The organism is Actinacidiphila alni (genome assembly GCF_900112845.1).
In the GTDB taxonomy this organism is placed as follows: domain Bacteria; phylum Actinomycetota; class Actinomycetes; order Streptomycetales; family Streptomycetaceae; genus Actinacidiphila; species Actinacidiphila alni.
In genome coordinates, this window is the sequence record NZ_FONG01000016.1 from 1 (window position 1) to 204,589 (window position 204,589).

Consider the following 204,589-nt stretch of genomic DNA (forward strand, 5'->3'; position numbering starts at 1 on the left):
CTGGCCGACAAGGCATATTCGTCCCGCGCGATCCGATCCCATCTGCGGCAGCGGAAAATCCGGGCGGTGATCCCGCAGCCGGCGGACCAAGCCGCCAACCGCAAGCGGCGCGGCCGGCTCGGGGGCCGTCCACCGGCCTTCGACCGCAACGCCTACAAGCAGCGCAACACCGTCGAACGGTGCATCAACAAACTCAAGCAATGGCGCGGCCTGGCCACCCGCTACGACAAGACCGCCACCATCTACCTCGCCGGACTCCACCTCGCCGCCATCTTCATCTGGTCAGCCAGATGATCCACAAGACACGCCCTAGGCGTCCGCGGGCTGTCAGGGCGCGGGAACGGTGTCCCTGGTGACGGCCCCGGCGCCCAGGTGGGGCTCCAGATAGCGGTAGAGCATCGCCTTCACCTCGCGCACGTACCACTCGCGCTGCTCGCCCTCGTGCTGGACGACGAGGTCGAGCCCGGCCTTGAACATCGCGAAGGACATCTGGGCCAGCTGGTCGCGGTCGTCGGGGTGCAGATCCGGTTCGCGGACGGCCAGGAGTTCGATCAGCCGGGTGAGCAGCGCCGCGTGCAGCTCGTCGTGGCCCTCGGCGACCTTGCCGGGCGCGTCCGGGCCCTTGATCAGGGCGAGGAAGGCCGGATTGGCGCAGTTGAACTCGATGAAGGGGTCCGCGACCGCGTCGATCAGCTCGTCCAGCGGCAGCAGGGCGTTCTCCACGGTGAAGACCCGGCCGTGCGTGGCCTCCATCTCGGCCACGAGGCGGCTGCCCAGCTCGACGGCGATGGCTTCCTTGTTCGGGAAGAACTGGTAGAGCGTGCCCGGTGACACCCCGGCCTCGCGGGCGATGGCGTTGGTGCTCGACGCCGTGTAGCCCTCCGCGCAGAACACGCTGGCCGCGGCCCGCAGGAGCTGCGCAATGCGCCGTTCGCCGCGCGCCTGCCGCTTGCGCGGTCGCTCTTCCGCCTCGGTCACCGTGACTCCCCAGGGGTATTGACAAACGCGAGCGATCACTCGCATTCTTGAAAGCGAGCGACAGATCGTGTTTGCGATTCTACGTCGTATCTACGGGGAGAGGACACCTTTGTCATGGCCGATGTCAACCGCGACGGCGCGGTCGGGGGATGGGCGCGGGCCGTCACGGCCAGGCCCCGACTGACGCTGCTGCTCGCCCTCCTCTTCACCGCCCTCGCGGTCGTCGCCGGCAGCGGCGTCGCCGACCGGCTGGCCAGCGGCGGCTGGGAGGCACCCGACTCCGAGTCCTCCTACGCGACCGCGGCACTCGCCGACCACTTCCCGGCCTCCCAGCCCAATCTCGTGCTGCTGGTGGACGGCCACGGCGCCGCGGTCGACAGCCCCGTCGTGGCCGCCCAGGGGCGGGAGCTGGCCCGCCGGCTCGCCGCCGACCCCGACATCACCGGAGTCACCTCCTACTGGGACACCCACGCCCCGGTGCTCCGCGCCAAGGACGGCGGCTCCGCGATGATCACCGCCCGCATCAAGGGCGACGACGACGCGATCGCCACCTCCGTCAAACGGATCGCGCCCGCCTACCGCGGCACGCACGGACCGGTCGAGGTGAGCGTCGGCGGCTCGGCGGCCGTCCGGCACGAGTTGCAGAGCACCATCCAGGACGACCTGGTGAAGGCCGAGATGATCGCCCTGCCCGTCACCCTGGTGCTGCTGGTGATGGTCTTCGGCAGCGCGATCGCCGCCCTGCTGCCACTGGGCGTCGGCATCATCGCCATCCTCGGCACCAACGCGGTGCTACGTGGCATCACCTCGTTCACCGACGTCTCGGTCTTCGCGCAGAATCTCACCACCGCGCTCGGCCTCGGCCTGGCCATCGACTACGCGCTCTTCATCGTCCGCAGATTCCGCGAGGAGTTGGCGGCCGGGCGGGCGCCGCGCGCCGCGGTCGGCGTCACCCTGCGCACCGCCGGACGTACCGTGCTCTTCTCCGCGCTGACCGTCGCCGCCTCACTGTCCGCGATGCTGGTCTTCCCGCAGTACTTCCTGCGCTCCTTCGCCTACGCGGGGATCGCCGTGGTGCTGCTGGCCGCCGCCGCGGCACTGGTCGTGCTGCCCGCGTGCCTGGTCCTGCTCGGCCCCCGGGTCAACGCGTTGGATCTGCGCAAGGCGCTGCGGCGCAGGCCCGCGAGCGACCCCGGCGCCGGCTACGCGGCGTTCGCCCGGCTGGTGATGCGCAGGGCACCACTGTTCGCGATCGGCGCGGTCGCCGGACTGCTGCTGCTCGGCCTGCCCTTCCTCCAGGTGCGCTTCGGCACCGCCGACGACCGTCAACTGCCCTCGGCGGCCGAGTCGCACGTGGTGCAGCAGCACATCCGGCAGGAGTTCCCGGGCAGCCCGGACGGCGCGATCACCGTGCTGGCCCAGGGCGCCGACAGCTCCCAGCTGGACGGATACCGGAAGCAGGTGGCCGCGCTGCCCGGAGTGGTCCGGGTCGAGCCGCCGGTCGTCGCCCCGGACTCGGGCGCCGCCTATCTGACGGTGCTGCCCAAGGGCGAGGCGGTCGACGACAGCACCCAGCAATTGGTCGGCACGATCCGCGCCGTGCCCGCCGACTTCCGGGCCTCGGTGACCGGACAGTCCGCCGTGCTGGTGGACACCAAGCACGCCATAGCCCAACGGCTGCCCTGGGCGGCCGGCATCATCGCCCTGGTCACCTTGCTGCTGGTCTTCCTGCTCACCGGCAGCGCGGTCATCCCGCTCCAGGCGGTGCTGCTCAATGCGCTGAGTCTGACGGCGATGTTCGGCGCGGTCGTGTGGGTCTTCCAGGACGGTCATCTGTCCGGGCTGCTGGGGTTCACCGCCACGGGCAGCATCGAGACGACCCTGCCCGTGCTGATGTTCTGCGTGGCCTTCGGACTCTCCATGGACTACGGGGTGTTCCTGCTCTCCCGGATCAAGGAGGAGTACGACCGGAACGGCGACCACGATGCGGCCATCGAATTCGGGCTGAAAAGGACCGGCGGGCTGATCACGGCCGCGGCGGTGATCCTCGCGGTGGTGATGGTCGCCATCGGCACCTCACGGGTGGCCAACACCAAGATGCTCGGGCTCGGCATCGCGCTCGCGGTGCTCATGGACGCGATGGTGGTCCGCACCCTGCTGGTCCCCGCGGTGATGCGGCTGACCGGGCGGGCCACCTGGTGGGCGCCGCCGGTACTGCGCCGTTTCCACGAACGGTTCGGCATATCCGAGGGCGGCACAGCGGCCCCGGACGGCACAAAGGCCCCGCACTCCCCGAAGGAGCCGCGGAGCCCCGAGCCTGCCACCCGGACCTGAGGATCAGTCCGGATCCCGGCGCCCGCGGTTGCCCGGGCGCCGGGCGCTCCACGCCCTGATCGTGTCGGCGTACCAGAACGGCTTGCCGCCCTCGACGACATCCGGCGGGGGAAGGTGCCCGTGCTTGCGGTAGGAGCGGACGGTGTCGACCTGCACGCGGATGTGCGCGGCGATATCGGCGTACGACCACAGGGTCCGGTCGGTCATCCCAGGTACCTCCGTACGGCGGGGCTGCTGTTGATCAGCACCTTCGTCCGGCCAACGACGGGTCGGCGAGGGCCGCATGGGCTTGTCGATCTTCTGTGACACGGAACCCGCGTAACGGTGACAAACGTGGCGAACGGGTAACGAAGCCGCAGGTCGGGTGAGTGATGGGGGTGAGGAGGGGCACGATGACCAGCTGAGACCCCCGAGATTCCGCGGACGACCAATCCGTTCGCCGCCCGGCTACGAATAACCGGCGGAGACTCGCGCGGGTGAGTCGGGACGGAACGGATCGCAGATGAGGGAAGCCGTACGGCTCGAGGGTGTCGGAGGCGCGGGCCCCGATCTCCAGGAGTTGCTGGTCGCGGTGGCCCGCGGCGACGAGGCGGCGTTCGCCAGGATCTACGACGCGGTGGCCGGGCCGGTGCTGGGGCTGGTGCGCTCCGTGCTGCGCGACCCGGCGCAGTCGGAGGAGGTCACACAGGAGGTGCTGGTCGAGGTCTGGCAGACCGCGACCCGCTTCCAGGCGTCTCGCGGCAGCGCCATGACGTGGGTGCTGACACTGGCGCACCGCCGTGCGGTGGACCGGGTCCGGTCCGCGCAGGCGTCCGCCGACCGGGAGCACAAGGCCGCGCTGCTGGACCGGACCCCCGCCTTCGACGAGGTCGCCGAACAGGTCGAGTCGCGGCTGGAGCGGGAGCAGGTGCGGCGCTGCATGCGGACCCTCACCGAATTGCAGCGCCAGTCCGTCACCCTCGCCTACTACCAGGGACTCACCTACCGGGAGGTCGCCGAACTGCTCGCAGCACCGCTGGGAACCGTCAAGACCCGGCTGCGGGACGGACTCATCCGCCTGCGCGACTGCTTGGGAGTGAACGCATGACGACCGCCGATCTGCACACCCTCACCGGCGCGTACGCCGTGCACGCGCTGCCGGACGGGGAGCGCGAGGAGTTCGAACGGCACATCGCCGACTGCCCGGCGTGCGCGCAGGAGGTCAGGGAGCTGACCGCGACCGCCACCCGGCTGGCGCTCGCCGTCTCCGTGGCGCCACCGCCGCAGATGCGCGAGGCGGTGCTGCGGCGGATCGGCACCGTCCGGCAGGAGCCGCCGGCCGTGGCCCGGCAGGAGCGGCGTGGCGCGGCCGGCCTGCTGGGCGGGGCGCGGCGGCTGCCGCGGTACGTGCTGGCCGCCTGCCTGGCCGGGGTGGTCGCGCTCGGCGGCGTGGCCGTGTGGCAGCACCAGAGCGCCGACGACGCCCGGCAGCGCGCCGACCGCGTCGAGCAGCAGGCGGCGGAGCTGTCCCGGGTGCTGGCGGCGCCCGACGCGGCGACCGCCACCCGCAAGCTCGACGGCGGTACGACCGCCACCGTGGTGGTCTCGCGGAGCCTGGGCAAGGCCGCCTTCCTGGCCGCCGGTATGCCGACGCCGGCGGCCGGGAAGACGTACGAGCTGTGGTTCGACGACGCGGGCACGATGCGCCCCGCGGGCCTGATGGATCCCGATGCCACCGATCAGGCGCTGGTGCTCGACGGACGGATCGAGAACGCCTCGGGCGTGGGGGTGACGGTCGAACCGGCCGGCGGGTCGCAGCGGCCCACCAGCGCCCCGGTGGCCGTGGTGACCTTCCCGGAGGCCGCCGGTGTCTGAGCACGAGACGGCACAGGGGACTCCGGCGGTCGCGCTGTTCACCGCGGATCTGCGGCTGCACGACAATCCGGTGCTGCACGCGGCGGGACGGGGCGGGGCGGCGGTGGTACCGCTGTTCGTGGTGGACGAGGCCATCGCGCGGGCCGGCTTCGCGGTGCCGAACCGGGCGGCCTTCCTCGCCGACTGCCTGGCCGACCTGGACGCCGGTCTGCGGCAGCGCGGCGGACGGCTGGTCGTACGGCGCGGCGACGTGGCCGAGGAGGTCGGCGAGGTCGTCGCGGAGACCGGGGCGCGGCAGGTGCACATCGCGGCCGGGGTGAGCGGTTACGCGACGCGGCGCGAGGACCGGCTGCGCAAGGCGCTGGCCGGTACCGGCTGCGAACTGGTGGTGCACGAGGCCGTGATCACCGCGGCGCCGCCCGGCGCCGTGACACCCGCGGGCCGCGACCACTTCGCCGTGTTCACTCCGTACTTCCGGCGCTGGAGCGCGGAGTCGCAGCGCAAGGTGCTGGACGCGCCGCGCCGGGTGCGCGTGCCCGAGGAGGTGCGGTCGGCCGAGCCGCCGTCGGCCGCCGACCTCACCGGGCCCGGTGGCGGCACCCCGTCGCCGGGACTGCCGCGCGGCGGCGAGACGGTGGGCCGCAAGCTGGCGGGCACCTGGTGGCGCACCGGACTCCAGGACTACGCGGACCGGCACGACGACCTGCCGGGCGACGCGACGTCACGGCTCTCGCCGTATCTGCACTTCGGCTGCCTGTCGGCCACCGAACTCGTGCACCGGGCACGGACGGCGGGCGGCGCGGGCGCCGAGGCGTTCGTCCGGCAGCTGGCCTGGCGGGACTTCCACCACCAGGTGCTGGCCGCGCGCCCCGACGCGGCGCACCGCAATTACCGCACCCGGCACGACCGTTGGCGTGCGGCGCCCGAAGAGGTCGCCGCCTGGCGGGAGGGCCGCACCGGCTACCCGATCGTGGACGCCGCGATGCGCCAGCTCCAGCACGAGGGCTGGATGCACAATCGCGGCAGGCTGCTGGTGGCGAGCTTCCTGACCAAGACGCTGTACGTGGACTGGCGGACCGGGGCCGAGCACTTCCTGAGCCTGCTGGTCGACGGCGACATCCCGAACAACCAGCTCAACTGGCAGTGGGTGGCCGGCACCGGCACCGACACCCGGCCCAACCGGGTGCTCAATCCGCTGCTCCAGGCGTCCCGTTTCGACCCGGACGGCGACTACGTACGCCGCTGGGTGCCGGAACTGGCCGATCTGGAGGGGGCGGCGGTGCACCAGCCGTGGAAGCTGTCCGGTCCTGACCGGGCCCGCTTCGACTACCCCGACCCGATCGTGACGCTCGCCGAGGGCCACGCCCGGTTCACCCGCGCCCGCGGCCTGGACGGCTGACGGGAACCGACGCAGACCGACCAGGACCAACCAGGACCGACGGGGAACGTCAAGGCCGTCACTTACGTGGCGGCCGCGGGAAAAAACCACTCGTCCGGGCGACATAGTCGGCGTATCCGGGCCGCTCCGCCATGTGCTTCTCCAGCAGCGGCTTCCCGCTGCCGCGCAGCAGCAGGAAGCTGATGGTCAGCGGCCCGAGCACGGCGGCCAGGACGGCGACCGCGGCCGACGGCCAGCGGGCGCCGTCGCAGGCGATCACATACAGCCCCCACCAGAGGCAGAAGTCGCCGAAGTAGTTGGGGTGCCGGGTCCAGGCCCACAGGCCGCGGTCCATCACCCGCCCGCGGTGCGCCGGGTCGGCCTTGAAACGGGCGAGCTGATGGTCGCCGACCGCCTCGAAGACCAGGCCGACCAGGCACAGCAGCACGCCGACTGCCGCCGCGGGGCCGAGGTCGGCCAACAGATAGCAGGCGACCTGCACGGGCAGCGACACCACCCACACCAGCAGCCCCTGGAGCAGATAGACGATCCGGAAGGCGTACGCGTCACGGCTGCCCGGGGCCTTGGCCAACATCCGTTCGTAGCGCGGGTCCTCGCCGTGCCCCCGGCCCCGCCACGCGATGTGCGCGGCCAGCCGCAGCCCCCACACCACGGTCAGTGCCAGCACCAGCAGCCGCCGCCCGTCGTCGCCGTATCCCGAGGCCGGGCCGTCGGACAACGCGCCCGACAGGCCGTACGACACGGCGGCGACCGCGGCGAAGGCTACGCCCCACGCCACGTCGACCACCCGGTGCATGCCCTTGGCCACCGCCACCGCGAAGGTCACCAGCATCACCACGAGCGCCGCGCCCGCCGCCGCCCCGAGATTCACGCAGAAGGCGCCCCACGGAAAACTGTTCATCGTCAGCCGCCCGAACCCGTGGCCGCGGTGCCGCTCTCCAGAACGAATTGCCGCACATCCAGATAGCCGGACCGGAAACCCGCCTCCGAATAGGCGAGGTAGAACGTCCACAGCCGCCGGAAGACCTCGTCGAAGCCGAGCGCCCCGACCTCCGCCGCGCGCCGGGTGAAGCGTTCGCGCCACAGCCGCAGCGTCTCGGCGTAGTGCGGCCCGAACGCCTCGGCGCTCACGATCCGCAACCCGGTCCCGTTGCCGGTCCCGTGGGCGCAGATCTCCGCGATGGCCTCGACGGAGGGGATCATGCCGCCGGGGAACACGTACTTGTGGATCCAGGTGAAGGTGGGCAGGCTCACCAGCATCCGGTCGTGCGGCATCGTGATCGCCTGGAGCGCGATCCGGCCGCCGGGCGCGAGCCGCGCCTGGAGGGTGCGGAAATACGCGGGCCAGAATTCGTGGCCGACCGCCTCGATCATCTCGACGCTGATCACCGCGTCGTAGACGCCCTCCACATCGCGGTAGTCGCGCAGCAGCACCTGGACGCGGTCCTGGAGTCCGGCGGCCCGGACCCGTTCGACGGCCAGCGCGCGCTGTTCGCGCGAGAGCGTCACGCTCACCACCCGGGCGCCGCGCTCCGCCGCGCGCACGGCCAGTTCGCCCCAGCCGGTGCCGATCTCCAGCAGCCGGGTGCCGGGCCCGACGCCCGCCGCGTCCAGCAGCAGGTCGATCTTGCGGTGCTGGGCGGCGGGCAGCAGGTCCTCATCGGCCGGGAAACCGCGGAAGACCGCCGACGAGTACGTCATCGTCTCGTCGAGGAACAGCGCGAACAGGTCGTTGGACAGGTCGTAGTGCCGGCGGATGTTGTCGCGCGCGCCCTCGCGGGTGTTGCGCTGCGCCTCCGGCCGCCGTCGGGCCCACAGCGCGCGCAGCCGTTGCAGGGACGGCGGCACGAGCACCGCGACGTGCTCGGCGAACACCGTGAGCACACCGGTGAGGTCGTCGGCGTCCCACTCCCCGGCCATGTACGACTCGCCGAAGCCGATCAGGCCGTCCGAGCCGATCCGGCGGAAGAAGGCGCGCGGGTCGTGCACCCGCATCAGCGGACCGCCGAGGCCCAGCTCACGCCCGCCGCCGGAGCCGCCGGCCAGCACGACCCGCAGCGGCAGCCGCTCCATGGCGCGACGCACCAGGAAAGCGGCGACGGCCGCACGCGCGGCGGAACACCGGGGCACCGCCGCGACATCGGGCCAGCGCTGGGCGTCGACCGCCTCCCGCGCCCCGGACGACGAACCCGACGACGACGAACCCGACGACGGAGAACCCGACGACGGAGAACCCGAAGCCGGCGAAACCGGAGACGCCGAAGAACCCGACGACGGAGAAGCCGGCGCCGGTGACGAGGTGGCGGCCGGAGTGGATGACACGGTCACCGCATTCCCTCCTGAAGATGGTGGCTGGGCCGCGGCCGTACGGGCAGACCGCGCAGATACAGCAGAACCCCGTGGAAGCGGATCCCGGCGGACACCACGAGGGTCGACCACGGATGGCGTACGGCGGCGCGCAACAGTCCGGCCGCGTCCGCCGGCCGGCGTCGGCCGCGTACGGTCGCGGTGAAGGGGCGCGTGCCGTCCAGTTCGAGATGGACCGTCACGGAAAGCCGACTGCCCGGTTCCGGGACACGCATGCGGTAGTCGCCCGCGACCGGGAAGAACGGCGAGACGTACAGCTCCTTGGGAGCCGTGGCGCGCCCCCGGCCGTCGGGGTCCAGCAGATAGCAGTGCCGCTCGCCGTAAGTGTTGTGGACTTCGGCGACCACATGGCGCGGCGAACCGTCGCGGCCGTGGCACCAGTACAGCGTCAGCGGGTTGAAGACATGGCCGAGGACACGGGCGTGCGTGAGCATCACGACGCGGCCGTCCGCGGGGGCCGCGCCCTGGGCGGCGAGGAAGCGGTCGAGACCGGCCCGGACGGTGGGCGCCGTACCGCCGAAGTGGTCGCGCGCCCGGAATCCGGCCAGCGGGCGCAGCGGCAGCGGCACCCGCGGCAGCCGGTCCACGTCGACCAGCCACATATAGGTGCGGATCCGGAAGGCGTGCCGCAGGGGCCGGGTGCGCGCGTGCGCGATCAGGCATTCGTACAGCGCGGGCGTGACGCTGCCGCCGTCCGGGACCGGCGCGGACCTCCCGGCGGACGCGGGCGCGGTCATGACCACTCCACCCCCAGCGCCCGCGCCGCCGCGACCCCCGACGCGCAGCCGTCCTCGTGGAAGCCCCAGCCGTGGTAGGCGCCCGCGTAGGCGACGACCGGTCCGCTGAGCGCGGGCAGCCTGCGGCGCGCGGCCACCGACTCCGGGGTGTACCGCGGGTGTTCGTAACTCATCCGGTCACGCACCGCGGCCGGGTCGACGCGTTCGCCGCCGTTGAGCGTGACGACGTACGTGTCCGCGCCGTCCAGCCGTTGCAGCCGCGTCATGTCGTAACTGACCAGGACGGCGCCGGCGTCGGCGGCGCAGGACGGCATCAGGTAGTTCCAGGACGCGCGGGCGCCGGAGGCGCGCGGCAGCAGCCCGGTGTCGGTGTGCAGCAGCGCCGGATTGACGGTGTACGGGATCGCGCCGAGCACCGCCCGCTCCTCCGGGGTGGGTTCGGCGAGCAGCCGCAGCGCCTGGTGCGGGTGGACGGCGACGACGGCCGCGTCGTACCGCTCGGTGGTGCCGTCCTCGACGCGGATCGCGACGCCGCCGCCCTCGGTCTCCGGCAGCCGGCGCAGCGCCGTCACCGGGCTCGACGTGTGCACCGCCGACACCTCCTTGCCGATCCGCTCGACGTAACGGCGGGAGCCGCCGGTGATCGTGCGCCAGGAGGGCGAGCCGCCGACCGAGAGCAGGCCGTGGTGGTCGAGGAAACGGAAGAGGTAATGGGCGGGGAAGTCCAGCGCGGTCGCGGGGGAGCAGGACCAGACGGCGGAGACCAGCGGAGTCATGAAGTGCTGCACGAAATACGGGGTGAAGCCGCCCTCGGCGAGGAATTCCCGCAGCGTGCGCCCGCCCTCCTCGTCACTCTCGCCCGCCGCCAGCAGGCGCCGCGCCGCACGGTGAAAGGCCGTCAGCTCGGTGAGCATCCGCAGATAGCGGCCGTGCAGCGCGTTGCGCGGCCGGGCGAGCAGGCCGCGCGGCCCGCGCGCGCCCGCGTACTCCAGGCCGCAGCCCTCGCACCGCACCGACATGGTCATGTCGGACGGCTGGGTGGCGACGCCGAGTTCGCGCAGCAGCCGCAGCAGGTGCGGATAGGTGCGGTCGTTGTGCACGATGAAGCCGGTGTCGACGCGCAGCACCCGCCCGTCGCGGTCGGCCACGTCATGGGTGTCCGCGTGCCCGCCGAGCCGGTCGTCCGCCTCGTACAGGGACACGTCACACGTGCGGTGCAGCACATGGGCGGCGGTCAGCCCCGCCACCCCGCTGCCGATCACCGCGATACGGCGCCTCGCCCCGGTCGGGCGTCGTTCGGCCGCCATGCGACCCCCTCGATCAGTGTGCGTCCCCCGTGGCGCCCGGTGGCGCCCTCACTGATCATTCGTGGCCGCGGCCGTCGCGGATTGGTGCCGGACGGGACGAGAACGGAACGAGAACGGGACGAGAAAACAGCCGGTCAGGCGGGGCTGCCCGCGACCACCCGCAGCATGTGGCCGGCGACCGCCGACATGGCGTCGCGGGCGGGCCGCAGATAGCGCCGGGGATCGACCACGGCCGCGTCGGCGGCGAGGTGGTCGCGCACGGCGCCGGTGAAGGCGATGTTCAGCGCCGTACCGATGTTGATCTTGACCATTCCGGCGGCGACCGCCCGCCGCAGCTCCTCGTCCGGTACGCCCGACGAGCCGTGCAGCACCAGTGGTACGGGCACGGCGGCGCGCAGCTCGGCGATCAGCGCGTGGTCGAGACGGGCGGAACGGTCGGTCATCGCGTGCGAGCTGCCGACGGCGACGGCCAGCGCGTCCACCCCGGTGGCCGCGGTGAAGGCCGCGGCCTCGGCGGGGTCGGTGCGCACCCCGGGCGCGTGCGCGCCGTCCTTGCCGCCGACCTCGCCCAGCTCCGCCTCCACCCAGGCACCGTGGCGGTGCGCCCACTCCACCATGCGCGCGGTGGCCCGCAGATTCTCCTCGTAGGGCAGCTTGGAGGCGTCGAACATCACCGAGGACGCCCCGGCCGCCACGCCCGCCCGCAGCAGCTCCTCGCTCTCCACATGGTCCAGGTGCAGTGCGACCGGCACCGAGGCGGCGCGCGCGACGGCGGCGGTGCCCGCGAGCACCGGCTCGACCCGGCCGCTGTGGAAGGCCACCGCGTTCTCGCTGATCTGGAGGACGACCGGCAGCCCGGCCGCCTCGGCGGCGGCCGTGATCGCCTCGGCGTGCTCCAGGGTGATCACATTGAACGCGGCTATGCCACGGCCCGCGGACCGGGCGGCGGTGACGAGTTCTGCGGTGGCGACGGCAGGCATGGGATTCCTTGTACGGGGGAGTGCGCGGGGGTGCGGAGGAGCGTGCGGCGTGCGGGCGGACGGGCCCGGGTGCCCGGGGGACCCGGGGGGACTCGGGGGCCTCAGGACGGACGCGGGGCCGGGGCCCGAGGGGGCTCAGGACAGGACGACGGAACGCGTCAGATTGCGCGGCCGGTCCGGGTCGTAGCCCTTGTTCTCGGCGATGGCCACCGCGAGCCGCTGCACCCGCACCAGATCGGCCAGCGGGTCGAGCGCGGCCGTCCCCGTACCGCCGTCGGCCGCCGCGGCGGAACCGGCCTCCAGACGGCCGCCGACGCCCGCCACGTCCGCGGCGAGCCCCTCGGGCAGCGGACCGAAGGCCCACGTCACGCGGCCGGGCCCGGTGATGCTGATCGGCCCGTGCCGGTACTCCATCGCCGGGTAGCTCTCGGTCCAGGCGCCCGCCGCCTCCCGCATCTTCAGGGCGGCCTCCTGGGCCAGGCCGTAGGTCCAGCCGGTGCCGAGGAAGGTGAACTGCTCGGCGCCGACGATCTCGGCGGGCAGCTCCTGCGCGAGCGCGGCGCGGGCGTCGGCGACGGCGGCCGTCAGGTCCTGGCCGAGGTGGGCGCGCAGCAGCGCGAGCGCGGTGGTGGCGAACCGGGTCTGCACCACGGACTCCTCGTCCGCGAAGTCCAGGACGACGACCTCGTCGGCGTGCTCCATCACCGGGGTGCGCGGGTCGGCGGTGATCGCCGTGACCGGCACACCGGCCGTCCGCAGCCGCTCGCTCGCGCGCAGCACCTCGGTGGTGGTGCCGGAGCGGGTGATGGCCAGGACACGGTCGTAGGCGCGGCCGAAGGGGAATTCGGAGGCGGCGAACGCGTCGGTCTCGCCGTGCCCGTCGCTCTCGCGCAGTGCCGCGTAGGACTGGGCCATGAACCAGGAGGTGCCGCAGCCGATCACGGCGACCCGTTCCCCGTCGCGCGGCAGCTTCCCGGCCTCGGCCGGCGCGAGGTCGGCCGCCCGCTGCCAGCACTCGGGCTGGGAGGCGGTCTCGATGGTGGTGCGGGACGCGGGCATGGGAACTCCTTGAACAGTGCCGAACCGGTGCCGAACAGGGCCGAACGGCGCGGTGTGCGATGTGGATGCGCGATACTGCTCGAAAGGAGCAGCTATCGAGCACAAATGTACACAGCGCCGGGGGTAGGCGGAAGCTCCCCGACCGCGCTGAAGGGCCGTGCGGGCCGCCGGAAGCGGCCCGGAGGTCACGGAGAGCATTCGCGTCATGACGCGAATGAGGCACACATCACACTCGTGACACGTGATGTCACATCACGTCACCCGGCTCGCCTCTCTGGTACGAGGGCGCATCCGGCACGGCAACCCGGCGGTCACCGAAAGGAGGTCACGGAGAATTTTCCGGCACGACACAGACACAGACACAGACGCAAACACAAACGCAGACACAGAGAAGTCCCCGCCTCCCCTTCACGCGTGACCGCGTGCGGCAGGCAGGGCCTCTCGGCGAAAACCTTTATTCCTTCACGGCGGCCGATTCCGTTTTGGCGGCGACGCGTTCGAGTAGCTCGTCGAGGTCGTATTGCGCGCGTCCCGGACTGCCGTAGCGGGTGATCTTGCCGCGGCTGGCCCATTTCCTGATGGTCGCCTCCGATACTCCGGCGGCAAGGGCGGCAAGTTGAGTCGGAACAAGCCGACTCCTATTGCGCGGTGGCGGATTCATGCTGCGTCCTCCGGGCGCTCGGATTGTGCTGCCGCTCCCGCAGTGCCGCGCGCGAACTGGCGCGTCTGCTGAATCTGACGGGATAGCAGAAGCCATTGATGGGGCTGCCAACTGTGTCCTGCGGTACAGCTCACTTCCCGGGTGCGCCGGCCGTCCCGCGCCGAAGGCGTCGTGGACATCGCGGCGTTGCAACCGGAATGTATGCACTGGCCGAGGTCCATACGCAAGGCGGGCTGCGTATAAGCGGATCTGCGGGCCCGGTGCGTGATCTCGGAGATCTCCTCCGCGAAGTCCGCGGCGGTGGCGTGCGCGAGCAGCCAGTCGAGGTGGGCGACCAGGAAGTCGGCCATCTCCTCGGGCTGGCGGCGGACCGGCTTGCGGACCGCGCGTTCGTCGGCCACCAGGGCGGCCCAGGAGGCCAGGAAGCCGATGATGCCGGACCTGGCGGTGATCGCCGCCTCGTCCAGCCGTATTCCGGTCGACTGCCTGCTGCCGCTGACCCGTTGCAGGGTCGGATTGCGGCGCGGGTGGAGCACCGACTCGCAGTCGTCGTAGATCTCCGGCAGCTCCAGCAGATTGGCCTTGAGATCGTGGTAGCACGAGGTGCAGAGGCGCAGCCCTGGGGCCGCTGTTCGACGCGATCGCGTCCCGTGCGGCACACTGCCGCATTTCTGTCCCACACACAGAGCTGAGTTCAATTTGGTCACCCGGTGGTCATGGTGTCGGAAGGTGGCTGTCGCAGAGCGAACTCGTCGATCGACTCGATGACCGAGGGAGCGCCCTGTTCAGGACATGCCGAAAGCCGTCATTGGTGCAGGTGAGCGACGTCTCATCGGAACATGGCCATGCGTCGGCTGCCTCTGGCGGAATGCGACGGAGTCCGCGGCGATACGGGCCCGTCGGCGTGCGCGTCCGTCAGCGGCGACCGCTGTTTTCCGGAACCTGTCGACGTACTCCAGGCGCAGAGGAATTGCTCAGTGGAACGCCTGGACCATCTCAACGCCGTGCTGACGGTCGGCGAGGGCCGGGCCGACCGGATTGCTGCGGGCCGTGATGCCCGCGGTTCCAAAGGCCCGTGGGGCCAGTGGGGCACGCCTGATCACGGGGGCGTGCATGGTGAGCGATTCACACCTGTGTGGGATGTTTCGTGGCGCGCGTGCACCGTGGCGTCGCCGAAGCGGGACGTCGTCGTCCGAGCCGGCATCCCGACTGCCACCTGAGGGTGACCTGGGGATACGCTCGCGCAGCGCCGTGAGGTGAGCGACCCGTCAACTGTGCCTGAAGTACCTCGACACGCGGTCGAGGCTACCGGCGATCGGAAACGCCGTGGTGGCCGTGATGAGTCCAGTTGGGCCTGTCGCGTTAAATCCGTGTTCATAACGATCCGGAACCCCCGCTCCCGAGTCATGTACGGCTTGCAGCATACGGATGTTCGCGTTTGGCAGGCGACGATACAGGCAAACCAAGGTGCCGTCCACACCTGATCTACCTGCGACGATGCAATCCGTCACGGGTCTGACCGGCGGGTCATTGACGTTAATGGCGGCTCGTAAAATGTGACTGCACACTTGCGTGACGCGGTCGTGAACCGAAGCACAATCACGATCTGATGAAGTGTCAGACGAGATGGGCATTCGGCCCCGTAGTGTTCCGAAATGCTCGATGTTGGGACGATGCTATGGGGATCATCGGACCTCGCGGGTGTCACGCAAAAACGGGGGACAGTGCAACCATCCCGCTCGGAACCATAGCCGCGTCCCGTGGATGAACTGCGCGAACGGGCGTCCTGACGAGTGAAGTTGACATCGGCGGCCAGGGACTGTCACGATACTTTCGGCGGCCGAGGTATGCCCGGATCCGGACAGCATCCGGTCCGAGGCGGACACACAGTCGACGTCGACCCTGAGTCGACTCGGACCTCGCCGGCGGGATGTCACGGACACCCGCGCGGAAGCCGCGAATCCCTCAGAAAGTCATCCGGAAAGTCATCGGCCCCGCGAGCGCCTGCCGCCGCGGGGTTTCGTCGTCCCCGTCATGGGCGGCCGGGCCGCCATTGCGACCGCCGCCACCGGCACCGCGACAGGCCGAAAGGAGCCTGCGGCGCATGGACAGGATCGGTTTCGTCTTCCCCGGCCAGGGTTCGCAGAAAGTGGGCATGGGGCTGGACCTCGCCGGAGAGCATCCGGATCTGGTCGGCCCCTACTACCGCACCGCGGACGAGATCCTCGGCCTTCCACTGTCCCGGCTGTGCTGGGAAGGGCCCGCCGAGGCCCTCCGGGACACCTCGGTCACCCAGCCCGCGATCTTCCTGACCAGCCTGTGCACCTGGCAGGCGCTGCGGCCGCGCGGGCTCGCCCCCGACGTGGTCGCCGGCCACAGCCTCGGCGAGTACACCGCGCTGGTGGCCGCCGGCGTCCTGGACTGGACCGACGCGCTCCGGCTGGTCCGGCTGCGCGGCACCTTGATGGCCGCGGTCAACGAACGCGTGCCCGGCGCGATGGCCGCGATCCTCGGGCTGCCGCTGGAGGACGTCGAGGGCATCTGCGCCCAGGCCGCCACCGGCACCGGTCAGATCGTCGAGATCGCCAACGACAACGAACCGGCCCAGGTCGTGGTCTCGGGACAGGAAGAAGCGGTCCAGTGGGTCATGGCCGCCGCGAAGGACGCCGGCGCCCGCCGGGCCGTCGCACTCGAAGTCGGCGCGCCTTTCCACTGCAGTCTCATGAGCGGGATCGAGGACGAATTCGCGGCGGCACTGGACGCGGTGGAATTCCGTGATCCGTCCGTCGAGATCATTTCCTCGGTCACCGCAGCGCCGGTCACCACCGCGGACGAGGCCCGCACGGTGCTCAAACGGCAGCTCACCGGCCGGGTCCGCTGGACCGACACGGTGCTGCGGATGTCGGACGCCGGAGTCGGCCGCTTCATCGAGATCGGTCCCGGCAAAGTGCTCGGCGGTCTGTGCCGGCGGATCGTGCCGGGGACCCAGGTGTACGCGACATTCGATTCACGGCAGTGTGCCTCGACTCTCGATGCGCTCGCATTCGCGGCCGGCGGTTGATCACCTGCCGGTTGATCACTCATCGATTGATCATTCACCGGTCGATCACTCACCGATTGATCAGCTACCGGTCGGTCAATTCACAAAGGGCGGACCCATGAGCCGGATAGACCTTCTGCAGCCTCATATACCAGCCCCAGGGGCGTCCGCAAACGTCATTCGCACCGAGATACGTACCGCCTCGCCGGTACGGGGAGTGCCGGGGCCGTCCGTGAGCTGGCGGGTACTAGTGGTGGAACCTCATGCCGATGACGCCGAGTCCCTGGTCAGGGGCCTGCGGCGGCACGGCCACGATGTGGCCTCGGTCGCCACCGGCGGCGCGGCCCTGCAGACGTACGAGGACGCGGATCTCGTACTGCTCGATCTCGACCTGCCCGATCTGGACGGTCTCGAGGTCTGCCGCAGCATCCGCTCGGTGTGCGACGTGGCGGTCATCGCCGTCACCGCGCGCGGCACCGAACTCGACCGGGTGCTCGGCCTCCAGGCCGGCGCCGACGACTACCTCGTCAAGCCGTACGGCTTCCGGGAGTTGATGGCCCGGATGGACGCGGTGATGCGCCGCGCCCGCCCGGAGCCCGCCTCCGCGCGGGTCATCTCCTGCGGCCCGCTGCGGATCGACGCCGGATCGCGCGAAGTGCGGCTCGGCGGACGGCATATAGATGTGACCCGTAAGGAATTCGACGTGCTCTACCTGCTCGCGTCGCACCCGGACATCGTGATCACCCGCAAGCGGCTGATGCAGCAGGTGTGGGGCGACTCCTGGTCGCGCCGGACGGTGGACACCCATGTCAGCAGCCTGCGCACCAAGTTGGGCGCCAAGGAGTGGATCGTCACCGTGCGAGGTGTCGGGTTCCGGCTCGGCGCCGACCTCGTGAAGTCCGGTTCCCCCGCATGAGCGGCACGGCCGCGCGGTGCGAGGGACACGGCTGCGGTACGCGGCAGGCCGACGGCAGGTCGCCCGGCCGCCCGGCCGGCGGCTACCGGCTGTGCGCCGCGTGCCACCGGCGGCTGACCGCCGGCATCCGGACGCTCCCCGAGCTGTACCGCGACTGCGAACGCGTCCTGGGCGGCGCCGCGGCCAAGGGGCTGCGGGAGCGCACCAGCGGCGGCCCGCTGCCGGGCGCGCCCTTCAATCCCGCGGCGGCCGAGACCCGCGCCGCGATCCTCGGGGTGCTCGGCTCCTGGAGCGGCCTGGTCGCCCAGGAACGCGGACTGGTCCCGCCCGAGCGGTCCATCACCGCGCTCGCGGTGTTCCTGCTGCGGCACGCCGACTGGCTGGCCGCGCACCCGGCCGTCGCCGACGCCACCCGCGAGGTGGACCGGCTGGTCGGACGGGCCCGCCGGGTCGCCCATCCCGAGCAGGTCCGCCGGATCGCGCTCGGCGGCTGCGTCGAACCCGGCTGCGGCGGACGGCTGTCGGCCGTCGTCACCACCGGCGGCGCGACCGCCGCGCCCTCCACCGTGCAGTGCGACGCGCAGCCCCGGCACACCTGGGCCGGACACCAGTGGACCCAGCTGCGCCGCCGGATGGCCCGCCCGGCAGAAGCGGCCGACGTACGGACGACGGTCGATGCCGTACGGACGGCGGCCGACGCCGTACGTGCGCAAGCCCCTGCCGACGACACCGCCGTCGCCGAACGCTGGCTCACCGCGGCCGACATCTCCCGGCTCTGGGGCACCCCCGTCGGCACCGTCTACCGGCTGGCCAGCGAGCAGCGCTGGCGGCGCCGGCACGGTTCGGGCCGCACCTACTACTCGGAGGCCGACGCACACGCGTGCTTCAGCCGCCGTGCCGAAAGGTCCCGCTAGAGAGGCCGCTCCGCCGGCCGCTCACTCCCATCACAAGGAGCGAACGATGCACAGCACGTTGATCGTGGCGCGCATGCTGCCGCAATCCGCGCAGGACGTGGCGCGGATCTTCGGGGAATTCGACCAGACCGGGATGCCCGACCTGATGGGTACCCGGCGACGGGAGCTGTTCTCCTACAACGGCCTCTACTTCCACCTCCAGGACTTCGACACCGAAGCCGGCAACACCACCATCGAGGAGACCAAGAACCACCCGCTTTTCGTGCAGGTCAGCGCCGACCTGAAGCCGTACATCGAGGCCTACGACCCGGCGACCTGGAAGTCGCCGAAGGACGCGATGGCCACGCGTTTCTATCACTGGGCCAAATCCGAGTGACCCTCCGGTCCTCGGGAACTCACAAGACTCCGAAGGGAGCGGCGTCCACATGGGACGGCGAGTGGTGATAACCGGCATAGGGGTCGTGGCGCCGGGGGGTGTCGGCGTCAAGGACTTCTGGAGCCTGCTCAGCGACGGTCGCACCGCGACCAGAGGCATCACGTTTTTCGATCCCACCCCGTTCCGTTCCCGCGTGGCGGCCGAGGTCGACTTCGACCCGGAGGCCCTGGGACTGAGCCCGCAGGAGATCCGCCGGATGGACCGGGCCGCGCAGTTCGCGGTGGTCACGGCCGCCGAGGCGCTCGCGGGCAGCGGACTGGAGACGGCCGACCTCGATCCGTACCGCACCGGGGTGACCGTCGGCAGCGCCGTCGGCGCCACCATGGGCCTGGACCAGGAGTACCGCGTCACCAGTGACGGCGGGCGGCTCGACCTCAACGACCACCGGTACGCGGTACCGCATCTGTACGACTTCTTCGTGCCCAGCTCCTTCGCCAGCGAGGTCGCCTGGTCCACCGGGGCCGAGGGCCCGGCGACCGTGGTCTCCACCGGCTGCACCTCGGGCCTGGACTCGGTCGGTTACGCGGCCGAGCTGATCCGCGAGGGCAGTGTCGACGTGATGATCGCGGGCGCCACCGACGCCCCGATCTCGCCGATCACCGTGGCCTGCTTCGACGCCATCAAGGCCACCACCTCGCGCAACGACGACCCCGAGCACGCCTCGCGGCCGTTCGACAACTCCCGCAACGGCTTCGTCCTCGGCGAGGGTTCCGCGATGTTCGTGCTGGAGGAGTACGAGGCGGCCAAGGCGCGCGGCGCGCACATCTACTGCGAGATCGCCGGCTACGCCACCCGCTCCAACGCCTTCCACATGACGGGACTGCGGCCCGAGGGCCTGGAGATGGCCGAGGCCATCCGGCAGGCGCTGGACGAGGCGCGGATGAACCCCGACGAGATCGACTACGTCAACGCGCACGGCTCGGGCACCAAGCAGAACGACCGGCACGAGACCGCCGCCGTCAAGCGCACGCTCGGCGAGCACGCGTACCGGACGCCCATGAGCTCGATCAAGTCGATGGTCGGGCACTCGCTCGGCGCGATCGGCTCGATCGAGATCGCCGCGTCCGCGCTGGCGATCGAGAACAACCTCGTCCCGCCGACGGCCAATCTGCACGAGCCGGACCCGCAGTGCGACCTGGACTACGTCCCGCTCAAGGCCAGGGAGTGGACCACCGACGCGGTGCTGAGCGTCGGCAGCGGCTTCGGCGGCTTCCAGTCCGCCATGGTGCTGCGGAGGGCGTCATGACCACTTCCGTCGTCGTCACCGGCATCGGTGTCACCGCGCCCAACGGCCTGGGCACCGACGCCTTCTGGGCCGCGACCCGCGCGGGCGAGAGCGGCATCGGGCCCGTCAAGCGCTTCGACGCCACCGGCTACCCCGCCAAGCTGGCCGGCGAGGTCCCCGGCTTCGAGGCCACCGACCACCTGCCCAGCCGGCTGATCCCGCAGACCGACCACATGACCAGGCTCGCCCTGGTCGCCGCCGACTGGGCGCTGGCCGACGCCGGTGTCGCGCTCGACCAGTGGCAGCAGTTCGACATGGGCGTGATCACCGCCAGTTCGTCCGGCGGCTTCGAATTCGGCCAGAACGAACTGCAGAAGCTGTGGGCCAAGGGCGGCCAGTACGTCAGCGCGTACCAGTCCTTCGCCTGGTTCTACGCGGTGAACACCGGTCAGATCTCCATCCGCAACGGCATGCAGGGCCCCAGCGGGGTCGTCGTCTCCGACCAGGCGGGCGGCCTCGACGCCCTCGCGCAGGCCAGGCGGCAGATCCGCAAGGGCACCCGGCTGATCGTCTCCGGCGGTGTCGACGGCTCGATCTGCCCCTGGGGCTGGATCGCGCAGGTCGCCGCCGGCCGGCTGACCGGCAGCGAGGACCCGGACAAGGCCTACCGGCCGTTCGCCGCCGACGCCGACGGTTACGTCCCGGGCGAGGGCGGCGCGCTGCTCATCCTGGAGGACGCCGAGTCGGCGCGGGAGCGCGGCGCCCGGGTCTACGGCGAGATCGCCGGGTACGCCGCGACCTTCGACCCCAAGCCGGGCAGCGGGCGCGAGCCGGGCCTGAAGCGGGCCATCGAGGCGGCGCTGGCCGACGCGGGCGTGACGGCGGCCGACATCGACGTCGTGTTCGCCGACGCGGCCGCCGTGCCGGATCTCGACCGGGCCGAGGCCGAGGCGATCGGCGCGGTCTTCGGACCGCGCGGCGTCCCGGTCACCGCGCCCAAGACGATGACCGGGCGGCTCTACTCCGGGGCCGCCTCGCTCGACACGGCCGCCGCGCTGCTGTCGATCAGGGACGGGGTCATCCCGCCCACCACCAATGTCGCCCCCGCCCCCGAGTACGACCTCGACCTCGTGGTCGACGGGCCGAGGACCGCGCCGGTCGCCACCGCGCTGGTGCTGGCCAGGGGCTACGGCGGCTTCAACTCGGCGATGGTCGTGCGCAAGGCCGCGAAGTGAGCGGTACGCGCACCGCCACCGCCGTACCTCAACAGGCTCAACCAGCCAGGGAAGGGGCCGAGATGGCCGGATCCGAACTCACCATCGAAGACCTCAAGCGCATCCTGCGGGACGCGGCGGGCGAGACCGAGGGCATCGACCTGGACGGCGACATCCTCGACCAGACCTTCGAGGACCTCGGCTACGACTCGCTGGCGCTGCTGGAGACCGGCAGCCGGATCGAGCGCGAGCACGGGATCGAGCTGGAGGACACCTCGGTCACCGTCGTCGAGACGCCGCGCGCGCTGCTCGCGGTCGTCAACGAGCAGCTGGCCGCCGAACGCGCGGCCTGACGCTCCCCCCACCCGGTGCCGCCGCCGCGTTCCCGAGACACGGCGGCGGCACCGACCACGAGCACGCACCGAGTACGCAGCACGCAGCACGTACGTATACGCAGCCGAGCGGTACCGAGTCGGAGGAGCAGTCACATGTCGGCAGAGGGTCAGCGGGTCGCTCTCGTCACCGGGGCCACCAGCGGAATCGGGCTCGCCGTCACCAGGGCGCTGGCCGCGCAGGGACACCAGGTGTTCATATGCGCGCGGACGCCCGAGAGCGTGGAAGTAACCGTCAAGGAACTGCGGGACGAGGGCCTGGACGTCGACGGCACCGACTGCGACGTCAAGAACGGCGACGACATCAAGGCGTTCGTGCTCGCCGCCGTCGAGCGCTACGGGCCGGTCGACGTCCTGGTCAACAACGCGGGCCGCAGCGGCGGGGGAGTGACCGCCGACATCGACGACGAGCTGTGGTTCGACGTCGTCAACACCAACCTCAACAGCGTCTTCCTGATGACCCGCGAGGTGCTCAACACCGGCGGCATGCGCTACCGCGACCGCGGCCGGATCATCAACATCGCGTCCACCGCGGGCAAGCAGGGCGTCGTGCTCGGCGCCCCGTACTCCGCGTCCAAGCACGGCGTCGTGGGCTTCACCAAGGCGCTCGGCAACGAGCTGGCGCCGACCGGCATCACCGTCAACGCGGTCTGCCCGGGATACGTCGAGACGCCGATGGCGGCGCGGGTCCGGCAGGGCTACGCGGCGGCCTACTCCACCAGCGAGGACGCGATCCTGGAGAAGTTCCAGTCCAAGATCCCGCTCGGCCGCTACTCCACCCCGGAGGAGGTGGCCGGCCTGGTCGGCTACCTGGCCACCGACACCGCGGCGTCGATCACCGCGCAGGCCATCAACGTCTGCGGCGGCCTCGGCAACTTCTGATCCGCCGCGGTCATCGCTGCGGCTTCTGCTCCCGTACGACGTCCGACTCGCGTGAGGGGAACGACAATGACGCAGATGGGCCACCGCGAGGTGGAGCACGAGATCACGATGAACGCCCCGGCCGCCGCGGTCTACCGGCTGATCGCCGAGGTGGAGAACTGGCCGCGGATCTTCCCGCCGACCGTTTTCGTCGACCATGTGGAGCGCTCCGACAACGAGGAGCGGATCCGGATCTGGGCGACCGCCAACGGCGCGGCCAAGAACTGGACCTCGCGCCGGGTCCTCGACCCGGACGCGCTGCGGATCGAATTCCGCCAGGAGGTCTCCGCGCCGCCGGTCGCGGCGATGGGCGGCACCTGGGTGATCGAGCCGATCTCGGACAACGAGTCCCGGGTGCGGCTGCTGCACGACTACCGGGCCATCGACGACAAGCCCGAGGATCTGGCCTGGATCGACGAGGCCGTGGACCGCAACAGCCGCTCCGAGCTGGCCGCGCTGAAGAAGAACGTGGAGCTGGTCGTCGGGTCCTCCGACGAACTGCTGCTGTCCTTCTCCGACACCGTCCACATCGACGGTTCGGCCAAGGACGTCTACGACTTCATCAACGAGGCCCAGCTGTGGAAGGAGCGGCTGCCGCACGTGGCGCGGGTCTCGCTGGAGGAGGAGACGCCGGGGCTGCAGATCCTGGAGATGGACACCCTCACCAAGGACGGCTCCTCGCACACCACCAAGTCGGTGCGCGTGACCTTCCCGCACAGCAGGATCGTCTACAAGCAGATCACCGTGCCCGCGCTGATGACCCTGCACACCGGCTACTGGCTGTTCGAGGAGGAGGGCGACGGCGTCGCCGCCACCTCGCAGCACACCGTGGTCATCAACACCGAGAACATCACCAAGATCCTCGGCCCGGAGGCCGGGATCGCGCAGGCGCGCACCTTCGTGCAGAACGCGCTGAGCACCAACAGCCGGGCCACCCTGGGCCACGCCAAGGACTACGCCGAGGGCCGGCGCTGAAATGACCACTGACGTCATCATTGTCGGCGCGGGGCCGGTCGGCCTGATGCTGGCCGGTGAACTCCGGCTGGGCGGCGCCCGGGTGACGGTGCTGGAGCGGCTCGCCGCGCCGACCACCGAGTCCCGGGCGTCCACCCTGCACGCCCGCACCATGGAACTCTTCGACCAGCGCGGCCTGCTGGAGACGCTGGGCACACCGCCCAACGAGCCGATGGGCCACTTCGGGGGGCTGCCGCTCGACCTGAGCGAGCCGACCACCCGCTATCCCGGCCAGTGGAAGGTCCCGCAGGCCAGGGTCGAGGAACTCCTCGCGCAGTGGGCCGGCGGCCTCGGCGCGGTGATCAGGCGCGAGCACGAACTGCTCGGCCTGACCACGGGCGGCGCCGCGGGTGACGAAGGTGTGGAGGTCGAGGTCGCCACGCCGGACGGCGTCACCCGGCTCACGGCCGGCTGGCTGGTCGGCTGCGACGGCGAGGAGTCGGCCGTGCGGCGGCTCGGCGGCTTCGGCTTCCCCGGTTCCGACGCCACCAAGGAGCTGCTGCGCTGCGACGTGCTGGGGCTCGACATCCCCAACCGCCGTTTCCAGCGGCTGCCGAACGGCGTGGCGATCGCCGCCACCCGCAACGGCGTGACCCGGGTGATGGTGCACGAATTCGGCCGCGACGTACGGCCGCGGACCGCGGAGCCCGAGTACGCCGAGATCGCCGCGGTCTGGGCCAGGGTCACCGGTGAGGACATCACCGGTGGCACCCCGACCTGGCTGAACGCCTTCGGCAACACCACCCGGCAGGCGGCCGAGTACCGCCGCGGCCGGGTGCTGCTGGCAGGGGACGCCGCGCACCGGCAGATGCCGGTCGGCGGCCAGGCGCTCAACCTGGGGCTCCAGGACGCGGCCAACCTCGGCTGGAAGCTCGCCGCCGAGGTCACCGGGCGCGCGCCCGCCGGGCTGCTGGACTCGTACCACACCGAACGGCACGCGGTCGGGCGCCGGGTGCTGTCCAACATCGAGGCGCAGACGGTGATCCTCTTCGGTCCGCCGGAGACGGAGGCGGTGCGCGCCGCGACCGGTGAACTGCTCACCGCCACCTCGGTGGTGCGCGGCCACCTCGCGGGCATGATCAGCGGCCTCGACATCCGCTACGGCGACCTCGGCGAGGACACCGATCCCGGTTCGGACGGTGAGCTGACCGGCCGCCGGGTCCCGCACGTCGAGCTGGTGACCGCGGACGGGCCGACGAGCACCACCGAGCTGCTGCGGCCCGGGCGCGGGGTGCTGCTCGACCTGTCCGGGGACCCCAAGCGGCGCGGCAAGGTCACCAAGGCCGCGGCCGGCTGGGCGGACCGGATCGACGTCGTCCCGGCACGGCTGGCCGCGCCCGGATCGCCGCTCGACGGGCAGAAGACCGTCCTGCTGCGGCCCGACGGCCACATCGCCTGGGCCACGCCCCGCGCGCTCGACCCGGTCCCGGCGCTGCGGCGCTGGTACGGCGAGCCGGCGGCCCCCGCCGCGGCACAGGCCCCCGCGGCCGTACCCGTAGAGGCGGCCGTACCCGTAAAGGAGCCCGCTTCCGTAAAGGAACCCGCGCCCGTACGGGCACCGGCTCCGGTGCCCGTCACGACCCGGCCGGCCGGTCCCGTGCCCGACGCGGAGCACACCTGCGACGTGCTCATCGTCGGGTCCGGGCTCGCCGGTTCGGTGAGCGCGGCGATCCTCGCCCGGCAGGGCAAGAGCGTGGTGCTGGTCGACTCCGGGGCGCATCCGCGGATGGCGATAGGCGAGTCGATGACCCCGCAGGTCACCGAGTGGCTGCACATCCTCGCGGTCCGCTTCGACCTGCCCGAGCTGCGCCATCTGCTGGACCACCGGTCGGTGGCGCGGCACCTCGGCCCGGTGCACGGCAGGAAGCAGAGCTTCGGCTTCGTCCGGCACGAGTCCGGCCAGGAGCCGGACCCGCGCGAGACCACGATGTTCGCCATCCCGAAGGCGCTGACCCAGTCCAGCCATCTGTACCGGCAGGACACCGACGCCTACTTCTTCCGGGTGGCCGCCAAGTACGGCGCCAGGACCCGGCAGAACTGGCGGCTGTCCGACCTGGAGTTCGACGACGACGGGGTGACCGTCACCGGCCAGAACGGCGAGGTCTTCCGCGCCCGCTACCTGATCGACGGCAGCGGCCACCGGTCGCTGCTCGCCGACAAGCTGGGCCTGCGCGAGCAGCCCGCCCGCTTCAAGCACCACTCGCGGTCGCTGTTCACGCACTACATCGGCGTCACGCCGTTCGACGAGGTCAGCCACCACCCGGAGAGCCTGCGCCCGCCCAAGCACGCACCGTGGAGCGGCGGCACCCTGCACCACCTGATCGAGCGCGGCTGGTTCTGGATCATCCCGTTCAACAACCGGCGTGGCTCGCTCAATCCGGTGACCAGCGTCGGCCTGACGATGGACGAGCGGGTCTATCCGCGGCCCCGCGACATCAGCCCCGAGCAGGAGTTCGCCCGCTTCCTCGACCGCTACCCGGCGGTGAAGCGGCAGTTCCAGGGGGCGCGGCGGGTGCGCGAATGGGTCTCCACCGACCGGCTGCAGTACAGCTCGAACCGGTCGGTCGGCGAGCGCTGGTGCCTGATGTCGCACGCGGCCGGCTTCCTCGACCCGCTGTTCTCGCGCGGCCTGTCCAACACCTTCGAGGTCGTCTTCTCGCTGATGACGCGGCTGCTGCCGGCCCTGGACGAGGACGACTTCGCGGTCGAACGCTTCGAGTACATCGACCGGTTGGAGCGCGGCCTGCTCCACTACAACGACGAGATCGTCAACAGCTCCTACATCTCCTTCAGCCACTTCCGGCTGTGGAACGCGGTCTTCCGGGTGTGGGCCGGCTTCGCCACCCCCGGGGTGATGCGGCTGGCGCGGGCGCGGATCAACTACCAGCTCAGCGGCGATCCGGCGGATCTCGACGAGCTGGAGAACGCGCCGTACCCGGGGCTGTGGTGGCCGGAGCCGGCCGTCCGGGAGATCGTCGACCTCACCGCCGAGACGTGCGAGAAGTACGAGGCCGGCCTGATCGACGGCGACCGGGCCGCGGACATCATCTTCGACAAGCTCGGCCGCTGCGAACTGCTCAACCCGGTGTTCGGCTGGCGCGGCGACGAGGACAACCGGCTGATCGCGCCGACCACGGCGGAGATGGCGAAGTTCATGTACTGGGCCGTCCGCAAGGCCCCGCCGCAGATGCGGGACCTCGGCTCCGCCCTGCTGTCCGGCACCGTCCGGGCCGGCGTCAAGGGCCGCAAGGTCCTCTGAGGTCCCGAGGGTCCTCCGGGACTTCCTTGCGACTCCCTTGAAAATCCCTGCTGCCGATACGCACCACACCTCTCGGGAAAGGGCACCACTCATGCAGACCACGCCGAAGTCCACGGCGGACATGCCGGATTCCATGGCCGAGCCGATGGGCGACACCTCGGTGATCCAGCAGACCGAGGCGCTGTCCTCCTTCCGGACCACGCGCCCGGACCAGGGCCTGGACGCGGGCCCGATCACCCGGGCCTTCATGCGCGTCAACGTCTACATCTACTCCAAGCCGCCGAAGAAGGTGCAGAAGAAGCTGAGCAAGGGCGCGCTGAACGTGCACATCTGGCTGTACGAGCGGTCCCAGGGCCGCATCGGCGGCAAGATGGGCAAGCTCGACGCGCTGCTGCTGCACACGCTGGGCCGCAAGAGCGGCAAGGAGCGCGTGGTGCCGATCGGTTACATCTACGAGCGCGGCTTCTTCTACGCCGTCGCCGTGCCCGGCCACTTCGACATCCCCGGCGGCCCCAAGGGCCTGCACCCGGCGTGGTACCTCAACCTGAAGGCGACGCCCGAGGTGACCATCAACATCGGCCGGGAGAAGATCGTCGCCCTCGCGGAGACCATGTCGGGCCCCGAGCGGGACCGGATCTGGGCGAAGTACAGCGAAGTGCTGCCCTTCATCAACGAGTTCCAGAACCGCGCGAGCCGGCTGCTCCCGGTGGTCAGGTTCACGCCGAAGGACATGCTGCCCGACACCATGTGACCAGTGCGGGGGCCGCCCGTCGCGGAGCGGCCCCCGCAGCCGCCCGACCACCAGGAAGGCCCCGTACCGTGAGCACTGTGTCCGAGCCGACGGCCGCGAAGGAACCGAGCACGCTGCGGACGGCGATCACTGTCGCTACGCTGGCCGCCAACTTCCTCACCGTCACCAAGAAGATCCGCAGGGCGAACGGGTCGCCGCACGCGCTCGACCACATCGACCTGATCGCGAGCATCACCACCTTCGCCATCCTCGCCGTCAGGACACGGCAGGGACAGCGCTGACGACGCCTCTAGGAGAACCTCCCGTGACCGGTACGGCACCCACCTCCGATCTCACCGGCTGGCGCGCGACCCCGTTCACCGGGGCCGGGCTCACCCACGACGTGTACGAGAAGGGCACCGGTCCCGGTGTGGTGCTCGTCCCGGAGATCCCGGGCATGACGCCCGAGGTGCTGGGCCTGGCCGACCACCTGGTCGACCAGGGGTTCACCGTGGCGATGCCCTCGCTGTTCGGGACGCCGGGCAAGAAGAACTCCACTCCCTACACGCTGTCGATCGTCGCCAAGCTGTGCGTGTCCGCCGAATTCCGGGCCTTCGCGCTCGACGCGCGGCGCCCGGTCGCGGACTACCTCAGGGCGCTGGTCCGCGATCTCGCGGCCCGCACCGAGGGCCCCGGCGTCGGCATCGTCGGCATGTGCTTCACCGGCGGCTTCGCGCTGGCCGCGGCGGGCGAGGACGTGGTGCTCGCACCGGTCGTCGCCCAGCCCGCGGTGCCCTTCCCGGTGAGCGCCAGGCGGCGCGCCGACCCCGGCATGTCGCAGGGCGAACTGGACGGCGTGGTGAGCCGTACGAAATCCGCCGGGCTGTGCGTGCTCGGCATGCGCTTCAGCGAGGACGCCGCGTCCCCGCGGGCCAGGTTCGACACCCTGCGGCGCAGCCTCGGCGACGCCTTCGAGGTGATCGAGCTGGACTCGTCCAAGGGCAACGCGGGCGGCTTCTCCAAGGGCGCCCATCCCGTACTGACCGAAGAGATGCGCGACACCCCGGGCCACCCGGCGCTGGCGGCACGCGAGCGAGTGGTGGAGTTCCTGCGCGAGCGCCTGGTGCCCGCCGCGGACTGAACCATGCCCCTCCTTGGTGACGGTTGGGTCTCGGCCCGGCCCGGCCGCCGCCGCGATGTCACACCCGCGCCCCTCGCACCCCTCTTGGGGGCAAGGGGCTGTGGGTCGTGCAACGCCGTGCGGCCCGACTCGCGCGGCAAGGAGGAAGAACCGTGAACAAATGGCGTGGTAATCCCTGGGTCATCCTGACGATCCTGTCCTTCGGGTTCTTCATGACCCTGCTCGACCTGACGATCGTGAACATCGCGATCCCCGACATGGTCGACAGCATCGACGCCTCGCTCGACCAGATCCTGTGGGTCGTCAACGCCTACACCCTCGCGCTCGCCGTCCTGATGATCACCGCGGGCCGGCTCGGCGACCTCATGGGCAAGAAGAACCTCTTCATCGGCGGTGTCACGCTCTTCACCGCGGCAAGCCTGGCCTGCGGCCTGGCCCAGGACCCGTGGCAGCTCATCGCCTTCCGCGCGGTGCAGGGCTTCGGCGCGGCGCTGCTGCTGCCGCAGACCCTGTCGATGATCGCGGACGTGTTCCCGGACGAGAAGCGCGGTGTCGCCCTCGGTATCTGGGGCACGGTCGCCGGTCTCGCCTCGGTCGCGGGTCCGAGCCTCGGCGGTCTGCTGGTCACCAAGCTCAGCTGGCGCTGGATCTTCTTCGTCAACGTGCCGATCGGTGTGCTGGCGCTCATCGCCTCGTTCATGTTCATGCCGAGCGCGGCCCGTACCGTCAAGCACCGCTTCGACATCCCCGGCGTGGTGCTGACCACCATCGCCCTGTTCCTGCTCGCCTTCGGCCTGATCGAGGGCCAGAAGTACAGCTGGAACGGCGCGATCTGGGGCACGATCGCGGCCGGTGTCGTGGTGCTCGCGATCTTCCTGGTCTACCAGCGCGGCCAGCAGGAGAACGAACCGCTGGTCCCGTTCGTGCTGTTCAAGGACCGCAACTTCTCGGTGGTCAACTTCGTCGGCATCGCCGTCTCGTTCGGCGTCGTCGGCCTGCTGCTGCCGCTGACCATCTACCTGCAGTCGGTGCTCGGCTTCAGCGCCCTGAAGGCCGGCGGCGTGCTCGTCCCGATGGCGATCGGCTCGATGCTGACCGCGGGTCCCTCCGGTGTGATCGCGGAGAAGTTCGGCGGCAAGTACATCCTGATGGGCGGTCTGATCGCGTACATCGGCGGTGTCTTCTGGATCATCGAGACGGTGAAGGTCGGCCAGAGCTGGACCGGGCTCATCGCCCCCGTGGTGATCATCGGCGCCGGCATGGGCTGCACCTTCACCCCGATGGCCACCGAGGTCATGCGCAATGTGCCGCCGCGGCTGACCGGTGCCGCCTCCGGTGTGAACAACGCGCTGCGGCAGGTCGGTTCCGTGATGGCCGGCGCCGTGATCGGCGCGGTGCTGCAGAATCAGCTCGCCTCCTCCCTCAAGGACCAGGCGGCGCAGCGGGCCGGCGCCGTACCGGCGGACTTCCGCGGCCAGTTCCTGCGGAATTTCGATGACGCGGGCAAGCACCTGGAGGTCGGCGGCCAGTCCAGCAGCGCGATGAAGTTCCCGACGAGCGTGCCGGCCGATGTGGCGCACCGCATCCAGGACGCCGCCGCCGCGGTCTTCGGCCACGGCTTCATCGACGCGATGAAGCCCACCATGGTGGTGCCGATGGCCGTACTGGCGGTCGGCGCGATCGCCTGCCTGATCATCGTCGGCCCGAACAAGGAGGAGGCCGCTGCCAAGGCCGCGGCGAAGGAGGGAGCCCCCGCTCCCGACGCCACCGCGGGCGCCGTCGATTCGGCCGCGGTCGATTCCGCCGCCGATTCCGGGGCCGCCAGCCGGTAGGTTTCCCGCAGGTGGCTTCCGGAGAAACTCCGGGCGGTCACCGCAATTCCGCCGTGGCACGCAGCGGCACTCACGTCACTTCCGGTACGCAATACCGGGGTTGACACCGGGTGCCGCTGCGTGTCACGCTTTATTTGGCAGCCGTACTATGCCCGATTCGCGTCACCGTGCTGAACTGCGCTGACAACCCGCGCTGATATCCCGAGCCGTGCGTGACACCGCAAGGTTGCCACACCCCTTTTTCTTGATCGCCGGGCCGACCGTTCCAGGTCGGCCCGGCGATTGTTTTTGCCTGAGCAGGTCCCAGGAAGTCCTGAGCGAGTCCTGAGGAAATTCCGCCGCACACCCGCCGATTCCCCGCGCCGACCGCGCGGGGGGAGAGGGGCGCTCCGTGCCCAGCAAAGCCAAGGAATCCGTCCCGGTGACCAACGCCTCCGAGCCCCAGAACTGCGACGTCCTCATCATCGGGTCGGGCCTCGCGGGTTCGGTGAGCGCGGCGGTCCTCGCCCGGCAGGGCAAGAACGTGGTCATGGTGGACGCGGCGTCCCATCCGCGGATGGCGATCGGCGAGTCGATGACCCCGCAGCTCATCGAGTGGCTGCACATCATCGCCGCGCGCTTCGACGTGCCGGAGATCAAGCACCTGCTGGACATCAAGGCCACGACCAAGAACATCGGTCCGACCCACGGCAAGAAGCAGAGCTTCGGCTTCATCAAGCACGAGAAGGGCGAGGAGCCCGACCCGCGCGACGCCACGATGTTCGTCATCCCCAAGGCGCTCACCGAGGCCGGCCACCTCTACCGGCAGGACACCGACCTGTACTTCTTCAACGTGGCGGCCAAGTACGGCACCACCACGCGGCAGAACTGGCGGGTCTCCGAACTGGACTTCGACGACTTCGGGGTGACCGTCACCGGCCAGAACGGCGAGGTCTTCCGGGCCCGTTACCTGATCGACGCGAGCGGCTTCCGCTCCCTGCTGGCCGAGAAGTTCGACCTGCGCGAGAAGCCCGCGCGCTTCAAGCACCACTCGCGCTCGATGTTCACCCACTACATCGACCTCAAGCCGTTCGACGAGGTCAGCCACCACCCGGAGAGCCTGCGCCCGCCGCCGAGCGCGCCCTGGCACGGCGGCACGCTGCACCACATGATCGAGCGCGGCTGGTTCTGGATCATTCCGTTCAACAACTACAAGGATTCCAAGAATCCGGTGGTCAGCGTCGGTCTGACGATGGACGAGCGGACGTATCCCAAGCCCAAGGACATCACTCCCGAGCAGGAGTTCCAGCGCTTCCTCAACGACTACCCCGCGGTCAAGCGGCAGTTCGAGGGCGCCAAGCGGGTCCGCGAGTGGGTCTCGACCGACCGGCTGCAGTACAGCTCAAGCAAGTCGATCGGCTACCGCTGGTGCCTGATGTCGCACGCGGCCGGCTTCCTCGACCCGCTGTTCTCGCGCGGCCTGTCCAACACCTTCGAGGTGGTGTACGCGCTGTGCTCGCGGCTGCTGCCGGCCCTGGACGACGACGACTTCGCCAACGAGCGCTTCCAGTACGTCGAGGACGTCGAGCGCGGGCTGCTGCACTTCAACGACGAGCTGGTGAACAGCTCCTACATCTCCTTCAGCCACTTCCCGCTGTGGAACGCGGTGTTCCGGGTCTGGGGCGCCTATCTGACGCCCGGCGCGATCCGGCTGATCGTCGCCCGCGCCCGGTACGAGGAGACCGGCGACGTGAAATGGCTGGACGATTTGGAAAAGACGCCCAACCCGGGTCTTTGGTGGCCGAACAGCCCCGATTTCAAGAAGACCGTCGAGATCATGGGAGAGGCGTGCGAGAAGTACGAGGCCGGTGACATCGACGGTGACACCGCGGCGAACATGATCATGGACAGTCTGCGCGCTTCGGACGAACTCAACCCCGTTTTCGGGTGGGAGGACCCAGAAATCAAATTCGTGTACCCGACCACCGCGCAGATGGCTAAGTTCATGTACTGGGCCAACACCAAGGCCCCGGGCGAGATGCGCGGACTGGGTCGCGACATGGTAAGCGGAATACTGCGGTCCGCTCTGCGTGGGAAAAAGTTCGTATGACGCCCGAAGTTCTCCAACTGACCGAAAGTTGAACGGCACCATGATCAGTCGCAGAAAAGTCCTCGGTGCGGGCGCGACCGCGGTGGCCCTGTCCGGGATCGGGGCCACCACCGGTTTCGCCGGCAGCTCCGCGCCCTGGAGCAGGCTGCGTTCGAGCCTCCAGGGTCAGCTCGTCCTGCCGAGCGACGCCGGTTACACCACGGCCAAGCAACTCGACCTCCAGCAGTTCGACGTGATCCACCCGCAGGCGGTCGCGTACTGCGTCAGCACCAACGACGTGGCACGGAGCCTGAAATTCGCGCAGGACTACTGCATACCCTTCGCCGTGCGCAGCGGAGGGCACAGCGGCGGCGGGTACTCGACCAGCACCGGCCTGGTGATCGACGTCTCCAGGCTCAACTCCATATCCGTCGGCCGGAACAAGGTGACGGTCGGCACCGGTGTGCAGGGCGTCGACGCCATCGCCGCCCTCGCCCCGCACGGCAAGGCCATCATCGGCGGCTACTGCCCCACGGTCGCCGTCGGCGGCTTCTACCAGGGCGGCGGCCTCGGCGTACTGACCCGGCCCTACGGCGTCGGCTCGGACCGGATCGCCTCGGCGAAGGTGGTGCTGGCCAACGGTGACGTCGTCACCGCCTCGCCCACCCAGAACCGGGACCTCTACTGGGGCATCCGCGGCGCCGGCGGCGGCAACTTCGGCGTCGTCACCTCGTACGACATCACCACCGTCGACGTCACGCAGCTGGCGATCGTCAACCTCACCTGGACCTTCGACAAGGCCGCCGACGTCCTGGACGGCTACGCCCGCTGGTCGGTGGACGCCCCGCGCACCATCAGTGGCGGCGCCTTCCTCCAGCTCTTCGACGCCGCTCCCGGCGCTCCGGTCAACGTCATGGTCTTCGTGGCCGGCACCGGCACCCCGGCCGAACTCGACGCCGAGGTCGCCCGGCTGCTGTCGCTGACCGGGGCCCCGGCCACCCAGACGCCTTCCAGCGTGGTGCCCTACCAGGCGCTCATGATGGGCTTCTTCCGGTGCGCGGCCGACGTCACCGCCTGCCACCGCGCCGACACCACCCCCGGCGGAACGATTCCGCGCTCCGCGTTCGGCCTCCAGCGCAGCCGGTTCTTCAACCGGCTGCCGTCCAAGAGCGTCTGGGAGGACGCCGCGGCGCTCTTCGAGACGCTGCGGGTGCCCGGCCAGGCGCACCTGATGGAACTGCTGCCGCTGGGCGGCGCGGTGAAGGACCTACGGCGCACGGACACCGCCTTCGTGCACCGGGACGCGCTGTTCACGGTGAACTTCCTGACCGACATCGCCACCCCGGACGCCGCCGACTCGGCGGGCCGGGCGGCGGGCCAGGCGTTCGTCGACAACGGCTTCGGCATCATCGACCCGCAGTCCGCCGGCGAGACGTACCAGAACTTCATCGACCCGGAGCTGCCCGACTGGCGGCAGTCGTACTACGCCGAGAACTACCCCCGGCTGTCGTACGTCAAGCACCACTACGACCCGCACAACGCCTTCAGGTTCGCCCAGAGCATTCGCTGACACCAGGGGGTCCGGGAACAGTCACCCGGTCCCCGGAACAACCCCTTCACACCGCGGCGGGGTGGCACGCGCGACAGCGTGCCACCCCGCTGTCGTGCGTCCGTCCCCGGAGGACAGCGATGGAAAGCCACGCGATGGACAGCTACGCGCTGAAGAGTCTCGCCCCCCATGCCGACCTGCAAATAGCCACCATGCTGGCGGGCATCGCCTGCGTCCTGCTGGTGGGGGTGCTGCTCGGCAGCCTCGCCAAACGGGTCCGCCAGCCCCGGGTGATCGGCGAGATCCTCGCCGGTATCGCGCTCGGACCGAGCCTGCTCGGGCTGCTGCCCGGCGACCTGCCGCACAAGCTCTTCCCGGCCGACGTCCGCCCGCTGCTCTCCGCGGTCTCCAACGTCGGTCTCGCGCTCTTCATGTTCATGGTCGGCTGGGAGTTCGAGAAGCGGATCCTGCGCCCGCACCGCGGGATGGCCGCGGCCGTGTCGATCTCCTCCGTGGCGCTGGCCTTCGGCCTCGGCGTCGCCGTCTCGGCGCTGCTCTACCCGCACCACAAGGTCGTGGCCGGACACCACATCTCGTTCCTGACCTTCTCCACGTTCATGGGCGCGGCCATGTCGGTGACCGCCTTCCCGGTGCTCGCCCGGATCCTCACCGACAACCGCATCACCCACACCCGCGTCGGCACCCTCGCCCTGGCCAGCGCCGCCGTGGACGACATCCTCGCCTGGTGCATGCTCGCCTACGTCTCCGCGCTGGTCACCTCCAAGGGCTCCGGCGACCTGCTCCAGGTGCTCAGCCTGAGCGCGGTGTACGTGGCCGTCATGTTCCTGGCCGTCAAGCCGCTGCTGGCCTTCACCGTCCGGTACTTCAGCGACAAGCAGCAGTGGCGCTACCTGATGGTGATCCTGGCCTCCGGCACCTTCCTGTCGTCCTACGCGACCACCTGGATCGGCATCCACGCCATCTTCGGCGCCTTCCTCTTCGGCTTCATCATGCCGCGCGAGCCTGCGGTGCAGCTCGCCGAGAACCTGCGCAAGCCGATGGACAACGTCTGCGTGATCCTGATGCCGGTCTTCTTCATCGTCACCGGCCTCGGCGTCGACATCAACGGCCTGCACGCCCGCCAGTACATGGAGCTGGGCGCGATCCTGGTGGTGGCCTGCGCCGGCAAGCTGCTCGGCGCGATGATCCCGGCCCGGATCTTCGGGATGTCCTGGCGCGAGTCCAGGGCGCTCGGCCTGCTGATGAACACCCGCGGCCTGACCGAGCTGATCATCCTCAACACCGCCGTCCAACTCGGCGTCCTGGACACCCAGATGTTCACGATGATGGTGATCATGGCGCTGGTCACCACCGCGCTGGCCGGTCCGCTGCTGCCCAGGAGCAGTGTGCTGGTGGCCGGTTCGACGGTGGACGTCGAGGTCGGCGAGGCCGACGAGGTCAGCGGTGCCGAGGCCGTACCGGCCAAGGGCCGCCCGTGAGCGCGCCGTCCGAGGGCTCCGCCGAGATCCTGCACCAGCCGGAACCGGTCGAGGGCCGGCTGCTGCGCAATGTCTGCGGCCTGTTCGTCACCGGTGTCACCGTCATCACCAGCGGCGAGGAGGGGCGCAGCGAGGGGACGACGGTCAACTCGTTCACCTCGGTGTCGCTCGACCCGCCGCTGGTGCTCTTCTGCCTGCACAAGGCGTCGCGGCTGCGCACGGTGATCGACGAGGCCGGTTCCTTCGTCGTCAACTTCCTGGCCGGACCGCAGGAACCGCTGGCCCGCGCCTTCGCGGGCAAGGACACCGCCGCCGTCAAGGACGTGCCGCACCACCACTCGGCCGAGGGCATGCCGGTACTGAGCGAGGCGCTGGCGTTCCTGGCCTGCCGGCTGGAGAACGAGTTCGACGGCGGCGACCACACCATCTTCGTCGGCCGCGTCGTGGAACTCGGCGTGCCCCGCGAACACCAGGAACCGCTGATCTTCTTCCGCGGCTCGCTGGGCGCTCTGGAGGAGGAACCGCGGGGCGCGCACCCGATCTTCGACGGCTGACCGGCCCCGCCCCCGTACGCCGCCGGGGGGACCGTACGTGGCCTGACCGCCCGAACGCCCGCCGTGTGGCCGTGAATCCGTGCATCAGTGAGGAGCTCTTCGATGAGTCCGATCAGCATGGCCGCGGAAACCGTGGATCCGCTTCCGCAGCACACATTGCTGGTGTTCCTGCTCCAGATCGGCGCGCTGCTCCTGCTGGCGCTGGTGCTCGGGCGGCTTGCGGGCCGGTTCGGTCTGCCGACGATCGTCGGGGAGCTGGCCGCGGGCGTCCTGCTCGGACCATCGGTACTGCTGCACACGGCGCCCGGCCTGTCCGGCTGGCTCTTCCCGCAGGACGCCACCCAGATGCATCTGCTCGACGCCGTCGGGCAGTTGGGCGTCCTGCTGCTGGTCGGTTTCACCGGCATGCATCTGGATCTGAAGGTGGTCCGCACCCACGGCGGCAAGGCGGCGGGCGTCAGCTCCGCCGCCCTGCTGCTGCCGCTCGCGCTCGGCGTCTGGCTCGGTTACGCGCTGCCCGGTGAACTGCGGCCGGCCGACGCCGATCCCGCGGTCTTCGCCTGGTTCGTCGGTGTGGCGATGTGCGTCAGTTCGATCCCGGTGATCGCCCGGGTGCTGGTCGACATGAAACTGATCCACCGCAACGTCGGCCAGATGATCCTCGTCGTGGGCACGGTCGACGACGCGGTGGGCTGGCTGCTGGTCTCCGTGGTGACCGCGATGGCCACCACCGGTGTCGGCGCCCACGAGATCGCCACCCCGCTGTGGCACCTGGCCGTCGTCATCCTCGTCGTGCTGACGGTGGGACGGTGGCTGGTCCGGTCGGTGCTGCGCGTGGTGAGCCGCGCGGCCTCCCGCGGCGTCACCATCTCCGCGACCGTCATCCTGCTCGTCCTGGCCGGGGCCGGCGCCCAGGCGCTGGGCTTCGAGGCGGTGTTCGGAGCTTTCCTGTGCGGGATCCTGATCGGCGCCCAGGGGACGGACGCCCAGGCGCGGCAGTTGGAGCCGCTGAACGCCACCGTGCTGTCCTTCCTGTCCCCGCTGTTCTTCGCGCTGGCCGGACTGCGCATCGATCTCACCGCGCTGATCCACCCGAAGACCGCGCTGTGGGGACTGTGCGCGCTGTTCGTCGCCGTGGCCAGCAAATTCCTCGGGGCCTTCATCGGCAGCGTCTTCAGCCGCCTCTCGCGCTGGGAGGCGCTCGCGCTCGGCGCCGGGATCAACGCGCGCGGTGTGATCCAGGTGATCATCGCGGTGGTGGGCGTACGGCTCGGCCTGCTGAACACCGCGATGTACAGCATCATCGTGCTGATCGCGATCCTCACCCCGCTGATGGCGCCGCCGATCCTGCGGGTCGCGACGAAGCGGATCGAGTACACCGCCGACGAGGCACGGCGCGAGGAACGCGTCCTGGCCCTGCAGGGAATGCCGGACGCTCTGGAACCGGACGCCGCGGGGCCGGTCGCCGTACCGCGCACCCCGGCCGGTGATCCGGCCCATGAACGCGGCGTCCCGGTCCATCCCACGTGACATGCCCCACGTGGGCGGGACCGGGGCTGCCGCCGCCCTCCCGCTAGCCGTCGGAGTCCGGCTCCTCGTCCCGTACGGGCTCGATGTCCCGGGCCGGCTCGATCTCCCGTGCGGGCCCGTTCTCCCGTGCGGGCCCGTTCTCCAGCGCCCCCTCGTCGTGCAGTCCTTCGAGGCGGACGCGGGAGAGCTTGTCGGGGTTGGTGACCAGGTAGATGTCGGTGACCTGGTCGTTGCTCGGGTTGAGGTCCATCACCATGACCGCGTAGGGCGAGTCACCGGAGAAGACCACGGCCGACGGGTCGCCGTTGACGTGCCGGTAGCGGATGTCGAGCGCTTCCGGCAGCCGGCTGGTGGCGTAACCGTTCAGCAGCCGGGCGACCTTGTCGCGGCCGGTGACCGGGCGCAGCGCCGAGCGGACCTTGCCGCCGCCGTCGGTCCACATCGTCACATCGGGCGCGAGCAGGCTCATCAGGTCCGCGATGTCACCGCCGAGCGCCGCGGCCACGAAGCGCTCGGTGACCTGCTGCTGAAGGTGCGGATCGGCCTGGTAGCGCGGCCTGCGGGCCTGGACGTGTTCGCGCGCCCGGTGCGCGAGTTGGCGTATGGCGGACGGACTGCGGCCGAGGATTTCGGAGATTTCCGTATGCGCGTATCCGAACACCTCGTGCAACACGAACACCGCGCGTTCCAGCGGTGTCAGCGTTTCCAGAATCACCAACAGTGCCATGGACACCGATTCATTGCGCAGCGCGGATTCCGCGGCGTCCATCGCCTGCGCCGCCTGCGGGGTGTCGAGCGCTTCCGGCACCTGGGTGATCAGTGGCTCCGGCAGCCAGGGACCGATGTACGTCTCGCGGCGTCGGCTGATCGTCGCCTGCCGGGCGAGCGCCTGATTGACGGCGATCCGCACCAGATACGCGCGCGGGTTGTCGATCTCCGGGGCATGCGGCTGCCGGACCCTTCTCGCCCAGGCCAGCCAGGTTTCCTGAAGGACGTCCTCGGTGTCCGAGACGCTGCCGAGCAGGTTGTAGACCACCGAGAACAGTAACTCCCGGTGACCCACGAACACCCGTGTGGCGTTGTCGTCGGGGTCGTCGGGCAGCTCCGCCGGGTTGTCGGACAAGGTGGGCCTCCCAGTGTGACGCGCGCTCCTGTCACCTGAGAGGAATGTCCGGCGCCCGAGTGTGACATCGGCCGGGAAAGATGTTGTTCTATTACGGCCTGTTGTCGTTTTTCTGCTCTCTTTTTTTCTGTCCTTTTCCCGTGCGAGTCCCTCGAAGAAGGAGCACAGGCATGTCCGTTAAGCGGCGGCTGGCGCGCTTGAACAAGTATTTCGGCAACCGGATCGTCGGCCGGATCCTCCCCGCGATGCCGGGGTTCGGCGCGGTCTACCACAAGGGCCGGAAGTCGGGCCGGGAGTACCGCACTCCGGTCAAGGTCTTCAAGAAGAACGGTCACATCATCCTGTCGCTCCCGTACGGCCCGGAGTCCGACTGGGTCAAGAACGTGATCGCCGCGGGCGGTTGCGAGATCAAGACCCGCGGTAAGCGCATTCCCGTGGTCGCGCCGCAGGTCTACATCGATGACAACCCGGACATCCCCGCCTTTCTGCGGTGGGCGCTCCAGCGGCTGCACATCGACGAGTTCATATCGCTGAAGATCGTCGAGGTGGAGACCGGGGCCACGGCCGAGCGGGTCTGACGGTCCGTCCCTCCTGCCCCGCCCGTCCCGCTCGCCCCGCCCCGGCCGCACTTGGAGTGATCGCCCATGCCCGCACCGAACTGGCCCGCTCTCGGCCGGTCCGTCGCCCGGTTCTGCGGCGACCGGCTGCTGCGCGCGCTGATCGCACTCGGGTCGACGACCGTCGGCGTCGTGTCGTCGGACTGGTGGAAGAGCCGCGGCGAGCACTGGTGGGAGGGCGCCGCGCCCGCCGAGGGGTCGGGGCCGCGCGCGGTGGCCGCCGCCGCGCGGACCCCGCGCGGCGGACTCGCGGACCCCGGCGTGCTGCGCAAACTGCGGGCGCTGCGCGGCAGTCAGGACCTGCCGCGGTTCGGCGAACCGTACGACGGGCACCTGGACGCGGCGCCGTGCTGGCACCCGGAGCGCCGCGCGGCGGGCGGGAGTTGAGCCGGTCCGGCGGCTCGCCGGCCGCCGTCAGCGGTCGGTGAGCGCGTCGGTCGCGTCCCGGCCCGCCTGCGCGGCGCGCAGCAGGAAGTCGGCTATCAGCACCAGTTCGGCGTCGTCGTAGTCGGCGCATATCGCGTCCATCGACTTGTTGAGCCCGACGAACATCTCCGCCGTCTCCGCCTCGCGCTCCTTGATGACCTGCACCAGGACCGCCCGCCGGTCGCTCGGATTGGGCGTCCGCACCACCCAGCCGCCGCGCTCCAGCCGGTCGAGCACCCCGGTCAGGGTGGCCGGGTGCAGCCCGGCGTTCTTGGCGAGCGCGGTCGGCCCGATCGGCCCGAAGCGGCTGACCAGGTCGAGGCACTCCAGATCGGCGTCACGCAGACCGAGATGGGTGCCGATCCGGTGGTTCAGCAGTGCCATTTGGACCGAGAGATCGCGCAACGCGTCCTTGATCCGGGTGTTGAGCCGCCTCCGCCGCCGTATTGCCGACGCACCTTGGGGCAGTGTGGAATCCATACGCTACGTTCCTCGCATCGATAGCACGCGGAGATATGAAACTACCCCAACACCCGTGGGGAACAGCCCATCGGCCGGTCCTGGCGGTCGACCGCCGGTCGTGCGGCGGATATCGGCGGGGTTCAGGCGGACACCTTCTCACAACTCCTTTACATACTCGTAGCACTTCCGCATAACAACTCCGCCCTCGTCGAAGGAAGTGACCGACGAGGGCGGAGAGGTGCCCGTGGTAACCGGAGGATCCGCTTTCGATACGGTGAGGCAGCGGCCGTCAGCGTTCGGTGACCGGATATTCGCCGGGCCCGGGCAACATGTACGGTCCGGGCAACACGTACGGTCCGGGCAACACGTACGGGAAGTGCGTGCGGGACGCGGGTACGGTCAGCCGGCCGCGATGCCCTCGCCGCCGAGGGCGCCCGGCACGGTGACCGAGCCGATCGGGGTCAGCGAACCGTCGCGCCCGACGCGGAATTCGTCCACGACACCGGCCGCGCCCGTCTGCGCGTACAGATAGCGACCGTCGGAGGAGACGGCGGCGTCGACCGTACCGCCGTCGGTCGCGGTGGCGCCGAGCGCCCTCAGGGCGCCGTGGCGGTCCACCGTGTAGCCGGAGAGGCTGCCGCTGCCCGCGTTGGAGGCGTAGAGCCGGTCGCCGGCGCCGACGATCCAGCAGGTCGCGGCCTGGCCGGTAGCGACGGGCCGGCCGACCTGCGTCAGCCTGCCGTCGCGCGCCAGGGCGAAGGTGGCGACGGCGTTCGGCCCGGCCTCGGTGACCTGGAGCCGGCCCGCCGGGTCGAAGGTGAAGCCGAACGGCACCGCGTCGGGCGTCGCGGTCACCACCGGCCGCGACGCGGGCCCGCCGAACGGTCCGACCGGGAACACCTCGATGCTGTTGCCGCCCGCCTTGGTGGTGACCACCAGCTTCGTACCGTCCGGCGTGAAGGAGATCTGCCCGGGGGTGTGCGTGAACTGCGGGGCGGCGGACGGGTCGAGACCCAGGCCGCGGTGCCAGGACGGCACCCGCACCAGACGGTCGCCGATCCGCAGGAAGCCCTGGATCGAGCCGCCGTCCAGCGCGTTGAGGACGTAGACCGCGTTGCCGTGCACCGCGACACCCACCGGGAAGTCGCCGCCGGAGGAGATCACCTGGACCCGCTCCAGCCGGTCGCCGCGCACGGCGAAGACGGTGACGGTGTCGCTGCCGGCGTTGACGGCGTAGAGCAGGCCGTGCCGCGCGTCGAGCACCAGGGAGCCCTGCGAGGCGAGATGGTCCACCACCGAGCCGTCCAGCACCCCGCCCTTGCCCCCGGTTCCGTAGACCCCGGCCCGGCTCAGCGTGCCGTCCGCCGCGCGGTGGTAGGCGACGACGGTGTTGGCGGCGGGGTTGTCGCTCTGGACGAAGACGGGCGCGGCGCTGTGGATATGAGCGGTTTCGGCCGGTGCGGCCGGTGCGTGCGAGGCGGCCGTGGCCGCGGGAGCCGTGACGAGCGCGGTGGCGACGCCGAGCGCGCCCAGGGCGCCGATCGCGCCGAATGCGCGCAGGGCATGCATACGGCCGCGGGTGGGGCGTGTGGGATGGGTGGGGCGGCGGTCGCGGGAGACAGGCATGGTCGTACTCCTCGTGCGGAGAGGCGGCGATGGTGCCCGGGCATGCCGCGGCGACGGCCAAATCCCCTACTGGTCAAGGGAGTTCGCGGCTGCCGCGCATTGCCGGGCGTGCCTTCGACGCTAATCGCCCGCCCGGTCGGCCAATCGGGCATTCGCCCCAAGTCGCCCGGCCGTCCGGGGTCCGTAAGAAGTGTCCTGGTGCGCCGACGGGATTCGGCCATATCTGCCGGAGCGCGTCGGCGGCGATGATCATGTGACGGTTCGTCAGGTGTGCCCCCGGCAGGACTCGAACCTGCGGCCAAGCGCTTAGAAGGCGCCTGCTCTATCCACTGAGCTACGGGGGCCGGACGCTGGCCGCGGCTGTCTCCGCCCCTGGGTGCTTCCGTGACCTAGTACCGAGGTCAAGGATAGGGCGCCACATACCTGCTGCCGGTTGCTTCACCCGCGTGCCACGTTGTGGAGGTTCGGTGAAGCGGTCCGATAATCGCAGGCATGTGCAGAACGTGCATCGCTTTTGACGCGTCGGATCGCTGCTGTTGTGCACTCGTTATGCCCGTGGCTCATTCTGCCCCCTTCCCGCGAGCCGCCGCCGTTTGCGCGCGATGCGGGCCGAATGGGGCGATTCATACGAAATGCGCTTCAAAAATGCTCCAATATGGGGCATTCTGCCCTTGTGGTGATCTTGGACGTACGGCCCGAGCTGCTCGACGCGCTGTCCGCGCTGCGTGACCGCGTCGACGCCGCACGCTTCCCCCTGCCGCTGCGCGGCGCCGCTCGCGCCCGCCGCACCCGGCAGGAGCTGCTCACCCAGCTCGACGACTACCTCGTACCCCGCCTCAAGGCGCCGGAAGCGCCGCTGCTCGCCGTCGTCGGCGGCTCGACGGGCGCGGGCAAGTCGACCCTGGTCAACTCCCTGGTCGGCCGCCGGGTCAGCGAATCCGGGGTGCTGCGCCCCACCACCCGTACGCCGGTGCTGGTCTGCCACCCCGAGGACCGCGCCTGGTTCGCCGACCCCCGGGTGCTGCCGGAATTCGCCCGCGCCTGGGCGGTACGGCAACGGGTCCGCGCGAACAGCGACGGCACCGGCGGGGCCCGCGACCAGCGGGACCAGCGGGACGACGGGGGCGCCGCCGGGCCCGCCCAACTGCGGCTGGAGACCGATGACAGCCTGCCCCGCGGCCTCGCGCTCCTGGACGCCCCCGACATCGACTCCCTCGTCACCCGCAACCGGGAACTCGCCGCCGAGCTGATCTGCGCCGCGGACATCTGGATCCTGGTCACCACCGCCTCCCGCTACGCCGACGCGCTGCCCTGGCACCTGCTGCGGACCGCCAAGGAGTACGACGTCACGCTCGCCACCGTCCTGGACCGGGTCCCGCACCAGATCGCCGACGAGGTCGGCCGGCACTACGCGGCGCTGCTCGCCAAGGCAGGACTGGGCGACGTCCCCCGCTTCACCGTGCCCGAACTGCCCGAGTCCGCGGGCGGCGGCGGGCTGCTGCCGCAGACCGCGGTGGCCGCGCTGCGCGACTGGCTCGCGCACTGCGCGCTCGACCCCGCCGCCCGCCAGCAGGCCGCCCACCGCACCGCGGCCGGCGTCCTGGACTCGCTGCGCACCCGGCTGCCCTCCCTCGCCTCCGCCTCCGCCGCCCAGCACGCCGCCGCCGTCCGGCTGGCCCGCGGCGCCGAGGACGCCTACGAACAGGCCGCCGAGCGGATCGAGGACGCGATCGGCGCGGGCGTACCGCTGGCCGGCGAGGCCCTCGCCCACTGGCAGGGCTACCCCGCCTGCGGCCCCGACGCCCTCCAGCACGCCCTCGCCGAGGAATTCGCCGCCCTGCTGCGCACCGAGACCGACGCCGCCGACGAACGCGTCGTGGCCGCCTGGAGCCGGTCCCGCGCGGGCGCCGCGCTGCTCGACGACCCCGCCGCCCGCCCCGACCGCGACCGCGTCGCCGTCGCGGCCCGGATCGACAAGGGCGTGCGCCGCTGGCGGCGCGGCCTGACCGACCTCGCCTACGCGCAGGCCCGCGCCGCCCGCGACGCCGACCGGCCGCCGGTCGACCCCGAGGACGTGGCCGCGCTGCTGGCCACCGCGCTGCTCGGCGGCAGGCGCGGCAGCGCGGCCGGCGAACGGCTCGCCGAGACCGTCGGGGTGCAGGCCGCGCTGCGGCTGCGGGACACCGCGCGGGACCGGCTGGACGACGCCGTCGCCGGGCTGCTCGACGCCGAGCGGGACCGGCGGCTGACCCCGGTCGACGGCTACGACGTGACCGCCGGGCAGCAGTCGGCACTGATCGCGGCGCTGTCCGTACTCCAGAGGGAAAGGTGACCAAAGTGGCCACGACGACCGGCACTTCGGCACGATCCGCCGCGCCAGGGCAGGCAGGGCAGGCAGGGACGGCAGGGGGTGCGCCGGGCGCCGGGAACGGCTTTCCGGGGCAGGGCGGCCCGGGCGCCGGCACCGTACGTGGCGGCGGCGCGGTGCGGGGGAGCGGCACCGACGCGCTCTCCGTACGGGTCGACGCGCTGGGGGAGCTGCTGGGCCTGTCCCGGACGCGGATCAGCCCGGACGCCCTCGCCGAGACCGGTGAACTGCTGGAACGCATCGGCGAACGGCGCCGGCTGTCGCTCGACCACACCGTGGTGGCGCTCGCCGGGGCGACCGGCAGCGGAAAGTCGACGCTGTTCAACGCGCTGGCCGGGGCCGAACTCTCCAGGACCGGCGTCCGGCGGCCGACCACCGCGCGGCCCATCGCCTGCGCCTGGCAGCCGGAGCGGGCCGCGGGACTGCTCGACCGGCTCGGCATCGCGCCGCAGGACCGTTTCGCCCGGCGCGGCACGGCTCTTCCGGGGGAGCGGGGGCCGGACCTGGACCGCGGTCTTGACGCGGACCGGGGCTTTGACGCTGACCGGGGCTTTGACCCGGACCGGGCGTACGGGGAGGACGGCGTCGAGGGCGGGCCCGCGGACGCTTCGGGCGCCGACGCCGCCTCGGCCTCCGTCGGCGCGGGCGCGGCTTCGGGCGGCGTGGCCGTGGACGGCGCGGCTGACCTGGACGGGCTGGTGCTGATCGACCTGCCCGACCACGACTCCGCCGCGACGAGCCACCGCGACCACGTGGACCGGCTGCTGGGCCTGGTGGACGTCGTGGTGTGGGTGCTCGACCCGGAGAAGTACGCCGACGCGGCCCTGCACGAGCGCTATCTGCGCCCGCTGTCCGGGCACGCCGACGTCACCGTCCTCGTGCTCAACCAGATCGACCGGCTGCCCGGCGACTCCGCCGACCTCGTCCTGGACGACCTGCGGCGGCTGCTGGACGAGGACGGCCTCGCGGTCGGCGAGCACGGCGAGGACGGCGCCGTGGTGCTCTCCGCCTCCGCGCTCACCGGCGAGGGCATCGCCGACCTGCGCGCCGTCCTGGCCCAGCTCGTCGCCGACCGCGCGGCGGCCGGACTGCGGCTCGCGGCCGACATGGACCGTACGGCGAGCAGGCTGCACCCGCTGTACGTCGGCGAGGGCGGCGCCGGGCTGACGGACGCGGCGCGCGAGGAATTCGTGGACCGGCTCGCCGACGCGGTGGGCGCGGCCGGCGCGGGACAGGCCGCCGAGCGCGACTGGGCCGCCGCCGCCGAGGAGGCGTGCGGTACGCCGTGGGGCCGGCTCTTCGGCGACCGGGCCGCGACGGGCGCGGGATCACCCGGACGAGCGAACCGTACGGGCGGTGCGGTGTTGCCGGGTGCCGCCCGGACGCCGGACGGCACAGGTGCGCCGCGACCGCGCCCGTCCGCCTCGCTGTCGGCGCCGTCCGCGTCGCGGCCGGTGGTGGACGAGGCGGTGCGCGGCGTGGTGGCCGACGCCGGACGCGGGCTGCCCGCCCCCTGGGCGCAGGCGGTGCGTGACGCGGCGCGGCGCGGCGGTGACGGGCTGCCCGAGGCGCTGGACGGCGCGGCGGCCCGGACCGTACCGGGACCGCCCGAGCGGCCCCGCTGGTGGTCGGCGGCGGGCGGCGCTCAGTGGCTGCTGATGGCCCTTGCCGTGGCGGGCGCGGTGTGTCTGATCTCGGTCGCGATGGGGTCGCTCGACCTGACCTGGTGGCTGCCGGTCGTGATGATCGCGATCGGCGGGCTCGGCGGGCCCGCGCTCGCCGGCGCCTGCCGGATCGCGGCCCGCGGTCCCGCCCGGCGCTACGGCCAGGCCGCCGAGCGGCGGCTGCGGGACGCGGCGGCGGACTGCGGGCGGGCCAGGGTCCTCGAACCGCTGGCCGCCGAGCTGATGCGATACCGCGAGGTGCGCGAGCAGTACGCCGTCGTCGCCGGGGCGGGTGCCGGTGTACCGGGCCGCTCCTCGCACACCGCGCTTTCTCCCCGCTAGGTCTTTTCGGTCACTTTTCCTCCTTCTCACGACCCTTTGTACCGCACCATCCTCACGGGTGACGGAGTTATCCACAACCGGCCGGTTATCCACAGAATCCGGCCGGTTTCTCCATGGGCGGTCGAATTCCCCGAGGATGGTCTTACGGCGTTCCGCGGGGGACGCGACCGACAGGGAGGGCAGAGCGATGAACGAGACAGTGGTGACCGTGGTGGGGAATGTGGCCACCGAGCCGGAGTTCCAGCAGACCGCCACCGGCGTGGGCGTCACACGATTCCGGCTCGCGACCACCGCGCGCCGCTGGGACGCCGAGCGCGGCGCGTGGACGGACGGCGCCACGAGCTTCTACACGGTGCGCGCGTGGCGGACTCTGGCAGGTCATGTGAAGGAGTCGGTCGGACTCGGCGAACCCCTGGTCGTTCAGGGCAGGTTGAGGATCTGCGAGGAGGATCATGACGGACGGCGCTTCGTGACCGCCGACCTCGACGCCGTGGCCCTCGGACACGATCTCTCGCGCGGCGTCGCCCGGTTCAGCCGTACGAGCGCGGCGCTGCCCGCCGCGACGGCCGCCGCCGCGACGGGAGTTGCGGCCCCCGGCCGGGCGGAGGCGGCGACTCCGGAGCCGGCCGTCCCCGCGGCGCCGTTCTGAGAATCCGAAGTATCCGTATTCGGCAGCATTTCCGTGGATGAGTTCTGTCGCTGACTTATCGACAAACACAGAAACATGCCAGTGTTCGGATAACGATTGGGATTCGAAAGCGGCCTGCGCCGAATATGCCGATGGCCGTGTGGCGCGTGGTTCCTAGGATCTCCTCGTTCAGCTTGCACGGGGGCCGGAACTGCGCAGGCGAGGCGATCCACTGAACGACCGACCCGCCTCGCCCGGAGGGGAATTCAATGTTCAAGACCTACAGGCGGAGCGCTGCCCGCCTCGCGGCGGCCGGTATCGCCACCGGCCTGCTCGCGGCGGGCGCGATAGCGGGCGCGGGCGCCGCTGTCGCCGCACCGACCGACGGTTCGCCGTCGGCGACGGGTGCGACCGCCAAGCTCGACGGCCTGGAGAGCGACAAGGCCGACCAGGCGGTCGTCAACCCCGGTACGCGGGACTCGTACAAGGTTGGCGCGGGACTGTTCAAGATGACCGTCGACGGCGGCGGCACCATCGAGACGTACTGCATCGACTTCCATCACCACACGGCGGACAACGCGACCTACAACGAGGTCGCGTGGGACAAGTCGACGCTTGCGGGCAATCCGAACGCGGGCAAGATCGCCTGGATCCTCAACAACTCGTACCCCAAGGTCGATGTCGCGAGCCTCACGAACACGCTGAAGGCGGCCGACGTCAAGCTCAAGGACGGGCTGACCCCGGGGCTTGCCGCGGCGGGTACGCAGGTGGCCATCTGGCACCTGTCCGACCCCGACGTGAAGGTGGAGGCGAAGAACCGCGACGCGAAGGCGCTCGCGGAGTACCTCGACAGCCACGCGCAGACCCTGGACGAGCCCAAGTCCTCGGTGACGCTCGACCCGCCCGCCGTCTCCGGCAAGTCCGGTGACCGCATCGGCCCGATCACCGTGCACTCCACCTCCGACGCGGTGGACGTCAAGCTCGGTGACGGCGTCCCGGCCGGCGTGAAGATCGTCGACAAGGACGGCAAGGCGATCACCGGCACCGTGAAGAACGGCACCGAGCTGTACTTCGACGTGCCGGCGGGCACCGCGGACGGCACCGCCAATGTGACCGTCTCGGCGACCACCGAGATATCCATCGGCCGCGCCTTCTCGTCGGTCGACGTCTCCAGCCAGTCGCAGATCCTGGCCGGCTCGCAGAGCACCACCGTCACCGCGGCCGCGACGCTGAGCTGGGCCAAGAAGGGCCCGATCCCGGCGCTGTCCGCCGAGGTCGTGTGCGCCAAGAACGGTGTGGACGTCACCGCCGCCAACCAGGGCGACGAGGACTTCACCTTCGAACTGGGCGGCAAGAGCTACACCATCGCGCCCGGCAAGTCGCAGACCGTGACGGTTCCGGTCCAGGAGGACCAGAAGTACAAGATCGACATCACCCTGCCCAACGGCCAGGTGAAGACCTTCGAGGGCGTCCTGGACTGCAAGACCGCGACGACCCCGTCGACCCCGACCCCGTCGGCCACGCCGACCCCCACGGGCAACGCGCCCAGCCCGGCCACCTCGGGCAGCACCACCGGCGGCACCGATCTCGCCGAGACCGGTAGCAGCAGCGCCACTCCGATGATCGCGGGCATCGCCGTCGCCCTCGTCGTCCTCGGCGGCGCCGCGGCCTTCTTCTTCCGCCGCAAGAAGAACACCACCGCATAGTCGGCACGCACGGCCCCACTGAACGGGCCTCGGCGCACCAGCGGTGCGCCGAGGCCCGTTCGCACGCACGGGTGGACGGCTGGCAAGATGGGGTGTATCTGCCCTCACGCGGCGGGTGCCGCACTGTGGCCCTACTCGATTGCCGGACGGTTTCTCTTGGCTGAGTTCATTTACACCATGCGCAAGGCCCGCAAGGCCCACGGCGACAAGGTGATCCTCGACGACGTGACGCTGAGCTTCCTGCCCGGGGCGAAGATCGGTGTCGTCGGGCCGAACGGCGCCGGCAAGTCGACCGTGCTGAAGATCATGGCGGGTCTTGAGCAGCCGTCGAACGGTGACGCCTTCCTGTCGCCCGGCTACTCGGTGGGGATGCTGCTCCAGGAGCCGCAGCTCGACGAGTCCAAGACCGTGCTGGAGAACGTGCAGGACGGCGCCGCGGACACCATGGCGAAGCTCAAGCGGTTCAACGAGATCGCCGAGCTGATGGCCACCGACTACTCCGACGCGCTGCTGGACGAGATGGGCAAGCTGCAGGAGCAGCTCGACCACGCCAATGGCTGGGACCTGGACGCGCAGCTGGAGCAGGCCATGGACGCGCTGGGCTGCCCGCCCGGCGACTGGCCGGTCACCACGCTGTCCGGCGGCGAGAAGCGCCGGGTCGCGCTCTGCAAGCTGCTGCTGGAGGCGCCCGACCTGCTGCTGCTCGACGAGCCCACCAACCACCTGGACGCCGAGTCGGTGAACTGGCTGGAGCAGCACCTGGCGCAGTACGCCGGCACCGTCGTCGCCGTCACCCACGACCGGTACTTCCTGGACAACGTGGCCCAGTGGATCCTGGAGCTGGACCGCGGCCGGGCGCACCCCTACGAGGGCAACTACTCCACCTACCTGGAGAAGAAGGCCGCCCGTCTGAAGGTGGAGGGGCAGAAGGACGCCAAGCGCGCCAAGCGCCTCAAGGAAGAGCTGGAGTGGGTCCGCTCCAACGCCAAGGGCCGTCAGGTGAAGTCCAAGGCCCGCCTGGCCCGTTACGAGGAGATGGCCGCCGAGGCCGACAAGGTGCGGAAGCTGGACTTCGAGGAGATCCAGATCCCGCCGGGCCCGCGGCTCGGCTCGATCGTCGTGGAGGTCAACAACCTCTCCAAGGCGTTCGGCGACAAGGTGCTGATCGACGACCTGTCCTTCACCCTCCCGCGCAACGGCATCGTCGGCGTCATCGGCCCCAACGGCGCCGGAAAGACCACGCTGTTCAAGATGATCCAGGGCCTGGAGACGCCCGACTCCGGCTCCATCAAGGTCGGCGAGACGGTCAAGATCTCCTACGTCGACCAGAGCCGCGCCAACATCGACCCCAAGAAGACGCTGTGGGCCGTCGTCTCCGACGAACTGGACTACATCAACGTCGGCCAGGTCGAGATGCCGTCGCGCGCGTACGTCTCGGCCTTCGGCTTCAAGGGCCCGGACCAGCAGAAGCCGGCCGGCGTGCTCTCCGGCGGCGAGCGCAACCGGCTCAACCTGGCGCTCACCCTCAAGGAGGGCGGCAATCTGCTGCTCCTCGACGAGCCGACCAACGACCTCGACGTCGAGACGCTGTCCTCGCTGGAGAACGCGCTGCTGGAGTTCCCCGGCGCGGCCGTGGTGATCTCCCACGACCGCTGGTTCCTGGACCGGGTGGCCACGCACATCCTCGCGTACGAGGGCGAGAGCCGCTGGTACTGGTTCGAGGGCAACTTCGAGTCGTACGAGAAGAACAAGGTCGAGCGGCTCGGCGCCGAGGCGGCCAGGCCGCACCGGGCCACCTACAAGAAGCTGACCCGCGGCTGATGGCACGGCACATCTTCCACTGCCCGCTGCGCTGGGCGGACATGGACGCCTTCGGCCACATCAACAACGTGGTCTTCCTGCGGTATCTGGAAGAGGCGCGGATCGACTTCATGTTCCGGCTGGCGCCGGGCGAGGGAAGCGTGTCGTTCACCGGCGGGTCCGTGGTGGCCCGGCACGAGATCGACTACCTGCGTCCGCTGGTGCACCGGCACGAGCCGGTCACCATCGAGACATGGGTCGCGGACATCAGCGCGGCGTCGCTGACCGTCCACTACGAGGTGAAGGACGGCGAGACGGTGTACGTACGGGCCTCCACGGTCGTCGTGCCCTACAACCTCGCCGCCGGCCGGCCGCGGCGGATCAGCGCGGAGGAGAAATCGTTCCTGCTGCGCTATCTGGACGACGCGGCCGATGACGCGGCCGACACCGGAGCCGTCACCGTATGACGGCCCCGGCGCGGTTGACGCTGGCGCGGACGGGGGAGGCGGCGGATCTGGCCGCCTTCCTCGGCCGGCTGATCCGCTGGGACAAGGCGGCGGCCGTACGGCTGCGGTCCGCCGAGGGCGAGGCCGCGCTCGGCGTGTTCGGGCACCCGCCCTTCGGGGGCGTGCTCGCGGTACGGACCGCCGCGCTCGCCGGGGACGGCGTGGGCGCGGCGGTGGACGCCACCGTTTCCGCCGGACAGCTTCTCGACGCCGCCGACGCGTGTGTCGTGGACGGCGGTGAACTGGCGCTGCCCGGGTCCGTCACCGGGCCGTCCTGGGCCGGGCTGCTGCCGCCGCGCGGCGGGTGGGTACGGGTGGCCGAGGCGGACATCGACGAGGTGCGGGCGGTGGCCGCCCGGGTGATCGGGGAGTTCCGGACGCGGACGGAGGCGCTGGGGGAGGGCGGGCGGACCCGGGTCGCGCTCGACGCCCTCGCGGAGGAGTTGTGGGGGCGGGTTCTGCCGGGGACTGCGTTGCCCTTGCGTGCGGTGCACGCTGCTCATGCGCTCGGCTTTCTCCGCGGGGAGGAGGCCGTACTCCTCGGCGCCGGGCCGTGGTTGCGGTTGCGCACCGCGGCGGGCTCGGTCGCCGTCCGGGCCGCCTCGCCCGCCGCGGGCCTGACCGTGACCCCGGCCTAGCGGCTGGGCTCCTTTCCCACCCGCCCCCTACCTTCGGCGGGGGGACCCCCAACCCGTGCGAGTAATTGTTCGGCTGCCGGCGCCGCCCGTACAGGACCCCGCCGTCGGCGGCTATTCGGCTTCCGGCGCTTCCCGCGCTTCCGGCCCTTCCTGCGCCTCGGCCGTCTCCGGGCGCGCCGGCTTGGGGCGGTCGGGCCAGACGCCGATGTGGTCGGGTTCGAGTTCGAGGAGGACGCGGGACTCGATGGCGAGCGCGTCGGTGTAGTCGCGGGGGAGCTGGAGGCGGCCGGCGCGGTCGACGGTGGCGTACTCGCGGGCCACCACGGACTCCTGGCCGTGCTCGTCGACCTCGGTGTGGCGGACGACCTCCGAGGCGGTGCGGCCGTCGCGGATGGCGACGGTACGGCGGACCGCGTTGGCGACCGCGTGGTCGTGGGTGACCACGACGACGGTGGTGCCCAGCTCCTCGTTGGCGGTGCGGAAGGACGCGAAGACCTGCTCGCCGGTGGCGGAGTCCAGCTCACCCGTGGGCTCGTCGGCGAGGATCACCGCGGGGTTGTTGGCGAGCGCCACGGCGATCGCCGCGCGCTGCTGCTCACCGCCGGACATCTGCCCCGGGTGCCGGTCGTGGCAGTAGCCGACGCCCAGCATCCCCAGCAGCTCCGTGGCCCGCGCCGCCCGCTGCCGCTTGGTGCGCAGACCCTCGGTGCGGCCGGACAGCTGCATCGGCAGCACGACGTTCTGCGCGGCCGTCAGATACGGCAGCAGATTGCGGGCGGTCTGCTGCCAGACGAAGCCGACGACGTCCCGCCGGTACCGCAGCCGCGACTTGGCGTCCATCGCCAGCAGGTCGTAACCCCCGACCGAGGCGGCGCCCGCGGTCGGCACGTCGAGCCCGGCGAGGATGTTGAGCAGCGTCGACTTGCCGCTGCCCGACGCCCCGACCAGGGCCATCAGTTCGCCCTTGCCGACGAGCAGGTCGAGACCCTGCAGGGCCTGCACCTCGACGCCGTCCGCGGTGAAGATCCGTACCAGCCGGTCGCAGCTGATCAGCGCGTCCTCGCCGTACGCGGGGCGCTCGCGCCGTTCGGTGACCGCGCGCTCCAGGTCCGCGAGACTGCTGACCGGAGCCCGGCCGCCGGTTTCGCCCACTGTGGTCGTCATACCCGGTCTCCCACTCTCAACTCCGTGCTCTCCCGCCGCCGTCCGCTCACCCACACCTGGATCAGCAGCACCGCACAGGCCAGTATCAGCAGTCCCACCGACGGCAGCGCCAGCGACCACGGATCGGCCCGCAGACCGAGGCCGAAGTCGACCGGCACGAGATTCTGCGGTCCGGTGCCGAAGGTCAGTGCCCGCAGGTCGACGCCCGGGCCGAGCAGCGGTATCACCGCCAGGCCCACCAGGACACCGCCGACGGCGGCGAGCAGCGCCTGCGGCAGCATCTCCAGCAGCACCAGCCGCCGCGACTGCCGCCGCGTCATGCCCATGGTGCGCAGCCGCGCCAGCAGCGTGGCCCGTTGCGGGGCCGCCTGGAGCAGCGACAGCAGCAGGGCGAGCGCGCTGTAGAGGGCGCCCGCGGCGACCGCCGCCAGATAGATCGAGCGTGCCCCGTGCTGCAACGGGGTGTCCGACAGCGCCGCCCGCTGCTCGTCGCGCAGCAGCACCGTCACGAAGGCCGTGCTCTCCCGGGCGACCTTGTGCAGCGCCGCGCCGTCGATGTGCGTGCCGGGCGCGTCCATCGCCAGCAGCACATTGGGGCCGGTGTACTGGCTGAAGGCGGCCATGTCGGGGTGCAGGGCGGCCAGTTGCTCCGAGGAGACGATCACGAAGTCGGTGCCGGGCGCGGCCGGCGTGGCCGACAGCACGGCCGCCCGGCGGATGTCCACCGAGCCCACCGCGGCCTGCACGCTCGCCGTGTCGTCGCCGAGCACCGCGGCCAGGTGCGGGGAGAGCACCGCGGGCAGCGGCTCCTTCGCCGCGGCCTTGCCGAACAGCCCGGCGGGGAAGGCCGGCAGCCCGATGGCGTGGGTCAGCCTCGCGTACGCGGCCGGGTCCACGATCACCAGCGAATACGGCAGGCCGAAGGGCGCCGCGGGGCTGTTGGGCTCCACCCGGGCGGTCACCACCTGCCCGACGCCCGGCACCTTCCTGACCTCGTCCGGCAGTTGCAGGGACAGCGAGAACCTGGCGTCGATCCGCGCGTCCGCGCCGACGGTGGCGGTCGCCGCCCGGTCCCTGCCGTGGTCGATCCCGGCCAGCACCGAGCCGCCGAAGGACGCCACGGTCAGCGACACCAGCAGGGCCAGCAGCGGCAGTTGGCTGGTGGCGGGGGAGCGGCCCGCGCGGGCCAGGCCCAGGTGGGTGACCGCGCCGGACAGCCGGGACGCGGGGCGGGCCAGCAGCCGCAGCGGCAGCGGATACACCCGCAGCAGCACCAGCGCCGCCGCGACCGCCACCAGCACCGGCGCCGCCGCCAGATACGGGTCGCTCCCGCTGTCCGTGCCGCGGTGCCGCAGCGCCACCACGGCGCCCACCACCAGTACGGTCACGGTCAGTTCGGTCACCAGCCTGCGCCGCGTCGGCCGGGCCGAGGCGACGTCCTCCCGGCCGGCCGGGCGCGGCCGCCGGGCCAGCACCGCGGCCCGCAGCGGCAGCGCGAGCGCGGCGACCGCCGTCACCAGGGCGCCGAGCAGCACGGACTGCCCGTACCGCTGGGTCGGCAGCACCAGCAGCGCCAGCACGGTGCCGAGCACTCCGCCGGGCAGGGCGGCGGCCGAGGTCTCGCCGAGCAGCCGCCGTACGATGCCGCGCAGCCCCGCGCCGCGCGAGCGCAGCAGCGCGATCTCGCCGCGCCGCCGCTCGGCGGCGAGACCGCCCGCCATCAGCAGCACCGCGAAGGCGGTGGTGCCGACCCCGACCGCCGCGATCAGCACCAGCGGCTGAGCGGCCTCGCGGTCGGCGTCGTAGCCCTGGAGGACGGTGCCGAGGCCGCCGGTGAGGTGGATGGTGTTGTCCGAGGCGTCCGACGTCAGCTGCACCGCGTCCGGGCCGCTGTCGAAGGAGGCCAGCTCCTTCAGCATCCCGGACACGTCGTGCGCGGTCAGGCCGTCGCCGATCAGCGGGTGGTGCCAGTACCGGTCGATGGTGGTGCCGAGCAGCGGCATCGAGTGCGCGGCGGCCCGGTCGACGAAGAGCGCGAAGTGCCAGTACGGCTTGGGGTCCTCGCCCGGCGGGGTGTTCGGCGTGGAGATCATCGGCGCCAGCAGGTCGGCGTCGTCGGTCCAGTACGGGCTGGCCGGGTCGAGCGGTGTGACGATACCGGTGATGCGGACGGTCAGCGGGATCGGGGAGCGGCTGTTCAGGTGCAGGGTGCGGCCGACCGCGAGGTGCAGGGTCTTCGCGGTCTTCTCGGTGACGACGGCCTCCACCGACTGCGGGGCCGGGGCGCCGGAGATGTCCGGCGCGTGGTGCGGCAGCCGTCCGGCGGCCAGCCGGGTGTGCTTGTCGAGCCCGGCCTGCGCGACCAGGCTTGCGGCGGGCAGGTGGGCGGAGAGCTTCGGCAGTCCGGGGTCGGGCACCGTGGCCTCCGCGGTGCGCACCCCGATCACGGCCCGGTCGCCCTTGCCGACCGTCAGCGGCGGGCGCACCAGCCGCTGGAAGATCCGCTCGACGTCGTCGATGACGTCCGGGCCGAGCGGGTCGACCGTGTCACCGGCGTTGGCGTCGAAGCCGCTGGCCAGGCTGACGTCCCGGTCGAGCGGCTTGGCGTGCCGGACGGCCTCGCGCAGCGCGTGGTCCTGGTAGCGGTCGACGGACCGGGGGAGCGCGGCGGCCAGGAAGGCGGTGGCCAGGACCAGCGCGGCCGTCGTGAGCGCGGCGGCAGGCGCCGACCGCAGCCGGACCCGTACCCAGGAGGTGTCCATCCGCGCCCCGGCGTCCGGGCCGGGGACCGGCGGCGTCACCGTCTCGTCGTCGTCCGGCATGTCAGTCCTCCCCCTGGCGGCGCAGCGCGGTCGCCGGGTCGCCGCGGCGCACGGCGGTGGCCAGGACGACGATCAGTGGTGCGATCAGTACGACGCCCAGCAGTTGGGCGAGCGGCCCGGCGGGCAGCTTGACGAGCAGTTTCGGCACGGGCTGCGCGGCCTGGGAGGTGAGCACGATCAACGGGGTGACAAGACGGGTCAGCAGCGCCCCCAGCACCACCCCCACGACCAGGGAGATCAGCACCAGCAGTCCCTGCTCGGCGGCGATCATCCGGGCCAGCTTGCGGCGCGGCGCACCGAGCGCGCGCAGCACCGCGAATTCCGTGGCGCGCTCCCGGATCGCGCCCACCGAGCTGACCGCGAAGCCGACCGCGGCCAGCACCGCGGCGGCGACCACCGCCGCGGGCAGCGCCGACTGCGGCCCGGCGCCCAGCGGATCGGCCCGCAGGTCCCGCGCGGTCTCGTCGCGGACGAGCATGGCGTCGATGTCCGTACGGTCGCGCAGCGCCGCGGCCACCTTCGCGGACGCGCCCGGCGCGGTCGCCAGCCACCATTCCGAGGGCTGCATCGCCAGCGAGTCCTGCGCCTCCAGGAAGCGGTTGACCGAGTCCAGGTCGAGCACCAGCGCCCCGGCGTCCTTCTTCTCCGCGTCCTGCGCCTCCTGCGTGGAGGTGGTGGACGCGGTGGTGTCGCTCGCGCCCTGGTCGGTGGTGCCGGGCACGGCGTGCACGGAACCGGTGATCCTGACGGTGGCCTCCACACCGTTGAGCAGCACCTGCACCGAACTGCCGACCTTCGCGCCGACCGCCTTGAGGTAGGAGTCGGTGGCGATCGCCGGGAGCACCGTCAGCGGGGGAGTCTTGACGCGCATGCGGAAGGTGACGGCAGGCCCGCCGCCGTAGCTGTCGGGGTCCACATAGGTGGAGCCGGTGCGGTAGTCCAGGCTCATCAGCGCGGGGCCGCCCATGACCAGGGGCTTGACGACCGGGTGCTTGGTGTCCGGGCTGTTGGCGTACGCCGGGTCGTCGAAGCTCGGCTGTACGTCCCACGCGCCCGCGCCGCCCTTCTCCGCCGCCAGCGGGGTCGCGGCGCCGTCCGGCCCGATCGTGCGGGCCGAGGCGATGGTCAGCCGGTGCGACTCGTCCTTGGCGTACAGCGCGTAGCCGACGTCGATCCGCATCAGCCGCAGCGGCCCGGCCGGCGCGCCGCCCGCCGTGCCCTCGGCGGACGACAGGTCGAGCGTCAGCCGGTGCGGGGCGCCGTCCGGCGGCAGGTCGCCGATCGCGAACTGGTACGCCACGCCCTTCGCGTCCTTGAGGATCGCGATGAGGTGGTCGGGGCCGAACGTGGACGCGGTCGGCTTCCCGCCGCCGTCCAGCGCGGTCAGCGACGCGGTGAACTCCACCGCGCTCGCGTCGCCCGGCACCGTGTAGCCGCCGGTCTCCGCCGACGCGCCCTGCTGCCCGTCCCGCAGCGGCGCGAGCAGGTCCCCGACCGGCCGCCCGTCGGTGAGGTCGGAGCGGAACCGCATGGCGTCGGCCGCCTGCCGGGTGTCGATGGCCAGCACGGTGGCGTGCCGCTGCTCGGTGAGCAGCAGTTCGTCGCGGGCCGCGGGCGCCGCGGCGGTGATGCCCGGCACCTTCGCGTAGATCCCGGCCTGCCCGAACGGCGGGGTCGTCATGCCGGTGACACGGATGTCGGCGCCGACGGTGAAGTCCGCCTGGTCGTGCTGTGACCGGTCCCAGCTCGCGCCCTGCCCGATCGCGAACATGCCCATCGCCACGGCCAGTACCAGCAGCAGCACCGCGCTCGCGCCGCGCCGCGGCCGGCGCGCGAACTGCCAGCCCGCCAGCGCCAGGGCGAGCCCGCTGCCGCGCGCGGCCCGCCGCTCGCCGAGCTTCGCCGCCAGCGGCAGCAGCCGCAGCACCAGGACGGTGCCGGCCAGCAGGCACAGCGCGGGCGCGGCGACCAGCACCGGGTCCACACCGAGGCCGCCGCCGGTGCCGGAGGTCAGCGCGCCGCTGCCGGACGCCTTGCGGTGCAACTGCCAGTAGGCGACGCCCGCGATGACCAGCAGGCCGATGTCCGCGCCGGCCTGGAGCGCGCCGGGCAGCGCGCCGCGCCGCGACCGCGCCGACCGCTCGGCCGCGTAGCTGCCGCCCCCGCGCAGCGCCGGCACGATCACCGCGAAGGCGCAGGCCAGTGCCGCGCACACCGCGACCAGCCAGGCGGCGCCGTCACTGCCGCTGTTGAGGGTGACGCCGGTGCGGGCCATCGCGCCGGTCCCGGACAGGAAGCGGGTCACCGGCCCGGCGAGCAGCGGCGCCACCAACGCCGCGGGCACCGCGAGCAGCAGCGCCTCACCGGCCGCGAGCCTGGCCACCCGGGACCGGGAGCCGCCGCGGGCGCGCAGCAGCGAGGTCTCGCCCGCCCGTTCCTCGGCGAGGAGTTGGGCGACCAGCAGCAGCGCGAAGCCCGCCAGGATGATCAGCTGGAGCGCGCCGATCAGCAGGGTGGAGCGGGTGACCAGCAGGCTGCGGCGCAGCGCGTCCAGCAGCGACGGCAGCCCGCTGGAGACCTGCGCGTCGGCGGTGGCCTGGGCGTTCTGCAACTCGGCGACGGCGTCGCGGGTGCCGGCCTCCAGCGCGTCCATCCGGCTGGTGCTCGCGCCGCGGAAGTCGGCGGTGCCCTGCCAGGACATCTCCGCGGCGGTCACCCGCCCGGAGCCGAAGGTGCCGTCGTCCACGAGCATCGGCCCGTACGTGGTGAACGCCAGGGTGTGGATGCCGCGTCCGTCGAGCGGGTCGAGGTGCCAGTACGGCGCGCTCGCGTCGACCGGCCGGTACAGGCCGGTGACGCGGATGTGCAGCGGGGCGCCGCCGAGCCGGTTGGTCAGCGTGATGACGCTGCCGGTGCGGACCTTGAGCGCCTGCGCGGCGGTGACCGGGACGGCGACGGCGACCTCGGCGGCGCCCTTGGCGGCGGGCGCGGGCCAGCTGCCCTCGGTGAGCGTGACGCGCGAGCGGTCGAAGGTGGCCAGCAGCGTCAGGTCGGGGTCGCTGCTCTTGGGCGACCCCGCGGGCCGCAGCGCGAGCGGCAGCCCGTACGGCCCGGACCGGGTGCTCGACCGTACGGTGGCGGGCAGTCCGGCGAAGGCTCCGGCGACCGTCTTGCGGACGGCCGAATCCAGCCCCTGCCGGTTCTCCGGGGTGACATTGGCCTGGACCTCGACCGTGGACCGCCCCGCGGCCTGGTGCTGCAGCGTCCTGCGCAGCGCGGCGTCGCCGATCGCGCTGGTGAACGCGGTGAAGGTGGCCAGGACGGAGGTGGTCAGGACCACCGTCAGAAGCGCCGCAGTCAACAGCAACCGGTGCGCGCGCACGCGCAGGAGTACGAATCCGGTCACCTACGAGCCCCCGTCCTTTTACTGACGGGATGTTCTCAAACGGCGCCAGTGGTGAATAGTGCGGGAGATTGTCGAAATACGATCGTGACCGGCCGGAAAGCGGACGCCGTTCCTCCGCTGTGCGCGGTTTTCAGCCGGGGGTGTTGACCATGGAAGCGGCCGCGTACACCAGGTAGTCCCACAGCTGCTGTTCGTGTGCGGGTTCGAGCGCCAACTCGTCGACGGCGGCGCGCATGTGGCGCAGCCACGCGTCGTGCGCGGCCCGGTCCACCGCGAAGGGGGCGTGCCGCATCCGCAGCCGCGGGTGGCCGCGTTCCTCGCTGTACGTGCGGGGGCCGCCCCAGTACTGCATGAGGAACAGCCGCAGCCGGTCCTCGGCCGGGCCGAGGTCCTCCTCCGGGTACATCGCCCGCAGTTCGGGATCGGCCGCCACCCCCTGGTAGAAGACGTGCACCAGCCGGCGGAAGGTATCCTCGCCGCCGACCAGCTCGTAGAACGTCTGCTGCTGCACCGTGCCGCGCGGGATCTCATTCACACCCCCATGGTCGCAGAAGGAGCGGCCGAGTACCGGAGTCGTAGGACCGGGGACAGGGGCGCACGATGGAGGTATGGCGCAATCCGACCAGGAACCGGACGCGGGCCAGGACGCGGACCCGGGTACGGATCCGGGCGTGGACGCAGAATCGTACCCGGACGCGGACGCGGACCCCGGTACGGCCGGGCGGCACCGGTCGGCCGCGGCCGCGCTGCGCTCCCGCATGGTCCGCCGGATCGCGGCGGGCGGCGGCCTCACCGACCCGGCCTGGCGGGCCGCCTTCGCCGAGGTGCCCCGGCACCTGTTCGTGCCGCGCTATTTCCGCCCGCTGCCCGGCGGCGGCCACGATCTGCTCAGCGCCGCCGACCCGGACCCGCGCCGCCGGCTGCGCTGGCTCGCGGGCGCCTACGCCGACCGGCCGGTCGCCACCCATGTGGTGGACGGCGAACTCCTCTCCTCCAGCAGCCAGCCGTCGCTGATGGCCCTGATGTGCCAGGCCCTGGACATCAGCGGCGGCGAGCGGGTGCTGGAGATCGGCGCGGGCACCGGTTACAACGCGGCGCTGCTCGCGCACCGGCTCGGCGCCGGACCCCGCACGGGCGCCGTCACCACCGTCGACCTCGACGAGCGGATCACCGCCGCCGCCCGCGCGCACCTGGCCGCGTACGGCACCCCCGCCGCCCGGTCCGTCACGGTGGTCACCGGCGACGGCGCACGCGGGCATCGGGCGGGCGCCCCGTACGACCGGGTGATCGTCGCCTGTGAGCTGCCGTCGCTGCCGGTCGCCCTGCTCGGCCAGTGCCGGCCGGAGGCCCGGATCCTCGCGCCCTTCGCGACCGGTCTGGTCGCGCTGACCGTGCGGAGCGCGACCGCCGCCGAGGGCCGCTTCCTGTCCACCCCGGCCTTCTTCGTCCCGCTGCGCGGCCCTTCCACGACGGCCGCCGCCGAACCGGCCGCCGCCGAATCGACCGACCGGGGGAGCACCGTACGCGGCACCGGCACCCCGCCGCGCGTCATCGGCAACGACCTCTTCCGTTTCCTGCTCACCCTCCTCGCGGGCCCGCTCGACCTCACCTGGTCCCCGGGGTCCGGCACCGCCCGGCTGCTGGCCGCCGACGGCTCCGCCGCCCGCACCACACCCGACGGGCTGACCCGGATCAGCGGCCCGCGCGACCTGTGGGCGCTGGTGGAGTCCGCGCACACCGTCTTCCGCGACCTCGGCCACCCGGCCAGGACCCGCTTCGGGCTCACCGTCGACGGCCCGCGCCAGTGGACCTGGCTGGACGACCCGGCAGGCCCGTACCGCTGGCCGGTCCGCACCCGATAGACGGAGTCAGCCGGACAGCGGCTCCCACACCGCCGCGTCGTGCGCGAAGAGCACCTGCCGCGGGTCGAGGGCGAGCAGCCGCTCCACCCACGGGTCGGGCTCCGGCAGTGGCTCGCCGGCCCCGGCGGCCCGGGCCCGCGCCGCCAGTTCCGCGGCGGCGAAGTCCGAGGCGGAGGTGTGCGTCTGGCCCGCCAGGATGACCGTGCCGTTCGGCCGCCGCAGCACCAGCGACTGGTGGCCCGCCGTGTGCCCGGGGGTCGGCAGGATCCACAGCCCCGGGCGGATCTCGGCCTCGCCGTCCAGCTCCTCGAAGACCGCGCCGGGGAAGTCGACCAGTTCCTCGATCGTGTGCCCGCCGGCGCGCGCCAGCGCCAGTTCGGCGCGCTGGGTGAGCAACGGGGTGCCGGGGAAGAGCGGATTGCCGCCGATGTGGTCGAAGTGCAGATGGCAGTTGACCACCAGCGCGATGTCCGCGGGCGTCACGCCCGCGTCCGCGAGCGCGGCGGGCAGCGGACGGCGGTACGGGCGGTAGTGCGCGTCCGTCTCCGGGTCCGCGGCGCCGATCCCGGTGTCGAAGAGCAGCAATTCCCCGCCGTGGTCGACCAGATACGCCAGCGCCGGCTCCACCCGAGGCCGCCCGTCACCGGTCTCGGAATCGGGCCGGACGAACCACCCCAGATCCAGCCGTCGCACCGCCGCACCGGCCCCCGTACCCGTACTGGTGCCGCCGACCGGGGTCACGCGCGGCGCAGGGTGATCGTCGTCCACGCCCCGACGTGCACCCGGTCGCCCTCGGCCAGCGGGATCGGGGTGTACGCCGGGATGGTGTCCTCGCCGAGGTTGACCGTGGTGCCGTTGGTCGAATTCTGGTCGACCACCGCCCAGCTGCCGTCCGGCTGCTGCACCAGCACCGCGTGCTGGTGCGAGACGCCCGGGTCCTCGGGGCCGCGCGACAGGTCGATGTCGGGCGACTCACCGGTGCTCTGCCGGCGCCGCCCGATGGTCACCTGATTGCCGATCAGCGGGAGTTGGACCTCCGGCGAGAAGGCCGGGAAGTACAGGCCCTCCGCGTCCGGGCCGCTGCGCGCCATCATCGTCGTGAAGTACTCCCGGTCGGCCGCGACCACCGCGACCCACGCCGTGCCCGTGCCCGTACCCGCGGCCGGCTGCTGCTCCCCGCTCGACGGCGCGGAGACCGGCCCTGACACCGGCCCTGACACCGGCCCGGACACCGGTCCGGCCGTCGGCGTGGGCGGCGCCGACAGGCCCGACAGCGGCGGAGGCGGGTACGACGACTGCGCGGGCGGCGACTGCTCCGCCACGCCGCCCTCCGCGGCCTGCCGCGCCTCGGGCGCGGCCGGCGCCGGACCCGGCGCCTTCACCTGCGACGACGGCGGGTCGAGCAGGAAGTCCCCGGACCCCGACGTCACCGACTGCTCGGGCAGCGGCTCCGCGGGCCGGTTGACCTGCGACGGCCGCGATCGCTGCGAGTAGTCCGGCGGATACGGCGGGAAGCCGGTGGCCGTGGCCGGCGGCTGCGGGGGCGGCGCCACGAAGGTGGTCGCCGAATGCGTACGGAAGTTGTAGCGGCACTCCTCGCAGAACAGCGCCATGCCCTCGCGCGGTGTCCGGCACTGCGGGCACAGCTCGGGGCCCGCGGACCCGTCACCGTCGTACCCGGCGCGCGCGGAGACACCCGGCGAGGTGGACACCGGGGAACTGGACGAGGAGGCCGACGCGGACGCGGAGGAGGAGGGCGGCCGGGTCCCGTACGAGGACGAGGGCACGGCCATCCGCATCCCGCAGACCTCGCACCAGTCGTCGGTCCCGGACTCGTGGCCGTTCGGACAAGTCGGCATGCTGCTGGCTCCCCCTCCGCCGCCGGGGCGGCGTCACAAACCGTGTGCGCTGCTTACGTCCTCACACGTTACGTCGTCGCACCGCGGATCCGCACGGGTCGCCCGCCGCCGCGGCCGCCCGCGCGCATTGCCCTGCGCGGCTCACTTCTTCACGCGTACGGTCTTCGTCGACCGTGTCTCCAGGGTCATCTCGTCGGCGTCGGCGACCCTGGCCTTCAGCCGGACCGTACCGCTGGCCGCGTCGACCACGTCCACCACTTTCGCCAGCAGCTTGGCGGTGTCCTCGTTGCCGGAGGCGCTGGCCAGCTGCACCGCGCGGCCCAGCTTCGCGGTCGCGCCGTCCATGTCGCCGGACTTGCGGGCCTCCAGGCCCTGCTGGATGACCTGCGCCAGTTCCGCCTGCCCGGTGTAGTGCGCGACCTGCGGATTGATCCGGGTGGAGGCCGCCATGTCGTCGGTCCACACCGCGCGCACCAGACCCTGCGAGAGCACCTCGACGGTGCCGTCCGGCTGCGGCAGCACCAGCGACAGCCGGGCCGCCAGCATCTCCTGGCCGACGCCGGCCGACGGCACCCGCACGCTCACGTGGTAGTCGCGGGACTCGTCGCCCCACGAACCGGTCGGGTAGTCGCCCGCGCGCGGCCCCGCCTCGACGCGGCGCCCGCTCAGGTCCTCCACCGTCGGCGCGACCTGCTTCACGAACGCGATCTCGGAGCCCTGCGGGGTCCACAGCCGCAGGCTGACGTCCGCGACCTCCTTGCCCATCGCGTTCTCCATCATCGCCTGGAAGTCCGCGGCCAGGCCCGCCGGATCGGCGACGATGTCCACCGAGCCGAGCATCGCCGAGGCGATCGCGGTCAGCTCCTTGACCTCCCAGTCGGTGCCGACACCGCGCGCGTCACAGGTGAAGCGGCCCGTGCAGGCGTCCAGGGTGGCCTTCAGATCCTCCGGCTTCTCGTGCTCGTTGCGGCCGTCGGTGAGCAGGATGCCGTGCCGTATGGCCACATCGGCGCTGGCCAGCAGCCGGTCCGCGAGCCGCAGCCAGGTGCCGATCGCGGTGCCGCCGCCCGCCGTCAGCTTGCGCAGCGCCTGCTTGGCCTGCGCGCGGGTGGTCGGATCGGCGACCGCCAGGCCGCCGTTGGCCGGATACACCTCGCGGGCCTGGTGGGTGCCGGCGACCACGGCGAAGGCGACACCGTCCCTGATGGTGTCGATCGCGACGGCCGTGGCGTCACGGGCGTTGCGCATCTTCGTCGGCGGATACTCCATCGAGCCCGAGCAGTCGACCATGATGACCACGCCCGCGCTGGGCGGCGCGCCCTCGGCGGCGAAGGCCGGTCCTGGCAGCGGCTGGCCGCCGGAGGTGCCGCCGCCGGTCGAGGTCACGGTGACGATGGCGTTGACCTCGCGGCCGCCCTCGGGCAGGAATTCGTTCTGATAAATGTCGACCGAGAACTGCGGCACGTTCGACTTGGAAATTCTGGCCATCGGTAGAGCGCTCCTTAAAGCCCGTTCACGGCCCCGCCCGGGCCGTCCGTGGCCTGGTCGGGTGGGAATCCTGCCCGGGACACGGCCGCCGGGAACGGCAGCACCGCGACCGTTACGTTGTCGTGGCCGCCGCCGTCCAGGGCCACCCCGACCAGCGTCCGCGCGCTGTGCAGCGGACGGGTCCTGGCGTCCCGGGGCACGGCCGCGGCCATCTCGGCGGCCGACTCCGCGTAGTTCCACAGCCCGTCGGTGCACACCACGATCACACCGGGGCTCTCCGGCTGGAACGCCGCGACGTGCGGATCGACCTCGACGGCGTCCGCGCCGAGCCAGCCGGTGATCGCGTGCGCCCGCTCGTCGGCGTACGCCTCCGCCTCGGTCATCAGGCCGGCCGCGACCATCCTGGCCGCCCACGAGTCGTCCTCGGTGAGCCGGGCGGACGGCTGTGTGCGGTCGTCGGGGATCCAGTACGCGCGGCTGTCGCCGATCCAGCCGACGGTGAAGACAGGACCGGTCACCACGGCGCTCACGCAGGTGCACGCCGGGGCGTTGTGGTGCGCGGCGCCGTCCGGCGCCGGCTCCTCCTCGGCGAGCGCGCTCACCGCCTCGAAGGCGGCCAGCAGCGCGCCGCGCATCGCCTCGTCGGCCGGGGCGCCGCGCTCCAGCGCGGCCAGCAACGACTCACCGCCCGCGGCGGAGGCGGCGGCCGACGCGTCGTCCGGGCGGTACGCGGTGGACACGCCGTCGCAGACCACCGCGGCCACCGCGGGGGAGCCGTCGGGCAGCGACGCGGTGGACAGCGCGAAGGCGTCCTCGTTGCGGTGGTGCCGCAGGCCGCGGTCGCTGACCGCGGCCACGCCCTCCAACTCCTGCTCCTGGTGGTCGCGCTGGCGCGGCTGGGCGTGCCCGCAGTGCTCGCAGTAGCCGTCCGCGTCCACGCCGCCGAGGCCGCACGCCACGCACACCGTCTCCGCCTCCGGCGCGGTCTCCGGCTCCTCCTCGCGCGGGTCGGACAGCTTCGTCGCGGGCAGCGGCACGCCGAGCGCGAGCGTGTCCCCGTCGCCCTGCGGCTGCGCCTGCCCCTGCCCCTGGCCCTGCGGGGGAGCCAGCAGGAAGGAATCGGTCGCGGGCCCGTCCCCGGCAGCGGCTTCACCGCCGGCGGGGTAACCCCCTGCCGCCGCACCGGCGTCGGCGCCCGCGGCGTCCGTACGCGGCCGGGCTCCGTCGCCGTCCGCCCCGGACGGCGGCGCGGCGGCGGGACCGGTGGCCCCGGCCCCCGCAGGGCCCGTGGCGGCAGCCGGTCCGGCGTCACCCGCGCCGGACGGCGAGCCCCCGCCGGAGGGTGGAGCGGCCGCGGGCGGCGGGGCCTGCACGTCGGCGCCGCAGTGTTCGCAGAAGCGGTCCCCCGGGTCCAGCGGCTCCGCGCAGGAGGGGCACAGCGTCGTCGTCGCCGACGGCGGCGACTCGGGCATTGGCGGCATCTCGTTCACACCCACGTCCGGGGGCGGAAGCGGTTCGCGCGTTCCACCAGTTCGATCCTCGTGCTGCCCTGCCGGGCGAGCCTGGCCAGCACCCGGTACGAGCGCTCCAGGCCGAACCGCAGGTCCCGCTCGTTCAGGGCCGAGCCCAGAACGGCCGTGCCGGGCCCGCCCGTTGACGGTACGCCCGGGGCGGCGGGCGCGCCGTCCCCGACACGGCCGGCCAGCACCCAGTCCAGGGCGCTGCCCAGCACTTCGGTGGCGAGCTGCTCGCGCCGGTCGGAGTCCAGGCCCTGGCGCTGGAGGTCCTCGACCTGATGACCGGCCGCGTGCAGGTCGGCCAGCAGCGGCTCCTGCGGCGATCTGTCGCGCAGCCGCGCCCGGATCGCCGCGACCCGCGCCGCCGTGTAGTGGATCGACGACTCGGGCACCGACTCCAGGGCCCGCACCGCGCCCGGCCGGTCGCCGGAGGCCAGCAGCACCCGGGCCAGGCCGAAGGCGGCGCTCACATAGCTGTGGTCGGTGATCCACACCAGCCGGTAGTACTCGGCCGCGTTGTCGAGCTGGCCCAGCACCTCGGCGCAGATGCCCAGCGCCAGCTTCGGCGCGGGCTCGCCGGGGAAGGCGTCGTAGACCGCGTCGAAGCTCAGCGCCGCCGTCTCCTGGTCGCCGGTGCACAGCGCGGCCAGACCGCGGTGCCACACCACCCGCCAGTCCGCCTCGTCGTCGTCGGCGAGCGCGCGCAGCACCTCGTGGGCGCCCGCCGGGTCGCCCATCTCCAGCAGTGCCCGCAGCTCCCGCAGCCGCTTCTCCACCGAGTCCTGCGGCGCGGACTGCAACGCCGCGACCAGCTCGGCCGGGGCGGCGGCCGAAAGACCGGCCAGGAAGCCCGCGTTGGGGTCGGCGGGGTCGACGTGCGGCACGGGCAGCGCCAGGATGGCCGCGCTCGGGTCGAGCCGCGCCACGGTGGGGCTGACCGCGGGCGGCGGGCCCCAGTTGGGCAGCGGCGCGGGCAGCGCGCCCGCCACCGTCGGGCTGTAGCCGCCGGCGCCCGCGGGCGGTCCGGCCGGCTGCGCCGGGATGCCCCCGGCGGGCAGCGCGGGCGCGGCGCCGCCCGGCCCGAGCGCGGCGGGCGCGCCGCCGGATCCGTTCGCGCCCGCCCGGTCGCGGCGCCTGGCCGCCTTCTCCAGCGCGCGGTCGGCGCCCAGCAGCGAGGTGTCGCCGGTCACCGGCCGTACCAACTCGGTGTCCACCACACGCAGTTCGGGGCCGAAGAGGGTGGACAGCGCGGGCCGCGGCATGCCGCTCTCCAGCGCCACGACCTCGCGCAGCACGCCCAGCAGCTGGTCCGACATCTCCTCGGCGGAGGAGAACCGCTTGTCCGGGTCCGGGTCGGTGGCCCGCACCAGCAGCCGGTAGAAGGACTCGTAGCGGGAGAAGACCTCGATGTTGCCGGGGTCGGGCAGGCTGTCGACGAAGACGTTGGTGTAGCCCTGGAAGTCGAAGGTCAGCACCGCCAGGGTGCGCGCCACCGTGTACAGGTCGGAGGCGACCGACGGACCGACCTCGGCGACCTCGGGCGCCTGGTAGCCGACCGTGCCGTAGATCGCCGACTCGGTGTCGTCCATCCGCCGCACGGCGCCCATGTCGATGAGTTCGAGCCGGTCCTCGGTCTGGATGGCGTTGTCGACCTTGAAGTCGCAGTAGAGCAGATTGCGGCTGTGCAGATGGCCGAGCGCGTCCAGCGCCTCGATGGCGTACGCGATGGCCTGCGCGACCGGCAGCGGCTCGCGCCTGCCGTCCGGGGTGCGCCGCTCGTTGGCGATCTCCTTCATCGACTTGCCGCCGACGTACGCCATCACGATGTAGCCGTCGAGGGTGCCGGTGCGCTGGTCGAGGTGCTCGACGAAGTTGTAGATCCGGACGATGTTGGGGTGCTCGATCTCGGCGAGGAAGCGCCGCTCGGAGACGGCCGCGGCGAGCGCGTCCTCGTCACCGGTGTCGAGCAGGCCCTTGAGCACCACCCAGCGGTCGGAGACCGCGCGGTCCACGGCCAGGTAGATCCAGCCGAGGCCGCCGTGCGCCAGGCAGCCCACCACGTGGTACTGGCCGTGCACGATGTCGCCGGGCCGCAGCTTGGGCGAGAAGGAGTACGGGTGGCCGCACTTGCTGCAGTAGCCCTCGGTGCGTCCCGGGCGGTCGCCGCGGCTGCGGCCGACCGGCGCCCCGCAGTCGCCCTTGCTGCAGAACCGCTTGCGCTCGGGCACCTCGGGATCGGTCAGCACGGCGGCGGCCGGGTCGGGCCGCGGCACCGTCGGCACCGACACCAGGCCCGCGCCCAGCTTGCCGCGGGTCGGGCCGCTGCTGGAACTGCGGCTGCTGCGCACCGACACCGAACGGCCGGTGGCGGCGCCGCTCAGCGACCGCGACAGCCGCCCGGACACCGAGCGGCGCGAGGCGCGCGAGGAGGACCGCGAGGACGAGTGCGAGGAGGTGTGCGCCGACTCCGAGCGGCCCGAGTCGGCGCCGCGCGCCGCGGGCACGGAACCGGCGGCGGACGCGGGCGCGGCGGCCAGCGGCGCGAGACCGCAGGTGTCGCAGTACAGCTCCCCGCCGCCCATGTCCTCCAAGGTCCCGTCGCAACCGGGCCGTTGGCACTTGCTCACGGTGTCCCCCTCAGCCTTTCCACTGTCGCGCGTCCGTCGCGTGCCGCGCCCGCGACGGGTCTGTCGCCCCGATGCCTGCCGTCCGCCTCAACCCTACGGACGGCCCCGGGAGCCGTACGGTTCGCCGCCCGCGCGGACCGTTTTGCCGCACCCATGACGGCACCGCGCCCCGTCACGCCCGGGAGGAACACGCGGGGCCCCGACCGGGGAAGCCCCGACCCGGAAGGCCGCGTCACACCGGCCCCCTGCGGTCCTGCGGTTTCGACGGGCGCTGGGCGCCGATCTCGGCGACCGCCTGCTGGTAGCGCTGCACGGTACGGTCGGCCGCCGCCAGGTCGCACGGGGCGCTCCACAGCAGCCGGCGGGCCTGGTCGTAGCGCTCGATCAGCAGCGGGTCCTCGGCCATGCCGAGCCGGGCCACCTTCGCGCGGTACGCGTCCAACCTGCCGCGCAGTTCCGCGCGCACGGCAAGCGGCGCGGTCACCGCGGTCAGCGAGTCACGGGCCCGCAGCAGTTCCTCGTCGGCGCGCTCCTCCAGGCCGTCGAGCAGCGGCGAGAGCCGGTGCCACTGGGCGCCGCGCCAGAACTCCTCGGCGGCGGCGAGCTGTTCGTGCAGCGCGGCGGCCGGGCCGCTGACCGCGGGCACGTCGGAGGCGAGGATCTTCGACAGCACCTCGACCCGCGCGCTGCGCGCCTCGGTGAGGGTGCGGTCGGCGCGGGAGAGCACATCGCGCAGCCGCAGCAGCCGGTGCTCGGCGTCGTCGCGCACGTGCAGCACCGCCTCGACCTCGCGGCGGATCTCCTCAAGGCGGCGTCCTGCCTGGTCGTACCGTTCGGTGTCGGGCCGTCCCGGTGAGGGCGCGGCCCGCCAGAAGGCCAGCGGGTCGGAGACGGTACGGGCGCGCAGCTCGGCCAGCTCCTCGATCAGCGACTCCAGTTCGTCGCCCGCCGGGTGCGCGCCGGGCCGCACCCCGACCGACTGGGCGAGCGAGCGCACCCGGCGGGTCTCGGCGGCCAGCAGGTCGATCCTGGCGGGCAGCGCCGACCAGACGGAGTCGGCGGCGGCGACCGTCTCCATGGCCTGGTCGTACCAGCCGTTCATCCGCTTCAGCACTTTTTTCAGGCTCAGCCGCTCGGTCAGCCGGGCCGGTCCGGTCAGCGAGCGGGCGGCGTCCGGGGTGGCCGCGCCGGTGACGGTCACGCCGTCGCCGCGCAGCAGTTCGGTGAGCCGGGTCAGCTCGGTCTGGGTGGGCCAGCGGCGCTTGGCCCGCAGCTCCCGGGCGGCGCCGATCGTCTCGGTGTACGCCTCGAAGTGCGCCCACAGCAAGGTGATCGCCGCGTCGGTCTCCACCCAGCGTTCCTTGGTGACGCCGGTCAGCTCCGCACCCTCCAGCAGCCGGCGGCCCGAGTGGTCCTGGAGCGCGAGCAGGGAGGATTCGATGGCCTCGTGCTCGGTGCCGAGCCGCTCCAGGGCGCGGTCGACCTCCTCCCGTCCCATGACCGGTCCGGTGGGTCCAGCGACCGCCATCACACCCTCTTTCCGCTGTCCGCGTGCGTCCTGTGGTCCCGGGGCTGCCTTCGGGGTTACCTGTCGTGGGCCTCGTCACTTGTCGTGCGCCTGCGGGTCACTTGTAGTGCGCCTGCGGCGGTCCGCCGATGCCCGGCAGGTGCTGGGCGAGCCACTTGTCGTACGCCCGCATCCACGGGCTGTCGGCGCCGCCGCTGCCGTAGGAGGCCAGGACCGCGTTGACCCGCCGGATCAGGTCGGTGTCGTCCAGGTTCATGGCCACACCGTACGGCTCGGTGGTGACCCTTTCCCCGGCCAGTCTCATCGACGGGTCCTGGGCGGCCTGGCCGGCCGCGAGCGCGTTGTCGGTGAACACCGCGTTCGCGAGGCCGAGCTGGACCCGCACCAGGCAGTCGAGCTGGTTCGGTACCAGGGTCACCTTCGCGCCGTGCGCGTCCTGGGCGAGCTTGGCGGCGCCGGTCGAACCGGAGGCGGTGCAGACGTGCTTGCCGTTCAGCGAGTCGTCGAAGCCCTTGATGGTGGAGTTGTCGGGCACCAGCAGCTGCTGGCCCGCCTCGAAGTAGGCGCTGGAGAAGGCCACTTGTTGCTGCGGGTCGGTGAGCCGGTCGCAGGTGACGCTCATCGTGCGGACCACCATGTCGACCTTGTGCGCGCGGATCATCGGGATCCGCTGGTCGGTCGGGATGGTCAGATACTGCACCTGCGCGTCCGGACCGAGGATGCTCTGCGCGATCGCCTTGACGATGGCGATGTCGAAGCCGGCGATGTCGCCGGTGACCGGGTCGCGGTAGCCCCACAGATAGCTGTTCTGGTCGACGCCGACGACCAGCCGCTTGTTGTGCTTGATCCGCTCGACGGCGGCGCCGTCCTGGGTGCCGCCGTTCGGGTCGAGGCTGGTGACGGCGCCGGTCGCCGGGTCCAGGGTGGTCGCGGAGTTCGAGCAGTCCTGGTCGGCGGCGTAACGGGCCTGGACCTGCGGCGCCTTGGGCGCGGCCGCCGGTGATCGCGTGCCGCCGCTGCCGCCCGTGCCCGGCAGCAGCAGCGCGGCTGTCAGCGCCAGCGTGCACGCCGACGCCATGCCCGCGACGCCGCCCCAGCCGCGCAGCCGTACGCGGCCCCCGCGTATCCCGCGCTCCGGCCGTCGTCTCCCGCTCACAGTCCGCCCCATCCCCTGCTCGTCGTCCGCTTCCCGCCCGCCGCGGCCCCGCCGCACGCCGCTCACCGGTACTCCGACAGGCGGCGCCCGATGCCGAGCGCCGCGCCCGCCGCGGCCAGCACCGCCAGCAGTGCCGCGCCGGCCGGCAGCAGCGTCAGCGCGCCGCGCCCGCTGTCCGCGGCCTGGTTGAACTCGTGCTGCTCCTGCGCGACGGCCTGCTCCAGGCTGGCGTCGACCTTGTCGAAGCACTGCCCGGTGGTCTCGGTGACGGTGTGGCCCTTGCTGTCCTTGCCGCCGATCACCTGGGCGACGGCGGTGGTGTAGTCGCCGTTGTTGTCGCTGGCCCGGGCCACGGTGTGCCGGGCCCGCCAGGTCTGCACGCTCTTGATGGCGGTGTCGACGGGGGTGCGGCCCTTGGCGTTGTCCGCCAGCGCGAGGGCCTGCTCCAGTTCGCCGCCCACGCCCTTGGGGTCCTTGCCCGCCAGGCCGGTCATGCCGGAGTTGAAGGTGTCCTCGTAACTGCCGCCGGAACCGCGGGCCACCAGCGTCAGATTCTCGTCGCCGCGGGCCTGGAGCACCGCGATCCGGGCGCTGTTGAGCACCTGCATCGACTTCGCGCCGTGCGCGTAGGAGTCGTCGAGCTGGGTGCGGGCCACGGTGTGCCCGACGACCAGCCACAGCAGCACCACCGCGCAGGCGCCGCTCGCGGCGAGCATGCCCTGGTTGAACACCCGGTTGGTGCGCCGGTAGTGGCGGCGCTGCGCCCACACCAGACCGCCGAGCGCCACGACGCCCAGCGCCCAGGCGGCGTACGGCAGCGCCTTGGCGTCGCCGTAGTCCTTGCCGAGGCGGTCGGTCTCGGCCTGGTACAGCTTGTTGGAGGCGTCGAGCAGGCCGCCGTCCTTGCGCATCTGCTCGTTGGCGTACCGCAGATAGGCGCCGCCCAGCGGGAGGCCCTGCCGGTTGTTGGCCAGGGCGGTGGCCACCAGCTTGGTGTACTGGGGGAGTTGCTGGTTGAGCGAGGCGATCTGGGCGCGCACCTGGCTGGAGCCCTGGCTGTTGGCCGCGGCCTCGGTGATCAGCTTGGCGGCGATGGCGATGTCCTTGTCGTACCGGTCGGAGACCGCCTGCGGCTCCTGGCCGCCGACGAGGAAGCCGCCCGCGACGGTGGCGTCGGCGTCGGCGAGCCTGCGGTAGATCTCCGCCGCGTCCGCGCTCAGCGGGGCACTGTGGTGCAGCACATTGCCCGCGGCGGTGGTCCGGTCGGTGATCTGCCAGGCGGTGACCGCGCCGAAGGCGACGACCAGCAGCGCCAGGACGGCGCCGATGATCCGCAGCCGGCCGGGTTCGGTGGTGGCCGCGGCCCGGAGCTGCTCGCTGCGCTCCACCCAGGCCCGCCGGCGCTGCGCCGGCACCTCCGCCACGCCCAGCCCGTTCGGCCCTCCGCCTCTCGTCGGCGTCTGCGTCACTCACCCTCCCCCGGGACCGACTCCGCCTGCGCGGAAGTCACGCTCTCAGCCAGCAGTATGGTCGCAGCCCCCCGCATCCACCTAGCCCAACGGTGGATCTTGCCGTACGGCCGCGCACTGCCCCCTGGAGGCAGTCACGCGTGAAGGCCCTGTTCGGTTCCCGGGCGGGCGGGAACCGAACAGGGCCGGTGGCGCGGGTGGTGACAGGCCCGGGGCGCGTTATGCGTAGTGGGCCCGGAGCGCCGCGTGGGACTCGGGCGGCGCCGCCAGATGGTCCAGGCCCAGCAGAGCCGCGCCGAGCACCGGGGGCGCCGTCACGACATGCGGGCGGGCCTTGGGGGCGCGGGCGGTCAGCCGGTCGGTGAGGGCGTCCATCAGATACGGGTTCCTGGCCGCCATCACCCCGCCGCCCAGCACCACGTCCGCCTCCTCGTCGAGCAGGTCGAGCCGGGCCAGCGCGACCGTGGCCAGCGCCACGATCTCGTCGGCCTGCTGGTCCAGTATCGACCGGGCGACGGGGTCGCCCGCGTCGGAGGTGGCGAACAGCACCGGGGTCAGCTCGTACTTGCGGTCCGCCGCGATCGCCTCCAGGTGCAGCGCCTCGATCAGCGCGTACATCGACGGCAGCCCGAAGTGCGCGGGCAGCGTGTCGGCGAGCGCGGTCGGGCCGCCCCTGCCGTCCTCGGCGCGCGCGGCGTGGAACAGCGCCTCCTCCGCCAGGCCCGAACCGCCGCCCCAGTCACCGGAGATCTTGCCGAGCGCCGGGAAGCGCGCGGTGCGCCCGTCCGGCAGCATGCCGACGCAGTTGATGCCCGCCCCGCACACCACCGCGACACCGCGGGGCGCGTCCACCCCCGCCCGCAGGATCGCGAACGTGTCATTGGCGACGCGCGTGGACCTCGCCCAGCCGCGGGCGTGCACGGCCGCTTCGAGCTGCTGCTCCTCGACCGGCAGGTCCGCGTTGGCCAGGCAGGCCGAGGTGTGCTCCGCGAGCGGTGTCCCGCCGCTCGCGCCGTCGGGGAAACCGGCGTCGGCCGCCGCGCGCTCCACGATGCGCGCGAGGCCGTCGACGGCCGCCCCGATCCCGACGACCGGCGGCTGGAACCCGCCGCCGCGGGCGGTGCCGAGCACCCTCCCGTCGGCGGCGACCAGCGCCACGTCGGTCTTGCTGTTGCCCGCGTCGACGGCGAGGACGCCGCCGGGGACGAGCGGCTCCTGGTTCAGGCCCACGCCAGGTGCTCCCGGTTGTGCGCGACGAGCTTGTCGGTCAGCGCCTCGGCGTACTCGTACTGCCCGATCAGCGGGTGCGACAGCAGCGCCTTGAACACCCGGTCCCGGCCGCCGCGAAGAGCCGCTTCCAGCGCCAGGTCCTCGTACGCGGTGACATTGGCGATCAGGCCCGCGTACAGCGGGTCGAGCGGCGGTACGGGCAGCGGTGTGGTCCCGGTGCCGTCCACCACCGCGGGCACCTCGATGACGGCGTCGTCGGCGAGGAAGGGCAGCGTGCCGTTGTTGTAGGTGTTGACCACCTGCACGTCGCCGGTGTTCCGCAGCAGCGAGGACGCCAGTGCCACCGCGGCCTCGGAGTAGAAGGCGCCGCCGCGCTTGGCCAGCAGCTCCGGCTTCTCGTCCAGCGCCGGGTCGCCGTACATCTCCAGCAACTGCTTCTCCATCGCGGCCACTTGAGAGGCCCGCGACTCGGAGGTGCTCAGCTCCCGCACCACCTCGTCGTGCGCGTAGTAGTAGCGCAGGTAGTACGACGGGACGACGCCGAGCCGGTCGACGATCTCGCGCGGCATGTGCAGGTCGGCGGCTATCGCCGCGCCGTGCTCCGCGATCAGCTTGGGCAGCACGTCCTCGCCCCGCGGGCCGCCGAGCCGCACCGCGCGCTCCCACGTCAGGTGGTTGAGCCCGACGTGGTCCAGGTGCACCTGCTCGGGGGCGACGTCCAGCAGCGCGGCGAATTTGCGCTGGAAGCCGATCGCCACATTGCACAGGCCGACGGCCTTGTGCCCGGCCTGGAGCAGCGCCCGGGTGACGATGCCGACCGGGTTGGTGAAGTCGATGATCCACGCCTGCGGGGCGACCCTGCGCACCCGTTCGGCGATGTCGAGGACGACCGGCACCGTACGCAGCGCCTTGGCCAGACCGCCGGCCCCGGTGGTCTCCTGGCCGACGCAGCCGCACTCCAGCGGCCAGGTCTCGTCCTGGTTGCGCGCGGCCTGCCCGCCGACCCGCAGCTGGAGCAGGACGGCGTCCGCGCCGGCCACCCCGGCCTCCAGGTCGGCGGTGGTGGTGATGGTGCCCGGGTGGCCCTGCTTGGCGAAGATCCGCCGGGCCAGACCGCCGACCAGCTCCAGCCGGTCGGCGGCCGGGTCGACCAGCACCAGCTCCTCGATCGGCAGGGTGTCGCGCAACCGCGCGAATCCGTCGATGAGTTCGGGGGTGTACGTGGACCCGCCGCCCACGACTGCCAGTTTCATCCCTTGACTCCAGTCAGGGTCACGCCTTCGATGAAGGCCTTTTGCGCGAAGAAGAAGACCACGATCACCGGGGCCATCACGAGAACGGTCGCGGCCATGGTCAGATTCCAGTTGGTGTGGTGTGCGCCCTTGAAGGACTCCAGTCCGTAGCTGAGTGTCCAGGCCCCGGGGTTGGAGCTGGCGTAGATCTGCGGTCCGAAATAGTCGTTCCAGCAGTAGAAGAACTGGAAGAGGGCCACCGCGGCGAGCGCCGGTTTGATCATCGGCACGATGACGGTGAGCAGGGTGCGCAGCTCGCCGCAGCCGTCGACCTTGGCCGCCTCGGTGTACTCCTTCGGGATCGTCAGCAGGAACTGCCGCAGCAGGAAGATGGTGAACGCGTCACCGAAGGCCAGCGGGATGATCAGCGGCCACAGGCTGCCGTCCATGCCCATCTGCTTGGTCCAGAACAGGTACATCGGGATGATCACCACCTGCGGCGGCAGCATCATCGTCGAGATCACCAGCACCATGACCAGATTGCGCCCGCGGAAGCGGAACTTGGCGAGCGCGTACGCCACCGGCAGCGACGACACCACGGTCAGCACGGTGCCGGCGACCGCGTACACCAGGGTGTTGCGCCACCAGGTCAGGAAGCCCGGGGTGTCCCACACGGTACGGAAGTTGGACCACTGCCAGTGGTGCGGCCACAGGTCGCGGGTGAGCGCCTGGTTGTCGCTCATCACCGCGGTGAGCAGGACGAAGACGAACGGCAGCACGAAGAAGGCGGCGGCGGCGATGCCGAGCGCGTGCACTGCGATCCAGTGCAGCGTCTGCTTGCGGCGCGCGGTGCGCCGGGCGCGGACATCGGGGCCGCCGTGGCCTTTGGCACCGGTAGTGGCAGTGCCGGGGGAGAGGGTCGCTTGGGTCATCGGTGATCAGTCCTCCGCCGACAGGAAGCCATTGCGGCGCAGCAGCAGCGCCGTGAACGCCATCGACAGCACGAACAGCACGAGCGCGATCACGCACGCCGAGCCGTAGTCGAAGCGCTGGAAGCCGCGTTCGTAGACCAGTTGCGGCAGGGTGAGCGTCGACTTGTCGGGGTAGCCGGGCTCCACCTGCTGGCCGGAGTTGCCGATCACGCCCGAGGCGACCTTCCCGGCGACCAGCGGCTGCGTGTAGTACTGCATGGTCTGGATGACGCCGGTGACCACCGCGAACATCACGATCGGCGAGATGTTCGGCAGCGTCACGAAGCGGAAGCGGTGCCAGGGTCCGGCGCCGTCCAGTTCGGCGGCCTCGTACTGCTCCTTCGGTACGTCGAGCAGCGCGGCCATGAAGATCACCATCAGGTCGCCGATGCCCCACACCGCCAGCATGGTCAGCGCGGGCTTGGACCAGTGCGGGTCGGTGAACCAGCCGGGCGTGGGCAGCCCCACGTCGCCCAGCAGGTGGTTGACCGGCCCGGTCCCGGGGTTGAGCAGGAAGACGAACGCCATCGTCGCGGCGACCGGCGGGGCCAGGTACGGCAGGTAGAACGCCGTACGGAAGAAGCCCGCGCCCGTCTTGATCTTGGTGATCAGCAGGCCGATGCCGAGCCCGAAGAGCACCCGCAGCGTCACCATCACCACGACCAGCCACAGCGTGTTGCGCAGCGCGGGCCAGAAGAACGGGTAGTCGGTGAAGACGTACGACCAGTTCTTGCCGCCCACCCAGGTCGGCGCGTTGATGCCGTTGTACTTCATGAAGGAGAAGTAGACGGTGGACACCAGCGGGTACACGAAGAAGACGCTGAACCCGATGATCCACGGGGAGAGGAAGGCCAGGGTGCGCAGCGCCGACTTGCGGCGCTTGGCCTTCAGCAGGGGATGGACGGCGGCGGTCATCACTTGGCCTGCGCGATGTCCTTGTCGACCTGCGTGTCGACACCCTGGAGCCCGGAGCTGAGGTTCTTGGACTTGCCCGACTCGTACGCGTAGCCGAAGTCCTGGAGGGTCAGCTGGTACGCGCCGCCGTTGATGCTCGGCGGGGTCGTGGTGCTGTCCGGGTTCTGCGCGATGTCCAGGAAGGTCTTGAAGCCCGGGTCGGCGTCCAGCTTCGGCGACTTGAGCGCGGCCAGTGTGGACGGCACATTGTGGATCGCGTTGGCGAAGGAGACGACCGCGTCGGTGTCGGTGGTCATGAACTTCACCAGCTCCCAGGCGGCGTTCTTCTTGCTGCTGGTGTTGGCGATGCCGATGATCGTGCCGGACAGGTAGCCCTTGCCGTACGTGCTCGCCTGGTCGTCGGGGACCGGGAAGGGCGCCACACCGAGGTCGTTCATCCCGGCGTCCTTGGCCATGCCCAGCCGCCACTCGCCGTCGATGCCCATCGCGACCTGGCCGGTCTGGAGGGGGTTCTTGGCGCCGAATTCGTCACCGAAGGTGTTGCGGTACTTCTCCAGCTTGCCGAAGCCGCCCAGCGACTTCACCATGTCCTGCTGCCAGTTGAACATCGCGGTGAAGCCCGGGTCCTTGGCGACCTGCGACTTGCCGTTCGCGTCGAAGTACTTCACGCCCCACTGCGCGGCCAGGTGGGTGGTGGTCGACTCGTAGCCGTGGAAGTTCGGCATGTAGCCGAGCTGGCTGTAGGAGTCGCCCTTGGTCTTGGTGAGCTTGACCGCGTCGGCCTTGAACTCGCTGAGCGTCTTCGGCGGCGCGGTGATGCCTGCGGCGGCGAACGCCTTCTTGTTGTAGTACAGCCCGTACGCGTCGCCGAGCAGCGGCAGCGTGCAGCGCTTCCCGTCGAACTGGGTGTACTCCAGCATCGGCTTGGGGAAGGTGGCGGCCGGGTCGATCTTGTCCTTGGCCAGGAACGGCGCCAGGTCGGCCATCGAGCCGGAGGAGCAGAACTGGCCGACATTGTCGGTGGTGAAGGACGACACGACATCCGGCGCCTTGGAACCGCCCGCGCGCAGCGCCTGGTTGATCTTGTCGTCGGTGATGTTGCCCTGCACCTTGACGTGGATGTTGGGGTGGGCCTTCTCGAACCGGGCGACGTTGTCGTTGATGGCCTTCAGCTCGTTCGGCGCGGTCCAGCCGTGCCAGAAGGTGATGGTGACGTCCTTGCTGGCGTCGTCGTTGGCCGAGCCGGAGCTCTGGCCGGTACATGCGCTCGCGAGCAGCGAGATCGCGGCGGTGGCCGCTACGGCGGCGGCTGCCTTCGTCAGACGGGACACTGCGCTTCCTCCGGGAGATCTTCCGGGCCTTACGGGCCTTCCTGGCCTTTCGGGGACGGACTGGGACGGCTGATGGGGTGAACGGACGGGCTGCGGGGGTGAACGGGCGGGTCGAGGGCGGGAACGGGCGGGTCGAGGGTGTGAGGTGCCGCCGGAGCGGCGGGGTGTGCCGGTCCGGTGGTCGGTCCGAGGGTCAGCGCGAGGTGTCGAACACCTCGTCGCGGGTGGTGGCGAGCGCGCTCTCCAGCGCGCCGCTCAGTACGGGGTGCAGGTGGATGGTGCCGAGCACCAGCCGGGGCCGGGGCACGGCCAGTTCGGCCAGCTCCGCCTGGATCAGGGCGCGCAGCGGCTCACCGCCGGAGACGGTGACATTGCCCGCCAGCACGATCAGTTCGGGGTCGAGCACGGCGACCAGCGAGGCCAGACCGACCGCGTGGCCGGTCGCGCAGCGCCGCAGGAGGTCGGCGTAGGGGCCGGCCGGGTCCTGTCCGCCCTCCTCCGCTTCCTGCCAGAGCGCCGCGGCTGTGCCGAGCAGCGCCGCCGCCGCGTCCTCCAGGCTGGCCTCGGGGACCTCGATGCCCAGCTCACGGGCGATCCGCAGCACCGCGTTGCAGCCCGCCAGCTCCTGGAAGCCGCCGTTGTTGGCCTTGGTGACATTGCGGACCAGGGGAGTGCCCGGCACCGGCAGGAAGCCGACCTCGCCCGCGCCGCCGGTCCAGCCGCGGTGCAGCCGGCCGCCGATCACGATGGCGGCGCCGATGCCCTCCTCGTTCCACAGCATCACGAAGTCGTCGTGGCCGCCGGCTGCGCCGAGCCGCTGCTCGGCGACGGCGGCGAGATTGACGTCGTTGTCGTATTCGAGCGGCATCGGCAGCGCGGCGGCCATCTCGTCCAGCAGCGACGTCGAGTGCCAGCCGGGCAGGTGACTGGCGTAGCGCAGCCGTCCCGTGCTGGGGTCGAAGGCGCCGGGCGTGCCGATCACGATCCGGTGCAGGTCGCCCCGGCTGAGCCCGGCGGCCTTCACGGCGCCGTCCACCGCCTGCACGACCTGCTCCACCGCGTTGCCCGCGGTGCGCCGGCGCGGTGTCGGCAGCCGGAAGCTGCCCACCGTACGGCCGGTGATGTCGGCGACCGCGGCCCTGATCCGCTCGGTGGTGACGTCCAGGCCCGCCACGTAGGCGGCGGCCGGATTGACCGAGTAGAGCTGCGCGTTGGGTCCCGGCCGGCCCGCGGTGGTGCCGGTGGCCAGTACGAGTCCGGCCGCCTCCAGCCGCGCGAGCAGCTGCGACGCGGTCGGCTTGGACAGCCCGGTCAGCTTGCCGATCCGGGTACGGGAGAGCGTGCCGTGCTCCAGCAGGAGGTCGAGTGCGGCGCGGTCGTTCATGGCGCGCAGTACGCGCGGCGTTCCAGGGGTGCCAGCCATGCGCGCCATCCTCCCTCAGTTCACTGTTAGGAAAGTTTCCTATTGGCAAAACGAAAGGTAGGCCCGCTGTCGGCGGAGCGTCAAGGGGGGCCGACGGCAGGGCGGCCAAGTCGTTATCAAGCACCCTCGGCGCACGAGCACGCGACCAACACCGCCAACGCGAGCGTCCCCCGGCACCAGCAGGGTGCCAGGGGACGCGGGAAAGCGGTAGGGAGCGGCGCGGGCCGCGGCAGCCGTCCGGCCGGTCAGCGCTCCCCGGACGCGGGCGGCGGCACCGGCGCGGACGCGCTCGCCGGCGGCGCCGGCGTCTCCTGCGCGGCCTGCTCGGTCGCCGTGGCCGGCGCGCCCTCCGGCACCACCGCCTCGGTCACCGCCACCGTCGGGGCGCCGCCGGAGATCACGATGCCCGCCGCGTCGAACGCCCGCTTGATCCGCCAGCGCAGCTCACGGGCGACCCCGGTGGCCTGCCCCGGCATCGTCTTGGCCTGCGCCCTGATCACCATGAAGTCGGTGCCGACCGACTCCAGGCCGAGCACCTGCACCGGCTCCCAGAGCATCTCGTCCCACGGGTCCTGCTTGCCCATGTCCTCGGCGGTCGTGCCGATCACCTCGCGGGCCCGCTCCAGGTCCTCGCCGACCCCGATCTGCACGTCCACCACGGCGGTCGCCCAGCCCTGGCTGAGATTGCCGATCCGTTTGACCTCGCCGTTGCGCACGTACCAGATCTCGCCGTTGTCCCCGCGCAGCTTGGTCACCCGCAGGCCCACCTCGATCACCGTCCCGCTGGCCACGCCCGCGTCGATGACGTCGCCGACGCCGTACTGGTCCTCCAGGATCATGAACACCCCGGACAGGAAGTCCGTGACCAGATTGCGCGCGCCGAAACCGATCGCGACCCCCGCGACCCCCGCGCTGGCCAGCAGCGGCGCCAGATTGATCCTGAGCACCGACAGGATGGTCAGCGCCGCCGTGCCCAGGATCACGAAGGACGCCACACTGCGCAGCACCGAGCCGATCGCCTCGCTGCGCTGCTTGCGCCGCTCCGCGTTGACCAGCAGCCCGCCCAGTGTGGTGGAGGCGGCGGCCGCCGCGCCCCGGTTCATCCGGTCGATGAGTCTGCTGATGGTCCGGCGGATCACCGCGCGCAGCGTGATCGCTATGGCCAGGATCAGCAGGATCCGCAGACCCCCGTTGAGCCAGTTCGCCCAGTTCTCCTCGAACCAGCCGCTCGCCCGGTAGATCGACGACCCGTGCGAGGCGTCGGCGGCGAGGGTGGCGGGGGCGGTCAGGACGGCGGCGGCGGATGACGTCGCGGTGGGCACTGCGAGAACCTCCGGTCGGATCGAAACTCCCACACTAACCGGGGACCGATGCCGTCTCGTTGCCGTGTCCGAGGAGCGACCGGGCCGATACGTGGGGATGAACACAGGTGTGGTCCAAAACACCCTCGGTCCGTTACCCGGGCATGGTGGCGCCATGGGGCGCCTTCCGGAGAGACTTAGGCCAGATCGTCCCGGCGCGAGCCACGCGCCGCCGGCGTTAAAGGAGGCATCCGTGCCGCATGTCCTGGTCCTGAACGCGTCGTACGAGCCGCTCGGCGTCGTACCGCTCCGCCGCGCGCTCGTCCTCGTGCTCAACAACAAGGCCGTGTGCCTCGAGGAATCCGGCGCCTATCTGCACAGTGAGACACAGGCGCTGCCGGCGCCGAGTGTCGTGAAGCTCACCAAATTCGTCCGGGTGCCCTTCCGCGGCACCGTGCCGCTGACCCGCCGGGCGCTGTTCGCCCGGGACGGCGGCAAATGCGCGTACTGCGGGGCCGCCGCCACCAGCGTCGACCACGTCATCCCGCGCAGCAGGGGCGGCCAGCACGCCTGGGAGAACGTGGTGGCGGCGTGCAGACGCTGCAATCACGTCAAGGCCGACCGCCATGTGGCCGAACTCGGCTGGCGGCTGCGCCATCAACCGGCCCCGCCGTCCGGCCTCGCCTGGCGGATCATCGGGACCGGACATAGGGACCCGCGCTGGTTGCCATACCTGCAACCGTTCGGCGCGGACGACGCTCTGGCCCGGATCGACGGCATATCAGCCTGAGATCCGGGCTTTCGTGCGTCTCGGGCCCTTTCACCGGGCGCGGGCGCGCGACCGGCGTCCGGAGGGGCGACGCGGGGTGACCACGCCGGTCACCCCGCCACCGCGTATGCCTCGACGCCGAACAGCGAGTAGCCGTACTTGGTGGCCCGGCGCACACCCTGCACCCGCAGGTAGCGGGTGTCGGCGGCGCCGTCCAACCACACCGTCTCGGTCCCGCCGCCCCCGTCGGTGACGGCCGCCGAGGTGTGCCAGGTCACTCCGTCGGCCGAGGTCTCGACGCGGTATCCGGTGGCGTACGCGTCCTGCCAGTGCAGTACGACCCGGCCGATCCGGGCCGGGGCCGCGAGCCGCACCTGCACCCAGGCGTTGTCGTCGACCGGCGAGGACCAGCGGGTCGCCGGATCGCCGTCGGCCACCGCGGACGCCGGGAAGTCCGGGGTCTCGTCGCCCGAGGACGTCGCCGCGGCGCCGCGCACCAGATCGGGCCCGGCGGTCCGCAGCCGCGCGTGGACGGTGATCCGCCGCTCCACGGTCCGCCCCGCGACGGTGAACCGCACCGGCAGGCTGTACGTGCCGGGCGCCGTACCCGCCGGGACGGTGATGTGCAGCGGTACGGCGGCGGAGGCGCCGCGGCGCACGGTGACGGCGGCGGGCGCGGTGGCTGTGACGCCGCCCTTGTCCGCCGCGGCGTTCTTCGGGTTCTTCCCGTTCTTCCGCGCCGGGTCGTCCTTGAGCGCGGCCACCGACACTGTCGCCTTTTCGTCGCGCGGCAGCCCCGACGCGACCGACGCCGTCACCGGGACGGCCGAACCGCCGATCTCGGCGTCCACCTCCGGCCGGTCCAGCGTCACCCGCGGCGCCCCGGCGAACCACGGCACCACCTCGTGCACCCCGGCGCCGTCCGACAGCCGCACCGCGTCCGCGACGACCCCGGCGGGCAGCTCGGTCCAGTCGCCGTCCAGGGTGCCGATCCGCTGCCAGCCGCCCGGGGTGTGGATCTCGACGGTGACCGGCGGGCGCCCGTCGGAGGCGTCGCCCGGGGCCGCGCCCTTCGCGGGCGCGGCGGCGACCGGCGCGTTCGGCGGCCCCGGCGGGAAGAAGCCGCCCGGCCCTGCGTCGGTCCCGGCCCCGGGCGGCGGGCCCGCGGCGGCCACCGTCACCGATTCCAGCAGCCGCGCCCCGCCGAACCGCACGGTCAGCGGCCCCGAGCCGTCATCGCCCGTACCGGTCGAGGTGGACAGATCACCGTCCACCGCCGCCGACGCGCCCTTCGGCCCCTCTGCGGCCGGCGCGACCTCGCCGCTCACCGACGCGGTGAACTCCCGTACGGTCACCGGCCCCGACTGGCCCGCGGTCGCGCGCAGCCGCACCTGACGGGCGCGGGTGCCGGACGGCAGCGTTGCCGAGATCACCGCCTGGTCGTGGTATTCGCCGACCTTGTGCCAGCCGGTGCCGTCGTCCGCCGACACCTCCAGGACCGCGTCGTGCAGGAAGTCGTCGGAGCCGCTGCCGTCGCCCATCGCGATCCGCACCGAGCCGACCGGCCGCGCCGTACCGAGATCGACCCCGAAGGCGTCGTCCGGCTGCGGCGGCGCGGCGCTCGACCAGGCGGTGCCGTCCTTGCCGTCCACCATCGCCGAGGGGTCGGAGCCGCGCCCGGAGGCGAGCGTGCTGGTCGCGGTCCTGCCGTCCGCGCGCAGGCCGGTCCAGGCGTCGCCGTCGTTCACCGCCCTGGCCAGGAAGCCGTCCAGCACCTCGGCGCCGACCGTCGCCGTGCCCTGCGCCAGCCGCGTACGGCCGCGGTCCAGCGCCTGCCGCGCCTTCCAGGCCGCCGCGCCGTCGCCCGACGCCTGCGCCAGCAGCATGTCGACGGCCTGCTCACCGGCCGCCCCGTACGCCGACAGCCGGTCCAGCCACGGGCGTACCTCGTCGCCGAAGGTGCCGTCGGCGAGCCCGCGCAGCGCCCCCGGCGCGCCGTGCATCACCGTGAACGCCGACCGCAGCCGGGCCGCGGCGGCCGTCAGCCGCTGCCGGTCGCCGGAGTCCAGCGCCGACCAGAAGTCCGCGACCAGCGGGCGCAGATACGCCGACTCCTGGCCGCCGAGCGCGGACGACTCCTCGTTCCCGGCCAGCGCCCGCAGCGCCGCGCGGGCGGCCGGATCGGGCCCCGCCAGGTCGTCGATCGCGGCCTGCCAGGACGCCGCCGGGTCGTAACCGCCGGGATTCCAGGCGAAGTCGGCGGCCGTGAACAGCGGGATGCGGGACGCGGCGGGCTGCTGCATCGCGCTGGCCAGCACACCCGCCGAGACCGTCGCGACCGCGGGCTGCCGCCCGGTGTACGGGCCGAGGAAGAGCCGCCCCGGCGCGAAGTCGTTGACCGGATAATTGTCGACGGTCACCAGCGGGTGCTTCAACGCGGCCTTCGCGCCCGCCACTTGGGCGCCGGTGATCTTCTCCGGCAGCACCCCGACCCCGGTCCAGGCGACCGTCACCTGCGGGCTGAGCGCCTTGGCCAGCGCGGTGCGGTACGGGGTCGCCCCGTCCTGGTAGAACTCGGTGGGCAGCAGCGACAGGTCCGCCGCCCCGTAGCGCTCCGTCAGATACTCGGCGACGACATTGGCCACCTTGGCCTGCGCGCGGGCCGCCGCGTCCGGCCCGCTGCCGAACTCCCGGGCGTCCGCGCCGCAGTGCCACTCGCTGTAGCTCACGTCCTGGAACTGCAACTGGAACGCGCGCACCCCCAGCGCCCACATCGCGTCCAGCTTGCGCTCCAGCGCCCGCTGATCGGCGGCCGAGGAGAAGCACATCGCCTGCCCGGGCGCGACCGCCCACGCCAGCGTCACGTGGTCGCGCGCCGCCCGGTCCGCCAGCGCCCTGAAGTCCGCGCGCCGGCCCGCCGGATAGGGCTCGCGCCACTGCGCCTGGCGGTACGGGTCGTCGCCCGGCGCGTACAGATAGCGGTTCTGCTTGGTGCGTGCCAAGAAGTCCAGCTGCGACAGCCGCTGGAACTGCGTCCACGGCACGCCGTAGTAGCCCTCGGTGACACCGCGCACCGCCGCCGTCGGCCAGTCCCGTACGGCGACGCCCGCGAAGCCGCGCGCGCCGCTGGTGTCGGTGGTGGCGAGCTGACGGAGCGTCTGCGCCGCGTGGAACAGGCCGTCGTCGCCGATGCCGGCCAGCGCCACGGTGTCGCCGTCTACCGCCAGCCGGTAGCCGCCGGACGGCAGATCGCCCTGCGCGGGCGCCCCCAGCCGGGTCAGCTGCGGCAGCGCCGCGTCGCCCGCGTAGATGGTCAGGCCCGTGCCCGGGGTGTCGGCGCGGGCGATGTCCGTGGCGCCCGCGGAGCGCAGCGCGTCCTCGATCACGTCCAGCGCGTACGGGTCGGCGTCGGTGCCCGCGACGAGCGTCACGGCCGGCGGCACCGGCGCGAAGTGCCCCTGCGCGCGCAGGGTCTGCGGACGCGGCCACACTGACGGCGTCCGCTCGGCGGCGGCCGTGTCGGACTGCGAACCGGCGGGCGGTGCGCCCGGCGCGGTCGCGGGCGCGGCCGTCGCGGACGGGGACTGGACCAGCCAGCCGCCGATGACGGTGGCCACGACGGCGGCGGCGGAACTCCTGCGGAGGGCGTGCACGATTTCTCCTCGCGGAGTGCTGCACGGACGGTGGGGGCGGCGAGCGTGAAGAGGGGGAACGGCGGGGAGGAGGCGAGCCCATCACCCCGCGCGGTGCGGTGTCAATGCGGTCGGCGTTCCCTCCGGATTCCCGCACATTCGTTCCCGGCGCGCGGGCGTGCGACGGCGGTCCGGCGCGCCTCCGGGTACGGCGCGCGCCGTCGGGGTAGGGGTCAGGGCGGCCCGCCGGTACATACCGGTACGGCCGCCGCCGCACCCGTACGGGCGGCGGACGCCGATCACTTCGGACGACCGTCGCATCGGACGGTCATCCGACGAAACCAGCAGAAGACGGAGGCCCGATGGACGACCGGGTGCGGCTTGCGGGGCTCTACGGCGTGGACACGGCCTACCGGCCGGCGCCCGGGCGGGAGGTCCCGGTGCCGGAGGAGACCGTCGTCGCCGTGCTCGCGGCCCTCGGCGTGGACGCCTCGACACCGCTGGCCGTCCGGGACGCCCTCGCGGCGTACGAGACCCGCAGGGCCAACCGGCTGCTCCCGCCGTGCACCGTGCTCAGGGCGGGCCACGGCACCCTCGCCGACGCGCTGCGCGGCCTGCCGGAGGGCTCGGCCGTCACCGTCGAGACCGAGACCGGCGGCGTACTGGACCTGGACCTGGATCTGGGCCTGGACGTGAGCCAGGACCGGGACTCGCAGGGCCTGGGCCCGGCCGCCGCACCGCCGCCCGGCCGCTACGGGCTGCGCGTCACCGCCGCCGACGGCAGGACCGCGCGCGGCGACCTGATCGTGGCACCCGAACGCCTCGCGGGCCCCGCGCGGCGCACCTTCGGCTTCATGGCGCAGCTCTACTCCACGCTCTCGCAGCGCTCCTGGGGTATGGGCGACCTCGGCGACCTGGCCGACCTCGCGGCCTGGTCGGGCCGCACGCTGGGCGCCGGCTTCGTCCAGATCAACCCGCTGCACGCGGCCGTCCCCGGGCCGCCCACCGACCCCTCGCCGTACAGCCCGTCCTCGCGCCGCTTCCCCGACCCGGTCTATCTGCGGATCGAGGAGGTGCCCGAGTACGCCTACCTGTCCGGCGAGGCGCGCGAGAAGGCCGACGCGCTGGTCCGGCGGGCCGCCGCGCTGCGGGACACCGTGCTGCTGAAAGACGCGCTGATCGACCGCGACGCGGTCTGGGCGCTGAAGGCCGAGGCGCTGGAACTGCTCCGCCAGGTGCCGCTGAGCCCCGGCCGGCGCGCCGCCTACGTCGACTTCCTCGCCGAGCAGGGCCAGGCGCTCGACGACCACGCCACCTGGTCCACCCTCGCCGAACTGCACGGCGCCGACTGGCGACGCTGGCCCGCGGGGCTCCGCGACCCGCGCTCGCCGCAGGTCGCGCGGGCCCGCGGCGAGCACATGGACCGGGTCGACTTCCACTGCTGGCTGAGCTGGCTCACCGACGCCCAGCTCGGCGCCGCCCAACGGGCCGCTCGGGACGCCGGGATGGCGATCGGCGTCGTCCACGACCTGGCCATCGGGGTGCACCCGGCGGGCTCCGACGCCTGGTCGATGCAGCACGTGCTGGCCAAGGGCATGTCGGTGGGCGCGCCGCCGGACGCCTTCAACTCCCGCGGCCAGGACTGGGGTCTGCCGCCCTGGCGCCCCGACGCGCTGGCCGCCACCGGCTACGCGCCGTACCGCGACCTGATCGCCCGGATGCTGCGGCACGCGGGCGGGCTGCGGATGGACCATGTGATGGGCCTGTTCCGGCTGTGGTGGGTGCCCGAGGGCCGGCCGCCGACCGACGGCACCTACGTCCGCTACGACGCGCAGGCGATGCTCGGGCTGCTCGCCCTGGAGGCGCACCGCGCCGGAGCCGTGGTGATAGGGGAGGACCTGGGCACGGTCGAGCCGGGCGTCCGCGAGGAGTTGGCGGGCCGCGGCATCCTCGGCACCTCGGTGCTGTGGTTCGAACGGGACTGGGAGGGGACGGGGGACGCTGCCGACGGGACGGGGGAGGGTACAGACGGGACCGAGGCGGGCGCCGACGGGACCGGCGACGGCGCCGACGGGACCGGAGAGGGTGCCGGCGAGCATCCTCCGCTGCCGCCCGAGGCATGGCGCGCGTCGTGCCTGGCCACCGCGACCACTCACGACCTGCCGAGCACCGCGGCCCGGCTGACCGGCGAGCACGTGGAGCTGCGGCACCGGCTGGGCCTGCTGACCCGCCCGCTGGCCGAGGAACAGGCCATGGACGCCGCCGATGTCGCGGAGTGGGTGGCGCTGCTGGGACGGCTCGGGCTGCTGCCGGAGGGCGCGGCCGACGAGGAGGCGGTGGTGAAGGCCGTGCACCGCTTCCTGGCGCGCACCCCCGCGCGGATGCTCGGCATCTGGCTGCCCGACACGGTCGGCGACCGGCGCCCGCAGAATCTGCCCGGCACCTGGGACCAGTACCCCAATTGGCGGCTGCCCGTCGCGGACGCCACCGGCACCCCGCTGAGCCTGGAGCAGATCGCCGCCTCGCCGCGGCTGTACGCGCTCGTGGACGACGTACGGCAGGCGATGGCGGACGCCGAGGCCGAGGCGGCGGCCGAGGCGGCGGTCGCGCGCGGGACGGCGGGACACCCGTAAGGCCACCCCGGGCGCGCGGGCCGCGAAGGGGCTGACTACATTGAGGGCGTGGACAAGAAGCTCACCAAGAAGGCCGTGCGCGCCGGGGTCATCACCGCCGGTACGACGCTGATGCTGCTCATCTCGTCTCCCGCCTTCGCGCTCAGCCGCGATGACGGCGACGACCCGGGGTCCGGCCTGAGCGTCATTCAGACGCTCGGCCTGTTCGTGGCCGCGCCGCTGGTGCTCTTCGGGGTCATCGCGGGCCTGGTCATGGTGACCGACAAGTCCCACAAGCAGCCGTAGCCTTCTCCCTCAGCCCCTTGGCGCCGCCCCGGCCGCGCCGAGGGGCTTCGCGCTGCCCTCGGTGGGCCGGAGCGGTCCGGGCGACCTCCGTACGCGTACGGCTCAGCGGCCCGGGTCGACCTCGGCCGTCGAGGCGAGCAGCATCCGCAGCAGGCCGGCGAGCTGTTCCGCCTGTTCGCGGTCCAGGCCGTCCAGTGCCTGCCGCTGGAGGGCGAGACCGGCGCCCACGGCCTGGTCGATGACGGTCAGGCCCCGCTCGGTGAGGGTGACCCGCAGCCCCCTGCGGTCGTGCGGGTCGGGCGCCCGCTCCAGCAGTCCGGCGCGCTCCAGCTTGTCGAGCCGCCCGGTCATCCCGCCCGTGGTGAGCATCATCGTGGTCGCCAACTGGCGGGGCGAGAGCGTGTACGGGGCGCCCGAGCGGCGCAGCGTCGCCAGCACGTCGAATTCGCCGCGGCCGATCCCGTACCGCTGGTACGCCTTCTCCATCCGGTCGCCCATCAGGCGCGAGAGCCGGTAGATCCGGCCGAAGACGGCCATCGGCAGCGTCTCCAGGTCGGGGCGTTCGGTGAGCCACTGGCCGGTGATGGTGTCCACGGCGTCCACGCCTTCCTGAGTCATGTCCCCAGTATCGGTCAGCGGTCGGTCGGCCGCAAGAAAGTAGCTTGCAAGTAAGTCGCTTAGTGCTAAGCTATTTTATATCGAGCTACTTCGTGCACCACGTCGTACACCACCTCGCCGATCCGGGAGCTTCCCCATGTCGCTGTCGCCGCTGTCGCGCATCCGCGCCAACCGCCGTACCGCACAGCCCGCACAGCCGGTTCGGCCCACCCGGATCCCGGGGGAGCGGGCGATGCTCGGCGCGATGGCCGTCGACTCGGTGGGTTCCGGGATGTACGTCCCCTTCAGCCTGGTCTTCTTCCACCACATCACCGGCCTGTCCTTCGCGGTGGTCGGCGCGGTGCTCACCGCCGTCGGGCTGATCGGCATGGGCGCCCTGCCGCTGGCCGGGGCGGCCGTCGACCGGTACGGCGCGCGCCGCGTCCAGTTGGCGCTCTACGGGGTGCGCGGCGCCGGGTTCGCGCTCTACCCCTTCGCCGTCGCCCTGCCCGCCTTCGCCGCCGTCGCGCTCGGCACCTCCTTCGGCGACCGTGCCTTCCCCGCCGTGCAGCAGTCGTACATCGGGGAGGTCGCCCGCGGCGCCGACCGCGACCGGCTCCAGGCCGCCGCCCGCGCCCTGCGCAACGCCGGACTCGGCGGCGGCGCGCTGCTCGCCTCGCTGATCATCACGGTGGCCGGCGACCGTGGCTTCACCGCCGCCGCCTGGCTGAACGCGGCGAGCTTCGGCCTCGCGGCGCTGCTGATCCGCAGCGTCCGCCCGGCCCGCACACCCGGCGCCGCCGCCTCCTCCGATGTGCCCGCCTGCACCAAGTGCGGCTACCGGATGGTCTTCGCCGACAAGCCCTTCCTCGGCCTGACCGTCGCCAACTTCCTCACCGCGCTGGGCTATTCGGCGCTGCCCGTGCTCTTCCCGCTGTTCATCGTGAACACCCTGGCCGGCCCGCAGTCGCTGACCGGCGCCGCCTTCACCATCAACACCGTGCTGTGCGCCGTCGCCGGGGTCTTCGTCGCCGGGCGGATCCGCCGCCACGGTGCCCGCCGCACCCGCTCGGCCGCGTTCGGCGCCGCCATCTACGCGACCGCCTTCGCCGCGCTCGCCGCCGTCGCGGCGGTCCGGCCGCACGCCGGATGGGTCGTCGCCGCGGCCGTCGTCGGACTCGTCACGCTCTACACGGTCGCCGAAATGGTGCACAATCCGTCCGCCGGCACCCTGGCCGTCGCCGCCGCCCCCGAGAACGTACGCGGCCGGTACATGGCGACCTACCAGCTCTCCTGGTCGCTGGCCGCCACGCTCGCGCCCTCGCTCTTCACGGTCCTGATCGCCGCCGGGGCGTGGCTGCCGTGGGCCCTGCTCACCGGTACCGCCCTGTCGGCCGCGGTCCTGCTGCTCCGCCTTGAGCCGCACCTGCCGGCCGAGGCGGTACGGCTGACGCCGCCGGCGCCGGTCGCGGAGCACCGCCCGGAGGTACGGACGGCTCCGGCTCCGGCCGCGGCTGTCTAGGTCTTCCTCCGCGGTGGGCGGCGCCCCTTTCCAGGGGCGCCGCCCTTGCGCTGTGCGCGGCCTCAGTGCGCCGCGAGCCGCTCCACCAGTGCGATGCCGCGGGCCAGCAACTCCCGTTCCTCACCGGTCAGTTCCGCCTCGATCGCGCGGGCGAGCCAGTCCGCCCTGCGTTCGCGTTCCTCCTCCAGCAGCGCCCGGCCCACGGGCGACAGCTCGACCAGGCTCTTGCGGCCGTCGGTCGGATGGGCGCGGCGGGTGATCAGCCCCTGCTCCATCAGCAGTCCGACGGCCCGGGCCATGGACTGCGGGCGGACCCGCTGGTCGGCGGCGAGTTCGCTGGTCGTCATGGCGCCGTCGCGGTCCAGCGCGCCGAGCACGGCCACCTGGCCGAGCGGCATCTGGTCCTCCTGCTTCACGCGTCGCGTGAGCTTTCCCATCGCGGTGCGCAGCTCGGCCGCGACGGCGGCGGATTCAGGAAGGGGCATGCCGCATGTTAACGCAGCGTAGCTGTGCGGCGCGGCTGCGCAGCATTGCTGAACAGCAGAACTGAACAGCGCAACTGTGCAGCGTTGCTGTAGAGTCTCCGGGTGTCGGGACCAGCGCCACCGTCGCCGCAGCCGGGCGCCGGCACGCACGCCACCACGGGAGGACTCCCATGACCGCCATCACCTCCGTCACCGGCCGCCGCGTCCTGGACAGCCGGGGCAACCCCACCGTCGAGGTGGACGTCGAACTCGCCGACGGTTCGCTCGGCCGCGCCGCCGTCCCCTCCGGCGCCTCCACCGGCGCCCGCGAGGCCGTCGAACTCCGCGACGGCGACCCGGCCCGCTGGCACGGCAAGGGCGTCGACCGGGCCGTCCAGCACGTCGATACGGAACTGGCCGCCGTCGCTCTCGGCCGCGACGCCGAGGACCAGGCGGGCCTGGACGCGGCCCTGATCGCCGCCGACGGCACCCCCACGAAGGCCCGGCTCGGCGCCAACGCGATCCTCGGCGTCTCCCTCGCCGCCGCCAAGGCCGCTGCCGCCGCCCACCGGCTGCCGCTCTACCGCTGGCTCGGCGGCGCCGACGCCCGGCTGCTGCCCGTCCCGATGATGAACATCGTCAACGGCGGTGCCCACGCCGACAATCCGCTGGATTTCCAGGAGTTCATGATCGCGCCCATCGGCGCGGCCACCTTCGCCGAGGCCGTCCGCATGGGGTCCGAGATCTTCCACACCCTGCGCCGCGACCTGCTCGCCGCCGGGCACTCCACCGGCGTCGGCGACGAAGGGGGCTTCGCCCCCGACCTGCGCACCGCCGAGGAAGCGCTCGACTTCGTGGTCGCCGCCGTCGAACGCGCCGGCTACCGGCCCGGCACCGACATCGGCCTCGTCATGGACCCGGCCTCCTCCGAGTTCTTCCGTGACGGGGTCTACGACTACGCCGGCGAGGGCGTCCGCCGTACCCCCGCCGAACATGCGGACCACCTGATCAAGCTCATCGACGCCTACCCCGTCGTCTCCGTCGAGGACCCCATGGCCGAGGACGACCTCGACGGGTGGCGCGACCTCACCGCCCGCGTCGGCGGCCGCTGCCAGCTCACCGGGGACGACGTCTTCTGCACCGACGAAGCGCTGCTTCGCGAGGGCATCGCCACGGGTGTCGGCAACTCCGTCCTGGTCAAGGTCAACCAGATCGGCACCCTCACCGAGGCCCTCGGGACCGTGGGCGCCGCCCACCGGGCCGGCTGGACCGTCGTCATCTCCCACCGCTCCGGCGAGACGGAGGACACCACCATCGCGGACCTCGCCGTCGCCACCGGCTGCGGTCAGATCAAGACCGGCTCCCTCTCCCGGTCCGACCGCACCGCCAAGTACAACCAACTCCTCCGCATCGAGGAGGAGTTGGGCTCCACGGCCCAATACGCGGGCACCTCAGCCCTGGCCCGCTAGGGCCCGCACCTCTGCGAAGGAGGGTGCTTCTCCAGGGGCGCGGGGAACTGCGCGCTCAGGCCGCGCGGGCCGCGGGTGAAAAACCGCCCCCAGCGGGGCAGATGCTGTTGTTTTTGCGACCACCGGCCGGTGGGGGCTGAGCGCGCAGTTCCCCGCGCCCCTAAAAACATGACTCCCGCACTCCGCAGGAGATCAGGCACCCCCGACAGGAGATCACGCACCGCCCTCCGCAGGAGATCAGGCACCCACCTCCGCGAGGTGCGGGCTTGCCGGGCCGGAGGCCAGGTTGCGGCCGAAGGGGGCCCAGGCCATGGCGGTGACCACCGCCATGGCCACGGCGGCGAACCAGAAGGGCGCGGTGACGCCCCGCCAGCGGGCGAGGGGCCCACCGAGAAGGGCCCCGAGAGCGTTGCCCCCGATGGCGAGCATCATGAAGACACTCTGCACGCGCCCGCGCAGCGCCTCCGGCACCCTCCGCTGCCGAATCGTCGTCTCGACCCCGGCGAAAACGGAGCTGTGCACGCCGAAGACGACGAGGACGGCGGCCGAGACCCAGGCCAGGGACGACAGGCCGAGCCCGACATGCGTGCACGTCTCGACGATCAGCCCCACCCGCAAAAGCGTCGCCGCACGAAAGCGGGACTGGAGCCGCGGCGCCCACAGCGCACCGAAGACCCCGCCGACGGCGCTCGCGGACAGCAGCAGCCCGAAACCGATGTCACCGATCCCGAGCCGGTCGCGGGCGTAGAGCACCAGGATGGAGAAGCCGGAGGTCAGCGTGACGTTCATCAGGCACAGGGCGAGCGCCATCGTGCGGATGGTCGGCTCGTGCCAGAGCCAGCGCACACCGACGGCGATGTCGGCCCGTACGGAAGGCCGTTGACCCTCGTCCGCATCGCCGGCCGGGGCCGCGGCCCCGCTCCGTACGCCGCGCATCATCGCGACGAGCAGGGCGGAGGCGACGAAGGACGAGGCGTCGACGCCGAAGGGCAGGGCCGCGGCCACCACGAAGAGCGCCGCCCCGAGCGGCCGGCCGGCGAATTTGTTGAGGACGAAGTAGGAGCCGTGCAGCCGCGAGTTGGCACTTGGCAGGGCGTCGGCCGCGACGACGGCGGGCACCATCGTGGCCGCCGCGTTCTCCGCGAGGGTCTCACCGGTGCCGAGCAGGAAGGCGATGGCGTAGACGACGGGGATCGAGGCGTCGCCCGACCAGACGGTGACCGCGAGCAGCGCGGTCAGCCCGCCCCGGAGCAGGTCGACCGCGACGATCAACCGCTGCTTGTCGAGCCGGTCGATGACGACTCCGCTGACCAAGGAGAAGAGCAGCCAGGGCAGTTGCTGCACGAAGACCGCGAGCCCGACGAGGACCGGGTCGTCGGACACCGACGCGACCAGCAGCGGCGCCGCCGCCGCGACCACCCCGTCGCCGAGCGTCGACACCGAATTCGCCGCCCACAGCAACCCGAAGTTCCGGCCGAGCCCACCGAGCCCCGGCACCGCCATCCGCTTCCACCCCTCCCCGACCCCGCCGGCCAAAGCCGCCGACGCTACCCGCCCGGCGAGCGCCCCCTCCACCGGTTTTCCGCCCGGTGCGATGAGTTCCGGCCGGCGACCGGACGAAGGCCCGCGACTGGTACGCGTGACCGACCTTGCCCCCGACACCAACAGCCTCACCCTCGCCGAGGCCCCCACGGCGTGACCTCACTCCTCGCCCCGCGTCACCTCGGCCCATACGACCTTGCCGACGCCGTCGCGCCCGCCGAACCCCCACCGGCCCCCGGTAAGAGCGTCCACCAGGGCCAGGCCCCGGCCGCCTTCTGCCAGTTCGCCAGGCTCGGCGGCCCGGCGCTCGGGCCGGTCGGCCGAACCGTCGTGCACCTCGATCCGCACCCCGTCCGCGAGCCGCGCGTAGACGGTGCCGATCTCGCTCCCTACGAGCGTGCCGCGCCGGGCGTGCTGGAGGGCGTTGGTCATCAGCTCCGACAGGACGAGCGAGGCCGCGTCGGTGAGACCGTGGAGCTTCCACTCGGCGAGGATGACGGCGAGTTGGTGCCGCGCGTCGGGGACGGAGCTTCTGACGGCCGGCCACAGCACTAATTCATGAGCCGGGGATGCGTGCATGAGCTGACCTTCCGGTGGGGTGCGAATTGCCGGACCCACGGGACGATCACCGTGGGTAGCTCTAGAGTTGCCGTACGCAAGCTCCCCGCAGAAGGGGCGGGCGTTGACACTCGGCTTTGTCACGACGGAGACCGGCCCATGGCATACGCGGACGACGGCGAACTCACCTCCGACACCTCCCTTCTCCACTTCTACGGCGAGGATCTGAAGCGCCGCCGCGAGGAAGCGGGTCTCAAGCAGACGAAGTTCGCGGCGGAGGCGCTGATCGCGCCGTCACTGCTGAGCAAGATCGAGAGCGGCAAACGGCTGCCCAGCAAGGAGCTTTCGGTTCTGGCCGACGCCCGGTTCGGCACCGGGGACCACTTCCAGCGCTTGTGGCCGCTGGTGATCAAGTACGCGTACCCGTCGTGGTTCCGGCCGTTCGTGGAACTGGAGGCGACGGCGCGAGCCATCCGGTCGTTCCAAGTCCAGGTCGTCCCCGGGCTGTTACAGACGCAGGAGTACGCGCGGGCCGTGCTTGAAGCGGGCCGTCTGGATCCGGACCGCGTCGAGGAGCTGCTCGCCGCCCGCGTGGTGCGGCAGGACATCCTCACCCGGGAGAACCCGCCCGAGCTGTGGGTCGTGCTCGACGAGACCGTCCTGCGGCGGCCGATGGGCTCGTCCGAGGTCTTCGCCGGTCAGCTCCAACGCCTGCTCGAAGCAACGGAGTCGGCGCGTACGGTGCTCCAGGTCATCCCGTTCTCGGCCGGTGGCCATGCCGGCAACAACGGAGCCTTCTCCGCCTTGGCGATGGACGAGGGCCCCGATGTCGTCTACGTGGACGGTCTGCTCCAGGGGCAGATCCACGCCGATCCGGCCGAGGTCAGGGCAGCGACCAGAATCTATACTCTTCTCCAGGCCGGAGCCCTTTCCCCGGCAGCGTCACTCGATCTGATTCGTACCGTCATGAAGGACCACCGATGAGCATCGATCACCCGCCCGTCGCCCCGGCGTGGCGCAAGTCCAGCTACAGCGGTTCCAACGGCGGCGACTGCGTCGAGGTCGCGGACAACGTCCCCGGCACGGTCCCCGTCCGGGACTCCAAGGACCCCCAGGGCCCCGCCCTGGCCTTCTCCGCCGACGCCTGGACGGCGTTCGTTGCCGACGTGAAGGCGGACCGTTTCAAGTGGGACCACCGATGAGCATCGAACACCCGCCCGTCACGGCGTGGCGCAAGTCCAGCTACAGCGGTTCCAATGGGGGGAATTGCGTCGAGGTCGGCGACGGTATTCCCGGCGTGATTCCGGTCCGGGACTCCAAGGACCCCCAGGGCCCGGCCCTGGCCTTCTCCGCCGACGCCTGGACCGCCTTCGTGGCGGCCGTGAAGGCGGACCGCTTCCCGGTCTGAGGAACATCGGCGGCGCCCGGTGCTGGGGGGACCGGCACCGGGCGCCGTCGTGTGCGGACCGAAGGTCAGATGCGGGGGCGGTGGCCGCGTTCCTGCTTGGGGAAGTGCTGGTCGGCGCCCGGGAGGGTGGGCTTGGGGAGGGTGGCGACCTCCTCCTTGGCCTCTTCCAGCTGCTCGGCCGTGTCGTCGGGGAGGCGCGGCGGGCGGCGGTGCTCGTCGCGGAAGCGGAAGGCGGAGGTGAGGTCGCCGAAGGTGCGGCGGCGCCACTGGCTGATGTTGGGCTCCTCGACACCGGTGAAGCGTTCGAGGAATTGCAGCACCGAGGTGTGGTCGAACGCCTCGCCCGCGACCCAGCCGCCCACCGTCCAGGGCGAGATGACGATCGCGGGGACGCGGAAGCCGCCGCCGATCGGCAGCCCCTGGATGAATTCGTCGGGCGTGCCCGGCTTCGGCGTCGGCGGCACGACGTGGTCGAACAGCCCGTCGTTCTCGTCGTAGTTGAGGATGAAGGCGGTCTTCGCCCACACCTTCGGGTTGGATGCGATGGCCTCGATCTTGGAGGCCACGAAGTCCGCGCCCGCGGCGGGCAGATAGTCCGGGTGCTCCGACTGGTAGCTGGTCGGCAGGATCCAGGAGACGGCCGGCAGCCGGTCGTTGCGCGCGTCGTCCTCGAAGGTGCCCTCGGGCTGGAAGACCATGCCGCGGTCGTACAGCGGGTCACCCGGCTTGGCGTCCTGGAACTGCTGGAATTCCGACAGCATGTTGGTGCCGTAGTTGTCGGTCTCCTGGTAGACCCGCCAGTCGACCCCGGCCGCCTGGAGCCGCTCGGCGTACGTCGTCCAGGTGTACGGCTTCGGCGCGGAATTGGAGATCACCGGGCCGCCCTTGGTGCCGCCCGGGTCGACCGTACCGGTCATCCAGTACAGCCGGTTGGGCCAGGTCGGGCCCATGATCGAGCAGAAGTAGTTGTCGCAGATGGTGAACGCCTCGGCCAGCGCGAACTGGAACGGGATGTCCTCGCGCGTGTAATAGCCCATCACATAGGGGCCGTTGACGCCGTCGGCGGCGCGGTGCGCGGGCAGCCACTGGTCCATCTTCCCGCCGTTCCACGCCTGGTGCTGCACGGAGTAGGCGTGACTGGTGGACGGGATCGCCTGGGCGCTGGTGCTGTGGGTGTCGAGGTGGAACGGCAGCAGATAGCCGTCGGGGTTCTCCGCGTCGGGCTGGTAGAAGACCGAGCGGCCGGTGGAGAGCTTCTTCGCGTGCGGGTCGTTGAAGCCGCGGACGCCGGAGAGCGTGCCGAAGTAGTGGTCGAAGGAGCGGTTCTCCTGCATCAGCAGCACGACGTGCTCGATGTCGCGGAGCGAGCCGTGCCGCGGCGGCCCGGCCGCCACCGCCTTCTGCACGCTGGGCGGCAGCAGGCTCAGCGCCGCGGCGCCGCCCACCGCGCCCGCCGCCGAACCGAGGAGTCTGCGTCGCGTCAACTCGGGCATGAACGTCCCTCCTTGAGGAGCATCGAGGAGCTTCGGTGCGGGTCCTGGTCAGGGACCCGTCGAAACTCTGGTGCGCTCAAGGCATGGGGCGATGGGGGTGGTTGATGAACAAGTGAGCAACGGGACGTAAGCGGTTGGCCAAGTCATGACCCTCTTTACCGGGGCATTGCCCGGAGCCGGCTCACGGCCACCCGAATGACGTCACCACACGTCCCCGTCCCGCCAGTCGCACGTCAGCGTGCCCGTCAGATCCAACGGCACTCCGGCCACCGGCAGCACGTAGATCCAGCCTCCCCCAACCTTCGGCCGGGGGTGCCCCCATCTCGCTTCGCTCGCGTCAGGCGTCGGCACGATGCCCTCGCCCGGGGTCAGGGCGGAGGTGCGGCCCTGCCACAGCCTCCAGCCGCGACCGGCGTAGAAGCCGGTCGCCTCCTCCGCGCTGCCCAGCGCCCCCAACTCGTAGGCGCCCCGGATGAAGCGCTCGGCGGCGGCCATCACGGCGGCGCCGTACCCCCGCCCCCGCAGATCCTCGCGGACGGCGACGGCCTCGACGTAACCGGTGCGCAGGGCGCGGCCGTGGTGGAGGAGGCGGCGCTGGACGACGCAGGCGTGGGCGACCGGGGCGGTGCCCTCCCAGATCGTGGCGTGGATGCCGCCGAGGGTGTGGTCCCAGTCGCCGTCGGTGAAGGCACCGTCGGGGTGGCCGGCGAAGGCGCCGTCCAACAGGGCGCGGATCGCGGCCAGTTCGGCGGCGGACAACTCGGCGGTGTGCGCGGTGCGTACGTCGCTCATCGGGTCGGTCATGCGAGGCATCCTGGCACCGGGAGCCGCCGCGCCCGGCCGTTTTCCGCGCGGGACGACGAAGGGCCCCGGACCGCGTGCGGTCCGGGGCCCCTGCCCGTCAGGGCAATGGATCAGCCCGCCGCCGCGTCCGCCGCCTGGGCGCGCAGCGCGCGCTCCACGCCCGAGCGGGACTCGACCACCAGACGCCGCAGCGCCGGCACCGGCTCGGCCGACGCCAGCCACGCGTCGGTCGCGTCCAGCGTCGCCTGCGAGACCTGGTAGGTCGGGTAGAGCCCGATCACGATCTGCTGCGCCATCTCGTGGCTGCGCGAGTCCCAGACACCCTTGACCGCCGCGAAATACCGCTCGGTGTACGCGCTGAGCAGCTCACGCTGGTCGGACTGCACGAAACCGTCGATCACCGACTCCTGCACCGCGTTGGGCAGCTTGTCGTCCTCGACGACCGACGCCCACGCCGCCGCCTTGACCTCGGCGGACGGCCGGGCCGCGCGCGCCGCGGCGGCGTGCTGCTCGCCCGCCGACGTCGGGTCGAGCGCCAGCTCCGCGTCGATCGCCTTCTCGTCGGCGCGGCCGGTCGCCGCGAGCCGGTTCAGCAGCGCCCAGCGCAGCTCGGTGTCGACGGCCAGGCCCTCGTACGACACGGTGCCGTCCAGCAGCCCGGCGAGGATGTCGAGCTGCTCGTCGGTGCGGGCCGCCTGGGTGAACGCCCGTGCCCAGGCGAGCTGGTGGTCGCTGCCGGGGGCCGCCGCGGCCAGGTGCTCGCGCGCCGCCTCGGTCCACCGGGCGAGCCCGCTCTCCCGCCACGCCGGGTCGGAGTACAGGTCCAGCGCGAGCTTGACCTGCCGGTGCAGCGACTGCACCACACCGATGTCGGTCTCCTTGCCGACGCCGTGCAGCACCAGCTCCAGGTAGTCACGGGTGGCCAGTTCGCCGTCCCGCGTCATGTCCCAGGCCGACGCCCACACCAGCGCGCGCGGCAGCGACTCGGTGAAGTCGCCGACATGGTCGCGGACCGCGGCGAGCGACTGCTCGTCCAGCCGCACCTTTGCGTACGACAGGTCGTCGTCGTTGAGCAGCAGCACCGCGGGCCGCGGCGTCCCCGCCGGCCACTCCACCTGCGTCAGCTCGCCGTCCACGTCCAGTTCGACGCGCCGGGTGCGGACCAGCTTGCCGTCCTTCAGGTCGTACGCGCCGACCGCGATCCGGTGCGGCCGCAGCACGCCACGCGGCGGAGCCGCATCATCGGATACAGCGCCCTTGGCGCCCGCGGGCAGCGCCGGCGCCTCCTGCCGTACCGCCAGCGACGCGATCGTGCCGTCGTCGGCGAGCGTGATCTCCGGGCGCAGCACATTGATGCCGGCCGTCTCCAGCCACGCCTTCGACCAGGTCTTCAGGTCGCGGCCCGAGGTCTCCTCCAGTGCGCCGAGCAGGTCGGTGAGCCGGGTGTTGCCCCACGCGTGCCGCTTGAAGTACGCCTGCACACCCGCGAAGAACTCGTCCTCACCGACGTACGCGACCAGCTGCTTGAGCACCGAGGCGCCCTTGGCGTACGTGATGCCGTCGAAGTTGACCAGCACGTCGTCGAGGTCGTTGATCTCGGCCATGATCGGGTGCGTGGACGGCAGTTGGTCCTGCCGGTACGCCCAGGTCTTCATCGAATTCGCGAACGACGTCCACGAGTGCGGCCACTTGGAGCCGGGCGCGTACGCCTGGCAGGCGATCGAGGTGAAGGTGGCGAACGACTCGTTCAGCCACAGGTCGTTCCACCACTCCATGGTGACCAGGTCGCCGAACCACATGTGCGCCAGCTCGTGCAGGATCGTCTCGGCCCGCGTCTCGTACGCGGCGTCCGTGACCTTCGACCGGAACACGTACTGGTCGCGGATGGTCACCGCGCCCGCGTTCTCCATCGCGCCCGCGTTGAACTCCGGCACGAACAGCTGGTCGTACTTCGCGAACGGGTAGGCGTAGTCGAACTTCTCCTCGAACCAGTCGAAGCCCTGCCGCGTCACCGCGAAGATCGCCTCCGCGTCCAGGTACTCCGCCAGCGAGGGACGGCAGTAGATGCCCAGCGGCACGCTGCGGCCGTTGCCCTCCCAGCTGCTGTGCACCGACGCGTACGGGCCGACGATCAGCGCCGTGATGTACGAGGAGATGCGCGGCGTCGGCGCGAACACCCACACGCCGTCGGCGGGCGGCTCGGGCGTCGGCGAGTTCGAGATGACCGTCCAGCCCTCGGGGGCCTTCACGGTGAACGCGAAGCTCGCCTTCAGGTCGGGCTGTTCGAAGCTGGCGAAGACCCGCCGCGCGTCCGGCACCTCGAACTGCGTGTACAGATACGCCTGCTTGTCCACCGGGTCCACGAAGCGGTGCAGGCCCTCACCGGTGTTGGTGTACGCGCAGTCCGCGACCACCCGCAGTTCGTTCTCGCCCGCCCGTACCGACGGCAGGGCGATCCGGGAGTCCGCGAAGACATCGGCCGGCTCCAGCACCTCGCCGTTCAGCACGACCTCGTGCACCGCGGGCGCCACCAGATCGATGAACGTCCCCGCCGCCTGCGCCGCCGCGAACCGCACGACGGTCACCGACCGGAACGTCCCCCCTTCCTGGGCGCCGCGCAGGTCCAGCTCGATCTCATAAGCGTCCACCGTGAGCAGGCGCGCACGCTCCTGCGCCTCCTCACGCGTGAGGTTCGTACCAGGCACGCTCGCCCATCTCCTTCTCGTCAGCTGAGACGCCCATCCTCGCATGCCACCCGCTGACCGGGTGGTCCACAACCGCCCGGTGCGCTGTGGCGCGCCGCCGCCCGCGTCCCCGGTGCGCTATTCGCGCGCCGCGCCCGCCGCCGCGGGGTTGCCGCGCAGCAGGGCGCGGGCCGGGAGTGCGGTGGACAGCAGGCCGAGGCCGGTCGCGGCGGCGACGATGCCGATGCCGGTGAGCGGCGGCAGGTACGGGCTCGCGTCGGTGATGCCGCGGGCGATCGGGACCATCGTGATCCAGGCGATCGCGCCGCCGATCAGCAGCCCGGCCGCCGCGACCAGCAGCGCCTCGCGGCGCAGCATGCCCAGCACCTGGCGGCGGGTGGTGCCCGCCAGCCGCAGCAGGGCGACCTCGCGGCGCCGGTCCAGGACCGTCATCACGAGCGTGTTCGCGGCGGCGACCGCGGCGAAGCCGCCGAGCACCCCGGCCATGACGTTGTTGGCCCAGGCGTTCAGCTCCAGGTCCTTGTCGGCCTGCGCCCGGTAGCCGGCCCGGTCGGTGACGGTGAGCCCCGTCACACCCAGCTTCGACAGGTCCCGCTGGACGGCCGCCCGGTCGGCGCCGGGCCTGTCGTGCACCAGCACCTGGGTGTCGTACGCGGCCCGCGCGTGGGCCGCCACCGCGTCGCGCGGCATCAGCAACTGGCCGAGCCCCAGGCCCCGTTCGTAGGTCGCGACGACCTTCGGCTTGATGGTCGTGCCGTCGCCGAGCCACAGCGAGATGGTGCCGCCGACCTTCACCTTGGCGGTGCCCGCGAGCAGCGAGTCCACGGCGACGGTCCGGCCGTCGCCGGTCAGCCTGTCCAACGAGCCGCTCTTGACGCCCAGTCGGAGGACGTCCGGCACGTTGCCCGGGTCGCCGGAGACGCCCAGCAGGGACGCGGAGTCCAGCGAGCCGCCCGCACGGTAGAGGGCGCCGGTGCGCAGCACCCCGGTGACGCTGTCCACGCCGGGCACCTTCGCGGCGCGCGCCGCGGTGTCGGCGGGCAGTCCGGCCGCGGACGAGCCGATCACCTGGTCGGCGACGACGCCGTCCTTGATCTGCCGGGACGACTCGTGCGTGATCGTGCCCTGCATGCACAGCAGGGTGCCGCAGAAGGCGGTGACCAGCACGATCGGGGTGATCGCGGAGGCCAGCCCGCGCGCGTTGGCGCGGGTGTTGGCGGCGGCGAGCCGCGACGCGGCGCCGCCGGCCCGCAGCGGCAGTCCGAGGACAGCGGCCGCCGCCCAGGCGACCACGGGACCGAGGAAGGCCACACCGACCATGAAGCAGAAGACGATGCCCAGCGCCACGTTCGCGGCGTCCTCGCCCGTGGTGTTGGCGGCGACGGCCGACAGAACGCAGCCGCCCGCGACGGCGGCCGTGCCCAGCACCGTCCTGATCACGCCGGGCCTGCGCCGCTCGACCGCGGCCTCGCCGAGCGCCTGGCTCGGCCGGGCCTTCGACGGCCGGCGGGCGGCCAGATAGCCGGCCAGCAGCGACGCGAGCAGCCCGGAGCCGACGGCGGCCACCATCGGGATCCAGCCCGTGCTGAGCGTCACCCCCTCCGGCACCGCGCCCCGGTCCACCAGCTGCCCCACCCACCACTTGGCGAGCGCGACGCCCGGCAGGATGCCCGCGGCGCCCGCGAGCGGCGCCACCAGCACCGCCTCGGTCGCCACGGTGCGGCGGATCTGCCGCGGGGTCGCGCCGACCGCGCGCAGCAGCGCGATCTCCCGGCCGCGCTGGCCGATCGCCAGCGCGACGGTGCCCATCACCACGAACACGGCCGTCGCGGTGGCGATACCGCCGAAGGACGCGCCGATCGCGGTCAGCATCTCCTTGCCCTCGGCCAGCTCCGGGTGCTCGGCGAGCCCCCGCCCGTCACCGGTCCGCACCTTCGCCCGGTCCCCGACCGCGTCCTTCACCCGCTCGGCCAACTCGTGCGTGCCGACGCCCTTGTCGGGCAGTACGGCGATGGCGTCGGTCCGCCCCGGGTGCCCGGACAGCCGTCCGACGGCGCTGTCCGCGAAGTACGCCGCGGGCGCCGTGGCGCCGGAAGCGTCGGACGAGCCGGAAGCGCCGGACGACGCGGAGGCTTCGGACGTACCGGACGACCCGGAACCCCCGTCCTTCGCCGCGGACTTGGTGTCCGTCAGTCCCGACACCCGGTACGCGGCGGTGCCGCCCGGCGCGGTCAGGGTGACGGTGTCGCCGACGCCGAGGTGGGCGGCGCGGGCGGTGGCGGCGGGCAGCGCGACCTCGCCCGTGCCGGGGGCGCGGCCCTGGACGACGGAGGCGCCGTCGATCACGCGGGCCGCGGCGTCGCGGCCGGTCAGCTGCGGCAGCGCGGCGGACTGCACGGGGAAGGCGGTGTCCGGTACGGCCGCGGCCACGCCGGGAACGCCCGCGATCCGCTCGGCCAGCGCGGTGTCCACCCGCGGCTGCTCGGGCAGCGACGCCGTCTCGGTGTCGGCGTCGTCGCCGTGCCCGGTCCTGATGTGCGCCGACGGGTCGGCGGCCACCACGACGGGCGTGTGCGCGTACCGCACCGGCTTCACATGGGCCGTGATGCCGGTCTGGAGCATGCTGCCGCAGGCGGTGACGACGGCCGCGGCGAACAGCAGCGCGATGAAGGTGCCCGCGAAGGACGCGGGCCGGAAGCGCACCGAGGCGCGGGCCAGCCCGTTCACGCCGCCGCCTCCACCCGGCCCGGGCCCCGGCCCGTACCGCGGCCCGCGCCCTGTTCGGTGAGGGCCACCATCCGGTCCGCGACGGCCGTCGGCGTCGGCTCGCGCAGCTCACCGGCGAAGGACCCGTCGGCGAGGAAGAGCACCCGGTCCGCGTACGAGGCCGCGACCGGGTCGTGCGTCACCATCACCACAGTGGCGCCGAGCCCGTCCACGGCGTGCCGCAGCAGCCCGAGCACCTCGCGGGCCGTACCCGTGTCCAGCGCGCCGGTCGGCTCGTCCGCGAAGATCACATCAGGCTCGGTGATCAGGGCGCGCGCGATGGCCACGCGCTGCTGCTGCCCGCCGGACAGCTGCCCGGGGCGGCGCCTGGCGTGCCCGTCGAGCCCCACCTGTGCCAGCAGCGCGCCCGCCCGCCGCCGGTCGGGCCGCTGCCCGGCCAGCCGCTGCGGCAACTGGACGTTCTGCTGCACGGTCAGCGACGGCAGCAGGTTGAACGACTGGAAGACGAAGCCGATCCGGCTGCGCCGCATCTCGGTCAGCCGTTTCTCGCTCAGCTCGGTGATCTCCACCCCGCCGAGCAGCACCTGCCCGTCGGTCGGCCGGTCAAGGCCGGCCGCGCATTGCAGGAAGGTGCTCTTGCCGGACCCGGAAGGGCCCATCACCGCCGTGAAGCTGCCGCGCGGCAGCCCCAGATCGATCCCGCGCAGCGCGTGCACGGCCGCGTCCCCGCGCCCGTACGTCCGCCGCACCCCGCGCAGCTCCACCGCGTACGCGCCCGCCGTCATGCTCCCGGCCACGGCCTCGGCGACCGCCGCGTCCCGCTCGGCCCGCTCCGCCTTCTTCGCCCGCCTGCGCTCGCGCCGCGACGCCATGACCGCCTCATTCCCTCTCGCCCCAGCCCTTCTCCGACCCTCCCGACGCTACGGAGCGCGTCCGCCCCGGACCATGGCGTTCCCCGGCGTCCCCGTGGTGGGGACAACCCCCGCCCCGGCCTCCGACGAGCCGCAGGTGGGTCCGCACACGACAGCGGGGCGGCTGCCCCCGAAGGCAGCCGCCCCGCCGTGGTGCGCGGGTCCCGGGAGGAGGGCGGGGCCCTCCTCCCGGGGGCCCGTTACGGGATCGTCTTGGTGATGATCACGCTGCCCCGGCCCGCCACCGAGCCGCGGGCGTCGAGGAGCTGGACCTCGCCGAAGAGCTGACGGCCCTCCGGGGCGACCGTCGAGGCCACGACGGAGGCCGAGACGTCCGTGGAGGCGCCGTGCGGGAGGTTGACGGTGGCGGACTCGTCGACCGTGACGCTGCCGAGGGAGTCGGAGAAGTAGACGTCCTCGTAGTCGTAGGTGGTCGACCCGGAGGGGACGGAGTAACCGTCGACCTCGAAGGTGTAGGTGCCCGCCGCCGGGTTGGTGAGGCTGACGGACTCCTCGGCGTCGCCGTCGGCGGACTGCCCGACCAGGGTGCCGTCCCGGTAGACGTAGAGGTCGAGGTCGGCGGCCGTGTCCGACGGCGAGCCGATCGAGACGTCGAGGCGGGAGACGCCCGCGCCCAGGGTGAGCGTGGTCGTCTGCGTGTCACCCTCGGCGATGGTCGGCTTCGCGGTGACCGCCGAGCCGAGCGGGCCGCCCTTGAGCTTGCCCTGGAGCGGGGCGAAGCCGTTGGTGACCGTCCAGTCGACGGGCGTCGGCGTGCCGACCTTCGCCTCCGGCACGGTCTGCACGGCCGGGTCGAAGGACGCGCCGAGCAGCGAGACGGTCAGCCGGTACGGGTTGTCGAGCTGCGGCGAGGTGCGGCGCGCCTCGACGGAGATCTCCCACACGCCCGGCATCGGGTCGGCGTAGGACCGTACGTCCGGCCGGCAGGTGTTCGCCGGATTGTCGTAGTTGGGGTAGCAGTCGATGGTCTGGGTCGAGTCGAGCGGCACACCGTAGGGGTGCATCGTCAGGAACCGGGTCTGGCTGCCCGCCTTGAGCCCGTCCATGGCGACCTCCAGCGAGGTCGCGCCGGCCGGGACGGTCACGAAGTACGACGTGGTGCTGTCCCGCTCGATCGTGCCGGACCGGGTCAGCGTGTACGACGGGCTCGCGACCGGCGTGGAGACGATCACCGCCGCCGGGATCTGCGTGTCGGTGCCGCGGGTCAGCGGGTCGTCGACATTGAGCAGCGCGCTGTGCGTGCCGACCGTCCGCGGCTTCGCGGTGACCTTGACCGTCACCGGCTTGTTCAGCGGCAGCAGCACCAGCGGGCTCGCGACGCGGAAGGTGCCGTCGTTGTGCGCCCAGGTGAGCGTGTGCAGTTGGGCGTAGGCGGGACCGCTGGTACGGGTCACGGTCACGTCGTACGTCCGCGACTGGCCGGTCTTCAGGCCGCCCTCGCGGTCGTAGACGCCGGTGCCGACGCCGGGCGTCGCCAGGAAGTCCTTCAGCACGGTGTTGACCGGCGCCTTCACGGTGTACGTGTCGGTGTGGCCGCCGCGCCGCAGCAGCTGCCAGGCGGGGGACACGGCGATCAGGCCCGCGCCCTGCTCGATCGTCTGCGCGCCGGGGATGTTCCTGGCGGTACTGGTCAGCGCGGTGCGCAACTGCGCGGGCGTGACGGTCAGATGATTGGCCTTGGCCGCGGACAGCAGCAGCGCGGAGGCGCCGGCCGCCTGCGGGGACGCCATCGAGGTGCCCTGGAGCATCGCGTAGCCCGGCGGCAGGCTGTAGCCCGCCTCCTTCACGGGGCTGCCCGGCTCCCAGGTCGGGATGGTGTTGATGGACGCGCCGGGCGCGGTGATGACCGGCGCGAGGCCGCCGTCCTCGCGCGGGCCGCGGGAGGAGAAGGGCAGCAGCGAGTACGGAACGGTCATCTGCGAGCCGTAGTTGGCCGCCCAGGTCTCCTTGGAGATGGACGCGCCGACGCTCAGCACGTGGTCGGCCAGGCCCGGGTCGCCGATGGTGTTGACGCCGGGGCCGTCGTTGCCCGCGGAGATCACCAGCTGCACACCGTAGGTGTCGATCAGCTGCTTGTAGAGCTGATCACGGGCGCTGGCACCGTCGTTGAGGGCGCCGAGGCCGCCGATGGACATGTTGACCACGTCCACACCGCGGTTGACGACGAGGTCGATCATGCCCTCGGTGAGCGCGATGCTGGTGCAGCCGCCGGTCCAGGTGCAGGCCCGCGAGGAGACGATCTTCGCGCCGGGCGCGGCGCCGTTCATCTTCCCGCCGAACAGGCCGTTCGCGGCGGTGATGCCCGCGACATGGGTGCCGTGCTCGGACTCCACCACACCGATGTTGACGAAGTCCGCGGTCTTGCCGACCCAGTCCCCGCCGTACGGGTCCATCGGCACGCTCTTGCGGATCTCGACGGTGAACGGGATCGACTCCGAGATCGCCGTCGCCGGGTCGTCGGTGCCGAAGTGCCCGATCTGGAAGCCGTTCTTGTACGGCTTCATCGCGGTGTCGTCGGTGAAGTCGCCGTTGTTGTTCAGGTCCACCCGCACCGTGCCGGCGGCGGCGTCGTACAGCACGCCCCACTTGTCGGTGGTGTCGCCGTCCCGGTTCAGGTCGCCGTTCATGTCGCCGCCGAGGGTGGCGGACTCGGAGAACGTGCTGAAGTAGTAGCTGCCCGCGGGCGCGGTCCAGGTCCGGCCACCGGAGGTGAAGGACGGTCCGGATACCGCGGTGACCATGGGACGCCAGGTCGCGTCGCCGTCCAGGATCGGGTCGGTCGCGGTGACCCAGTCGACGATCTTCCGCTCACCGGTGGTGGTCTTCTGCAGCGCCGGGTGGCCGACGTCCACGCCCGCGTCCAGGATGCCGACGGTGATGCCGCGGCCGTCGTAGCGCGGATTGTCCTTGACGAAGTCGACCGCGCCGGTCTCGAAGGACGGCTGGTACGGGTTCTTCGCCGGGGTGTTCTTGTCAGGACCGGGGTACGTCTTCGCCGACGGCTTGCCGTGCCGGGCGGCCGAGTCGGTGGTGTCGGCGGCCGGCGTCGGGTCGTCGAGCTTGATCTCCTGCTTGAGGTCGATCGCGATCACCGACGTCAGCTTCTGCGCCGCCGCGATGGCCGAGTCCGCCTTGCCGGTCGGCACGGTGGCCCGTACGTAGCCGACCTTGTCGTACCGCAGGCCCACACTGGCGCCCTGCGCGTCCAGCTTGTCGGCGACCTGGCCGGTGCTGCCCGGCTTGGTCGCGACCATGAAGGTGACGTTCTTGTCGCCGTCGGCCTTGGCCTTGGCCAGCAGCGACGCGTCCGCGGAACCGAGCTTGTCGGCGGCGTCCTTGTCGGGCGAGCCGGTGCCGGGGGCGCCGGAGGAGGCGGTGGACGGTACGGACGAAGAGGCGGGCGCGGAGTCCGCTACCGCGAGCGCGGGCCCGGCGGCCGACAGTGCGGCAACCAGACCCGCGGCCAGCGCGATACGGGCCGCGCGTCTCTTCCCGGGTATCTGAGCGAGTGGCATGGGCATCCCTGTTCGGACCATGGCGGTCTGTTCGGAAAACGGAGCCGGTCGATCGCTCACACTGCTCGAATTGACCGCCCTTTGGGGAGTGTTGACCACTTGATGGTCCGGCCGTGACGTGTTTCCGCCAGCCGCCATCGCACCCAATTCGGCTGTTGTCCACAGGAATCGCCTCTCCCTCGCTGCCTCGCGTGACGGGCGGTCACCGGGGCGTGACGACCACGTACGCGGCCGGCGTCCGGTCGGCGGACGCCATCAGCGCGGTCCGTACGACGGTCGCCTGCTGCTCCAGTGAGTCCCGCAGTTTGGCCGGGGTGAGGTGGATGAGGGTGATGCCCAGCGCTTCGAGGCGCTCGCGTTCGCGGGCGTGACGGGACCACACGGCGTCGTCGTCGGCGTGCTCGAACTCCCCGCCGTACGCGCCGCCGTCCCCGTACGCGCCCTCGGCGAAGATGTCGCCGTAACCGCGGTCCGCCGTACGCGCGTTCACCGTACGGGCGTCGATCTCGACCGCCACCGCGTGCTCCGGCCAGTACGCGTCCACCCCGCCCAGCGGCGGGCCGCCCGGCAGCTTCAGGTCCACGTTCCACACCGGGTCGGGCAGGCCGTGGCAGCGCACCATCGCGTACAGCCGGTCCTCGGCCGCCGCGCGCCCCTCGGCCAGCAGCGCGTTCACCGCCGCCGCCACCTGCGGGCGGCCCAGCAGCCGGGCCTGCCGCAGCTCGGCCACCACGCTGCCCGCGTCGCAGTGCCCGCCGCACACCGCCTCGACCAGCAGCCGCCGCACCGTGTCCGCGTCGCCCGGGTCCTCCAGCTCCGCGACGGCGTCCGCCAGCGCGCGGGCGACGGGCGCGCACGGCAGCCCGATCACCTCCTCCGGGCGGGGCAGCGCGTTGGTCCTGCGGATCGCCACGTCACCCGCGTCCCGCAGCCTGCGCTGCCGCGGCACCAGCACATCGATCCGCGGCAGGCCCGGCAGCGGCGGCACCGACGCGAACTGGCGCAGCGCGAGCGCCGCGAAGCCGGTGACCATCGCCTCCCGGCCGCCGCCCCTCGGCCCGTGCGCCCCGGGGTCGCGGCCCGCGTACAGCAGCGCCGCCTCCAGCCTTTCCGCGCTGTTCGGCGGGCCGGAGTGCAGCAGATACACCTGCGGCAGCAGTTGCTGCCACGGGCCGCCCGGCCGGCAGCGCTCCGCGATCGTGCCCGGCGTGATGCCGTGCTCCTTGAGCTGACGCACCGTCAAGACGCTGCTGCCGCCCATGCGGAGGTGGTCCAGGGTGCGGGGGGTGTGGGGGTTCTCGATGTCCATGCGGAGGTCGTTCCCGCGACCATGCCCGTCACTAACCGCTGTTACACGCTCGTCGATAAAGCCGGACAACTCCGGGCTAAAGTTCATGTGTTCGGCTGCCGAAGTGCGTCTTTCACCTATTCGGGTGACGCCGCGTGATCATTCCCCGCCCCCCTGCGAACGAGGGCGCCCCTCCGGGGCGAGGCAGCGGAGGACGGTGCCCCTCCAGGGGCGCGGGGAACTGCGCGCCCAGCCGTAGCGCGCCTTCAGGCGAAAGACCGCCCCCAGCGGGGCAGACGCTGTTTGTTTTGCGACCACCGGGCCGGTGGGGGCTGGTCGCGCAGTTCCCCGCGCCCCTAAAAACATGACTCCCGCACTCCGCAGGAGAACAGGCACCCCCGACAGGAGATCACGCACCGCCCTCCGCAGGAGATCAGGCACCGCCCCCGGAGGGGAAACCGCACTCCGCAGGAGACCTCAGGCACCCGCCCCGGAGGGGCACCCTTCTTCTGGGGAGAAGGGTGCCCTTTTTCCGTTAGCTCCCCGCAGGGGCATCGCACTGTTGGGCGCGCAAGGCGCGCGCCAGGTCGTCGCGGCATTCGAGGACGAGCCGGCGAAGAGCGGGAGCGGCGCCGGCGCGGGCGGCGAGCCAGGCGTCGGCGGCGGCCAGGGCGTCGGCACCGCCGTGCCGGGGGAAGAGCCCGCGGACGACGGCCATGCCGATCTCGATGGAGCGCTCGCCCCAGACCCGCTCAAGAGCGGCGAAGTACGGCTCGGTGTAGGGAGCGGTCAGCTCCCGCTGGCCCGCCTGCGCGAAGCCGGCGATGGTCGCCTCGACAAGAGCGTTGGACAGCCGGTCGGAGTCCACGACATCGGCCCAGGCGGCGGCCTTGACCTGCGCGGACGGCCGGGCCGCGAGACAGCGCACCTCGTGCCGGTGCCCGGAGGCGGTGTCGTCGCGGGACCGCTCGGCGGCGACGGCGGAAGCGTCGGCCGCGCCCTCGGCGATGAGCGTCTCCAGGAAGGTCCAGCGCAGCTCCTGGTCCACGTCGAGCCCGTCGATCTTCGCGGAGCCGTCCAACAGGCCGTGCAGCAACTGGAAGTCGGACGCCGTGGAGGCGACGTTGGCGAAGAAGCGCGCCCAGGCGAGCTGGTGACCGCTGCCCGGCTCGGCCTGCCGCAGCTCGCGCAGCGCGCCCTCGGCCAGCGACCGCGCGGCCTCCTCGCGGTGGTCCGGCGCCACGTAGTGGGTGAGCGCGGACCGCGCCTGGAGGTGCAGCGACTGGAGGACGCCGATGTCGGACTCCGAGCCCGCGAAGCGCAGCACGAGGCCGAGGTAGTCGCGGGCGGGCATCAGCCCGTCGCGGGTCAGGTTCCACACCGCCGACCAGGCCAGCGCCCGCGCCAACGGGTCGGTGAGGTCACCGAGATGGCCGCGCAGCGTCTCCAGCGACACCTCGTCGAAACGGATCTTGCAGTACGTCAGGTCGTCGTCGTTGACCAGCACCAGCTCCGGGCGCTCCTGGCCGGCGAGCCCGTCGACCACGGTCACCGGACCCGCCACGTCCGTCTCGACCCGCGCGTACCGCTCCAGCGCGCCGGCCGGAAGACGCCGGTAGAGGCCCACCGCGACGCGGTGCGGGCGCAGTTCGGGGTGCGACTCGGCGGCGGTCTGGAGCACCGACAGCTCGGTGATCCGGCCGTCCGCGCCGTAGACGACCTGCGGGGTCAGCGAGTTGACGCCCGCCGTCTCCAGCCAGGACCGCGACCAGCCCGCCATGTCGCGGCCCGAGGTCTCGGCGAGCACCGCCAGCAGGTCGGCGAGCGTGGTGTTGCCGTACGCGTGCCGTTTGAAGTAGCGCCGCGCCGCCTCCAGGAAGGCGTCCCGCCCTACGTACGCGACCAGTTGCTTGAGCACCGAGGCGCCCTTGGAGTACGTGATGCCGTCGAAGTTGAGCTTGGCGTCCTGGAGGTCGCGGATGTCGGCCACCACCGGGTGCGTGGACGGCAGTTGGTCGGCCCGGTACGCCCACGCCTTGCGCCGGTTGGCGAAGGTGATCCACCCGGCGTCGTACTGCGTCGCCTCGACCATCGCGAAGGCGCCCATGAAGTCCGCGAAGGACTCCTTCAGCCACAGGTCGTCCCACCAGCGCATGGTGACCAGGTCGCCGAACCACATGTGCGCCATCTCGTGCAGGATCACATTGGCCCGGCCCTCGTACGACGCGCGGGTGACCTTGCCGCGGAAGACGTACTCCTCCCGGAAGGTGACGCAGCCCGGGTTCTCCATCGCGCCGATGTTGTACTCCGGCACGAACGCCTGGTCGTACTTCCCGAAGGGGTACGGGTAGTCGAAGTTGTCGTGGAAGAAGTCCAGGCCCTGCTTGGTGACCGTGAAGATCTCGTCCGCGTCGAAGTGCCGCGCAAGCGACTTGCGGCACAGCGCGCTCAGCGGCACGTCCAGCACCGCGCGGTCGGCGAAGGACCGCGAGTAGTGGTCGTGCTCGACGTGGTAGGGGCCCGCCACGACCGCCGTGATGTATGTGGAGATCGGCTGCGTCGGCAGGAAGCGGGACACCGCCCCCTCACCGTCCCCTGCGGGTGACGGCTCACCGTCGCGCTCGCTGTTGCTCAGCACCGTCCAGCCCAGGGGAGCGTTCACCTGGAAGGTGAACGGCGCCTTCAGATCGGGCTGTTCGAAGTTGGCGAACACCCGGCGCGCGTCGGCCGGCTCGTACTGCGTGTAGAGGTAGACCTCGCCGTCCTCCGGGTCCTCGAAGCGGTGCAGCCCCTCGCCGGTCCTGCTGTACGCGCAGCGCGCGTCGACCACCAGGGTGTTGCGCTCGGCCAGGCCGTCCAGCGCGATCCGGGTGCCGTCGAAGACCTTCGCCGGGTCCAGCTCCCGGCCGTTCAGCCGCACCGAGATCACCTCGGGCGCGAGCAGGTCCGCGAAGGACGAGGCGCCGGGCCGCGAGCACCGGAAGTCGATCACCGTCGTGGAGCGGAAGGTGCGCTCGCCGTCCGCGTCGTCCGGCGCCACCGCCGACCGTACGTCGAGCGCCACGTCGTACCGCTCGACGGACAGGATCGCGGCCCGCTCGCGGGCCTCCTCACGGCTCAGGTTCTCGCCGGGCACGGGCGACTCCTTCGGGTGTGGGCACGGGCCCCGCGGGCCCATGGGTCTCATGGGTGCTGTCTGATGACGTGCGGTGATTTTCGGGGGTTTCCCGGGCGGTCACGGCGTTTGGCATCCTCCCACGGGGTGCGGCGGGCGGCAGCGGGGGAGCGCGCGGGCGCCGCCGGGGGAGGGGACCGGGGCCGCGGGGGAATGCCGCCGTGCGGGCCGCGCGTTGTGCGTCACGGAGGACTCATGCCCCCGTGAGCCCGAAATCCCCGGTGCCGGACGGCGACGGCCGCCGCACCATCCGTTCGAGGAGTACGCAGTGACCGCGACCGTCCCCGAGACCGATGCCGGCACCACCAGGACCCCCGCCGACTTCTGGTTCGACCCGCTGTGCCCGTGGGCGTGGATGACCTCCCGCTGGATGCTGGAGGTCGAGAAGGTGCGCCCCGTCGACGTGCGCTGGCACGCCATGAGCCTGGCCGTGCTCAACGAGGACAAGCTCGACACGCTGCCCGAGGAGTACGCGACCTTCCTTCGGGACGCCTGGGGCCCGATCCGCGTCGTCGTCGCCGCCCAGCAGAAGCACGGCGAGGAGTACGTCGGCCGGCTCTACACCGCGCTCGGCACCCGCTTCCACAACCAGGGCCTGCCCAGGACGCGCGAGACGGTCGTCGCCGCCCTCGAAGAGGTCGGCCTGCCCGCGGACCTCGCCGACTACGCCGACTCCGACGCGTACGACACCGAACTGCGCGCCTCCCACAAGGAGGGCATCGACAAGGTCGGCCAGGAGGTCGGCACCCCCGTCATCGCCGTCCCCGGCGACGACGGCGAGCAGATCGCCTTCTTCGGCCCCGTCGTCACTCCCACCCCGCGCGGCGCCGACGCCGCCAAGCTGTGGGACGGCACACTGATGGTCGCCTCGATCCCGGGTTTCTACGAGATCAAGCGCACCCGTACCCAGGGCCCCATCTTCGACTGAGCCCGACCTTCGACCGAGCCCGACCTTCGACCTTCGACGGAGAGAGCACCGGACCGATGCCCCATCTCGGCCTGGTGGCCGTCGTCGTCCGCGAGTACGACGAGGCCATCGACTTCTACACCCGCGCGCTCGGCTTCGAGCTGCGCGAGGACACCCCGCGCGGGGACGGCAGCCGCTGGGTCGTGGTCGCGCCCCGCGGCGCCGGTGAGACGGCGCTGCTGCTGGCCCGCGCGTCCGGCCCCGCCCAGGCGGACCGGATCGGTGACCAGACCGGCGGCCGCGTCGGCCTCTTCCTCACCACCGACGACTTCGACGGCGACTACAAGCGGATGGTCGCCGCCGGGGTCGTCTTCGAGGAGGAGCCGCGCTACGAGCCGTACGGCGCGGTCGTGGTCTTCCAGGACCTCTACGGCAACCGCTGGGACCTGATCGAACCCAACAAGTAGGGCGCGTCCCTACGGCGGCCGGGGCGGATCCGTACGGGTCCGCCCCGATCGCCGTCACGGACGTGAGATGGCTCACGCGACCTGCTGAAACTCCCCGGGCCCGCGGCGTCCTCGGGTAGCTTGACGCTGCACGGAAGTCTCCAACCGGTCGCTCGCGGTGTTGTGCGCTTCCTACGATGATCATGCTCGACCGCTGCGCTAGCGTCACGGTGTCCCCGACCGAACTCACCCCTCGCGGAGTACCGATGAGCACCGCTGCTGCTGGTTCTGCTGCCGGCTTCAAGGCCCCCGGAACCGTCCTGGCCGATCTGCTGCCCGCCTCCCGGGCCCGCGACATCGCGCTCGTCGTCGGCGGCGCCGTGCTCACCGGGCTCGCCGCCCAGCTCTCCGTTCCGGTGCACGGCTCGCCCGTCCCGGTGACCGGGCAGACCTTCGCCGCTCTTCTCGTGGGTACCTCGCTCGGGGCGCGGCGCGGCTTCGCCTCGCTCGCCCTCTACGCCGCCGCCGGCGTCGCGGGCCTGCCCTGGTTCTCCGAGGGGGCCTCCGGCTGGTCCATGCCGAGCTTCGGGTACATCCTCGGGATGATCGTGGCCGCCACGATGGTCGGTGCTCTTGCGCGGCGCGGCGGTGACCGTACCGTGCTCCGCACGGCCGGTGTCATGGTCCTCGGCTCGGCCGCGATCTACGCCGTGGGCGTGCCCTACCTCGCCGCCTCCGCCCACCTCTCGGCCTCCCAGGCCGTCTCCCTCGGCCTTCGCCCCTACCTTCTCGGCGACGCTCTCAAGTCCATCCTCGCGATGGCCCTCCTTCCCGCGGCCTGGCGCCTCACCCGCTGACCCCCCTCCCGAGGGGCAAGCCCCTCGTACCCGCACCTCTGCGGAGGAGGATGCCTGATCTCCTGCGGAGTGCGGTTCGTTAGGGGCGCGGGGAACTGCGCGGCCCGCCCCCACCGGGCCGGTGGTCGCAAAACAACAGCGTCTGCCCCGCTGGGGGCGGTTTTTCGCCTGAAGGCGCGCGTGGCCTGAGCGCGCAGTTCCCCGCGCCCCTAAAGGGGCACCCCCTACCGCCCGCGCGCCGAAGCGCACCCGGCGTGAGTGCGGCTACCCCAAGTGGGAGACTTGCCGCATGCGCGTATATCTCGGCTCCGACCACGCCGGCTTCGACCTCAAGAACCACCTCGTGGAGTGGCTGTCCGCCCACGGGCACGAGCCCGTGGACTGCGGTCCGCACATCTACGACGCGGTGGACGACTACCCGCCGTTCTGCCTGCGCGCGGCCGAGCGCACCGCCGCCGACCCGGGCACCCTGGGAATCGTGATCGGCGGCTCGGGCAACGGCGAGCAGATCGCGGCGAACAAGGTGAAGGGCGTGCGCGCGGCGCTGGCGTGGAGCGAGCAGACGGCGGCGCTGGCCCGGGAGCACAACGACGCCAATGTGCTGAGCGTGGGCGGCCGGATGCACACCGAGGAGGAGGCCACGAAATTCGTGGAGATCTTCCTGAGCACCCCGTACTCGCAGGAGGAGCGCCACCAGCGCCGTATCGACATGCTGACGGCGTACGAGGCGACCGGCGACCTTCCGCCGCTGCCCGCCGGGCACCCGGACGCGCGGGGCTGACGTACGACGATGCCGGAAGGGCACACGATCCACCGGCTGGCCGCCGACCACCGGGACCGGTTCGGCGGCCGGACGGTCCGCGCGAGCAGCCCGCAGGGCAAGTTCTCCGACAGCGCCGCGCTGCTGGACCGCCAGGTCATGACGGGCACCGAGGCGCACGGCAAGCACCTTTTCCTCGGCTTCGGTGCCACCGGATGGGTGCACGTCCACCTCGGCCTGATCGGCAAGGTCACCTTCGGCGACGGCAAGGCGCCGCCCGCGACCGGGACCGTACGGCTGCGGCTGGCCAACGGCGCGCACTGGGCGGACCTGCGCGGCCCGGCGGCGTGCGAGCTGATCACGGAGCCGGAGAAGCGGGCGATACACGACCGGCTCGGCCCTGACCCGCTGCGGCCGGACGACGGCCCGGACGCGGTGTGGCGGCGGCTGTCCCGCTCCCGGATCAGCGTCGCGGCGCTGCTGATGGACCAGAAGGTGATCGCGGGCGTCGGCAACGTCTACCGCGCGGAGGTGCTGTTCCGGCACGGCGTCGACCCGTTCCTGCCGGGGCGCGAACTGCCGCGCGAAACCTGGGACGCGATGTGGTCCGATCTGGTGACGCTGATGCGCGAGGGCGTGCGGACCAACCGGATCGACACCGTGCGACCCGAGCACGAGCCGGAGGCGATGGGCCGCCCGCCGCGCAAGGACGACCACGGCGGCGAGGTGTACGTCTACCGCCGCACCGGTCAGCCCTGTCTGGTGTGCGGCGGCGAGATCCGTACGCAGCCCCTCGCGGCCCGCAATCTCTTCTGGTGCCCGGTCTGCCAGCCCGGGCACCACGGCTGAGGCCGTACCGGAGGAATCAGAAGCCGTGCGGCAGCCACGGCTGCACATCACCGGCGAAGGCGGTGGACGCCTCGGCCAGCGCGCCCGGCCGTGCGTCCCGCACCAGCCCGGCTGCGGCCTGTGCCCGCAGCGTCGAGCCGCCCAGATAGGCCGCGCCCAACTCCTTGACCGACAGCGCCAGATCGGCCGGATCGGTGGTCCGCGCGCAGGTCGCGCCCTTGGCGTCGCCGGACAGCCGCCAACGCCCGGCGTTCCAGGGGCAGAAGGCGTCCTCGACCTCGAACACCACGTCCACCGGGGCGGTGTACGTGCGCGCTTCGAGCGCCTCGCCGAGGTCCACCAGCCGGACGTGCAGGCTGTCGCGGAAGCTCAGCCGGCAGCGGCGCACGTCGGAGAACAGGTGCAGCAGCGGGTCGTCGACCGGCTTGTTCCAGAAGGAGATCCGCGAGGAGAGGTCGATGGAGGTGAGATAGCGCCACAGCGCCGCGTACGTCACCGGGTCGAGTGCGTCGATGTCGCTCAGCTTGACGATGTTGTCCGGGCCCGCGGGGCTCCAGTCCAGCTTCACCGCGTACCGCGCGTAGCCCCGTACCTCGCCGTCGACCTCGGCCAGCACGCACGTCATCGGGCTCGCGCCGTCGCGGCCGGACGGCGGGTCGAGCAGCGCCTGGCGGTCCCAGCCGGGCTGCCGGGCGAGCATGCCGGCGCGGTCCGGCACCAGCCGCGCGTAGACGGCCTCGCACGCCTCGCGGGCGGCCTCGGGCGTGACCAGCCGCAGCCGTACCGCGTCCATGCCCGGCAGTTCCCTGACGAAGGTCCTGGTGGTGTCGATGTCGCCGCGCATCTGGAGGGTGGCGGTGCCGTAGCCGAACCGGCCGTAGATCGCGGGCTCGGACGCGGTGAGGACGGCGACCGGCTCCGGGCCCTCGTGCACGTCGTCGAGCTGCCTGCGCATCATCGAGGTGAGGACGCCGCGGCGGCGGTGGGTGGGCTGGACGCTGACCATGGTCACGCCGGCGACGGGCAGCAGGGAGCCGCCGGGCAGCGTCATCCGGAACGAGAAGGCGCCCGCCGTGCCGACGATCCCACGGTCGTCCCACACCGCGAGCGACCGCTCGGTCTCGGTCAGACCGCGCCACAGCTCCCGCTCCTCGGCGTGGTCGGCGGGACCGCCGAAAGCACGCTCCAGACGGTCGTAGAACTCGTCCCAATGCTCCGGCTCAAGTACCCGCGTCTGCGTCGTCATAGGGCCTGCCTACCAGCCGCGCGGTCATCGGGCGAACGTATTTCCACCGCCCCCGCGGCAGCTCGGGGGGTATCCGGCCTCCACGGCCGGCGGATCGGTCGATAGGGTCGCCAAGACATGGCAAAGGGCGTGGCGGGCGAGGGGTTCGGGCCGCGGTGGCGCAGAGGGCTGCACCGGGCCCGGCTCGGCGTGCGCCGGGCCGGTGTCGACTACTTCCGCGGCGGCGCCTCCGACTGGGTCGGTCTCACGGTGCTGATCCTGTCGGTGCCCGCGCTGGCGTACACCACGGTGTGCGTGCCCGTCTGGTGCCCGCCGAGCGCCCTGGTGCTGCCGATCCTGCTGGGCGGCCTGCTGCTGCGCCCGTCCAGCCTGCTGCTGCTCTACGCGGCCTCCGCCGTCGCGCTGGTCGCCGAGTCCGCGGCGCTCGGCCCGTACCGGGAGGGCCCGGCGCGGGTGACGCCCGGCACGGTGCTGATCGTCACCGCGGTGGCGCTGGCCGGCCTGGTCATCGCGCAGTTCAGGGCGCGGGTCGGGGTGCCGTGGCGGGGCGGCCACACCATGCTCTTCGACCTCAGGGAACGTCTCCGGGTGCAGAGCAGGCTGCCGCGGCTGCCCGCGGGCTGGCACGCCGAGATGGCGCTGCGCCCGGCCGGCGGCCAGTCCTTCTCCGGCGACTTCGTGGTGGCCACCCGTGGTTCGGTGGGCGGCCGGACACTGGAGGCGGTGCTCACCGACGTCTCCGGCAAGGGCATGGACGCCGCCTCGCGTTCGCTGCTGCTGTCCGGTGCCTTCGGGGGCCTGCTCGGCTCGCTGCCGCCGCACAACTTCCTCACCGCCGCCAACGGTTACCTGCTGCGGCAGAACTGGGACGAGGGCTTCGCCACCTCGGTGCACCTGGTGCTGGACCTGGAGAGCGGCGACTACGAACTGCTGTCCGCGGGGCACCTCCCAGGGGTACAACTGCACGCGGGTTCCGGCCGCTGGGAGGAGAAGGCTGCGGAGGGCCCGCTGCTCGGTGTCTACGACGGCGCCGAATTCCACGGCGTCAAGGGGACGTTGCGCTCCGGCGACGTGCTGATGCTGTTCACCGACGGCCTGGTGGAGACGCCGGACAAGGACATCGCCGAGGGCATCGACCGGCTGATCGGCGAGGCGGACCGCTTCGTGGCGACCGGATTCCGGGGCGCGGCACGGCGGTTGATCGAGGCGGTCGCCAAGGACGTCAACGACGACCGGGCACTACTGATCGTGTCCAGGGACTGACCGTTCGTGGTGTGCGGGAACTGACCTACGGGAATGGGACTATGGGCCTTCGGGTCCAACTGTCGGTCCCCGGTGGCACCATGGGACCGGGCGAGGCGGGGGCGCGGCCCATGGCTCCCGGACCGGCGAGGCGTACCGTGAAGAGGAAGTGAACCGCTGTGGCCATCTCCCTGTCCGTAGTGCTGTTGCTCGCGATCATCCTGGTGGTCATGATCCGGGGGAAGTCGATCAAGGTCGGCCCCGCCATAGTCGCCGCCCTCTTCGGCTTCTTCCTCGCCTCGACGAACATGGCGCCGTCGGTCAACCGTTTCCTGACGTCACTTGCCGACACCATCAACCAGATAAAGCTCTGACGCGGGCAGCGCCTGCGGGGCCGCTTCGAGGATGTCCCGCAGGGTCGCGGCGGCGTCGGCCGCATCCGTACCGTCGGCGCCCTCGGTCCCGTCGATCCCGCTCGCGGTGACCGGCCGCGCGAGCAGCGCCGCGAGCACCGCGATCCTGGCCTGGCCCGGGCGCAGAGTGCCCGCCAGCAGGCCGCCGGCCGCCACCAGGTCCACCGCGCCGCCGCCGGTGTAGAGCGGCGCCACCGCGCCCGCCGCGACCCGCGTGCTGACCGCGACCAGCACCCCGTTCGCGGTCGCCTTCCGCACCGCCTCCGCGACCTGCGGATTCGCGTTCCCCGCGCCCGTGCCGACCACGACGACGCCGCGGGCGCCGGCGGCCAGCGAGGCCTCGAAGAGCACCGTGTCGCCGTCGCTGTGGTGGGTGAGGATGTCCACCCGCGGCGGTACGGCACCGGGCTCGGGCATCGGCAGCGGCGCCGGGCGCGGCCGGCGCCGGCCCCAGGTCACCCGGCCGAACTCGACCCGGCCCAGCGGCAGTCCGTCCGGGGCGCCGAAGGCGTGCGCGTCCACGGTGTGCTGCTTGACGGTGCCGCGGGCGGCGTAGACCTGGCCCGCGAAGACGATGACCGCGCCGATGTCGCGGCCGGTGGCCGCGGTCAGCAGCGCGTCGTAGAGGTTGCCCGCCGCGTCGCCGTCCGGCGCGTCCAGCGGCTTCTGCGCGCCGGTGAAGACCACCGGGCGGCGGTCGGCGTGGAAGAGGTCGAGGAAGAAGGCGGACTCCTCCAGGGTGTCGGTGCCGTGGGTGACCACGATGCCGTCCACCGCCGGATCGGCCAGCACGTCGTGCACGGTGTGCAGCAGCCGCAGCTGGTGGTCGGTGGTCAGCCGTGAGCTGTTGACGGTGAACAGGTCCACGACCCGTACGTCGACGCCCTCGGGCACCGCGCCCGCGGCGAGCACCTCCTGCCCGGCCGCCTCCGCCGCGTACCCGTCGCCCTGCCATCGGCTGGCGATGGTGCCCCCGGTGCTGATGACCACGACGTGTCGCACGATGATTTCGCCTCCGATGGCGCGCGTCCGGTGTCCCCACTCTTCGGGGTGACACTTACCCATTCTCCACCCGGTGCAATGATATGCGCGTAGAACTGACATATGATTGCTCGAACTCATCGGTATTCGGCCAGAGAGTGGTGGATACTGCCACGATGGACGCCATCGACAGACGAATCTTGCGCGAACTCCAGGCCGACGGCCGGCTGAGCAACCAGGAACTGGCCCAGCGGGTCGGCCTCACCCCTTCCCCGTGCCTGCGCCGGGTACGCCAGCTCGAGGACGACGGGGTGATCGAGACCTACCGCGCGGTGGTCGCCCCTGCCGCCGTCGGCCGCGGCTTCGAGGTCTTCGCCTCCGTCGAGGTCCGCCGCGACCGCGACTCCGTCGCCGCCTTCGAGGCCGAGGTCCGCTCCACCCCCGACGTCGTCGAGGCCTACCGCCTCTACGGCGCCCCCGGCTGCCTCCTGCGCATCGCCGTCGCCGACTCCGACGCCTACGAACGCTTCTGGACCGACCAGCTCATCGCCCTCCCGGGCGTCAGCGACGTCAACTCCCAAATGATCATGAAGCGCATCAAGTCCCCCCGCGGCGTCCCGGTCGACTGAGCGCCCCCCACGGTGGCGCAGGGCGCACGAAAAAGCCCCCGGTCGCCGGTCACAGGTGCGGACCGGGCCGGAGGCCGTGGAGCGGGCGACGGGAATCGAACCCGCGTAGCTAGTTTGGAAGACTAGGGCTCTACCATTGAGCTACGCCCGCGGGAGTGCGATGCGTCAGCGATTGTGGCACATCGGATAGTAGCCGGTCGAACCGGTGAACCGGCGGGGGAATACCGGCTGCCCGCGCGTACGGGGACATGTACTCTACGTGTCGCACCAGCGGGGTGTGGCGCAGCTTGGTAGCGCGTCCGCTTTGGGAGCGGAAGGCCGTCGGTTCGAATCCGGCCACCCCGACCAGCAGTTCCGCGGTTCCGGGGCGATCCGGCCTGCCGGGGTCGTACGGCCCGGACCGTGCGCATTGTGATACCGGTAGGATGGGCCGCTGGCGGTCGAGCACGCGGCATGCCGCGCACTGCTCGCCGGACACATCACCGGACGATCCGGACGATGCGAACGACCGGCCGCCCCCATCAACGTAAAGCCCCCAAGGAGACCCAACCGTGAAGAGCGCCGTCGAGACTCTGAACCCGACCCGGGTTCGACTCACTGTCGAGGTGCCCTTCGAGGAGCTCAAGCCCAGCCTCGACGCGGCGTACAAGAAGATCAACCAGCAGGTCACGGTGCCGGGCTTCCGCAAGGGCAAGATCCCTGCGCGCGTCATCGACCAGCGGTTCGGCCGTGGCGCGGTCCTCGAAGAGGCCATCAACGACGCGCTGCCGAAGTTCTACACGGAGGCGGTCAACGAGGGCGAGCTGAACGTGCTCGGGCAGCCCGACGTCGACATCACCGAGTTCAACGACGGCGACGAGCTGAAGTTCACCGCCGAGGTGGACATCCGCCCCGCGATCGAGATCCCGGACTACTCCGGCATCGAGGTCGTCGTGGACGCGATCGAGGTCACGGACGAGGACATCGACAAGTCCATCGAGCAGCTCCGCGACCGCTTCGCCTCGACCACCACGGTCGAGCGCGCCGCCGCCGACGGCGACGTCGTGATCGTCGACCTGGAGGCGTCGGTCGACGGCGAGGTGCTGGAGGACGGCGTCGCCAAGGGCGTCAGCTACACCATCGGTTCCGGCCAGCTGCTGGACGGCATCGACGAGGCCGTCATCGGCCTGGAGGCGGGCGGCTCCGCCACCTTCACCTCCGAGCTGAAGGGCGGCTCCGCCGCCGGCAGCTCCGCCGAGGTCAAGGTCGAGGTCTCCGACGTGCAGGCCCGTGAACTGCCCGAGCTGAACGACGACTTCGCGCAGCTCGCGAGCGAGTTCGACACCCTTGAGGAGCTGCGCGCCGACAGCCGTACGCGGCTGGAGCGGATGAAGCAGTACGACCAGGCGACCGCCGCGCAGGAGAAGGTCCTGGACGCGCTGATCGAGCTGGCCGAGGTGCCGATCCCCGAGAAGCTGCTCAAGGACGAGATCGAGACCCGTACGCACAACCTGGAGCACCACCAGTTCCCGCAGATGGGGCTGACCTGGGAGACGTACCTGGAGCGCGAGGGCAAGACGCGCGAGGAGTACGACGCCGAGCTGGAGGCCCAGGCGGTCAAGGGCATCAAGACCCAGTTCCTGCTGGACGAGCTGGTCAACAAGGAGAAGCTCTCCGTCAACCAGGAAGAGCTGACCGAGCACCTCATGCGCCGTGCGGCGACCTCCGGGATGTCCCCGGACCAGTTCGCCCAGGCCGTCGTCGAGGGCGGCCAGGTCCCGATGCTCGTCGGCGAGGTCGCCCGCGGCAAGGCCCTCGCGGTGGTCGTGGAGTCCGTCAAGGTCACCGACACCAACGGTGAGACGGTCGACCTGGAGGACGACGAGGAAGACGGCGAAGCCGTCGAGAGCGCGGACGAAACGCCCGCCGCCGAGGTTGTCGAGCAGTCCTGACCGAGCAGCGCCCCGAAGGGGCGCGGGGAACTGCGCGAGCGGCCACGATGTCGGCCGCACGTCACCACCGGCCCCGGCGGGGCAGATCGGTTGTCTTCGGACCACCGGCCCGGTGGGGGCTGGGCGCGCAGTTCCCCGCGCCCCTTTAAAAACACCCTTTCTCCCCAGCGGCAGCGACCCTGCGCTGACAGCGAACAGTTCCGCGTAGGGGATTGCTGGGCCCCACCTGCGCGTTAGGGTCCACAAGTAGGAGGGTGGGGGTACGCCGCCGAAGGTGGTCGCCCCGGCCCGGACGAAGACCCTGTGACGGCTCCACGGCCGTCCGACAACGAGCAGGTGGATACGTGACGACTCCGATGCCTTCCGCCGCCGGCGAGCCGACCCTCGGTGGCCTCGGCGACCAGGTCTACAACCGACTGCTCGGCGAGCGAATCATCTTCCTCGGCCAGGCGGTCGACGATGACATCGCCAACAAGATCACCGCCCAGCTGCTCCTGCTGGCCGCGGACCCGGACAAGGACATCTACCTCTACATCAACAGCCCCGGCGGCTCGGTGACCGCCGGCATGGCGATCTACGACACGATGCAGTTCATCAAGAACGACGTCGTCACGATCGCGATGGGCATGGCCGCCTCGATGGGCCAGTTCCTGCTGACCGCGGGCACCCCGGGCAAGCGCTTCGCACTGCCGAACACCCGCATCCTGATGCACCAGCCCTCCGCGGGCCTCGGCGGCAGCGCCACCGACATCAAGATCCAGGCCGAGCAGCTGCTGCACACCAAGCGCCGGATGGCCGAGCTGATCGCCCAGCACTCCGGGCAGACCTTCGACCAGATCACCAAGGACTCCGACCGCGACCGCTGGTTCTCCGCCGAGGAGGCCAAGGAGTACGGCCTGCTGGACGGGGTCATGCTGTCCGCCGCGGAGGTTCCGGGCGGTGGCGGCACCGGGGCCTGAGGCCACGCACAGGGCTCGGGCCCGGCACAACCGCCCGGGCCCGTGCCAGGGCCGGACCCGGCGGCCGAACTCCCAGCTTCGAGCATCATCACCAGGACGGTGGACGTGAACAGCATGAACTTCCCCGGCAGCGGCCTGTACGAGCGCACCGAGGCCGAGCGGCCCGGCGTGTTCGGCGCCGAGGCCCGCTACGTCATCCCGCGCTTCGTCGAGCGCACCTCGCAGGGTGTGCGCGAGTACGACCCGTACGCGAAGCTCTTCGAGGAGCGCGTGATCTTCCTCGGCGTGCAGATCGACGACGCGTCGGCCAACGACGTCATGGCGCAGCTGCTGTGCCTGGAGTCGATGGACCCCGACCGGGACATCTCGGTCTACATCAACAGCCCCGGCGGCTCCTTCACGGCGCTGACGGCGATCTACGACACGATGCAGTTCGTCAAGCCCGACATCCAGACGGTCTGCATGGGCCAGGCGGCGTCCGCCGCGGCCGTGCTGCTGGCCGCGGGCAGCCCCGGCAAGCGGATGGCGCTGCCGAACGCGCGGGTGCTGATCCACCAGCCGTACAGCGAGACCGGCCGCGGTCAGGTCTCCGACCTGGAGATCGCCGCCAACGAGATCATCCGGATGCGGCAGCAGCTCGAGGAGATGCTGGCCAAGCACTCCACGACGCCGATCGAGCAGATCCGCGACGACATCGAGCGCGACAAGATCCTCACCGCTGAGGAATCCCTGGCGTACGGCCTGGTGGACCAGATCGTCTCCACCCGTAAGAACGCCGTGACGGTCTGAACACAGTCGGACAACGGACCGGTCGCGTGAGCGGCCCTCCTCGGACTCCGCGCAGCGAGTACGTCCAAGGGGGGCCCACACGGGGGGCGCGGCAAGGTACCGTCGATGAGAGAAGCACCAGGTTCCGTTGATCCCGGCGGATCCCAGGCGAAGGGGAACTACCTCGTGGCACGCATCGGTGACGGCGGCGACCTGCTGAAGTGCTCATTCTGCGGAAAGAGCCAGAAGCAGGTGAAGAAGCTCATCGCAGGCCCGGGTGTGTACATCTGCGACGAGTGCATCGATCTCTGCAACGAGATCATCGAGGAGGAGCTGGCGGAGTCCTCCGAGGTGCGCTGGGAGGATCTGCCCAAGCCGCGGGAGATCTACGAGTTCCTCGAGGGCTACGTGGTCGGTCAGACGCCCGCGAAGAAGGCCCTGTCGGTCGCGGTGTACAACCACTACAAGCGGGTCCAGGCGGGTGAGAGCGGCAACCGCGGTCATGACGACGCGATCGAGCTGGCCAAGTCCAACATCCTGCTGCTCGGCCCCACCGGCTCGGGCAAGACGCTGCTGGCGCAGACCCTGGCCCGCATGCTGAACGTACCGTTCGCCATCGCCGACGCGACCGCCCTCACCGAGGCCGGCTACGTGGGCGAGGACGTCGAGAACATCCTGCTGAAGCTGATCCAGGCGGCGGACTACGACGTCAAGAAGGCCGAGACGGGGATCATCTACATCGACGAGATCGACAAGGTCGCCCGCAAGAGCGAGAATCCGTCGATCACCCGGGACGTCTCCGGCGAGGGCGTGCAGCAGGCCCTGCTGAAGATCCTGGAGGGCACGACGGCGTCGGTGCCGCCGCAGGGCGGACGCAAGCACCCGCACCAGGAGTTCATCCAGATCGACACCACGAACGTGCTGTTCATCGTGGGCGGCGCCTTCGCGGGTCTGGAGAAGATCATCGAGTCCCGCGCGGGTGCCAAGGGCATCGGCTTCGGCGCGACGATCCGCTCCAAGCGCGAACTGAACATGGCGGACCAGTTCTCCGAGATCATGCCGGAGGACCTGGTGAAGTTCGGGATGATCCCGGAGTTCATCGGCCGGCTCCCGGTGATCACCAGCGTGCACAACCTGGACCGCGAGGCGCTGCTGCAGATTCTCGTCGAGCCGCGCAACGCGCTGGTGAAGCAGTATCAAAAACTCTTCGAACTCGACGGTGTGGAGCTGGAGTTCGAGCACGCGGCACTGGAGGCCATCGCCGACCAGGCGATCCTGCGGCAGACCGGCGCGCGGGGCCTGCGGGCCATCATGGAGGAAGTCCTCCAGTCGGTGATGTACGAGGTGCCGTCCCGCAAGGACGTGGCCCGCGTCGTCATCACGGCCGATGTCGTGCACTCCAACGTCAACCCGACGCTGGTGCCGCGCGAGCCGCGCATCGTCGGCAAGGGCGAGCAGAAGAGCGCGTAGCGCTCACCGCGCGACAACAGCAGGCGGCAACAGCACGAAGGGGGCGCCCGGTTCTTCCGGGCGCCCCCTTTCGTATGCGCTCCGCACGCGCCGTACGCCGTACGTGCCATGCGTCGTACGCGTCGTGCGCCGTACGCGTCGTGCGCCCGCGGTCAGTTGAGCGGCACCCGCACGTCGTGCCGTACCTTCGCGGTCAGTTCGGCCGCGTCGTTGATCGGCATGCCGTCACCGGACCCGGTGGCGGCCACCGTCAGGTCGATCGGCAGCGTGTAGCCGACGGTGCTGTAGTCGGCCCACAGGCAGATCGGCGTGGTGAACGACTTGGTGCCCTCGGTGTACTTGGTGCTCTGGCACTTCATGACGGCGTCGTCCATGCCGGCCGGCTTGACCGTCTGCGGGCTGCCGATCAGCTCGGTCTTGCCGCTGTCGGAGCCGGAGTCCTTGCTCGCCTGCTTCTTGAGGTCGGCGAACATGCCGTCGACCACCTTCTGCGGGTCGGCGACCTTGCCGTACACGCCGCTGAACTGGAGCAGCTTGCCGGTCAGTTCGGAACCGCTGGTGTAACCGGCGGAGACCTTCGTCGGGTTGGAGACGCCGAGGCCCTTGAGCAGGGTGACATCGTCGTCGTCGAAGCCGTCGCTGGAGCCGCTGCCGTCCTTGCTCTTGGTGTACGTGCCCGCGACGGTGTCCGGCGTGATCAGCTTGTACTGCTTGCCGTCGTTCTTGACCGAGCCGCTGCCGCCCTTGTCGTCGTCACCGCCCTTGGTGACGAAGAAGACGCCGGCGCCGATCGCCACCAGCGCCACCACGGCGCCCACAATGATCCCGGTGCGCTTGCCCGAACCGCCGCCCTGCGGCGGCACCGGCGGCTGGCCGTAGCCGTAGCCGGGCTGCTGCGGCGGCACCTGGCCGTACGGCGCGTGTGGCGGCTGGCCCTGCTGCGGGTAGCCGTAACCGGGCTGGCCCTGCTGCTGGCCGTACGGTGCCTGCGGCGGCTGGCCGTATCCGCCCTGCTGGGGCGGCTGGGGCTGCCCGTAGCCGCCCTGCGGGGGCTGCTGCCCGTACGGGTTCGGCGGCGGCTGGTTGTAACTCATGTCTGGTGGTCCCCTCCGTTAACGACCGTCGGACCATCCTCGCGGATCCTTTATCGGGTTCTTACAGCGGGGGCGATACGGATTCGTAACGGGATGGTCCGCCCCCGTAGAATCGTGCCGTGACCGACAACTCTCAGCAGAGCCCCGACCGCGGGCCGCACAGCACCCCTGAACTGCCGACCACGTACGCGCCGGCCGAGGTAGAGGGGGCGCTGTACGAGCGCTGGGTGGAGCGCGGTTACTTCGAGGCGGACGCCAAGAGCGAGCGTCCCCCGTACACCATCGTCATCCCGCCGCCGAACGTCACGGGCAGCCTCCACCTGGGCCACGCCTTCCAGCACACGCTGATGGACGCCCTCACCCGCCGCAAGCGGATGCAGGGCTACGAGTCGCTGTGGCTGCCGGGCATGGACCACGCGGGCATCGCCACCCAGAACAAGGTGGAGCAGCAGCTCGCCGAGGAGGGCAAGTCCCGGCACGACATCGGGCGCGAGGCGTTCGTCGAGCGGGTCTGGCAGTGGAAAGAGGAGTACGGCGGCCGGATCCTCGGCCAGATGCGCCGCCTCGGCGACGGTGTCGACTGGTCCCGTGAGCGCTTCACCATGGACGAGGGCCTGTCGCGGGCCGTCCGGGCCATCTTCAAGAAGCTCTACGACGACGGCCTGATCTACCGGGCCGAGCGGATCATCAACTGGTGCCCGCGCTGCATGACGGCGCTGTCCGACATCGAGGTCGACTACCAGGACGACGACGGCGAGCTGGTCTCGCTGAAGTACGGCGAGGGCGAGGACACCGTCGTCGTCGCGACCACCCGGGTCGAGACGATGCTCGGCGACACCGCCGTCGCGGTCCACCCGGACGACGCGCGCTACGCGCACCTGGTCGGCAAGCGGATCAAGCTGCCGCTCACCGACCGGACGATCCCGGTCGTCGCGGACACGCACGTCGACCCGGAGTTCGGCACCGGCGCGGTCAAGGTGACGCCCGCGCACGACCCCAACGACTTCGCGATCGGCCAGCGGCACGGCCTGGAGTCGCTGACGATCATGGACGAGCGCGCGGTGATCACCATCCCCGGCCCGTTCCAGGGCCTGGACCGCTTCGAGGCGCGCTCCGCGATCGTCGAGGCGCTGCGCGAACAGGGCCGGATCGTCGCCGAGAAGCGCCCGTACGTCCACTCCGTCGGCCACTGCTCGCGCTGCAAGACCACCGTCGAGCCGCGGCTGTCGCTCCAGTGGTGGGTCAAGGTCGAGCCGCTGGCGAAGGCCGCGGGTGACGCGGTCCGCGACGGCCGGGTGACGATCCACCCCAAGGAGATGGAGAAGCGGTACTTCGACTGGGTCGACAACATGCACGACTGGTGCATCTCACGCCAGTTGTGGTGGGGCCACCGCATCCCCGTCTGGTACGGGCCGAACGGCGAGCAGATCTGCGTCGGACCCGACGAGGAGGTCCCGGAGGGCGAGGGCTGGACGCAGGACGCGGATGTCCTGGACACCTGGTTCTCCTCCGGCCTGTGGCCGTTCTCCACCCTCGGCTGGCCCGAACGGACCCCGGACCTGGAGAAGTTCTACCCGACCGACGTCCTGCTCACCGGCCACGACATCATCTTCTTCTGGGTCGCCCGGATGATGATGTTCGGCCTGTACGCGATGGACGGCGTCGCGCCCTTCCACACCATCGCGCTGACCGGCCTGGTCCGCGACGAGTTCGGCAAGAAGATGTCCAAGTCCAACCCCAACTCGGTGGACCCGCTGGACTGGATGGACGCGTACGGCTCGGACGCCGTCCGCTTCACCCTGGCCACCGGCGCCAACCCGGGCGCGGACGTGCCGATCGGCGAGGACTGGGTCAAGGCGTCCCGTAATTTCGCCAACAAGATCTGGAACGCCACCCGCTTCGCGCTGATGAACGGCGCCACGGTCGACGGGCCGCTGCCCGCCCCGGCGGAGATGTCCGCCACCGACCGCTGGATCCTGTCCCGGCTCAACGCGGTGGTCGCCGAGGTCGACGCCTTCTACGAGGACTACCAGTTCGCGAAGCTCAGCGACGCGCTCTACCACTTCGCGTGGGACGAGGTCTTCGACTGGTACGTGGAGCTGTCCAAGACGGTCTTCTTCGCCGGCGGCGACGGCGCCCGGGTCTCCGGGCGGGTCCTCGGCGAGGTCCTGGACGTGATGCTGCGGCTGCTGCACCCGGTCGTCCCCTTCGTCACCGAGACGCTGTGGACGACGCTGACCGGCGGCGAGTCCCTGGTGATCGCGGACTGGCCGCGCGACAGCGGCTTCCGGGACGCGGCCGCCGAGGCGGAGATCGCCGAGGTCCAGCGGGTCGTCACCGAGGTCCGCCGCTTCCGCTCCGACCAGGGCCTCCAGCCCGGCCAGAAGGTCCCGGCGGTGCTGACGCTGGGGGAGACGCTGCTGGCGCCGCACGAGGACGCCATCCGCCAGGTGCTGCGCCTCCAGCCCGCGGGCGAGGGCTTCCACGCCACCGCGACGCTGCCCGTCGCGGGCGCCACCGTCGCCCTGGACCTGTCCGGCACGATCGACGTGGCGGCCGAGCGGAAGCGGCTCACCAAGGACCTGGGGCTGGCCGAGAAGGAGAAGGCCGACGCCGAGAAGAAGCTCGGCAATGAGGCGTTCCTCGGCAAGGCGCCCGAGCCGGTCGTCGCCAAGATCCGGACCCGGCTGGCGACCGCCGAGGCCGACATCGCCCGGATCACCGCCCAGATCGCGGCCCTGCCCGCGGGCTGATCCGGGGGATCGCCGGTACGGCACGCTCACCGGGGCACGGCACGCTTACCGGGGCACGGGCCCGGACCGCAGCACGCGGTCCGGGCCCGTGACCGTGTCCGCCCACCGGCTCCGTAGACTGGTCGCCGTGAGCGACAACTCCCGATTTGCCGACGCCGGCCCCGACGGCCCCGACGACGCGTACGGTCCGGACGACGCGTACGACCCCGACGAACAGGACGGGTCCGGCGACGGCGGGGTCCGCGACGTCGACATGGCGGTCATCGAGGCGGGCAGCCGTACGCTGCGCGCCGGCGTCAGCCCGACCGCGGCCGAGGACGACGTCCCGGCCCGGCCCGCCGACCCCGCCGTCGACCGGGAACTGCGGGAGGTCGAGGAGGAGCTGCTCGGCCGCTGGCCCGAGACGAAGCTGGAGCCGTCGCTCGACCGGATCGCCGCGCTGATGGACGTGCTCGGCGAGCCGCAGCGCGCCTACCCGTCGATCCACATCACCGGCACCAACGGCAAGACCAGCACCGCCCGGATGATCGAGCGGCTGCTGCTCTCCTTCGAGCTGCGCACCGGCCGCTACACCAGCCCGCACGTGCAGTCCGTCACCGAGCGGATCAGCCTGGACGGCGCCCCGATCTCCGCCGAGAAGTTCATCGAGACCTACCGCGACATCCAGCCCTTCGTCGGCATGGTGGACGACGCCCAGCCGCACCGGCTGTCCTTCTTCGAGGTGCTCACCGGCATGGCCTACGCGGCCTTCGCGGACGCGCCGGTGGACGTCGCGGTCGTCGAGGTCGGCATGGGCGGCGGCTGGGACGCCACCAATGTGGTGGACGGCCAGGTCGCCGTCGTCACCCCGATCGCGCTCGACCACACCGACCGGCTCGGCCACACGCCGGGCGAGATCGCGGTGGAGAAGAGCGGCATCATCAAGAAGGACGCCACCGCCGTCCTGGCGCAACAGCCCGCCGACGCGGCCCAGACACTGCTCAAGCGGGCCGTCGAGGTGGACGCCACGGTCGCCCGCGAGGGCATGGAATTCGGCGTCGTGCACCGCGAGGTCGCCGTCGGCGGCCAGCTGCTGACGCTGCGCGGCCTCGGCGGCACGTACGAACAGGTCTTCCTGCCGCTGCACGGTGAGCACCAGGCGCGCAACGCGGCGGTCGCGCTCGCCGCCGTCGAGGCGTTCTTCGGCATCGGCAGCGTGCACGCCCGCACGCTGGACCTGGACACGGTGCGCGGCGCGTTCGCCGCCGTCACCTCGCCGGGCCGGCTCGAAGTGGTGCGCCGCAGCCCCACCGTGGTGCTGGACGCCGCGCACAATCCGGCCGGTGCGACGGCCGCGGCGGCCGCGGTCGGCGAGGCGTTCGGCTTCACGCACCTGGTCGGTGTCGTCGGCCCGAGCGGCGACAAGGACGTACGCGGGCTGCTCGAAGCCTTCGAGCCGGTCTTCGCCGAGGTGGTCGTCACCCGCAATTCCACGCACCGCGCGATGGACGTGGACGAACTGGCCGCGCTCGCCGTCGAGGTGTTCGGCGAGGACCGGGTGCAGGTCGAGCCGCGGCTGGACGACGCGCTGGAGGCGGCGATCACGCTCGCCGAGGACGAGGGCGAATTCTCCGGGGCCGGTGTGCTGGTGACCGGCTCGGTCATCACCGTGGGAGAGGCCCGGCTGCTGCTGGGCCGCAAGTGAGGGGGCGACGCGATGCGGACGCTGTGCGCGAGCACGCTGATCGGTGAGTTCTTCGTCATCGGCTTCGCCGGTCTGGTCGCGATGAAGCAGGACGACCTGTCGATGGGCGCGGTGTGGGCGGTGTGCGGGGTCGCGATGGCCCTGTGCGTCCTGCTGTGCGGTGTCCTCACCCGGCCGGGCGCGCTGGGCGTCGGCTGGGCGTTGCAGGCCGCGCTGGTCGTCAGCGGCTACTGGGTGGGCACGATGCTCTTCCTCGGGGTCATCTTCGCGGGCCTGTGGTGGGCGTCGATCCACTACGGCCGCAAGGTCGACGAGATCAAGGCGCGGCACGCCGCCGCGGCGGCCGGTGCGCCGGGCCCGGTGTCCGCCGGGACCCGTCCGCCCTTGTAGGCTCGTCATACCCGTACACCGGGAGTCCCGTACACCCCGCACACCGCAGGAGCCGTCCCGTGTCGCAGCGCACCCTTGTCCTCCTCAAGCCGGACACCGTCCGCCGCGGCCTGATCGGCGAGGTCGTCGGCCGTATCGAGCGCAAGGCGGGCTGGTCGATCACCGCGCTCGAACTGCGCACCCTGGACCGGGGCACGCTGGAGCAGCACTACGCCGAGCACGTCGGCCGGCCGTTCTACGAGCCGCTGATGGACTTCATGGCGTCCGGCCCGGCCGTCGCGCTGGTCGTCGAGGGCGAGCGGGTCGTCGAGGGCGTGCGCGCGCTGGCCGGTCCGACCGATCCGATCGCCGCCGCGCCGGGCTCCATTCGGGGGGACTTCGGGACGATTGTCCGGGAGAATCTCATCCACGCCTCGGACTCCGAGGAGTCCGCGGAGCGGGAGATCAAAATCTTCTTCCCCGGTCTGGCCTAACCCTCCGACCTGGTTGTTCGGGCCCGATCCGGTGCGGTACGGCGTATCTGACGGGCCGTCGGACCCGGTCGGCGTACGGATTCGCGGCGCCACGGGCATATGACGAGGGCGCCGGGGAACCAAACACCCCGACACGGCGTCACCATTACTGAGGTCCGCTGTGTGTTCTGATGACAATGACGTCGGAACCCCGACCCCGTGCCCCGCCGGGCGCGACTACGATGGAATCTCCGCTCAAGCTCGGGAAGGCCAGACGTATCCACATGGCGAACAACATGTCGTTCATCGGCCGTGACATGGCAGTCGACCTCGGGACGGCCAACACGCTGGTGTACGTCAGGGGCCGCGGGATCGTCCTGAACGAGCCGTCGGTCGTGGCGGTCAACACCAACACCGGCGGCATCCTGGCGGTCGGCGCCGAGGCCAAGAAGATGATCGGCCGGACCCCCGGCAACATCGTCGCGGTCCGCCCGCTCAAGGACGGCGTGATCGCCGACTTCGAGATCACCGAGCGCATGCTGCGCTACTTCATCCTCAAGATCCACAAGCGGCGCTACCTGGCCCGCCCGCGGGTCGTGGTCTGCGTGCCCTCCGGCATCACCGGGGTCGAGCGCCGCGCCGTGATCGAGGCGTCCACCCAGGCCGGCGCCCGTACCGTGCACATCATCGAGGAGCCGATGGCGGCGGCGATCGGCGCCGGGCTCCCGGTGCACGAGGCCACCGGCAACATGGTGGTGGACATCGGCGGCGGCACCACCGAGGTCGCCGTGATCAGCCTCGGCGGCATCGTCACCGCGCAGTCCATCCGGGTCGCGGGCGACGAGCTGGACAACGCGATCATCCAGCACATCAAGAAGGAGTACAGCCTCCTGCTCGGTGAGCGCACCGCGGAGCAGATCAAGCTCACCATCGGTTCCGCGTTCGCCACCAAGGAGGACGAGGAGCACACCGAGATCCGCGGCCGCGACCTGGTCAGCGGCCTGCCCAAGACGGTGGTGATTTCCGCCGGCGAGGTCCGCAAGGCCATCGAGGAGCCGGTCAACGCGATCGTCGACGCGGTGAAGACCACCCTGGACAAGTGCCCGCCCGAGCTGTCCGGCGACATCATGGACCGGGGCATCGTGCTGGCCGGCGGCGGCGCGCTGCTGCGCGGCCTGGACGAGCGGCTGCGGCACGAGACGGGGATGCCGATCCACATCGCCGAGTCGCCGCTGGACTGCGTGGCGCTGGGCGCGGGCAAGTGCGTCGAGGAATTCGAGGCGCTCCAGCAGGTACTCGACTCCTCGCCACGCAGGTGAGGCACCGGCAGCACACGGGCTCACCGGCCGCCCGCAGCGACGGCGGAAACCCGCCCCACAAGCTCTGACCGGCCGCGGTGCACAGCGGCGGCAGGTCCGATGAGGAAGGCACGGACTGGCGCCCGTGAGGGACACACGAGAGAGCCGGCTTCTGCTGGTACTGCTGGTGGTGATCGCGTTCGCGCTGATCACCGTGGACATCCGGGGCGGTGAGAACTCACCGCTCGACCGCCCGCGGCGCGCGGCGCAGTCCGTCTTCGGCCCCGTCGAGAATTCGGTGTCCGGCGTCGTCGACCCGGTCGGCAACGCCGTGGACGCCGTCCGTGACTCCGGCGGGCGCAGCAGCACCATCAAGCGTCTTGAGCGGGAGAACGAAGCGCTCAAGCAGCAGCTCGGCAGCAAGGACATCACCCGCAACCGGGCGCAGGAGCTGGACAAGCTGCTGAAGACCGCGGGCGCCGGGCAGTACGCCGTCAAGGCCGCGCAGGTCATCGCGATAGGAGCCGCGCAGGGCTTCTCCTGGACGGTCACCATCGACGCGGGCAGCAGCGACGGCATCGCCCGCGACCAGACCGTCATCAACGGCGACGGACTGGTCGGCCGGGTCACCACCGTCGGACCCTCCACCTCCACCGTGCTGCTCGCCAACGACCCGGACTTCACCGTCGGCACCCGGCTGGAGAAGTCCATGGAGCTGGGCTTCGCCACCGGCCAGGGCAATCAGCCGATGCGCGTCCAGCTGCTCAACGGCAAGGCCCAGGTGCACAACGGCGACCGGCTGGTCACCTTCGGCTCGCAGGCCGGCAAGCCCTTCGTGCCCGGCGTGCCGGTCGGGAAGATCGTCGGCGTCGACCCCTCGGGCGGCAACCTCACCAAGACCGTCCAGGTGCGGCCCTTCGTCGGCTTCACCCGGCTCGACCTCGTCGGAGTCGTCGTGCAGGGCCCGCGCACCGACCCGCGCGACAGCGTGCTGCCGCCGAAGCCGACCCCGCCGGCCAAGGCCAAGGCCACCCCGAAGAACAAGCCGTCCTCGACGCCGACCGGCGGCGCCACCCCGGGGACCACCACCGGCGCCACCGGGACGTCCACCAGCAACGGCAAGAGGGGCTGAGCGCATGCGCCTCAACCGGATCGTGCTCTCCACCGTCCTCGTGGTGATCGCCATGGTCGCCCAGGTCAGCGTGCTGGCCCGGCTGCATCTGCCGGGCGCGGTCCCGGACCTGCTGCTGCTCACCGTGCTCGGCCTGGCCATCGCCTACGGCCACGTCGGCGGCTGCCTCGTCGGCTTCGGCGCCGGACTGCTCGCCGACCTCGCGCCGCCCGCCGACCACGCGGTGGGCCGCTACGCCCTCGTGCTGTGCGTGATCGGCTACCTCGCCGGACTCGCCAAGCCCGACACCGGCCAATTGCGCACCGCCTCGGGCCCGATGCTCGTGGTGATCGGCGCCGCGATGGGCACCACCCTGCTGTACGCGGGCGTCGGCAGCCTCGTCGGCGACACCGCGGGCGCCCATGTGGGCCTGGCCAAGCTGGTGCTCACCGCCACCCTCTACGACCTGCTGCTCGCGCCCTTCGTGGTGCCGCTGGTGATGGCCCTGGCCAGACGCTTCGACCGCGACCCGCTCACCGAGGACCCGACGGGCGGCTTCGGCGGCAGCGCCCTGCGCACCCGGCCCGCCCGGACCAGGAACGGCGGCGGGATCGCCCCGCAGCGCGGCCTGTTCGGCCGCGCCAAAGCCGTCGCCTCGATGCCCAGGGGGGCCAGAAGGTGAGCAACATCCCGGAGACCGGACGTACCTCCCGGGTCACGATCCGCCTGGTCATCCTGCAGATCCTGGTCGTCTCGCTGCTGCTGACCCTCGGCGGCCGGCTGTGGTTCCTGCAGATCCGCAACGGCCAGGAGTACGACGAGAAGGCCGCGAACAACCACATCCAGCAGGTCGTCAGCCCCGCCGTGCGCGGCGCGATCCTCGACGACCGCGGGGTGCCGCTCGCCGACAACGAGACCAAGCTCGTGGTCTCCGCCTCCCGCACCGACCTGCTCAAGCAGGCCGACGACGGCGCGGCCGTACTCGACCGGCTCGCCGGGGTGCTCGGGATGCAGCCCGAGGAGGTCAAGGACAAGGTCCGGCTGTGCGACGCCAAGACGCCGCGGCCGTGCTGGAACGGGTCGCCGTACCAGCCGATCCCGATCACCGACGAGGCCACCACCCAGCAGGCGCTCCAGATCATGGAGCGGCGCGAGGACTTCCCCGGCATCACCGCCGAGCCCACCGCCGTACGCCGCTACCCCGAGCCGTCCAAGGCCAACACCGCGCAGGTGCTCGGCTATCTGTCGCCGGTCACCGACGAGGAGCTGACCGCGTCGGAGAAGACCGACAACCCGTACCAGCGCTCGGACCAGATCGGCCGCTCGGGCCTGGAGAGCGTCTACGACAAGGAACTGCGCGGTCAGGCGGGCGTGACCCGCTACGAGGTCGACAACCTCGGCCGGGTGATCGGCAAGGCGGGCGACACCCCCGCGCAGCCCGGCGCCAACCTGGTGACCAGCATCGACTCCCGGGTGCAGGCGCTCACCGAGAAGGAACTGGCGCAGGCCATGGCCGACGCCCGCAAGACGTACGACACCATCACGCACAAGAACTACAAGGCGGACTCCGGCGCGGCCGTCGTGCTGGACAACAGGACCGGCCAGGTCATCGCCATGGCCAGCGCCCCCACCTACGACCCCAACGAGTGGGTCGGCGGCATCTCCGCCAAGGAGTACAAGGCGCTCAACGACGTCAAGTCCAACTACCCGCTGCTCAACCGGGCCACCCAGGGCCAGTCGGCGCCCGGCTCGACCTTCAAGGTGGTCTCCACCTCGGCGGCCGTCAACGCCGGGTACGACATCAACGGCGGCTACCCGTGCACGTCGTCGATGACCATCGGCAACCAGGTCTTCAAGAACTTCGAGAACGAGAGCTTCGGCAGCATCTCCCTCGGCCGCGCCCTCGAGGTCTCCTGCGACACCGTCTTCTACGGCATCGCCTACGACCAGTGGCAGAAGGACGGCGGCACCAGCCCCAAGCACCCCAAGGACTGGTTCTACAAGACCGCCCACCAGTTCGGCCTCGGCGCCAAGACCGGCATCGACCTGCCGGGCGAGGTCACCGGCCGGATCCCCGACCGTCAGTGGAAGCAGAGCTACTACGACGCGAACAAGGACTACTGGTGCAAGATCAAGAAGACCAGCAAGAAGCACGACCTGGCCACCGACATCGCCCGGGAGAACTGCACCGACGGCAATGTGCTGCGCGCCGGTGACTCCGTCAACTACGCGATCGGCCAGGGCGACACGCTGGTCACCCCGATCCAGATGGCCCGCATCTACGCGGCGCTCGGCAACGGCGGGACGCTGTACCAGCCGACCATAGGGAAGGCCATCGTCAGCGCCGACGGCAAGACGGTCACGCCGATCAAGCCGAAGGTGGTCGGCAAGCTGCCGGACAGCAAGTCCACGCTGAAGTACATCGACAAGGCCACCGCGGGCGTCGTCACCGACGGTACGGCCAACTGGAAGTTCGCCGGCTGGCCGCAGGACAAGATCACGCTGCACGCCAAGACCGGTACGGCGGAGGTCTCCGGCAAGCAGACGACCTCCTGGCTGACCACGTACACCAAGGACTACACGATCGTGATGACGATCTCGCAGGCCGGTACCGGTTCCGGCGCCTCCGGCACCGCGGTCCGCCGGATCTACGAGGCGATGTACGGCATCGAGAAGGACGGTCCGAAGATCGACCCGAGCAAGGGCATCATGCCCAAGCCGGTCACCTCGCTGCCGAAGATCTCCGACGACGGCACTGTCGTGAAGGCGTCCTACGACACGGCCGCGTACGACAAGGCGTACGACAAGTCGGCGTACGACACGGCGTACGACCCGGCCGCGAACGTACCGGCCGACAGCGCAGTCGCCGCGCCGCGCAGTGGCACCTCCGGCGGGCCGGGCCCGGTGGTCGCGGCGCTGACCCCGACCCGTACCGAAGAACTGCTGCACGGCAGGAAATCCTGGTCATGAGCGCCAACAGTTATTCGATCCGCCGCTTCACCCCGGAGCGGTCCGCACTGGGCAAGCTGCTCGCCCGGGACTCGATAGTGCGCCGGATGGACTGGGTGCTGCTCTTCGCGTCCCTCGCGCTGTGCGGCATCGGCACCCTGCTGGTGTACTCCGCGACCCGGGGCCGTACCAGCCTCACCCACGGCGACCAGTACTACTTCCTGATCCGGCACCTGATGAACGCCGGCATCGGCGTGGGCCTGGCGATCGGCGTGGTGGCCATAGGGCACCGCCGGATGCGCGGTGTCGTGCCGTTCTTCTACGCGCTGTCGATCCTCGGCATCCTCGCGGTGCTCAGCCCGCTCGGCTCGACCGTCAACGGCGCGCACTCCTGGATCATCATCGGCGGCGGCTTCTCGCTCCAGCCGTCCGAATTCGTGAAGATCGCGATCATCCTCGGCATGGCGATGGTGCTGTCCGCCCGGGTCGACGCGGGCGACCGCGAGCACCCGGACCACCGCACGGTGCTCCAGGCGCTCGGCCTGGCCGCGCTGCCGATCCTGATCATCATGCTGATGCCGGACCTCGGCTCGGTGATGGTGCTGGCCGCGATCATCCTCGGTGTGCTGCTCGCCTCCGGCGCCTCCAACCGCTGGGTGTTCGGCCTGATCGCGGCCGGTATCGGCGGCGCGATCGCGGTCTGGCAGCTCGGCATCCTCGACAAGTACCAGATCGACCGCTTCGCGGCCTTCGCCAACCCCGCGCTGGACCCGGCCGGCGTCGGCTACAACACCAGCCAGGCGCGGATCGCCATCGGTTCCGGCGGGCTGCTCGGCAAGGGCCTGTTCCACGGCAGCCAGACCACCGGCCAGTTCGTGCCCGAGCAGCAGACGGACTTCGTCTTCTCGGTCGCGGGCGAGGAGCTGGGCTTCGTCGGCGCCGCGCTGATCATCGGCCTGATCGGTGTCATCCTCTGGCGGGCCTGCGCCATCGCGCGCAGCGCCACCGACCTGTACGGCACGATCGTCGCGGCCGGCATCGTGGCCTGGTTCGCCTTCCAGTCCTTCGAGAACATCGGCATGACGCTGGGCATCATGCCGGTCGCGGGTATCCCCTTGCCCTTTGTGTCGTACGGCGGATCGTCGATGTTCGCCAATTGCATGGCCATAGGGCTGTTGCAGTCGGTCCGGATGCAGCGTCCGATGTCCGCCTGACCCAGCCCCGCGGCAGGTCGGGCCATTGCCCGCGGGCGCGGTGCCCGGTTACGGTCCGACCATGGGTCGGCGTGTGCGCGAGACCGAACGGAAGTACGAGGCCGCGGGCGGCCCCGGCGGCCGCCCCGTGCCGCCCGACCTCGAAGGACTGCCCGGCGTCGCCGGCGAGGCCGCGGGCGGCCCCGGCGGCCGCCCCGTGCCGCCCGACCTCGAAGGACTGCCCGGCGTCGCCGGGACGCGGCGGCCGGACCCCGACCGGCTGGACGCCGTCTACTACGACACCGCCGGCCTCGCGCTGGCCGCCCACCGCACCACACTGCGCCGCCGCACCGGCGGCGAGGACGCGGGCTGGCACCTCAAGCTGCCGTCCGGCGAAGCCGACACCAGGACCGAGGTCCGCGTCCCGCTCGGTCGCTCCGGGACCCCGCCGAAGGCGCTGCGCGCCGAGGTGACGGCGCTGCTCAGGGGCCGTCCGCTCGCCCCGGTGGTCCGGCTGCGCACCACCCGGCGCCGCACCCTGCTGCTCGACACGGCGGGCCGCACGCTCGCCGAGATCGCGTACGACGAGGTCGCCGCGTACGACGAGCCGGCCGGCACCGACGGGCCGCGCTGGACCGAGACCGAGGTCGAGCTGGTGGACGGCGGCGTGGAGCTGCTGGACGCCGTCGAGGAACGGCTGCTCGCCGCCGGGCAGCGCCGCTCCGGCTCCGGCTCCAAACTGGCCCGCGCCCTCGGCGACCGGCTCGCCGTACCGCAGCCGCCGCCCGCCGTGCCGGTCACCGCGGGCCAGGTCGCCACCGGCTATCTGCGCGCGCAACTGACCGCGATCCTCGCCCTGGACCCGCTGGTGCGGCGGGACGAGGAGGACGCCGTGCACCGGATGCGGGTCGCGACCCGCCGGGCCCGCAGCGCCCTCAAGAGCTTCCGGAGGGAACTGGACCGCACCGCCACCGACCCGCTCGGCCGGGATCTGAAGTGGCTGGCCGGGGTGCTCGGCACGGAACGCGACCGCGAGGTGCTCGCCGAGCGGATCGACGGGCTGCTGGCCGAGGCGGACCCGGCGCTGCTCACCCCCGCCGTACGGGACCGGTTGCGGGCGCTGGCCGCCGAGCACCACGGGCAGACGCACGCGGCCCTGGTCCGGGTGCTGAGCCGGTCGCACTACTTCTCGCTGCTCGACCGGCTGGAGGCGCTGCTCGCCGAGCCGCCGTATCTGCCCGCGGCCGGCGCTCCCGCCGCCGGGGCCGCCGCCGACGTCATGGGCCGCGACCACCGGCGGCTGCGGCGGCAGCTGGAGGCGGCCCTCGCGCGCCCGGCGGGCCGCGACCGGGACGTCGCCCTGCACGAGGCCCGCAAGACCGCCAAGCGGGCCCGCTACGCCGGCGAGGCCGCCGAGCCCGTGCTCGGCGAGCGGGCCGCCGCGCACACCGGCCGGATGAAGGCGATGCAGCAACTGCTCGGCGAGCACCAGGACAGCTTCATGTGCCGGATCGCCCTCGGCCGGACCTGCCTGGAGGCGCGGGCGGCGGGGGAGCGGACCGAGGCGTACACGGCGCTGATCGCCGCGGAGAGGGCCAGGGCGGCCGCCGTTGAGGCCGCGCTGCCGGGCGCCTGGCGGGCGGCGGACGTGGACATCTGAGCGGAGGGCTTAGGCGCGCCGGGCCGGGCGGGCTCCGGTCCCGGCGCGGTCCTGGTCCTTCCGCGATCCGGGTACTCTTGAGGGTCACCCACCTCCCGCGCCGCCCGGCCGGGGGCGCCCCAGCCGTCTGATGAAAGTCGCCGAGATGCCTGTCGAGTCGGTCTTCCCGCGCCTGGAAGCACTTCTCCCGCACGTCCAGAAGCCGATCCAGTACGTCGGCGGCGAGCTGAACTCCACCGTCAAGGACTGGGACGGCGCCGACGTCCGCTGGGCACTGATGTACCCGGACGCGTACGAGGTGGGCCTGCCCAACCAGGGCGTCATGATCCTCTACGAGGTGCTCAACGAGCGCGAGGGCGTCCTCGCCGAGCGCACGTACAGCGTGTGGCCCGACCTGGAAGCGCTGATGCGCGAGCACGGTGTGCCGCAGTTCACGGTCGACGCGCACCGCCCGGTCCGCGCCTTCGACGTGTTCGGCCTCAGCTTCTCCACCGAGCTGGGCTACACCAACATGCTCACCGCGCTCGACCTGTCCGGCATCCCGATGCTGGCCGCCGACCGTACGCTCGACGACCCGATCGTGCTGGCCGGCGGGCACGCCGCCTTCAACCCCGAGCCGATCGCCGACTTCATCGACGCGGCGGTCATCGGCGACGGCGAGCAGGCCGTGCTGGAGATGACCGAGGTCATCCGCGCGTGGAAGGCCGAGGGCCGGCCCGGCGGCCGGGACGAGGTGCTGCTGCGGCTGGCGAAGACCGGCGGGGTGTACGTACCGCGCTTCTACGACGTGGAGTATCTGGACGACGGCCGGATCGCCCGGGTCGTGCCCAACCGCAGCGGTGTGCCGTGGCGGGTGTCCAAGCACACCGTCATGGACCTCGACGAGTGGCCGTACCCGAAGCAGCCGCTGGTGCCGCTGGCCGAGACCGTGCACGAGCGGATGTCGGTGGAGATCTTCCGCGGCTGCACCCGAGGCTGCCGCTTCTGCCAGGCCGGCATGATCACCCGTCCGGTGCGCGAGCGCTCCATCACCGGCATCGGCGAGATGGTCGAGAAGGGCCTGAAGGCCACCGGCTTCGAGGAGGTCGGCCTGCTGTCGCTGTCCTCCGCCGACCACAGCGAGATCGCGGACGTCGCCAAGGGCCTCGCCGACCGGTACGAGGAGGACAAGATCGGCCTGTCCCTCCCGTCCACCCGCGTCGACGCCTTCAACATCGACCTGGCCAACGAGCTGACCCGCAACGGCCGCCGCTCCGGGCTCACCTTCGCCCCCGAGGGCGGCTCCGAGCGGATCCGCAAGGTCATCAACAAGATGGTCTCCGAAGAGGACCTGATCCGTACCGTCGCCACCGCCTACGGCAACGGCTGGCGGCAGGTGAAGCTCTACTTCATGTGCGGGCTGCCCACCGAGACCGACGAGGACGTCCTCCAGATCGCCGACATGGCCAAGCGCGTCATCGCCAAGGGCCGTGAGGTCACCGGGCAGAACGACATCCGCTGCACCGTCTCCATCGGCGGCTTCGTCCCCAAGCCGCACACCCCCTTCCAGTGGGCGCCGCAGCTCGGCGTCGAGGAGACCGACGCCCGCCTGGAGAAGCTGCGCGACGCCATCCGCGGCGACAAGAAGTACGGCCGCAACATCGGCTTCCGCTACCACGACGGCAAGCCCGGCATCATCGAGGGCCTGCTCTCCCGCGGCGACCGCCGGGTGGGCGCCGTGATCCGCGCCGTCTACGAGGACGGCGGCCGCTTCGACGGCTGGCGCGAGCACTTCTCCTACGACCGCTGGCTGCGCGCCGCCGAGACCGTACTCCCGGGCCTCGGCGTCGACCTCCCCTGGTACACCACCCGCGAGCGCACCGCCGAAGAAGTCCTCCCCTGGGACCACCTCGACTCCGGCCTCGACAAGGACTGGCTCTGGGAGGACTGGCAGGACGCCCTCGACGAGACCGAGGTCGAGGACTGCCGCTGGACCCCCTGCTTTGACTGTGGCGTCTGCCCCCAGATGGACACCCACATCCAGGTCGGCCCGACCGGGCAGAAGCTGCTGCCGCTGTCCGTGGTCAAGTAGCCGTCGCCCCAAGGCCCGTGGCCCGCGCACTCCTTTGAGGGAGGGCGCGGGCCACGGGGTTTTCAGGGGGGGGAGAACCTTGGGGCTACGAGCCGGTGATCGTGTATTGGGAGCCGGGCTCGATGAGGATGTTGCCCTCCGCGGAGTTGGTGATCGTCACGTGGGAGAGGGTGGCGTCGCCCCGGGCGCCGCCCTGGGCGCGGATGCCCGCGCCGTGGTTGGACTTGTCGATGGTGACATTGCTGATGGTGACGCCCGGCATGGTGCCGCCGCCCGTCTTGAACTGGATGCCGTCGTAGGTGGAGTCGGCGATGTCGGTGTCCCGGATGGTGACGCCGGTGATGTTGCTGGTGGAGGCGAACAGGGTGATCGCGCCGAATTTCTGCTGCTCGCCCCAGAAGACGCCGCCGCCGCGCTGGATGCCGTTGCTGGCGATCAGAGTCGTGCCGGAGAACGGCAGCGGATCGTGGTCGGTGGCCAGCATGATCGCCGGGTAGTTCATGGTGTCGTAGACGAGGTTGTTCTCGATGGTGTTGCCGTAACCGCCGTAGATCGCGAGGCCGTTGGCGCGCCAGGGCAGCTGGATGGTGTTGTTGACGAAGTGGTTGTCGTGCGCGACGTCGACGGACTGGTCCTTGACGTACTTGTTGGCCCAGACCGCCAGCGAGTCGTCGCCGGTGGTGCGGAAGGAGGAGTTGAAGACCTTCGAATTGCGGGTGCCGTTGGTGAAGTTGATCCCGTCGGCGTAGGTGTCGCGGATCCGCATGCCGCTGAATTCGAGGCCGTCGGCCGGGCCCCACAGGTCGGGGATGTTGTCGTAGTCGCGGCCGACCCAGACGCCGACGTTGGAGTGCTCGATCCACACATTGCTGATCTTGGTGTTCTTGCCGAACCGGCCGTTGAGGCCGACACCGCCCTCGGCGTTGCCGTCACCGCCGCGGATCCGCCCGGAACCGAAGATCGCGATGTCGGAGATCTGGGTGTTGTTGTCGATGTCGAAGCCGAAGTTGCCCTCGTGCGGGTGGTTGATGGTGCCCGCGTCCTGCGGCTGGATCAGCGAGTAGAGCTGCGAGTACCACATGCCGGCGCCGCGGATCGTGACGTTGCTGATGCCGACCTGGTTGTACTGGCCGCGGTGCAGCGGGTCCACGGTGAGGATCTTCTTCTCCTGCCGCCACTGGCCGGCCGGGATCCACACGCAGTTGATGACGCCGTTCTGGTCGTCGGTCACCGCCCGCTGGATGGCGTCGGTGTCCTCGATGCCGTCGTCCGGGACCGCCCCGTACTCGGTGATCGAGGTGCAGTCGGCGGGCTTGGTCTTCTGCGGCGCGACCTGCTCCAGGTCGATCAGGTCGATGATGTAGAAGGAGGCGGAGTCGCCCGCGTCCCGCTGGAGCCGGAATTTCGTGCCGGGCGGATAGGTGTCCGGCAGCAGCGCGTTGGACTCGTCGAAGAGCCTGCGGGCGTCGGCCTGCGGGGAGTTGGTGAGCGCCTCGGGGCCGTCGGTGTTGCCGTACAGCCAGCTGTGCACCGAGGACAGCGTGATCTTCCGGTTGAAGGTGTTGTTGATGTAGAGGCTGATGGTGGCGTCGATGCCGCCGCCGCTCGGGGCGTCCGGGATCGAGTTGCGCACCACGATCGAATTGCTGGGGTTGGTGGAGGTGAACTCCACGAACTGGCCGGTGGAGTTGAGCCGTACCGACTTGCGGCCCGAGGACTCGGTGGCGAAGTTGGTGTGGCCGAAGGTGCGCAGCGGGTCGGCCTCCAGCAGGGTGCCGTTGTAACTGGCGGCCTCCGCCTCGTACTCGGTGTACGGCAGCGCCGCGCCGCGGCCGACGACGATGGCGCGCGAGAAGGTGTTGTTGGTCTCGTTGGTCTCGGCGACCACGTCGGTGACGTCCGCGGTGGCGACGATGGTGGCGCCGCCGGAGGTGGCGGTCCAGGTGCCGGTGACGTTGACGGTCGTGGTGGCGCCCGCGGCGACCGCCGGGGTGCTGGTGTCGAGCGTGGTGCCGCCGACCGCGACGCGGGTGACGGTGGTGGCGCCGCTCGAGGTCGTGCCGCGGTTGTGCACGGAGACGGTGAAGGAGACCGCCGCGCCGACCGCGGGGCTCGCCGGGTTGGAGGTGACGTCCAGCACCTGGAGGTCGGGGCCCGGCGCCTGGGCGACGACGAGCTTGCCGGGCGCGGTGTAGCTGTTGTTGTCGTTGTTCTGCTCCACGACGGCGTCGGTCGGGTCGACGACCGCCGTCACCGTGTAGCTGCCGGTGGCGCGCTTGCCGACGGCGACCTGCACGGTGCTGGAGGCGCCGGCGGCGAGCGGGCCGACCGCGGCGCTGCCGGCGACGACCCCGCCGATGCTGATGTTGGCGGTGGTCGCGGGGGAGGCGGCGGAGCCGATGTTCTTGACCGTGGCGCTGACGGTGGTGGTGTCGCTCTCCACCGGCGCGGTGGGGCTCCAGGACAGCGCGGTGACGGTCAGGTCGGGGTTGGGCGCGGGGACGCCGACGACCTGGACCTCGGCGACCTGGCCGCCGGGGGCACCGGAGTTGGCGAAGAAGCCGAGCCGCAGATCGGCGACGCGTCCGGTGACCGGGATGCGCACCGCGTTCTGGTTGCCCGAGGGGCTGAAGGAGTAGTCCGCCCTGGCCTTGAGCGAGGTGAAGTCGGTCGCGTTCTGGCCGCGGCCGAGCACCTGGATGTTCTGGGTGCGCGGGCCCCACGCCTGGTCCGGGTTGAGCTTGACGACGACCGAGGTGATGTCGGCGTCGGCGCCGAGCTTGACGGTCAGCGTCGACGGGTAGCCGTTGGACTCCCAATAGGTGCCGCTCTGGCCGTCGTTGGCGTTGGCCGCGACGAACTGCTGCACGGACGAGGACGCTTCGACGGGCTTGCCGTGCGCGAGGTCGGTGCCGCTGCCGTCGCCGGGGTCGGTGCCGGGGTCGCCCGGATCACCCGGGTCGCCCGGGTCGCCCGGGTCGGTGACCGTGGTGCCGTGCACCTCGAACTCGGCGATCTGGGCGGCGGGCCAGCCGGTGTTGGCGGTGATGTTCAGCCGTACGTACCGGACGGCGGCCGGGCCGAAGTCGAGGGTAACGGTGTTGCCGGAGGCGGGGTTGAAGGTGCGGCCCTGGGCGGCGGACAGCGTGCTGAAGCTGCCGCCGTCGGTGCTGCCCTGCACCGAGAGCGTCTCGGTGCGCGTCTCCCAGCCGGCCGGCAGCTTGAGCACCACCTGGTCGACGTTCGCGCCGCTGCCGCCGAGGTCCACCTGGAGCCACTGCGGGAAGGCGTTGTTGGGGCCTTCCCAGTACGTGGCCTGGTTGCCGTCGGAGGCGGCCGACGCGGGGTAGCCGCCGGTGGCGCCACTGGCCGACGTGGCCTTGCCGAGGGCCAGGTTGGGGCGGTCGGCGGCGGACGCGCCGCCGGCCAGCGGCAGCAGCCCGGTGAGGAGGAGTCCTGCCGTGACCAGGCCGGTCAGCAGCCGGCGTCTGAGCTGTTTCCGTTTCATGTGTCCTCTGTTCAGTCGTGCGGGACCGAGCGGGGGGAGGGAGCGGAGAGCGGAAGCGAGCGGGGGTGCGGCGGGACGGCTCGCGGTACGGGTGCCTGCCGTGAAGTTGCAGGTTGATGCCAGGAATTGGGAGCTTGTTGACCTGTTTTTTGCGAATCACATGGTGCGATCGTGGCACTGGCTTGTCAACAGTTTTCACACGTCACTCGATTTATTGACCTGCGGGCGCATCCGCACAGCACAAAGGCGCCGACTCCCGCCTGGCGGACGGGAATCGGCGCCTCGCGGGTCGCTCGGGGGTCGGCGCCGCCGCTCAGCGCGGCGCGGGCGGGCGGACGGTGACGACCGTCCCCGACAGGTGGTTGGCCGCGTCGCTGCACAGGAACGTGACCAGGCCGACCAGGTCCTCCGGCGCCCCGATCCGGCCGCCCGGGTAGGTGGCCGCGGTCTTCTCGATCTGCTCCGCGGTGGCGACCTCCCGCATCCCCGGCGAGTCGGTGAGCCCCGGCGCGATCGCGACCGTACGGATGCCCTGGCCGACCAGCTCCACGTGCGTGACGGCCGACAGCATGTTCAGCGCGGCCTTGGAGCCGGAGTACGGCGCCCCGCCGGCCACCGCCTGCACCGCGGCGATGCTCGACATGTACACGATCCGGCCACCGCCGCCGCGGATCATCAGCGGCGCGAAGTGCTTGGTGGTCAGGAAGCCGCCGATCAGATTGGACCGCAGCACCCGCTCCAGCACGGCCACGTCCGTCCGCAGCACCGGCTGCGAACCGGGCATCCAGCCGGCGTTGTTGATCAGCGCGTCGACCCGCCCGAAGGCGGCGTCGACCTCCGCGGCGGCGGCGCCGACCTCCGCCTCGTCGCTCACGTCGGCCGCCAAGGCCAGCGCGGGCGGGGCGTCGGGGAGTGCCGCGATCTCCTCGACCACCGCCTGCGCCCGCGCCCGGTCCCGGGCGAGCACCGCGACCCGCGCGCCGTCGGCGGCGAGCCCCAGCGCCAGCGCGCGCCCGATGCCCTGCGCCGCGCCCGTGATCACGACGGCCTTGCCCGTGATGTCGATGTTCATGTGCCGCTGCCTTTCCCGACCCCGGGCGGCCCGCGCCCGGGGTCCTGCGTTCGGTGTCCCGCGTTCCGTTCCCAACTCCAACGTTGCGGTTGGAATTCCACTGTAACGCCGGCCGCCCCCGTCTCCAACCGGACCGTTGGAAACGGGTTACGCTGCCTCCATGGCATGGGACACGCAGGAGACCCGGCGGCGGCTCAAGGAGGCGGCGGTCGCCGAATTCGCCGAGCGCGGCCCGGCCGGTACGACGATGGCGCGGATCGCCGAGCGCGCCGGGATCAACAAGGAACGGCTCTACAACTACTTCGGCGACAAGCAGTCGCTGTTCGAGACGGTCCTCACCGACGAACTGGACAAGCTCGCCGCGGGCGTCGCGCTCGGCAACCCCGGCTACCAGGACATCGGCGAATTCGCCGGCCGCACCTTCGACTACCACGCCGACCACCCGGAGCTGGCCCGCCTCCTCCAGTGGGAGGGGCTCAGCGGCGGCCCGGTCGCCGACGAGGTGAACCGTACGGTCCACTACCAGGACAAGGTGCGGGCGGTCGCGGCGGCGCAGCGCGAGGGCGTGCTCGACGACGGGCTCGACCCCGCCCATCTGGTCTTCCTGCTGATCGCGCTGGCCGCCTGGTGGTTCTCGGTGCCGCAGCTCGCCGCGATGCTCACCGGCGCCGATCCGGACGCGCCCGAGGAGCGGGCCCGCCGCCGGGCGGGCGTGGTCGAGGCGGCGCGGCGGCTGGCGGCGCCGCGTTAGGGCCTGTCCGGGCGCGGGACGCGGGGCTCAGCGGGTGCTGTAGCGCAGCAGCACCACACCGTTGCCGAAAGTGCGGCTCTCGACCAGCACCAGGGCGCTGACGTCCATGGCGTCGGCGGTCGCGAAGCAGGGCGTGCCGCGGCCGATCAGCACCGGGTGGACGTAGATCCGGTACTCGTCGATCAGGCCGAGGTCGCGGAAGGCGCCGCTCACCTCCGCGCCGCCGACCACCAGGTCGCCACCCGGCTCGGCCAGCAGCGCGCGGATCTCGTCCGGGTCGATCTCGCGCTTGACGGTGGTGTGCCAGGCGGTGTGGGCCGCGGGGTCCAGGGTGCGGGAGTAGACGATCTTCGGCATCCCGCGCCAGATGCCGGCGAATTCGGCCATCCGCGGGTCGGCCTCCGGGTCCTTGTCGGCGGTCGGCCAGAAATCGGCCATCAGCTCATGGGTGACCCGGCCGTTGACGAAGGCGCCCGCGCCGGCGAGCTCGTCGTTGAAGTGCTGGTGCAGCTCCGCGTCGACCCGGTGCCAGTCGATCTCCCGGTCCGGGCCCTCCATGAAGCCGTCGAGGGACACCGACATCGACATGATGACCTTGCGCATGGCTCTCCTCACGGGACCGGCCCGCCGGACACCGTCGTCCGACGCGCAGGACGATACGCCGGGGGTACGACAGTGACCGCCGTACGACGCGGGGCCTGATCCAAACGGCGCCCGGCCGCTACGAGACTCGGCCCGTACGACGCCAGGCGCCGTACGAGAGCGCTACGCCGGTGGCGGCGCCGCGCGCCGCTCGAAGACCACGTCCCGCGCCGTGCCGAGCGCGGTCGCCACCGCGCCCAGCAGCACCGCGTCCTCGCCGAGCGCGCTCGCGGCGACCTTCGGCCGCAGCGGCGTCAGCCGCCGCAGTGTGTCGCCGACCGTGCGCAGCAGCAGGTCGGCGCTGTGGCCGACGCCGCCGCCGAGCACGACGAGATCCGGGTCGAGCACGGCGGCCACCGCCGCGACGGTGTGCGCCAGCCGTTCGCCCTCCTGCTGTACGGCGGCGACGGCCGCGGGATTCCCGGCGCGCGCGGCCTCGAAGACCGACTTCGCGGTGAGCGGCCCCGTCATCCCGAGGGCGTGCGCGGCGCGCACCACCGCTTCGGCCGAGACCGCGTCCTCCAGGGTGTCCGGTTCCGTACGGCCCGACAGCGGCAGGAAACCGATCTCGCCGGCGGCGCCGTGCGCCCCGGTGAAGGGCCGCCCGTCGGCGACGATGCCCATGCCGAGGCCGGTGCCGATCATGACGTAGACGAAGAGCCTGCTGCCCGCGCCGACGCCGAAGGTGTGCTCGCCGAGCGCCGCGAGATTCGCGTCGTTGTGCACCGCGAGCGGCACGCCCAGCTCGTCCCGCATCCGGTCGAAGAGCCCGGCGCGGCCCCAGCCCGGCAGGTGCAGCGCGTAGCGGACCCGGCGGGCCTGCGCGTCGTACACACCCGGCGTGCCGACCACCGCGTGCGCCACCTTGTCCGGCGCGACCCCGGAGTCCGCGACGACCCCGTGCGCGGTGGCCACCACCAGATCGGCCATCGCCCCCGACGTACGGGCCCGGTTGCGGACGTCAGCGCGCGCCACCAGCGCGCCGTCCAGATCGGCGAGCGCGACCCGCAGCCAGTCCCGGCCGATGTCGATGCCGAGCGCGTAACCGGCGGCCGGATCCGGTGCGTAGAGGACCGCGATCCGGCCGCGCTCGGGGGTGTGGGTGCCGGCCTCGCGGACCAGTCCGGCAGCGGCGAGCGCGGCCAGCGCGCTGGAGACGGTGGGCTTGGACAGGCCGGTCTCGCGGGCGAGTTGGGCGCGCGAGGCGGCGCCGCCGCGGAGCCGTTCCAGCAGCAGGCGCTCATTGGTGCTGCGCAGCCGCTGCTGGTTCCAGGGCTGGTCGGAGCCGCCGTCGCTGCTGGTCATACGGACATTCTCACGTATGTGCGAGGGAAGCGGGCGGGACCCCTTGACGGAGATAGTAAAGGAACTTAACTTGAGCGCGCCGAACCGGGGCAGACGTACCCGGTCGGGAATCCGCCACGTCCCGCCTGCCCGTCCCCACCCGCCCAGGGAGCCGCACCATGTCCGGAAGCCCTCCGCCCCCCGGTGGCTTCGTCCGCCGTATCGGCCTGTTCCAGGCCACCGCGATCAACATGAGCCAGATGTGCGGCATCGGACCCTTCGTCACGATCCCGCTGATGGTCGGCGCCTTCGGTGGCCCGCAGGCCGTCATCGGCTTCGTCGCGGGCGCCGTGCTCGCCCTCGCCGACGGCCTGATCTGGGCGGAGCTGGGCTCCTCGATGCCGGGGTCCGGCGGCAGTTACGTCTATCTGCGGCAGGCGTTCCAGTACCGCACCGGCAAGCTGATGCCGTTCCTGTTCGTATGGACGGCGATGCTCTTCATCCCGCTGATCATGTCGACCGGCGTCGTCGGATTCGTGCAGTATCTGGGCTATCTCGCGCCGGACATGGGGCAGACCACCGGCGACCTCGTCGGGCTCGGCATCATCCTCGGCGTGGTGCTGCTGCTGTGGCGCGGCATCGAGCACATCGCGCGGATCACCGCCGTGATGTGGGCGGTGATGATCGTCTCGGTGCTGCTGGTGATCGTCGCGGCGGCGAGCGACTTCTCCGGGCATCTGGCCTTCACCTACCCGCACGGGGCGTTCTCGCTGACCACCTCGCACTTCTGGACCGGGTTCGCGGCCGGCCTGACGATCGGCATCTACGACTACCTCGGCTACAACACCACCGCCTACATGGGCGCCGAGGTCAAGAACCCCGGCCGGGTGCTGCCGCGCTCCATCGTCTTCTCGATCCTCGGCATCATGGCGATCTACCTGCTGCTCCAGATCGGCACGCTCGGCGTCATCGACTGGCACCGGATGACCGACCCGGACGACATCGCCTCCACCTCCGTCGCCTCGGCCGTACTGGAGAAGACCTGGGGCAAGGGCGCGGCCGACACCGTCACGGTGCTGATCCTGATCACCGCCTTCGCCTCCGTCTTCACCGGACTGCTCGGCGGCTCCCGGGTGCCCTACGACGCCGCCCGCGAGCGGGTGTTCTTCCGGCCGTACGCCAAGCTGCACGCCCGGCACCGCTTCCCGGTCTGGGGCCTGGCCACGATGGGCGTGATCACCGCGATCGGCTTCCTGATCGGCCGGCACACCGACCTCGCGACGCTGATCCAGCTGCTCACCACCGTCATGATCATCGTCCAGTCGCTGGCCCAAGTCCTCGCCCTGACCGTGCTGCGCCGCCGCCAGCCGGGGCTGCGCCGCCCGTACCGGATGTGGCTCTACCCCGTGCCCGGCATCGTCGCGCTCGTCGGTTGGCTCGTCATCTACGGTTACGCGGACAGGAATTCGCCCGGCCGGCACCCCATCGAGTGGTCGCTTGCCTGGGTCGCGCTCGGCTGCGTCGCCTTCGCGCTGTGGTCCCGCTACGAGAAGGTCTGGCCCTTCGGTCCCAAGGAGATCTCCGAGGAGTATCTGACCGGTGCCGATCCGGACGCGGAGCCCGTCCCGGCCTGACACTCCCGAGCCCTACGGGTAGGTTCACCGGATGGCCATGGAACACCCGCGGGGGAGCGGTGCCGGAGGCGGCGACGGCTGCCTGACCGTCGCCGTACGGATGCCGGTCCGGATCGTCGCCTTCGCCGTCGTACTGCCGCTGCGTCTGCTCTGGGACGCGGTGGCCACGGCGGGGCGCGGCGCCGGCGCCGGTCTGCGCTGGACGTGGCGGCGGCTGCTGTTCCCGCCGCTGCGGGTGCTCGGCGTGGCGCTCGCGTGGCTGTGGCGCACCCTCGTGGTGATCCCGGTGGTCTTCCTGGCCCGCTATCTGGTGGCCGTGCCGCTGGTGGCGCTGTGGCGGTACGTGCTCGCCCCGGTGGGCCGCGGCATCGGTTGGGCGCTGCGGCAGAGCGGGCGCGGCTGCGGGTGGCTCTTCGCGCATCTGGTCGTGCTGCCGCTCGCGGCGCTGTGGCGGTACGTGCTGCTCCCCGTCGGCCGCGGCATCCGCGCCGCGCTTGCCGGACTCGGCAACGGCGCCTCCTGGCTGGGCCATTACCTGCTCGTCGTCCCGGCCCGCCTGCTCTGGCACTCCCTGCTCGTCCCGGTGACCGTCTTCCTCGTCCGCTACGTGGTGGCCGTGCCGCTGGTGGCGCTGTGGCGGTACGTGCTCGCCCCCGCCGGGCGCGGCATCGTATGGACGCTGCGGCAGACCGGGCGGGGCCTGGCCTGGCTGCTGGCGACGCTGGTCGTGCTGCCGCTCTCCTTCACGTGGCGGCGGATCGTCGTCCCCGTCACCCGGGAGATCGGCACCGCCCTCGGCTTCGCCTGGCGCGCAGCGGGCTATGTCTCGCGCGCCGTCGGGCGCGGCCTGAAGTGGCTGGTCCGGGTGACGGTCGTGGTCCCCGCCGCCTGGGTCTGGCGGTGGACCGGCGCGCCCGCGGTCCGCGCCCTGCGCGCGGCCGGCCGCTGGTACGGGCGCGCCGTCCACGCGCCCCTCAAGGAAGCCGTCGCCGAAGCCCGCCGCACCTTGCGGCAGTTGCGCGCCGAGACCCGCCGCGCCCTGTTCGGCGCCCCCACCTCCAAGCAGCTCCCGCCGCGCCGCCCCGGCGTCGAACCCGGCGCCTTCGGCCCGGCCCCCGAGCAGGACACGGCTGACGCCCTCCTCGCCGACGCCCCTGCCCCCACCCCCTTCCCGGCTCCGCGCCACCGCCGCCCCCAGAACCCGGACCTGTCCCCGGATCTCGCCAAGAGGCAGCCGCCGAGTCACCGTTGAGGCCGTGCGGCACCGTGCCGACTCCGGGCTTCGCCGAGCGCCGTGCGCCGAGCTGTCCTTGATGCCGTGGTGCGCCGGCCGGGTGGAGCCGCGGCTCGTGGCTCCGCTCGCCTTTCGCGGCGCGCGCCCGCCGCTCCCAGAACCCGGACCTGTCCCCGGATCTCGCCAAGAGGCAGCCGCCGAGCCACCGTTGAGGCCGTGCGGCACCGCCGCCCCCGGAACCCGGACCTGACCCCTGGCCCGTCCCCGGGCCTCGCGAAGAGGCGGCCGCCGAGCGACCGTTGAGGCCGTGCGGCACGGTGCCGACTCCGGGCTTCGCCGAGCGCCGTGCGCCGAGCTGTCCTCGACGCCGCGCCGCGTCGGCCGGGTGGAGCCGCGGCTCGTGGCGCCGCCCGGCCGGCGCGGCGGACGAGCGCCGGCCCGCCCGTCTTCCGCGCCGGAGGCGCTGAGTGTCAGTCGGTCACCGGCCGCGTGCCGAGCCGGATGTGGTCGATCGCCCAGTACCAGTTGTTGCCCGCGTTGAACATGCGGAATTTCAGGGTGACGGTGCGGGCGCCGGAGGGGACGTCGACGGTGCGGGTGACGAGCTGGTTCTCGGCGTCGTGGCCCGCGTTGTCGTTGCCGGTGGCCGCGCCGCTGTAGGTGAGCAGGACGGTCTCCTCGCCGGTGTCGAAGACGGCGCTGACGGTGGCGGTCTGCGGCGCCTCCTGGCGGTAGTGGGAGTCGAAACCGAGGTGCAGCACGGTGGCGCCGGCCGGGACGGGGACGGCGGGGGAGACCAGCGTGGAGTCGAACGTCCCCTTGCCCGACGGCGACCCGTGGTCGTCCCAGTCGTCGGGATCGGCGACCGCGATGATGCCGAGCGCCCGCGAGAAATTGCCGCGGTCCTGGCTGTCGGACGCGGTCCAGAACCGCTTGGTCATGAAGGTCCAGCCCTGCTCCTCCACGCTGCCCTGCGGCATGCCCGCCGCGTTCACCACGGACCAGCAGGCCGGCGCGGTCGCCGTCCAGCCGAGCACGTCGGCCGGTACCGGCAGCGTCACCGCCGGCTTCAACTGCCCGGCCAGTGACTCGAAGTCCTCGCCGAGCAGATAGCCGTCCATGGACGGCGCCGTACGCGCCGCCACCTCGCAGTCGGCGAGCGCCAGCCGGTTGCCCGCCGTGCCGCGCGCGGTGACCAGCACCCGGTGCGTGGTGTCCGACGGCAGAGCGGCGGGCGGGGTGACCTGCCACACCGCGGTCGCGGAGGCGCCCGCGGACAGCCGCGCCGGCGGCGCCGTCACCGTACGCACCTCCCATCCGGCCGGCACGACCGGTGCGGCCTCCAGCTTGGTGACCGCGACGGTCGCGGTGAGCACCGCGGTCACCGTGGACGGGCGGCCCGGCAGCACGACCGGCTCGTCGATCGCAGGCGACGCGGCCGACAGCCGTACCTCGGCGGTCAGCGCGTCCGGCGCGCCCATCGCCGGGTCGGTGACGCCCGGCCGGTGGTCCGCCACCTTGCCCGCGAACCGCCGCAGGAAGAACGGGTCGTCGGCGTCGGTGACGGCCACGTCGTACCAGCCGTCGTGGTCCACGCCCAGCGTGATCGACCGGGTGGCGCCGCCGCCGACCCGCATCTCGTGCACGCCGCCGCGGTAGGCGAGGTCGCCGATCCGGAAGGTGCGCGGGCCGCGCTCGTCGTTGCGCAGCTCGATCTCCAGGTGCCGGGCGACCGGGTCCTCGGTGAGCTGCGCCTCCAGCCGCGCCGCGCCGCCGCGGAAGTGCCACAGCGAACCGTTCGGGCCGTTGACCCGCAGGTCGTAGCCGTCGGCGTCGATCTGCCAGGCGTCGGAGAGCCGGTCACGGGCGCCGACGGTGAAGAACCGCGGCCTGCTCCCGGGCGCCGGATACGCGGCGAAGACCGCCGCCTGGGTGCCGAGATTGACGAAATCCAGCTCCAGCGAGGCACCGCGCACATGCGACCGCATCCGCAGCGCGTACGGGCTCGGGCGCGCCGCCCGGCTGCCGCGCTGCTGCACCGGCGGCACCTGCGGGCTCGGCACGGTCGGGGCCGGCAGCTTGCCGGAGTCGGTGACCTTCCGCCGGTTGCCGCTGGTGTCGGGCAGCGACGGCCACTTCGGCTCGTCGCCGGAGAAATCGAACACGGAAGTGAGGTCGCCGGTGACCGCGCGCCGCCACTCGCTGATGTTGGGCTCGCGCACCCCGAAGCGCTTCTCCAGGAATTTGATGACCGAGGTGTGGTCGTAGACCGTCGAGTCCACGACGCCGCCGCGCGTCCAGGGCGACGCCACGATCATCGGCACCCGGATGCCCAGGCCCAGCGGGAACGGCCCGGCGACCACGCTCTCCCCGGCGGGCAGCGTGTCCGACCAGGTCAGCGATCCGTCGGCCGCCTTGACGCGGTAGCGGCCGTCGTAGCCGACCACCCGGTGGTAGGTGCTGCCGGACTTGGTGACCCGTACGACGATCTCGCCGTCGGTGGACACCGTGGACTTGCCGCGGCCCGCGCCCATGGGCGGCACCGGCGGCAGCACATGGTCGAAGAAGCCGCCGTGCTCGTCGTAGTTCAGGATGAAGGCGGTCTTGGCGAAGACCGCCGGATGGTCGGCGAGCGCCGCCAGCAGCCGCGCGGTCAGGTCCTCGCCGTCCGGCGGCGCGTAACTGGCGTGCTCCGACAGCGCGGCGGGCGCCACCAGCCAGGACACCTGCGGCAGCGCGTCCGCGGCCACATCGGCGGCGAAGGCCGCCACCAGCGCGTCACCCATCGCCCACGGATCGCCCGCCTGCGCCGGGTCCCCGGCCCGCCGCATGCCCCGCTCGTACAGCGGCTCGCCCGGCTTGGCCCGGTGGAAGGGCGCGAACCAGGCGAGCGCGTTGTCGTCGAAATTCTCCTGCGCCTGATACGTCTTCCAGGAGATGCCCGCCGCCTCCAGGCGCTCGGCGTACGTCGTCCACTCGTAGCCGGCCGACGTCTCGGTGTTGTCGGTCACCGGGGTGTCGCGGACGGTGCCGCCGCTGGTGCCGGTCATGAAGTGCTCGCGGTTGGGGTTGGTGCTGGTCTCCATCGCCGCGTGGTAGTTGTCGCAGATGGTGAAGACCGAGGCCAGCGCGTTGTAGAAGGGCATGTCGGCGGGCTCGTAGTAGCCCTGGCCGAGCCAGCCGCCTCCGCGCCGGGTGACGTAGCCGTCCGCGAGTCCGTCGTTGCGGGCGTTCATCGAGTCGGTGAAGCCGAAGGCGGGCGCGCCCTGCTGGTACGCGTTGGTGTGCGCGGCGTTCATGGCGAAGGGCAGCAGATGGCCCTCGGCGCGGGACGGGTCGGGCTGCGCCCACACCGGACGGCCGTTGACCCCGCGCACCGCGGTGCGGTCGCCGTAGCCGCGCACGCCCTGCATCGTGCCGTAGTAGTGGTCGAAGGACCGGTTCTCCTGCATGAGGACGACGACGTGCGCGATGTCCTCAAGACTGCCGGGTCGCGCGGGCGCGGCCAGCGCGGTCCGCACGCTCATCGGCAGTGCGGACAGCAGGGCCGCGCCTGCGGCACTGCCGAGCAGCGTACGGCGGGACAGCTCTGGACTCATCGGGGTGACTCCTTTGATACGGGCGCCGGACCGGCTCCGATTTCGGTCCAGACCCGTTATGAATACGAGACCGTAGTGGCGCTGACCGGAGCCGCGGATGAACATCGGCGGAAGCCGTACTTATCCACAGGGGGTGGCCCGGTGCGGGAATGACGGGCGGGGCAGGGTTGCCTGCTGTGCGCCGGCTGTGTGCCCGCTTGTCCACAGGCCGCGGCCACGCGTCATCAGCAAGGCGCGACGCGGCGTAACCTTGGAAGGGACAACCGGGTCCCGACACGGACCCCCGGCACACGAAGTACGTACGAGGGACTGAACGACACTGGGCAAGCGACAGCCCGAAGGTCCGCCGCCCGCACCAACGGTGCAGCGCATCCGACTGCGCTACACCAAGCGCGGTCGCCTCCGGTTCACCAGCCACCGCGATTTCCAGCGTGCCTTCGAGCGGGCCCTGCGCCGCGCCGAGGTGCCGATGGCGTACTCGGCCGGCTTCACCCCGCACCCCAAGGTGTCGTACGCCAACGCCGCACCCACCGGCGTGGGCAGCGAGGCGGAGTATCTGGAGATCGGTCTCGCCCGCACCTGCGACCCCGAGCGGCTGCGGGTCCTGCTGGACGAGTCGCTGCCCGCCGGACTCGACATCATCGAGGCCGTCGAGGCCCGTACCTCGGGACTCGCCGAGCGCCTGGAGGCATCGGTCTGGCAGGTCCGCCTGGACGGGGTCGACCCGGACCGGGCACGGCAGGCCGTCGCGGCGTTCCTCGCCGCGGAGACCGTGGAAGTACAGCGCAGGACGAAGAACGGCATCAGGACGTTCGACACCCGCGGCGCCGTCACGCGCCTCGAAGTCGTCGACGCGGCGGGTGACGCGGGCGACGCGAACCTGTCCGAACAGGGTGCCAATGGGCCGCGGGACCGCGCTTGTGCGATACTGCGGCTGGTTGTGCGGCACCTGACACCTGCCGTACGGCCCGACGACGTACTGTCCGGCCTCGACGCGACGGCCGACCTCGCGCCGCCGGTCCCCGCAGCGGTGACCAGGCTGGCGCAGGGGCCGCTCGACGAGGAGTCCGGCACGGTCACCGACCCGCTCGCGCACGATCGCGACGCTGTGACGGTACCTGCCGGGTCCGCGTAGCCACGTTGTCACGCGTCGCCGACGCACCAGGGAGCCACCCGGGTCCGGCGGCGCAGACCACATGAGACTTTCGTCGACCCGCCGACGCGGGGCCGACGAGCGACACAGCAGTTCCCGTGCGGCGCCCGCGCCCCCGGACGGCGGTACCGCGACCAAGCGGCCGGCCGCCACCGGACCAGGGCGCGGCGCCCGGGAGCTCGACGGGAGCATGGCCCGAATGCCCGACCAGACCGACGCCAACGAACCCACCCCTGCTACGGACGCGGCCCCGCCGCGCCGCCGCCGCGCCGCGTCCCGCCCCGCGGGCCCGCCGGCCGGCGCGGGAGACGGTGCCGAGGCCGCCGCCTCCACCTCCACCTCCGAGGACGCGCCCGCGAGCCCGCGGCGCCGCGCCACCCGCAAGACGGCGGCGCCGGCCGCCGACACCACGGACGGCGGTACGCCGGACGTCGCCTCTGCCGACTCCTCCGGCGACGACGCCGCTCCGGCCCGTACGCGCCGCCGCGCCACCCGCAAGGTGGCCGCTCCGGCGGTCTCGGCGGACGAGGGCGGCGCTTCCGCCGACTCCGCCGCACCCGCCGACTCCGCCTCCGAGGAGGACGCGCCGGCCCGGACGCGCCGCCGCGCGACCCGCAAGGCCACCGCTCCGGCCGCGGAGACCGCCGAGGACGGCACCGCTGTCGACTCCGCCGCCCCCGCCGACGAGGCCGCGCCGGCCCGTACGCGCCGCCGTGCGACCCGCGCGGTCGCCGCACCGGCCCCCTCGGCCGAGGAGCCTACGGCGACCGACAGCACTGCCTCCGACGACGACGCCGCGCCCGCCCGTACCCGCCGCCGTGCGACCCGCTCGGTCGCGGCTCCGGCGCCCGCCGCCGAGGAGACCGCTGCCGCCGATGCGGCCGAATCCGCCGACGATGCCGCCCCCGCCCGTACCCGCCGCCGCGCCACCCGCAAGGTCGCCGCTCCGGCGGCCTCGACGGACGAGGCCGCGGCGGACACCGCCGACTCCGCGTCCACCGCTGACGATGCCGCCCCCGCCCGTACGCGCCGTCGCGCCACGCGCAAGGTCGCCGCTCCCGCGGTCTCCGCGGACGAGGCGCCGGACACCACCGCGACGCCCGGCGCGGAAGGCACCGACACCGCCGACAGCACGGACGCCGCCGCCCCGGCCCGTACCCGCCGCCGCGCCACGCGCGAGGTCGCCGCGCCGGAGACCCCGGCCGCCGGGGCCGGCGCCGACACCACCGCCTCCAACGGCGGCGGCGCCGGAACGCGGCGCGGGCGGAAGCGGGCCGCGGGGGCGCCGGTGGCGACCTTCTCCGCGGGCGACGGGTCCCGGCGGCTCAAGCCCGGCTCGCTGGCGCCCCGCGAGGAGACGGCCGCCGCGACCGAGGAGGCCGAAGGCGCCGACGCGGCCGAGGAGCGGTTCGAGTACACCGGCAAGGCGCTGCGGGACGGCGATGGATGGGGCGTCGAGGTCGATGACGCCTACGAGATCCGGGGCTACGGCAGCACGCTGAAGGAGGCGAACGCGCAGGCGGTGACCGCCCTGGCGGAGGCGTTCGGGATCCCGGCCGAGGCGATCACGCTGGAGGTCAGGACCGAGGAGCCGACCGGTCGCGGCCGGCGCCGGGCGACGCGTCCCGCCGTGGCCGTCTTCCAGCCGCCGGTGTTCCAGGCGCCGACCGCCGAGCCGGAGCCCGCCGTCGAGGTGGCCGAGGCCGACGCCGACGACGAGGCCGAGGCCGGACCCGAGGAGCGGGAGAGCGGCCCGCGCCGCCGTCGCCGCCGCCGGGGCGGCGCCGCCCCCACCGCCGAGCCGGTCGTCGCGGACGACAAGGACGAGCCCGCCGCCGAGGACGAAGCGGGTACGGAGTCCGACGCGGACGCCGAGAGCGAGCACGACGGCGACGAGCGCCCCTCGCGCCGGCGCCGCCGCGGCGGCCGCCGCCGTCGCAGGGGCGAGTCCGGCGAGCACGAGGACACCGCGTCCGGCGACGACGAGGACGAGGCGCAGGACGGCCAGGACGGCGACGACGAGGACGAGTCCGCCGACGAGGCGTCGCACGACGACGAGCACACCTCGGGCAGCAGCTCCAGCCGCCGTCGCCGGCGCCGCCGCCGTCGCGGTTCCGACGCGGGCGGCGACGACAGCGCGTCCGGCGACGACCCGGAGCGCACGGTCGTCAAGGTCCGCGAGCCGCGCCCGAAGCTGGAGGGCGGCACCGGCGCCGACGAGGTGCAGTCCATCAAGGGCTCCACCCGGCTGGAGGCCAAGAAGCAGCGCCGCCGCGAGGGCCGCGAGCAGGGGCGCCGCCGCGTGCCGATCATCACCGAGGCCGAGTTCCTGGCCCGCCGTGAGGCGGTCGAGCGCGTCATGGTGGTGCGGCAGAACGGCGAGCGCACCCAGATCGGCGTGCTGGAGGACAACGTCCTCGTCGAGCACTACGTCAACAAGGAACAGGCCACCAGCTACGTCGGCAACGTCTACCTGGGCAAGGTGCAGAACGTCCTGCCGTCCATGGAGGCCGCCTTCGTCGACATCGGCAAGGGCCGCAACGCGGTGCTGTACGCCGGTGAGGTCAACTTCGAGGCGCTCGGCATGGGCAACGGCCCGCGCCGTATCGAGTCCGCCCTCAAGTCCGGCCAGCCGGTGCTCGTCCAGGTCACCAAGGACCCGATCGGCCACAAGGGCGCCCGGCTGACCAGCCAGGTGTCGCTGCCCGGCCGCTATCTGGTGTACGTGCCCGAGGGCTCGATGACCGGCATCAGCCGCAAGCTCCCGGACACCGAGCGGGCCCGGCTGAAGACCATCCTCAAGAAGATCGTCCCCGAGGACGCGGGCGTCATCGTCCGCACCGCCGCCGAGGGCGCCAGCGAGGACGAGCTGCGCCGCGACGTCGAGCGCCTCCAGGCGCAGTGGGAGGACATCCAGAAGAAGGCCAAGAGCGGCAACGCGCCGACGCTGCTCTACGGCGAGCCGGACATGACCGTCCGGGTCGTCCGCGACATCTTCAACGAGGACTTCTCGAAGGTCATCGTCAGCGGCGACGAGGCGTGGAGCACGATCCACGAGTACGTCACGCACGTCGCGCCCGACCTGGCGGACCGGCTGTCGCGCTGGACCTCGGAGATCGACGTCTTCGCGACGTACCGGATCGACGAGCAGCTGCTGAAGGCGCTGGACCGCAAGGTGTGGCTGCCGTCCGGCGGTTCGCTGGTGATCGACAAGACCGAGGCGATGGTCGTGGTCGACGTCAACACCGGCAAGTTCACCGGGCAGGGCGGCAACCTCGAGGAGACCGTCACCCGCAACAACCTGGAGGCGGCCGAGGAGATCGTCCGCCAGCTGCGGCTGCGGGACCTCGGCGGCATCGTCGTCATCGACTTCATCGACATGGTGCTGGAGTCCAACCGCGACCTGGTGATGCGGCGGCTGCTGGAGTGCCTGGGCCGGGACCGGACCAAGCACCAGGTGGCCGAGGTCACCTCGCTCGGCCTGGTGCAGATGACCCGCAAGCGGGTCGGCCAGGGTCTGCTGGAGTCCTTCTCCGAGACCTGCGTGCACTGCAACGGGCGCGGCGTCATCGTCCACATGGACCAGGCGACCACCAGTGGCGGCGGTGGCGGCAAGCGCAAGCGGCGCGGCAAGTCCGGCAACGGCGGCGGCGCGGGCGACAGCCACGAGCACGAGCACGTGCTGGAGTCGGACGACACCGAGACCGACACCGGTTCCGTCGACCCTGTCGACGAGCTGCCCGAGCTGGAGCCGATCGAGGTCGGCGAGGCCGACCTGGTGCCGGCCGTCGGCGACCCCGAGGAGGAGTGGTTCGGCACGGCGGCGGAGGCCGAGGCCGCAGCCTCGGGCGGCCGTCGTTCCCGGCGGCGCGGCGCCCGCAAGGCGACCGCTCCCGCGGGCGCGCCGCCCGCCGCGGACCACGAGCCGGAGCCGGCCGTCGTGGTCGTCCCGGTCAGCGAGCCCGTCGCGGAGGCGGAGGCGGCCGCCGAGACCGTGGCCGCCGAGACGGCCGCCGCGCCCGAGTCCGCGGCGCCCGTACGCACCCGGCGGCGCGCGACCCGCAAGGTGACCGCTCCCGCGGGTTCCCCGGCGACGACCGAGGAGGCCGCCGTGGTGGTGGTGTCGGCCGAGCAGCCGGCCGCGCCCGCGATCGCCGAGGCCCCCGAGCCCGAGGTCTCCACCGAGCCCCCGGCCCGCGCCCGGCGCCGCGCCACCCGCAAGGTGACCGCGCCCGCCGGATCGCCGTCCGGCGCCGAGGAGGCCGCCGTCGTGGTGGTGGCCGCCCCGGCCGAGACGGAGTCCGCCGACGCGGAGCCCAAGAAGCGGGCGCCGCGCAAGGCCGCCGCGAAGAAGACGGCGACGAAGAAGGCCGCGGTCAAGAAGACCGCGGCCAAGAAGACGGCCGCGAAGAAGACGACGAAGAAGGCCGCCACGAAGTCCGCGGCCCCCGCGGAGTAGCCGGTCGCGTCCTCCCCGGGCGGATTTGACCCGGGGAGGACGGCCTCCGTACTCTTGACCTTCGGCGTTTGTGCGCCCACTTCTGAGCAATTTCCTCCCGGCCCGCCGGGAGAGGCCGCCGCTTCGTGCGGGCCGGCTGGCATCAGGGGTTCCGACTTGAGCAAAGAGAGTGAGATCCGCGTGTACGCAATCGTGCGTAGCGGTGGCCGTCAGCACAAGGTGGCTGTCGGCGACATCGTCGAGGTTGACAAGATTCCCACGGGCAAGGTGGGCGACGCGGTCGAGCTCTCGACGCTGCTCGTCGTCGACGGGGACGCCGTCACCAGTGACCCGTGGGTGCTGGCCGGTGTGAAGGTCGCGGCCGAGATCGTGGACCACCACAAGGGCCAGAAGATCGACATCCTGCGCTACAAGAACAAGACCGGCTACCGCCGTCGCCAGGGTCACCGCCAGCAGTACACGGCGCTGAAGATCACCGGCATCCCCACGGCTGCGAAGTAAGGGACTGAGGAGAGATGGCACACAAGAAGGGCGCATCGTCCACTCGGAACGGTCGCGACTCCAACGCTCAGCGGCTCGGCGTCAAGCGCTTCGGCGGCCAGGTCGTCAACGCCGGTGAGATCATCGTCCGCCAGCGCGGCACGCACTTCCACCCCGGCTCCGGCGTCGGCATCGGCAAGGACGACACGCTGTTCGCGCTGTCCGCCGGTGCGGTCGAGTTCGGCACCAAGCGCGGGCGTCGCGTCGTGAACATCGTTCCGGCCGCCTGATCCAGGCACCGTAGAACGGCACAGCTTCACCTCCGAGGGCGGACCTCGCTTCCTGGTCACGGGAAGCGAGGCCGCCCTCGGCGTGTTACAACGCGGGAAGCATCGCTCATACCCGTATGCACCCGTACCGACCCGTACGTATCTGGAGGAATGCCATGACCACCTTCGTGGACCGCGTCGAGCTGCATGTCGCCGCGGGTAACGGAGGCCACGGCTGCGCCTCCGTGCACCGGGAGAAGTTCAAGCCGCTGGGCGGCCCCGACGGGGGCAACGGGGGCCGCGGCGGCGATGTGATCCTGGTCGTCGACCAGGACGTCACGACGCTGCTCGACTACCACCACAGCCCGCACCGCAAGGCGACCAACGGCAAGCCGGGCGAGGGCGGCAACCGGTCCGGCAAGGACGGTACGGATCTGGTGCTGCCGGTGCCGGACGGCACGGTGGTGCAGGACAAGGACGGCAACGTACTGGCCGACCTCGTCGGCCAGGGCACCAGCTTCATCGCGGGCCAGGGCGGTCGGGGGGGCCTGGGCAACGCGGCACTGGCGTCGGCCCGCCGCAAGGCGCCCGGCTTCGCGCTGCTCGGCGAGCCCGGGATCGCCCGGGACATCGTGCTGGAGCTGAAGACGGTCGCCGATGTGGCGCTGGTCGGCTACCCGAGCGCGGGCAAGTCCTCGCTGATCTCGGTGCTTTCGGCGGCGAAGCCGAAGATCGCCGACTATCCGTTCACCACGCTGGTGCCCAACCTCGGCGTGGTGACGGCCGGTTCGACCGTCTACACGATCGCGGACGTGCCCGGGCTGATCCCCGGCGCCAGCCAGGGCAAGGGCCTCGGCCTGGAGTTCCTGCGGCACGTCGAGCGGTGCTCGGTGCTGGTGCACGTGCTGGACACCGCGACGCTGGAGTCCGACCGCGACCCGGCGAGCGACCTCGACGTCATCGAGGCGGAGCTGCGCGCGTACGGCAACGGCCTGGAGGACCGGCCGCGGCTGGTCGTGCTCAACAAGGTGGACGTGCCCGACGGGCGTGACCTCGCCGAGATGATCAGGCCGGAGCTTGAGGGTCGCGGCTACCAGGTCTTCGAGGTGTCCGCCGTCTCCCACGAGGGGCTGCGCGAGCTGTCGTTCGCGCTGGCGAAGATCGTCGCCGAGACGCGGGCGGCCAAGCCCGTCGAGGAGTCCACCCGGGTCGTCATCCGCCCGCAGGCCGTCGACGACGCCGGTTTCACCGTCGCCCGCGACGGCGAGAGCCTCTACCGCGTTCACGGTGAGAAGCCCGAGCGCTGGGTCCGCCAGACCGACTTCTCCAACGACGAGGCCGTCGGCTACCTCGCCGACCGCCTCAACCGCCTCGGCGTCGAGGAGGCCCTGACGAAGGCCGGCGCCAAGCCCGGCGACGCCGTCGCCATCGGCCCCGACGACGACGCGGTCGTCTTCGACTGGGAGCCCACCATGGCCGCCGGCGCCGAGATGCTCGGCCGCCGCGGCGAGGACCACCGCTTCGAGGCCCCCCGCCCGGCCGTCACCCGCCGCCGCGACAAGCAGGCCGAACGCGACGAGGCCGAGCAGGAGTTCCGGGGCTTCGACCCCTTCAGCTAGAACCGGCTAGCGCGAGGCGCGCAGGGGCGGTGCGGGCTGCGGCTCGGCCGCCCCTGCCTCCGCTGGTGCCGTGTCGGTGCCCGCTGTCGGGACCAGGATGCGGCGGGAGAGCAGGTACGTGAAGGGGATGGCGGCGGCTGCGGCCGCCAGGGGGGCGATCTTGTCGTTCATGCCCGCCCATTCGACCAGGGCGTAGACGCCGACGCTGGTCACCACGTAATTGGTGAGGTTGGTCAGCGGGAAGAGCAGGAATTTCCGCCAGGTCGGCCGGGTCCGGTACGTGAAGTACGTGTTCAGGAAGAACGAGCCGATCATGCTGAGCACAAAAGCCAGCGTGTACGCCGCGAAGTACGGCATCCACGGATGCAGCGCCAGATAGAAACCGTAGAAAGTCGCCGTGTTCACCCCGCCCACCAGGGCGAACCGAACGATCTGCAGCAATTGCGGGGAACGGGCGCCTGCCAGGGTCAACGGATCTCCATCCGGGGCAGCGTCGCGCTCGTCGCACCCGTGCCGCTCTGCTCACTCACCCCGAAGGCCCGCGGCGCGTTCGTCTCCTTGACCAGGAAGTGCGGCCGCCGCTTCGTCTCGTAATAGATACGCCCGATGTACTCGCCGATCAAGCCGAGCATGAGCATCTGGATGCCGCCGAGCCCGACGATCGCCACGAGCAGCGTGACGTAACCGGGCGCGTCGGGCCCCTGGATCATCGCCATGACCGTCACCGTCACCGCGTACGCCGCGGCGACCGCGCTGAGCGCGAGCCCAGCGTAGATCGCCACCCGCAGCGGCCGGTTGTTGAACGAGATCAGCCCGTCCATGCCGTAGTTGACCAGCGCCCCGAAGCGCCACTTCGTCTCGCCCGCCTCGCGCGCCGCGTTGCGGTAGTCGAAGGTCACGGTGTCGAAGCCGATCCAGGAGAACAGCCCCTTGGAGAACCGGTTGTACTCCGGCATCTCCAGCAGCGCGTCCACCGCCCGCCGCGACAGCAGCCGGAAGTCGCCGACGCCGTCGGTCAGTTCGACGTCCACCCACTTGTTGATCATCCGGTAGTACATCCGGCTGACCGCCGACCGCACCTTCTTGTCGCCCTCGCGGGTGCGCCGCGCGATCACCTGGTCGTGCCCGGCCCGGTGCAGCTCGATCATCCGGCCGATCAGCTCCGGCGGGTGCTGGAGGTCGGCGTCCATCACGACCACCGCGTCGCCCGTGGTCTCCCGGAGCCCGGCGAGGATGCCCGCCTCCTTGCCGAAATTCCGGCTGAAGGACACATAGCGCGTGCTCGCCTCGCGGTTCTCGGCCAGCGCCCGCAGCCGCTCCAGCGTGTTGTCGGAACTGCCGTCGTCCACGTAACACAGCTCGTAATCGACGGAGAGCGCCGAGAGGGTCTCCCGGATGCGTACGTCGAAGAGTTCGATCACGGCCTCTTCGTTGTAGCAGGGAACTACGATCGACAGTCGCATGAGATCACTTTCGGCGCCGTACGCGGATGCGGGCGGGTGCGGGCCGGCGGCGCGGAGCCGTACGCGTTCGCGCAGATGTCCGCCACGTGGTCCCGCACGTGTCTGCGTCAGCGTAGGACGACCTGTGGCTCTGCTTTGGGCAGCAAAGCGCGGGTTGCCGAGAGTTCGGCGAAGAGCCCGCACCGCTCAATAAAAAATTCACCCAATGACGGGCAACCGAATTCGCCTAAACACACTGCGCGCCACTTCATGAGGGGGCTTGCGTTCATGCGCTGTTCGTCAAGGTATACCGCACGCGGCCCCTTGGAGAACGCAAGGCATACTTGAGGTATCGGCCCGCGCCAGACGGACGGACGGGCCGCCGCCCGCAGGTCGAACACCGGAACACCCGAACAGGAGCCGCCCGCCGTGCGTAATCCCGAGGCACCCCGACTGCTGGGGGTCTACCGACGAGCAGTACCGGAGAGCGCCCGACGGAAGATCGCCTCCCGCGTCGACTCGGACTTGCGCAAGCAGGTGAAGCTGCGCATCGCGGGTGCGACCGCTGCCGCCGAGCGTGCCAGGGCGGCCCGGGTGGGCAAGCGCCACCAGGCGATGGTCGACCGCCCCGACCGCACGGTGATCACCGTCAATCGCGAGGCCAAGGTCGCGATCGTCATGTCCGGCGTCACCCCGCTGGCCGCCCGCCGCGCCAACCTCGACGCGGTGCTGCGCTGCCTGACCGCCGCCGGGCTCGACCACTTCTGCGTCCGCGGCCGGTCGCACACCGCCGCCGCGGTGGCCGTCCACGAGAGCGACCGCGAGGCGGTGCTCGCCGCGCTGACCGCGCTGTGCGCCGAGGAGCCGGGCTATCTCACCCCGGTCAAGGGCAACAGCGCGGTCCCCGAGGAGTCGCTGCCGGGCTACGAGCAGACCTCCTGGCGCCGCGTCGCGAGCGCGCCGGTCTTCCGGCTCACCTGGTACCGCACCGACGACAGCGGCGGCCTGGCACTGGGCACCCGCTACGGCTGCGACATCGAGTTCTGGCACGAGGAGGACGGCGCGCTGGTCGCCCCGCGCCCCGGCAAGTTCGCCGACGCCGTCCCCGCGGACGCCAAGACCGTGGACGCGCCCGAGGCGTTCTTCACCGACCTGGCACCCCGCGACACCGGCAGCGGCCCGCGCTTCGAGGTCCGTACCCGCGAGCACTTCGCGATCCACCCCACCGGCGAGATCCGCTTCCCGATCGACGTCGTCTACACCTGGGTGGACGGCGCCGACCCGGCCTGGCTGCGCCGCCGCGCCGAGTTCTCCGGCGAGGCGTACCACGACGAGGCGGCCAACGCGGCGCGCTACCTCAGCCGCGACGAACTGCGGTACTCCCTGCGGTCGTTGCACATGTACGCGCCCTGGGTGCGCAACATCTACCTGGTCACCGACGACCAGCAGCCGTCCTGGCTGAACACCGAACTGCCCGGTATCCGGGTGGTCGGCCACCGGGAGATCTTCCGCACCGCGAGCGCCCTGCCGACCTTCAACTCGCACGCCATCGAGAGCCAACTGCACCACATCGAGGGCCTGTCGGAGCACTTCCTGTACTTCAACGACGATGTGCTGCTGGGCAACGAGGTGACGCCGCAGGACTTCTTCCTCGCCAACGGCCTGACCAAGTTCTTCCCGTCACCCGCGCTGGTGCCGCTCGGCGAGAAGACCGCGGCCGACCCGCCGGTCGCGGCGGCCGGCAAGAACAACCGGCGGCTGATCGAGGAGCGCTACGGCGCGGTGCTGGTGCAGAAGATGAAGCACATGCCGCACGCCCTGCGGCGCAGCGTCCTGGACGAGATCGAGGACGAGTTCGCCGCCGAGTACCGGCACACCGAGTCCAGCCACTTCCGCAGCATGGACGACATCTCCATCGCCTCGTCGCTGCACCACTACTACGCCTTCCACACCCGGCGCGCGATCCCGTCGACGGACCTGCCGTACACCTACCTGGACCTGACGCACCCGTGGACCGAGACCCGGCTCGGCCGGCTGCTGGCCAACCGCGACAAGACCGTCTTCTGCATCAATGACACCGTCTCCACGGAGAACGACGCGAGCGGGCAGAAGGACCTGATCACGCCGTTCCTGGAGGCGTACTTCCCGGTGCCGAGCCCCTTCGAGAAGACCGAAGAGGGCCCGGCGGACCGTAAGTGACCGGCGGTCAGCGCTCGTAGGGGGAGGGGACCGGGAAGTACGCGCTCAGGAAGGCGCGCAGCACCCGGTCCTGCTCCTCCACCGGCACCTCGGCGTCGGCGGACTCACCGATGCAGAACACGTCCTGGTGGCGCGAGGTGAGCAGCCGGGTGAGCTGCTTGTGGTGCAGATAGTCGCCGATGTCGGCGTACCCGCAGGAGATCGCGCTCGGCGTGGCCTGGCCGGTCAGGAAGCCGAAGTGGTGGTGCAGCGACGAGGTGATCGACAGGTCGGTGCGGCTGCGGAACTGATTCGCCGCCGTGGCCCGCGTCTCCTCCGGCCAGCGCTCGGCGATCTGCGCCAGCACGCTGCGCCGCAGCGGGTGCGGCGCGTGCAGGAAGCCGTGCGTGGCGACCCGCCCGAAGGCTTCCTTCAGCAGCCGGCGGTTGTTCTTCGCGGCCACGAAGTAGCCCTCGTCGTCGTCCGAGATCTCGCTGACCGGGATCGACGTCGGCGAACGGAAGAACTTCGAGGTGCCGTTGGCCTGGAAGAACGCGTCCGCGTTGAGCGGACGGCCGAAGAACACGTCGTCGTTGACGTAGAGGAAGTGCTCCGACAGGCCCTCGATGCGGTGCAGTTGGCTCTCGATGGCGTGCGAGTTGAAGGTCGGCAGCACGTCCGGGTCGGCGAAGATCTCGCGGTGGCTGACCACCTGGATGTCCGGGTGGTCGGTGTTCAGCCAGGACGGCGTCTGGTCGTCGGTGACCAGGAAGATCTTCCGCACCCACGGCGCGTGGGTGGCCAACGACCGCAGCGAGTAGCGCAGTTCGTCGCGGTTGCGGAAGCGGACGTCACCGGCCTCGGCGCCGCTGGTGGGCAGCCCGGCCGCGGCGCGCGCGGCGTCCCTGCGCTCCCGCCAGGCCGGGTCGGTGTCGTCGACCCAGGTGTAGACGACGTCGATCGGGAAGTCGATGTCCCACATCAGGTTCTTGCCGGTGAACGCCTCGATCGAGGGGTACTCGCGCTCGCCGACGGCCAGCTTGCCGCTGGGCTCCAGGTCCGGCAGCCGCGGTCCCGCGACGGTCGCGGCGCCGGGGGTGACCCGCCAGCCGTCCTCGTCCTCGGTCCAGAACTCGATCCGGCAGCCGTACGCGGGCCCGTAGCGCAGGGTGCGGCTGTCGGAGACGGTCGGCTTGAACAGCCGTACGCCCTTGACCTCGCCGACGTTGTGCAGCCGCTCGGCGAGCACCGCGCCCGGCGCGGCCGACTTCGGCGACATCAGCTCGCCGTAGACCGGCTTGCCCGCCAGGTCTTCGGCGAGCGCGTCCAGCACCCGCTGCCCGTCCTCGGCGCGCACCGCGAGCCGGTACGCGGCCGGCGCGGTGTCGCGCAGCAGGACGTACGGGATCGAGTGGTGCTCCAGCGCGTCCGCGGCCAGTTCGAGGTTGATCCGGGCCATCTTCCACGCCGGGACGTCGTCCCTGACCTCGGCGACCCGGCCGCCGGAGCGGATCAGGCGGCCCCGGTCCTGCGCCTGGATGATGACCTCGCGGGCCTTCTGCTCCTCGTTGGACGGGGAGAGCCGGCTGACCGGCGCGGCCACCGCGAAGGTCCGGCTGCCGCCGCTCGCGATCCGGCGGGCGGCCCGGTCGGCCCGCTCGCTGAACCGCTCGGGGCTGTCGCGGCGCTCGATGAGCTTGGCGAACAGCTCCTCCCACATGCCCGAGATCTTCTCGGCGTTGAAGCGCTCACGGGCGCCTTCGAGGGCGTTCTTGCCGTACGTGTGCCGCAGTTCGTCGTCGTCCATCAGCCGGGCCATGGCGGCGGCGTAGGAGCTGACGTCGTCGGACTGCACCATCAGACCGTCGACCTCGTGCCGCACGATCGTGGCGGGCCCGGTGAGATTGTCGAAGGCGACGACCGGCACACCGGCCGAGAACGCCTCCAGCATCACCAGGCCGAACGCCTCCCAGCGGGACGGCATCAGCGCGATCGACGCCTTGGCCCACTCCTCGGACAGCTGCCGGGAGCGGCCCAGGATCTCCACCCGGTCGTGCAGGCCGAGCCCCTCCACCAGGCGGCGCAGCATGTTCAGCTGCGGACCGCCGCCGAAGACCCGCATCGTCCAGCCGGGACGCTCGTCGCAGATCTCCGCGAAGGCGCGGATCGCCAGATCCATGCCCTTCTCGTGCATCATGCGCGCGGCCACCATGACGACCTTGGTCTCCAGGTCGGAGCGCGGCCGGTAGCCCTCGGGCATCGCGTTGGGGATGGTGGCCAGCAGCGGCGCGGACGCGCCGAGCGACTCCTCGAACCAGTTGGTGGTCAGCTCGGTGAGCGACACCAGCGCGTCCAGCCGCGGCGCGTGGATCAGCATCGGCTCGCCCGTCGGGCCGCGCAGCTGCGAGATCCGGTGCTCCTGGTGCAGGGTCACCACCCGCGGCGGGGCCAGCTCCACCATCGCCATCATCAGCGCGGGCGTGGTGGTGATCAGGATGTCGCAGTCGAGGCGGCTGATCGCGGCCGTCATCTCGAAGTCCGACAGCCGGTCGAAGGTGGGCTCCGCCGACGGCGGGATCAGCTCGCTGGGCTGCGAGGCGAGCGCCAGGCACTCCTCGTCGGTCAGCGAACTGGCGCGCACCGGGCGCGGGACGCTGCCCGTGCGGTCCACCAGGTAGCGCATCGGCACCGACTTGCCCTCGGTGAGGAAGGGCTCCGACTCGGTCTTGAAGACGCTGAGCACCTCGACGTCGTGCAGCGGCGCCAGATGGGCGGCCTGGGTGTAGGCGGCCATCTCGGTGCCGCCCATCGCGTCGCCCCAGGTGAGCAGAAATGTGATCTTCATGCGTCCTCGTTGGTTCCGAAGGCGGCGCAGGCGACCGCCAGTGCGCCACTCGGCGTCAGGTGGGCGTGCACACGTGTCAGGGAGCCGCTCTCCAGCGCGATGATGCTGTACGGAGTGCGGAAGATCTGCTTGGGGTGGCGCACGTGGGTCAGCCGCCGGGCGAGCTTCAACCGGGTCCGGCCGGCCCGCAGTTGGACGTCCCAGGTGCGCTGGGTGCGCGAGCCCGCGGTCATCGCGGCCAGTGGCAGGTCGAAGGTGAAGGTGTCGCCGTCCCAGACCGGGCGGGCCGGCACTGCCTTGGTGGTGCCGCGGCGGACCGCCTCGACGGTGTACTCGCCGACCGGGTGACGGGCCGCCAGCAGCCGCCCGTGCACGGTGATCCGGTCCCAGCGCAGATCGAAGGAGACCAGCTCGGCCTGCTGGGCGGGCCCGGTCACCTTGAGCATGGCCCGGCCGTCGACCGAGCGCACCGGCCGGAAGACCGCGCCGCTGGAGGTGGAGGGGGAGGTGGGCAGCGTCGGGCCGTCCATGGTGCTGGGCGTCGGCGCGGTCAGGTCGGACCGGGTCTCCCGGCCGCCGTCGTCGGTGGTCACCACGACCAGCCGCCACACCCCGCTGTCCAGCACCAGACCGCGGCTGTCGCGCTCGGTGGGACCCGCGTGCAGCAGCGCCGTCGTCGCGGTGAGCAGCAGCGAGCCGTCCCTGCGCGGTTCCTGGACCAGGTCGAGGCTCAGCCTGCGGCCGCCGCGGATCAACTCCAGCCGGGCGGCGGCCAGTCCCTCGGGCCGGTGCGGGAAGGGCACCGCCACGTTCAGAGTGCGACCGCCGAGCACCGACAGATGTACGGTCTGCAGCAGTGGTCGCGGGCGTACTCCGGTGCCGAGCGCGGGCACGGTGTGCATCCGCTCAACCCTGCGGCGTACTCGTACCGCCGCGGAACGCGCGCGTTTGGCCGCGCCCACCGCGTAGGGCAAGAGCGAATCACTCACGGTGGTCCTGACCCCCGGTTCTCGTCTCGTCTGTCGGCCGGTCCGCCGGTGCCCCGGCGGAGCGGCGGTCCGCGGGCCCGTGGTCCATGGGCCCGCGCATCGTTTCAAGGATGCCAAAGATCAGCAAGTTCACCGTTTCCTCGGTGTTTGGCTGCTTTCCACCCGGCCGTCGGACGGCAATCCGGCCCACCTCGGGCGGTGTTCCACGGGCACCGGGCGTTTCCGTCCTTTTCGGTCGGGGGTTGCGTCCGCACACGAATCTCACCCTGTGACAACGGTCACCACAAACGGAAGAAACCCCTGCCGGAAATTGTCCCTCTTGCGCTGCGGGTGGTCGAAATGATCACACGAGAGGTGAACGGAGCCGGAACGTTGGACCGAATGCTGGAGCCGGCAGCAACACCCGGGAACAAAGGCCCCGGCCGCCGCGCGGTGGCGGTCTCCGCGGCGGGCGCACTGGCCGCGATCGGCCTCGCCGGCTGCAGCGGCACCGCGGGCCCCTCCGCCCGGCCGCCCGCCACGCCCCCCGTCTCGTACGGCGCCCCGCCGACCGGCGGCGCGCTGCCCGCCACGGCCCGGGTCACCTTCGGCACCCCCACCGCACCGCTGGTCATGCAGGTGATGGCGCACCCCGACGACGACCTGTACTTCATGAACCCGGACACCGCCGCCGGCATCGACCGCGAGGTGCCCGTGGTCTCGGTGTACGTCACCAGCGGCGACTCCTTCGGTGTGAACCGCGCGCCCGGCCGCTCGCGCCCGCTCGCCAATGTGCCCGCGTACGTCTCGGCCCGGCAGCAGGGCCTGCGGCAGGCGTACGCCCGGATGCTCGGCGCCGAGGTCTTCACCCCGTGGACCCGCACCGCGCTGACCCTGCCCGGCGGCGGCGCCGCCGAGGTCGACACCCTCCGGCACGGCGGGCGCCGCGCCGAGCTGGTGTTCCTGCGGATCGACATGCACACCCCGGTGCGCGGCGGCGGCACCCTCGGCATCGACAAGCTCTGGGCCAAGGACGGCACCGTCCGTACCGTGCCGCTGCCGGACGGCCCGGTGCGCGGCACCCACACCTTCGACCGGCAGTCGCTGATCGACGCCCTCGCCTTCCTGATGGCGACCTTCCGGCCGACGCTGATCCGCACGCTGGACCCGGACCCCGACATCCAGATCCACAACGCCCAGAACCCCAGGGGCAGCGACCAGGGCGGCTACTCCGACCACCGCGACCACACCGCCACCGCGCTGTTCACCTGGCGGGCGATGTCCCAGTGGACCGAGCACGCCGTCGCGAACGGCGGCCCGGCCCCGGTGTTCCTCACCGAGGCGTACCGCGGCTACTACAACCAGCGCTGGCCGCACAATCTCCCGCAAGCCGCCGTCCGCTTCAAGGCCGAGGTGCTCGATGTGTACGGCGGCAGCCCGGACTGGCACTGCGGCGACATCGGCGGCTGCGGCGACTACGGCGTCGGCCAGGGCGACGCGCTGAAGTCGCCGCGCGGCTGGGTGCGCAGCACCCACTACCGCTATCCCACCGCCGGGCCCAAGGCGGTGGCCGCCAAGGACGGCCGGCTCACCGTCTACGGCGTGCTCGGCACCCGGGCCGCCCGCTGGACCGAGACCGCGCCGGGGCGCGGCCAGTGGAACGCGCCCGAGGACCTCGGCGGCGGCCCGCTGGCCCCCGCGCTCAGCGTCGTCACCGACAAGGAAGGCCGCCATCTGCTGTTCGGCCTGCGCTTCTCCGGTCTCGCGGGGGAGCCGGACGGCAACACCCGGGAGATCGTGCTGCTCGACCAGACGCAGCAGGAAAAGCAGGAGAAGCAGGAGAAGCAGGAGAAGCAGGGCGGGCACGGGCGGCGGCCGGGCGCGACGGGCACCGCGCTGCGGTCCGGCGCCGACCACGCGATCCACGGCTGGCTCAGCCTCGGCAACCCCGAGGCGAATCCGGTACGCGGCCGGCGGGTCGGGCCGCCGACCGCCGTGACCGGCAAGGACGGCCGGGTGCACCTGTTCGTACGGAACGCCTCCAAGGGCCTGAGCACCCGGGTCCGTGACACCTCCGGCCGGTGGTCGCCATGGCGGAAACTGTCCGGCGGCCAGGTGCAGGAGGGCCTGGCCGCGACCGTCGACCACGACGGGCGGATCCATGTCTTCGCCGCCGGCCACCGGACGTTGCTGCAATGGACGCAGGGGAGCCCGAAGGGCGAACTCGTCGGCCGGCCGCTGCGGCAGACCGGTGTGCCGGGCGAGGTGCCCGAAGTGGTGACGGCCACCGACGGCTCGCTGCTGCTGGCCTTCCGCCGGCCCGAGACCGCAGAGATCGCGGTGGAACGCCTCGGCCCGGGCCGCGGCGGCCACTGGAAGCCGGCCGCCGCCGTACGCGACGCGGGCTTCGGCCCGGTCGCGCTGCTCGGCGGCCGGGCCGCGGTCACCGAACCGCTGCTCGCCGTGCGCGCCGACTTCGGCAACGCCCTGCTGGTGCACGGCAAGGACGGCGCCGCACCGGCCGCGGCCGGCGCGAATCCGCCCGCCGCCACGCCCTTCGCGGTCGGCCGGCCCGCGGTCCTGCCCGCGGGACACGACCGTACGGCGCTGGTGTCCTTCGGCGTGAACGCCGTCCCGGCCGTCACCCGCAGCCAGGGCATCGGCACGTACACCCAACTGGCCACGCGCTGACCGCTGCACGACGGCACGCCGACCCGGCTGTGCCGAAGGGGCGCCCGCACCTGGCCGGTGCGGGCGCCCCTCGTCATGCCGTCGTCATGCCGTCGTCATGCCGTCGTGCGGCGGCTTTCAGAACAGGCGGCTGTAGCCGTTCCAGCCCGGGCCCTGCTTGACCGCGGTCTTGAACGAACCGGTGCCGGTCGAGCTGTAGCTGTACAGATTGCCGTTGCCGTCCACACCGACCAGGTCGGCGCGGCCGTCACCGTCCATGTCGCCGGGCGAGGCCAGCTTGTTGTAGCGGTTCCAGCCGGGGCCGATCTTGACCTTGGACTGGAACGGCCGGGTGCTGATGCCCGTCCCCTTGTACAGCCACAGGGTGCCGTCGGTGCCCCGCGCCACGATGTCCGCGCGGCCGTCTCCGGTCAGGTCACCGCCGCCGACGATCGCGTTGTAGGCGTTCCAGCCCGGGCCGACCAGCAGCCGGCCGGTCAGCGCGGTGCCGGTGCCCTGGCCGCGGTAGAGGTACAGATTGCCCTTGGTGTCGCGGGCCAGCAGGTCGCCCTTGCCGTCGCCGTTGAGGTCACCGGGGCCGAGGTAGATGTTGTAGCCGCCCCAGCCGGTGGCGATCGGGCTGTTCCCGGCCAGCTCCAGGTTGTAGAGGTTGGTGCCCTCCCGGAACAGCAGGTCGGCGTAGCCCTCGTCGTTCAGCGAGTTGGCGAAGCCGAAGGTGGTGTAGCCCTTCCAGCCGCCGGCGTCGCTCACCTGCTGGCGGGCGGCCAGCGTCCCGTTGTTGTTCGTGTAGTACCAGTAGAGGGTGCCGCCGGTCGACAGACCGTACAGCTCCTTCTTGCCGAACTGCGGGTTGGAGCCCGAGTTCGCGAACAGCTCGACGTTCCAGTCCGTGCCGCTCTTCAGCTTCGGCGCGAAACCGCCGACGCCGTTGGGCTTGTAGTAGTAGAGGTCGCCGTTCACGGTCCGGGCGAACACGTCGCCGTCGCCGATGCTGATGAGCTGGTTGTACGCGTTCCAGCCGGAGCCGATCGCGACGCGGCCCGCGTACGGTCCTGACGCCTTGCCGGTGCCGGCGTAGAAGTACAGATTGCCCTTGGTGTCGCGGGCGATCAGGTCGCTGACGCCGTCGCCGTTCATGTCACCGGGGCTGGTGAGCTGGTCGTACTGGTTCCAGCCGGGGCCGATCAGGGCCTTGCCCTTGAACGGGGCGGAAGCGTTGCCGGTGCCCTCGTAGAGGTAGAGCTGGCCGTCCGGCGTGCGGGCGACGATGTCGGCCTTGCCGTCCCCCGTGATGTCGTCGGTGGCGACGATCTTGTTGTAGACGTACCAGCCGGTGCCGGTCCACAGCGGGCCGCCGTTGGGGAAGCTCGACGCGTTGAAGAGCGAGAGCTGACCGGAGCCGGTGAGCGCCAGGATCTCGGGACCGGCCTGGCCGTCCAGATCGCCCGGCGTGATGACGTCCTTGTAGAGGACACCGCTGCTGCTCGCCCCGAGGTCCACGTTCTTCGTGGCCAGCGAGTTGAAGTAGTGGCGGCTGTTGCCGCGGTAGAGCTCGTCGGGGTAGCCGTCCCCGTCCGGGTCGTACCGCAGCGGGGCGGCCGCCGCCGTGGTGGAGAACTGCCCGACCTTCTTCTTCGGCAGCGTGAGCGTCGGCTGCGCCGAGGCCGGCGCCGTCGGCCGGGTGACGCGGTGGAGCTGCGGGCCGTTGTCGGCCTGCGCGGTGGTGCTCAGCGCGAGGGCGCCGAGGGCGAGTGCACCGGTGGTGCACACCGCGACGAGTCGGCGGCGCCGCGAAAGGCGCGCCGGCTGTGCGTGGGACACATTCCCCCCTGGGATGTGGAATAAGAGCGCAATGGGTTGCGGATATTCGGCGTCCACCGAATACCTCGCACACCTCGGTACGGCCGGGAACCGGAATATCCGGATCCGAAAATCCGTCCGGTTCCGGTCGCGGCGAGTCTAGACCCTGTGGTATCCGACGGGCCCCCGGGTTTCGCCGCCGTCCGGCGGAATTAGGATGGCGCCATGACCTGGCTGATCACCGGCGGCGCCGGTTACATCGGATCGCATGTCGTCAAGGCGATGGTGGACGGCGGTGAGAAGGTCGTCGTCCTCGACGACCTCACGGCCGGCGACAGCGACCGGCTGCCGGCCGGTGTCGCCGTGGAGCGGGCCAGCGTCCTGGACCGCCCGGCGCTCGACCGGGTGCTGGCCGCGCACGGCGTCGACGGCATCGTGCACATCGCCGCCCGCAAGCAGGTCGGCGAGTCCGTCGAACGCCCGCTGTTCTACTACCGGGAGAATCTGACGGGTCTCCAGACCCTGCTGGAGGCGGCGGTCGACGCGGGCGTGCGGCGCTTCGTCTTCTCCTCCTCCGCGGCCGTCTACGGGATGCCGGACGTCGACCTCGTCACCGAGCGGACGCCGTGCGCGCCGATGAGCCCGTACGGCGAGAGCAAGCTCGCGGGGGAGTGGCTGATCTCGGCGGTCGGCCGGGCGCACGGCATCGCCACCGCGAGCCTGCGCTACTTCAACGTCGCCGGCGCCGCCGCGCCGGAGCTGGGCGACCGCGGTGCCGCCAACATCGTGCCGCTGGTCTTCCAGCGGATCTCGCAGGGCCGCGCCCCGCTGATCTTCGGCGACGACTACCCGACGCCGGACGGCACCTGTGTGCGCGACTACGTGCACGTCCAGGACGTGGCCGCCGCCCATGTCGCCGCCGCCCGACGGCTGGCCGCCGACCCCGAGGCGTCGCTGGTGCTGAACATCGGCAGCGGGCAGGGCGTCTCGGTGGCCGAGATGGTCGACCTGATCCGCGAGGTCTCCGGTCACACTGAGCTGGAACCCGAAGTGGCCCCGCGCCGCCCGGGCGACCCGGCCCGGGTCGTCGCCTCCGCCGAGGCGATCGGCAGGGAGCTGGGCTGGACCGCGCAGTACGACGTGCGCGCCATGGTCGAGTCGGCCTGGGCGGCCTGGCAGCTCCAGCACCCGACGGCGTAACGGGCCGGATCCGTAACAGGCCGGAACCGTAACAGGCCGAGGGCGGGCCGGGCCCGGCGCGGTCCTGGACAGGTGTGGCAGCGGCGATACGAGGGACGCACGTGACAACGGCACGGCAGGACGTGGTGGAGGCCCGCAGGGTCGTGGTCAAGGTCGGCTCGTCGTCGCTGACCACGGCCGCCGGGGGACTGGACGCCGACCGGGTGGACGCCCTCGTGGACGTCCTGGCGGCGGTCCGCGCCGGCGGCGGCGGCGCTTCCGGCGGGCGCCCCGACAAGGAGATCGTGCTGGTCTCCTCGGGCGCCATCGCCGCCGGGCTCGCCCCGCTCGGCCTGTCCGGCCGCCCCCGCGACCTGGCCAGGCAGCAGGCCGCCGCCAGCGTTGGCCAGGGCCTGCTGGTCGCCCGCTACACCGCCTCCTTCGCCCGCTACGGCGTCCGCGTCGGCCAGGTGCTGCTCACCTCCGACGACGTCAGCCGCCGCGCCCACTACCGCAACGCCTACCGCACCCTCGACCAGCTGCTGGCCATGGGCGCCCTCCCGGTGGTCAACGAGAACGACACCGTCGCCACCGACGAGATCCGCTTCGGCGACAACGACCGGCTCGCCGCGCTGGTCGCCCACCTCGTCCGGGCCGACCTGCTGGTGCTGCTCTCCGACGTCGACGGGCTCTACGACGGCGACCCCCGCACCCCGGGCACCAGCAGGATCGACGAGGTCACCGGGCCCGAGGACCTGGCCGGCGTCACCATCGGCAGCGCGGGCAAGTCCGGGGTCGGCACCGGCGGCATGGTCACCAAGGTCGAGGCCGCCAGGATCGCCGCCGAGGCGGGCATCCCGGTGGTGCTGACCTCCGCCGTGCACGCCGCCGACGCCCTGGCCGGACGCCCGACCGGCACCCACTTCCACCGCACCGGCAAGCGCTCCGCCGACCGGCTGCTGTGGCTGGAGCACGCCTCCACCCCGCGCGGCGCGCTGCGCCTGGACGCCGGGGCGGTCCGCGCGGTCACCGAACGGAACAGCTCGCTGCTGCCGGCCGGAGTCACCGCGGTGGAGGGCGAATTCGTGGCAGGCGACCCCGTCGACCTGCTCGACGAGTCGGGCCGGCCGGTCGCCCGCGGACTGGTCAACTTCGACGCGCGCGAGCTTCCCCGGCTGCTCGGCCGTTCCACCCGCGACCTCGCGGTGGAACTCGGCCCCGCCTACGAACGCGAGGTCGTACACCGGGACGACCTGGTACTTCTGCGGCCATGAGGCCCCGGAACCCTGGACTCCGGGGGCGGCGCCCGGCGAACTCACCGGTACCTTCACGGGGGCTTCTTGCCGAAAACGCCCCCGCGGCCCGCCGGAGCCTGGTCAACTTTGATGCGGAGGAGTCGTCGGTGCCCACCGGTGCGGACGGCTCTCGCGGAACGTAACCCACAGGGAGGCCGCCGGTGAGACGAGGGCGCCCAGGGCCAGTGACCAGGGGTACGGGGGAACGCACTCTGGTCAGCGTCGGCAACGACATGAGCATCAGCGACATCAACGGCATCGCCGGGGACGGCCCGGGCGATCCCGCGGGCGGCCCGGAGGGCCGCCAGGACCGCCAGGCCCGGCCGCAGGAGCACGCGGCGTCCCGGCTGTGGCACATCACCCTCAGCGTCTCGGGCCCCGAGACGCCGCTGTCCGAGGTCAGACGCGGCCTCGAACAGCTGGCCCACGACCACCCCTTCCTGCTGACCAGCCGCTACGCCACCGACCACGCGGAGATCCGCTACTGGGAGGAGGCGCGCGACCTGCACGACGCCGCCGCCATCGCGCTGCGGCTGTGGGGCGAGCACCGCTCGACGGCGGGCCTGCCGCCGTGGGAGACCGTCGGCCTGGAGGTCATCGACCGGGCGACCTACCACCAGCGCGTCGCCGAGGGCTACGGGCCGCCGCCCGCCGTACCGGTCGGCGTCCACCCGTTCTGACGCCCCGGCCGGCCGCCGGCCGGGCCCGGGCTCCGTCGGTCCGGCCCGGCGCCGCGGTTGTCCACAACCGGACCGGAACGGGCGACGGCGCCGGGCGGCGGCCCGGTACGCTGCTGCCATGACCCACCCGCCGCTGCCCTCGCCGCTGCCCAAGTCGCCCGTGCTGCTCGCCGCGTACCGCGCGCGGGCCGCTGCCGCCGACCTGGCCCCGCTGCCGCGGTCCGTCAAGGACGACGCCCTGCTGGCCATCGCGGACGCCCTGATCGTCCGCACCCAGGAGATCGTCGCGGCCAACGCCGAGGACGTGGCGCGGGCCCGCGCGGCCGGCACCAGCGACACCGTGGTGGACCGGCTCACCCTCACCCGGGAGCGGGTCGCGGCCATCGCCGCCGATGTGCGGCACGTGGCCGGGCTGCCCGATCCGGTCGGCGAGGTGCTGCGCGGCTCCACCCTGCCCAACGGACTGGAGCTGCGGCAGGTCCGGGTCCCGCTCGGCGTCGTCGGCATCATCTACGAGGCCCGGCCCAACGTCACGGTGGACGCCGCGGCCCTCTGCCTGAAGTCCGGCAACGCGGTGCTGCTGCGCGGCTCGTCCTCCGCGTACGCCTCCAACACCGCGCTGATCACCGTGCTGCGCGACGCGGTCGGCGGCGCCGGCCTGCCCGCCGACGCGGTGCAGCTGGTGCCCGGCGAGAGCCGCGAGTCCGTCACCGAGCTGATGCGCGCCCGCGGCATGGTCGACGTGCTGATCCCGCGCGGCGGCGCCGCCCTGATCCGCACCGTCGTGGAGGGCTCCACCGTCCCGGTGATCGAGACCGGCACCGGGAACTGCCATGTGTACGTGGACGCCGAGGCCGATCTCGACATGGCCGTGGACGTGCTGATCAACTCCAAGGCGCAGCGGCCCAGCGTCTGCAACTCCGCCGAGACCCTGCTGGTGCACCGGGACATCGCCGACCGCTTCCTGCCCCGGGCGCTGGACGCGCTCGCCGAGGCCGGGGTCACCGTGCACGGCGACCCGCGGGTGCTGGCGCTGGCCGACAGCAGCGGCAGCAAGGCCACCGTGGTGCCCGCCACCGCGGAGGACTGGGAGACGGAGTATCTGTCGTACGACATCGCCGCCGGGGTGGTGGAGAGTCTGGACGCCGCCGTCGAGCACATCCGGCTGTGGTCCTCCGGGCACACCGAGGCGATCGTCACGAGCTCCCAGGCCGCCGCCCGCCGCTTCACTCAGCGGGTGGACGCCGCCGCGGTGCTGGTCAACGCCTCGACCCGGTTCACCGACGGCGGGCAGTTCGGATTCGGCGCCGAGATCGGCATCTCCACCCAGAAACTGCACGCCCGCGGCCCCATGGGACTGCCGGAGCTGACCTCCACCAAGTACGTCGTCACCGGCGACGGCCACGTGCGCTGACCCGGACGGCCGTCCTCCGGACAGCCCACAGCCAGTCCGGATTCCCCTGCCCAAACGACCAACTTCCGCATTACTCTGGACAGATGCCGGACGATGACGAGTTCGCCTCCGTAGTCCTCGACGAAGAATTCGTACGGTCCGCTCTGTTCCATGAGCCCTCGGCCAGGGAACGGATGCTTGCCGTCGCCGAAGGTCCCGCGCTACCGCCCGGCTGGTCCGGGCGGCACAGAGCCGGTGCGCACGTGCCCGTCCCCGAACTGGACGACGCGGCGGCACTGGAGTCCGACGACGACCTGTACCCGCACGGACGGCCGTACCGCGGGAGCAGCACCCGCTGGCACCGGCCGGTGGCGTGGGCGCTGGCCGTCGTGATGGGGATAGGGGTGGTCGCCCTGACCTTCGCCGCGGTCTACCGCGGCGCGGGCGGCGGCTCCCGCCCGCAGATCGTCCCCACCCCGTCCAGCGGCACCGTCGGCACGCGCAGCAGCCTGCCACCGGTCGCCGCCGAGCGGCTTCCCTGATCTCCTGTCATAAGTTGACCGGTACCAGGGCGTTTATTCGTGCGCCCGGAGACTTAACCTTGTGATATGAGCGGGCCTGGAAACCCTCCTGAGGGCACACCCGAGGGCGCCTCCGGAGGCGGTGAGGACGAGTACCGATCCGTCGTGTTCGACGAGTCGTTCGTCAGGGCTGCCCGGATCCAGGAATTCTCCGCCCAGGAGCGGCTGGACGACGCCGACCGGGCGGTCCGCGTCCGCCATGTGATCCCGCGCGGCCTCGCCCGGCAGGCGGTGGCCCTGATCACGCTGATCGTGGTCGCCTTCGGCTTCGCGATCTACATGGGGGTGCGCCACCCCTACAAAGGGCGCGACCAGGACGCCGCCGAGCAGTTCAGGGCCAATGTGATCCCGCTGGTGCCGGACGGCAAGGTGGCCTCGGTCCCCGCCGACCAGCCCTTCCGCGGCCAGCCCGCCGAGCACTACGGGTCGGGTGTGGACGGCATCACGCTGCCGCCGATCCACCGGATCGGCGGCTTCGGCGTGGACGAGGTGACCCGGGCCTTCACCACGGCCCGCGACTACCTCGACGACTCGGCGATCAATCCGCAGACCGTCACCGGCGGTGACGTACGGACGGTGCGGGCGCTGCTGGACCCCGGGCAGCTCGACCAGTTCGACGCCAGCCTGACCCGGCCGACCACCGACGGCACCCATGAGGCGACCGGCTGGCTGGTCCGCTTCGACCCGGCGGCGAAGGTGGAGCTGGCCCCGGACGGCATCCGGGTGCACGGCTCCCTGGAGGCGTCCGAGTCCGGTGACGACCTGGAGGTCGCCGCCGACCACACCTTCGTCTACGCCCTGCACGGCCCCGGCGCCGGCGAGGACGCCGTGTCGCTGTTCACCGTGCGCCGCCAGATGCGCTTCCACTTCAGCCACGCCGACCTGCGGCAGCACGAGATCCAGGTCGTCCAGGCCGATGTCGCCGCCGGGCCGCTGGCCTGCGGCGCGGCCGTACAGCGCTATTTCCAACCGATACTGGCCGGCCAGTCGGCGCCCGACACGGTCGCGGGGGCCGACCCGTACGACCACGACCGGCCGGTCGGCGCGGTCTGCGCACCGCTGAACCACGCCACCACCGGTCAGTCGGACACCGGTCAGTCGGACAATGCGCCGGGGAACCTGCCGAGCGCGCCCGGGACGGGCACGGCGCCGCCGCCCGTCGCCTCCGGCGCGAACACCGGCACCGGCACCGGCACCGACGCGAGCAGCGACGCGACGGGTCCGGCGCCCCGCTCTAGCTCGGCTCCGGCTGCGGTCCGGACGACGGTGCTGAGTCCTCCGGTCCCGACGCCCCGTTCGTCGAGCCCGAGCCTGTGAAGCGGTCCCGCAGCTTGCCGCCGATGTCGCCGGCCCCGTTCGAGATGTCGCGGATCAGCCCCATCAGCGGATCCTTGCTGCTCTTCACCGTGTCGGCGTAGTGGGTCGCGGACTCCTTGAAGGAGTCGTAGACCGAGGTGTCCTTGTCCTGCTCGCGGCGCGGGTAGTGGCCGTCCATCAGCCGCTGGTAGTCCCGGCTGGCCGCCCACTTGCGCAGCTCGGCGGCGCGCACCGTGGTGAACGGGTGGCTGCGCGGCAGCACATTGAGGATCTTCAGCACCGAGTCGCGCAGATCGCCCGCGGCCTCGAACTCGTCGGCCTGCTTCAGGAAGGCGTCCACATTCATCTCGTGCAGATGATTGCCGCCCGCGATCTTCATCAGGCCGCGCATCGACGCCTGCACGTCCTGACCCACCAGCAGCCCGGCCCGGTCCGCCGAGAGTTCCGACTTGCGGAACCACTCGCGCAGCGCCGTGACGATCGCCAGGATCGCCAGATTGCCCAGCGGGATCCACGCCACGCGCAGCGCCAGATTGGTGAGGAAGAGCAGTATCGTCCGGTAGACCGAGTGGCCGGAGAGCGCGTGGCCCACCTCGTGGCCGACGACCGCCCGCATCTCCTCCTCGTCGAGCAGCTCGACCAGACCGGTGGTGACCACGATCAGCGGCTCGTCCATGCCGATGCACATCGCGTTCGGCTGCGGGTCCTGCGTCACGTACATCGCCGGGACCTTCTCCAGGTCCAGGATGTAACAGGCGTCCCGCAGCATCGCGTTGAGATGGGCGAACTGCTCGTCGCTCACGCGCACCGAGTCCGACAGGAACAGCAGCCGCAGCGACCGCTCGGGCAGCAGACCGCTGAGTGCCTTGAAGACCGTGTCGAAGCCGCTGAGCTTGCGCAGCGCCACCAGCGCGGACCTGTCCGCCGGGTGCTCGTAGGCCCGCGAGGAGATGCCGGGGAACCGCTTGCGGCTGCGTCCGGGCAGGTTCTTTCCGCCGTCCTGCGTGTCGTTCGGTCCATTCGGCACGGACATACTGGCCCAACCCCCTGATAGCCAACCGGTACATACTCTGGGACGCGCGGAGCCTGCGCGAAGTTCCCCCGCGGCCGCCCGTACGATGTGCCGAGAGTCTTCTCCCCCGTTCCCGATATCGCAAAGGGTTCCGCTGACCATGTCGCCCACCGCAGCTTCCGCCCTGACCACCTTCGCCGAGGAGGGCGGGAACCACAACAGCCTCAGCCCGTACGTCACCGGCTTCGGCGCGCTGATCGCCCTGCTGCTCCTGCTGTGGATCGTGACCCGCTTCAACCGGGACTGACGATGTCCGGCGCACAGCCCGGCGCGAAGCGCCGGATCGGTGTGATGGGCGGGACCTTCGACCCCATCCACCACGGACACCTGGTCGCGGCCAGCGAAGTGGTCAGCCTTTTCCACCTCGACGAGGTGGTCTTCGTGCCGACCGGACAGCCGTGGCAGAAGAGCGACCAGCGGGTGACGCCCGCCGAGGACCGCTATCTGATGACGGTGATCGCCACCGCGTCCAACCCGCAGTTCTCGGTCAGCCGGATCGACATCGACCGGGCGGGCAAGACCTACACCAAGGACACGCTGCGCGACCTGCGGGCCGAGCACCCGGGCGCGGAGCTGTTCTTCATCACCGGCGCCGACGCGCTCTCGCAGATCTTCTCCTGGCGGGACGCGGAGGAACTCTTCTCCCTCGCACATTTCATCGGAGTCACCCGTCCGGGGCATACGCTGTCGGACCCGGGCTTCCCCGAGGGCGGTGTCTCGCTCGTGGAGGTCCCGGCGCTGGCGATCTCCTCCACGGATTGCCGCCAGCGGGTGGCCAAGGGGGATCCAGTCTGGTACTTGGTTCCGGACGGTGTGGTGCGCTACATCGACAAACGCGCGCTGTACCGGGACGCGACCGGGTAGCTCCGCAACGAACCACGTGAAGGGGTTCCTCGTGAACGACGCAAACCCCCGTTGGCAGCAGCAGCAAGCCGAGGGCGGGCCCGACGACGAGAGAGACCCTTACGCGCGCGACCCCTACTACCAGCAGCAGTCCTACGGTTACGACCCGTACGCACAGCCCCAGCAGGCCCAGCCGCACATCCCGCAACAGGGCTACCAGGAGCCGTACTACGGCGACCCCTCGCAGACCTACGCCGGCCAGCAGGAGCAGGGCTGGATCCCGCAGCAGCCCCAGCAGCCGTACTACGACCAGAACGGCGGCTACGGCACCGGACAGCAGCAGGCGTACGACACGGGCCAGCAGCAGGCGTACGACACCGGTCAGCACGCGGTCTACGACACGGGCCAGCACGCCGTGTACGAGACCGGACAGCAGCAGACGTACGACACCGGTCAGCAGCCGGTGTACGACACGGGCCAGCAGCCCGTCTACGACACCGGACAGCAGCAGGCGTACGACACCGGTCAGCAGCCCGCCTACGACACCGGGCAGCACACCGTCTACGGGACCGGACAGTTCGCCGCCGTGCGGGACACCGGGCAGCAGCCCGTGCAGGAGGCCCCGGCCGCGGGTGCCCCCAAGGGGAACGGGAATTACCAGACCGAGCAGTTCGCCTTCATCGACGAGGAGTCGGAGGAGTCCGAAGAGGTCATCGACTGGCTGAAGTTCTCCGAGTCGCGCACCGAGCGCCGCGAGGAGGCCAAGCGGCGCACCAAGAACCGCAAGGTCGGACTGATCCTGCTGGTGGTGCTGGCCATGCTCGGCGGCGTCGGCTACCTGTGGCAGTCCGGCAAGCTGCCCGGCGTCGGCGACTCCAAGGACACCGCGGCCTCGGCCGGCGGCGCCCAGAAGCGCGACGTGATCGTGGTCCACCTGATGCCGGTCGACAAGGGCCCGAGCGCCACCGCCCTGCTGGTCGACAACACCACCAAGCACCGCGGCACCACGGTGCTGCTGCCCAACTCCCTCAACGTGACCACCGAGGACGGCACCGCGACCACCCTGGACAAGGCGGTCGCCGACGGCGTCGGCCCGACCAGGGACGCGCTCAACTCGCTGCTCGGCTCCGACATCAAGGGCACCTGGCGGCTGGACACGCCGTATCTGGAACTGCTCGTCGACTCGCTCGGCGACGTCTTCGTCGACACCGACACCGCCGTCAAGGGCACCGGCAAGGACAAGGACAAGACGCTCGTCCAGCAGGGCAAGCAGACCGAGCTGACCGGCCAGCAGGCCGTCGCGTACGCCACCTACCTCGCGCCCGGCGAGGCGCAGATCAAGCAGCTCAGCCGGTTCGGTCAGGTCATGCAGGCGGTGCTGAAGAAGATGCCGAGCGACGCGCTGTCGGCCACCAAGACCGTCCAGGCGCTCGCCCAGATCCTCGACCCGTCGCTGACCGACAAGCAGCTCGGCGCGTCGCTCGCGCAGCTCGCCGAACTGGCGAAGACCGGCGCGTACGACACGGCCATGCTGCCGGTGCAGAAGGACGGCACGCTCAGCGCGCAGACCAGCGACAGCGTCGTCAAGGACATCCTCGGCGGCACCGTCAAGAAGTCCGACGCCTCCGCGCAGGCCAGGGTGCTGATCAAGGACGCGTCCGGCGACAAGAAGAACGGCCCGCTGGCGCAGGCCGCGATCGTCAACGGCGGCACGTACACCTATGTGCCCGGCGGCACCGGCAGCACCAGCCAGGCCGCCTCGCAGGTGGTCTACGCCGACCCGGCGCGGCTGGCCGCGGCCAAGGACGTCGCGTCCACGCTGGGGCTGCCCGCGAGCGCGGTCAAGAAGGGCACGGTGCCGGCCACCGCGGACATCGCGGTGACGCTCGGCAAGGACTACAAGCCGTCCACCGGCTGATCCGTACCCCGGCCGGTCCATGCCCCCGCGCCCCCGGGCGTTCCGGGGGCACGGAAATCGGGTCGGGGGCTGTCGGAGGGTCGTGAGACCCTTGAGTGACCAGCCCCCGACCCGAAAGTCTCCTCAGTGACCGCCACGGACCGTTCCCTCGAGCTGACCCGCGCCGCCGCCCAGGCCGCGGCCGACAAGCTCGCGCACGACATCATCGCCTACGACGTCAGCGACGTCCTGTCCATCACCGACGCCTTCCTGGTGGCCTCCGCGCCCAACGACCGGCAGGTCAAGTCGATCGTCGACGGCATCGAGGAGACGCTGCTCAAGGAGCTGGACGCGAAGCCGGTGCGGCGCGAGGGCGAGCGGGACGGCCGCTGGGTGCTGCTCGACTACATCGACATCGTGGTGCACGTGCAGCACTCCGAGGAGCGGGTCTTCTACGCCCTGGAGCGGCTGTGGAAGGACTGCCCGGAGATCGAGCTGCCCGAGGACGCGGTCGCCACCCGCGGCAAGGGCGCCGAGCACGCGCAGGCGCACGCGGCCGACGACGAGGGGGGTCAGAGCTGAACGGGCACAAGGGCGGCCGTGGCCGCCGGATCGTGCTCTGGCGGCACGGCCAGACGGCGTGGAATCTGGAGCAGCGCTTCCAGGGCAACACCGACATCGAGCTGACCGCCGAGGGCGTCGCGCAGGCCCGCCGGGCCGCGCGGTTGCTGGCCGCCCTGCACCCGGACGCGATCATCGCCTCCGACCTGAGCAGGGCCGCCGCCACCGCCGCCGAGCTGGCGGCGGTCACCGGCCTGCCCGTCACGCACTACGAAGGGCTGCGCGAAACCTTCGCCGGCGAGTGGCAGGGCCTCACCCACACCGAGATCGTCGCCCGCTACGGCGAGCAGTACGCGGCCTGGAAGCGCGGCGAGCCGGTACGGCGCGGCGGCGGCGAACTGGAGACCGAGGTCGCCGACCGGGCCGCACCCGTGGTGCTCACCGCCGCCGACAAGCTCGCCGACGACGGCGTGCTGGTCGTGGTCAGCCACGGCGGCACCATCCGCACCACCATCGGCCGGCTGCTCGGCCTGGAGTCCACCAGCTGGGAGTCGCTCGGCGGCCTGACCAACTGCTGCTGGTCCGTCCTCGGAGAGGGCGCGCGCGGCTGGCGGCTGCTCGAGCACAATGCGGGCACCCTGCCCGAGCCGGTGCTCGGCGACGACAGCTGACCGCGGCCGGCCGCCCGGTCCGGCGGATTTCGTTTCCGGCGCGCTCACCGGCTATGCTTCTTCTCGTCGCCGGGGAAACCCGCGCCGACGCGGGGCTGTAGCTCAGTTGGTAGAGCGCTTGCATGGCATGCAAGAGGTCCGGGGTTCAATTCCCCGTAGCTCCACAAGACGTACGGACCGGGATCCCGTTCTCTCACCGAGAGAGCGGGATCTTTTCGTCGCGCGCGGCCCGTGCCGCCTGTGCTGTGTGCGCGGCCTTCTCCGCCAGCACCTCCGAGAGCGGGCGGCCGTGCTTCGGGCAGCCGATGACCGGGTCCGGGACGGCCCGCAGCCGCTCGATCTGCTCCGCGTCCTCGTCGGCGACGGGCCGGTAGACCACCATCCGGTGCTCGGCCATGCCGTCGATGCTCAGGGAACTGGTCGACAGCCTGATCGTGCCGACCGCGTGGTGCCGGAAGACCTTGACGCGCGGCCCCGGCGCGGCCACGTCACCGCTCGCCCACAGCTGCGCGAAGAGCGGGCTCTCCTCGATCAGCCGCGCCACGAACGACTCCCAAGCCGGCTCGCCCATGTGATTGCCGTACGCGCGGCGCAGCTGGGCCACCATGCCGGGCAGCTCGCTGTCGCTGTTGACGATGGTCGAGCAGCACTCCGGCACCGTGAAGAGCTTGTACAGCACATTGCGCTCGTGCCGGGCCACCACCGACGTCATCGGCCACAGCACTTGGTAGGTGGCGTTCGACGCCTGGACGTCGTAGCGCGAATTGAGCACGGCGGCCGGCAGCGGATTGAGCGCCGCCAGGATCGCCAGCACTTCCTGGCCGACCACCTCCGCGTCGGAGGCCGGTTCGCGGACGAAGGGAATGCCGGCCAGCCGGTACAGGTGCTCGCGCTCGGGCACGTCGAGCCGGAGGACCCGGGCGACCGCGTCCAGCACCTGCACGCTCGCGTTGATCGGGCGGCCCTGTTCCAGCCACGTGTACCAGGTCACACCGACCCCGGCGAGCTGCGCGACCTCCTCGCGGCGCAGCCCGGGGGTACGGCGGCGCAGCCCCGGCGGCATGCCGACGTCCGCCGGGGTGATCCGGGCGCGGCGGCTGCGGAGGAATCCGGCCAGTTCCGTGCGGCGCCGGGTCTGCTGCGGGGACGTCGGCTGGGCCATGCCTCTCATCCTCCCCGCGGCCCGGCGGTGCTGCCAGGTGCCGGCAGTACCAGGATCACCGGGCTCTCGTTACCCGTACCGCCGCGCTCGCAGGCTCGGGGCATGACGTTCTCCGCACCCGCTGTTCCCGGCCGTTCCGCGGCCGTACGCAGCACGCCCGTACCGCCCGTCGCCGCTTCTGCATCCGTTCCAAGGTCCGTCCCGGCCCAGGGGACGGGGCGCGCGGGGCCGCGGGCCGGGTTGCTGCTGGCGATCATCCTCACCGGCCAGTTCATGGCGCTGCTCGACGTCTTCATCGTCAATGTCGCCGCCCCGACCATCCGCACCGACCTGCACGCCTCCGGCGCCGGGCTCCAGCTGGTGATCGCCGGCTACAGCATCGCGTACGCCGTGCTGCTGATCACCGGCGCGCGCCTCGGCGACCTGCTGGGCCACCGGCGGCTGTTCCTGGCCGGGCTCGCGCTGTTCACCGTCTCCTCGCTGGCCTGCGGGCTGGCGCGGAACACCGGTGAGCTGATCGGTTTCCGCTTCGTACAGGGCACCGGCTCGGCCCTGATGATCCCGCAGGTGCTCAGCCTGCTCCAGCTCACCTTCACCGGCGAGGCGCGCACCCGGGCGATGAGCGTCTACTCGGCCGTCATCGCCTCGGGCGCCGCGCTCGGCCAGTCGCTGGGCGGGGTGCTGGTCTCCGCCGACCTGTTCGGCACCGGCTGGCGGCCGGTGTTCCTGGTCAATGTGCCGATCGGCCTGCTGATGCTGGTGGTGGCGCCGCGCGTACTGCCCGCGGACTCCGGCGGCGCGCCCGGACGGCGGCGCGGCCTCGACCTGCCGGGCCTGGTCGTACTGGCCGCCGCGGTCACGCTGCTCACCGTGCCGCTGGTGCTCGGGCAGGAGGAGGGCTGGCCGCTGTGGGGCTGGTTCTCGCTGGGCGCGAGCGTGCTGCTGTTCGCGCTGTTCATGGTGCTGGAGGCGCGGCTCGCCCGGCGCGGCGGCGCCCCGCTGGTCTCCACCCGGGTGCTGCGGGCGCCGGGCATGCCGCGGGCGGTGACGGTGATCGCGCTGACCATGGCGGTCAACGCCGGCTTCCTCTTCTCCATCGCCCTGCACCTCCAGTCGGGGCTCGGCCTCAGCGCGCTGCGCACCGGCCTGACCTTCGCCGCCTGCGCGGTCACCTTCGGCACGGTCGGCCTCACCTGGCGGCGGCTGCCCGCCGCCGCCAGGCCGTGGCTGGCCCCGGCCGGGCTGCTCGTGGCGGGCGCGTCCTTCGCGGGCCTCGGCCTCGCGCTGCGCGGCGGCGGCCATGGCGGCGCGCTGCTCTACCTCGCCCTGCTGACGCTGGGCGCCGGGCTCGGCTTCGCCTTCAGCCCCACCCTGACGCTGGCGCTCGGCAAGGTCGCGCCGCGGGACGCGGCCGACGCCAGCGGGCTGCTCGCCACCGTCACCCAGCTCGGCCAGCTGCTCGGCGTCGCGACCCTCGGCACGCTCTACCTCAACCGGCTCGGCCCGGCGGGGCCGCACACCTCGGCGCACGCCTACGCGGTGACGTCGGCGGCGCTCGCGGTGGTCGCCGTGGTCGCCGCCCTGGTGGCGGTCGAGTGGCGGCGGCGCCGCGCCTGACCGTCCTCACGCTCGCCGGCGCCGGGCCCAGATCGCCGGCCGGGCCTAGAGATCCCCGTCCAGCGCCGGATAGTCGGTGTAGCCGCGCTCGTCGCCGCCGTAGTACGTGGCTCTGTCCGGGGTGTTGAAGGGGCCGCCCGCGCGGAGCCTGCGCGGCAGGTCGGGGTTGGCGAGGAAGAGAGCGCCGTAGGAGATCATGTCGGCGGTGCCGTCCTCGATCAGCGCCAGCTCCTGCGGGCCCGAAGGGCGGCCGTCGGTACGGGCGTTGAGCAGCAGGACGCCGGAGAAGCGTTTGCGCAGCTCCAGGGTGAGCGCCCGGTCGCCGGTCTCCATGATGTGCAGATAGGCAGGGCCGACCGCCTCCAGCGCCTGGATGAGCGCCACATAGGTGGCGTCCGGCTCCGGCTCGTGGATGTCGCCGAGCGAGTTGCCCGGCGAGATGCGCAGGCCCGTACGGTGCGCGCCGATCGCGTCGGCGACCGCGGTGACCAGTTCGACGGCGAAGCGGATCCGGTTGCCGGGCGGGCCGCCGTAACGGTCGGCGCGGACATTGGAGTTGGGGGCGAGGAACTGGTGCGCCAGATAGCCGTTGGCGGCGTGCACCTCGACCCCGTCGAAGCCCGCGGCGACGGCGTTGCGGGCCGCCGCCGCGTGGTCGGCCACCGTCCGCGCGATGCCGTCCTCGGTCAGCTCCAGCGGTTCGACGAATTCCTTCGGGCCGTCCCGCGTGAAGACCTTGCCCTTGGCGGCGACCGGCGAGGCGCCGACCGGGGCGAGGCCGTCCGGCAGCAGCGACGGGTGGCCGATCCGGCCGGTGTGCATGAGCTGGGCGAAGATCCGGCCGCCCGCCGCGTGCACGGCGTCGGTGACCTTCCGCCAGGCGGCGACCTGCTCCTGGCTGTGCAGGCCCGGGGTGTCCGGGTAGCCCTGGCCGACGGGGGAGGGCTGGGTGCCCTCGGTGATGATCAGCCCGGCCGAGGCGCGCTGCGCGTAGTAGCGGACGGTGGCGTCGGTCGGTGTGAGCCCGGGACCGTACGCGCGGCTGCGGGTCATCGGGGCCATGGCGACGCGGTTGGCCAGCTGGAGCCCGGCGAGGTCGAGGGGGTCGAACGCGGTGGTCAAGGCGGTCTCCAGGCTCGTCCGGCGGCGGGGCTCGTAGTCGGCCGACAGCCACCGTAACCGCGCGGACGCCCCGCAATTGTTGAGGATTCATGAACTTCCGGCCGGGTGGCGGGGGTTCGCGCCGGCCGGCCGGACACTCTCCGTGCCGGGTCCGATCGCCGGTCCGGCCGTATGTCCCACCGCCGGTTCGTCACCCGGTCCGACGCCCGGTCCGGGGAGCAGCCGTACGCCGTCGGCGGTTGACACGCTCCTGGTGGGCGTGGTGTACAGCGCGCGAACGGCCACCGTGCCGGCCACCGTCAGGAACGCCACCGCGGCCAGCGGATAACCGGCCGACAGCAGCATCTGCGGTGCGCTCTGCCGCAGTTCGTGCCGCCCGGGCCCGTGCGGCACGTCCCACAGCGCGAAGGAGCAGAACAGCGCGCAGCCCGCCGCCGTCCCCACCGCCCAGCGCGGGTCACGGCGCCGCAGCGCCTCCGAGCCGAGCAGTACCAGCATCGGCACCGCCCACACCCAGTGGTGCGACCAGGACACCGGGCTCACCAGCAGCGCCGTCAGCGCGCAGGACACCGCGGCCCACCCGGCCCCGTACGGCAGCCGGTCCCCGGCCAGCAGCGCGGCCACCGCCACCGCGAGGCCGGCCGCGCCCGCGAGCACGGCGGCCGTCAGCCACAGCGCGCCCGGATCGCCGATGTGCTGGAGCCGCGCCACCACCCCGCGCAGCGACTGATTGGCGGTGTCCTCGCCGAGGCCGACCCGGTCGGGCGCCAGCACCACGCCCGTCCAGAACCGCCGCGAGTCGTACGGCAGCGCGAGCGCCGCGACCGCGACCGTACCGGCGAAAGTGCCCGCCGCCACCAGGGCGCGGCGCCGGTACGCCGCGCCCCACGCGCGGACCTCCGGCCGCGCCGCCCGGCGCAGCGCGAGCAGCCCCGCCACCGCGAGCAGCACCGCGAAGAGCGCCGGCGTCAGCTTGATCCCGGCGGCGAGCCCGGTCCCGGCACCCGCCCAGCGGTGCGCCGCCGGCCGGGTCAGGTCCCACAGCACCAGCACCGCGAGCAGCAGATTGACCTGCCCGTACCGCAGCGTCGTCCACACCGGCTCGCACCACACCGCCACGGCCGCCACCGCGAGGACGGCCGCCGCCCGCGGCACCCGGCGGGGGCGCCCGGCCGTCCGCAGCGACAGCGTGACCAGCGCCACGAGGAGCAGCAGATTCCCGGCCGTCGCCGCCGTCCGCATCGTCCCCACCCGCAGCCAGGTCAGCGGCACGAACAGCAGCGCGGCGAACGGCGGATACGTCGTCGGCAGCCGCGCGTAGGTGGCCCGCATCGCGTACAGGTCGCCGCCGCCGCGTACGGTCGCGCCCTCGGCCCGGTACACCATCAGGTCGATCATCGACACATGCGCGCCGCGCTGCGCCGCCCAGAAGCCCGCGAAGGAAGCGGCGCACCCGCCCGCGGCCCCGGCCGTCCACGCCACCCGCCGCCGTACCGCGTTCACCCGGCCCGCTCCTTCCGCCTCCTGCTCATGGCCCGCGGACCGTGACAGAACCCGAGGTCGTACGCCCTCCACCGGCCGTAAACGAGTTGGCGGTCCCGGCCCGCGGCCGTGTAATGTATCCCGAGTCGTCGGGCCACCAAGCCCGGCACGCGCGGGGCTGTAGCTCAGTTGGTAGAGCGCTTGCATGGCATGCAAGAGGTCCGGGGTTCAATTCCCCGTAGCTCCACTCGTATGAGGGCGAAGTGTGTTCGCGGACGGCGCGGACCGGTTCGCCCTTCGTCGTTTCCGGGTGACCGCGCCGCGCGCCGGACCTGGCATTCCGCTTGAGCCGGTTCCTCATCCGCCCGTTCTTGACCGGCTCTTGGGAAAATCATTCCCCTGACATGAACCGTTCAGCGAAAGAGTGTCGCTCTGCGGTACGAGCCGTACGCATAGCGGCGACACACCGCACTTCGCGACAACTCGCTTCGCATGGGGGTTTCATGAGATTTGAGCGCAAAAGAACGCGTGTGGGACTGGTGGCGGCCGCCGCGCTGCCCCTGGTCGCCGGCGCGCTCGCGCTTGGCACCCCGTCCGCGTCGGCCGACCAGCCCAGCGGACGTCAACTCCTCTCCGGCACCAAGCCGCAGTGGGCCACCACCAAGGCGGACAAGGGCGCCACCGCGGACTCCAACAAGGTGTCCGTGCGCGTGTACCTGGCCGGACGGGACGCCAAGGGCCTCGCGGCCTACGCGAAGTCCGTCTCGGATCCGAACTCGGCTGACTACGGGCACTACTTGACCGCGGCGCAGACCCAGGCCCGGTACGGTGCGACCAAGGCCCAGATAGCCGAGGTCACCCACTGGCTGAAGTCCTCCGGCCTGAAGGTGACCGGCACCTCCCAGCACTACATCACCGTCTCCGGTGACGTGGCCGCCGCGGAGAAGGCTTTCGGCACGCAGCTCCACAACTACTCCAAGGCGGGTCACACCTACCACGCCCCGGCGAGCACGGCGTCCGCGCCCGCCTCGCTGCACGGCGCGGTGCTGACCGTCACCGGCCTGGACAACTCTCCCAAGAAGTCCAGCCACGACGACACGCTGCCGCCCCCGGACGCGGTCTTCAAGAACGCCGGACCCTTCTCCACGTACTACGGCTCCAACACCAACAAGAAGCTCCCGAACGCGTACGGCGGCAAGGCCCCCTACGCGATCAAGGGCTACACCGGTGAGCAGCTGCGGGCCGCGTACGGCGCGGGCAAGTACACCGGCAAGGGCGTGACGGTGGCGATCACCGACGCGTACGCCTCGCCGTACATCGCCCAGGACGCCGCCAAGTACGCCAAGCGCAACGGCGACCAGAAGTACAAGAAGGGCCAGCTCACGCAGGTCCTGCCGGACGACTACACCAAGACCGACGAGTGCGGCGCGTCCGGCTGGTACGGCGAGGAGACCCTCGACGTCGAGGCCGTGCACGCGGTCGCGCCCGACGCGGACATCGTGTACGTCGGCGGCGCCTCCTGCTACGACGACGACCTGCTCGACGCCCTGAACAAGGTCGTCGACGGCCACCTCGCCGACATCGTCTCCAACTCGTGGGGCGACGTCGAGGCCAATGAGACCCCGGACATCGCCGCGGCGTACGACCAGGTCTTCCAGCAGGGCGCGGTCGAGGGCATCGGCTTCTACTTCTCCTCCGGCGACGCGGGCGACAACGTCGCCTCGACCGGTGTGAAGCAGGCCGACACCCCCGGAAACTCCCCGTGGGCCACCTCCGTCGGCGGCACCTCGCTGGCGGTCGGCAAGAACGACAAGTACCAGTGGGAGACCGGCTGGGGCACCGAGCGCGCCCCGCTGTCCGCGGACGGCAAGACCTGGACCGGCTTCCCCGGCCCGTACACCTCGGGCGCGGGCGGCGGCACCAGCAAGCTGTACGACCAGCCGTTCTACCAGCGCGGCGTCGTGCCGGACTCGCTGGCGCTCGCCAACGGCGGCACCACCAAGCAGCGTGTCGAGCCCGACATCGCCGCGGTCGCCGACCCGAACACCGGCTTCCTGGTCGGCCAGACCCAGACGTTCCCCGACGGGTCGCTCCAGTACAGCGAGTACCGGATCGGCGGCACCTCGCTCGCCGCACCGGTGATCGCCGGCGTCCAGGCGCTGTCGCAGCAGGCCCGCAAGGGCATCGCGATCGGCTTCGCCAACCCGCTGATCTACAACAAGTACGGCACGTCCGCGTACCACGACGTGACCGACCACCCGCTGGGTCAGGGCCAGGGCCTGGCCGTCGTGCGCGTCGACTTCGCGAACTCCTTCGACGACTCCGACGGCACGATCACCTCGCTGCGCACCCTCGGCGCGGACGCGTCGCTGCACGCGACGGTCGGCTACGACGACGTCACCGGCGTCGGCACCCCCGGCAAGGACTACGTGAAGTCGTACCTGCCGCCCAAGAAGAACAAGCACTGACCTCACCCAGTGGTGTGAGGACGGTGTGACGTGGCCCGTACCGGGGAGTGATCCTCGGTGCGGGCCACGTGCGCGCTGCGGTAACCTGATGCCATGCGAGCTGTGAGCCTCCTGCTTAGCGAGCCGCGCTGACCACGACATATGTCAGTGCGGCACCCCTCCTGCGCGAGGGGCTTTTTTGTTTCCGCAGGCAGCGACAGGCAGCAGGCTTCCGGGCCGCAGCCGTCACGACATCGATGGAGTACCGAGGACGATGAGCGAGAGCACCCCGGCCGTCACCCCGGCCGACCAGACGGCTGCGCCGCACCGCTACACGGCCGAGCTGGCCGCGGACATCGAGGGCCACTGGCAGGACTTCTGGGAGACGCACGGCACCTATGAGGCGCCCAACCCCAGCGGCGACCTGGACGGCGACCCCCAGACCGCGGCCCGCCCCAAGAAATTCATCATGGACATGTTCCCGTACCCCTCGGGTGCGGGCCTGCACGTCGGCCATCCGCTGGGCTACATCGCCACCGATGTCTACGCCCGCTACCAGCGGATGACCGGCCACAACGTCCTGCACACCCTGGGCTTCGACGCCTTCGGCCTGCCCGCCGAGCAGTACGCCGTACAGACCGGCACCCACCCGCGGGTCACCACCGAGGCCAACATCGTCACCATGACGGCGCAGCTGCGCCGGCTGGGCCTGGGCCACGACAAGCGCCGCTCCTTCGCCACGATCGACCCGGCGTACTACCGCTGGACGCAGTGGATCTTCCTGCAGATCTTCAACTCCTGGTACGACGAGGACGCCCGCCGCGCCCGGCCGATCACCGAGCTGGTCGCGCAGTTCGAGAGCGGCGAACGCGCCACCCCCGACGGCCGCCCGTGGGCCGAACTGAGCGGCGTGGAGCGGTCCGACGTGCTGGGCGGCTACCGGCTGGCGTACGCCGCCCAGTCGCCGGTCAACTGGTGCCCCGGGCTGGGCACCGTACTGGCCAATGAGGAGGTCACCGCGGAGGGCCGCTCCGAGCGCGGCAATTTCCCGGTCTTCAAGGCCAATCTGCGGCAGTGGATGATGCGCATCACCGCGTACGCCGACCGGCTGCTGGAGGACCTGGACCTGCTGGACTGGCCCGAGGCCATCAAGCTGCAGCAGCGCAACTGGATCGGCCGCAGCGAGGGCGCCCGCGTCGACTTCCCGGTGCCCGGCGCCGACCGCCCGGTCACCGTCTTCACCACGCGCCAGGACACGCTGTTCGGCGCCACCTATATGGTGCTGGCCCCCGAGCACGACCTGGTGGACGCCATCGTGCCCGCCGCCTGGCCGGAGGGCACCCACCAGGTGTGGACCGGCGGCCACGCCACGCCCGCCGAGGCCGTCGCCGCGTACCGCAAATTCGCCGCGTCCAAGTCCGACGTGGAGCGCCAGGCCGACGCCAAGGAGAAGACCGGCGTCTTTACCGGAGCCTTCGCCGTAAACCCGGTCAGCGGCGAAAATGTCCCCGTCTTCATCGCGGACTACGTGCTGATGGGCTACGGCACCGGCGCCATCATGGCCGTCCCCGCCCACGACACCCGCGACTTCGCCTTCGCCCGCGCCTTCGAGCTGCCGATGCGCTGCGTCGTCGCCCCCACCGACGGCCGCGGCACCGACCCGGCGCAGTGGGACGACGCCTTCGTCTCCTACGACGCGACGATCGTCAACTCCACCGGCTCGGGCGTGGCCCTGGACGGCCTGGGCGTGGTCGAGGCCAAGGCCGCCATCACCGCCTGGCTGACCGAGCGCGGCATCGGCGAGGGCACCGTCAACTACCGGCTGCGCGACTGGCTGTTCAGCCGCCAGCGCTACTGGGGCGAGCCCTTCCCGATCGTCTACGACGAGGACGGCGTGGTGCACGCGCTGCCCGACTCGATGCTGCCCGTCGCCCTGCCCGAGGTCGACGACTACAGCCCCCGCACCTTCGACCCCGACGACGCGGACACCTCCCCGGAGACCCCGCTGTCGCGCAACGAGGACTGGGTGACCGTCGAGCTGGACCTGGGCGACGGCGTCCGCACCTACCGCCGCGAGACCAACACCATGCCCAACTGGGCGGGTTCCTGCTGGTACGAGCTGCGCTACCTGGACCCGCACAACACCGAGCGGCTGGTCGACCCGGCGATCGAGTCGTACTGGATGGGCCCGCGTGAGGGGCAGCCCGCCGGCGGCGTCGACCTGTACGTGGGCGGCGCCGAGCACGCGGTGCTGCACCTGCTGTACGCCCGTTTCTGGCACAAGGTGCTGCACGACCTGGGCCACATCTCGTCGATCGAGCCCTTCCACCGGCTGTTCAACCAGGGCATGATCCAGGCGTTCGTCTACCGTGACGCGCGCGGCATCGCGGTGCCCGCGGCCGAGGTCGAGGAACGCGACGGCGGGTACTTCTACCAGGGCGAGCCGGTCAGCCGCCTGCTGGGCAAGATGGGCAAGTCCCTGAAGAACGCCGTCACACCGGACGAGATCTGCGCCGAGTACGGCGCCGACACGCTGCGGCTGTACGAGATGGCGATGGGCCCGCTGGACGTCTCCCGGCCGTGGGACACGCGCGCCGTCGTCGGCCAGTACCGGCTGCTGCAGCGGATCTGGCGCAATGTGGTGGACGAGACGACCGGCGCGGTCACCGTCTCGGACGCCACGCCCGACGAGGCGACGCTGCGCGCGCTGCACAAGGCGATCGACGGCGTCACCGGCGACATGGCCGGGCTGCGCTTCAACACGGCGATCGCCAAGATCACCGAGCTGAACAACCACCTGACCAAGAGCGGCGGCGCGGTGCCGCGCTCGGTCGCCGAGCCGCTGGTGCTGCTGATCGCGCCGCTGGCGCCGCACATCGCCGAGGAGCTGTGGAGCAGGCTGGGCCACACCGGCTCGCTGGTGCACGAGCCCTTCCCGGTCGCCGACCCCGCCCTGGTGCAGGACGAGGCCGTCGTCTGCGTCGTCCAGATCAAGGGCAAGGTCAAGGCCCGGCTGGAGGTTCCGCCGACCGTCTCCGAGGCCGAGCTGGAGGCTCAGGCGCTGGCCGACCCGGCGGTCGTCGCGGCGCTGGACGGCGCCGCTGTGCGCAAGGTCATCGTGCGGGCGCCGAAGCTGGTCAATATCGTGGTGTGAGGCATTCCGTGCGCGGTGGCTCGCCGCGTGCGGTGGGCGGGCGCCGTTCCTCGGGGGCGATATCCCCGGGGAGCGGCGCCCGTTCCGTTTCGGGCGGTTCGGGGTGGCTCGGGGCGGTCCCGGGACGGCGCGTCCCTTAGGGGCAGGGTGGGGGATCGGCCGGATCCCGCGGGATGCCACTCCCGTTTACGGTGGAGACGTCTACGGTGGACGCAGGAGTGTCCGCCGTCCGTCGCCGCCGTGGCTGGAGGAGAGCGCCCGTGGATATCGTCGGCATCGTCGTCCTGGTGCTCGTCCTGGCCTTCGTCACACTCGGCGTCGTCGCCACGGTCAAGACGGTGCGCACCGCCAAGCGCGGTGTCGCCCGCGCCTCGGCCCAGGCGCGCAGGGCCGTCGAGGACGCCCAGCTCAAGGCCCGCCGCTTCACCACGATGGGCCCCGCGGGCGAGGTCGCCCAGCTCCGTATCGACCTGCGCACCGCGATCGACAGCACCTTCCGCGTCATCGACCGGAACGACCCCTCGCTGAGCGAGGCCGCGGGACTGCTCGACCGGCTCAACGACCACGCCCGCACCCTCGACCGCGAGCTGGCCGTCCTGGAGCGCGAACCCGACCGGGCCAGGCTCGCCGCGCTGCTCCCGGACCTCGACACCCGCGCCCACCGCATCACCCAGTCCGCCGACTCGCTGCGCTGGGCCGCCCAGGACCGCGCCCAGCAGTTCGCCGCCGACGACCTCGCGGTGCTGCGGCAGCAGATCGACATCGAGTCGGCGGCGCTGCGGCACTGGGAGCCGGCGCCGCGGACGCCCCCGGCGGAGGCGAAGCAGGCGCCGCCGCCGTCGCCTCCGAAGCCGAAGCTCGGCCCGATCCGGCCGGGTTCGTAGGGGAAGCCCCGGTCCGGGCGCGGGACCGGTCCTGCGCTGGGCGCGGGTCCGGGCGCGGCGTGCGGGACCGGTCCGGTGCGGGGCGCGGGATCGATACGGCGCGGGTCCGGCGTGGAGTTGCGGGTCCGGTCCGCTCCGGCAATCAGAACCCTGAGTACCGCCCCGACCTGCACCCCGGTAACCTCCCCGTCATGTCCCCGCATGTCGCCATCGTCACGGATTCCACGGCCTACCTGCGCCCCGAGGCCGTGCGCCGGCACAGCATCTCCGTCGTGCCGCTCACCGTGGTCATCGATGACGAGGCGTTCGAAGAGGGCACCGAAATCTCCGCCCCGGCCGTGGCGCGCGCCCTCCAGCGGCGCCGCCCGGTGACGACCTCCCGCCCGTCCCCGGGCGAATTCGCCGCCGTCTACGAGGCCGTCGCCGACTCCGGCGCGGAGTCGATCGTTTCGCTGCACCTGTCCGGCGAATTCTCCGGCACGTACGACGCGGCGCTGCTCGCGGCCAAGGAGGCGCCGGTCCCTGTCCGGGTGGTCGACACCGGAATGGTCGCCATGGCCCTCGGCTTCACCGTCCTCGCGGCGGCGCGGGCCGCGGAGGCGGGCGGCACCGCCGAGGACGTGGTGGCGGCCGCCGAGAAGCGGGCCTACGACACCTCGGCGTATTTCTATGTCGACACGCTCGACTATCTGCGGCGGGGCGGCCGGATCGGCGCCGCCCAGGCGCTGTTCGGCTCGGCGCTCGCCGTGAAGCCGCTGCTGCGGCTGGCCGACGGCCGGATCGAGCCGCTGGAGAAGGTGCGGACCGCGTCGCGGGCGATCACGCGGCTGGAGGAGATCGTCGTCGGGCAGGTGGAGCAGATCGGGCAGGCCGGTGAACGGGGAGAGGGCGGGCGGAAGGTGAGCCTCGCCGTGCACCACCTCGCCTCGGCCGAGCGGGCGGCGGCGCTCGCGGACCGGCTCCGTGAAAGGCTGCCGGACCTCGACGAGCTGGTGGTGAGCGAGGTGGGTGCGGTGATCGGCGCGCACGCCGGGCCGGGGCTGCTGGGCGTCGTCGTCTCGCCGCACTGAGACTTGTCGCGCTGAGCGTTTCCGCACCGAGCGTTGCCGCACCGAGTCTTGCCGCAGTAGGCCGAATCACCCTTGCGGGTGACGGAGTTGTCCACAGTCGGTGAGTTGTCCACAGATCGCCGACCAAGATCATCGCGGGGCGGGTGAGCGGGTCCACGATCGGAGTCATGAACTCCCTGGAACCGATCCTCACCGCCATCCGTCCGCAACGGAAGTCCGGCCCCGACCCGGCCGAGGTACGCGAGCGCGCCGCCGCGCTGTTCGGTACGTCGGCGGAGCGCGGCACCCGCGAGGGGGAGCGGGGTGAGCCGCCGGGGCCACCGGATCCGCCGGGCCAGCCGGACCCACCAGGTCTGCCGGTGCCCGTGCCCGTGCCTCGCGTCCAACGGGCGCGCCCGGTATCGCGCTTGCGCACCTGGCTCCTCGTCCGCTGCGGGCTGGAGTTCAAGACGGTGCTCGCGCTCGCGGCCGTGCTGATGATCGTGGGCGGGCTCGCGGTGCAGCACTTCATCGCGGGGCGCCCGCGGACGGTCGCGGTGCCGCCGCCGACGGCGGCACGATCGTCCTTCCCCGGGGCGGCGCGCGGGTCGCTGACGGTCGTGGGCGCCACCGCCTCCAGCACGGCGGCGGCGGTCGGCCCGAGCGCGGCGGCGAAGCTGGTCGTGGACATCACGGGCAAGGTCGCGAAGCCGGGCCTGCGCCGGCTGCCGCCCGGCTCCCGGGTTGCCGACGCCCTGGCCGCGGCGGGCGGCGCCCTCCCCGGCACCGACACCAGCGCCCTCAACCTCGCCCGCCCCCTCACTGACGGCGAACAGATCCTGGTCGGCATCACCCCGCCCCCGGGCGCCGCCGCCCCGCCCGGTCCCGCTGCCGCCGCGGGCGCCCCCACAGCCCCTGTCAGCCTCAATTCCGCGACCGCCGCCCAACTCGACACCCTCCCCGGCGTCGGCCCCGTCCTCGCCCAGCACATCCTCGACTTCCGCACCCAGCACGGCACCTTCACCTCCGTCGACCAACTCCGCCAGATCCCGGGCATCGGAGATCGCAAGTTCTCCACCCTCAAGCCCCTGGTCCAGCCATGACCACGGGGAAGCGCGCGCCGGCCGGCTCCGCCGCGAGGGAACCCACCGCCGCGCCCGAACACCCGGCCCCCGTCCTCGCCTCCGCCGAGGAGGCGTTCGCAACGCTGCCCGCCCGGGCCGGGGCCGACGGGGAGGCCGAGTCCGGTCCTGCTGAGGGAGAGCAGGGCGGCGCGCCCGGCCGGGCCGCGGCGGACGCGGAGTCCGGGCCGGGCGGGCGGTCGCCGTTGGATTCCCTGCCTGATGCGGCGGGGGAGGGAGGCCGTGGGCGGGAGCGGGCCGCGGTGCATGCGGCGGCCGGGTCACGGCTCGGGGACGCGAATCCGCGTCAGGAGGGGCCGCCCGATTGGCGGTTGGTCGGTCCGGCGCTCGCGGCGTGGGGCGGGGCGGCGCTCGCGCCCGGCGCGGGAGTACGGGCCGGGCTCTGGGCGGTGGCGGCGGCGGTGACCGTCGCGGTGGGGCTGCTGGTCGCGGGCCGGCGCCGCGGCCTCGCGCTGGCGGCCGCGGCGGCGCTGCTGTGCGGAGTGGCCGGAGCGGGCGCGGCCCTGCTGGCGGACTCCGACCGGCACCGCGGGCCGGTGCCGGGCCTCGCCGAGCGCCGTGCGGTGGCGGACGTGGAGCTGCGGGTGACGGCCGACCCCGTTGAGGCCCGCCCCCGGGTACGCGGCGCCGCGCGGGCGCCCCGTATGGCGGTCATCGGGGGAGAGGCGTTCCGGGTCGGGGCCACCCGCACCCGGACCCCGGTGGTGGTGATGGCCGAGGGCGACATCGGACCGTGGCTGCGGCTGCTGCCGTCCACCCGGATCGCGGTCACCGCCCGGCTCACCCCGTCCGACCGGCCGGGCGACCACGCCGCCGCACTGCTCAGACCCCAGGGCCCGCCCCGCGTCCTGGCACCACCCAGCGCGCCGCAACGGCTGGCGGCACACCTGCGCGCGGGACTGCGCACGGCGAGCCGCCCGCTGCCCGCCGACGCCCGCGCGCTCCTGCCCGGCCTGGTCGTGGGCGACACCTCGGCCCTCACCCCGGAGCTGAAGGAGGCGTTCCGTGCCACCGACCTCACGCATCTGACCGCCGTCAGCGGCGCCAACCTGACGATCGTGCTGATCCTGCTGATCGGGCCGCCCGGTGTCGCGATCAAGGCCGAACGCCGCGGCCTGGCCGCCTCGTTGGGACTGCCGCTGCGGCTGACCGCACTGCTCGGCGCGGGCCTGACGCTGGCCTTCGTGGTGGTGTGCCGGCCGAGTCCCAGCGTGCTGCGGGCCGCCGCCTGCGGGCTGATCACGCTGCTGGCCATCGGCACGGGTCGCCGCCGTTCCCTGCTCCCGGCGCTGGCCGCGGCCGTCCTGCTGCTGGTGCTGTACGAACCGGACCTGGCGCGGTCCTTCGGCTTCGCGCTGTCGGTGCTCGCCACCGGAGCGCTGCTGACGCTGGCGCCCGGCTGGAGCGAGGCCCTGCGGGCCAGGGGAGTGCCGCCCCGGTTGGCGGAGGCGCTGGCGGCGGCGGGAGCCGCGCAGGCGGTGTGCGGGCCGGTGATCGTGCTGCTGTCGGCCCGTCTGAGCCTGGTCGCGGTGCCGTGCAATCTGCTGGCCGAACCCGCGGTGGGTCCGGCCACGGTGCTGGGCTTCGCGGCGCTGGTGGTCGCCCCGGTCGCGCCGCCCGCCGCCCGCGCGCTGGCCCGGCTCGCGGGCTGGCCCGCCCTGTGGATCGCGACGGTCGCACGGCACGGCGCCGCGCTGCCCGGCGCGCAAGTGGCCTGGCCGGACGGCTGGGCGGGCGCCGCGCTGCTCGCCGTCCTCACGGCCGCCGTCGTGGTCTGCGGCCGGGGCCTGCTGCGCCGGCCCTGGGCCGCGATCGGCTGCGCCGTCCTGCTGTTGCTCGCGCTGCTGCGGCCGGTGCCGCTGCCGCGGATCGTGGCGGGCTGGCCGCCGGGCGACTGGCGGTTCGCGATGTGCGACGTCGGCCAGGGCGACGCGCTGGCGCTGTCGGCGGGACCCGGCGCCGCCGTCGTCGTGGACGCGGGGCCCGACCCCGCCAAGGTCGACCACTGCCTGCGCGACCTGCGGGTCACTTCGATCCCGTTGCTGATCCTCACCCATTTCCACGCCGATCACGTGGACGGTCTTCCCGGTGTCCTGCGGGGCCGCCGGGTCGGCGCGATCGAGACCACGGTCCTGGACGAGCCGCCCGGGCAGGCCGCCGGCGTGGGGCGCGAGGCCGCGGCAGCCGGGGTGCCGATGGTGCGTGCGGCGGCGGGCGAGCGGCGCCGCCTCGGCCCGCTGGAATGGCAGGTGCTGTGGCCGCCGCCGAGCGCCGCCGCGCTCCCTGACGACGGCCCGAACGACGCCAGCGTGGCGCTGCTGGTCCACACCGGCGGCTTGACCCTGCTGCTGATGGGCGACCTCGAACCGGCGGCGCAGGAAGAGCTGATGACGGAGGTGCCCGACCTCCCGAGGGTCGACGTTCTGAAAGTCGCCCACCATGGCAGCGCGTATCAGGACCCCGACCTGTTCACCCGTGTCCACCCGCGCCTCGCCCTGATCTCCGTGGGCGCCGACAATCCCTACGGTCACCCGTCGGCCCGTACGGTCACCGCTCTCCAGGCCCTGGGCGCCGTGGTGCTCCGCACGGACACCGACGGTCCGATCGCGGTGAGCGGCACCGCGCCGGGCGAGCTGCGGACGACGCTCGCCGGGAGCGGTTCGGT

155 protein-coding genes and 5 tRNA genes are annotated in these 204,589 nt (G+C 72.0%); 96 read left to right on the plus strand and 64 right to left on the minus strand.

Translation table 11 applies throughout. The annotated features are described in order from the left end of the window. A partial coding sequence (locus tag BM076_RS24050) for a transposase (protein WP_143120628.1) occupies window positions 1-294 on the plus strand: 294 nt, incomplete at its 5' end. Between the two features lie 33 nt (window positions 295-327). Here the strand turns inward: BM076_RS24050 and BM076_RS24055 are convergent. Further along, entirely contained in the window at window positions 328-978 is a 651-nt protein-coding gene (locus tag BM076_RS24055; protein WP_245796276.1) for a TetR/AcrR family transcriptional regulator, read from the minus strand. 114 nt (window positions 979-1,092) lie between these two features. Between BM076_RS24055 and BM076_RS24060 the strand changes: the two genes are divergently transcribed. Continuing rightward, window positions 1,093-3,312, plus strand: coding sequence for an MMPL family transporter (locus tag BM076_RS24060; RefSeq protein ID WP_093715780.1), 2,220 nt, complete (start codon window positions 1,093-1,095; stop codon window positions 3,310-3,312). Window positions 3,313-3,315: 3 nt separating this feature from the next. Here BM076_RS24060 and BM076_RS24065 read toward each other — a convergent pair whose 3' ends face one another. Next, window positions 3,316-3,519 (minus strand): helix-turn-helix transcriptional regulator, encoded by a 204-nt coding sequence (locus BM076_RS24065; RefSeq protein ID WP_093715781.1) that lies wholly within the window; start codon window positions 3,517-3,519, stop codon window positions 3,316-3,318. Window positions 3,520-3,814: 295 nt separating this feature from the next. Between BM076_RS24065 and BM076_RS24070 the strand changes: the two genes are divergently transcribed. Genes BM076_RS24070 through BM076_RS24080 form a run of 3 tightly spaced genes read left to right on the plus strand, consistent with a single transcriptional unit; the run spans window position 3,815 to window position 6,565 of the window. Continuing rightward, complete coding sequence (locus tag BM076_RS24070; protein ID WP_093715782.1) at window positions 3,815-4,399, plus strand: sigma-70 family RNA polymerase sigma factor; 585 nt, start codon at window positions 3,815-3,817, stop codon at window positions 4,397-4,399. Then, complete coding sequence (locus BM076_RS24075; protein WP_093715783.1) at window positions 4,396-5,166, plus strand: anti-sigma factor; 771 nt, start codon at window positions 4,396-4,398, stop codon at window positions 5,164-5,166. Before BM076_RS24070 ends, BM076_RS24075 begins: the two co-directional genes overlap by 4 nt. Next, complete coding sequence (locus BM076_RS24080) at window positions 5,159-6,565, plus strand: cryptochrome/photolyase family protein (protein ID WP_093715784.1); 1,407 nt, start codon at window positions 5,159-5,161, stop codon at window positions 6,563-6,565. The genes BM076_RS24075 and BM076_RS24080 overlap by 8 nt, the downstream gene beginning before the upstream one ends. Before the next feature lie 58 nt (window positions 6,566-6,623). Here BM076_RS24080 and BM076_RS24085 read toward each other — a convergent pair whose 3' ends face one another. The 8 genes from BM076_RS24085 to BM076_RS24120 form a co-directional block, all read right to left on the minus strand. After that, complete coding sequence (locus tag BM076_RS24085; RefSeq protein WP_093715785.1) at window positions 6,624-7,466, minus strand: DUF1295 domain-containing protein; 843 nt, start codon at window positions 7,464-7,466, stop codon at window positions 6,624-6,626. Between the two features lie 2 nt (window positions 7,467-7,468). Next, window positions 7,469-8,650: a class I SAM-dependent methyltransferase gene (locus BM076_RS24090; protein ID WP_407640701.1), complete on the minus strand. Its 1,182-nt coding sequence runs from the start codon at window positions 8,648-8,650 to the stop codon at window positions 7,469-7,471. 239 nt (window positions 8,651-8,889) lie between these two features. After that, on the minus strand, window positions 8,890-9,669 hold the full coding sequence (locus tag BM076_RS24095) for a DUF1365 domain-containing protein (RefSeq protein WP_093715787.1): 780 nt from the start codon (window positions 9,667-9,669) through the stop codon (window positions 8,890-8,892). Next, window positions 9,666-10,976: an NAD(P)/FAD-dependent oxidoreductase gene (locus BM076_RS24100; RefSeq protein ID WP_093715788.1), complete on the minus strand. Its 1,311-nt coding sequence runs from the start codon at window positions 10,974-10,976 to the stop codon at window positions 9,666-9,668. The genes BM076_RS24095 and BM076_RS24100 overlap by 4 nt, the downstream gene beginning before the upstream one ends. Before the next feature lie 134 nt (window positions 10,977-11,110). Next, window positions 11,111-11,956, minus strand: coding sequence for a class II fructose-bisphosphate aldolase (locus BM076_RS24105; RefSeq protein WP_093715789.1), 846 nt, complete (start codon window positions 11,954-11,956; stop codon window positions 11,111-11,113). Window positions 11,957-12,091: 135 nt separating this feature from the next. Further along, on the minus strand, window positions 12,092-13,015 hold the full coding sequence (locus BM076_RS24110; RefSeq protein WP_093715790.1) for an SIS domain-containing protein: 924 nt from the start codon (window positions 13,013-13,015) through the stop codon (window positions 12,092-12,094). A gap of 454 nt (window positions 13,016-13,469) precedes the next feature. After that, on the minus strand, window positions 13,470-13,676 hold the full coding sequence (locus tag BM076_RS24115; protein WP_093715791.1) for a MerR family transcriptional regulator: 207 nt from the start codon (window positions 13,674-13,676) through the stop codon (window positions 13,470-13,472). After that, entirely contained in the window at window positions 13,673-14,356 is a 684-nt protein-coding gene (locus tag BM076_RS24120) for a hypothetical protein (protein WP_143120629.1), read from the minus strand. Before BM076_RS24120 ends, BM076_RS24115 begins: the two co-directional genes overlap by 4 nt. A gap of 1,424 nt (window positions 14,357-15,780) precedes the next feature. Here BM076_RS24120 and fabD point away from each other — a divergent pair. From fabD to BM076_RS24220, 19 genes are all read left to right on the plus strand, one after another. Next, window positions 15,781-16,737, plus strand: coding sequence for an ACP S-malonyltransferase (gene fabD / locus BM076_RS24125; RefSeq protein WP_093715793.1), 957 nt, complete (start codon window positions 15,781-15,783; stop codon window positions 16,735-16,737). Window positions 16,738-16,834: 97 nt separating this feature from the next. After that, window positions 16,835-17,632, plus strand: coding sequence for a response regulator transcription factor (locus BM076_RS24130; protein ID WP_093715794.1), 798 nt, complete (start codon window positions 16,835-16,837; stop codon window positions 17,630-17,632). Next, the gene (locus BM076_RS24135; protein WP_093715795.1) at window positions 17,629-18,546 is read left to right on the plus strand and encodes a hypothetical protein; all 918 of its coding nucleotides are present in this window, start codon (window positions 17,629-17,631) and stop codon (window positions 18,544-18,546) included. The genes BM076_RS24130 and BM076_RS24135 overlap by 4 nt, the downstream gene beginning before the upstream one ends. 46 nt (window positions 18,547-18,592) lie before the next feature. After that, a complete protein-coding gene (locus BM076_RS24140; protein WP_093715796.1) occupies window positions 18,593-18,922 on the plus strand; it encodes a TcmI family type II polyketide cyclase in 330 nt (109 codons plus the stop codon). Window positions 18,923-18,971: 49 nt separating this feature from the next. After that, window positions 18,972-20,228: a beta-ketoacyl-[acyl-carrier-protein] synthase family protein gene (locus tag BM076_RS24145; protein ID WP_093715797.1), complete on the plus strand. Its 1,257-nt coding sequence runs from the start codon at window positions 18,972-18,974 to the stop codon at window positions 20,226-20,228. After that, on the plus strand, window positions 20,225-21,442 hold the full coding sequence (locus tag BM076_RS24150) for a ketosynthase chain-length factor (RefSeq protein WP_093715798.1): 1,218 nt from the start codon (window positions 20,225-20,227) through the stop codon (window positions 21,440-21,442). The genes BM076_RS24145 and BM076_RS24150 overlap by 4 nt, the downstream gene beginning before the upstream one ends. Window positions 21,443-21,504: 62 nt before the next feature. After that, window positions 21,505-21,774: an acyl carrier protein gene (locus BM076_RS24155; RefSeq protein WP_093715799.1), complete on the plus strand. Its 270-nt coding sequence runs from the start codon at window positions 21,505-21,507 to the stop codon at window positions 21,772-21,774. A gap of 135 nt (window positions 21,775-21,909) precedes the next feature. Further along, window positions 21,910-22,695, plus strand: a complete 786-nt coding sequence (fabG, locus tag BM076_RS24160) for a 3-oxoacyl-ACP reductase FabG (RefSeq protein WP_093715800.1) — start codon at window positions 21,910-21,912, stop codon at window positions 22,693-22,695. Window positions 22,696-22,761: 66 nt separating this feature from the next. Continuing rightward, window positions 22,762-23,709, plus strand: coding sequence for an aromatase/cyclase (locus tag BM076_RS24165; RefSeq protein WP_093715801.1), 948 nt, complete (start codon window positions 22,762-22,764; stop codon window positions 23,707-23,709). 1 nt (window position 23,710) lies between these two features. Continuing rightward, a complete protein-coding gene (locus BM076_RS37665) occupies window positions 23,711-27,007 on the plus strand; it encodes an FAD-dependent monooxygenase (RefSeq protein ID WP_245796280.1) in 3,297 nt (1,098 codons plus the stop codon). A 91-nt stretch (window positions 27,008-27,098) separates the two neighbouring features. After that, complete coding sequence (locus tag BM076_RS24180; RefSeq protein ID WP_093715802.1) at window positions 27,099-27,758, plus strand: nitroreductase/quinone reductase family protein; 660 nt, start codon at window positions 27,099-27,101, stop codon at window positions 27,756-27,758. A gap of 68 nt (window positions 27,759-27,826) precedes the next feature. Further along, complete coding sequence (locus tag BM076_RS24185) at window positions 27,827-28,039, plus strand: hypothetical protein (RefSeq protein ID WP_143120630.1); 213 nt, start codon at window positions 27,827-27,829, stop codon at window positions 28,037-28,039. Window positions 28,040-28,062: 23 nt separating this feature from the next. Beyond that, window positions 28,063-28,878, plus strand: a complete 816-nt coding sequence (locus tag BM076_RS24190; protein WP_093715804.1) for a dienelactone hydrolase family protein — start codon at window positions 28,063-28,065, stop codon at window positions 28,876-28,878. A 152-nt stretch (window positions 28,879-29,030) separates the two neighbouring features. Then, entirely contained in the window at window positions 29,031-30,710 is a 1,680-nt protein-coding gene (locus tag BM076_RS24195) for an MFS transporter (protein WP_245796281.1), read from the plus strand. A gap of 391 nt (window positions 30,711-31,101) precedes the next feature. Continuing rightward, window positions 31,102-32,799 (plus strand): NAD(P)/FAD-dependent oxidoreductase, encoded by a 1,698-nt coding sequence (locus BM076_RS24200; protein ID WP_177246586.1) that lies wholly within the window; start codon window positions 31,102-31,104, stop codon window positions 32,797-32,799. A 40-nt stretch (window positions 32,800-32,839) separates the two neighbouring features. Beyond that, window positions 32,840-34,348, plus strand: a complete 1,509-nt coding sequence (locus BM076_RS24205) for an FAD-binding oxidoreductase (protein ID WP_143120631.1) — start codon at window positions 32,840-32,842, stop codon at window positions 34,346-34,348. A 119-nt stretch (window positions 34,349-34,467) separates the two neighbouring features. Then, window positions 34,468-35,826 (plus strand): cation:proton antiporter domain-containing protein, encoded by a 1,359-nt coding sequence (locus BM076_RS24210; RefSeq protein WP_245796283.1) that lies wholly within the window; start codon window positions 34,468-34,470, stop codon window positions 35,824-35,826. Beyond that, window positions 35,823-36,380, plus strand: coding sequence for a flavin reductase family protein (locus BM076_RS24215; protein ID WP_245796284.1), 558 nt, complete (start codon window positions 35,823-35,825; stop codon window positions 36,378-36,380). The genes BM076_RS24210 and BM076_RS24215 overlap by 4 nt, the downstream gene beginning before the upstream one ends. 102 nt (window positions 36,381-36,482) lie before the next feature. Next, window positions 36,483-37,910 carry a cation:proton antiporter gene (locus BM076_RS24220; protein ID WP_093715808.1) on the plus strand — a complete coding sequence of 476 codons (1,428 nt, stop codon included), beginning with the start codon at window positions 36,483-36,485 and terminating at the stop codon, window positions 37,908-37,910. Window positions 37,911-37,953: 43 nt separating this feature from the next. On the opposite strand, the gene sigJ is transcribed toward BM076_RS24220, so the two are convergent. Next, entirely contained in the window at window positions 37,954-39,033 is a 1,080-nt protein-coding gene (gene sigJ, locus BM076_RS24225) for an RNA polymerase sigma factor SigJ (protein ID WP_093715809.1), read from the minus strand. 170 nt (window positions 39,034-39,203) lie between these two features. Between sigJ and BM076_RS24230 the strand changes: the two genes are divergently transcribed. Beyond that, window positions 39,204-39,611, plus strand: coding sequence for a nitroreductase family deazaflavin-dependent oxidoreductase (locus tag BM076_RS24230; protein WP_093715810.1), 408 nt, complete (start codon window positions 39,204-39,206; stop codon window positions 39,609-39,611). 66 nt (window positions 39,612-39,677) lie between these two features. Then, window positions 39,678-40,037: a hypothetical protein gene (locus BM076_RS24235; protein ID WP_093715811.1), complete on the plus strand. Its 360-nt coding sequence runs from the start codon at window positions 39,678-39,680 to the stop codon at window positions 40,035-40,037. A 27-nt stretch (window positions 40,038-40,064) separates the two neighbouring features. Here BM076_RS24235 and BM076_RS24240 read toward each other — a convergent pair whose 3' ends face one another. The 3 genes from BM076_RS24240 to BM076_RS24250 all read right to left on the minus strand — a co-directional run bounded on the left by BM076_RS24240 (window position 40,065) and on the right by BM076_RS24250 (window position 42,508). After that, window positions 40,065-40,556, minus strand: coding sequence for a MarR family transcriptional regulator (locus BM076_RS24240; protein WP_093715812.1), 492 nt, complete (start codon window positions 40,554-40,556; stop codon window positions 40,065-40,067). 381 nt (window positions 40,557-40,937) lie between these two features. After that, window positions 40,938-42,164: a lactonase family protein gene (locus BM076_RS24245; protein WP_245796286.1), complete on the minus strand. Its 1,227-nt coding sequence runs from the start codon at window positions 42,162-42,164 to the stop codon at window positions 40,938-40,940. 271 nt (window positions 42,165-42,435) lie between these two features. Continuing rightward, window positions 42,436-42,508, minus strand: a tRNA-Arg gene (locus BM076_RS24250). Window positions 42,509-42,846: 338 nt separating this feature from the next. Between BM076_RS24250 and BM076_RS24255 the strand changes: the two genes are divergently transcribed. From BM076_RS24255 to BM076_RS24285, 7 genes are all read left to right on the plus strand, one after another. Continuing rightward, entirely contained in the window at window positions 42,847-44,496 is a 1,650-nt protein-coding gene (locus BM076_RS24255) for a dynamin family protein (protein ID WP_093715917.1), read from the plus strand. Between the two features lie 152 nt (window positions 44,497-44,648). Then, entirely contained in the window at window positions 44,649-46,538 is a 1,890-nt protein-coding gene (locus BM076_RS24260) for a GTPase (RefSeq protein ID WP_245796308.1), read from the plus strand. A 187-nt stretch (window positions 46,539-46,725) separates the two neighbouring features. Then, window positions 46,726-47,187 carry a single-stranded DNA-binding protein gene (locus tag BM076_RS24265; protein ID WP_093715814.1) on the plus strand — a complete coding sequence of 154 codons (462 nt, stop codon included), beginning with the start codon at window positions 46,726-46,728 and terminating at the stop codon, window positions 47,185-47,187. Between the two features lie 248 nt (window positions 47,188-47,435). Further along, a complete protein-coding gene (locus BM076_RS24270) occupies window positions 47,436-48,872 on the plus strand; it encodes an LAETG motif-containing sortase-dependent surface protein (RefSeq protein WP_093715815.1) in 1,437 nt (478 codons plus the stop codon). 156 nt (window positions 48,873-49,028) lie between these two features. Next, window positions 49,029-50,693, plus strand: coding sequence for an energy-dependent translational throttle protein EttA (gene ettA, locus BM076_RS24275; protein ID WP_093715816.1), 1,665 nt, complete (start codon window positions 49,029-49,031; stop codon window positions 50,691-50,693). Continuing rightward, window positions 50,693-51,139, plus strand: coding sequence for an acyl-CoA thioesterase (locus BM076_RS24280; protein WP_093715817.1), 447 nt, complete (start codon window positions 50,693-50,695; stop codon window positions 51,137-51,139). Before ettA ends, BM076_RS24280 begins: the two co-directional genes overlap by 1 nt. Beyond that, window positions 51,136-51,816, plus strand: a complete 681-nt coding sequence (locus BM076_RS24285; protein ID WP_093715818.1) for a hypothetical protein — start codon at window positions 51,136-51,138, stop codon at window positions 51,814-51,816. The genes BM076_RS24280 and BM076_RS24285 overlap by 4 nt, the downstream gene beginning before the upstream one ends. 111 nt (window positions 51,817-51,927) lie before the next feature. Here the strand turns inward: BM076_RS24285 and BM076_RS24290 are convergent, their stop codons facing one another. The 4 genes from BM076_RS24290 to BM076_RS24305 form a co-directional block, all read right to left on the minus strand. Then, window positions 51,928-52,980: an ABC transporter ATP-binding protein gene (locus tag BM076_RS24290; protein WP_093715819.1), complete on the minus strand. Its 1,053-nt coding sequence runs from the start codon at window positions 52,978-52,980 to the stop codon at window positions 51,928-51,930. Then, entirely contained in the window at window positions 52,977-55,802 is a 2,826-nt protein-coding gene (locus tag BM076_RS24295; protein WP_093715820.1) for an FtsX-like permease family protein, read from the minus strand. Before BM076_RS24295 ends, BM076_RS24290 begins: the two co-directional genes overlap by 4 nt. A gap of 1 nt (window position 55,803) precedes the next feature. Then, entirely contained in the window at window positions 55,804-59,208 is a 3,405-nt protein-coding gene (locus tag BM076_RS24300; RefSeq protein WP_093715821.1) for an ABC transporter permease, read from the minus strand. 130 nt (window positions 59,209-59,338) lie between these two features. Next, the gene (locus tag BM076_RS24305; protein WP_093715822.1) at window positions 59,339-59,743 is read right to left on the minus strand and encodes a globin; all 405 of its coding nucleotides are present in this window, start codon (window positions 59,741-59,743) and stop codon (window positions 59,339-59,341) included. Between the two features lie 223 nt (window positions 59,744-59,966). Between BM076_RS24305 and BM076_RS24310 the strand changes: the two genes are divergently transcribed. Beyond that, a complete protein-coding gene (locus BM076_RS24310; RefSeq protein ID WP_093715918.1) occupies window positions 59,967-61,070 on the plus strand; it encodes a methyltransferase domain-containing protein in 1,104 nt (367 codons plus the stop codon). Window positions 61,071-61,076: 6 nt separating this feature from the next. On the opposite strand, the gene BM076_RS24315 is transcribed toward BM076_RS24310, so the two are convergent. From BM076_RS24315 to BM076_RS24385, 15 genes are all read right to left on the minus strand, one after another. After that, window positions 61,077-61,811, minus strand: coding sequence for an N-acyl homoserine lactonase family protein (locus BM076_RS24315; RefSeq protein ID WP_245796288.1), 735 nt, complete (start codon window positions 61,809-61,811; stop codon window positions 61,077-61,079). Further along, window positions 61,808-62,929: an FHA domain-containing protein gene (locus BM076_RS24320; RefSeq protein WP_093715823.1), complete on the minus strand. Its 1,122-nt coding sequence runs from the start codon at window positions 62,927-62,929 to the stop codon at window positions 61,808-61,810. Before BM076_RS24320 ends, BM076_RS24315 begins: the two co-directional genes overlap by 4 nt. 141 nt (window positions 62,930-63,070) lie before the next feature. Next, the gene (locus tag BM076_RS24325; RefSeq protein WP_093715824.1) at window positions 63,071-64,417 is read right to left on the minus strand and encodes a vWA domain-containing protein; all 1,347 of its coding nucleotides are present in this window, start codon (window positions 64,415-64,417) and stop codon (window positions 63,071-63,073) included. Between the two features lie 14 nt (window positions 64,418-64,431). Continuing rightward, a complete protein-coding gene (locus tag BM076_RS24330) occupies window positions 64,432-65,889 on the minus strand; it encodes a PP2C family serine/threonine-protein phosphatase (protein WP_093715825.1) in 1,458 nt (485 codons plus the stop codon). A 14-nt stretch (window positions 65,890-65,903) separates the two neighbouring features. Then, on the minus strand, window positions 65,904-68,516 hold the full coding sequence (locus BM076_RS24335; protein WP_093715826.1) for a serine/threonine-protein kinase: 2,613 nt from the start codon (window positions 68,514-68,516) through the stop codon (window positions 65,904-65,906). A 277-nt stretch (window positions 68,517-68,793) separates the two neighbouring features. Continuing rightward, on the minus strand, window positions 68,794-70,089 hold the full coding sequence (locus BM076_RS24340) for a hypothetical protein (protein ID WP_093715827.1): 1,296 nt from the start codon (window positions 70,087-70,089) through the stop codon (window positions 68,794-68,796). A 97-nt stretch (window positions 70,090-70,186) separates the two neighbouring features. Further along, complete coding sequence (locus BM076_RS24345; RefSeq protein ID WP_245796290.1) at window positions 70,187-71,245, minus strand: glutamate ABC transporter substrate-binding protein; 1,059 nt, start codon at window positions 71,243-71,245, stop codon at window positions 70,187-70,189. A gap of 62 nt (window positions 71,246-71,307) precedes the next feature. Then, entirely contained in the window at window positions 71,308-72,669 is a 1,362-nt protein-coding gene (locus tag BM076_RS24350; protein WP_245796292.1) for a hypothetical protein, read from the minus strand. Between the two features lie 264 nt (window positions 72,670-72,933). Beyond that, window positions 72,934-73,944 (minus strand): N-acetylglucosamine kinase, encoded by a 1,011-nt coding sequence (locus BM076_RS24355; protein WP_093715829.1) that lies wholly within the window; start codon window positions 73,942-73,944, stop codon window positions 72,934-72,936. Further along, entirely contained in the window at window positions 73,935-75,197 is a 1,263-nt protein-coding gene (locus BM076_RS24360; RefSeq protein ID WP_093715830.1) for a 6-phospho-beta-glucosidase, read from the minus strand. The genes BM076_RS24355 and BM076_RS24360 overlap by 10 nt, the downstream gene beginning before the upstream one ends. Further along, window positions 75,194-76,108: a carbohydrate ABC transporter permease gene (locus tag BM076_RS24365; protein ID WP_093715831.1), complete on the minus strand. Its 915-nt coding sequence runs from the start codon at window positions 76,106-76,108 to the stop codon at window positions 75,194-75,196. The genes BM076_RS24360 and BM076_RS24365 overlap by 4 nt, the downstream gene beginning before the upstream one ends. A gap of 6 nt (window positions 76,109-76,114) precedes the next feature. Further along, window positions 76,115-77,062: a carbohydrate ABC transporter permease gene (locus BM076_RS24370; RefSeq protein ID WP_093715832.1), complete on the minus strand. Its 948-nt coding sequence runs from the start codon at window positions 77,060-77,062 to the stop codon at window positions 76,115-76,117. Further along, the gene (locus tag BM076_RS24375) at window positions 77,062-78,393 is read right to left on the minus strand and encodes an ABC transporter substrate-binding protein (protein ID WP_093715833.1); all 1,332 of its coding nucleotides are present in this window, start codon (window positions 78,391-78,393) and stop codon (window positions 77,062-77,064) included. Before BM076_RS24375 ends, BM076_RS24370 begins: the two co-directional genes overlap by 1 nt. 193 nt (window positions 78,394-78,586) lie before the next feature. After that, on the minus strand, window positions 78,587-79,825 hold the full coding sequence (locus BM076_RS24380; RefSeq protein ID WP_093715834.1) for an ROK family transcriptional regulator: 1,239 nt from the start codon (window positions 79,823-79,825) through the stop codon (window positions 78,587-78,589). A gap of 236 nt (window positions 79,826-80,061) precedes the next feature. Beyond that, window positions 80,062-81,138, minus strand: coding sequence for a mechanosensitive ion channel family protein (locus BM076_RS24385; RefSeq protein ID WP_407640702.1), 1,077 nt, complete (start codon window positions 81,136-81,138; stop codon window positions 80,062-80,064). A gap of 232 nt (window positions 81,139-81,370) precedes the next feature. On the opposite strand from BM076_RS24385, the gene BM076_RS24390 reads away from it, so the two are divergent. After that, window positions 81,371-81,907 (plus strand): HNH endonuclease, encoded by a 537-nt coding sequence (locus BM076_RS24390; RefSeq protein WP_075016193.1) that lies wholly within the window; start codon window positions 81,371-81,373, stop codon window positions 81,905-81,907. 89 nt (window positions 81,908-81,996) lie between these two features. Here BM076_RS24390 and BM076_RS24395 read toward each other — a convergent pair whose 3' ends face one another. Further along, entirely contained in the window at window positions 81,997-85,539 is a 3,543-nt protein-coding gene (locus BM076_RS24395; protein WP_093715836.1) for a beta-N-acetylglucosaminidase domain-containing protein, read from the minus strand. Between the two features lie 341 nt (window positions 85,540-85,880). On the opposite strand from BM076_RS24395, the gene malQ reads away from it, so the two are divergent. Together malQ and BM076_RS24405 are read left to right on the plus strand one after the other, a co-directional pair. Next, window positions 85,881-88,151, plus strand: a complete 2,271-nt coding sequence (gene malQ, locus BM076_RS24400) for a 4-alpha-glucanotransferase (RefSeq protein ID WP_093715837.1) — start codon at window positions 85,881-85,883, stop codon at window positions 88,149-88,151. Window positions 88,152-88,199: 48 nt separating this feature from the next. Continuing rightward, complete coding sequence (locus tag BM076_RS24405; protein WP_093715838.1) at window positions 88,200-88,436, plus strand: hypothetical protein; 237 nt, start codon at window positions 88,200-88,202, stop codon at window positions 88,434-88,436. 102 nt (window positions 88,437-88,538) lie between these two features. Here BM076_RS24405 and BM076_RS24410 read toward each other — a convergent pair whose 3' ends face one another. Continuing rightward, complete coding sequence (locus BM076_RS24410) at window positions 88,539-89,054, minus strand: MarR family winged helix-turn-helix transcriptional regulator (RefSeq protein WP_093715839.1); 516 nt, start codon at window positions 89,052-89,054, stop codon at window positions 88,539-88,541. A gap of 136 nt (window positions 89,055-89,190) precedes the next feature. On the opposite strand from BM076_RS24410, the gene BM076_RS24415 reads away from it, so the two are divergent. Beyond that, complete coding sequence (locus BM076_RS24415; RefSeq protein WP_093715840.1) at window positions 89,191-90,555, plus strand: MFS transporter; 1,365 nt, start codon at window positions 89,191-89,193, stop codon at window positions 90,553-90,555. Between the two features lie 62 nt (window positions 90,556-90,617). On the opposite strand, the gene BM076_RS24420 is transcribed toward BM076_RS24415, so the two are convergent. Then, complete coding sequence (locus tag BM076_RS24420) at window positions 90,618-91,040, minus strand: MarR family winged helix-turn-helix transcriptional regulator (RefSeq protein WP_093715841.1); 423 nt, start codon at window positions 91,038-91,040, stop codon at window positions 90,618-90,620. Window positions 91,041-91,210: 170 nt separating this feature from the next. On the opposite strand from BM076_RS24420, the gene eno reads away from it, so the two are divergent. Continuing rightward, window positions 91,211-92,488 carry a phosphopyruvate hydratase gene (gene eno, locus BM076_RS24425; protein WP_093715842.1) on the plus strand — a complete coding sequence of 426 codons (1,278 nt, stop codon included), beginning with the start codon at window positions 91,211-91,213 and terminating at the stop codon, window positions 92,486-92,488. A gap of 237 nt (window positions 92,489-92,725) precedes the next feature. On the opposite strand, the gene BM076_RS24430 is transcribed toward eno, so the two are convergent. Both BM076_RS24430 and BM076_RS24435 read right to left on the minus strand, forming a co-directional pair. Beyond that, on the minus strand, window positions 92,726-93,991 hold the full coding sequence (locus tag BM076_RS24430; protein WP_093715843.1) for an MFS transporter: 1,266 nt from the start codon (window positions 93,989-93,991) through the stop codon (window positions 92,726-92,728). Between the two features lie 198 nt (window positions 93,992-94,189). Further along, window positions 94,190-94,609, minus strand: coding sequence for an ATP-binding protein (locus BM076_RS24435; protein WP_093715844.1), 420 nt, complete (start codon window positions 94,607-94,609; stop codon window positions 94,190-94,192). A gap of 138 nt (window positions 94,610-94,747) precedes the next feature. Between BM076_RS24435 and BM076_RS24440 the strand changes: the two genes are divergently transcribed. From BM076_RS24440 to BM076_RS24450, 3 genes are read left to right on the plus strand one after another with little or no spacing between them, the layout of a single operon-like run. Beyond that, window positions 94,748-95,572 carry a helix-turn-helix domain-containing protein gene (locus BM076_RS24440; protein WP_093715845.1) on the plus strand — a complete coding sequence of 275 codons (825 nt, stop codon included), beginning with the start codon at window positions 94,748-94,750 and terminating at the stop codon, window positions 95,570-95,572. Continuing rightward, complete coding sequence (locus tag BM076_RS24445) at window positions 95,569-95,790, plus strand: DUF397 domain-containing protein (protein WP_093715846.1); 222 nt, start codon at window positions 95,569-95,571, stop codon at window positions 95,788-95,790. The genes BM076_RS24440 and BM076_RS24445 overlap by 4 nt, the downstream gene beginning before the upstream one ends. Continuing rightward, complete coding sequence (locus BM076_RS24450) at window positions 95,787-95,996, plus strand: DUF397 domain-containing protein (protein ID WP_093715847.1); 210 nt, start codon at window positions 95,787-95,789, stop codon at window positions 95,994-95,996. The genes BM076_RS24445 and BM076_RS24450 overlap by 4 nt, the downstream gene beginning before the upstream one ends. Before the next feature lie 65 nt (window positions 95,997-96,061). On the opposite strand, the gene BM076_RS24455 is transcribed toward BM076_RS24450, so the two are convergent. The 8 genes from BM076_RS24455 to pepN (BM076_RS24490) form a co-directional block, all read right to left on the minus strand. Continuing rightward, window positions 96,062-97,489: an alkaline phosphatase family protein gene (locus BM076_RS24455; RefSeq protein ID WP_093715848.1), complete on the minus strand. Its 1,428-nt coding sequence runs from the start codon at window positions 97,487-97,489 to the stop codon at window positions 96,062-96,064. Between the two features lie 201 nt (window positions 97,490-97,690). Then, window positions 97,691-98,293 carry a GNAT family N-acetyltransferase gene (locus BM076_RS24460; RefSeq protein WP_245796294.1) on the minus strand — a complete coding sequence of 201 codons (603 nt, stop codon included), beginning with the start codon at window positions 98,291-98,293 and terminating at the stop codon, window positions 97,691-97,693. Between the two features lie 110 nt (window positions 98,294-98,403). Further along, window positions 98,404-100,998, minus strand: coding sequence for an aminopeptidase N (gene pepN / locus BM076_RS24465; RefSeq protein ID WP_093715849.1), 2,595 nt, complete (start codon window positions 100,996-100,998; stop codon window positions 98,404-98,406). Between the two features lie 117 nt (window positions 100,999-101,115). Beyond that, window positions 101,116-103,725: an FtsX-like permease family protein gene (locus tag BM076_RS24470; RefSeq protein ID WP_093715850.1), complete on the minus strand. Its 2,610-nt coding sequence runs from the start codon at window positions 103,723-103,725 to the stop codon at window positions 101,116-101,118. Further along, window positions 103,722-104,510 (minus strand): ABC transporter ATP-binding protein, encoded by a 789-nt coding sequence (locus BM076_RS24475; protein ID WP_245796312.1) that lies wholly within the window; start codon window positions 104,508-104,510, stop codon window positions 103,722-103,724. Before BM076_RS24475 ends, BM076_RS24470 begins: the two co-directional genes overlap by 4 nt. Window positions 104,511-104,836: 326 nt before the next feature. Continuing rightward, window positions 104,837-108,172: a S8 family serine peptidase gene (locus BM076_RS24480; RefSeq protein ID WP_245796296.1), complete on the minus strand. Its 3,336-nt coding sequence runs from the start codon at window positions 108,170-108,172 to the stop codon at window positions 104,837-104,839. A 202-nt stretch (window positions 108,173-108,374) separates the two neighbouring features. Then, the gene (locus tag BM076_RS24485) at window positions 108,375-109,481 is read right to left on the minus strand and encodes a hypothetical protein (RefSeq protein WP_093715853.1); all 1,107 of its coding nucleotides are present in this window, start codon (window positions 109,479-109,481) and stop codon (window positions 108,375-108,377) included. 514 nt (window positions 109,482-109,995) lie between these two features. Beyond that, entirely contained in the window at window positions 109,996-112,596 is a 2,601-nt protein-coding gene (gene pepN, locus BM076_RS24490) for an aminopeptidase N (RefSeq protein ID WP_093715854.1), read from the minus strand. Window positions 112,597-112,903: 307 nt separating this feature from the next. Here pepN (BM076_RS24490) and BM076_RS24495 point away from each other — a divergent pair, with 307 nt between their 5' ends. The 5 genes from BM076_RS24495 to BM076_RS24515 all read left to right on the plus strand — a co-directional run bounded on the left by BM076_RS24495 (window position 112,904) and on the right by BM076_RS24515 (window position 116,454). Next, a complete protein-coding gene (locus tag BM076_RS24495) occupies window positions 112,904-113,563 on the plus strand; it encodes a DsbA family oxidoreductase (RefSeq protein WP_245796297.1) in 660 nt (219 codons plus the stop codon). 56 nt (window positions 113,564-113,619) lie between these two features. After that, window positions 113,620-114,009, plus strand: a complete 390-nt coding sequence (locus tag BM076_RS24500; protein WP_093715855.1) for a VOC family protein — start codon at window positions 113,620-113,622, stop codon at window positions 114,007-114,009. A 245-nt stretch (window positions 114,010-114,254) separates the two neighbouring features. Further along, complete coding sequence (locus BM076_RS24505; RefSeq protein ID WP_093715856.1) at window positions 114,255-114,845, plus strand: biotin transporter BioY; 591 nt, start codon at window positions 114,255-114,257, stop codon at window positions 114,843-114,845. A gap of 289 nt (window positions 114,846-115,134) precedes the next feature. Next, complete coding sequence (locus BM076_RS24510) at window positions 115,135-115,626, plus strand: ribose-5-phosphate isomerase (protein ID WP_093715857.1); 492 nt, start codon at window positions 115,135-115,137, stop codon at window positions 115,624-115,626. A gap of 9 nt (window positions 115,627-115,635) precedes the next feature. Beyond that, on the plus strand, window positions 115,636-116,454 hold the full coding sequence (locus tag BM076_RS24515; protein ID WP_093715858.1) for an Fpg/Nei family DNA glycosylase: 819 nt from the start codon (window positions 115,636-115,638) through the stop codon (window positions 116,452-116,454). A gap of 16 nt (window positions 116,455-116,470) precedes the next feature. On the opposite strand, the gene BM076_RS24520 is transcribed toward BM076_RS24515, so the two are convergent. Continuing rightward, window positions 116,471-117,700 carry a GNAT family N-acetyltransferase gene (locus tag BM076_RS24520; protein ID WP_093715859.1) on the minus strand — a complete coding sequence of 410 codons (1,230 nt, stop codon included), beginning with the start codon at window positions 117,698-117,700 and terminating at the stop codon, window positions 116,471-116,473. Window positions 117,701-117,817: 117 nt separating this feature from the next. Here BM076_RS24520 and BM076_RS24525 point away from each other — a divergent pair, with 117 nt between their 5' ends. Beyond that, window positions 117,818-118,963 (plus strand): PP2C family protein-serine/threonine phosphatase, encoded by a 1,146-nt coding sequence (locus BM076_RS24525; protein WP_093715860.1) that lies wholly within the window; start codon window positions 117,818-117,820, stop codon window positions 118,961-118,963. A gap of 158 nt (window positions 118,964-119,121) precedes the next feature. After that, complete coding sequence (locus BM076_RS24530; protein ID WP_093715861.1) at window positions 119,122-119,316, plus strand: hypothetical protein; 195 nt, start codon at window positions 119,122-119,124, stop codon at window positions 119,314-119,316. Here BM076_RS24530 and BM076_RS24535 read toward each other — a convergent pair. Continuing rightward, window positions 119,281-120,357, minus strand: coding sequence for an asparaginase (locus BM076_RS24535; RefSeq protein ID WP_093715862.1), 1,077 nt, complete (start codon window positions 120,355-120,357; stop codon window positions 119,281-119,283). The two genes, BM076_RS24530 and BM076_RS24535, sit on opposite strands and share 36 nt — an antisense overlap. A gap of 155 nt (window positions 120,358-120,512) precedes the next feature. Here BM076_RS24535 and BM076_RS24540 point away from each other — a divergent pair, with 155 nt between their 5' ends. After that, entirely contained in the window at window positions 120,513-120,965 is a 453-nt protein-coding gene (locus BM076_RS24540) for an Lrp/AsnC family transcriptional regulator (RefSeq protein WP_093715863.1), read from the plus strand. 77 nt (window positions 120,966-121,042) lie between these two features. Here BM076_RS24540 and BM076_RS24545 read toward each other — a convergent pair. After that, window positions 121,043-121,116 (minus strand) — tRNA-Gly (locus tag BM076_RS24545). 120 nt (window positions 121,117-121,236) lie between these two features. Here BM076_RS24545 and BM076_RS24550 point away from each other — a divergent pair. The 5 genes from BM076_RS24550 to clpX all read left to right on the plus strand — a co-directional run bounded on the left by BM076_RS24550 (window position 121,237) and on the right by clpX (window position 126,093). Further along, a tRNA-Pro gene (locus BM076_RS24550) sits at window positions 121,237-121,313 on the plus strand. 203 nt (window positions 121,314-121,516) lie between these two features. Beyond that, complete coding sequence (gene tig, locus BM076_RS24555; RefSeq protein ID WP_093715864.1) at window positions 121,517-122,896, plus strand: trigger factor; 1,380 nt, start codon at window positions 121,517-121,519, stop codon at window positions 122,894-122,896. Window positions 122,897-123,252: 356 nt separating this feature from the next. Beyond that, complete coding sequence (locus BM076_RS24560) at window positions 123,253-123,855, plus strand: ATP-dependent Clp protease proteolytic subunit (RefSeq protein WP_093715865.1); 603 nt, start codon at window positions 123,253-123,255, stop codon at window positions 123,853-123,855. Window positions 123,856-123,969: 114 nt separating this feature from the next. Next, a complete protein-coding gene (locus tag BM076_RS24565) occupies window positions 123,970-124,644 on the plus strand; it encodes an ATP-dependent Clp protease proteolytic subunit (protein WP_093715923.1) in 675 nt (224 codons plus the stop codon). A gap of 165 nt (window positions 124,645-124,809) precedes the next feature. Next, entirely contained in the window at window positions 124,810-126,093 is a 1,284-nt protein-coding gene (clpX, locus tag BM076_RS24570) for an ATP-dependent Clp protease ATP-binding subunit ClpX (protein ID WP_093715866.1), read from the plus strand. Between the two features lie 152 nt (window positions 126,094-126,245). Here clpX and BM076_RS24575 read toward each other — a convergent pair whose 3' ends face one another. Then, the gene (locus tag BM076_RS24575) at window positions 126,246-127,187 is read right to left on the minus strand and encodes a hypothetical protein (protein WP_093715867.1); all 942 of its coding nucleotides are present in this window, start codon (window positions 127,185-127,187) and stop codon (window positions 126,246-126,248) included. Between the two features lie 119 nt (window positions 127,188-127,306). On the opposite strand from BM076_RS24575, the gene BM076_RS24580 reads away from it, so the two are divergent. From BM076_RS24580 to BM076_RS24630, 11 genes are all read left to right on the plus strand, one after another. Continuing rightward, window positions 127,307-129,940: a valine--tRNA ligase gene (locus BM076_RS24580; protein ID WP_093715868.1), complete on the plus strand. Its 2,634-nt coding sequence runs from the start codon at window positions 127,307-127,309 to the stop codon at window positions 129,938-129,940. Between the two features lie 127 nt (window positions 129,941-130,067). Beyond that, complete coding sequence (folC, locus tag BM076_RS24585) at window positions 130,068-131,624, plus strand: bifunctional tetrahydrofolate synthase/dihydrofolate synthase (RefSeq protein ID WP_322936204.1); 1,557 nt, start codon at window positions 130,068-130,070, stop codon at window positions 131,622-131,624. 12 nt (window positions 131,625-131,636) lie between these two features. Continuing rightward, complete coding sequence (locus BM076_RS24590; RefSeq protein ID WP_093715869.1) at window positions 131,637-132,014, plus strand: DUF4233 domain-containing protein; 378 nt, start codon at window positions 131,637-131,639, stop codon at window positions 132,012-132,014. Window positions 132,015-132,073: 59 nt separating this feature from the next. Beyond that, complete coding sequence (gene ndk / locus BM076_RS24595; RefSeq protein WP_093715870.1) at window positions 132,074-132,487, plus strand: nucleoside-diphosphate kinase; 414 nt, start codon at window positions 132,074-132,076, stop codon at window positions 132,485-132,487. A gap of 275 nt (window positions 132,488-132,762) precedes the next feature. Then, complete coding sequence (locus tag BM076_RS24600; protein WP_093715925.1) at window positions 132,763-133,785, plus strand: rod shape-determining protein; 1,023 nt, start codon at window positions 132,763-132,765, stop codon at window positions 133,783-133,785. Window positions 133,786-133,909: 124 nt separating this feature from the next. Continuing rightward, window positions 133,910-134,896 (plus strand): rod shape-determining protein MreC, encoded by a 987-nt coding sequence (gene mreC, locus BM076_RS24605; RefSeq protein WP_093715871.1) that lies wholly within the window; start codon window positions 133,910-133,912, stop codon window positions 134,894-134,896. Window positions 134,897-134,900: 4 nt separating this feature from the next. After that, window positions 134,901-135,557, plus strand: coding sequence for a rod shape-determining protein MreD (mreD, locus tag BM076_RS24610; protein WP_093715872.1), 657 nt, complete (start codon window positions 134,901-134,903; stop codon window positions 135,555-135,557). Continuing rightward, complete coding sequence (gene mrdA / locus BM076_RS24615; RefSeq protein WP_093715873.1) at window positions 135,554-137,845, plus strand: penicillin-binding protein 2; 2,292 nt, start codon at window positions 135,554-135,556, stop codon at window positions 137,843-137,845. The genes mreD and mrdA overlap by 4 nt, the downstream gene beginning before the upstream one ends. Continuing rightward, complete coding sequence (gene rodA / locus BM076_RS24620; RefSeq protein ID WP_093715874.1) at window positions 137,842-139,038, plus strand: rod shape-determining protein RodA; 1,197 nt, start codon at window positions 137,842-137,844, stop codon at window positions 139,036-139,038. Before mrdA ends, rodA begins: the two co-directional genes overlap by 4 nt. Before the next feature lie 61 nt (window positions 139,039-139,099). Further along, complete coding sequence (locus tag BM076_RS24625) at window positions 139,100-140,677, plus strand: CYTH and CHAD domain-containing protein (RefSeq protein WP_093715926.1); 1,578 nt, start codon at window positions 139,100-139,102, stop codon at window positions 140,675-140,677. A gap of 145 nt (window positions 140,678-140,822) precedes the next feature. Beyond that, window positions 140,823-142,748, plus strand: a complete 1,926-nt coding sequence (locus BM076_RS24630; RefSeq protein ID WP_093715875.1) for a TIGR03960 family B12-binding radical SAM protein — start codon at window positions 140,823-140,825, stop codon at window positions 142,746-142,748. 85 nt (window positions 142,749-142,833) lie between these two features. Here BM076_RS24630 and BM076_RS24635 read toward each other — a convergent pair whose 3' ends face one another. Both BM076_RS24635 and BM076_RS24640 read right to left on the minus strand, forming a co-directional pair. Continuing rightward, a complete protein-coding gene (locus BM076_RS24635) occupies window positions 142,834-146,256 on the minus strand; it encodes a CARDB domain-containing protein (RefSeq protein WP_093715876.1) in 3,423 nt (1,140 codons plus the stop codon). 313 nt (window positions 146,257-146,569) lie between these two features. After that, window positions 146,570-147,328, minus strand: a complete 759-nt coding sequence (locus BM076_RS24640; protein ID WP_093715877.1) for an SDR family NAD(P)-dependent oxidoreductase — start codon at window positions 147,326-147,328, stop codon at window positions 146,570-146,572. A 160-nt stretch (window positions 147,329-147,488) separates the two neighbouring features. On the opposite strand from BM076_RS24640, the gene BM076_RS24645 reads away from it, so the two are divergent. After that, complete coding sequence (locus BM076_RS24645) at window positions 147,489-148,079, plus strand: TetR family transcriptional regulator (RefSeq protein WP_093715878.1); 591 nt, start codon at window positions 147,489-147,491, stop codon at window positions 148,077-148,079. A 27-nt stretch (window positions 148,080-148,106) separates the two neighbouring features. Here the strand turns inward: BM076_RS24645 and BM076_RS24650 are convergent, their stop codons facing one another. Beyond that, a complete protein-coding gene (locus tag BM076_RS24650; protein WP_093715879.1) occupies window positions 148,107-148,682 on the minus strand; it encodes a dihydrofolate reductase family protein in 576 nt (191 codons plus the stop codon). Between the two features lie 162 nt (window positions 148,683-148,844). Continuing rightward, window positions 148,845-150,026: an ROK family transcriptional regulator gene (locus BM076_RS24655; RefSeq protein WP_093715880.1), complete on the minus strand. Its 1,182-nt coding sequence runs from the start codon at window positions 150,024-150,026 to the stop codon at window positions 148,845-148,847. Between the two features lie 158 nt (window positions 150,027-150,184). Here BM076_RS24655 and BM076_RS24660 point away from each other — a divergent pair, with 158 nt between their 5' ends. Both BM076_RS24660 and BM076_RS24665 read left to right on the plus strand, forming a co-directional pair. Next, a complete protein-coding gene (locus BM076_RS24660) occupies window positions 150,185-151,639 on the plus strand; it encodes an APC family permease (protein ID WP_093715881.1) in 1,455 nt (484 codons plus the stop codon). Between the two features lie 31 nt (window positions 151,640-151,670). Then, window positions 151,671-152,891 (plus strand): hypothetical protein, encoded by a 1,221-nt coding sequence (locus tag BM076_RS24665; RefSeq protein ID WP_177246587.1) that lies wholly within the window; start codon window positions 151,671-151,673, stop codon window positions 152,889-152,891. 452 nt (window positions 152,892-153,343) lie between these two features. On the opposite strand, the gene BM076_RS24670 is transcribed toward BM076_RS24665, so the two are convergent. Further along, on the minus strand, window positions 153,344-156,472 hold the full coding sequence (locus tag BM076_RS24670) for a phosphocholine-specific phospholipase C (RefSeq protein ID WP_177246588.1): 3,129 nt from the start codon (window positions 156,470-156,472) through the stop codon (window positions 153,344-153,346). A 361-nt stretch (window positions 156,473-156,833) separates the two neighbouring features. Here BM076_RS24670 and BM076_RS24675 point away from each other — a divergent pair, with 361 nt between their 5' ends. From BM076_RS24675 to obgE, 5 genes are all read left to right on the plus strand, one after another. Next, window positions 156,834-157,607 carry a TIGR03936 family radical SAM-associated protein gene (locus BM076_RS24675; RefSeq protein ID WP_093715883.1) on the plus strand — a complete coding sequence of 258 codons (774 nt, stop codon included), beginning with the start codon at window positions 156,834-156,836 and terminating at the stop codon, window positions 157,605-157,607. A gap of 217 nt (window positions 157,608-157,824) precedes the next feature. Then, window positions 157,825-162,084 (plus strand): Rne/Rng family ribonuclease, encoded by a 4,260-nt coding sequence (locus BM076_RS24680; RefSeq protein ID WP_407640703.1) that lies wholly within the window; start codon window positions 157,825-157,827, stop codon window positions 162,082-162,084. A 180-nt stretch (window positions 162,085-162,264) separates the two neighbouring features. After that, window positions 162,265-162,585, plus strand: a complete 321-nt coding sequence (gene rplU / locus BM076_RS24685) for a 50S ribosomal protein L21 (protein WP_093715885.1) — start codon at window positions 162,265-162,267, stop codon at window positions 162,583-162,585. Window positions 162,586-162,599: 14 nt separating this feature from the next. After that, window positions 162,600-162,854, plus strand: a complete 255-nt coding sequence (gene rpmA / locus BM076_RS24690; RefSeq protein WP_031514533.1) for a 50S ribosomal protein L27 — start codon at window positions 162,600-162,602, stop codon at window positions 162,852-162,854. A gap of 155 nt (window positions 162,855-163,009) precedes the next feature. Further along, the gene (gene obgE / locus BM076_RS24695; protein WP_093715886.1) at window positions 163,010-164,452 is read left to right on the plus strand and encodes a GTPase ObgE; all 1,443 of its coding nucleotides are present in this window, start codon (window positions 163,010-163,012) and stop codon (window positions 164,450-164,452) included. 6 nt (window positions 164,453-164,458) lie between these two features. Here obgE and BM076_RS24700 read toward each other — a convergent pair whose 3' ends face one another. Next, window positions 164,459-164,917, minus strand: coding sequence for a GtrA family protein (locus tag BM076_RS24700; protein ID WP_093715927.1), 459 nt, complete (start codon window positions 164,915-164,917; stop codon window positions 164,459-164,461). Between the two features lie 2 nt (window positions 164,918-164,919). Beyond that, entirely contained in the window at window positions 164,920-165,915 is a 996-nt protein-coding gene (locus BM076_RS24705; protein ID WP_093715887.1) for a glycosyltransferase family 2 protein, read from the minus strand. A gap of 408 nt (window positions 165,916-166,323) precedes the next feature. Between BM076_RS24705 and BM076_RS24710 the strand changes: the two genes are divergently transcribed. After that, a complete protein-coding gene (locus tag BM076_RS24710; RefSeq protein WP_093715888.1) occupies window positions 166,324-168,093 on the plus strand; it encodes a stealth family protein in 1,770 nt (589 codons plus the stop codon). A 7-nt stretch (window positions 168,094-168,100) separates the two neighbouring features. Here BM076_RS24710 and BM076_RS24715 read toward each other — a convergent pair whose 3' ends face one another. Together BM076_RS24715 and BM076_RS24720 are read right to left on the minus strand one after the other, a co-directional pair. Further along, the gene (locus BM076_RS24715) at window positions 168,101-170,917 is read right to left on the minus strand and encodes a stealth conserved region 3 domain-containing protein (RefSeq protein ID WP_093715889.1); all 2,817 of its coding nucleotides are present in this window, start codon (window positions 170,915-170,917) and stop codon (window positions 168,101-168,103) included. Beyond that, window positions 170,914-171,819: a hypothetical protein gene (locus BM076_RS24720; RefSeq protein WP_245796300.1), complete on the minus strand. Its 906-nt coding sequence runs from the start codon at window positions 171,817-171,819 to the stop codon at window positions 170,914-170,916. Before BM076_RS24720 ends, BM076_RS24715 begins: the two co-directional genes overlap by 4 nt. A gap of 468 nt (window positions 171,820-172,287) precedes the next feature. On the opposite strand from BM076_RS24720, the gene BM076_RS24725 reads away from it, so the two are divergent. Continuing rightward, window positions 172,288-174,576 carry a PIG-L family deacetylase gene (locus BM076_RS24725; RefSeq protein WP_093715891.1) on the plus strand — a complete coding sequence of 763 codons (2,289 nt, stop codon included), beginning with the start codon at window positions 172,288-172,290 and terminating at the stop codon, window positions 174,574-174,576. A 117-nt stretch (window positions 174,577-174,693) separates the two neighbouring features. On the opposite strand, the gene BM076_RS24730 is transcribed toward BM076_RS24725, so the two are convergent. Beyond that, window positions 174,694-176,346, minus strand: a complete 1,653-nt coding sequence (locus tag BM076_RS24730; RefSeq protein WP_245796301.1) for an FG-GAP-like repeat-containing protein — start codon at window positions 176,344-176,346, stop codon at window positions 174,694-174,696. 255 nt (window positions 176,347-176,601) lie between these two features. Here BM076_RS24730 and galE point away from each other — a divergent pair, with 255 nt between their 5' ends. The 6 genes from galE to BM076_RS24760 all read left to right on the plus strand — a co-directional run bounded on the left by galE (window position 176,602) and on the right by BM076_RS24760 (window position 182,821). After that, window positions 176,602-177,576, plus strand: coding sequence for a UDP-glucose 4-epimerase GalE (galE, locus tag BM076_RS24735; protein WP_093715893.1), 975 nt, complete (start codon window positions 176,602-176,604; stop codon window positions 177,574-177,576). Window positions 177,577-177,677: 101 nt separating this feature from the next. After that, on the plus strand, window positions 177,678-178,829 hold the full coding sequence (gene proB, locus BM076_RS24740; RefSeq protein WP_177246589.1) for a glutamate 5-kinase: 1,152 nt from the start codon (window positions 177,678-177,680) through the stop codon (window positions 178,827-178,829). A 182-nt stretch (window positions 178,830-179,011) separates the two neighbouring features. Beyond that, window positions 179,012-179,530 (plus strand): hypothetical protein, encoded by a 519-nt coding sequence (locus tag BM076_RS24745; protein WP_093715895.1) that lies wholly within the window; start codon window positions 179,012-179,014, stop codon window positions 179,528-179,530. 118 nt (window positions 179,531-179,648) lie between these two features. After that, window positions 179,649-180,944, plus strand: a complete 1,296-nt coding sequence (locus tag BM076_RS24750; RefSeq protein WP_093715896.1) for a glutamate-5-semialdehyde dehydrogenase — start codon at window positions 179,649-179,651, stop codon at window positions 180,942-180,944. Window positions 180,945-181,027: 83 nt separating this feature from the next. After that, complete coding sequence (locus tag BM076_RS24755) at window positions 181,028-181,465, plus strand: SCO2583/SCO2584 N-terminal domain-containing protein (RefSeq protein WP_093715897.1); 438 nt, start codon at window positions 181,028-181,030, stop codon at window positions 181,463-181,465. A gap of 66 nt (window positions 181,466-181,531) precedes the next feature. Next, entirely contained in the window at window positions 181,532-182,821 is a 1,290-nt protein-coding gene (locus BM076_RS24760) for an SCO2583 family membrane protein (protein ID WP_177246590.1), read from the plus strand. Here the strand turns inward: BM076_RS24760 and BM076_RS24765 are convergent. Continuing rightward, a complete protein-coding gene (locus tag BM076_RS24765; protein ID WP_093715898.1) occupies window positions 182,739-183,854 on the minus strand; it encodes a M48 family metallopeptidase in 1,116 nt (371 codons plus the stop codon). The genes BM076_RS24760 and BM076_RS24765 overlap by 83 nt on opposite strands. Window positions 183,855-183,993: 139 nt before the next feature. Here BM076_RS24765 and BM076_RS36775 point away from each other — a divergent pair, with 139 nt between their 5' ends. From BM076_RS36775 to BM076_RS24795, 6 genes are all read left to right on the plus strand, one after another. Continuing rightward, window positions 183,994-184,140 carry a hypothetical protein gene (locus tag BM076_RS36775; protein WP_093715899.1) on the plus strand — a complete coding sequence of 49 codons (147 nt, stop codon included), beginning with the start codon at window positions 183,994-183,996 and terminating at the stop codon, window positions 184,138-184,140. 2 nt (window positions 184,141-184,142) lie between these two features. After that, window positions 184,143-184,757, plus strand: coding sequence for a nicotinate-nucleotide adenylyltransferase (nadD, locus tag BM076_RS24775; RefSeq protein ID WP_093715900.1), 615 nt, complete (start codon window positions 184,143-184,145; stop codon window positions 184,755-184,757). Window positions 184,758-184,788: 31 nt separating this feature from the next. Then, a complete protein-coding gene (locus tag BM076_RS24780) occupies window positions 184,789-186,654 on the plus strand; it encodes an LCP family protein (RefSeq protein WP_245796305.1) in 1,866 nt (621 codons plus the stop codon). 126 nt (window positions 186,655-186,780) lie between these two features. Then, the gene (rsfS, locus tag BM076_RS24785) at window positions 186,781-187,215 is read left to right on the plus strand and encodes a ribosome silencing factor (RefSeq protein ID WP_093715902.1); all 435 of its coding nucleotides are present in this window, start codon (window positions 186,781-186,783) and stop codon (window positions 187,213-187,215) included. Further along, a complete protein-coding gene (locus tag BM076_RS24790) occupies window positions 187,212-187,865 on the plus strand; it encodes a histidine phosphatase family protein (RefSeq protein ID WP_245796315.1) in 654 nt (217 codons plus the stop codon). The genes rsfS and BM076_RS24790 overlap by 4 nt, the downstream gene beginning before the upstream one ends. Window positions 187,866-187,956: 91 nt before the next feature. Beyond that, window positions 187,957-188,029, plus strand: a tRNA-Ala gene (locus tag BM076_RS24795). Window positions 188,030-188,058: 29 nt separating this feature from the next. Here BM076_RS24795 and BM076_RS24800 read toward each other — a convergent pair. Next, window positions 188,059-189,027 carry a helix-turn-helix transcriptional regulator gene (locus tag BM076_RS24800; RefSeq protein WP_093715904.1) on the minus strand — a complete coding sequence of 323 codons (969 nt, stop codon included), beginning with the start codon at window positions 189,025-189,027 and terminating at the stop codon, window positions 188,059-188,061. 102 nt (window positions 189,028-189,129) lie between these two features. On the opposite strand from BM076_RS24800, the gene BM076_RS24805 reads away from it, so the two are divergent. Further along, window positions 189,130-190,644 carry an MFS transporter gene (locus tag BM076_RS24805; RefSeq protein WP_093715905.1) on the plus strand — a complete coding sequence of 505 codons (1,515 nt, stop codon included), beginning with the start codon at window positions 189,130-189,132 and terminating at the stop codon, window positions 190,642-190,644. A gap of 45 nt (window positions 190,645-190,689) precedes the next feature. Here the strand turns inward: BM076_RS24805 and BM076_RS24810 are convergent, their stop codons facing one another. After that, window positions 190,690-191,766: an alkene reductase gene (locus BM076_RS24810; RefSeq protein WP_093715906.1), complete on the minus strand. Its 1,077-nt coding sequence runs from the start codon at window positions 191,764-191,766 to the stop codon at window positions 190,690-190,692. A gap of 87 nt (window positions 191,767-191,853) precedes the next feature. Further along, window positions 191,854-193,269: a glycosyltransferase 87 family protein gene (locus tag BM076_RS24815; RefSeq protein ID WP_245796307.1), complete on the minus strand. Its 1,416-nt coding sequence runs from the start codon at window positions 193,267-193,269 to the stop codon at window positions 191,854-191,856. Window positions 193,270-193,422: 153 nt separating this feature from the next. On the opposite strand from BM076_RS24815, the gene BM076_RS24820 reads away from it, so the two are divergent. From BM076_RS24820 to BM076_RS24850, 7 genes are all read left to right on the plus strand, one after another. Next, window positions 193,423-193,495 (plus strand) — tRNA-Ala (locus BM076_RS24820). Window positions 193,496-193,751: 256 nt separating this feature from the next. Further along, window positions 193,752-195,716: a S53 family peptidase gene (locus BM076_RS24825; protein ID WP_093715908.1), complete on the plus strand. Its 1,965-nt coding sequence runs from the start codon at window positions 193,752-193,754 to the stop codon at window positions 195,714-195,716. A gap of 253 nt (window positions 195,717-195,969) precedes the next feature. Further along, a complete protein-coding gene (gene leuS, locus BM076_RS24830; RefSeq protein ID WP_093715909.1) occupies window positions 195,970-198,849 on the plus strand; it encodes a leucine--tRNA ligase in 2,880 nt (959 codons plus the stop codon). A gap of 260 nt (window positions 198,850-199,109) precedes the next feature. Next, window positions 199,110-199,733, plus strand: a complete 624-nt coding sequence (locus tag BM076_RS24835; protein WP_093715910.1) for a hypothetical protein — start codon at window positions 199,110-199,112, stop codon at window positions 199,731-199,733. A gap of 191 nt (window positions 199,734-199,924) precedes the next feature. After that, entirely contained in the window at window positions 199,925-200,803 is an 879-nt protein-coding gene (locus tag BM076_RS24840) for a DegV family protein (RefSeq protein ID WP_093715911.1), read from the plus strand. Between the two features lie 167 nt (window positions 200,804-200,970). Continuing rightward, window positions 200,971-201,885, plus strand: a complete 915-nt coding sequence (locus BM076_RS38060; protein ID WP_093715912.1) for a ComEA family DNA-binding protein — start codon at window positions 200,971-200,973, stop codon at window positions 201,883-201,885. Beyond that, window positions 201,882-204,589: ComEC/Rec2 family competence protein (locus BM076_RS24850; RefSeq protein ID WP_093715928.1), on the plus strand; the 2,708-nt coding region annotated here is incomplete at its 3' end. The genes BM076_RS38060 and BM076_RS24850, both read left to right, overlap by 4 nt.

What these genes read in the sequence shown, in the direction of transcription:
- BM076_RS24105 (WP_093715789.1), bottom strand. Translation starts at nt 11,956, where the DNA reads ATGCCTGCCGTCGCCACCGCAGAACTCGTCACCGCCGCCCGGTCCGCG.
- BM076_RS24130 (WP_093715794.1), top strand. Translation starts at nt 16,835, where the DNA reads ATGAGCCGGATAGACCTTCTGCAGCCTCATATACCAGCCCCAGGGGCG.
- BM076_RS24510 (WP_093715857.1), top strand. Translation starts at nt 115,135, where the DNA reads ATGCGCGTATATCTCGGCTCCGACCACGCCGGCTTCGACCTCAAGAAC.
- BM076_RS24265 (WP_093715814.1), top strand. Translation starts at nt 46,726, where the DNA reads ATGAACGAGACAGTGGTGACCGTGGTGGGGAATGTGGCCACCGAGCCG.
- BM076_RS24645 (WP_093715878.1), top strand. Translation starts at nt 147,489, where the DNA reads ATGGCATGGGACACGCAGGAGACCCGGCGGCGGCTCAAGGAGGCGGCG.
- BM076_RS24365 (WP_093715831.1), bottom strand. Translation starts at nt 76,108, where the DNA reads ATGACCCAAGCGACCCTCTCCCCCGGCACTGCCACTACCGGTGCCAAA.
- BM076_RS24420 (WP_093715841.1), bottom strand. Translation starts at nt 91,040, where the DNA reads ATGCCCCTTCCTGAATCCGCCGCCGTCGCGGCCGAGCTGCGCACCGCG.
- BM076_RS24640 (WP_093715877.1), bottom strand. Translation starts at nt 147,328, where the DNA reads ATGAACATCGACATCACGGGCAAGGCCGTCGTGATCACGGGCGCGGCG.
- galE (WP_093715893.1), top strand. Translation starts at nt 176,602, where the DNA reads ATGACCTGGCTGATCACCGGCGGCGCCGGTTACATCGGATCGCATGTC.
- BM076_RS24725 (WP_093715891.1), top strand. Translation starts at nt 172,288, where the DNA reads ATGCTGGAGCCGGCAGCAACACCCGGGAACAAAGGCCCCGGCCGCCGC.
- BM076_RS24085 (WP_093715785.1), bottom strand. Translation starts at nt 7,466, where the DNA reads ATGAACAGTTTTCCGTGGGGCGCCTTCTGCGTGAATCTCGGGGCGGCG.
- BM076_RS24325 (WP_093715824.1), bottom strand. Translation starts at nt 64,417, where the DNA reads ATGGCCAGAATTTCCAAGTCGAACGTGCCGCAGTTCTCGGTCGACATT.
- BM076_RS24150 (WP_093715798.1), top strand. Translation starts at nt 20,225, where the DNA reads ATGACCACTTCCGTCGTCGTCACCGGCATCGGTGTCACCGCGCCCAAC.
- rpmA (WP_031514533.1), top strand. Translation starts at nt 162,600, where the DNA reads ATGGCACACAAGAAGGGCGCATCGTCCACTCGGAACGGTCGCGACTCC.
- BM076_RS24290 (WP_093715819.1), bottom strand. Translation starts at nt 52,980, where the DNA reads ATGACGACCACAGTGGGCGAAACCGGCGGCCGGGCTCCGGTCAGCAGT.
- BM076_RS24235 (WP_093715811.1), top strand. Translation starts at nt 39,678, where the DNA reads ATGCCCGCACCGAACTGGCCCGCTCTCGGCCGGTCCGTCGCCCGGTTC.
- BM076_RS24135 (WP_093715795.1), top strand. Translation starts at nt 17,629, where the DNA reads ATGAGCGGCACGGCCGCGCGGTGCGAGGGACACGGCTGCGGTACGCGG.
- BM076_RS24650 (WP_093715879.1), bottom strand. Translation starts at nt 148,682, where the DNA reads ATGCGCAAGGTCATCATGTCGATGTCGGTGTCCCTCGACGGCTTCATG.
- BM076_RS24210 (WP_245796283.1), top strand. Translation starts at nt 34,468, where the DNA reads ATGGAAAGCCACGCGATGGACAGCTACGCGCTGAAGAGTCTCGCCCCC.
- BM076_RS24415 (WP_093715840.1), top strand. Translation starts at nt 89,191, where the DNA reads ATGTCGCTGTCGCCGCTGTCGCGCATCCGCGCCAACCGCCGTACCGCA.
- rodA (WP_093715874.1), top strand. Translation starts at nt 137,842, where the DNA reads ATGAGCGCCAACAGTTATTCGATCCGCCGCTTCACCCCGGAGCGGTCC.
- BM076_RS24600 (WP_093715925.1), top strand. Translation starts at nt 132,763, where the DNA reads ATGTCGTTCATCGGCCGTGACATGGCAGTCGACCTCGGGACGGCCAAC.
- BM076_RS24825 (WP_093715908.1), top strand. Translation starts at nt 193,752, where the DNA reads ATGAGATTTGAGCGCAAAAGAACGCGTGTGGGACTGGTGGCGGCCGCC.
- BM076_RS24330 (WP_093715825.1), bottom strand. Translation starts at nt 65,889, where the DNA reads ATGCCCGAGTCGCCGCCGTCGGCGACGACGACGCTGTGCCCCTCCTGC.
- BM076_RS24095 (WP_093715787.1), bottom strand. Translation starts at nt 9,669, where the DNA reads ATGACCGCGCCCGCGTCCGCCGGGAGGTCCGCGCCGGTCCCGGACGGC.
- BM076_RS37665 (WP_245796280.1), top strand. Translation starts at nt 23,711, where the DNA reads ATGACCACTGACGTCATCATTGTCGGCGCGGGGCCGGTCGGCCTGATG.
- leuS (WP_093715909.1), top strand. Translation starts at nt 195,970, where the DNA reads ATGAGCGAGAGCACCCCGGCCGTCACCCCGGCCGACCAGACGGCTGCG.
- BM076_RS24525 (WP_093715860.1), top strand. Translation starts at nt 117,818, where the DNA reads ATGGCAAAGGGCGTGGCGGGCGAGGGGTTCGGGCCGCGGTGGCGCAGA.
- BM076_RS24755 (WP_093715897.1), top strand. Translation starts at nt 181,028, where the DNA reads ATGCCGGACGATGACGAGTTCGCCTCCGTAGTCCTCGACGAAGAATTC.
- BM076_RS24515 (WP_093715858.1), top strand. Translation starts at nt 115,636, where the DNA reads ATGCCGGAAGGGCACACGATCCACCGGCTGGCCGCCGACCACCGGGAC.
- BM076_RS24435 (WP_093715844.1), bottom strand. Translation starts at nt 94,609, where the DNA reads ATGCACGCATCCCCGGCTCATGAATTAGTGCTGTGGCCGGCCGTCAGA.
- BM076_RS24310 (WP_093715918.1), top strand. Translation starts at nt 59,967, where the DNA reads ATGGTCCGCCGGATCGCGGCGGGCGGCGGCCTCACCGACCCGGCCTGG.
- BM076_RS24230 (WP_093715810.1), top strand. Translation starts at nt 39,204, where the DNA reads ATGTCCGTTAAGCGGCGGCTGGCGCGCTTGAACAAGTATTTCGGCAAC.
- malQ (WP_093715837.1), top strand. Translation starts at nt 85,881, where the DNA reads ATGGACGACCGGGTGCGGCTTGCGGGGCTCTACGGCGTGGACACGGCC.
- BM076_RS24485 (WP_093715853.1), bottom strand. Translation starts at nt 109,481, where the DNA reads ATGGACATCGAGAACCCCCACACCCCCCGCACCCTGGACCACCTCCGC.
- BM076_RS24565 (WP_093715923.1), top strand. Translation starts at nt 123,970, where the DNA reads ATGAACTTCCCCGGCAGCGGCCTGTACGAGCGCACCGAGGCCGAGCGG.
- BM076_RS24295 (WP_093715820.1), bottom strand. Translation starts at nt 55,802, where the DNA reads ATGCCGGACGACGACGAGACGGTGACGCCGCCGGTCCCCGGCCCGGAC.
- nadD (WP_093715900.1), top strand. Translation starts at nt 184,143, where the DNA reads ATGTCCGGCGCACAGCCCGGCGCGAAGCGCCGGATCGGTGTGATGGGC.
- BM076_RS24320 (WP_093715823.1), bottom strand. Translation starts at nt 62,929, where the DNA reads ATGCCGACTTGTCCGAACGGCCACGAGTCCGGGACCGACGACTGGTGC.
- BM076_RS24145 (WP_093715797.1), top strand. Translation starts at nt 18,972, where the DNA reads ATGGGACGGCGAGTGGTGATAACCGGCATAGGGGTCGTGGCGCCGGGG.
- BM076_RS24450 (WP_093715847.1), top strand. Translation starts at nt 95,787, where the DNA reads ATGAGCATCGAACACCCGCCCGTCACGGCGTGGCGCAAGTCCAGCTAC.
- fabD (WP_093715793.1), top strand. Translation starts at nt 15,781, where the DNA reads ATGGACAGGATCGGTTTCGTCTTCCCCGGCCAGGGTTCGCAGAAAGTG.
- BM076_RS36775 (WP_093715899.1), top strand. Translation starts at nt 183,994, where the DNA reads ATGTCGCCCACCGCAGCTTCCGCCCTGACCACCTTCGCCGAGGAGGGC.
- BM076_RS24240 (WP_093715812.1), bottom strand. Translation starts at nt 40,556, where the DNA reads ATGGATTCCACACTGCCCCAAGGTGCGTCGGCAATACGGCGGCGGAGG.
- BM076_RS24505 (WP_093715856.1), top strand. Translation starts at nt 114,255, where the DNA reads ATGAGCACCGCTGCTGCTGGTTCTGCTGCCGGCTTCAAGGCCCCCGGA.
- BM076_RS24070 (WP_093715782.1), top strand. Translation starts at nt 3,815, where the DNA reads ATGAGGGAAGCCGTACGGCTCGAGGGTGTCGGAGGCGCGGGCCCCGAT.
- BM076_RS24370 (WP_093715832.1), bottom strand. Translation starts at nt 77,062, where the DNA reads ATGACCGCCGCCGTCCATCCCCTGCTGAAGGCCAAGCGCCGCAAGTCG.
- BM076_RS24500 (WP_093715855.1), top strand. Translation starts at nt 113,620, where the DNA reads ATGCCCCATCTCGGCCTGGTGGCCGTCGTCGTCCGCGAGTACGACGAG.
- BM076_RS24205 (WP_143120631.1), top strand. Translation starts at nt 32,840, where the DNA reads ATGATCAGTCGCAGAAAAGTCCTCGGTGCGGGCGCGACCGCGGTGGCC.
- BM076_RS24075 (WP_093715783.1), top strand. Translation starts at nt 4,396, where the DNA reads ATGACGACCGCCGATCTGCACACCCTCACCGGCGCGTACGCCGTGCAC.
- BM076_RS24460 (WP_245796294.1), bottom strand. Translation starts at nt 98,293, where the DNA reads ATGACCGACCCGATGAGCGACGTACGCACCGCGCACACCGCCGAGTTG.
- BM076_RS24520 (WP_093715859.1), bottom strand. Translation starts at nt 117,700, where the DNA reads ATGACGACGCAGACGCGGGTACTTGAGCCGGAGCATTGGGACGAGTTC.
- BM076_RS24630 (WP_093715875.1), top strand. Translation starts at nt 140,823, where the DNA reads ATGCCTGTCGAGTCGGTCTTCCCGCGCCTGGAAGCACTTCTCCCGCAC.
- BM076_RS24340 (WP_093715827.1), bottom strand. Translation starts at nt 70,089, where the DNA reads ATGGCGGTCGCTGGACCCACCGGACCGGTCATGGGACGGGAGGAGGTC.
- BM076_RS24805 (WP_093715905.1), top strand. Translation starts at nt 189,130, where the DNA reads ATGACGTTCTCCGCACCCGCTGTTCCCGGCCGTTCCGCGGCCGTACGC.
- BM076_RS24065 (WP_093715781.1), bottom strand. Translation starts at nt 3,519, where the DNA reads ATGACCGACCGGACCCTGTGGTCGTACGCCGATATCGCCGCGCACATC.
- BM076_RS24110 (WP_093715790.1), bottom strand. Translation starts at nt 13,015, where the DNA reads ATGCCCGCGTCCCGCACCACCATCGAGACCGCCTCCCAGCCCGAGTGC.
- BM076_RS24100 (WP_093715788.1), bottom strand. Translation starts at nt 10,976, where the DNA reads ATGGCGGCCGAACGACGCCCGACCGGGGCGAGGCGCCGTATCGCGGTG.
- BM076_RS24445 (WP_093715846.1), top strand. Translation starts at nt 95,569, where the DNA reads ATGAGCATCGATCACCCGCCCGTCGCCCCGGCGTGGCGCAAGTCCAGC.
- eno (WP_093715842.1), top strand. Translation starts at nt 91,211, where the DNA reads ATGACCGCCATCACCTCCGTCACCGGCCGCCGCGTCCTGGACAGCCGG.
- BM076_RS24245 (WP_245796286.1), bottom strand. Translation starts at nt 42,164, where the DNA reads ATGCCTGTCTCCCGCGACCGCCGCCCCACCCATCCCACACGCCCCACC.
- BM076_RS24800 (WP_093715904.1), bottom strand. Translation starts at nt 189,027, where the DNA reads ATGGCCCAGCCGACGTCCCCGCAGCAGACCCGGCGCCGCACGGAACTG.
- BM076_RS24840 (WP_093715911.1), top strand. Translation starts at nt 199,925, where the DNA reads ATGTCCCCGCATGTCGCCATCGTCACGGATTCCACGGCCTACCTGCGC.
- BM076_RS24680 (WP_407640703.1), top strand. Translation starts at nt 157,825, where the DNA reads ATGCCCGACCAGACCGACGCCAACGAACCCACCCCTGCTACGGACGCG.
- mreD (WP_093715872.1), top strand. Translation starts at nt 134,901, where the DNA reads ATGCGCCTCAACCGGATCGTGCTCTCCACCGTCCTCGTGGTGATCGCC.
- BM076_RS24560 (WP_093715865.1), top strand. Translation starts at nt 123,253, where the DNA reads ATGCCTTCCGCCGCCGGCGAGCCGACCCTCGGTGGCCTCGGCGACCAG.
- BM076_RS24635 (WP_093715876.1), bottom strand. Translation starts at nt 146,256, where the DNA reads ATGAAACGGAAACAGCTCAGACGCCGGCTGCTGACCGGCCTGGTCACG.
- BM076_RS24720 (WP_245796300.1), bottom strand. Translation starts at nt 171,819, where the DNA reads ATGCACACCGTGCCCGCGCTCGGCACCGGAGTACGCCCGCGACCACTG.
- BM076_RS24165 (WP_093715801.1), top strand. Translation starts at nt 22,762, where the DNA reads ATGACGCAGATGGGCCACCGCGAGGTGGAGCACGAGATCACGATGAAC.
- BM076_RS24475 (WP_245796312.1), bottom strand. Translation starts at nt 104,510, where the DNA reads ATGACGGCGGGCGCGTACGCGGTGGAGCTGCGCGGGGTGCGGCGGACG.
- BM076_RS24540 (WP_093715863.1), top strand. Translation starts at nt 120,513, where the DNA reads ATGGACGCCATCGACAGACGAATCTTGCGCGAACTCCAGGCCGACGGC.
- BM076_RS24480 (WP_245796296.1), bottom strand. Translation starts at nt 108,172, where the DNA reads ATGCCACTCGCTCAGATACCCGGGAAGAGACGCGCGGCCCGTATCGCG.
- BM076_RS24280 (WP_093715817.1), top strand. Translation starts at nt 50,693, where the DNA reads ATGGCACGGCACATCTTCCACTGCCCGCTGCGCTGGGCGGACATGGAC.
- BM076_RS24660 (WP_093715881.1), top strand. Translation starts at nt 150,185, where the DNA reads ATGTCCGGAAGCCCTCCGCCCCCCGGTGGCTTCGTCCGCCGTATCGGC.
- BM076_RS24575 (WP_093715867.1), bottom strand. Translation starts at nt 127,187, where the DNA reads ATGAGTTACAACCAGCCGCCGCCGAACCCGTACGGGCAGCAGCCCCCG.
- BM076_RS38060 (WP_093715912.1), top strand. Translation starts at nt 200,971, where the DNA reads ATGAACTCCCTGGAACCGATCCTCACCGCCATCCGTCCGCAACGGAAG.
- BM076_RS24410 (WP_093715839.1), bottom strand. Translation starts at nt 89,054, where the DNA reads ATGACTCAGGAAGGCGTGGACGCCGTGGACACCATCACCGGCCAGTGG.
- BM076_RS24430 (WP_093715843.1), bottom strand. Translation starts at nt 93,991, where the DNA reads ATGGCGGTGCCGGGGCTCGGTGGGCTCGGCCGGAACTTCGGGTTGCTG.
- BM076_RS24670 (WP_177246588.1), bottom strand. Translation starts at nt 156,472, where the DNA reads ATGAGTCCAGAGCTGTCCCGCCGTACGCTGCTCGGCAGTGCCGCAGGC.
- BM076_RS24705 (WP_093715887.1), bottom strand. Translation starts at nt 165,915, where the DNA reads ATGCGACTGTCGATCGTAGTTCCCTGCTACAACGAAGAGGCCGTGATC.
- BM076_RS24625 (WP_093715926.1), top strand. Translation starts at nt 139,100, where the DNA reads ATGGGTCGGCGTGTGCGCGAGACCGAACGGAAGTACGAGGCCGCGGGC.
- obgE (WP_093715886.1), top strand. Translation starts at nt 163,010, where the DNA reads ATGACCACCTTCGTGGACCGCGTCGAGCTGCATGTCGCCGCGGGTAAC.
- BM076_RS24440 (WP_093715845.1), top strand. Translation starts at nt 94,748, where the DNA reads ATGGCATACGCGGACGACGGCGAACTCACCTCCGACACCTCCCTTCTC.
- BM076_RS24760 (WP_177246590.1), top strand. Translation starts at nt 181,532, where the DNA reads ATGAGCGGGCCTGGAAACCCTCCTGAGGGCACACCCGAGGGCGCCTCC.
- BM076_RS24335 (WP_093715826.1), bottom strand. Translation starts at nt 68,516, where the DNA reads ATGGGCGGCGGGGAGCTGTACTGCGACACCTGCGGTCTCGCGCCGCTG.
- BM076_RS24455 (WP_093715848.1), bottom strand. Translation starts at nt 97,489, where the DNA reads ATGCCCGAGTTGACGCGACGCAGACTCCTCGGTTCGGCGGCGGGCGCG.
- BM076_RS24380 (WP_093715834.1), bottom strand. Translation starts at nt 79,825, where the DNA reads ATGGCGCGCATGGCTGGCACCCCTGGAACGCCGCGCGTACTGCGCGCC.
- BM076_RS24360 (WP_093715830.1), bottom strand. Translation starts at nt 75,197, where the DNA reads ATGAAACTGGCAGTCGTGGGCGGCGGGTCCACGTACACCCCCGAACTC.
- BM076_RS24220 (WP_093715808.1), top strand. Translation starts at nt 36,483, where the DNA reads ATGAGTCCGATCAGCATGGCCGCGGAAACCGTGGATCCGCTTCCGCAG.
- BM076_RS24140 (WP_093715796.1), top strand. Translation starts at nt 18,593, where the DNA reads ATGCACAGCACGTTGATCGTGGCGCGCATGCTGCCGCAATCCGCGCAG.
- BM076_RS24115 (WP_093715791.1), bottom strand. Translation starts at nt 13,676, where the DNA reads ATGAATCCGCCACCGCGCAATAGGAGTCGGCTTGTTCCGACTCAACTT.
- BM076_RS24750 (WP_093715896.1), top strand. Translation starts at nt 179,649, where the DNA reads ATGACCCACCCGCCGCTGCCCTCGCCGCTGCCCAAGTCGCCCGTGCTG.
- BM076_RS24665 (WP_177246587.1), top strand. Translation starts at nt 151,671, where the DNA reads ATGGCCATGGAACACCCGCGGGGGAGCGGTGCCGGAGGCGGCGACGGC.
- BM076_RS24155 (WP_093715799.1), top strand. Translation starts at nt 21,505, where the DNA reads ATGGCCGGATCCGAACTCACCATCGAAGACCTCAAGCGCATCCTGCGG.
- BM076_RS24655 (WP_093715880.1), bottom strand. Translation starts at nt 150,026, where the DNA reads ATGACCAGCAGCGACGGCGGCTCCGACCAGCCCTGGAACCAGCAGCGG.
- BM076_RS24180 (WP_093715802.1), top strand. Translation starts at nt 27,099, where the DNA reads ATGCAGACCACGCCGAAGTCCACGGCGGACATGCCGGATTCCATGGCC.
- BM076_RS24715 (WP_093715889.1), bottom strand. Translation starts at nt 170,917, where the DNA reads ATGAAGATCACATTTCTGCTCACCTGGGGCGACGCGATGGGCGGCACC.
- BM076_RS24590 (WP_093715869.1), top strand. Translation starts at nt 131,637, where the DNA reads ATGCGGACGCTGTGCGCGAGCACGCTGATCGGTGAGTTCTTCGTCATC.
- fabG (WP_093715800.1), top strand. Translation starts at nt 21,910, where the DNA reads ATGTCGGCAGAGGGTCAGCGGGTCGCTCTCGTCACCGGGGCCACCAGC.
- BM076_RS24270 (WP_093715815.1), top strand. Translation starts at nt 47,436, where the DNA reads ATGTTCAAGACCTACAGGCGGAGCGCTGCCCGCCTCGCGGCGGCCGGT.
- BM076_RS24765 (WP_093715898.1), bottom strand. Translation starts at nt 183,854, where the DNA reads ATGTCCGTGCCGAATGGACCGAACGACACGCAGGACGGCGGAAAGAAC.
- BM076_RS24060 (WP_093715780.1), top strand. Translation starts at nt 1,093, where the DNA reads ATGGCCGATGTCAACCGCGACGGCGCGGTCGGGGGATGGGCGCGGGCC.
- BM076_RS24285 (WP_093715818.1), top strand. Translation starts at nt 51,136, where the DNA reads ATGACGGCCCCGGCGCGGTTGACGCTGGCGCGGACGGGGGAGGCGGCG.